Origin of the sequence: Pantoea sp. DY-5, from assembly GCF_019795955.1 — a bacterium.
Taxonomy (GTDB): Bacteria; Pseudomonadota; Gammaproteobacteria; order Enterobacterales; family Enterobacteriaceae; genus Pantoea; species Pantoea leporis.
In genome coordinates this window covers 1-224,343 of sequence record NZ_JAIMIE010000008.1, presented here as the reverse complement: position 1 = coordinate 224,343, position 224,343 = coordinate 1, and the positions used below count along the sequence as shown (strand labels likewise).

At 55.8% G+C, this 224,343-nt stretch carries 225 protein-coding genes, 2 tRNA genes, 1 pseudogene and 1 riboswitch (1 of these 229 only partly in view); of the genes and pseudogenes, 79 read left to right on the top strand and 149 right to left on the bottom strand.

Features of this window, described 5'->3' with window-relative positions; all coding sequences use genetic code 11:
- From rsmB to mscL, 3 genes are all read left to right on the top strand, one after another.
- A protein-coding gene (gene rsmB, locus K5Y30_RS22275) for a 16S rRNA (cytosine(967)-C(5))-methyltransferase RsmB (RefSeq protein WP_222186056.1) crosses the window boundary here: on the top strand, positions 1 to 1,023 show its 3' portion. The gene continues 264 nt to the left of window position 1, outside the view; only the last 1,023 of its 1,287 coding nucleotides appear in the window; its start codon lies beyond the left edge, outside the window; its stop codon occupies positions 1,021 to 1,023.
- A 31-nt stretch (positions 1,024 to 1,054) separates the two neighbouring features.
- Positions 1,055 to 2,431, top strand: a complete 1,377-nt coding sequence (gene trkA, locus K5Y30_RS22270; RefSeq protein ID WP_222213406.1) for a Trk system potassium transporter TrkA — start codon at positions 1,055 to 1,057, stop codon at positions 2,429 to 2,431.
- Between the two features lie 110 nt (positions 2,432 to 2,541).
- Positions 2,542 to 2,955 (top strand): large-conductance mechanosensitive channel protein MscL, encoded by a 414-nt coding sequence (mscL, locus tag K5Y30_RS22265; protein WP_007891693.1) that lies wholly within the window; start codon positions 2,542 to 2,544, stop codon positions 2,953 to 2,955.
- Between the two features lie 44 nt (positions 2,956 to 2,999).
- Here the strand turns inward: mscL and K5Y30_RS22260 are convergent.
- The 42 genes and pseudogenes from K5Y30_RS22260 to fkpA form a co-directional block, all read right to left on the bottom strand.
- Positions 3,000 to 3,191: pseudogene (locus tag K5Y30_RS22260) on the bottom strand (alternative ribosome-rescue factor A); the annotation flags it as partial.
- 50 nt (positions 3,192 to 3,241) lie between these two features.
- Positions 3,242 to 3,679 carry a Zn(2+)-responsive transcriptional regulator gene (gene zntR, locus K5Y30_RS22255; protein ID WP_222213402.1) on the bottom strand — a complete coding sequence of 146 codons (438 nt, stop codon included), beginning with the start codon at positions 3,677 to 3,679 and terminating at the stop codon, positions 3,242 to 3,244.
- A gap of 1 nt (position 3,680) precedes the next feature.
- Entirely contained in the window at positions 3,681 to 4,052 is a 372-nt protein-coding gene (locus tag K5Y30_RS22250) for a DnaJ family domain-containing protein (protein ID WP_222213400.1), read from the bottom strand.
- Positions 4,053 to 4,165: 113 nt separating this feature from the next.
- Positions 4,166 to 4,552: a 50S ribosomal protein L17 gene (gene rplQ / locus K5Y30_RS22245; protein WP_008104728.1), complete on the bottom strand. Its 387-nt coding sequence runs from the start codon at positions 4,550 to 4,552 to the stop codon at positions 4,166 to 4,168.
- Between the two features lie 40 nt (positions 4,553 to 4,592).
- On the bottom strand, positions 4,593 to 5,582 hold the full coding sequence (gene rpoA, locus K5Y30_RS22240; RefSeq protein ID WP_007891688.1) for a DNA-directed RNA polymerase subunit alpha: 990 nt from the start codon (positions 5,580 to 5,582) through the stop codon (positions 4,593 to 4,595).
- Between the two features lie 25 nt (positions 5,583 to 5,607).
- Complete coding sequence (gene rpsD, locus K5Y30_RS22235) at positions 5,608 to 6,228, bottom strand: 30S ribosomal protein S4 (protein WP_007891687.1); 621 nt, start codon at positions 6,226 to 6,228, stop codon at positions 5,608 to 5,610.
- Between the two features lie 32 nt (positions 6,229 to 6,260).
- The gene (gene rpsK / locus K5Y30_RS22230) at positions 6,261 to 6,650 is read right to left on the bottom strand and encodes a 30S ribosomal protein S11 (protein WP_004160563.1); all 390 of its coding nucleotides are present in this window, start codon (positions 6,648 to 6,650) and stop codon (positions 6,261 to 6,263) included.
- A gap of 16 nt (positions 6,651 to 6,666) precedes the next feature.
- Positions 6,667 to 7,023, bottom strand: coding sequence for a 30S ribosomal protein S13 (rpsM, locus tag K5Y30_RS22225; RefSeq protein WP_034830736.1), 357 nt, complete (start codon positions 7,021 to 7,023; stop codon positions 6,667 to 6,669).
- A gap of 146 nt (positions 7,024 to 7,169) precedes the next feature.
- Positions 7,170 to 7,286 (bottom strand): 50S ribosomal protein L36, encoded by a 117-nt coding sequence (gene rpmJ / locus K5Y30_RS22220; protein ID WP_004160566.1) that lies wholly within the window; start codon positions 7,284 to 7,286, stop codon positions 7,170 to 7,172.
- A gap of 32 nt (positions 7,287 to 7,318) precedes the next feature.
- Complete coding sequence (gene secY, locus K5Y30_RS22215; protein ID WP_007891686.1) at positions 7,319 to 8,650, bottom strand: preprotein translocase subunit SecY; 1,332 nt, start codon at positions 8,648 to 8,650, stop codon at positions 7,319 to 7,321.
- A gap of 7 nt (positions 8,651 to 8,657) precedes the next feature.
- Positions 8,658 to 9,092, bottom strand: a complete 435-nt coding sequence (gene rplO, locus K5Y30_RS22210; protein ID WP_007891684.1) for a 50S ribosomal protein L15 — start codon at positions 9,090 to 9,092, stop codon at positions 8,658 to 8,660.
- A gap of 3 nt (positions 9,093 to 9,095) precedes the next feature.
- Positions 9,096 to 9,275 (bottom strand): 50S ribosomal protein L30, encoded by a 180-nt coding sequence (gene rpmD / locus K5Y30_RS22205; protein ID WP_007891681.1) that lies wholly within the window; start codon positions 9,273 to 9,275, stop codon positions 9,096 to 9,098.
- Between the two features lie 5 nt (positions 9,276 to 9,280).
- A complete protein-coding gene (gene rpsE / locus K5Y30_RS22200) occupies positions 9,281 to 9,781 on the bottom strand; it encodes a 30S ribosomal protein S5 (RefSeq protein WP_007891679.1) in 501 nt (166 codons plus the stop codon).
- Between the two features lie 14 nt (positions 9,782 to 9,795).
- On the bottom strand, positions 9,796 to 10,149 hold the full coding sequence (gene rplR, locus K5Y30_RS22195) for a 50S ribosomal protein L18 (protein ID WP_008104733.1): 354 nt from the start codon (positions 10,147 to 10,149) through the stop codon (positions 9,796 to 9,798).
- A 9-nt stretch (positions 10,150 to 10,158) separates the two neighbouring features.
- The gene (gene rplF, locus K5Y30_RS22190) at positions 10,159 to 10,692 is read right to left on the bottom strand and encodes a 50S ribosomal protein L6 (protein WP_008104735.1); all 534 of its coding nucleotides are present in this window, start codon (positions 10,690 to 10,692) and stop codon (positions 10,159 to 10,161) included.
- A gap of 13 nt (positions 10,693 to 10,705) precedes the next feature.
- Positions 10,706 to 11,098 (bottom strand): 30S ribosomal protein S8, encoded by a 393-nt coding sequence (gene rpsH / locus K5Y30_RS22185; protein WP_007891668.1) that lies wholly within the window; start codon positions 11,096 to 11,098, stop codon positions 10,706 to 10,708.
- Positions 11,099 to 11,130: 32 nt separating this feature from the next.
- Positions 11,131 to 11,436, bottom strand: coding sequence for a 30S ribosomal protein S14 (gene rpsN / locus K5Y30_RS22180; protein WP_007891666.1), 306 nt, complete (start codon positions 11,434 to 11,436; stop codon positions 11,131 to 11,133).
- Between the two features lie 14 nt (positions 11,437 to 11,450).
- Positions 11,451 to 11,990 (bottom strand): 50S ribosomal protein L5, encoded by a 540-nt coding sequence (rplE, locus tag K5Y30_RS22175; protein WP_007891665.1) that lies wholly within the window; start codon positions 11,988 to 11,990, stop codon positions 11,451 to 11,453.
- Between the two features lie 14 nt (positions 11,991 to 12,004).
- Positions 12,005 to 12,319, bottom strand: coding sequence for a 50S ribosomal protein L24 (gene rplX / locus K5Y30_RS22170; protein ID WP_007891664.1), 315 nt, complete (start codon positions 12,317 to 12,319; stop codon positions 12,005 to 12,007).
- Between the two features lie 10 nt (positions 12,320 to 12,329).
- Positions 12,330 to 12,701 carry a 50S ribosomal protein L14 gene (rplN, locus tag K5Y30_RS22165; RefSeq protein ID WP_006120590.1) on the bottom strand — a complete coding sequence of 124 codons (372 nt, stop codon included), beginning with the start codon at positions 12,699 to 12,701 and terminating at the stop codon, positions 12,330 to 12,332.
- Between the two features lie 169 nt (positions 12,702 to 12,870).
- Positions 12,871 to 13,125 carry a 30S ribosomal protein S17 gene (gene rpsQ, locus K5Y30_RS22160; protein ID WP_007891663.1) on the bottom strand — a complete coding sequence of 85 codons (255 nt, stop codon included), beginning with the start codon at positions 13,123 to 13,125 and terminating at the stop codon, positions 12,871 to 12,873.
- Positions 13,125 to 13,313 carry a 50S ribosomal protein L29 gene (gene rpmC, locus K5Y30_RS22155; protein WP_007891662.1) on the bottom strand — a complete coding sequence of 63 codons (189 nt, stop codon included), beginning with the start codon at positions 13,311 to 13,313 and terminating at the stop codon, positions 13,125 to 13,127. The genes rpsQ and rpmC overlap by 1 nt, the downstream gene beginning before the upstream one ends.
- Positions 13,313 to 13,723 (bottom strand): 50S ribosomal protein L16, encoded by a 411-nt coding sequence (gene rplP, locus K5Y30_RS22150; RefSeq protein WP_015962145.1) that lies wholly within the window; start codon positions 13,721 to 13,723, stop codon positions 13,313 to 13,315. Before rplP ends, rpmC begins: the two co-directional genes overlap by 1 nt.
- Positions 13,724 to 13,735: 12 nt before the next feature.
- Complete coding sequence (rpsC, locus tag K5Y30_RS22145; protein ID WP_007891660.1) at positions 13,736 to 14,434, bottom strand: 30S ribosomal protein S3; 699 nt, start codon at positions 14,432 to 14,434, stop codon at positions 13,736 to 13,738.
- A 17-nt stretch (positions 14,435 to 14,451) separates the two neighbouring features.
- Positions 14,452 to 14,784 carry a 50S ribosomal protein L22 gene (rplV, locus tag K5Y30_RS22140; protein WP_007891659.1) on the bottom strand — a complete coding sequence of 111 codons (333 nt, stop codon included), beginning with the start codon at positions 14,782 to 14,784 and terminating at the stop codon, positions 14,452 to 14,454.
- Between the two features lie 13 nt (positions 14,785 to 14,797).
- On the bottom strand, positions 14,798 to 15,076 hold the full coding sequence (rpsS, locus tag K5Y30_RS22135) for a 30S ribosomal protein S19 (RefSeq protein ID WP_001138115.1): 279 nt from the start codon (positions 15,074 to 15,076) through the stop codon (positions 14,798 to 14,800).
- Positions 15,077 to 15,092: 16 nt separating this feature from the next.
- Positions 15,093 to 15,914 carry a 50S ribosomal protein L2 gene (gene rplB / locus K5Y30_RS22130; protein ID WP_222213398.1) on the bottom strand — a complete coding sequence of 274 codons (822 nt, stop codon included), beginning with the start codon at positions 15,912 to 15,914 and terminating at the stop codon, positions 15,093 to 15,095.
- A 17-nt stretch (positions 15,915 to 15,931) separates the two neighbouring features.
- Entirely contained in the window at positions 15,932 to 16,234 is a 303-nt protein-coding gene (rplW, locus tag K5Y30_RS22125; protein WP_007891652.1) for a 50S ribosomal protein L23, read from the bottom strand.
- Positions 16,231 to 16,836 carry a 50S ribosomal protein L4 gene (gene rplD, locus K5Y30_RS22120; protein WP_007891650.1) on the bottom strand — a complete coding sequence of 202 codons (606 nt, stop codon included), beginning with the start codon at positions 16,834 to 16,836 and terminating at the stop codon, positions 16,231 to 16,233. Before rplD ends, rplW begins: the two co-directional genes overlap by 4 nt.
- A 10-nt stretch (positions 16,837 to 16,846) precedes the next feature.
- On the bottom strand, positions 16,847 to 17,473 hold the full coding sequence (gene rplC, locus K5Y30_RS22115) for a 50S ribosomal protein L3 (RefSeq protein ID WP_008104741.1): 627 nt from the start codon (positions 17,471 to 17,473) through the stop codon (positions 16,847 to 16,849).
- Between the two features lie 32 nt (positions 17,474 to 17,505).
- Complete coding sequence (gene rpsJ / locus K5Y30_RS22110; RefSeq protein WP_006120582.1) at positions 17,506 to 17,817, bottom strand: 30S ribosomal protein S10; 312 nt, start codon at positions 17,815 to 17,817, stop codon at positions 17,506 to 17,508.
- A gap of 313 nt (positions 17,818 to 18,130) precedes the next feature.
- The gene (gene bfr, locus K5Y30_RS22105) at positions 18,131 to 18,613 is read right to left on the bottom strand and encodes a bacterioferritin (RefSeq protein WP_101762566.1); all 483 of its coding nucleotides are present in this window, start codon (positions 18,611 to 18,613) and stop codon (positions 18,131 to 18,133) included.
- A 105-nt stretch (positions 18,614 to 18,718) separates the two neighbouring features.
- Complete coding sequence (gene bfd / locus K5Y30_RS22100; protein WP_008104746.1) at positions 18,719 to 18,913, bottom strand: bacterioferritin-associated ferredoxin; 195 nt, start codon at positions 18,911 to 18,913, stop codon at positions 18,719 to 18,721.
- Positions 18,914 to 19,091: 178 nt separating this feature from the next.
- Positions 19,092 to 20,276: an elongation factor Tu gene (gene tuf, locus K5Y30_RS22095; protein ID WP_110867595.1), complete on the bottom strand. Its 1,185-nt coding sequence runs from the start codon at positions 20,274 to 20,276 to the stop codon at positions 19,092 to 19,094.
- Positions 20,277 to 20,345: 69 nt separating this feature from the next.
- Positions 20,346 to 22,460 carry an elongation factor G gene (gene fusA, locus K5Y30_RS22090; RefSeq protein ID WP_101762633.1) on the bottom strand — a complete coding sequence of 705 codons (2,115 nt, stop codon included), beginning with the start codon at positions 22,458 to 22,460 and terminating at the stop codon, positions 20,346 to 20,348.
- A 93-nt stretch (positions 22,461 to 22,553) separates the two neighbouring features.
- A complete protein-coding gene (gene rpsG, locus K5Y30_RS22085) occupies positions 22,554 to 23,024 on the bottom strand; it encodes a 30S ribosomal protein S7 (protein ID WP_007886246.1) in 471 nt (156 codons plus the stop codon).
- 96 nt (positions 23,025 to 23,120) lie between these two features.
- Positions 23,121 to 23,495 (bottom strand): 30S ribosomal protein S12, encoded by a 375-nt coding sequence (gene rpsL, locus K5Y30_RS22080; protein WP_006120575.1) that lies wholly within the window; start codon positions 23,493 to 23,495, stop codon positions 23,121 to 23,123.
- A 126-nt stretch (positions 23,496 to 23,621) separates the two neighbouring features.
- Complete coding sequence (gene tusB, locus K5Y30_RS22075) at positions 23,622 to 23,909, bottom strand: sulfurtransferase complex subunit TusB (protein WP_222213396.1); 288 nt, start codon at positions 23,907 to 23,909, stop codon at positions 23,622 to 23,624.
- A gap of 9 nt (positions 23,910 to 23,918) precedes the next feature.
- Positions 23,919 to 24,278: a sulfurtransferase complex subunit TusC gene (gene tusC / locus K5Y30_RS22070; protein ID WP_222186052.1), complete on the bottom strand. Its 360-nt coding sequence runs from the start codon at positions 24,276 to 24,278 to the stop codon at positions 23,919 to 23,921.
- Positions 24,278 to 24,664 carry a sulfurtransferase complex subunit TusD gene (gene tusD / locus K5Y30_RS22065; protein ID WP_110867598.1) on the bottom strand — a complete coding sequence of 129 codons (387 nt, stop codon included), beginning with the start codon at positions 24,662 to 24,664 and terminating at the stop codon, positions 24,278 to 24,280. The genes tusC and tusD overlap by 1 nt, the downstream gene beginning before the upstream one ends.
- Positions 24,664 to 25,386, bottom strand: a complete 723-nt coding sequence (locus K5Y30_RS22060) for a transcriptional regulator (RefSeq protein ID WP_007886240.1) — start codon at positions 25,384 to 25,386, stop codon at positions 24,664 to 24,666. Before K5Y30_RS22060 ends, tusD begins: the two co-directional genes overlap by 1 nt.
- Positions 25,387 to 25,560: 174 nt before the next feature.
- Entirely contained in the window at positions 25,561 to 26,391 is an 831-nt protein-coding gene (fkpA, locus tag K5Y30_RS22055) for an FKBP-type peptidyl-prolyl cis-trans isomerase (protein ID WP_101762637.1), read from the bottom strand.
- A 280-nt stretch (positions 26,392 to 26,671) separates the two neighbouring features.
- Between fkpA and K5Y30_RS22050 the strand changes: the two genes are divergently transcribed.
- Positions 26,672 to 26,890 carry a protein SlyX gene (locus tag K5Y30_RS22050; RefSeq protein ID WP_137386638.1) on the top strand — a complete coding sequence of 73 codons (219 nt, stop codon included), beginning with the start codon at positions 26,672 to 26,674 and terminating at the stop codon, positions 26,888 to 26,890.
- A gap of 44 nt (positions 26,891 to 26,934) precedes the next feature.
- Here the strand turns inward: K5Y30_RS22050 and slyD are convergent, their stop codons facing one another.
- From slyD to kefG, 4 genes are all read right to left on the bottom strand, one after another.
- Positions 26,935 to 27,489 (bottom strand): peptidylprolyl isomerase, encoded by a 555-nt coding sequence (gene slyD, locus K5Y30_RS22045; protein ID WP_049851962.1) that lies wholly within the window; start codon positions 27,487 to 27,489, stop codon positions 26,935 to 26,937.
- Between the two features lie 193 nt (positions 27,490 to 27,682).
- Entirely contained in the window at positions 27,683 to 27,877 is a 195-nt protein-coding gene (locus tag K5Y30_RS22040; RefSeq protein ID WP_007892203.1) for a YheV family putative zinc ribbon protein, read from the bottom strand.
- A 45-nt stretch (positions 27,878 to 27,922) separates the two neighbouring features.
- A complete protein-coding gene (kefB, locus tag K5Y30_RS22035) occupies positions 27,923 to 29,725 on the bottom strand; it encodes a glutathione-regulated potassium-efflux system protein KefB (protein ID WP_222213394.1) in 1,803 nt (600 codons plus the stop codon).
- Positions 29,725 to 30,276: a glutathione-regulated potassium-efflux system ancillary protein KefG gene (gene kefG / locus K5Y30_RS22030; protein ID WP_137386639.1), complete on the bottom strand. Its 552-nt coding sequence runs from the start codon at positions 30,274 to 30,276 to the stop codon at positions 29,725 to 29,727. The genes kefB and kefG overlap by 1 nt, the downstream gene beginning before the upstream one ends.
- Before the next feature lie 114 nt (positions 30,277 to 30,390).
- Between kefG and K5Y30_RS22025 the strand changes: the two genes are divergently transcribed.
- A complete protein-coding gene (locus K5Y30_RS22025; protein ID WP_222213392.1) occupies positions 30,391 to 32,292 on the top strand; it encodes an ABC transporter ATP-binding protein in 1,902 nt (633 codons plus the stop codon).
- Positions 32,293 to 32,441: 149 nt separating this feature from the next.
- Here K5Y30_RS22025 and tauD read toward each other — a convergent pair whose 3' ends face one another.
- The 4 genes from tauD to tauA are packed head-to-tail and all read right to left on the bottom strand — an operon-like array spanning position 32,442 to position 35,861.
- A complete protein-coding gene (gene tauD / locus K5Y30_RS22020; protein WP_222213389.1) occupies positions 32,442 to 33,281 on the bottom strand; it encodes a taurine dioxygenase in 840 nt (279 codons plus the stop codon).
- Positions 33,278 to 34,105: a taurine ABC transporter permease TauC gene (gene tauC / locus K5Y30_RS22015; protein WP_101762642.1), complete on the bottom strand. Its 828-nt coding sequence runs from the start codon at positions 34,103 to 34,105 to the stop codon at positions 33,278 to 33,280. Before tauC ends, tauD begins: the two co-directional genes overlap by 4 nt.
- A complete protein-coding gene (tauB, locus tag K5Y30_RS22010; RefSeq protein ID WP_222213387.1) occupies positions 34,102 to 34,869 on the bottom strand; it encodes a taurine ABC transporter ATP-binding subunit in 768 nt (255 codons plus the stop codon). Before tauB ends, tauC begins: the two co-directional genes overlap by 4 nt.
- An 11-nt stretch (positions 34,870 to 34,880) precedes the next feature.
- Positions 34,881 to 35,861, bottom strand: a complete 981-nt coding sequence (gene tauA / locus K5Y30_RS22005; protein ID WP_137386643.1) for a taurine ABC transporter substrate-binding protein — start codon at positions 35,859 to 35,861, stop codon at positions 34,881 to 34,883.
- 232 nt (positions 35,862 to 36,093) lie between these two features.
- On the opposite strand from tauA, the gene K5Y30_RS22000 reads away from it, so the two are divergent.
- Complete coding sequence (locus tag K5Y30_RS22000; protein ID WP_222213384.1) at positions 36,094 to 37,074, top strand: LacI family DNA-binding transcriptional regulator; 981 nt, start codon at positions 36,094 to 36,096, stop codon at positions 37,072 to 37,074.
- Position 37,075: 1 nt separating this feature from the next.
- Here K5Y30_RS22000 and K5Y30_RS21995 read toward each other — a convergent pair whose 3' ends face one another.
- A complete protein-coding gene (locus K5Y30_RS21995; protein WP_222213382.1) occupies positions 37,076 to 37,678 on the bottom strand; it encodes a LysE family translocator in 603 nt (200 codons plus the stop codon).
- A gap of 60 nt (positions 37,679 to 37,738) precedes the next feature.
- Here K5Y30_RS21995 and K5Y30_RS21990 point away from each other — a divergent pair, with 60 nt between their 5' ends.
- The 3 genes from K5Y30_RS21990 (at position 37,739) to K5Y30_RS21980 (ending at position 39,907) form a co-directional block, all read left to right on the top strand.
- Entirely contained in the window at positions 37,739 to 38,755 is a 1,017-nt protein-coding gene (locus K5Y30_RS21990) for a hydrolase (RefSeq protein ID WP_110867605.1), read from the top strand.
- A gap of 2 nt (positions 38,756 to 38,757) precedes the next feature.
- A complete protein-coding gene (locus tag K5Y30_RS21985; protein ID WP_007892223.1) occupies positions 38,758 to 38,976 on the top strand; it encodes a YheU family protein in 219 nt (72 codons plus the stop codon).
- A 61-nt stretch (positions 38,977 to 39,037) separates the two neighbouring features.
- Positions 39,038 to 39,907, top strand: a complete 870-nt coding sequence (locus tag K5Y30_RS21980; protein ID WP_101762648.1) for a phosphoribulokinase — start codon at positions 39,038 to 39,040, stop codon at positions 39,905 to 39,907.
- Positions 39,908 to 39,958: 51 nt separating this feature from the next.
- Here K5Y30_RS21980 and K5Y30_RS21975 read toward each other — a convergent pair whose 3' ends face one another.
- On the bottom strand, positions 39,959 to 40,363 hold the full coding sequence (locus tag K5Y30_RS21975) for an OsmC family protein (protein ID WP_008101814.1): 405 nt from the start codon (positions 40,361 to 40,363) through the stop codon (positions 39,959 to 39,961).
- Positions 40,364 to 40,668: 305 nt separating this feature from the next.
- Here K5Y30_RS21975 and crp point away from each other — a divergent pair, with 305 nt between their 5' ends.
- Together crp and K5Y30_RS21965 are read left to right on the top strand one after the other, a co-directional pair.
- Positions 40,669 to 41,301: a cAMP-activated global transcriptional regulator CRP gene (gene crp, locus K5Y30_RS21970; RefSeq protein ID WP_003852956.1), complete on the top strand. Its 633-nt coding sequence runs from the start codon at positions 40,669 to 40,671 to the stop codon at positions 41,299 to 41,301.
- A 58-nt stretch (positions 41,302 to 41,359) separates the two neighbouring features.
- Complete coding sequence (locus K5Y30_RS21965) at positions 41,360 to 43,438, top strand: YccS/YhfK family putative transporter (protein ID WP_217549931.1); 2,079 nt, start codon at positions 41,360 to 41,362, stop codon at positions 43,436 to 43,438.
- Here the strand turns inward: K5Y30_RS21965 and K5Y30_RS21960 are convergent.
- The gene (locus tag K5Y30_RS21960; RefSeq protein ID WP_222213380.1) at positions 43,435 to 44,655 is read right to left on the bottom strand and encodes an aspartate aminotransferase family protein; all 1,221 of its coding nucleotides are present in this window, start codon (positions 44,653 to 44,655) and stop codon (positions 43,435 to 43,437) included. The two genes, K5Y30_RS21965 and K5Y30_RS21960, sit on opposite strands and share 4 nt — an antisense overlap.
- A gap of 87 nt (positions 44,656 to 44,742) precedes the next feature.
- Positions 44,743 to 45,318 carry an aminodeoxychorismate synthase component II gene (locus tag K5Y30_RS21955; protein WP_137386648.1) on the bottom strand — a complete coding sequence of 192 codons (576 nt, stop codon included), beginning with the start codon at positions 45,316 to 45,318 and terminating at the stop codon, positions 44,743 to 44,745.
- Positions 45,319 to 45,467: 149 nt separating this feature from the next.
- Here K5Y30_RS21955 and K5Y30_RS21950 point away from each other — a divergent pair, with 149 nt between their 5' ends.
- Positions 45,468 to 45,839 (top strand): type II toxin-antitoxin system RelE/ParE family toxin, encoded by a 372-nt coding sequence (locus K5Y30_RS21950; protein WP_192236992.1) that lies wholly within the window; start codon positions 45,468 to 45,470, stop codon positions 45,837 to 45,839.
- Positions 45,823 to 46,146 (top strand): DNA-binding transcriptional regulator, encoded by a 324-nt coding sequence (locus tag K5Y30_RS21945; protein WP_192236991.1) that lies wholly within the window; start codon positions 45,823 to 45,825, stop codon positions 46,144 to 46,146. Before K5Y30_RS21950 ends, K5Y30_RS21945 begins: the two co-directional genes overlap by 17 nt.
- Here K5Y30_RS21945 and K5Y30_RS21940 read toward each other — a convergent pair.
- From K5Y30_RS21940 to ppiA, 3 genes are all read right to left on the bottom strand, one after another.
- Positions 46,138 to 46,740 (bottom strand): putative adenosine monophosphate-protein transferase Fic, encoded by a 603-nt coding sequence (locus K5Y30_RS21940; protein ID WP_192236990.1) that lies wholly within the window; start codon positions 46,738 to 46,740, stop codon positions 46,138 to 46,140. The genes K5Y30_RS21945 and K5Y30_RS21940 overlap by 9 nt on opposite strands.
- On the bottom strand, positions 46,730 to 46,900 hold the full coding sequence (locus tag K5Y30_RS21935; protein WP_101762654.1) for a YhfG family protein: 171 nt from the start codon (positions 46,898 to 46,900) through the stop codon (positions 46,730 to 46,732). Before K5Y30_RS21935 ends, K5Y30_RS21940 begins: the two co-directional genes overlap by 11 nt.
- A 98-nt stretch (positions 46,901 to 46,998) precedes the next feature.
- Positions 46,999 to 47,571, bottom strand: coding sequence for a peptidylprolyl isomerase A (ppiA, locus tag K5Y30_RS21930; protein WP_101762655.1), 573 nt, complete (start codon positions 47,569 to 47,571; stop codon positions 46,999 to 47,001).
- A 261-nt stretch (positions 47,572 to 47,832) separates the two neighbouring features.
- On the opposite strand from ppiA, the gene tsgA reads away from it, so the two are divergent.
- Positions 47,833 to 49,011 carry an MFS transporter TsgA gene (gene tsgA / locus K5Y30_RS21925; RefSeq protein WP_008101801.1) on the top strand — a complete coding sequence of 393 codons (1,179 nt, stop codon included), beginning with the start codon at positions 47,833 to 47,835 and terminating at the stop codon, positions 49,009 to 49,011.
- 33 nt (positions 49,012 to 49,044) lie between these two features.
- On the opposite strand, the gene K5Y30_RS21920 is transcribed toward tsgA, so the two are convergent.
- Positions 49,045 to 50,328 (bottom strand): cytosine deaminase, encoded by a 1,284-nt coding sequence (locus K5Y30_RS21920; protein ID WP_222213378.1) that lies wholly within the window; start codon positions 50,326 to 50,328, stop codon positions 49,045 to 49,047.
- Between the two features lie 235 nt (positions 50,329 to 50,563).
- On the opposite strand from K5Y30_RS21920, the gene nirB reads away from it, so the two are divergent.
- The 5 genes from nirB to K5Y30_RS21895 all read left to right on the top strand — a co-directional run bounded on the left by nirB (position 50,564) and on the right by K5Y30_RS21895 (position 56,193).
- Complete coding sequence (gene nirB, locus K5Y30_RS21915) at positions 50,564 to 53,104, top strand: nitrite reductase large subunit NirB (RefSeq protein ID WP_222213376.1); 2,541 nt, start codon at positions 50,564 to 50,566, stop codon at positions 53,102 to 53,104.
- Positions 53,101 to 53,427: a nitrite reductase small subunit NirD gene (nirD, locus tag K5Y30_RS21910; protein WP_222186040.1), complete on the top strand. Its 327-nt coding sequence runs from the start codon at positions 53,101 to 53,103 to the stop codon at positions 53,425 to 53,427. The genes nirB and nirD overlap by 4 nt, the downstream gene beginning before the upstream one ends.
- 30 nt (positions 53,428 to 53,457) lie before the next feature.
- Positions 53,458 to 54,261, top strand: a complete 804-nt coding sequence (gene nirC, locus K5Y30_RS21905) for a nitrite transporter NirC (RefSeq protein ID WP_222186039.1) — start codon at positions 53,458 to 53,460, stop codon at positions 54,259 to 54,261.
- Positions 54,262 to 54,306: 45 nt separating this feature from the next.
- Positions 54,307 to 55,671 carry a siroheme synthase CysG gene (gene cysG, locus K5Y30_RS21900; RefSeq protein WP_222186038.1) on the top strand — a complete coding sequence of 455 codons (1,365 nt, stop codon included), beginning with the start codon at positions 54,307 to 54,309 and terminating at the stop codon, positions 55,669 to 55,671.
- Between the two features lie 75 nt (positions 55,672 to 55,746).
- Positions 55,747 to 56,193, top strand: a complete 447-nt coding sequence (locus K5Y30_RS21895) for a hypothetical protein (RefSeq protein ID WP_222186037.1) — start codon at positions 55,747 to 55,749, stop codon at positions 56,191 to 56,193.
- A 48-nt stretch (positions 56,194 to 56,241) separates the two neighbouring features.
- On the opposite strand, the gene trpS is transcribed toward K5Y30_RS21895, so the two are convergent.
- From trpS to pilM, 12 genes are all read right to left on the bottom strand, one after another.
- Positions 56,242 to 57,246 (bottom strand): tryptophan--tRNA ligase, encoded by a 1,005-nt coding sequence (trpS, locus tag K5Y30_RS21890; RefSeq protein ID WP_222213374.1) that lies wholly within the window; start codon positions 57,244 to 57,246, stop codon positions 56,242 to 56,244.
- A 15-nt stretch (positions 57,247 to 57,261) separates the two neighbouring features.
- On the bottom strand, positions 57,262 to 57,939 hold the full coding sequence (locus tag K5Y30_RS21885; protein ID WP_222186035.1) for a phosphoglycolate phosphatase: 678 nt from the start codon (positions 57,937 to 57,939) through the stop codon (positions 57,262 to 57,264).
- Positions 57,923 to 58,606: a ribulose-phosphate 3-epimerase gene (gene rpe, locus K5Y30_RS21880; protein ID WP_101762664.1), complete on the bottom strand. Its 684-nt coding sequence runs from the start codon at positions 58,604 to 58,606 to the stop codon at positions 57,923 to 57,925. The genes K5Y30_RS21885 and rpe overlap by 17 nt, the downstream gene beginning before the upstream one ends.
- A 65-nt stretch (positions 58,607 to 58,671) precedes the next feature.
- Positions 58,672 to 59,484 carry an adenine-specific DNA-methyltransferase gene (gene dam, locus K5Y30_RS21875; RefSeq protein WP_101762665.1) on the bottom strand — a complete coding sequence of 271 codons (813 nt, stop codon included), beginning with the start codon at positions 59,482 to 59,484 and terminating at the stop codon, positions 58,672 to 58,674.
- Between the two features lie 97 nt (positions 59,485 to 59,581).
- Complete coding sequence (locus K5Y30_RS21870) at positions 59,582 to 60,619, bottom strand: SPOR domain-containing protein (RefSeq protein ID WP_222213372.1); 1,038 nt, start codon at positions 60,617 to 60,619, stop codon at positions 59,582 to 59,584.
- Positions 60,620 to 60,683: 64 nt separating this feature from the next.
- Complete coding sequence (aroB, locus tag K5Y30_RS21865; protein WP_222213370.1) at positions 60,684 to 61,772, bottom strand: 3-dehydroquinate synthase; 1,089 nt, start codon at positions 61,770 to 61,772, stop codon at positions 60,684 to 60,686.
- 39 nt (positions 61,773 to 61,811) lie between these two features.
- Entirely contained in the window at positions 61,812 to 62,333 is a 522-nt protein-coding gene (gene aroK, locus K5Y30_RS21860; protein ID WP_008107887.1) for a shikimate kinase AroK, read from the bottom strand.
- A 481-nt stretch (positions 62,334 to 62,814) separates the two neighbouring features.
- Positions 62,815 to 64,074, bottom strand: coding sequence for a DNA uptake porin HofQ (gene hofQ / locus K5Y30_RS21855; RefSeq protein WP_222213369.1), 1,260 nt, complete (start codon positions 64,072 to 64,074; stop codon positions 62,815 to 62,817).
- Positions 64,019 to 64,396, bottom strand: coding sequence for a HofP DNA utilization family protein (locus K5Y30_RS21850; protein WP_222213368.1), 378 nt, complete (start codon positions 64,394 to 64,396; stop codon positions 64,019 to 64,021). The genes hofQ and K5Y30_RS21850 overlap by 56 nt, the downstream gene beginning before the upstream one ends.
- On the bottom strand, positions 64,386 to 64,880 hold the full coding sequence (locus K5Y30_RS21845; RefSeq protein ID WP_101762670.1) for a hypothetical protein: 495 nt from the start codon (positions 64,878 to 64,880) through the stop codon (positions 64,386 to 64,388). The genes K5Y30_RS21850 and K5Y30_RS21845 overlap by 11 nt, the downstream gene beginning before the upstream one ends.
- The gene (locus tag K5Y30_RS21840) at positions 64,873 to 65,415 is read right to left on the bottom strand and encodes a PilN domain-containing protein (RefSeq protein ID WP_222213367.1); all 543 of its coding nucleotides are present in this window, start codon (positions 65,413 to 65,415) and stop codon (positions 64,873 to 64,875) included. The genes K5Y30_RS21845 and K5Y30_RS21840 overlap by 8 nt, the downstream gene beginning before the upstream one ends.
- On the bottom strand, positions 65,415 to 66,224 hold the full coding sequence (pilM, locus tag K5Y30_RS21835) for a pilus assembly protein PilM (protein ID WP_222213366.1): 810 nt from the start codon (positions 66,222 to 66,224) through the stop codon (positions 65,415 to 65,417). The genes K5Y30_RS21840 and pilM overlap by 1 nt, the downstream gene beginning before the upstream one ends.
- A 149-nt stretch (positions 66,225 to 66,373) precedes the next feature.
- Here pilM and mrcA point away from each other — a divergent pair, with 149 nt between their 5' ends.
- On the top strand, positions 66,374 to 68,914 hold the full coding sequence (gene mrcA / locus K5Y30_RS21830) for a peptidoglycan glycosyltransferase/peptidoglycan DD-transpeptidase MrcA (RefSeq protein WP_110867624.1): 2,541 nt from the start codon (positions 66,374 to 66,376) through the stop codon (positions 68,912 to 68,914).
- A gap of 51 nt (positions 68,915 to 68,965) precedes the next feature.
- Here mrcA and nudE read toward each other — a convergent pair whose 3' ends face one another.
- Positions 68,966 to 69,532, bottom strand: a complete 567-nt coding sequence (gene nudE / locus K5Y30_RS21825; protein WP_101762674.1) for an ADP compounds hydrolase NudE — start codon at positions 69,530 to 69,532, stop codon at positions 68,966 to 68,968.
- A gap of 397 nt (positions 69,533 to 69,929) precedes the next feature.
- On the opposite strand from nudE, the gene K5Y30_RS21820 reads away from it, so the two are divergent.
- The 5 genes from K5Y30_RS21820 (at position 69,930) to pckA (ending at position 76,004) form a co-directional block, all read left to right on the top strand.
- Positions 69,930 to 72,071 (top strand): intracellular growth attenuator family protein, encoded by a 2,142-nt coding sequence (locus K5Y30_RS21820; RefSeq protein ID WP_222213365.1) that lies wholly within the window; start codon positions 69,930 to 69,932, stop codon positions 72,069 to 72,071.
- A 53-nt stretch (positions 72,072 to 72,124) separates the two neighbouring features.
- Positions 72,125 to 72,793: a GMP/IMP nucleotidase gene (gene yrfG / locus K5Y30_RS21815; protein WP_101762676.1), complete on the top strand. Its 669-nt coding sequence runs from the start codon at positions 72,125 to 72,127 to the stop codon at positions 72,791 to 72,793.
- A gap of 18 nt (positions 72,794 to 72,811) precedes the next feature.
- The gene (gene hslR, locus K5Y30_RS21810) at positions 72,812 to 73,213 is read left to right on the top strand and encodes a ribosome-associated heat shock protein Hsp15 (RefSeq protein ID WP_008107905.1); all 402 of its coding nucleotides are present in this window, start codon (positions 72,812 to 72,814) and stop codon (positions 73,211 to 73,213) included.
- Between the two features lie 24 nt (positions 73,214 to 73,237).
- Positions 73,238 to 74,110 carry an Hsp33 family molecular chaperone HslO gene (gene hslO, locus K5Y30_RS21805; RefSeq protein WP_222213364.1) on the top strand — a complete coding sequence of 291 codons (873 nt, stop codon included), beginning with the start codon at positions 73,238 to 73,240 and terminating at the stop codon, positions 74,108 to 74,110.
- Positions 74,111 to 74,384: 274 nt separating this feature from the next.
- Positions 74,385 to 76,004: a phosphoenolpyruvate carboxykinase (ATP) gene (pckA, locus tag K5Y30_RS21800; protein WP_222213363.1), complete on the top strand. Its 1,620-nt coding sequence runs from the start codon at positions 74,385 to 74,387 to the stop codon at positions 76,002 to 76,004.
- A gap of 36 nt (positions 76,005 to 76,040) precedes the next feature.
- On the opposite strand, the gene envZ is transcribed toward pckA, so the two are convergent.
- Together envZ and ompR are read right to left on the bottom strand one after the other, a co-directional pair.
- The gene (gene envZ, locus K5Y30_RS21795) at positions 76,041 to 77,405 is read right to left on the bottom strand and encodes a two-component system sensor histidine kinase EnvZ (protein ID WP_101762680.1); all 1,365 of its coding nucleotides are present in this window, start codon (positions 77,403 to 77,405) and stop codon (positions 76,041 to 76,043) included.
- Positions 77,402 to 78,121: a two-component system response regulator OmpR gene (gene ompR, locus K5Y30_RS21790; protein WP_001157751.1), complete on the bottom strand. Its 720-nt coding sequence runs from the start codon at positions 78,119 to 78,121 to the stop codon at positions 77,402 to 77,404. The genes envZ and ompR overlap by 4 nt, the downstream gene beginning before the upstream one ends.
- Positions 78,122 to 78,621: 500 nt before the next feature.
- Between ompR and yjbE the strand changes: the two genes are divergently transcribed.
- Positions 78,622 to 78,864 carry an exopolysaccharide production protein YjbE gene (gene yjbE / locus K5Y30_RS21785; RefSeq protein WP_222213362.1) on the top strand — a complete coding sequence of 81 codons (243 nt, stop codon included), beginning with the start codon at positions 78,622 to 78,624 and terminating at the stop codon, positions 78,862 to 78,864.
- A gap of 55 nt (positions 78,865 to 78,919) precedes the next feature.
- Here yjbE and greB read toward each other — a convergent pair whose 3' ends face one another.
- Complete coding sequence (gene greB / locus K5Y30_RS21780) at positions 78,920 to 79,408, bottom strand: transcription elongation factor GreB (protein ID WP_101762682.1); 489 nt, start codon at positions 79,406 to 79,408, stop codon at positions 78,920 to 78,922.
- 192 nt (positions 79,409 to 79,600) lie between these two features.
- Between greB and K5Y30_RS21775 the strand changes: the two genes are divergently transcribed.
- Both K5Y30_RS21775 and K5Y30_RS21770 read left to right on the top strand, forming a co-directional pair.
- Positions 79,601 to 81,928 carry a Tex family protein gene (locus K5Y30_RS21775; protein ID WP_110867721.1) on the top strand — a complete coding sequence of 776 codons (2,328 nt, stop codon included), beginning with the start codon at positions 79,601 to 79,603 and terminating at the stop codon, positions 81,926 to 81,928.
- A gap of 113 nt (positions 81,929 to 82,041) precedes the next feature.
- Complete coding sequence (locus K5Y30_RS21770; RefSeq protein ID WP_222213360.1) at positions 82,042 to 83,727, top strand: alpha-amylase family glycosyl hydrolase; 1,686 nt, start codon at positions 82,042 to 82,044, stop codon at positions 83,725 to 83,727.
- Here K5Y30_RS21770 and bioH read toward each other — a convergent pair.
- Positions 83,711 to 84,481: a pimeloyl-ACP methyl ester esterase BioH gene (gene bioH / locus K5Y30_RS21765; protein ID WP_222213358.1), complete on the bottom strand. Its 771-nt coding sequence runs from the start codon at positions 84,479 to 84,481 to the stop codon at positions 83,711 to 83,713. The two genes, K5Y30_RS21770 and bioH, sit on opposite strands and share 17 nt — an antisense overlap.
- A gap of 35 nt (positions 84,482 to 84,516) precedes the next feature.
- Here bioH and gntX point away from each other — a divergent pair, with 35 nt between their 5' ends.
- On the top strand, positions 84,517 to 85,194 hold the full coding sequence (gene gntX, locus K5Y30_RS21760) for a DNA utilization protein GntX (protein ID WP_101762685.1): 678 nt from the start codon (positions 84,517 to 84,519) through the stop codon (positions 85,192 to 85,194).
- A 58-nt stretch (positions 85,195 to 85,252) separates the two neighbouring features.
- Positions 85,253 to 85,828 carry a Fe-S biogenesis protein NfuA gene (gene nfuA, locus K5Y30_RS21755; protein WP_064741235.1) on the top strand — a complete coding sequence of 192 codons (576 nt, stop codon included), beginning with the start codon at positions 85,253 to 85,255 and terminating at the stop codon, positions 85,826 to 85,828.
- 39 nt (positions 85,829 to 85,867) lie between these two features.
- Here nfuA and malQ read toward each other — a convergent pair whose 3' ends face one another.
- From malQ to glpE, 5 genes are all read right to left on the bottom strand, one after another.
- Positions 85,868 to 87,922, bottom strand: coding sequence for a 4-alpha-glucanotransferase (malQ, locus tag K5Y30_RS21750; RefSeq protein WP_192414816.1), 2,055 nt, complete (start codon positions 87,920 to 87,922; stop codon positions 85,868 to 85,870).
- A gap of 28 nt (positions 87,923 to 87,950) precedes the next feature.
- Positions 87,951 to 90,356, bottom strand: coding sequence for a maltodextrin phosphorylase (gene malP, locus K5Y30_RS21745; RefSeq protein ID WP_222186022.1), 2,406 nt, complete (start codon positions 90,354 to 90,356; stop codon positions 87,951 to 87,953).
- Positions 90,357 to 90,531: 175 nt separating this feature from the next.
- Positions 90,532 to 91,290, bottom strand: coding sequence for a DeoR/GlpR family transcriptional regulator (locus tag K5Y30_RS21740; RefSeq protein WP_008107931.1), 759 nt, complete (start codon positions 91,288 to 91,290; stop codon positions 90,532 to 90,534).
- Between the two features lie 42 nt (positions 91,291 to 91,332).
- Positions 91,333 to 92,157: a rhomboid family intramembrane serine protease GlpG gene (gene glpG / locus K5Y30_RS21735; RefSeq protein ID WP_110867722.1), complete on the bottom strand. Its 825-nt coding sequence runs from the start codon at positions 92,155 to 92,157 to the stop codon at positions 91,333 to 91,335.
- A 32-nt stretch (positions 92,158 to 92,189) separates the two neighbouring features.
- Positions 92,190 to 92,516, bottom strand: coding sequence for a thiosulfate sulfurtransferase GlpE (glpE, locus tag K5Y30_RS21730; protein ID WP_008107933.1), 327 nt, complete (start codon positions 92,514 to 92,516; stop codon positions 92,190 to 92,192).
- A gap of 228 nt (positions 92,517 to 92,744) precedes the next feature.
- Here glpE and glpD point away from each other — a divergent pair, with 228 nt between their 5' ends.
- Positions 92,745 to 94,253, top strand: coding sequence for a glycerol-3-phosphate dehydrogenase (glpD, locus tag K5Y30_RS21725; protein ID WP_222213355.1), 1,509 nt, complete (start codon positions 92,745 to 92,747; stop codon positions 94,251 to 94,253).
- A gap of 77 nt (positions 94,254 to 94,330) precedes the next feature.
- On the opposite strand, the gene iolE is transcribed toward glpD, so the two are convergent.
- From iolE to iolD, 3 genes are all read right to left on the bottom strand, one after another.
- Positions 94,331 to 95,227 (bottom strand): myo-inosose-2 dehydratase, encoded by an 897-nt coding sequence (gene iolE / locus K5Y30_RS21720; RefSeq protein WP_008107936.1) that lies wholly within the window; start codon positions 95,225 to 95,227, stop codon positions 94,331 to 94,333.
- 65 nt (positions 95,228 to 95,292) lie between these two features.
- Positions 95,293 to 96,306 (bottom strand): Gfo/Idh/MocA family protein, encoded by a 1,014-nt coding sequence (locus K5Y30_RS21715; RefSeq protein ID WP_222186020.1) that lies wholly within the window; start codon positions 96,304 to 96,306, stop codon positions 95,293 to 95,295.
- Positions 96,307 to 96,374: 68 nt separating this feature from the next.
- A complete protein-coding gene (gene iolD / locus K5Y30_RS21710; protein ID WP_110867637.1) occupies positions 96,375 to 98,309 on the bottom strand; it encodes a 3D-(3,5/4)-trihydroxycyclohexane-1,2-dione acylhydrolase (decyclizing) in 1,935 nt (644 codons plus the stop codon).
- Positions 98,310 to 98,858: 549 nt separating this feature from the next.
- On the opposite strand from iolD, the gene iolC reads away from it, so the two are divergent.
- Positions 98,859 to 100,772 (top strand): 5-dehydro-2-deoxygluconokinase, encoded by a 1,914-nt coding sequence (gene iolC / locus K5Y30_RS21705; RefSeq protein ID WP_222213353.1) that lies wholly within the window; start codon positions 98,859 to 98,861, stop codon positions 100,770 to 100,772.
- Between the two features lie 331 nt (positions 100,773 to 101,103).
- On the top strand, positions 101,104 to 101,949 hold the full coding sequence (locus K5Y30_RS21700) for a MurR/RpiR family transcriptional regulator (protein ID WP_008107943.1): 846 nt from the start codon (positions 101,104 to 101,106) through the stop codon (positions 101,947 to 101,949).
- An 81-nt stretch (positions 101,950 to 102,030) separates the two neighbouring features.
- Here K5Y30_RS21700 and iolB read toward each other — a convergent pair whose 3' ends face one another.
- Together iolB and K5Y30_RS21690 are read right to left on the bottom strand one after the other, a co-directional pair.
- A complete protein-coding gene (gene iolB / locus K5Y30_RS21695) occupies positions 102,031 to 102,846 on the bottom strand; it encodes a 5-deoxy-glucuronate isomerase (protein WP_192236964.1) in 816 nt (271 codons plus the stop codon).
- 24 nt (positions 102,847 to 102,870) lie between these two features.
- Positions 102,871 to 104,376 (bottom strand): CoA-acylating methylmalonate-semialdehyde dehydrogenase, encoded by a 1,506-nt coding sequence (locus K5Y30_RS21690; RefSeq protein WP_222186018.1) that lies wholly within the window; start codon positions 104,374 to 104,376, stop codon positions 102,871 to 102,873.
- Between the two features lie 424 nt (positions 104,377 to 104,800).
- Here K5Y30_RS21690 and K5Y30_RS21685 point away from each other — a divergent pair, with 424 nt between their 5' ends.
- On the top strand, positions 104,801 to 105,616 hold the full coding sequence (locus K5Y30_RS21685) for a TIM barrel protein (RefSeq protein WP_222213351.1): 816 nt from the start codon (positions 104,801 to 104,803) through the stop codon (positions 105,614 to 105,616).
- 214 nt (positions 105,617 to 105,830) lie between these two features.
- Here K5Y30_RS21685 and K5Y30_RS21680 read toward each other — a convergent pair whose 3' ends face one another.
- Positions 105,831 to 107,054, bottom strand: a complete 1,224-nt coding sequence (locus K5Y30_RS21680; protein WP_222213349.1) for an MFS transporter — start codon at positions 107,052 to 107,054, stop codon at positions 105,831 to 105,833.
- A gap of 226 nt (positions 107,055 to 107,280) precedes the next feature.
- On the opposite strand from K5Y30_RS21680, the gene K5Y30_RS21675 reads away from it, so the two are divergent.
- The 4 genes from K5Y30_RS21675 (at position 107,281) to K5Y30_RS21660 (ending at position 111,763) form a co-directional block, all read left to right on the top strand.
- Complete coding sequence (locus K5Y30_RS21675; protein ID WP_222213347.1) at positions 107,281 to 107,994, top strand: ABC transporter ATP-binding protein; 714 nt, start codon at positions 107,281 to 107,283, stop codon at positions 107,992 to 107,994.
- Between the two features lie 22 nt (positions 107,995 to 108,016).
- Positions 108,017 to 108,943, top strand: a complete 927-nt coding sequence (locus K5Y30_RS21670; RefSeq protein WP_370634231.1) for an ABC transporter substrate-binding protein — start codon at positions 108,017 to 108,019, stop codon at positions 108,941 to 108,943.
- A 3-nt stretch (positions 108,944 to 108,946) separates the two neighbouring features.
- Positions 108,947 to 110,596 carry an iron ABC transporter permease gene (locus tag K5Y30_RS21665; protein WP_222213343.1) on the top strand — a complete coding sequence of 550 codons (1,650 nt, stop codon included), beginning with the start codon at positions 108,947 to 108,949 and terminating at the stop codon, positions 110,594 to 110,596.
- Between the two features lie 120 nt (positions 110,597 to 110,716).
- Positions 110,717 to 111,763 carry an AI-2E family transporter gene (locus K5Y30_RS21660; RefSeq protein WP_101762704.1) on the top strand — a complete coding sequence of 349 codons (1,047 nt, stop codon included), beginning with the start codon at positions 110,717 to 110,719 and terminating at the stop codon, positions 111,761 to 111,763.
- 82 nt (positions 111,764 to 111,845) lie between these two features.
- Here K5Y30_RS21660 and K5Y30_RS21655 read toward each other — a convergent pair whose 3' ends face one another.
- A complete protein-coding gene (locus K5Y30_RS21655) occupies positions 111,846 to 112,790 on the bottom strand; it encodes an ABC transporter substrate-binding protein (protein ID WP_222213341.1) in 945 nt (314 codons plus the stop codon).
- A gap of 11 nt (positions 112,791 to 112,801) precedes the next feature.
- Entirely contained in the window at positions 112,802 to 113,566 is a 765-nt protein-coding gene (locus tag K5Y30_RS21650) for a class II aldolase/adducin family protein (RefSeq protein ID WP_222186011.1), read from the bottom strand.
- Between the two features lie 227 nt (positions 113,567 to 113,793).
- On the opposite strand from K5Y30_RS21650, the gene K5Y30_RS21645 reads away from it, so the two are divergent.
- Both K5Y30_RS21645 and K5Y30_RS21640 read left to right on the top strand, forming a co-directional pair.
- Positions 113,794 to 115,398, top strand: coding sequence for an EAL domain-containing protein (locus tag K5Y30_RS21645; RefSeq protein WP_222186010.1), 1,605 nt, complete (start codon positions 113,794 to 113,796; stop codon positions 115,396 to 115,398).
- Entirely contained in the window at positions 115,373 to 116,332 is a 960-nt protein-coding gene (locus K5Y30_RS21640; RefSeq protein WP_222213339.1) for a D-2-hydroxyacid dehydrogenase family protein, read from the top strand. Before K5Y30_RS21645 ends, K5Y30_RS21640 begins: the two co-directional genes overlap by 26 nt.
- On the opposite strand, the gene K5Y30_RS21635 is transcribed toward K5Y30_RS21640, so the two are convergent.
- The 3 genes from K5Y30_RS21635 to K5Y30_RS21625 all read right to left on the bottom strand — a co-directional run bounded on the left by K5Y30_RS21635 (position 116,324) and on the right by K5Y30_RS21625 (position 118,178).
- Complete coding sequence (locus K5Y30_RS21635; protein ID WP_222213337.1) at positions 116,324 to 116,803, bottom strand: hypothetical protein; 480 nt, start codon at positions 116,801 to 116,803, stop codon at positions 116,324 to 116,326. The two genes, K5Y30_RS21640 and K5Y30_RS21635, sit on opposite strands and share 9 nt — an antisense overlap.
- 111 nt (positions 116,804 to 116,914) lie before the next feature.
- Positions 116,915 to 117,385 (bottom strand): hypothetical protein, encoded by a 471-nt coding sequence (locus tag K5Y30_RS21630; protein ID WP_222186007.1) that lies wholly within the window; start codon positions 117,383 to 117,385, stop codon positions 116,915 to 116,917.
- Entirely contained in the window at positions 117,378 to 118,178 is an 801-nt protein-coding gene (locus K5Y30_RS21625) for a hypothetical protein (protein WP_222213335.1), read from the bottom strand. Before K5Y30_RS21625 ends, K5Y30_RS21630 begins: the two co-directional genes overlap by 8 nt.
- Positions 118,179 to 118,527: 349 nt before the next feature.
- Here K5Y30_RS21625 and proP point away from each other — a divergent pair, with 349 nt between their 5' ends.
- The 3 genes from proP to K5Y30_RS21610 all read left to right on the top strand — a co-directional run bounded on the left by proP (position 118,528) and on the right by K5Y30_RS21610 (position 122,208).
- Positions 118,528 to 120,033, top strand: coding sequence for a glycine betaine/L-proline transporter ProP (proP, locus tag K5Y30_RS21620; protein WP_101762711.1), 1,506 nt, complete (start codon positions 118,528 to 118,530; stop codon positions 120,031 to 120,033).
- 116 nt (positions 120,034 to 120,149) lie between these two features.
- The gene (hemB, locus tag K5Y30_RS21615) at positions 120,150 to 121,127 is read left to right on the top strand and encodes a porphobilinogen synthase (protein WP_008108163.1); all 978 of its coding nucleotides are present in this window, start codon (positions 120,150 to 120,152) and stop codon (positions 121,125 to 121,127) included.
- Positions 121,128 to 121,236: 109 nt separating this feature from the next.
- Complete coding sequence (locus K5Y30_RS21610; RefSeq protein ID WP_222213333.1) at positions 121,237 to 122,208, top strand: diguanylate cyclase; 972 nt, start codon at positions 121,237 to 121,239, stop codon at positions 122,206 to 122,208.
- 30 nt (positions 122,209 to 122,238) lie between these two features.
- On the opposite strand, the gene K5Y30_RS21605 is transcribed toward K5Y30_RS21610, so the two are convergent.
- A complete protein-coding gene (locus K5Y30_RS21605) occupies positions 122,239 to 123,261 on the bottom strand; it encodes an alpha/beta fold hydrolase (protein ID WP_222213331.1) in 1,023 nt (340 codons plus the stop codon).
- Positions 123,262 to 123,578: 317 nt separating this feature from the next.
- Between K5Y30_RS21605 and K5Y30_RS21600 the strand changes: the two genes are divergently transcribed.
- Positions 123,579 to 124,070 (top strand): helix-turn-helix domain-containing protein, encoded by a 492-nt coding sequence (locus tag K5Y30_RS21600; protein ID WP_222213329.1) that lies wholly within the window; start codon positions 123,579 to 123,581, stop codon positions 124,068 to 124,070.
- A gap of 109 nt (positions 124,071 to 124,179) precedes the next feature.
- Here the strand turns inward: K5Y30_RS21600 and yfaU are convergent, their stop codons facing one another.
- The 6 genes from yfaU to K5Y30_RS21570 form a co-directional block, all read right to left on the bottom strand.
- Entirely contained in the window at positions 124,180 to 124,980 is an 801-nt protein-coding gene (gene yfaU, locus K5Y30_RS21595; RefSeq protein ID WP_222213327.1) for a 2-keto-3-deoxy-L-rhamnonate aldolase, read from the bottom strand.
- Between the two features lie 13 nt (positions 124,981 to 124,993).
- Entirely contained in the window at positions 124,994 to 126,280 is a 1,287-nt protein-coding gene (locus K5Y30_RS21590) for an MFS transporter (RefSeq protein ID WP_222213325.1), read from the bottom strand.
- Between the two features lie 47 nt (positions 126,281 to 126,327).
- Complete coding sequence (gene rhmD / locus K5Y30_RS21585; protein ID WP_222213323.1) at positions 126,328 to 127,530, bottom strand: L-rhamnonate dehydratase; 1,203 nt, start codon at positions 127,528 to 127,530, stop codon at positions 126,328 to 126,330.
- A 13-nt stretch (positions 127,531 to 127,543) separates the two neighbouring features.
- Positions 127,544 to 128,326 (bottom strand): IclR family transcriptional regulator, encoded by a 783-nt coding sequence (locus K5Y30_RS21580; protein WP_222186000.1) that lies wholly within the window; start codon positions 128,324 to 128,326, stop codon positions 127,544 to 127,546.
- A gap of 177 nt (positions 128,327 to 128,503) precedes the next feature.
- Positions 128,504 to 128,953 (bottom strand): DUF1640 domain-containing protein, encoded by a 450-nt coding sequence (locus K5Y30_RS21575; RefSeq protein ID WP_222213321.1) that lies wholly within the window; start codon positions 128,951 to 128,953, stop codon positions 128,504 to 128,506.
- A gap of 162 nt (positions 128,954 to 129,115) precedes the next feature.
- Complete coding sequence (locus K5Y30_RS21570) at positions 129,116 to 130,117, bottom strand: GlxA family transcriptional regulator (RefSeq protein ID WP_222213319.1); 1,002 nt, start codon at positions 130,115 to 130,117, stop codon at positions 129,116 to 129,118.
- Between the two features lie 100 nt (positions 130,118 to 130,217).
- On the opposite strand from K5Y30_RS21570, the gene K5Y30_RS21565 reads away from it, so the two are divergent.
- On the top strand, positions 130,218 to 130,913 hold the full coding sequence (locus tag K5Y30_RS21565; RefSeq protein WP_222213317.1) for a cysteine hydrolase family protein: 696 nt from the start codon (positions 130,218 to 130,220) through the stop codon (positions 130,911 to 130,913).
- Here the strand turns inward: K5Y30_RS21565 and K5Y30_RS21560 are convergent, their stop codons facing one another.
- Positions 130,914 to 131,261 (bottom strand): hypothetical protein, encoded by a 348-nt coding sequence (locus K5Y30_RS21560; RefSeq protein WP_176972607.1) that lies wholly within the window; start codon positions 131,259 to 131,261, stop codon positions 130,914 to 130,916.
- Between the two features lie 517 nt (positions 131,262 to 131,778).
- On the opposite strand from K5Y30_RS21560, the gene K5Y30_RS21555 reads away from it, so the two are divergent.
- Entirely contained in the window at positions 131,779 to 132,813 is a 1,035-nt protein-coding gene (locus tag K5Y30_RS21555; RefSeq protein WP_222185996.1) for an autotransporter outer membrane beta-barrel domain-containing protein, read from the top strand.
- On the opposite strand, the gene K5Y30_RS21550 is transcribed toward K5Y30_RS21555, so the two are convergent.
- Positions 132,810 to 133,994, bottom strand: coding sequence for an NAD(P)/FAD-dependent oxidoreductase (locus K5Y30_RS21550; protein ID WP_137386694.1), 1,185 nt, complete (start codon positions 133,992 to 133,994; stop codon positions 132,810 to 132,812). The genes K5Y30_RS21555 and K5Y30_RS21550 overlap by 4 nt on opposite strands.
- A gap of 242 nt (positions 133,995 to 134,236) precedes the next feature.
- Here K5Y30_RS21550 and pitA point away from each other — a divergent pair, with 242 nt between their 5' ends.
- Entirely contained in the window at positions 134,237 to 135,736 is a 1,500-nt protein-coding gene (gene pitA, locus K5Y30_RS21545; RefSeq protein ID WP_137386695.1) for an inorganic phosphate transporter PitA, read from the top strand.
- A 154-nt stretch (positions 135,737 to 135,890) separates the two neighbouring features.
- Here the strand turns inward: pitA and uspB are convergent, their stop codons facing one another.
- Positions 135,891 to 136,226 carry a universal stress protein UspB gene (gene uspB, locus K5Y30_RS21540; RefSeq protein ID WP_008108136.1) on the bottom strand — a complete coding sequence of 112 codons (336 nt, stop codon included), beginning with the start codon at positions 136,224 to 136,226 and terminating at the stop codon, positions 135,891 to 135,893.
- A gap of 418 nt (positions 136,227 to 136,644) precedes the next feature.
- On the opposite strand from uspB, the gene uspA reads away from it, so the two are divergent.
- Positions 136,645 to 137,082: a universal stress protein UspA gene (gene uspA / locus K5Y30_RS21535; RefSeq protein WP_007889892.1), complete on the top strand. Its 438-nt coding sequence runs from the start codon at positions 136,645 to 136,647 to the stop codon at positions 137,080 to 137,082.
- A 65-nt stretch (positions 137,083 to 137,147) separates the two neighbouring features.
- Here the strand turns inward: uspA and rsmJ are convergent, their stop codons facing one another.
- From rsmJ to K5Y30_RS24890, 4 genes are all read right to left on the bottom strand, one after another.
- Positions 137,148 to 137,897, bottom strand: a complete 750-nt coding sequence (rsmJ, locus tag K5Y30_RS21530; protein ID WP_101762724.1) for a 16S rRNA (guanine(1516)-N(2))-methyltransferase RsmJ — start codon at positions 137,895 to 137,897, stop codon at positions 137,148 to 137,150.
- An 8-nt stretch (positions 137,898 to 137,905) separates the two neighbouring features.
- A complete protein-coding gene (gene prlC, locus K5Y30_RS21525; RefSeq protein WP_061719776.1) occupies positions 137,906 to 139,948 on the bottom strand; it encodes an oligopeptidase A in 2,043 nt (680 codons plus the stop codon).
- A gap of 140 nt (positions 139,949 to 140,088) precedes the next feature.
- Entirely contained in the window at positions 140,089 to 141,396 is a 1,308-nt protein-coding gene (locus K5Y30_RS21520; RefSeq protein WP_222213315.1) for a hypothetical protein, read from the bottom strand.
- 46 nt (positions 141,397 to 141,442) lie between these two features.
- Entirely contained in the window at positions 141,443 to 141,892 is a 450-nt protein-coding gene (locus K5Y30_RS24890) for a hypothetical protein (RefSeq protein ID WP_255606751.1), read from the bottom strand.
- Positions 141,893 to 142,222: 330 nt separating this feature from the next.
- On the opposite strand from K5Y30_RS24890, the gene K5Y30_RS21510 reads away from it, so the two are divergent.
- Positions 142,223 to 143,065 (top strand): 23S rRNA (adenine(2030)-N(6))-methyltransferase RlmJ, encoded by an 843-nt coding sequence (locus K5Y30_RS21510; protein WP_101762727.1) that lies wholly within the window; start codon positions 142,223 to 142,225, stop codon positions 143,063 to 143,065.
- 40 nt (positions 143,066 to 143,105) lie between these two features.
- Positions 143,106 to 143,918 (top strand): CPBP family intramembrane glutamic endopeptidase, encoded by an 813-nt coding sequence (locus K5Y30_RS21505; protein ID WP_222213313.1) that lies wholly within the window; start codon positions 143,106 to 143,108, stop codon positions 143,916 to 143,918.
- Here the strand turns inward: K5Y30_RS21505 and rnz are convergent.
- A complete protein-coding gene (gene rnz / locus K5Y30_RS21500; protein ID WP_110867666.1) occupies positions 143,915 to 144,826 on the bottom strand; it encodes a ribonuclease Z in 912 nt (303 codons plus the stop codon). The genes K5Y30_RS21505 and rnz overlap by 4 nt on opposite strands.
- A 126-nt stretch (positions 144,827 to 144,952) precedes the next feature.
- Here rnz and gorA point away from each other — a divergent pair, with 126 nt between their 5' ends.
- From gorA to K5Y30_RS21485, 3 genes are all read left to right on the top strand, one after another.
- Positions 144,953 to 146,305 carry a glutathione-disulfide reductase gene (gorA, locus tag K5Y30_RS21495; protein WP_222213312.1) on the top strand — a complete coding sequence of 451 codons (1,353 nt, stop codon included), beginning with the start codon at positions 144,953 to 144,955 and terminating at the stop codon, positions 146,303 to 146,305.
- 220 nt (positions 146,306 to 146,525) lie between these two features.
- Complete coding sequence (locus tag K5Y30_RS21490; protein ID WP_222213310.1) at positions 146,526 to 147,458, top strand: nucleoside recognition domain-containing protein; 933 nt, start codon at positions 146,526 to 146,528, stop codon at positions 147,456 to 147,458.
- Between the two features lie 261 nt (positions 147,459 to 147,719).
- The gene (locus K5Y30_RS21485; RefSeq protein WP_222185990.1) at positions 147,720 to 148,499 is read left to right on the top strand and encodes an L-threonylcarbamoyladenylate synthase; all 780 of its coding nucleotides are present in this window, start codon (positions 147,720 to 147,722) and stop codon (positions 148,497 to 148,499) included.
- A gap of 93 nt (positions 148,500 to 148,592) precedes the next feature.
- Here the strand turns inward: K5Y30_RS21485 and K5Y30_RS21480 are convergent, their stop codons facing one another.
- Positions 148,593 to 149,414, bottom strand: a complete 822-nt coding sequence (locus K5Y30_RS21480; RefSeq protein ID WP_222213307.1) for an SDR family oxidoreductase — start codon at positions 149,412 to 149,414, stop codon at positions 148,593 to 148,595.
- A 95-nt stretch (positions 149,415 to 149,509) separates the two neighbouring features.
- On the opposite strand from K5Y30_RS21480, the gene K5Y30_RS21475 reads away from it, so the two are divergent.
- Together K5Y30_RS21475 and K5Y30_RS21470 are read left to right on the top strand one after the other, a co-directional pair.
- Positions 149,510 to 150,412 carry a LysR family transcriptional regulator gene (locus K5Y30_RS21475; protein WP_222213305.1) on the top strand — a complete coding sequence of 301 codons (903 nt, stop codon included), beginning with the start codon at positions 149,510 to 149,512 and terminating at the stop codon, positions 150,410 to 150,412.
- 108 nt (positions 150,413 to 150,520) lie between these two features.
- Positions 150,521 to 151,438 (top strand): bestrophin family protein, encoded by a 918-nt coding sequence (locus K5Y30_RS21470; protein WP_222213303.1) that lies wholly within the window; start codon positions 150,521 to 150,523, stop codon positions 151,436 to 151,438.
- A gap of 31 nt (positions 151,439 to 151,469) precedes the next feature.
- On the opposite strand, the gene K5Y30_RS21465 is transcribed toward K5Y30_RS21470, so the two are convergent.
- The 4 genes from K5Y30_RS21465 to K5Y30_RS21450 all read right to left on the bottom strand — a co-directional run bounded on the left by K5Y30_RS21465 (position 151,470) and on the right by K5Y30_RS21450 (position 155,509).
- On the bottom strand, positions 151,470 to 152,366 hold the full coding sequence (locus tag K5Y30_RS21465; protein WP_222213301.1) for an alpha/beta hydrolase: 897 nt from the start codon (positions 152,364 to 152,366) through the stop codon (positions 151,470 to 151,472).
- A gap of 160 nt (positions 152,367 to 152,526) precedes the next feature.
- A complete protein-coding gene (locus K5Y30_RS21460; RefSeq protein WP_222213299.1) occupies positions 152,527 to 152,874 on the bottom strand; it encodes a hypothetical protein in 348 nt (115 codons plus the stop codon).
- 26 nt (positions 152,875 to 152,900) lie between these two features.
- Positions 152,901 to 154,250 carry a sodium:proton antiporter gene (locus K5Y30_RS21455; RefSeq protein WP_101762737.1) on the bottom strand — a complete coding sequence of 450 codons (1,350 nt, stop codon included), beginning with the start codon at positions 154,248 to 154,250 and terminating at the stop codon, positions 152,901 to 152,903.
- A gap of 53 nt (positions 154,251 to 154,303) precedes the next feature.
- Complete coding sequence (locus K5Y30_RS21450; RefSeq protein ID WP_222185985.1) at positions 154,304 to 155,509, bottom strand: MFS transporter; 1,206 nt, start codon at positions 155,507 to 155,509, stop codon at positions 154,304 to 154,306.
- Between the two features lie 92 nt (positions 155,510 to 155,601).
- Here K5Y30_RS21450 and K5Y30_RS21445 point away from each other — a divergent pair, with 92 nt between their 5' ends.
- Positions 155,602 to 156,543, top strand: a complete 942-nt coding sequence (locus K5Y30_RS21445) for a LysR family transcriptional regulator (RefSeq protein WP_222185984.1) — start codon at positions 155,602 to 155,604, stop codon at positions 156,541 to 156,543.
- Between the two features lie 69 nt (positions 156,544 to 156,612).
- Here the strand turns inward: K5Y30_RS21445 and K5Y30_RS21440 are convergent, their stop codons facing one another.
- The 8 genes from K5Y30_RS21440 to K5Y30_RS21405 all read right to left on the bottom strand — a co-directional run bounded on the left by K5Y30_RS21440 (position 156,613) and on the right by K5Y30_RS21405 (position 167,127).
- A complete protein-coding gene (locus K5Y30_RS21440; RefSeq protein ID WP_110867675.1) occupies positions 156,613 to 157,122 on the bottom strand; it encodes a TIGR00645 family protein in 510 nt (169 codons plus the stop codon).
- A 54-nt stretch (positions 157,123 to 157,176) separates the two neighbouring features.
- The gene (gene kdpD, locus K5Y30_RS21435) at positions 157,177 to 159,858 is read right to left on the bottom strand and encodes a two-component system sensor histidine kinase KdpD (protein ID WP_222213297.1); all 2,682 of its coding nucleotides are present in this window, start codon (positions 159,856 to 159,858) and stop codon (positions 157,177 to 157,179) included.
- Between the two features lie 71 nt (positions 159,859 to 159,929).
- Positions 159,930 to 160,499 (bottom strand): potassium-transporting ATPase subunit KdpC, encoded by a 570-nt coding sequence (gene kdpC, locus K5Y30_RS21430; RefSeq protein WP_222185982.1) that lies wholly within the window; start codon positions 160,497 to 160,499, stop codon positions 159,930 to 159,932.
- 11 nt (positions 160,500 to 160,510) lie between these two features.
- Entirely contained in the window at positions 160,511 to 162,559 is a 2,049-nt protein-coding gene (gene kdpB / locus K5Y30_RS21425; protein WP_137386708.1) for a potassium-transporting ATPase subunit KdpB, read from the bottom strand.
- A 7-nt stretch (positions 162,560 to 162,566) separates the two neighbouring features.
- The gene (kdpA, locus tag K5Y30_RS21420; RefSeq protein WP_222185980.1) at positions 162,567 to 164,246 is read right to left on the bottom strand and encodes a potassium-transporting ATPase subunit KdpA; all 1,680 of its coding nucleotides are present in this window, start codon (positions 164,244 to 164,246) and stop codon (positions 162,567 to 162,569) included.
- Entirely contained in the window at positions 164,246 to 164,335 is a 90-nt protein-coding gene (kdpF, locus tag K5Y30_RS21415; protein WP_081113208.1) for a K(+)-transporting ATPase subunit F, read from the bottom strand. The genes kdpA and kdpF overlap by 1 nt, the downstream gene beginning before the upstream one ends.
- 109 nt (positions 164,336 to 164,444) lie before the next feature.
- Entirely contained in the window at positions 164,445 to 165,608 is a 1,164-nt protein-coding gene (locus tag K5Y30_RS21410) for an HD-GYP domain-containing protein (RefSeq protein ID WP_101762745.1), read from the bottom strand.
- Between the two features lie 136 nt (positions 165,609 to 165,744).
- Positions 165,745 to 167,127, bottom strand: coding sequence for an MFS transporter (locus K5Y30_RS21405; protein ID WP_222213294.1), 1,383 nt, complete (start codon positions 167,125 to 167,127; stop codon positions 165,745 to 165,747).
- Positions 167,128 to 167,539: 412 nt separating this feature from the next.
- Between K5Y30_RS21405 and K5Y30_RS21400 the strand changes: the two genes are divergently transcribed.
- Positions 167,540 to 168,448: a sugar ABC transporter substrate-binding protein gene (locus K5Y30_RS21400; RefSeq protein ID WP_222213292.1), complete on the top strand. Its 909-nt coding sequence runs from the start codon at positions 167,540 to 167,542 to the stop codon at positions 168,446 to 168,448.
- A 99-nt stretch (positions 168,449 to 168,547) separates the two neighbouring features.
- Here the strand turns inward: K5Y30_RS21400 and K5Y30_RS21395 are convergent, their stop codons facing one another.
- A complete protein-coding gene (locus K5Y30_RS21395; protein WP_222213290.1) occupies positions 168,548 to 169,039 on the bottom strand; it encodes a GNAT family N-acetyltransferase in 492 nt (163 codons plus the stop codon).
- A gap of 64 nt (positions 169,040 to 169,103) precedes the next feature.
- Between K5Y30_RS21395 and K5Y30_RS21390 the strand changes: the two genes are divergently transcribed.
- The gene (locus K5Y30_RS21390; protein WP_222213288.1) at positions 169,104 to 170,936 is read left to right on the top strand and encodes an ABC transporter ATP-binding protein; all 1,833 of its coding nucleotides are present in this window, start codon (positions 169,104 to 169,106) and stop codon (positions 170,934 to 170,936) included.
- On the opposite strand, the gene K5Y30_RS21385 is transcribed toward K5Y30_RS21390, so the two are convergent.
- On the bottom strand, positions 170,933 to 172,057 hold the full coding sequence (locus K5Y30_RS21385; RefSeq protein ID WP_222213286.1) for a GNAT family N-acetyltransferase: 1,125 nt from the start codon (positions 172,055 to 172,057) through the stop codon (positions 170,933 to 170,935). The genes K5Y30_RS21390 and K5Y30_RS21385 overlap by 4 nt on opposite strands.
- A 254-nt stretch (positions 172,058 to 172,311) precedes the next feature.
- Here K5Y30_RS21385 and K5Y30_RS21380 point away from each other — a divergent pair, with 254 nt between their 5' ends.
- The 3 genes from K5Y30_RS21380 to K5Y30_RS21370 all read left to right on the top strand — a co-directional run bounded on the left by K5Y30_RS21380 (position 172,312) and on the right by K5Y30_RS21370 (position 174,869).
- Positions 172,312 to 173,211, top strand: coding sequence for a LysR family transcriptional regulator (locus tag K5Y30_RS21380; protein WP_222185973.1), 900 nt, complete (start codon positions 172,312 to 172,314; stop codon positions 173,209 to 173,211).
- Between the two features lie 99 nt (positions 173,212 to 173,310).
- Positions 173,311 to 174,252: a glutathione S-transferase family protein gene (locus tag K5Y30_RS21375; RefSeq protein WP_222213284.1), complete on the top strand. Its 942-nt coding sequence runs from the start codon at positions 173,311 to 173,313 to the stop codon at positions 174,250 to 174,252.
- An 11-nt stretch (positions 174,253 to 174,263) separates the two neighbouring features.
- Positions 174,264 to 174,869 (top strand): alpha/beta hydrolase, encoded by a 606-nt coding sequence (locus K5Y30_RS21370; RefSeq protein ID WP_222213282.1) that lies wholly within the window; start codon positions 174,264 to 174,266, stop codon positions 174,867 to 174,869.
- Here the strand turns inward: K5Y30_RS21370 and K5Y30_RS21365 are convergent.
- The 3 genes from K5Y30_RS21365 to K5Y30_RS21355 all read right to left on the bottom strand — a co-directional run bounded on the left by K5Y30_RS21365 (position 174,866) and on the right by K5Y30_RS21355 (position 177,487).
- The gene (locus tag K5Y30_RS21365; RefSeq protein ID WP_222213279.1) at positions 174,866 to 175,663 is read right to left on the bottom strand and encodes a sugar phosphate isomerase/epimerase; all 798 of its coding nucleotides are present in this window, start codon (positions 175,661 to 175,663) and stop codon (positions 174,866 to 174,868) included. The two genes, K5Y30_RS21370 and K5Y30_RS21365, sit on opposite strands and share 4 nt — an antisense overlap.
- 106 nt (positions 175,664 to 175,769) lie before the next feature.
- On the bottom strand, positions 175,770 to 176,147 hold the full coding sequence (crcB, locus tag K5Y30_RS21360; RefSeq protein ID WP_101762757.1) for a fluoride efflux transporter CrcB: 378 nt from the start codon (positions 176,145 to 176,147) through the stop codon (positions 175,770 to 175,772).
- 90 nt (positions 176,148 to 176,237) lie between these two features.
- A riboswitch (Fluoride riboswitch) is annotated at positions 176,238 to 176,313 on the bottom strand.
- 145 nt (positions 176,314 to 176,458) lie between these two features.
- Positions 176,459 to 177,487, bottom strand: a complete 1,029-nt coding sequence (locus tag K5Y30_RS21355; protein ID WP_222213277.1) for a zinc-binding alcohol dehydrogenase family protein — start codon at positions 177,485 to 177,487, stop codon at positions 176,459 to 176,461.
- A gap of 135 nt (positions 177,488 to 177,622) precedes the next feature.
- Here K5Y30_RS21355 and K5Y30_RS21350 point away from each other — a divergent pair, with 135 nt between their 5' ends.
- Both K5Y30_RS21350 and K5Y30_RS21345 read left to right on the top strand, forming a co-directional pair.
- A complete protein-coding gene (locus K5Y30_RS21350) occupies positions 177,623 to 178,525 on the top strand; it encodes a GntR family transcriptional regulator (protein ID WP_192236923.1) in 903 nt (300 codons plus the stop codon).
- 174 nt (positions 178,526 to 178,699) lie between these two features.
- The gene (locus tag K5Y30_RS21345) at positions 178,700 to 180,052 is read left to right on the top strand and encodes an MFS transporter (RefSeq protein WP_101762760.1); all 1,353 of its coding nucleotides are present in this window, start codon (positions 178,700 to 178,702) and stop codon (positions 180,050 to 180,052) included.
- Between the two features lie 54 nt (positions 180,053 to 180,106).
- Here the strand turns inward: K5Y30_RS21345 and K5Y30_RS21340 are convergent, their stop codons facing one another.
- Together K5Y30_RS21340 and K5Y30_RS21335 are read right to left on the bottom strand one after the other, a co-directional pair.
- Positions 180,107 to 181,021 (bottom strand): LysR family transcriptional regulator, encoded by a 915-nt coding sequence (locus K5Y30_RS21340; RefSeq protein ID WP_222213275.1) that lies wholly within the window; start codon positions 181,019 to 181,021, stop codon positions 180,107 to 180,109.
- 2 nt (positions 181,022 to 181,023) lie between these two features.
- Positions 181,024 to 182,079 carry a dipeptidase gene (locus K5Y30_RS21335; RefSeq protein WP_101762792.1) on the bottom strand — a complete coding sequence of 352 codons (1,056 nt, stop codon included), beginning with the start codon at positions 182,077 to 182,079 and terminating at the stop codon, positions 181,024 to 181,026.
- Between the two features lie 198 nt (positions 182,080 to 182,277).
- On the opposite strand from K5Y30_RS21335, the gene K5Y30_RS21330 reads away from it, so the two are divergent.
- From K5Y30_RS21330 to K5Y30_RS21305, 6 genes are read left to right on the top strand one after another with little or no spacing between them, the layout of a single operon-like run.
- Positions 182,278 to 183,873, top strand: a complete 1,596-nt coding sequence (locus tag K5Y30_RS21330; RefSeq protein WP_222185967.1) for an ABC transporter substrate-binding protein — start codon at positions 182,278 to 182,280, stop codon at positions 183,871 to 183,873.
- Entirely contained in the window at positions 183,873 to 184,883 is a 1,011-nt protein-coding gene (locus tag K5Y30_RS21325; protein WP_222213273.1) for an ABC transporter permease, read from the top strand. The genes K5Y30_RS21330 and K5Y30_RS21325 overlap by 1 nt, the downstream gene beginning before the upstream one ends.
- A complete protein-coding gene (locus tag K5Y30_RS21320; RefSeq protein WP_061719814.1) occupies positions 184,880 to 185,779 on the top strand; it encodes an ABC transporter permease in 900 nt (299 codons plus the stop codon). Before K5Y30_RS21325 ends, K5Y30_RS21320 begins: the two co-directional genes overlap by 4 nt.
- Entirely contained in the window at positions 185,780 to 186,607 is an 828-nt protein-coding gene (locus tag K5Y30_RS21315; protein ID WP_192415463.1) for an ABC transporter ATP-binding protein, read from the top strand. It begins immediately after the preceding gene.
- A gap of 3 nt (positions 186,608 to 186,610) precedes the next feature.
- Complete coding sequence (locus tag K5Y30_RS21310) at positions 186,611 to 187,351, top strand: ABC transporter ATP-binding protein (protein ID WP_110867700.1); 741 nt, start codon at positions 186,611 to 186,613, stop codon at positions 187,349 to 187,351.
- On the top strand, positions 187,348 to 188,874 hold the full coding sequence (locus tag K5Y30_RS21305; protein ID WP_222213271.1) for a serine hydrolase: 1,527 nt from the start codon (positions 187,348 to 187,350) through the stop codon (positions 188,872 to 188,874). Before K5Y30_RS21310 ends, K5Y30_RS21305 begins: the two co-directional genes overlap by 4 nt.
- Before the next feature lie 111 nt (positions 188,875 to 188,985).
- On the opposite strand, the gene K5Y30_RS21300 is transcribed toward K5Y30_RS21305, so the two are convergent.
- From K5Y30_RS21300 to mntP, 10 genes are all read right to left on the bottom strand, one after another.
- The gene (locus K5Y30_RS21300; RefSeq protein WP_222213268.1) at positions 188,986 to 189,822 is read right to left on the bottom strand and encodes a fumarylacetoacetate hydrolase family protein; all 837 of its coding nucleotides are present in this window, start codon (positions 189,820 to 189,822) and stop codon (positions 188,986 to 188,988) included.
- A 170-nt stretch (positions 189,823 to 189,992) separates the two neighbouring features.
- Entirely contained in the window at positions 189,993 to 190,814 is an 822-nt protein-coding gene (locus K5Y30_RS21295) for a M55 family metallopeptidase (protein ID WP_176972561.1), read from the bottom strand.
- 51 nt (positions 190,815 to 190,865) lie between these two features.
- Positions 190,866 to 191,912: a P1 family peptidase gene (locus tag K5Y30_RS21290; protein ID WP_222213266.1), complete on the bottom strand. Its 1,047-nt coding sequence runs from the start codon at positions 191,910 to 191,912 to the stop codon at positions 190,866 to 190,868.
- Between the two features lie 2 nt (positions 191,913 to 191,914).
- Positions 191,915 to 192,799 carry an ABC transporter permease subunit gene (locus K5Y30_RS21285; RefSeq protein WP_007891891.1) on the bottom strand — a complete coding sequence of 295 codons (885 nt, stop codon included), beginning with the start codon at positions 192,797 to 192,799 and terminating at the stop codon, positions 191,915 to 191,917.
- A complete protein-coding gene (locus K5Y30_RS21280) occupies positions 192,799 to 193,728 on the bottom strand; it encodes an ABC transporter permease (RefSeq protein WP_154193928.1) in 930 nt (309 codons plus the stop codon). The genes K5Y30_RS21285 and K5Y30_RS21280 overlap by 1 nt, the downstream gene beginning before the upstream one ends.
- A gap of 320 nt (positions 193,729 to 194,048) precedes the next feature.
- Positions 194,049 to 195,590, bottom strand: coding sequence for a glutathione ABC transporter substrate-binding protein (locus tag K5Y30_RS21275; RefSeq protein ID WP_222213264.1), 1,542 nt, complete (start codon positions 195,588 to 195,590; stop codon positions 194,049 to 194,051).
- 21 nt (positions 195,591 to 195,611) lie between these two features.
- Positions 195,612 to 197,474 (bottom strand): ABC transporter ATP-binding protein, encoded by a 1,863-nt coding sequence (locus tag K5Y30_RS21270; RefSeq protein ID WP_222213262.1) that lies wholly within the window; start codon positions 197,472 to 197,474, stop codon positions 195,612 to 195,614.
- A gap of 18 nt (positions 197,475 to 197,492) precedes the next feature.
- Positions 197,493 to 198,458 carry an N-acetyl-D-Glu racemase DgcA gene (gene dgcA / locus K5Y30_RS21265; RefSeq protein ID WP_217549813.1) on the bottom strand — a complete coding sequence of 322 codons (966 nt, stop codon included), beginning with the start codon at positions 198,456 to 198,458 and terminating at the stop codon, positions 197,493 to 197,495.
- A 1-nt stretch (position 198,459) separates the two neighbouring features.
- Positions 198,460 to 199,467: an N-acetyltransferase DgcN gene (gene dgcN / locus K5Y30_RS21260; protein ID WP_222185957.1), complete on the bottom strand. Its 1,008-nt coding sequence runs from the start codon at positions 199,465 to 199,467 to the stop codon at positions 198,460 to 198,462.
- A 479-nt stretch (positions 199,468 to 199,946) separates the two neighbouring features.
- Positions 199,947 to 200,519, bottom strand: a complete 573-nt coding sequence (gene mntP / locus K5Y30_RS21255) for a manganese efflux pump MntP (protein ID WP_101762773.1) — start codon at positions 200,517 to 200,519, stop codon at positions 199,947 to 199,949.
- Between the two features lie 284 nt (positions 200,520 to 200,803).
- On the opposite strand from mntP, the gene K5Y30_RS21250 reads away from it, so the two are divergent.
- Both K5Y30_RS21250 and mqo read left to right on the top strand, forming a co-directional pair.
- Complete coding sequence (locus K5Y30_RS21250) at positions 200,804 to 201,043, top strand: DUF1158 domain-containing protein (RefSeq protein WP_007891898.1); 240 nt, start codon at positions 200,804 to 200,806, stop codon at positions 201,041 to 201,043.
- A gap of 535 nt (positions 201,044 to 201,578) precedes the next feature.
- The gene (gene mqo / locus K5Y30_RS21245; RefSeq protein WP_222213261.1) at positions 201,579 to 203,189 is read left to right on the top strand and encodes a malate dehydrogenase (quinone); all 1,611 of its coding nucleotides are present in this window, start codon (positions 201,579 to 201,581) and stop codon (positions 203,187 to 203,189) included.
- A gap of 59 nt (positions 203,190 to 203,248) precedes the next feature.
- On the opposite strand, the gene K5Y30_RS21240 is transcribed toward mqo, so the two are convergent.
- Positions 203,249 to 203,836, bottom strand: coding sequence for a LysE family translocator (locus tag K5Y30_RS21240; RefSeq protein WP_222213259.1), 588 nt, complete (start codon positions 203,834 to 203,836; stop codon positions 203,249 to 203,251).
- 136 nt (positions 203,837 to 203,972) lie between these two features.
- On the opposite strand from K5Y30_RS21240, the gene K5Y30_RS21235 reads away from it, so the two are divergent.
- Positions 203,973 to 205,463: a PLP-dependent aminotransferase family protein gene (locus K5Y30_RS21235; protein ID WP_192236909.1), complete on the top strand. Its 1,491-nt coding sequence runs from the start codon at positions 203,973 to 203,975 to the stop codon at positions 205,461 to 205,463.
- Here K5Y30_RS21235 and K5Y30_RS21230 read toward each other — a convergent pair.
- Positions 205,430 to 206,053, bottom strand: a complete 624-nt coding sequence (locus K5Y30_RS21230; RefSeq protein ID WP_101762777.1) for a glutathione S-transferase family protein — start codon at positions 206,051 to 206,053, stop codon at positions 205,430 to 205,432. The two genes, K5Y30_RS21235 and K5Y30_RS21230, sit on opposite strands and share 34 nt — an antisense overlap.
- Before the next feature lie 113 nt (positions 206,054 to 206,166).
- On the opposite strand from K5Y30_RS21230, the gene K5Y30_RS21225 reads away from it, so the two are divergent.
- Entirely contained in the window at positions 206,167 to 207,015 is an 849-nt protein-coding gene (locus tag K5Y30_RS21225; protein WP_222185955.1) for a PhzF family phenazine biosynthesis protein, read from the top strand.
- Between the two features lie 71 nt (positions 207,016 to 207,086).
- Here the strand turns inward: K5Y30_RS21225 and K5Y30_RS21220 are convergent, their stop codons facing one another.
- Complete coding sequence (locus K5Y30_RS21220) at positions 207,087 to 207,845, bottom strand: SDR family NAD(P)-dependent oxidoreductase (RefSeq protein WP_222213257.1); 759 nt, start codon at positions 207,843 to 207,845, stop codon at positions 207,087 to 207,089.
- Positions 207,846 to 207,960: 115 nt separating this feature from the next.
- Here K5Y30_RS21220 and K5Y30_RS21215 point away from each other — a divergent pair, with 115 nt between their 5' ends.
- The 3 genes from K5Y30_RS21215 (at position 207,961) to K5Y30_RS21205 (ending at position 211,537) form a co-directional block, all read left to right on the top strand.
- The gene (locus K5Y30_RS21215; RefSeq protein ID WP_101762793.1) at positions 207,961 to 208,860 is read left to right on the top strand and encodes a LysR family transcriptional regulator; all 900 of its coding nucleotides are present in this window, start codon (positions 207,961 to 207,963) and stop codon (positions 208,858 to 208,860) included.
- Positions 208,861 to 208,905: 45 nt separating this feature from the next.
- Complete coding sequence (gene yhjD, locus K5Y30_RS21210) at positions 208,906 to 209,913, top strand: inner membrane protein YhjD (protein WP_110867713.1); 1,008 nt, start codon at positions 208,906 to 208,908, stop codon at positions 209,911 to 209,913.
- Between the two features lie 289 nt (positions 209,914 to 210,202).
- On the top strand, positions 210,203 to 211,537 hold the full coding sequence (locus tag K5Y30_RS21205; RefSeq protein WP_222185953.1) for an MFS transporter: 1,335 nt from the start codon (positions 210,203 to 210,205) through the stop codon (positions 211,535 to 211,537).
- A 250-nt stretch (positions 211,538 to 211,787) separates the two neighbouring features.
- Here K5Y30_RS21205 and ilvC read toward each other — a convergent pair whose 3' ends face one another.
- The gene (gene ilvC / locus K5Y30_RS21200) at positions 211,788 to 213,263 is read right to left on the bottom strand and encodes a ketol-acid reductoisomerase (RefSeq protein WP_008106632.1); all 1,476 of its coding nucleotides are present in this window, start codon (positions 213,261 to 213,263) and stop codon (positions 211,788 to 211,790) included.
- Between the two features lie 161 nt (positions 213,264 to 213,424).
- On the opposite strand from ilvC, the gene ilvY reads away from it, so the two are divergent.
- Positions 213,425 to 214,306, top strand: a complete 882-nt coding sequence (ilvY, locus tag K5Y30_RS21195) for an HTH-type transcriptional activator IlvY (protein ID WP_008106630.1) — start codon at positions 213,425 to 213,427, stop codon at positions 214,304 to 214,306.
- On the opposite strand, the gene ilvA is transcribed toward ilvY, so the two are convergent.
- From ilvA to ilvL, 6 genes are all read right to left on the bottom strand, one after another.
- Positions 214,307 to 215,854 (bottom strand): threonine ammonia-lyase, biosynthetic, encoded by a 1,548-nt coding sequence (gene ilvA / locus K5Y30_RS21190; RefSeq protein ID WP_222185952.1) that lies wholly within the window; start codon positions 215,852 to 215,854, stop codon positions 214,307 to 214,309.
- Positions 215,855 to 215,857: 3 nt separating this feature from the next.
- Positions 215,858 to 217,708 (bottom strand): dihydroxy-acid dehydratase, encoded by a 1,851-nt coding sequence (gene ilvD / locus K5Y30_RS21185; RefSeq protein ID WP_222185951.1) that lies wholly within the window; start codon positions 217,706 to 217,708, stop codon positions 215,858 to 215,860.
- A 62-nt stretch (positions 217,709 to 217,770) separates the two neighbouring features.
- Positions 217,771 to 218,700 carry a branched-chain amino acid transaminase gene (locus K5Y30_RS21180; RefSeq protein ID WP_007888821.1) on the bottom strand — a complete coding sequence of 310 codons (930 nt, stop codon included), beginning with the start codon at positions 218,698 to 218,700 and terminating at the stop codon, positions 217,771 to 217,773.
- 18 nt (positions 218,701 to 218,718) lie between these two features.
- Entirely contained in the window at positions 218,719 to 218,976 is a 258-nt protein-coding gene (gene ilvM, locus K5Y30_RS21175; protein WP_101762784.1) for an acetolactate synthase 2 small subunit, read from the bottom strand.
- Positions 218,973 to 220,619: an acetolactate synthase 2 catalytic subunit gene (ilvG, locus tag K5Y30_RS21170; RefSeq protein WP_222213256.1), complete on the bottom strand. Its 1,647-nt coding sequence runs from the start codon at positions 220,617 to 220,619 to the stop codon at positions 218,973 to 218,975. The genes ilvM and ilvG overlap by 4 nt, the downstream gene beginning before the upstream one ends.
- 149 nt (positions 220,620 to 220,768) lie before the next feature.
- Entirely contained in the window at positions 220,769 to 220,867 is a 99-nt protein-coding gene (gene ilvL, locus K5Y30_RS21165) for an ilv operon leader peptide (protein WP_071531048.1), read from the bottom strand.
- A 328-nt stretch (positions 220,868 to 221,195) separates the two neighbouring features.
- Between ilvL and K5Y30_RS21160 the strand changes: the two genes are divergently transcribed.
- Positions 221,196 to 222,716: a YifB family Mg chelatase-like AAA ATPase gene (locus K5Y30_RS21160; RefSeq protein ID WP_222185949.1), complete on the top strand. Its 1,521-nt coding sequence runs from the start codon at positions 221,196 to 221,198 to the stop codon at positions 222,714 to 222,716.
- A gap of 30 nt (positions 222,717 to 222,746) precedes the next feature.
- Here the strand turns inward: K5Y30_RS21160 and K5Y30_RS21155 are convergent, their stop codons facing one another.
- On the bottom strand, positions 222,747 to 223,085 hold the full coding sequence (locus K5Y30_RS21155; RefSeq protein ID WP_008106616.1) for a DUF413 domain-containing protein: 339 nt from the start codon (positions 223,083 to 223,085) through the stop codon (positions 222,747 to 222,749).
- A gap of 121 nt (positions 223,086 to 223,206) precedes the next feature.
- On the opposite strand from K5Y30_RS21155, the gene hdfR reads away from it, so the two are divergent.
- Complete coding sequence (hdfR, locus tag K5Y30_RS21150) at positions 223,207 to 224,028, top strand: HTH-type transcriptional regulator HdfR (RefSeq protein ID WP_222185948.1); 822 nt, start codon at positions 223,207 to 223,209, stop codon at positions 224,026 to 224,028.
- Positions 224,029 to 224,133: 105 nt separating this feature from the next.
- Here the strand turns inward: hdfR and K5Y30_RS21145 are convergent.
- A tRNA-Trp gene (locus tag K5Y30_RS21145) sits at positions 224,134 to 224,209 on the bottom strand.
- A gap of 8 nt (positions 224,210 to 224,217) precedes the next feature.
- Positions 224,218 to 224,294 (bottom strand) — tRNA-Asp (locus tag K5Y30_RS21140).
- Positions 224,295 to 224,343: the final 49 nt, after the last annotated feature.

Below are 224,343 nucleotides of genomic sequence, written 5' to 3'. Positions count from 1 at the left end.
TTATATACCCGCGTGCCGGCCCATGCGGCACTGGCAGAAACCGTGGCGGGTGCTGAAGTGCTGAAGCGCACGGCTTTAAAAGGCCTGTTAAATGGCGTGTTGCGCCAGTTCCTGCGCCAGCAAGAAGCGCTGTTAGCCGAAGTCGATCAGGGCTCGCAACGTTACTGGCATCCAGGCTGGTTGCTGAAACGTCTGCAAGCGGCATGGCCAGAACAGTGGCAACAGATTGTTGAAGCTAACAATCAGCGACCGCCGATGTGGCTGCGCGTCAATCGCCAGCATTACAGTCGCGACGCCTGGCTGGCGCTATTGCAGGCAGAAGAGAAAGTTGCTTTTCCTGGCGATGCACAAGATGCATTGCGACTGGAATCACCCGCTCCAGTCAGCCAGCTGCCGGGTTTCGATCAAGGTTGGGTGACGGTGCAGGATCTTTCTGCACAACGTTGCGCACTGCTGCTTGAGCCCAAAAATGGGGAAAATATTCTCGATCTCTGTGCTGCTCCGGGTGGTAAAACCACACATATCCTCGAAATCGCCCCGCATGCCAAAGTCTTAGCCGTCGATGTTGACCCGCAACGCCTGCTCCGTGTGCATGAGAACTTACAGCGCCTGGGCATGCAGGCTGAAGTGCGTCAGGGCGATGGTCGTACACCGGCAGAATGGTGTGGCGATATGCAGTTCGATCGTATTCTGCTCGATGCACCCTGCTCTGCCACGGGCGTTATTCGCCGCCATCCAGACATCAAGTGGCTGCGTCGCGATCGTGATATTCCTGAGCTGGCGAATCTGCAGCGTGAAATTCTTGAGGCCGTATGGCCGCGTTTGAAATCTGGCGGCACGATGATTTATGCCACCTGCTCAGTATTGCCGGAAGAGAACCACAATCAAATCAGTGCCTTTTTGGCAGCGCATAGCGACGCCGTGGCCGAGACGTTGCCGCAGGGCCAAGCCAATGGCTGGCAGGTTTTCCCGACCATCGATGGCGGCGACGGCTTCTTCTACGCTAAGCTGATGAAAAAATAGTGCTGCGCATACTGACAAGAGCATCTAAGCCATGAAAATCATTATCCTCGGCGCCGGCCAGGTCGGCGGAACCCTGGCAGAAAATCTGGTCGGGGAAAATAACGATATCACCGTCGTCGATAGCGATGCGACGCGTTTACGCGTATTGCAGGACAAATTTGATCTGCGCGTCGTGCATGGTCACGGATCACATCCGCGTATTTTGCGTGAAGCCGGTGCTGAAGATGCGGATATGTTGGTGGCGGTAACCAACTCCGATGAAACCAACATGGTGGCTTGTCAGATTGCGTATTCCCTTTTCAATACGCCCAATCGCATCGCGCGTATTCGCGCCGCTGAATACTTACGCGATGCTGAGAAGCTGTTTGTACCGGAAGCCGTGCCAATTGATCATCTGATCTCTCCTGAGCAGTTGGTGATTGACAATATCTACCGCCTGATTCAGTACCCCGGCGCACTTCAGGTGGTGAATTTTGCCGAAGGCAAAGTGAGCCTCGCAGTGGTTAAAGCCTATTATGGCGGTCCGCTGGTCGGAAATCCTTTGTCGATCATGCGTGAACATATGCCACATATTGATACGCGAGTCGCAGCGATTTTTCGTCAGGATCGCCCAATACGTCCTCAGGGTTCTACGATCGTGGAAGCCGGGGATGAAGTGTTCTTTATTGCCGCGAGCCAGCATATTCGCGCGGTGATGAGTGAAATGCAGCGTCTTGAAAAACCGTATAAGCGCATCATGTTGGTTGGCGGCGGCAATATCGGCTTTGGATTGGCGCAGCGCCTGGAAAAACAGTACAGCGTGAAGTTGATTGAACGTAATCAACAGCGCGCGGCAGAACTAGCAGAACGTTTGCACGATACCATCGTTTTCTACGGTGATGCCTCGGATCAGGAATTGTTGGCCGAGGAGCATGTCGATCAGGTGGATCTCTTCATCGCGGTCACTAACGACGATGAAGCCAATATCATGTCGGCCATGCTGGCCAAGAAAATGGGCGCGAAAAAAGTGATGGTGCTGATCCAGCGCCGCGCCTACGTCGATCTGGTTCAAGGCAGTGTGATCGACATTGCGATCTCGCCACAACAAGCCACCATCTCGGCGCTGCTCAGTCACGTACGTAAAGCCGATATTGTGAGCGTTTCCTCACTGCGTCGCGGTATTGCCGAAGCGATCGAAGCGATCGCACACGGCGATGAAACCACCTCACGGGTGGTTGGACGATTGATAGAAGATATTAAGCTACCGCCGGGAACCATTATTGGTGCTGTGGTGCGCGGTGATGAAGTGATCATCGCCAATGATAATGTGCGCGTCGAACAGGGCGATCATGTAATTATGTTCCTGACGGATAAGAAGTTTGTGCCCGATGTTGAGCGTCTGTTCCAGCCAAGTCCATTCTTCCTGTAAAAGCTGCGGGCGAAAGCCCGCCGTGAAAATTTTGCTTAATCCTTTGTTCTAATGGCAATTGCACAAAGGTTTGTTAGACTTTAGCCATTGGCCAAGGCAAGGAGATAACAATGAGTTTATTCAAAGAGTTTCGTGATTTTGCAATGCGTGGGAACGTGGTTGATCTGGCTGTCGGTGTCATCATCGGTGCCGCTTTTGGTAAGATTGTTTCTTCACTGGTCGCCAATATCATCATGCCGCCACTCGGCTTGCTGATTGGTGGCGTCGATTTCAAACAGTTCAAATGGATATTAAAGCCGGCAGAAGGTGATATTCCTGCTGTGGTAATGGAGTACGGTAACTTTATTCAGACCGTGTTCGATTTCGTTATTGTTGCCTTTGCGATCTTCCTGGCAATTAAAGTAATGAACAAGCTGTATCAGAAAAAAGAAGTTGAGAAAGCGGCACCTAAGCCGACCAATGAAGAGTTACTGCTCACTGAAATCCGTGACCTGTTAAAGCAACAAAATCACGATAAATTATGATGAAAAAGCCGCCCAAATAAGGCGGCTTTTTTGTCTTTAAAGAAGAAGGCCAGTGATAAACTTTTCTGCTTATCACTGGCCTCCCAGTTACGTCCTTTGCCATGTTTGTCTTTACGTTGATAACTGCCTTTTCCTTTCTGATTCTTCTCAACGCGCTGCCTAAACAGTGGATCATGTAATAATGCTTCGAGTGCATTATCGTTGATTTTACCTTTTTGGAGCTGATAGCGAGTCATCTCGTCCTCCGGTTATTAACGGCGCAACTATATTCCTTCCAGCGCAAAATTCAATCCTTGCTACAACAAATTTCAGGCTGCGGCTCTTCACCTTTTTCCAGAGCTTCAAGTATTGAACAACAGGCGCTGCTATGTACGTCGCCGCAGCAGGTTTCAGCCAGACGGTGCAATGAACGCTGGATCGTCTGTAGTTCAGCGATCATGCCATTCACTTCTTCCAATCTTTTCGCCACAATGGCTTTGGATTCCTGGCAAGTATGATGTTCAGGATCTATGCGGATCGACAATAATCCACGAATCGACTCTAAGCTGAAGCCAAGTTGGCGACCATAGCGAATAAAACGCAGCCGCTGTAAATCATCGTCGCTATAAAGGCGAAAACCGCCCTCGGTGCGTACCTCATGATTCATCATCTGCTGTTTTTCATAAAAGCGGATGGTGTCTGGCGTCACATCCGCCATTTTTGCCAGCTGGCCAATCCGGTACATGCTATTTCTCCCGCTGCAAATGATGATGGATGGTATCGCTGTAATCGCCGCGCAAAAATTCGGTACTGATTCCGGCTTGCTGGAGTTTTATTTCTAACAGCGCTAAGCGTTTTGAGAATTCTCGCGCCTCGCCATCGTCAGGATCCAGTTCGAGTAGCAGATCGTTTAGCGCCAATGCTTCACGACGCATTTCAAGTTCAGGAGGTAGGTAACCAGAGTTTTTCAACAGACGATATGCCGTGCGCAATTCAACTGGTACTCCGCTGTCATCATCTAGCTGTAAAGGTGCACCTTCGCCGGACAAATTACTCAGCTCACCCTTTTCCTGAGCTTCACGGATATGTTGCTCTACAAGTTGATCAATTAGCCACATAAGGGAGTTCCTGATGGGTGTATCAGCCATCAGCATAGCGAAAGGGGAGTAAATGGAAAGGAATTACGGACAATAAAAAACCCGCCGAAGCGGGTTTCCTACGATACTGCAAATTACTCTGCAGTAGCTTCTGCTTGAGCTTCTGGACGATCAACCAGCTCGATGTAAGCCATCGGAGCGTTGTCACCAGCACGGAAGCCACACTTCAAAATGCGAGTGTAACCACCGGCACGGCTCGCGAAACGCGGGCCCAGCTCGTTAAACAGTTTTGCCACGATCTCGTTATCACGAGTGCGGGCGAATGCCAGACGACGATTAGCTACGCTGTCGGTCTTGGCAAGAGTAATCAGCGGCTCAACTACGCGGCGCAGCTCTTTGGCTTTCGGCAGAGTCGTCTTAATGATCTCATGACGAACCAGAGAACCAGCCATGTTGCGGAACATAGCCTGACGATGGCTGCTGTTGCGGTTCAGTTGACGACCACTCTTACGATGGCGCATGACCTTATCCTTCTCAGTGAAACCTTAACCTGTGATCGGTTTATTCATCAGCAATGCTTGCTGGTGGCCAGTTTTCCAGGCGCATGCCCAGAGACAAACCACGTGAAGCAAGCACATCTTTAATCTCGGTAAGAGATTTTTTACCCAGGTTAGGCGTTTTAAGCAGCTCAACCTCGGTACGCTGTACCAGATCACCGATGTAGTGGATAGCTTCTGCCTTGAGGCAGTTAGCAGAGCGGACAGTCAATTCCAGATCGTCAACAGGGCGCAGCAGGATCGGATCGAATTCTGGTTTCTCTTCTTTCACTTCCGGCTGACGTACATCACGTAAGTCAACGAAAGCTTCCAGTTGTTCTGCCAGGATGGTTGCCGCACGACGAATCGCCTCTTCAGGATCGATTGTGCCGTTGGTTTCCATTTCGATGACCAGCTTGTCCAGGTCGGTACGCTGTTCTACACGCGCTGCTTCAACATTGTAGGCAATACGGTCTACAGGGCTGTAGCAAGCGTCAACCAACAGACGGCCGATTGGGCGCTCATCTTCTTCCGAATGAATTCGGGCAGAAGCCGGCACATAACCACGACCACGCTGAACTTTGATACGCATGCTAATAGATGCGTTTTCATCGGTCAGGTGGCAGATCACATGCTGCGGCTTGACGATTTCAACATCACCGTCGTGGGTGATGTCGGCTGCAGTCACAGGGCCAATGCCAGATTTATTCAGAGTAAGGATGACTTCATCTTTACCTTGAACTCTTACCGCCAACCCTTTCAGGTTAAGCAGGATTTCCAGGATATCTTCCTGTACGCCCTCTTTGGTGGAGTACTCATGAAGCACACCATCAATCTCAACCTCGGTCACCGCGCAACCCGGCATGGAAGAAAGCAGAATACGGCGCAGTGCGTTACCAAGAGTATGGCCAAAGCCACGCTCTAACGGCTCAAGGGTCACCTTGGCGTGCGTCGAACTCACTTGCTCGATATCTACCAGGCGCGGTTTTAGAAACTCTGTCACAGAACCCTGCATTGTGTCCTCTCTTTGGTACTAAGCTTTACTTAGAGTAAAGCTCGACGATCAGGTGTTCGTTAATGTCCGCAGACAGATCAGTACGTTCAGGAATACGCTTGAACACACCTTCCATCTTAGTAGCATCAACTTCCAGCCAGGTTGGCTTTTCACGCTGCTCAGCCAGCTCCAGAGCGGCCTTCACGCGAGATTGCTGTTTGGCTTTCTCACGGATGCTTACGACATCATTCGGAGATACCTGATAAGAAGCGATGTTAACAACGCGACCGTTCACCAGGATAGATTTATGGCTAACCAGCTGACGTGCTTCTGCACGAGTGGCGCCAAAGCCCATACGGTAAACAACGTTATCCAGACGACCTTCTAGCAGGGCCAGCAGGTTTTCACCTGTGTTGCCTTTCAGACGTGCTGCTTCTTTATAGTAGTTACGGAACTGACGCTCCAGCACGCCGTACATACGACGAACTTTCTGCTTTTCACGCAACTGGCCGCCGTAGTCAGACAGACGCGGTTTACGCGCACCATGCTGACCAGGTGGTTGTTCAATTTTGCACTTGGTATCGATCGCGCGAACGCCAGACTTAAGGAATAAGTCGGTACCCTCACGACGGCTCAGCTTGAGCTTAGGACCCAAATATCTTGCCATTTTCTTTCTCCAACTAACCTAAAAACGGGCGATTAAACGCGACGTTTTTTCGGCGGACGACAACCGTTGTGAGGGATCGGAGTCACATCAGTAATATTAGTGATGCGGAAACCAGCAGCATTCAGAGCACGAATTGTTGATTCGCGACCTGGACCCGGACCCTTAACCATAACTTCCAGATTCTTAATACCGTAATCTTTCACTGCTTCTGCACAGCGCTCTGCAGCTACCTGCGCAGCAAACGGAGTAGATTTACGTGAACCGCGGAAACCGGAACCACCGGCGGTTGCCCAACCCAGTGCGTTACCCTGACGATCAGTAATGGTAACGATGGTGTTGTTAAAAGATGCATGGACATGAGCCACGCCATCTGAGACTTGTTTTCTTACACGCTTACGTGCACGAACTGGTGCCTTTGCCATTATTTACTCACCCCGATTATTTCTTGATCGGTTTACGCGGACCCTTACGGGTACGTGCATTGGTCTTAGTACGCTGACCGCGAACTGGCAGACCACGACGATGGCGTAAACCACGATAGCAACCAAGGTCCATCAGACGCTTGATGCTCAGGGTGATTTCACGGCGCAGATCACCTTCAACAACGAATTTACCAACTGCTTCACGCAGCTGTTCAATTTGTTCTTCAGACAGCTCTCTGATCTTAACATTTTCAGCAATACCCGTTGAAGCGCAGATGGCTTTAGAACGAGTTTTACCGATACCGAAAATCGAAGTTAATGCGATAACGGTATGTTTCTGATCAGGAATGTTAATGCCTGCTATACGGGCCACTATGCACTCCTATAATTAAACAAATGCGTCCCATGCTGAAAAGCCCGTTTTCAGGATACTCAAATGGTAACGCATCGACATACAAAAGATTGGCTGGCTAATCTAGCCAGCTCAACCCGACTTTGCAAGAAAAATATGTGACAATATCAGCCTTGGCGCTGTTTATGCTTTGGCTCGGCGCTGCAGATCACACGTACGACACCGTCGCGGCGAATGATTTTGCAGTTACGACATAATTTCTTGACGGAAGCACGAACTTTCATTTTTACTCTCCGTAACTTCTCAAGCACCCGAATTAACGGCCGTAGCCCTTCAGGTTAGCTTTCTTCAATGCAGACTCGTACTGACTCGACATCATCAGAGTTTGCACTTGAGCCATAAAGTCCATGATGACGACCACTACGATGAGCAGCGATGTGCCGCCAAAGTAGAATGGAACTTTCATAGCATCACGCATGAACTCCGGGATCAGGCAGATAAAAGTAATATACAGTGCGCCGATTAAGGTCAGACGTGTCATTACTTTATCGATGTACTTCGCCGTTTGCTCTCCCGGACGAATTCCCGGTACGAATGCACCAGACTTCTTCAGGTTATCTGCTGTTTCACGTGGGTTGAAGACCAACGCCGTGTAGAAGAAACAGAAGAAGATGATTGCAGTCGCATAGAGTAGCACATAAAGCGGCTGTCCTGGTTGCAAATACAGCGAAATTGTTGTCAGCCAGTTCCAACCGGTACCGCCCCCGAACCATGATGCTATGGTCGCCGGGAACAGAATAATGCTGGAAGCAAAAATAGCTGGGATTACGCCCGCCATATTCACTTTCAACGGTAAATGTGTGCTCTGTGCAGCATATACACGACGACCTTGCTGACGTTTAGCGTAGTTGACCACAATGCGACGCTGGCCACGCTCGACGAAAATAACAAAGAACGTCACTGCAAATACTAGAACTGCAACCAACAGCAACAGAAGGAAGTGCAGGTCACCTTGCCGCGCTTGCTCGATGGTATGGCCAATGGCCGGCGGGAGTCCCGCAACAATACCTGCGAAGATAATGATCGAGATACCGTTACCGATACCTCGCTCAGTAATCTGTTCGCCCAGCCACATCAGGAACATTGTCCCAGTAACCAGACTTACAACAGCGGTAAAGTAGAATGCAAAGCCTGGATTCATTACCAGCCCCTGCATTCCAGGCATATTCGGTAAACCGGTAGCAATACCGATCGACTGGAATACAGCCAGAACCAGTGTGCCGTAGCGAGTGTACTGGCTAATCTTGCGACGACCAGCTTCACCCTCTTTCTTAATCTCAGCTAACGCTGGATGAACCACCGTCAGCAGCTGGATAATAATAGAAGCCGAAATATACGGCATAATACCCAGAGCGAAGATTGAAGCACGACTGAGAGCACCACCAGAGAACATGTTGAACATTTCAATGATGGTGCCACGCTGTTGCTCAAGCAGTTTGGCAAGTACAGTGGCATCGATACCGGGGATTGGAATAAAAGAGCCAATTCGGAAGACAATGAGTGCACCGATTACAAACAACAGTCTGCGCTTCAGTTCACCAAAGCCACCTTTGGCACTTTGAAAATCTAATCCCGGTTGCTTTGCCATCTGCTACTTATTCCTCGATTTTACCGCCAGCAGCTTCGATTGCAGCACGAGCACCTTTGGTGACACGCAGACCGCGAACCGTTACCGGTGCAGAAACTTCACCAGAAAGAATCACTTTCGCGAATTCAATCTGAACACCGATAATATTGGCCGCTTTCAGCGTATTCAGGTCAACAATACCGCCTTCAACTTTCGCCAGATCAGACAGACGAACTTCTGTCGTGATCATTGCTTTGCGAGAGGTGAAACCAAATTTCGGCAGACGACGGTACAGAGGCATCTGACCACCCTCGAAACCGCGACGTACGCCACCGCCAGAACGAGAGTTCTGACCTTTGTGACCACGACCACCAGTTTTACCGAGGCCAGAACCGATACCACGACCCAGACGCTTAGAAGCGTGTTTAGACCCTTCGGCCGGAGACAGAGTGTTTAAACGCATCTCTTACTCCTCCACTTTCAGCATGTAGGAAATCGCGTTAATCATACCGCGTACAGCAGGCGTATCTTCACGCTCGACGGTGTGATTGATGCGACGCAGACCCAAGCCAACCAGAGTCGCTTTGTGCTTAGGCAGGCGGCCGATTGAACTGCGGGTTTGTGTAATTTTAATTGTCTTAGCCATCGTGATTACCCCAGAATTTCTTCAACGGATTTACCACGCTTGGCAGCGACCATTTCCGGAGAATTCATATTGCCCAGGCCATCGATAGTTGCACGAACCACGTTAATCGGGTTGGTAGAACCATACGCTTTAGCCAGAACGTTATGTACTCCAGCAACTTCTAAAACGGCGCGCATTGCACCGCCGGCGATGATACCGGTACCTTCAGAAGCTGGCTGCATGAACACACGAGAACCTGTGTGAGCACCTTTAACAGGGTGCTGCAGGGTGCCGTGAGTCAGCGCGACGTTAATCATATTGCGACGGGCTTTCTCCATCGCTTTCTGGATCGCTGCTGGAACTTCACGCGCTTTACCGTAACCAAAACCAACGCGGCCGTTACCATCACCCACTACAGTCAGTGCGGTGAAGGAGAAAATACGACCACCTTTTACAGTTTTAGATACACGGTTTACCGCGATCAGTTTTTCCTGCAGTTCGCCAGCTTGTTTCTCGATGTTTGACATCTTAGACCTCTACCTTAGAACTGAAGGCCAGCTTCACGGGCAGCATCTGCCAGTGCCTGGACACGACCATGATATTGGAACCCGGAACGGTCGAAAGAGACATTAGTAATGCCTTTCTCAACAGCGCGCTCAGCCAGAGCTTTACCTACAGCTGCAGCGGCGTCTTTGTTACCGGTATACTTCAGTTGTTCGGCAATAGCTTTTTCTACAGTAGAAGCAGCAACCAGAACTTCGGAACCGTTCGGGGCGATCACCTGTGCGTAGATATGACGCGGGGTACGATGTACCACCAGGCGAGTAGCACCCAGCTCTTTGAGCTTGCGACGTGCACGGGTCGCACGACGGATACGAGCAGATTTCTTATCCATAGTGTTACCTTACTTCTTCTTAGCCTCTTTGGTACGCACGACTTCGTCGGCGTAACGAACACCCTTGCCTTTATAAGGCTCAGGACGACGGTAGGCGCGCAGATCAGCTGCAACCTGACCAATCAGCTGTTTATCCGCGCCTTTCAGCACGATCTCAGTCTGAGTTGGACATTCAGCAGTGATGCCGGCCGGCAGTGCATGGTCAACAGGGTGAGAGAAGCCCAGGGCCAAGCTCACAGAGTTGCCTTTAACAGCTGCACGATAACCAACACCAACCAGTTGCAGCTTCTTGGTGAAGCCTTCGGTAACACCGATAACCATGCCGTTCAGCAGCGCACGAGCAGTACCTGCTTGTGCCCAACCATCCGCATAACCTTCGCGTGGAGCGAAAGTCAGGGCGTTGTCTGCATGCTTAACTTCTACAGCACTGTTGATAGTACGAGTCAGCTCGCCGTTTTTGCCTTTGATCGAAACTTCCTGACCGCTGAGTTTTACCTCTACGCCCGCAGGAACAACGACAGGTGCTTTTGCAACACGAGACATTTTATTCCTCCGATTACGCTACGTAGCAGATAATTTCGCCACCAAGACCAGCTTGGCGCGCTGCACGATCAGTCATGACACCTTTAGAGGTAGAGATTACAGCGATGCCCAGACCAGCCATTACTTTTGGCAGCTCATCTTTTTTCTTATAGATGCGCAGACCTGGACGACTAACACGCTGAATGCTCTCTACCACAGCCTTGCCCTGGAAATACTTTAAAGTAACTTCCAGCTCAGACTTGATATCGCCTTCGATTTTAAAATCTTCAATATAGCCTTCTTCCTTCAGCACGTTGGCAATTGCCACTTTCAGCTTGGAGGAAGGCATAGAGACCGCAACTTTGTTCGCGGCCTGACCGTTACGGATACGGGTCAGCATATCCGCGATCGGATCTTGCATGCTCATCTGTGTTACTCCCGTGATTCAAATGGTGACAATTACCAGCTAGCCTTTTTAAGACCCGGGATTTCACCGCGCATTGCGGCTTCACGGACCTTGATACGGCTCAACCCAAACTTCCGCAAGAAACCGTGCGGACGACCTGTCTGACGGCAGCGGTTACGCTGACGGGAAGGGCTGGAATCACGCGGCAGACTCTGCAGCTTGAGAACGGCATCCCAACGATCTTCGTCGGATGCGTTCACATCAGAAATGATCGCTTTCAGTTCAACGCGCTTGGCGAAGAACTTGTCTGCTAATTTCACACGCTTAACTTCGCGTGCTTTCATCGATTGCTTAGCCATTAAGTAACCCTACCTTACTTGCGGAATGGGAATTCAAAGGCAGCCAGCAGAGCACGGCCTTCATCATCAGATTTCGCAGTAGTGGTAATGGTAATATCCAAACCACGAACGCGATCGACTTTGTCATAATCGATTTCTGGGAAGATGATCTGCTCACGAACGCCCATGCTGTAGTTACCACGACCGTCGAACGACTTAGCAGATAAACCGCGGAAGTCACGAATACGTGGTACAGCAATAGTGATCAGACGCTCAAAGAACTCCCACATACGCTCACCGCGCAGAGTTACTTTACAGCCGATCGGATAGCCCTGACGGATTTTGAAGCCTGCAACTGATTTGCGTGCTTTGGTGATCAGCGGTTTTTGACCGGAGATTGCTGCCAGGTCAGCTGCTGCGTTATCCAGCAGTTTCTTGTCAGCGATCGCTTCACCAACACCCATGTTCAGGGTGATCTTCTCGACCCGAGGGACTTGCATGACAGAATTGTAGCCGAACTCTGTCATGAGTTTCTGGACTACTTCGTCTTTGTAGTAATCATGCAGTTTCGCCATCGTACTACTCCAAATTACTTGATAGTTTCGCTATTAGACTTGAAGAAACGGACTTTTTTGCCGTCTTCGAATCTAAAGCCTACACGGTCAGCCTTGCCGGTTGCCGCATTGAAGAGTGCAACGTTGGAAGCTTGAATAGCCGCTTCTTTTTCAACGATGCCACCTGGCTGGTTCAGGGCCGGAACCGGCTTCTGATGTTTCTTAACCAGGTTGATACCTTCAACGATGACTTTACCAGAAGTCAGGACGTTCTTTACTTTACCGCGTTTACCTTTGTCTTTGCCGGTAAGCACGATAACTTCGTCGTTACGACGGATTTTCGCTGCCATTGCTCGCTCCTTAGAGTACTTCTGGTGCCAGAGAGATAATTTTCATGAACTTTTCAGTACGAAGTTCACGAGTTACCGGCCCAAAAATACGCGTACCGATAGGTTGCTCGCTGTTATTGTTTAAAATAACGCATGCATTACCATCGAAGCGAATGACAGAACCGTCCGGGCGACGAACACCCTTCCTGGTGCGCACCACTACCGCTTTCAGGACATCACCTTTTTTCACCTTGCCACGAGGAATTGCTTCCTTGATGGTCACTTTGATGATATCGCCGACGCCTGCGTAGCGACGGTGCGAGCCACCCAGAACCTTGATACACATTACGCGACGTGCACCGGAGTTGTCGGCGACGTTCAGCATAGTCTGTTCTTGGATCATTTTAGTGCTCCGCTAATGTCAACTACTACTTCGGGACCCAAACCTCAGGTCGTTAAAAAGCCCCATAATTGAGGGCGCGGCATTATAACACCGGTTCTCGCACATGGGTAGAAAAAACGAACGGCTCAGACGAGCCGTTCGTTTTATTTTTTAGAGGAAACGGATTCTATTACAGAACCGCTTTCTCTACAACGCGAACCAGCGTCCAAGACTTAGTCTTGGACAGCGGACGGGTTTCGCGGATTTCAACCACGTCACCAATACCGCATTCGTTGTTCTCGTCATGGATGTGCAGCTTAGTCGTACGCTTGATGAATTTACCGTAGATCGGGTGTTTCACGACACGTTCGATAGCAACAACTGCAGATTTCTGCATTTTGTCACTAATAACACGACCCTGCAGAGTACGGATTTTATCGGTCATTACGCCGCCTTCTCAGTCAGTAAAGTCTTAACACGTGCAACATTACGGCGAACTTCTTTCAGCAGATGGGTTTGCTGAAGTTGGCCGGATGCTGCTTGCATGCGCAGGTTAAACTGCTCACGCAGCAGGTTAAGTAGCTCAGTATTCAGCTCTTCAACGCTTTTTTCACGCAGCTCATTTGCTTTCATTACATCACCGTCTTAGTAACAAAGGTGGTTTTGATAGGCAGTTTTGCTGCTGCCAGCTTGAAGGCTTCACGGGCCAATTCTTCCGAAACTCCGTCCATTTCATACAGGACTTTACCCGGTTGAATGAGGGCAACCCAATACTCCACGTTACCCTTACCTTTACCCATACGCACTTCCAGCGGCTTCTCGGTAATTGGTTTGTCCGGGAATACACGGATCCAAATTTTACCTTGACGCTTAACTGCACGGGTCATAGCACGACGTGCTGCTTCGATCTGACGAGCAGTCAGACGACCACGGCCAACAGCTTTCAGACCGAAAGTACCGAAGCTGACATCCGTACCTTGCGCCAGACCACGGTTGCGGCCTTTGTGCACTTTACGGAATTTCGTACGCTTTGGTTGTAACATCAGCGACTCTCCTTACTTACGGCCTTTACGCTGCTGCTTTTTAGGTTGAGCAGCCGGTTCCGGTTGTTCAACAGCAGCCATACCACCCAGGATCTCGCCTTTGAAGATCCATACCTTAACGCCGATTACACCATAAGTGGTGTGCGCTTCAGAGGTGTTGTAGTCAATGTCTGCACGCAGTGTGTGCAACGGTACGCGACCTTCACGGTACCATTCGGTACGTGCGATCTCGGCACCGCCCAAACGGCCGCTGACTTCGACTTTAATACCCTTCGCGCCCAGACGCATTGCGTTCTGTACAGCACGCTTCATAGCACGACGGAACATCACACGACGCTCCAGCTGTGAAGTGATGCTATCAGCAACCAATTTAGCGTCCAGTTCCGGCTTACGGACTTCGGCGATGTTGATCTGTGCAGGAACGCCAGCGATTTTCGCGACGACCGTACGCAGTTTTTCTACGTCTTCACCTTTTTTACCGATAACGATACCCGGGCGAGCAGTGTGAATAGTCACACGGATGCTCTTAGCCGGACGCTCGATAACGATACGAGATACAGACGCTTTAGACAGTTCCTTGGTCAGGAACTGACGGACTTTAAAATCGCTGTCCAGGTTGTCAGCGAATTCTTTGGTGTTCGCAAACCAGGTAGAGTTCCATGGTTTTACAATACCCAGGCGAATACCATTAGGATGTACTTTCTGACCCATTGCTAGTCTCCAGAGTCTCAGCGATCGGACACAACCACAGTAATGTGGCTGGTGCGCTTCAGGATGCGATCTGCACGACCTTTCGCACGCGGCATAATGCGCTTCATGCTTGGGCCTTCGTCTACGAAGATTTTCGCGACTTTCAGATCGTCGATATCAGCGCCATCGTTGTGTTCGGCGTTCGCAATGGCAGATTCCAGGACTTTCTTAACCAACACAGCAGCTTTCTTGTTGGTGTAGGTCAGAATATCCAGAGCCTGCGACACTTTCTTACCGCGAATCAGGTCTGCCACCAGGCGAACCTTCTGAGCAGAAGAACGAGCATGGCGATGTTGGGCAATAGTTTCCATCTCTTCCTCCTACTTATTTCTTCTTGGCTTTCTTATCTGCAGCATGGCCGCGATAAGTACGTGTCGGTGCAAATTCACCCAGTTTGTGGCCGACCATTTCGTCGGAAACAAAGACAGGAACGTGCTGACGACCATTATGGACAGCGATGGTCAAACCGATCATGTTAGGGAAGATCGTTGAACGACGGGACCAAGTGCGCAGGGGCTTCTTGTCACCGCTTTCCACCGCTTTCTCTACCTTCTTCAGCAAGTGCAGGTCAATAAAAGGACCTTTCTTGAGAGAACGTGGCATGGCTTATCCTCTAAAATTATTTGCTACGGCGACGTACGATAAATTTATCAGTACGCTTGTTGCTACGGGTCTTCTTACCTTTGGTCTGAACGCCCCACGGAGTTACCGGGTGCTTACCAAAGTTACGACCTTCACCACCACCGTGCGGGTGATCGACTGGGTTCATCGCAGTACCGCGAACGGTAGGACGAACACCACGCCAACGGGTTGCACCAGCTTTACCCAATACGCGCAGCATGTGCTCAGAGTTGCCAACTTCGCCAAGAGTTGCACGACATTCGGATTCAACTTTGCGCATTTCGCCTGAACGCAGACGCAGGGTAACGTAGGAACCTTCACGCGCAACGATCTGCACGTAAGTACCAGCTGAGCGAGCAATCTGACCGCCTTTGCCTGGTTTCATTTCTACGTTATGAACGGTAGAACCCACCGGGATGTTACGCATCGGCAGGGTGTTACCTGCTTTAATCGCAGCATCAACGCCAGATTGAACCTGATCGCCGGCTTTCAGGCCTTTAGGGGCTAGGATGTAACGGCGCTCGCCATCTTTGTACAGAACCAGTGCGATGTTCGCAGAACGGTTCGGATCGTACTCAAGACGCTCAACAACTGCTGGGATACCATCTTTGTTGCGTTTGAAGTCAACAATACGGTAAGCCTGCTTATGACCACCACCGATATGACGGGTAGTGATACGACCATTGTTGTTACGACCACCGGATTTGCTGTTTTTTTCTACCAGCGGAGCAAATGGTTTGCCCTTGTGCAGCTCTGGGTTCACCACTTTAACTACGTGGCGACGACCCGGAGATGTCGGTTTACATTTAACAACTGCCATTGTCTTTCTCCTCCGACTTACTCAGCGCCGCCGACGAAGTCCAGATTCTGGCCTTCCTTCAGGGTGACGTAAGCTTTTTTCCAGTCGCTACGACGACCGATACGCTGTCCGTGACGCTTAACTTTCCCTTTAACTACCAGGGTGTTTACGTCTTTAACTTCCACTTCGAACAGCTTCTCAACAGCAGCAACGATCTCTGCTTTGGTCGCGTCTTTAGCAACTTTGAGAACGATGGTATTGGTTTTTTCCATCGCAGTAGATGCTTTTTCTGATACGTGCGGTGCACGCACTACTTTCAGCAGACGTTCTTCACGGATCATGCCAGCATCTCCTCAACTTGCTTAACTGCTTCCGCAGTCATAACGACTTTGTCGAAGGCGATCAGGCTAACTGGGTCGATGCCCGCTGCATCACGCACGTCAACCTTGTACAGGTTACGCGCAGCCAGGAACAGATTCTCATCCAGTTCACCGGTGATGATCAGCACATCTTGCAGCGCCATGTCTTTCAGTTTCTGTACCAGCAGCTTAGTTTTAGGCGCTTCTACAGAGAACGTCTCGACAACGATCAGACGGTCCTGACGTACCAGCTCGGACAGGATGCTTTTCAGCGCGCCGCGGTACATCTTTTTGTTAACTTTTTGACTGTGGTCCTGTGGACGTGCAGCGAAGGTTACGCCACCTGAACGCCAGATCGGGCTCTTTACAGAACCTGAACGCGCACGGCCGGTACCTTTCTGGCGCCAAGGCTTTTTACCTGAACCAGTAACTTCAGCACGAGTCTTCTGCGCACGAGTACCCTGACGAGCACCAGCGGCATAAGCAACAACAACCTGGTGAACCAGCGCTTCGTTGAAATCACGACCGAAGGTAGTTTCGGAAACAGTCAGCGCGCTCTGCGCGTCTTTCAGTACTAATTCCATTGCTATCCCCTTACGCCTTCACAGCTGGTTTAACAATCAGATCGCACCCAGTTGCACCCGGGACGCCACCTTTGACCAGCAGCAGGTTGCGCTCAGCGTCAACACGTACTACTTCCAGGCTCTGAACGGTTACGCGCTCATTACCCAGCTGACCAGCCATTTTCTTGCCTTTGAACACTTTGCCCGGAGTCTGGTTCTGACCGATAGAACCCGGAACGCGGTGTGACAAGGAGTTACCGTGTGTAGCGTCCTGGGTACGGAAGTTCCAGCGCTTAACGGTACCTGCGAAACCTTTACCTTTAGAGGTACCGGTAACGTCTACTTTTTTAACGTCAGCGAAAATTTCAACACTGATGCTCTGGCCAACAGAGAAATCTTCACCTTCGGTGCGGAATTCCCACAGACCACGGCCAGCGTCAACGCCAGCTTTAGCAAAATGACCTGCTTCAGGCTTGCTCACACGGCTTGCTTTTTTAGCACCGGTGGTAACCTGAATAGCTTGGTAACCATCGTTGTCCAGGCCTTTGACCTGAGTAACGCGGTTTGCTTCAACTTCGATAACGGTTACTGGGATTGAAACGCCATCTTCAGTGAAGATGCGGGTCATACCCACTTTTTTACCGACTAAACCAATCATTGTATCAACCTCTCAATCGCTCGATGACCTGATTAACCCAGGCTGATCTGCACGTCAACACCGGCAGCCAGGTCCAGACGCATCAGAGCATCAACGGTTTTTTCAGTTGGCTCAACGATGTCTACCAGACGCTTGTGAGTGCGGATTTCGTACTGATCACGCGCGTCTTTGTTAACGTGCGGAGAGATCAGAACGGTAAAACGCTCTTTGCGGGTTGGCAGCGGGATCGGACCACGTACCTGCGCACCAGTGCGCTTGGCAGTCTCAACGATTTCCGCGGTTGATTGATCGATCAGGCGATGATCAAACGCTTTAAGACGGATACGGATTCTTTGGTTCGACATGAGACCAAGGCTCCAAACATTTTATAAACGAAAAGAATTACTACCCGCATCCATTACGATTGATGGAGGAGTGTAATCGTTCAGCATATAACTCCCCAATTGGGAGTATTGTTAGGCGATACATAAACAGCTATCCCCTGCGATTCTGCTCGAATCGCGCCACACCAATATCGGCAGGCCCGCGCATTATACGTAAATCAGTTCAGGAAGCAACCCGTGTTGTGTTTTTAACCACATCAATCTGGTTACAGACCGAAAAAAACCCGCAGCAATCGTTTAGACTGAGCGGGCTTGCGTGACGATGGGCATATGGCTAATGTTCGTTCTGATCTTTTAATTGAGACTGAAGATAATTTTGCAGGCCGAGTTTGTTCACCAGATCGAGTTCCGTTTCCAGCCAGTCTATGTGCCCTTCCTCTTCCGTAAGAATCTCAATCATCATGTCTCTGCTGACGTAGTCATGAACCTTGTCGGCATAGGCTATCGCCTCACGCAAATCCTTTGCGCCTTCCAGTTCTAATGCCAGGTCAGATTGCAGCATTTCCGGCACGTCTTCACCGATGCGTAATCGACCTAGATCTTGCAGGTTAGGAATTCCTTCAAGAAAAAGAATGCGTTCGATATATTTGTCCGCATGTTTCATTTCATCGATTGACTCATGATACTCAACGTCATTGAGCCGGGTCAGACCCCAATTTTTGAACATACGCGCATGAAGGAAGTACTGATTAATCGCAACCAGTTCATTCCCCAGCAATTTGTTGAGATGAAATATGATTTTACTGTCGCCCTTCATTTTTGCTTCCTCCGCTTCCAACTAAATAGAGCGTAGATGCGGATGAAAGGAAGTCAAAAAAACGCGACAGTTATTGTGGGTATTAGGAAGTGCAGAATTACTTTATTAAGCTATCTCTTTGTAGAGCGGCACGTTTTGCAGTTCATCTTCCATAATTTCACGCGCAAACCGCACGCACTTGCCACATTGCTTTCCAATGGGAACCAACTGGCGCAATTGTTGAATCGATTTGGGTTGATAGCGGCGAACCACTTCGCGCAGAGTTTTATCACTCACGGCGTTACACAAGCAGACGTACATTTACTGCGGACTCCCGTACAATTTATGATCAAATTGTAAATGAGAATGGTTTTTATTTCAAACGCAGCTTTTATGTGGGATTAATCGAAACGGCAAAATTCAGACATAAAAAAAGAGCACCGAAGTGCTCTTTTTCATGCTGCGATGACTGCCGAAACAGCCATCGACATTAACGCAATTAAGCGATAATTTCAGCAACAACACCCGCACCAACAGTACGGCCGCCTTCACGGATTGCAAAACGCAGACCCTGATCCATAGCGATTGGCTTGATCAAAGTAACGGTCATTTTTACGTTGTCGCCTGGCATTACCATCTCAACGCCTTCTGGCAGTTGAACGTCACCGGTCACGTCAGTAGTACGGAAGTAGAACTGAGGACGGTAGCCTTTGAAGAACGGAGTATGACGGCCGCCTTCATCTTTAGACAGAACGTAAACTTCTGAAGTGAACTGGGTATGTGGCTTGATTGAACCCGGCTTAGCCAGAACCTGGCCACGCTCGATGTCTTCACGCTTGATACCACGCAGCAGAACACCACAGTTCTCGCCTGCCTGACCCTGGTCCAGCAGTTTGCGGAACATTTCAACGCCAGTACAGGTTGATTTCACAGTGTCTTTAAGGCCAACAACTTCAACTTCGTCGCCCACTTTAACGATACCGCGCTCAACACGACCGGTAACAACGGTACCACGGCCAGAGATTGAGAATACGTCTTCGATTGGCAGCAGGAACGGCTTGTCGATTGCACGAACTGGCTCTGGGATGTAAGTATCCAGGTGCTCAGCCAGCTCAATGATCTTAGCTTCCCACTCAGCGTCGCCTTCCAGCGCTTTCAGAGCAGAACCACGTACGATTGGAGTGTCGTCGCCTGGGAAGTCATAAGCTGACAGCAGGTCACGTACTTCCATCTCTACCAGTTCCAGCAGCTCTTCATCATCAACCATGTCGCACTTGTTCAGGAACACGATGATGTAAGGAACGCCAACCTGACGACCCAGCAGGATGTGCTCACGGGTCTGTGGCATTGGGCCATCAGTCGCAGCAACAACCAGGATCGCGCCGTCCATCTGCGCAGCACCGGTGATCATGTTTTTCACATAGTCGGCGTGGCCTGGGCAGTCAACGTGCGCATAGTGGCGAGACGGGGTTTCATATTCAACGTGAGAAGTGTTGATGGTGATACCACGTGCTTTCTCTTCTGGCGCTTTATCGATCTCATCGAATTTGCTTGCCTTACCGCCGTAGGTTTTAGCCAGTACGGTAGTAATTGCTGCAGTCAGGGTGGTTTTACCGTGGTCGACGTGACCGATGGTGCCCACGTTTACGTGCAGTTTGTTACGCTGAAATTGCTCTTTCGCCATGGCGATAATTCCTTACGTTGTGCCTTCATGAGTCATGAAGGCATCAGTTCACAATTTTTAAACCGTAGCTTATTTGCTACGAGCTTCAATAACGGCCTGAGCGACGTTGTTCGGCGCATCATCGTACTTCAGGAACTCCATGGAGTAAGAAGCACGGCCTTTGGTCAGAGAACGCAGCTGGGTTGCATATCCGAACATTTCAGACAGCGGAACTTCAGCATGGATCTGAACGCCAGTAGCGTTAGATTCCTGTCCTTTGAGCATACCACGACGACGGCTAAGGTCACCGATAACGTCACCGGTGTTCTCTTCCGGAGTCTCTACTTCAACCTTCATGATTGGCTCAAGCAGAACAGGTTGTGCTTTCTTAAAGCCATCTTTAAAGGCTAAAGAAGCAGCCAGTTTAAACGCCAGCTCAGAGGAGTCGACATCATGGTATGAACCGAAGTGCAGACGAACACCCAGATCAACTACCGGATAACCAGCCAGTGGACCTGATTTCAGCTGCTCCTGGAGACCTTTATCAACCGCAGGGATGTATTCAGTTGGAATCACACCGCCCTTGATATCGTTGACAAATTCGTAACCTTTCGGATTAACGCCAGGCTCCAGTGGGTACATGTCGATAACAACATGACCATACTGACCACGACCACCAGACTGCTTGGCGTGTTTACCTTCGATATCGGTAACTTTCGCGCGAATCGCTTCACGGTAAGCAACCTGAGGTTTACCGACGTTCGCTTCAACGTTGAATTCACGCTTCATGCGGTCAACGATGATGTCGAGGTGCAGCTCACCCATACCCGCGATGATGGTCTGGTTGGTTTCTTCATCAGTCCATACGCGGAATGATGGATCTTCTTTCGCCAGACGACCCAGAGCCAGACCCATTTTTTCCTGGTCAGCTTTGGTTTTCGGCTCAACGGCGATAGAGATTACCGGCTCAGGGAATTCCATACGCTCAAGAATGATGACGTTGTCTGGGTCACACAGGGTGTCACCAGTGGTTACGTCTTTCAGACCGATCGCAGCGGCGATATCGCCCGCACGAACTTCCTTGATCTCTTCACGTTTGTTCGCGTGCATCTGAACAATACGGCCCAGACGCTCACGGTTTGACTTAACCGGGTTGAACACGGTGTCACCGGTGTTAACAACACCAGAGTAAACGCGGAAGAAGGTCAGGTTACCAACAAACGGGTCGGTAGCGATTTTGAACGCCAGTGCAGCAAACGGCTCTTTGTCATCGGAATGACGCTCAGCCGGCGTGTCTTTACCGTCGTCCAGCATACCGTTAATCGCGGTAACGTCAGTCGGTGCTGGCAGGTATTCAACTACCGCATCCAGCATCGCCTGAACACCTTTGTTCTTAAATGCAGAACCACAGGTAACCAGGATGATTTCGTTTTTCAGAACGCGCTTGCGCAGAGAAGTTTTAATCTCTTCTTCGGTCAGTTCTTCACCGCCGAAGAATTTCTCCATCAGCTCATCAGAACCTTCAGCAGCGGCTTCAACCAGCTTCGCACGCCACTCTTCAGCCAGTTCCTGCATATCAGCTGGAATATCTTCGTAAACGAAGGTAACGCCCTGATCGGCATCGTTCCAGTTGATCGCTTTCATTTTCACCAGGTCAACAACACCGGTGAAACCTTCTTCTGCGCCGATAGCCAGCTGAAGTGGAACTGGGTTTGCACCCAAACGCACTTTCATCTGGTCAACAACTTTCAGGAAGTTAGCACCCATGCGGTCCATTTTGTTAACGAACGCGATGCGTGGAACTTTATATTTGTTAGCCTGGCGCCATACGGTTTCAGACTGTGGCTGAACACCACCAACTGCACAGTAAACCATTACTGCGCCATCAAGCACACGCATAGAACGCTCAACTTCGATGGTGAAGTCAACGTGTCCCGGGGTGTCGATGATGTTTACGTGGTGTGGTTCAAACTGCTTAGCCATACCAGACCAGAAACAGGTAGTCGCAGCAGACGTGATGGTAATACCACGTTCCTGCTCCTGCTCCATCCAGTCCATGGTTGCTGCGCCGTCATGAACTTCACCGATTTTGTGGTTTACACCGGTGTAGAACAGAACACGTTCGGTAGTTGTAGTCTTACCGGCGTCGATGTGCGCACTGATACCAATGTTACGGTAGCGCTCAATGGGTGTTTTACGAGCCATTTGATTCCTCTGATTCTTAGACGTTCTAAGTTAAAAAAGCCCAGCAGGTGAGTCACTGGGACGCCCGCTGGGTTTATAACAACTACGTTGCTGTTACCAGCGGTAGTGTGCGAACGCCTTGTTGGCTTCAGCCATGCGGTGAACGTCTTCACGTTTCTTAACTGCAGTACCTTTGTTCTCTGCAGCATCAGAAAGTTCGTTCGCCAGGCGGAGAGCCATAGATTTATCACCGCGTTTACGAGCAGCTTCTACGATCCAACGCATTGCCAGGGCATTACGACGAACCGGACGGACTTCAACTGGAACCTGGTAGGTAGAACCACCAACGCGACGTGACTTAACTTCGACAGTCGGACGTACGTTTTCGAGAGCAACCTCGAACGCTTCCAGGCCATCTTTACCAGCGCGTTGAGCCAGGGTATCAAGCGCGGTATAGACGATAGATTCAGCAGTAGATTTTTTACCATCTACCATCAGGATATTTACAAATTTAGCCAGCAGCTCTGATCCGAACTTAGGATCCGGCAGAATTTTACGCTGACCAATGACGCGACGACGTGGCATGGAAATACTCCGTTGTTAATTCAGGATTGTCCAAAACTCTACGAGTTTAGTTTGACATTTAAGTTAAAACGTTTGGCCTTACTTAACGGAGAACCATTAAGCCTTTGGCTTCTTCACGCCGTACTTGGAGCGTGACTGCTTACGGTCTTTAACACCTGAGCAGTCCAGCGCGCCACGAACGGTGTGGTAACGCACACCTGGCAAGTCTTTAACACGACCGCCACGGATCAGGATCACTGAGTGTTCCTGCAGGTTATGACCTTCACCACCGATGTAGGAGGTAACTTCAAAACCGTTGGTCAAACGCACACGGCAAACTTTACGCAGTGCTGAGTTTGGTTTTTTAGGGGTAGTGGTGTACACACGAGTACATACACCACGTTTTTGCGGGCAAGCTTCCAGCGCAGGCACGTTGCTCTTTGCAACTTTGCGTACGCGTGGTTTGCGAACCAGCTGGTTAACTGTTGCCATTAAATAGCTCCTGGGATTTAGCTTTTTGCTTCGTAAACACGTAATAAATCGCCTCGTATTACTACGAGGAGGCAGAATTTTAGGGCTGTGTCAAAAGGGTGTCAAGAAATAACCAGGTTTTCGCTCTTACCAGGCCACTTGTTGTGGATGCTTCGCTGTCATCGCAACGAAACCAGTATAGTCCAAACGTGCTACATTGGTCGAAATTTGCTCATCCAGGCCGCGCGCCGCCACATCTTCTTCTAATACCCACAGCGTAGCCGGCGATGCGCTGAGCTTGATTAACATTTGGCTGCCAGCCAAAGCGGCGGTGACGCCATCCTGCAATAAAAGCAGATCGTCGCCTTCCTGCAATAAATGCAGCAGGCTATCGAGGTCGCATTGCCAGGGAGATTGCAGCAGCGTATAGAGCATGATCAGTTCTCAGAATCGAATAACACGATGATAGGAAGCCAGCTTTTCGCGTAGCGATGCGGCCTCCAGCACCTCAGCAGCCAACACACGTTCAGCCGTCAAACTCTGCCCGCGCGCCAGCAAGGATTCGGCGCAGACAAAACACTGGTCAATATCGTATAACTCCAGCACGCCAAAAGTCGCGATGTAGTTACGCGCCAAAATTTGCTCAGGTTGTTGGTCGCGATTGAGCTGCAGCACGCCATCCCCGATAAAGAACAGACCGATATCTTCGCTTAGCGCGCCCGTCGCCAGCACAGCATCCAGCCCTTCCCTGCCCGCGCTGCTGCCGTGCGGTGCCTGAGTAAATAGAAAAGCTACGCGGTTCATCAGAATTGCACCAGACGATCGCAGCTAAGCGCGGCTTCTGCCAATGCGCCCAAACCGCTGAGTTCAAAACCCGGCTGCAAGTTACTGCCCGCCAGTTGCAAGCGCGCGGCTTCCTGCGCGTCGGTTACGCCACGACGTAATGCTGCGGCCACGCAGATATTCAGCGCGGCGCCACTTTCAGCGCGCAACTGCTGCCATTCACGCACCATATCCACCTCATCGCTGGCCGGCGCGCTCAGTTGGTTGGCGTTCAATACGCCTTCACGATAGAAGAACACGCTCTCCAGCTGGTGCCCGGCCTTGATGAGTGCACGCGCAAACAGCAGCGCGCTGCTGGCGTGTTGCGTGCCGTATGCCGGTCCGGTGACCAGCAAGGTGTAGCGCATTAGCGATCCTGCCCCTGAAAATCACCGCTTTTAAACTGACGAATATAGAGGTAAACCGTGTGCTTGGAGATATTGAGGCGATCGGCGACCTGGTTAATCGCATCTTTAATGTCGAAGATACCCTTCTCATACATATTGAGCACGATCTGGCGATTCTTAGCATTATTAGAGACGTTACGGTCAGCGCTCACTTCTTCAATCGCGAACTCAAGCGTCTGCATCACCAGATCTTCCACCGAGCTGGCAAAGTTGACGTTGGAATCCACCTGCTGCATCTCCGGCGGCATAAAGGTCGACATAATCTGCGAGAACGGAACGTCGAGGTTCATGTTGATGCACAGCAAGCCAATAACGCGCTGCTGGCGATTACGAATCGCGATCGTGACCGATTTCATCAGCACACCGCTTTTCGCGCGCGTGAAGTAGGCTCTGGAGACATTGCTGTCGGCGCCGTGCATATCGTGCAGCATACGCAGCGCTAAATCGGTAATCGGCGAACCCACTTTACGCCCGGTATGTTCACCGTTGGCGATACGCACCGCAGAACACTTCAAATCTTCCAGCGAATGAAGCACGATTTCGCAGTGCGAGCCAATCAACATCGCCAGGCCATCGACAACGGCTTCGTAGGATTTGAGGATATCGTAATCTGCTTGCTCGAACGGACGTTGCTCCAGTAAATCGAAGTCAGTCAGTTCACCGGGATTGAATGGATTAGACATCGAAGACATTACCCTAAATGGCTGGAGCCTGTCTCGACAGCATTGGGGCAGACTCATATTGTGATAATTGTGCAGGCGCTAGTCTGGCAAATGTGCTGGTCTTTAGCCAGACCTTTACTCTCTTCTCCGCAATAAAAACGCCGCCCGAGGGCGGCGTGATGCAGAAAGTTAAGATTACTGTGCTTTCTGATCGGCAGCGACTGGAGCCTGCGCTTTTTCGTCCGCTTTCGGCGCGGGTTTGATGTCGAGCAGTTCAACATCGAACACCAGCGTAGAGTTGGCCGGAATACCCGGAACGCCATTTTTGCCGTAAGCCAGGTTCGGTGGGATCACCAGCTTGATTTTACCGCCTTTCTTCACGTGCTTCAGACCTTCGGTCCAGCCCGGAATCACACCGTCCAGACGGAACGACAGCGGCTCACCGCGGGTATAAGAGTTATCGAACTCAGTACCGTCGATCAGCGTCCCTTTGTAGTTCACAACCACAGTGTCGCTGTCTTTCGGCGCGCTACCGGTACCTTCTTTCTCTACCTGATACAGCAGGCCAGATTCGGTTTTCTTCACGCCTTTTTCTTTAGCGAATTTGTCAGCGTAAGCGGAACCCTTATCAGAGTTCTCTTTCGCGTCTTTTTCCATCTTCGCCTGAGCAGCACCTTTTACGCGGCCTTCAAAGGCCTGCAGGGTTTGCTCGATCTCTTGATCAGAGAGTTTGCTCTTGCCGCCAAAGGCGTCCTGAACACCCGCGATCAACTGATCTTTATCCAGTTTGATGCCCAGCTTCTCTTGTTCCTTCAAAGAGTTGTCCATGTAGCGACCCAGGGACGCGCCAAGTGCATAAGCTGATTGCTGGTCTTCGTTTTTGAAGGCAGCATTTTTCGGTGCTTGCGGCGCAGCCTGAGCGGCGTCTGCTGGAGCAGCGGCGGTTTCTGCTGCCATTGCCAGCGGTGCATTCAGCGCGAAGGCCATGGTGGTTGCTAACAATGTGACTTTAAACAGTGAATTCATCCTTTCTCCAAAACCGAAGCCTCTAACCTCGGGAATCATTGCGGACTGAGGCCCACACTATAACTTTACGTGGCAGCGGCGAACACTCCCACAATGTAATTACCCGTTCAACCTCCGACCTTTTTTGCTTCAGGAAGTTTCATCAGAGATATAGGCGTTATGCGTCGTTTCAATGCAGCATGGCGCGGAAAGGTAAAATATCAGGTGATTCTGAAGCGAAAGGCCGTAGAATCAGGCCCGAAACAGACTAACGTGCAGCACCGCAAGATGAGGAAAGATCATGCAACCAACAGAATGGGAACAACGCCTTGAGGCGCTGGAGAGCAAGCTGGCTTTTCAGGAATACACCATCGATCAGCTCAATCAAACGGTGGTTCAGCATGAGCTGGAGATGATCAGACTGCGTGAGCAGGTCCGTCTGTTAATCGATAAAGTGAAAGATAGCGCGCCGTCGATAATTGCCTCGCAATCTGAAGAAACCCCGCCGCCACATTACTAAAAAGAAAAGGCCACCCGAAGGTGGCCTCGCCAGCATCACACTAATTAGTGGCTGCAGCCGCAACCGCCAGTGCCACAACCGCCCTGGCCGTGATCGTGACCATGGTCGTGGTCATGATCGTGATGATGACCATCAGCGCCATGCACGTGACCGTGCGCCAGCTCTTCTTCGGTTGCTGCGCGAATCGCCACAACTTCCACGTTGAAGTTCAGGTTCTGACCCGCCAGCATGTGGTTACCATCAACCACTACGTGCTCATCTTCAACTTCGGTGATTTCAACCGGAACTGGACCCTGATCGGTTTCTGCCAGGAAGCGCATGCCAACCTGCAGTTCGTCAACGCCCATAAACACGTCTTTTGGTACGCGCTGTACGAGGTTGTCATCGTATTGACCGTAAGCGTCGTTCGCCGGGATATGCACGTCAAACTTATCGCCTACATCATGATTTTCCAGCGCTTTTTCCAGACCAGAAATCAGGGAACCATGACCGTGCAGATAGTCCAACGGTGCACTCACCGGTGACTCGTCAACCAACACACCGTCTTCGGTACGAACCTGATACGCCAGGCTCACCACCAGGTCTTTTGCTACTTTCATGATATCTCCTAACCGTTGAGAACTAAGATCCCGTCCCATTGGTCAATTTTGCGTGCAATAACCAACCAGAAAGGTTCAAGACTGAGGATGCCAACAAATGTGTTGTTGCATACTGCTCAGCGTTAATGGCGCCGATTGTAACGGAATTCAATCCCGCTGTAAGTTCAAGCTTAAAAAAAGCTGAGCCATTGCGCTACTCAGGATGAAAAATGCCGATCACTTGCTCATTGCTGCGAACCTGATCGCGCACCTGCTTATCCGCTTCCCGCATTTGATGACCGCACTCGACGCATTCCACCACATCAACATTGTTCTCACGCCACAATGCCAACGTGTCTTTTTCCTGGCAGTGCGGGCAAACCGCACCGGCAATAAATTGTTTACGCATACTGTTTCCTGCCGTCGTTAGTGAACGGATTAAGTAAGTATAGTTCTACTCGTCATCCCAGCCGTCAAACTGACGTTTCTCGTGCTGCATTTCGCGCTGGAAGATATCCTCCAACTCGCGCCGCGCCTCACGCACACGCGAAACCTGCGCGCTGTCATCGTGGCTTGGCACCAGTTCACGCAGCATACGCATATCCAGACGACGGAAATGTTGCTGCGCGCGCTGCGCCTGATGCGGATGCATGCCCAGCGAGATCAGCGTTTTACGACCCAGCTCCAGCGCACTGGAGAACGTCTCACGCGAGAACAGCGTAACACCCGCCTGCAACAGTTCGTGCGCCTCAACACGTCCGCGCGCGCGCGCCAGGATTTCCAGCTGCGGGAAATGCTGCTGACACAGTTGCACGATAGTCATCGAATCTTCCGGATCGTTACAGGTAATGACGATGGATTGCGCATTCTCCGCGCCCGCTGCACGCAGCAGCTCCAGCTCGGTGGCGTCGCCATAGTAAACCTTATAGCCATATTTACGCATCAGGCTCACCGCAGAGATATCACGCTCCAGCACGGTAATGCGCTTGTTGTTCGCCATCAGCAAACGGCCAACAACCTGACCAAAACGACCAAAGCCCACCACAATCACCTGCGGCTGATCATCCTCGACAAAATGCTTCTCGGCATTTTCATCGGGCTCATTAAAGCGGCGCGCCAGTAAACGGTCGATGCCGTTCATCAGCAGCGGCGTGGTCATCATCGATAGCGTCACCGTCACCAGCAGCAGCGGCATTTGGTCACCGCTAAACATTTTGGCCGACGACGCCGCCGAGAACAGCACAAAGGCAAACTCACCGCCCTGGCTTAACACACCGGCAAACTGCTGGCGCTCTGAACTGCGCAGGCCATAAATGCGCCCCAGCACATACAGCACCAGCGTTTTCACCGTCACCAGAATCAGCACGCCCAACAAAATTTCAGTGATGTGGGTATAAAGCACGCCGAGATTCAGCGCCATGCCAACCGAAATAAAGAACAAGCCCAGCAACAAACCTTTGAACGGTTCAATGGCCACTTCCAGCTCGTGGCGATACTCGCTTTCCGCCAACAGAATACCGGCGATGAAAGTACCGAGCGCCATCGACAGGCCGAGCGCATCCATAAACAGTGCCGAACCCAGCACCAGCAGCAGCGAGGCGGCAGTAAACACTTCGCGCACGCCGGATGCCGCAATGAAGCGCAGAATCGGGCGCAGCAGATAACGACCACCAATCAGCATCCCGCCGAACGCCAGCACTTTCATCCCAACTTTCAACCAGTCAACATGACCGCTGTCGCCGCCCGCCAGCAGCGGCACCAGCGCCAACGCGGGAATCACCGCTAGATCCTGGAACAGCAACACTGAGAAACCGAGCTGTCCCGATTCACTGCGGTTCATGCCTTTATCGCGCATCAGCTGCAGCGCCATCGCCGTGGATGACATTGCCAGACCAATGCCGCCAATCACCGCCGCCTGCCAGCTAAAGTCGGTCAGCCACAGCAATCCGCCGAGAATGGCGGCGGAAATCAGCACCTGAGCCGCACCAACGCCAAATATCGAACGGCGCAGCGCCCACAGTTTCGAGGGGTTCAGTTCAAGCCCGATTATGAACATCAGGAACACCACGCCGAGTTCCGAGAAGTGCAAAATCTCCTCGACGTCGCTGATGAACCCCAAACCCCACGGACCAATCGCGATACCGGCCAGCAGATAGCCCAGCACCGCGCCAATGCCGAGACGTGCCGCAATCGGCACAATCAGCACCGCCGCGACCAGATAAATCACGCCCGCCGTCAGTAACGTTTCGCCTTCCATCACACTCCTCCCTGCGGCAGCGGTGAAGCCAGCCAGTCGCCGTATGCGCGCGCAAAATTACGCATCACTTCCGGCGTTTGTCGACGCGCCCAGTAAATCACCATCGGCGTCATCCAGTGCATGCGGCACATCTGCGCCGTCAGCTCAAACGGACGCATGATGTCACTCATCGGATAGCGATTCAGGCCGCTGGGGTGATACGCCGCTTCCGGTTCGCCGGTGGTGACCACGCTGCGCCAGTATTTGCCTTCCAGCGCATTACCATCCGGTCCGCTGGCAAAGCCGCGCGACAGCACACGATCCAGCCACTCCTTCAGGAGCGCCGGGCAGCTGTAGGTATAAAGTGGATGTTGGAATACAACGATTTGATGGTCGCGCAGCAGCTGCTGCTCATAGTGAATATCAATAAAAAAATCCGGATAGTGGGCGTATAAATCGTGCACCGTGACGTGGTCCAGTTCCATAGCCGACTGCAGCAAAACCCGATTAGCAATCGAATCCTGTGATTCCGGATGGGCGTAAAGCAGCAATATTTTGGGTGGCTGCGACATCGTTCCCCTCCAAAGCGTCGTCACGGCACAGGAATTCCGCTACCATGCTCGACGCAACAAATTTTCTCGAATTATGTTGCCGGTAAATTAACATATTCTGACGATACGGCGCTTATGATTGTCTTTTCAGCACTACAAATTCGCCGCGGCACCAATGTGCTGCTGGATAACGCAACAGCCACCATTAACCCAGGCCAGAAAGTTGGCTTAGTGGGCAAAAATGGCTGCGGCAAATCGACGCTGCTGTCATTGCTGAAGGGCGAAATCAGCAGCGATGCAGGTAACGCTACGTTCCCGAGCAACTGGGCGCTGGCGTGGGTCAATCAGGAAACCCCAGCGCTGAGCAAACCCGCGCTGGAGTATGTTATCGACGGCGACCGTGAATATCGTCAGCTTGAATCCGAATTGGCCGACGCCAATGCGCGCAACGATGGCAACGCCATCGCCCTGCTGCACGGCAAGCTGGATGCGATTCAGGCGTGGAGCATACCTGCTCGCGCCTCAAGTTTGTTGCACGGTTTGGGCTTTAGCCAGGAACAATTAATGCGGCCGGTGAGCGATTTCTCCGGTGGCTGGCGCATGCGCCTTAACCTCGCGCAGGCGCTGGTGTGCCGTTCCGATCTGCTGCTGCTGGATGAACCGACTAACCACCTCGATCTGGATGCGGTGATCTGGCTTGAACGCTGGCTGAAAAGCTACGAAGGCACGCTGGTGCTGATTTCGCACGACCGCGACTTCCTCGATCCGGTGGTCGATAAGATCATCCATATCGAACAGCAGACGATGTTTGAATACACCGGTAACTACAGCTCGTTCGAACGTCAGCGCGGCGCCAAGCTGGCGCAGCAGCAAGCGCTGTTCCAGAGCCAGCAGGAAAAAGTGGCGCACCTGCAGAAGTATATCGATCGCTTCCGCGCGCAGGCGACCAAAGCCAAGCAGGCGCAGAGCCGCATCAAAATGCTGGAGCGCATGGAATTGATTGCGCCAGCACACGTCGATAACCCATTCAGCTTCAGTTTCCGCGCGCCAGAAAGCTTGCCGAATCCGTTGCTGAAGATGGAGCGCGTTACCGCCGGTTATGGCGAACGCATTATTCTCGACGCCATCAAACTCAACCTTGTGCCGGGTTCACGAATTGGCCTGCTGGGCCGTAACGGCGCGGGTAAATCGACGCTGATTAAACTGCTAGCCGGTGAGCTCGACGCGCTGGATGGCAAAGTTGGCCTGGCGAAAGGCATTAAGCTCGGTTACTTCGCCCAGCATCAGCTGGAATATCTGCGCGCCGATGAATCACCCTTGCAGCATTTATCACGCATCGCACCGAAAGTGCTGGAGCAGCAGCTGCGCGACTACCTGGGCGGCTTCGGCTTTCAGGGCGATAAAGTCAGCGAAATCACCGAACGTTTCTCCGGCGGCGAAAAAGCGCGTCTGGTGCTGGCATTAATTGTCTGGCAGCGCCCGAACCTGCTGCTGCTTGATGAACCAACTAACCACCTCGATCTCGATATGCGTCAGGCGCTGACCGAAGCGCTGATTGATTTCGAAGGCGCGCTGGTGGTGGTCTCGCACGATCGTCATCTGCTGCGCGCCACCACCGACGATCTCTATCTGGTGCACGACGGCAAGGTCGATGTATTTGAAGGCGATCTGGAAGATTATCAGCAGTGGCTGAGCGATCTGCAAAAGCAAGCGCAACAGGATGCCGCGCCGAAGCAGGACAACGGCAACAGCGCGCAATCGCGCAAAGACCAGAAACGCCGCGACGCCGAACTGCGCGCACAAACGCAGCCGCTGCGTAAAGAGATCGAGAAGCTTGAGAAGCAGATGGTGAAGTGGCAGAGCCAGCTCAGCGACGCGGAAGCCCAGTTAGCCGACAGCGGGATTTACGATCAGAGCCGCAAAGCCGATTTGAATGTGGCGCTGCTACGTCAGGCCGAGAGTAAGGCGGCGCTGGAAGAGGTCGAAATGGCGTGGCTGGATGCGCAGGAACAGCTGGAGCAGATGCTGGCGGGGTGAGTGTGCACGCTGTCCCCCTCCTCGGTCCTCCCCCATAAATGGGGGAGGAAGATGCTGCCACATGTTGGTGATGAAGCTGCATGTGGCAGCATCTCCTTCCCCCGCAAGCGGGGGAAGGCCGGGATGGGGGAATGCGAGCACTATTCCATTTAAAACGGCTTATCCCCTAACACCGTCGCGCGATGCATCACCCGCCGCGCCGGATAATAATCCGCATTAGCATAGTGTTGGGTCACGCGGTTATCCCAAATCGCCACATCATTCTCCTGCCAGCGCCAGCGCACCTGGAACTCCGGTTTGGCGCTATGCCAAAACAGGAAGTTAAGCAGCGCATCGCTCTCTTTTTCGCTCAAGCCCAGCAAACGCGTGGTAAAACCTTCGTTGACAAACAGCGCCTTGCGTCCGCTCACCGGATGGGTACGAATCACCGGATGCTGCACCGGCGGATTCTTTGCCACCGCTTGCTGCCAGCGCTGATGCTCTTCCTCGGTTTTGCGGTATTTGTACTCCTGAAACGACTTCTTAAAGTCGTGCTCCGCCTGCAGTCCATTCAACAGCGTCTTAAACGGTTCAGAGAGCGCTTCATAGGCCGCAATCCCGGTTGACCACAAGGTATCGCCGCCGCTTTCCGGCAGCAGCTTCGAAGCCAGGATTGCAAATGCCGGCGGGGTTTGAATAAAGGTGACATCGGTGTGCCAGTTGTCATTATCCGGCGGATTATCCTGATGCGTATCCAGCACGATAATCTCTTCCACGTCTTCCGCATGCGGATAAACCGGATGGATATGCAGATCGCCAAAGCGAATCGCCAGCGCGCGCTGCTGTTCCGGGGTAATCACCTGATTGCGCAGGAACAGCACCTGATGGCGCAGCAAGCCATGATAGAGCTGTTCAAACTGGGCATCGCTCAGCGGACGGCTGAGGTCGACATCACTGACCTGCGCCCCAATATTCGGGCCCAGCGCGGTAAAATTAAGACGTTCGTTCATTGCTGTTCTCCATTCCAGGGCGTCAGTCGGCGCTGCAAGGCGCGCAGACCCAGTTCTAAGCCAAAGGCAATCAGGGCGATCACGGCGATACCGGCCAGCACCACGTCGGTGGCGAGGAACTCACCGGCCGACTGCACCATAAAGCCGAGTCCACGCGTAGCGGCAATCAGTTCCGCCGCCACCAGCGTTGACCAACCTACGCCGAGACCGATGCGCAAGCCGGTGAGAATCTCCGGCAGCGCGCCAGGCAGAATCACGTAGCGCAGCAGTTGCCAGCGCGATGCGCCCAGCGCCTGCGCCGCGCGAATCCGTACCTGCTGGGCATTCTTCACACCCGCCAGCGTCGACAAGGTCACCGGCGCGAAAATCGCCAGATAAATCAGTAAAATCTTCGAGGTTTCGCCGATGCCAAACCAGATCACCATCAGCGGCAAATAGGCCAGCGGCGGCACCGGGCGATAGAGTTCGATCAGCGGATCAAGCAAGCCGCGAATCGCCGGGCTCAGGCCCATGGCGATGCCGACCGGAATCCCAATCAGCGCGGCAAAGAACAGCGCCACCAGCATACGCGCCAGGCTGGCGCCAAGATGCTGCCATAACGTGGCGTCCATAAAGCCTTGCGGGCTGGCAATCAATATTAATTTCTGCAGCACCACTTGCGGCGGCGGTAAAAACAGCGGCGCCACTAAGCCGAGCGCGGTGATAGCCCACCACAACAGCAGCAACAAGCCCACGCTGAGCAGGCTGAGTGAGAACTGGCGCGAGAACGGCCAGCGCAGTCCACGACGACGCATTTGGGTCTTCCCATCAATCACCGCACTCATATAAACGCCTCACGCTGGGAAAACACCTGATTCAGTACATATTCACGACGTTCGATAAACGCCGGATCGGATTTGATGCTGCGGCACGGTTCCCCGGCGGCGAAGCGTTGGCCGAAGTCGAGTTTCAAACGCTCCACTACGCGGCCCGGTCCCGGCGACAGCAGCACCAGTTCGCTGGCGAGGAACACCGCTTCTTCGATGTCGTGGGTGATCAGCAGAATCTGCTTGCCGGTATCACGCCACAGCGTCAGCAGCAGGGTTTGCATCTGTTCGCGGGTAAAGGCGTCCAGCGCGCCAAACGGCTCATCTAACAGCAGTAACTGAGGATCAGCCGCCAGCGCACGCGCAATGCCCACGCGCTGACGTTGACCCCCAGATAGCTGCCAGATAAAACGCTTCTCTGCACCTTCCAGTCCTACTTTACGGATCAAACGGCGTGCAATGGTATGGCGCTCCGCCTTCGCCATTCCCGCCAGTTGCAAACCGAACGAAACGTTATCGATCACGTTGCGCCACGGCAGCAATCCTTCATTTTGAAACACTACGCCGCGCTCAGCGCCCGGCCCTTTTACCGCTTTGCCATCCAGCGTAATGCTGCCAGATTCCAGCGGCAGAAAGCCGGCGATGAGGTTCAGCAGCGTGGTTTTGCCACAGCCGGAAGGACCTAACACCACCAGCAGGTCTCGGCTGCCCAGCTGCAGGTTGATGTCCTGCAGCGCGGGTTGTCCGGCGTAACGCGCATTGAGATGGGTGATGTTAAGCATACGGCCTCCGGTTATTTCACTAAGGGTGCAACGAAGCGCGTGGTGACGAAGCTGCTGTAATCGCTATCCGCTTCTGGCACTTTGCCCTGCTCTTTCAGGAAGCCGGCAGTATCGACAATCGCCTTGTTCACCGGCTTGCCGAGCTGCTCCACCTGCTGCTGCGCGGTGAGGTACGTGTTGCCTTTTACCAGCACCGGCACATCCGCTTCGGGTACACCGCTCAGGCGCGCCAGCTTGCTCAGGTTGTCTGACTGCTTCAGCCATTGATCCGGATTGGCAATGTAAGCTTGCTGCGCTTCAACGGCGCTGCGGGCAAAGGCGGTGACGATTTCTGGATGCTGCTGCGCAAAGTCTTTACGCACCACCCACACATCGAGCGTTGGCGCGCCCCACTTGCCGACCTGCGAAGAGTCCGTCAGCACCTTGCCATCTTTCTCCAGCTCGTTGACCGCCGGAGACCAGACGTAAGCGCCGTCAATGTCACCGCGTTTCCAGGCAGCAATAATCGCCGGCGGCTGCAGGTTGACTAAGGTCACTTGCGAAGGCTTGATGCCCCAATGCTTGAGCGCGGCGAGGAAGCTGTAGTGCGTAGTCGAGATGAACGGCACGGCGATGCGCTTGCCAATCAGGTCTTTAGGATCTTTGATGGTTTTCTTCACCACCAGCGCTTCGGAGTTACCGAGCTGAGAGGCCAGCAGGAAAGCTTCAATCGGCAGCTTTTGCGTGGCGGCGACCGCCAGCGGGCTGGAACCGATATTACCAATCTGCACGTCGCCCGACGCCAGTGCACGTAACACGCTGGCCCCGCTATCAAATTTGCGCCAGTCGACGGTAGCACCGCTCTCTTTGGCGAAAGTATTATCCGCCTGCGCCACTTTGGCCGGTTCAGCCGAGGTCTGATACGCCACGGTAACGTTGACCGCTTGCGCCTGGAACGCCATCAGGGCCAGAGCCGCTGTGACCGCCGTTATTGTTTTTTTCATTGCCATCATCATTCACCCCAATATGTTTTGTCTGGGCAGTTTCTCCAGCAACAGTAATTTCATAAAGGAATTAAAAATTATCCCTAATGACGATCCGTTCTTAGATCAACATCGGGCAAGGCTATGCAAAAAGTGCAAATGGAAAGAAAAGGAAAGCGGTAAATATGTCACACGCTCACATGGCAGCTGTGATATTGATAGAGATCTCATTTTTTAACTCTTTACTAACGGTCCTGAATCCATGTCGATAGAAAAAGTCGCACACCTGGCTGGCGTGTCAAAAGCCACCGTTTCACGGGTTTTGAACCAGAATCCCGGCGTGCGCCCGGATACGCGTGCCAAAGTGCTGGCGGCCATCGACATCTGCGACTATCAGCCCAACCTGCTGGCGCGCCAGCTGCGCACTTCGCAAAGCCATATGTTGTTAGTGCTGATTCCCGACATTACCAATCCGTTCTGCTCACGCGTGGTTCAGGGCATTGAAGCCGAAGCTGAAGCGCAGGGTTACCACATTCTGCTGTGTAACTCGGGATCGCAGCTGCGGCGCGAAGCGGCCTACATTGCGTTGCTCACCGGCAAAGTGGTCGACGGCGTGATCACCATGGATGCCGCCAGCAGCCTGCATGAGCTGAAAGAATTGATTGGCGATCAGCCTTGGGTGCAGTGCGCGGAATACGATCCGTCGATCGCCGCCTCAAGCGTGGCGATTGATAATAAAGAAGCGGCTTTCGAAACCGTGCGTTATCTGGCGAGCAAAGGCCGACGCCGTATTGCGCTGGTGAACTGTGATATGCGTTACCTCTATTCACACAAGCGTGAAGAGGGATATCGCGCGGCGCTGGAGCAGTTGGAACTCAACTGGGGCGGCGTGGCCTACGCAGAGAATGTCACCTGCGAGTCGGGCAGCGCGGCCCTGCGCGAACTGCTGACGCAGCCAGAACGGCCGGATGCGGTGTTTGCGGTATCGGATGTGCTGGCGGTCGGCGTAATACACGCGGCGCTGGAAGCAGGTTTGCGTGTGCCGGAAGATTTAGCGGTGGTGGGATTTGATGGCATCAACTTTACCAGCAGCCTGAATCCACCGCTGACCACGATTGAGCAGCCGATGAACCGTATGGGTGCGCGCAGCGTACAGTTGTTGCTGCAACGCATCCGTCAGCCAAACTCGTTGGTGATACATGAAGTGTTGCCGTGGAAGCGCGTAGAACGCGCTTCCAGTTAACTCAGCGCCAAATCAGCAATACGCACGCAGCGGTGAGCAAGCCCATCGCCAGATTGAAGATTTTCCACGCGCGTGGGCTGCGCAACAGACGTCCAATCAGCGAGCCAAAGCCCATCCAGATCACCCCGGAAACCACGTTCACCATGAACATGCCGATGCTGATCGCTATCACCGAATGCAGATATTCGCTGCCCGCCAGGCTGAAGCTGGCCACCGCGCCGAGCGCCATCAGCCAGGCTTTCGGGTTGATCAGCTGCAGCAAGCCGCCTTGCCAGAACGGCATCTGCTTCACCGTGACAGCGTCGGTTTCCAGTTTTTCATACTCGGCGCTGGCGATTTTCCATGCCAGCCATAGCAGGTAAAGGCTACCGGCAATCTTCAGGATGAGATGCAGCGAGGGATAAAGCAGGATGAGACCGCCGATACCAAATGCCACCATCAGCAACATGGCTTGCATACCAATCATGATACCAATCAGTAGCGGAATGGTGCGCAGGAAGCCAAAATTAGCACCCGAGGCGGTAAGTAACATATTATTGGGCCCGGGCGTGATGGCCGCGACCCAGAGAAAACCTAACATTGATAAAAAAAGACTCAGTTCCATGTATATTCGGGTGCTCCTCACCCAGTAAAGCGAACAACCCATCGAAGCTATCAGCGACTTATGCATCAGACAAGCCTTTACCCAAGCTATTTTGATCGCCCCAGCGGCGAGCGTTTTAAACCCCTGCGCGGATTCAGTAACGCGCATCTGCAAACGCTGCTGCCGCGTATTCTGCGGCGCCGCGTTACGTTACGTCCGCACTGGCAGCGTCTTGACCTGCCGGACGGCGATTTTGTCGATTTAGCGTGGAGTGAAGATCCGGCGCAGGCGCGTCATAAACCGCGCATGGTGATGTTTCACGGACTGGAAGGCAGCTTTCGCAGCCCCTATGCGCACGGCCTGATGCAGGCGTGTCAGGCACGCGGCTGGCTGGCGGTGGTAATGCACTTTCGCGGCTGCAGCGGCGAGCCTAATCGCTTAAAGCGCATCTATCACTCCGGTGAAACCGAAGACGCCACCTACTTCCTTCACTGGCTGCAGCGCGAATGGGGCAGCGTACCCACCGCCGCCGTCGGCGTTTCGCTGGGCGGCAACATGCTCGCTTGCCTGCTGGGTCAGCAAGGTCACGATGCACCGATTGATGCTGGCATCGCCATCTCAGCGCCGCTGGCGCTCGAGCCGTGCAGCGGCAAGCTGGATGTGGGTTTTTCACGCTTTTATCAGCACTATTTACTGACGCAGCTGAAAAAGAACGCCACGCGCAAACTGCGCGCCTGGCCTGGCACGCTGCCGGTCGATCTCAGCCAGTTACGTGCTTTCCGCCGCTTACGCGAGTTCGATGATGCGATAACCGCACGTGCGCACGGTTTTATTGACGCCAACGACTATTATCAACGAGCCAGCGCGATGCCGTTGCTGACCGGCGTGCGTAAACCGCTGTTGATCATTCACGCGCAAGACGATCCCTTTATGACCGATGCCGTGATCCCGCAACCTGACCAGCTGTCAGCCTCCATTCAGTATCAGCTGACGCAGCAAGGCGGCCACGTCGGTTTCGTCGGCGGCACCGTTCTTAAACCGAAAATGTGGCTGGAACAGCGCGTGCCCGACTGGCTCTCAACCTATCTGGATGTGTAATTGTGATTATTCCCTGGCAAGAACTCGAAGCGGACACGCTGGAAAACCTGATTGAAACCTTCGTGTTACGCGAAGGCACTGATTACGGCGAGCAGGAACGCAGTTTGCTGCAAAAAGTCGCCGACGTGCGCCGCCAACTGGAGCGCGGCGACGTGGTGCTGGTGTGGTCGGAACTGCATGAATCGATCAATATTATGCCGAAGGGTGAATTCCGCGGCTGATGCACCCCGCGGCAATTCGTGGTAACAATGCTCATCGCCGGACTTCACAGGGAGCTCTGTTATGTCAGCCAGGCATCCAATTATTGCCGTCACCGGTTCCAGCGGCGCCGGAACCACCACCACCAGCCTCGCCTTCCGTAAGATTTTCCAGCAGCTGAATTTGCATGCGGCGGAACTCGAAGGCGACAGTTTCCATCGCTACACACGTCCGGAAATGGACATGGCGATCCGCAAGGCGCGCGATCTCGGGCGTCACATCAGCTATTTCGGCCCGGAAGCCAACGACTTCGGACTGCTGGAGCAGACGTTTAAACATTACGGCCAAACCGGCCTTGGCGAATCGCGCAAATATCTGCATACCTACGATGAAGCCGTGCCGTGGAATCAGGTGCCGGGCACTTTTACGCCGTGGCAGCCGCTGCCGGAAAACACCGATGTGCTGTTCTATGAAGGCTTACACGGCGGTGTGGTCACGCAGCAGCAAAATGTGGCGGAGCATGTCGATCTGCTGGTTGGCGTGGTGCCGATTGTTAATCTTGAGTGGATTCAGAAGCTGGTGCGTGACACGAGCGAGCGCGGCCATTCACGCGAAGCGGTGATGGATTCGGTGGTACGGTCAATGGAGGATTACATTAACTTCATCACGCCACAGTTCTCGCGCACCCACATTAACTTCCAGCGCGTGCCGACCGTTGATACCTCAAACCCGTTTGCCGCACGCGAAATTCCGTCGCTCGACGAAAGCTTTGTGGTGATTCATTTCCGTGGTCTGGAAGGCATCGCGTTCCCCTATCTGCTGGCGATGATTCAGGGATCGTTTATTTCCCACATCAATACGCTGGTGGTGCCGGGTGGCAAAATGGGATTGGCGATGGAGCTGATTATGCTGCCGCTGGTACAGCGACTGATTGAAGGGAAGCGGATTGAATAGGTTTGGTGCGGGCTGTGAAAAGGGAGGCATGAATGCCTCCCCTACGACCGATTACAACTCGACAACCTCATAGCTGTGGGTAATTTCCACGCCTTTACCCAGCATGATCGCCACCGAGCAATATTTTTCCGCTGACAGATCAACCGCGCGCGCAACTGCCTTATCGCTCAATGCTTTACCGCTAACGATAAAATGCAGGTTGATGGTGGTAAAAATGCGTGGCGCTTCTTCACGGCGTTCTGAAGTGAGTTTCACTTCGCAATCGGCCACATCGCTGCGCCCTTTTTGCAGGATCGACACCACATCAATAGCACTACAGCCGCCCGCGGCCATCAGCACCATCTCCATGGGACTTGGCGCTTTATCACCGGAATTACCATCCATCAATACCTGATGGCCGGATGAGGATTCTCCGAGAAAGGTAAGACCTTCCACCCATTTCACTCGTGCCTGCATGATTCTTTCTCCTGAAGCGGCGGTTTTGCCGCCAGAGTACGCTTTCACCTGACAAACAGCAATCCAGAGTAATCCCCCTTCTGCTGAAGCGAGACAACACAAGACAGCTCGCAAAAGCTGTGCTACAAACAGTGCTGAAAATATTTTCGTCATCACAGACGAAGGCCGGAAGAATCAAAAGCGTAGCTTAAGAGTCCACCCGGAATAATTTTTCCTTTACTGGAAACGCTCGACGATTAAACCGCCTGACAGGGAAAAAATGCCCCCTGTGTTTTGGGCACGATTACAACAGAGGATAATAGCGAATGGTTCTCGGCAAACCGCAAACAGACCCTACACTCGAATGGTTCCTGTCCCATTGCCATATTCACAAATATCCATCCAAAAGCACGCTCATCCATCAGGGTGAGAAAGCGGAAACGCTGTACTACATCGTAAAAGGTTCCGTAGCGGTACTGATTAAAGATGAAGAAGGCAAAGAGATGATTCTCTCCTACCTCAATCAGGGGGATTTCATCGGCGAACTCGGTCTTTTCGAAGAAGGCCAGGAACGTAGTGCTTGGGTGCGTGCGAAGTCTGCCTGCGAAGTGGCTGAAATTTCATACAAAAAATTCCGTCAGCTGATTCAGGTAAACCCGGATATTTTAATGCGACTTTCGTCGCAAATGGCGCGTCGTCTGCAAGTGACATCTGAGAAAGTGGGCAACCTTGCCTTCCTCGATGTCACCGGACGTATTGCGCAAACGCTGCTAAATCTGGCCAAACAGCCAGATGCGATGACTCACCCAGACGGGATGCAAATCAAAATCACCCGTCAGGAGATTGGTCAGATCGTGGGCTGCTCACGCGAAACCGTGGGTCGTATCCTGAAAATGCTGGAAGATCAGAACCTGATCTCCGCACACGGTAAAACCATCGTCGTTTACGGCACCCGCTAATTTCTTCTCACCCACGGCGTGATGGCAACATCGCGCCGTTTCTATTTGCGATGAGCTGATGTGGCGCCGAATCATCTATCATCCCGAAGTTAACTATGCGCTGCGGCAAACGCTGGTGCTGTGCCTGCCTGTGGCTCTCGGTTGGCTGTTTGGCGATCTGCAAAAAGGTCTGCTGTTCTCGTTAGTGCCGGCCTGCTGCAACATGGCGGGACTGGATACGCCGCACAAACGCTTCTTCAAACGCCTGATTGTGGGTGGTTCGCTGTTTGCCACCGGCAGTTTCCTGATGCAAATCCTCACCGCTTACCAGATTCCGCTGCCGCTGATTTTGCTGGCGCTGCCGCTGCTGATTGGCGTAACCGGCGAAATCGGCCCGCTGCACGCGCGCCTGCTGCCCGCCACACTCATCGCCGCCATCTTTACGCTCAGCTTAGTGGGACGCATGCCGATGTGGGTGCCGCCGCTGCTCTATATTGGCGGCACGCTGTGGTACGGCTTGTTCAACTGGTTCTGGTTCTGGCTGTGGAAAGAGCAGCCGATGCGCGAATCGCTCAGCCTGCTGTTCCGCGAGCTGGCGGATTACTGCGATGCCAAATACACCTTACTGACGCAGCTGACCGATCCGGAGAAAGCGCTGCCGCCGCTGCTGGCGCGCCAGCAAAAGGCGGTCGATCTCATCACCACCTGCTATCAGCAAATGCATATGCTGTCGGCCAGCCGCGATAACAGCCACAAACGCCTGACGCGCGCTTTCCAGGTTGCGCTGGATTTACAGGAACACATCTCCGTGAGTTTGCATCAGCCCGAAGAGGTGCAGAAGCTGGTTGAGGAGAGCCACGCCGAAGCGGTGATTCGCTGGAACGCCAAAATTATCTCGGCGCGGCTGCGCGTGCTGGCGGATGCGATTCTCTACCATCAGCTGCCGGATCGTTTTCACATGGAGAAACAGCTCGGCGCGCTGGAGAAAATTGCACGCCAGCATCCGGATAATCCGGTCGGCAACTTCTGCCTGTATCACTTCAGTCGCATCGCCCGCGTGTTGCGTACGCAGAAGCCGCTCTACACGCGTGACCTGATGGCCGATCGCCAGCGCCGTTTGCCGCTGTTGCCGGCGCTGCGCAGTTATCTGTCATTCAAATCCACCGCGTTACGCACCGCAGCCCGCTTCGCTGTGATGCTGATGTTTGGCAGCTCGCTGGCGCTGTTCTTTAACATCCCCAAACCTTACTGGATTCTGATGACCATCATGTTCGTCAGCCAGAACGGTTACAACGCCACGCGCGTGCGTATTCAGCACCGTGCGCTGGGCACTTTCGCCGGATTGCTGATCGCCGCCGCGTCGCTGCAGCTGGCGGTGCCGGAATCGATCACGCTGCTGTTTATGCTGGGGATTACGCTGGCGAGCTATCTGATCACGCGGAAATATTATGGCTGGTCGATGATTGGCTTTACCGTCACGGCGGTGTATTCGCTGCAATTGCTGTCGCTGAACGGCGCGCAGTTTCTGCTGCCGCGCATGATGGATACCTTGATGGGCTGTTTAATTGCCTTCGCCGGGATGATTTGGCTGTGGCCGCAGTGGCAAAGCGGGCTGCTGCGCAAGAACGCGCACGATGCGCTGGAAGCCTATCAGGAGGCGCTGCAACTGCTGCTGGGGCCGGAACAGTCGCCCGATAAACTGGCTTATCAGCGCATAAAGGTTAATCAGGCGCACAACGCGCTGTTCAACTCATTAAACCAGGCATCGAGCGAGCCGGGCTTTAACCTGCAATATCTGAAAGATATGCGCATGTGGGTTACGCACAGTCAGTTCATCGTCGAGCATATTAATGCCATGACGATTCTGGCGCGCGAGCACACCATGCTGACATCGAAGCTGGCAGAACGTTATCTGCAATCCTGTGAAATCGCGCTGCAGCGTTGTCAGCAGCGGCTGGCGTATGACGGTCCGGGCAACGACAGCAATATTCTGGAAGCGCCGGAGAATCTTAATGAAGGGCCGGTGACGATTGTCGAACAGCATGTGAAGCGGATCTTGCAGCACCTCAGCGTAATGCACACCATCTCTTCGCTGGCGTGGAGCCAGCGACCGCATCATGGCCGCTGGCTCAAGGTGTTACGTCCGAAAGCGGATTAAGCGGCCAGCACCTTTTCAATCGCGCTGGCGAAACGCGTCATGCCTTCGGCGATATCGGTTGGTTCAATTACCAGCGACGGCACAAAACGGATCACGTCAGTACCGGCGGTGAGAATCATCAGCCCTTCCGCGGCGGAAGCGTTGAGGATGTCACGCGCTTTGCTGGCGAACTGCGGCCTCAGCGCGGCACCAATCAACAGACCTTTGCCGCGAATCTCGCTGAAGATAGCGAATTTGCTGTCGATGGCTTGCAGCGCTTCAACAAACTGCTGACGACGCGCTTCCACACCTTCCAGCACTTCTGGCGCGTTGATGATGTCCAGCGCGGTTTCAGCAATGGCACACGCCAGCGGATTGCCGCCGTAAGTGGTGCCGTGCACGCCCGGCGCCATTACTGAGGCGATTTCGTTGGTGGTCAACATCGCACTCACCGGGAAACCGCCGCCCAGCGCTTTGGCGGTGGTGAGGATATCGGGCTTGATACCGTAATGTTCATACGCAAAGAGTTTGCCGCTGCGTCCCATGCCGCTCTGCACTTCATCCAGCACCAGCAGCGCATGATGTTCATCACAGAGGGCGCGCAGGCCTTGCATAAATTCTGGCGTAGCCGGCATCACGCCCCCTTCGCCCTGAATCGGCTCGACCACGATGGCGCAGGTATGGTCGTCAATCACCGCTTTCACCGCATCGAGATCGTTGAACGGCACATGCACGATATCCGCCGGTTTTGGACCGAAGCCATCAGAATATTTCGGCTGGCCACCCACCGACACGGTGAACAGCGTGCGACCGTGGAAGGCGTTATGGAAGGCGATGATTTTACTTTTGAACGGGCTGTGTTTTTTGCAGGCGTAATAACGCGCCAGCTTGAATGCCGCTTCATTAGCTTCCGCGCCGGAATTACCGAAAAACACCCGATCGGCAAAGGTCGCGGCAATCAGTTTACTCGCCAGACGCAGCGCCGGTTCGTTGGTGAACACGTTGCTGGTGTGCCACAGCGTTTCGCCCTGGGTTTTCAGCGTTTCCACCAGCGCCGGATGACAATGGCCCAATGCAGTCACCGCGATACCGCCAGAGAAATCGATATACTCTTTGCCCTGCTGATCCCACACTCGGCTGCCTTTGCCTTTTACCGGCACAAACTGCGCAGGTGCATAAACAGGCAAAATTACGTTATCGAACGTTTCCCGGGTTACCCCTAGTTTTTCCGCTGCCATTGACGACCTCATCGGGTTATTTGTTGAGCTGATGTGAAATTATAATCACAAAATATGCATAAAAAATCACACGAAGGCAAACATAAGTTACGCGTTGAGGAAATTAGCCAGCAGCTGATGCCCTTGCTCACTGAGGATGCTTTCCGGATGGAACTGCACGCCTTCCAGCGGCAAGCTGCGATGGCGGAAACCCATGATCTCATCCGGCTGGCCGTCGCGCAGGCTCCACGCGGTGACTTCAAACTCAGCGGGCAGCGTATCGCGCGCCACAATCAATGAGTGATAGCGGGTCACGGTAAGCGGATTATTCAGATCACGAAACACACCTTGGTTGGTGTGCTGAATCAGCGAGGTTTTGCCATGCATCACCTGGCGCGCGCGTACCACCTGCGCGCCATAGGCTTGCGCAATCGCCTGATGTCCAAGGCAGACGCCGAGGATCGGCAAGCGCCCGGCAAAATGGCGAATAGCCGCGAGCGAGATGCCAGATTGATCCGGCGTACATGGGCCCGGCGAAATCACCAGATGCGTCAGCGGCAACGCTGCCATTTCATCCAGCGTAATGGCGTCGTTGCGCACCACACGCACATCCGCGCCCAGTTCGCAGAAGTATTGGTAGAGATTCCAGGTGAAGGAGTCGTAGTTATCGATTAGCAGCAGCATAGTAGGTCGTAGCAGTGTGTCATTGCGGGCAACTGGCGCAAGAAAGGTCGCAAAAAAGCCATGTTAACACCTTCAATCTTAATACCCGCTAGCTGACGAAAAAGATTCTGATTACTCTCGCACCCAGTGCTATATTTTGGAGAGTGACTATGTCAGCTACAACGCGAGTATTCAAAACCAAATGGTTCAGTAAGCAAGCCCGTCGGCATCTTATTGGCGATAAAGAACTTTGTCGGGCAATTACAGCAGTAAAACTGGGTTATGCCGATGATTTGGGTGGTGGCGTATTTAAAAAGCGTCTGCAGCAAAATCGCGATCGCGCCATCATTCTGGCCAAAGGGGGTAAAAACTGGATTTATACCTTTTTATTTGCCAAACAGGATCAGAGCAACCTGAGTGAAAGCGAACTTGAGGGCTTTCGTGAGCTGGCAAAACAATACTCGCTGATTTCGAATGAGGCTCTGAATCGGCTGCTCGCCGTTCGGGAGTTAGTGGAGATGTGTCATGACCATAACGCGTAAATTTAAAAGTCCGGCTTTTGCAGCCATTCACAGCGCGGCATCCGGATTGTTTGAAGTAGATGCCATCAGCAAACAGAGCATGCGTGATTTTGATGAACGTTGCCTGAGCGATGTCGCCGCGCTCGATGCGCAGGCGATTAAGAACTTGCGCGAGAATTTGAATGTTAGTCAGCCGGTTTTTGCCCGCTATCTCAACACCAGTGTGTCAACCGTGCAGAAATGGGAAACCGGGGCTAAACGCCCCGGCGGAATCTCTCTTAAGCTATTGTCCGTGGTGCAAAAACACGGGCTTGAAGTGTTACTGTAAAACCTTCGCCGGGCTCACCACTTTCGCAAACTGCGCGGTAAGCGGTGCCAGATCGCCGGCGACGCCCGCCGAGATCGCAGCGCGCCACGCATCACGTTCGAGTGTTTCCCACGAAAGCTGATACCCGGCATGCAGTGCCAACTGCTCGAAGAAGATGCGCTGCGCGCGGCCATTGCCGGCGCGGAACGGATGCAGCACGAAGATCTCACAATAGTAATGTGCGATACGCGCCACGAACGCTTCCTGCTCAAGGTCAGCCAGGCCGCGCTCTTCCTCCAGCGCCTGCATCAGCGTGTTGCCCTCTTTCTCGATGTATTCGCAATGACAATACGGCGTTTCATCGCGCCAGATATCAATGGTGCGCAATTCTCCCGCCCAGCTGTAGAGATCCTGAAACAGCGTGCGATGAATATGGCAAAGACGTGGCAAACCGATGCTGCGCTGGCCAAGTTCTAACGTCGCCAGGCGCGCGGTGCTGAAAGCCAGTTCCGCTTTGCGCAGCTGGGCTTCATCATGAATATCGAGGCGATTCTTCAACACATTGTCGTTGTGCCATAAATAGGGATCGCGTACCGCTAAGCTGTTATCCACCATATTGCCTCCTCAGCGACTCGAGTCGCTCCTCAGCATGTTCGGCATCGATAAGAGCTTCGCTATAGGTATATCCGGCCAGTCGACAGCTGGCCTGGTAGCTCGCAGCACGGCGCTGCTGCCACAAAGTGGCTTTCTGTTTCTCAGTGAGTTTGCTAGTCATAGCGCCTCCGGCAAGCAATGAGCCCTAAGTATAAGCAGCAATTTTTTGCTTTGCCGGAGAGCCAATGATGCGCCATGCGAAAATGGCGCGTTTCAGAATTAAGGCAGGACTTTGGCGGAGAGGATAACAATCGGTTTTGACGGCACATTTTGGTACGGTCCCACATCTTTGGTAGGGACCTGCGCAATCTTGTCGATCACATCCTGGCCTTTCACAACTTTACCAAATACCGCATAGCCGAAATCACGCTGACCGTGATCGAGGAACGCATTATCGGCTACGTTGAGGAAAAACTGGCTGGTGGCGCTGTCTTTATCTGCGGTACGCGCCATCGAAATGGTGCCGCGCAGATTACGCAAGCCGTTGTCGGCTTCGTTCTTGATCGGCGCTACCGTTTGCTTCTGCTGCATGTCGGTAGTGAAACCGCCGCCCTGAATCATAAAGCCAGGAATAACGCGGTGGAAAATGGTGTTGTTGTAGAAACCATTGTTGACGTAATCAACGAAGTTTTTCACCGAAACCGGGGCTTTCTGGTTGTTCAGTTCGAGTTCAATATTGCCCGCAGAGGTGGTGAGCAGCACATGAGGATCGCCTTTTGCGGCGAGCGCGGCAGACGATACGGAAGAGAGCGCTAACAGGGCAACCGCCGCTGTAAAAGTACGTTTAAGCATGAAAGATTCCTTACCATGGAGAGCTAGCTCAAAAACGAGATTGATTGTAAAGAGCATGTGATCCAAGAGCCAGCGTTTTACCGATATTTACGCGGATGTTGCTATTGTCATACTTTTGCCGTCACGCAATCATTTGCGTGATGAAAATCACACTCTCAATGAAATATTTCCGCCTTGTTACACTCGTTGTTTATTAAGATCACAGCAACACTTACAATTCATGACACTTTTGCCACCTTCGGCGCTTAACAGGTTCAGAACATGACAAACCGTAATCGCATTGGCCTTACCTGGATTAGCTATTTCTCCTATGCGCTCACCGGCGCACTGGTGATCGTTACCGGTATGGTGCTGGACAATATCGCGCAGTATTTCCAGCGCCCTATTTCAGAAATGAGCAACACTTTCACATTCCTCAATGCGGGCATTTTGGTGTCGGTGTTCCTGAACGCCTGGCTGATGGTGATTGTGCCGTTGAAGCGCCAGCTGATCTTTGGCTTTGTGCTGATGATCCTCGCCGTTGCCGGCCTGATGACCAGCCACGATCTCACCGTCTTCTCGCTGTGCATGTTCATCCTCGGCGTCGTCAGCGGCATCACGATGTCGATCGGTACCTTCCTGATCACCCATCTGTACGATGGCCGTCAGCGCGGCGCACGTCTGCTGTTTACCGATTCGTTCTTCAGCATGGCGGGCACCATCTTTCCGATCATCGCCGGTATCTTACTGGCGCGCGCGTTGCCGTGGTATTGGGTTTACGCCTGCATCGGCATCATTTATGTCGCGATCTTTGTGCTGACGCTGTTCATTGAGTTCCCGGTACTGAAAAGCGAAGCGGCTAAGCCAGGCGTTGAGAAAGAGAAATGGGGCATCGGCGTGCTGTTCCTGTCGATTGCGGCACTGTGCTACATCCTCGGCCAGCTCGGCTTCATCTCGTGGGTGCCGGAATACGCCACCAAATCGATGGGCATGGATATCGCCGCTGCCGGTCAGCTGGTGGGTAACTTCTGGACCGCGTACATGGTCGGCATGTGGGTGTTCAGCTTCGTGCTGCGCTTCTTCGATCTGCAGCGCATCCTGATGGTGCTGGCGGCGCTGGCAACCGGCTTGATGTACTGGTTCGTCACCTCCAAAGACGCCAGCATGCTGCACTGGATCATCATGACGCTGGGCTTCAGCTCCAGCGCGATTTACACCACCATCATCACGCTGGGATCGCTGCAAACCAAGGTCTCTTCACCGAAGCTGGTGAACTTCATCCTGACCTGCGGCACCGTCGGCACCATGTTGACCTTCGTAGTAACCGGCCCAATCGTGGCGCAAGGTGGCGCACATGCTGCGCTCTCAACGGCTAACGGTTTGTACGCCGTGGTGTTTGTGATGTGTGTTCTGCTCGGCTTTGTGACCAAACATCGCCAGCATGGCCACGTCACCCACTAAGTTTGACGGGCGGACCGCGGTCCGCCCTGCTCTTCAACGTTTGAAGGTTACCGCTTCTTTTCCCGCTAAATAGATCTCACTGCTGGCGGGCTGCGTCGCAGCGACCAACACACCTTTACGCACTGAATAACGCACCGGCACCTGACGCCGCACCGCATCAAATCCACTCTCCGCCGGCAGGATAATCAGACTGGCATCATTACCTGCTTCAATACCGTAATTCGTCAGCTGCAGGGTTTTGGCGCTGTTGGCGGTAATCAGCTGCAATCCATTATCAATCTGCTCGTAACCCATCAGCTGACAGACATGCAATCCCATGTGCAGCACCTGCAGCATGCTGGCAGTGCCGAGCGGATACCAGGGATCGAACACATCATCGTGGCCAAAGCAGACGTTGATATTCGCTTCCAGCAGCTCTTTCACCCGCGTGATGCCGCGACGTTTCGGATAGCTATCAAAGCGCCCTTGCAGATGGATATTCACCAGCGGATTGGCGACAAAGTTGATATTTGAAAGCTTAAGCAGACGGAACAGCCGCGACGTGTAGGCATTGTTGTAGGAGTGCATCGCCGTGGTGTGGCTGGCGGTGACGCGCTCGCCGTTACCATCGCGGTGTGCCAGCGCCGCCACGGTTTCGACAAAGCGCGACTGCTCATCGTCGATCTCGTCGCAGTGCACATCCACCAGCCGATCGTAGCGATTAGCCAGCGCAAAGATTTTATGCAGCGACTCCACGCCGTATTCGCGGGTGAATTCGTAGTGCGGAATCGCGCCTACCACATCCGCGCCCATGCGCAGCGCCTCTTCCAGCAACGCTTCGCCGTTCGGATAAGAGAGAATCCCTTCCTGCGGAAACGCCACAATCTGGATGTCGATCCACGGCGCCATTTCCGCTTTCACCTCCAGCATCGCTGTTAACGCGGTCAGCGTGGGATCGGAGACATCGACGTGAGTCCGCACATGCTGAATCCCGTTGGCAATTTGCCACTTCAAAGTTTGCTGCGCGCGCTGTTTCACGTCGTCATGGCTCAGTAGCGCTTTGCGCTCCGCCCAGCGCTCGATGCCTTCAAACAGCGTGCCGGATTGGTTCCAGGCGGGTTCGCCAGCGGTTTGCGTGGTATCGAGGTGAATATGCGGCTCGATAAACGGCGCGCTCACCAGTCCGCCCTCCGCATCCAGCGCGTCAGGCTGGGCTGCAGTTTGCGGCGGCTGCGGGCGAATCTGCGCAATCTTGCCGTTGGCGATTTCGATCTGCCACAAGCCTTGCTGGCCCGCTAAGCGCAGGTTGTTGATCCACTTCAGTGACGGGTTTGCCATGCCGTACTCCTGTAAAACACAAAACCTAAAGCTAGCATGAAAAGGGGAAACAAACGTAGGGTCGCCATTCATGGCGACCTGAACAATAACCAACCAAATAAGTCACTTAACTAATTCGTTCAAAATCAGTTACATACCTCTAAATAGGTATATAAGGGCGCGCTTGATGTACATCAATAAGCGCCAAAAGCGCCGCGTTAAGGTAAGCGCAGATACCGCAATTTTTGAGGCAAGCATGAGCAAGCACAGTGTCGTTATTATTGGCAACGGCATGGTCGGCCACCGCTTTATAGAAGAACTTATCGACAAAGATCAATCCAGTCAGTTTGCGATAACCGTTTTCTGTGAAGAACCCCGCGTCGCCTATGACCGCGTCCACCTTTCCGCCTATTTTTCCCATCACACCGCCGAAGAACTCTCACTGGTTCGCGAAGGGTATTACGAAAAGCATCAGGTAAAGCTGCTGCTCGGCGAACGTGCTATCACCATTAACCGTGACGAAAAACTGATTCACTCGAATAGCGGTCGCGCGGTGCATTACGACACGCTGATTTTCGCCACCGGCTCTTATCCGTGGATTCCACCGATTACCGGCGCGGAAGGCAGTGATTGCTATGTCTATCGCACCATTGAAGATCTCAACGCCATTGAAGCCTGTTCACGCCGCAGCAAACGCGGCGCGGTAATTGGCGGCGGCCTGTTGGGACTGGAAGCGGCAGGCGCGCTGAAAAACCTCGGCGTCGAAACCCACGTCATTGAGTTCGCACCGGTGCTGATGGCGGAACAGCTCGATTCTCAGGGCGGCGAGCAGCTGCGCCGTAAGATCGAGCAGATGGGCGTGCGCGTTCACACCGGCAAAAACACCCAGCAGATCGTCCATCACGCGCAAGGCGGTAAAACGCTGGAGTTTGCTGACGGCAGCGCGCTGGATGTCGATTTCATCGTCTTCTCCACCGGCATTCGCCCGCAGGACAAGCTAGCCAAACAGTGCGGCCTGCAGCTGGGCGCGCGCGGCGGTATCGCCATTGACGATCATTGCCAGACCAGCGATGCGGACATCTTCGCCATTGGTGAGTGTGCCGCCTGGCAGAACCGTATTTATGGCTTAGTCGCGCCGGGCTACAAAATGGCGCAGGTCGCCAGCGACCGGTTAGTTGGCCGCGACAACACGTTTGCCGGAGCGGACATGAGCGCCAAGCTGAAACTGCTGGGCGTTGATGTCGGTGGCATTGGTGATGCGCATGGCCGCACGCCGGGCGCGCGCAGCTTCGTGTGGCTCGATGAGCAGAAAAATATCTATAAGCGCCTGATCGTCAGCGAAGATAACCGCACGCTGCTGGGCGCGGTGCTGGTCGGTGACACCAGCGATTACGGCAATCTGCTGCAGCTGGCGTTGAATAACATCGCGCTACCGGAAAATCCGGCGTTGCTGATCCTGCCTGCGGGCAGCGGCGAGAAACCGGTAATGGGCGCTGATGCGCTGCCAGACAGCGCGCAAATCTGCTCCTGCTTCGACGTCAGCAAAGGCGACATCGTCAAAGCGGTGCAAGGCGGTTGCCACACCGTCGCGGCGCTGAAAACCGAAACCCGCGCCGGAACCGGCTGCGGCGGCTGTATTCCTTTGATTACTCAGGTGCTGAACGCTGAACTGAGCCGTCAGGGCATCGAAGTTAACAATCATTTGTGTGCGCACTTACCCTATTCGCGTCAGGAGCTGTATCACCTGATCCGCGTGGAAGAGATCAAATCGTTCGACGCGCTGCTGGCGAAATATGGTCAGGGCTACGGCTGCGAGGTGTGTAAACCGACGGTTGGTTCACTGCTGGCTTCCTGCTGGAACGAATACGTGCTGAAGCCACAGCTCGCACCGCTGCAGGACAGCAACGATCTGTTCCTCGGCAATATTCAGAAAGACGGCACTTACTCGGTGATCCCGCGCTCGGCCGGTGGCGAAATCACGCCGGAAGGATTGATGGCGATTGGTGCCGTGGCGCAGCAATACAATCTCTACACCAAAATTACTGGCTCGCAGCGTATCGGCCTATTTGGTGCGCAGCGCGACGATCTGCCAGCGATCTGGACGCAGCTGATTGATGCCGGTTTTGAAACCGGACAAGCGTATGCCAAAGCGCTGCGCATGGCGAAAACCTGCGTTGGTAGCGTCTGGTGCCGCTTTGGCGTAGGGGACAGCCTCGGCTTCGGCATTGAGCTGGAGCATCGCTACAAAGGCATTCGTACCCCGCACAAGATGAAGTTTGGCGTCTCCGGCTGCACGCGCGAATGCGCCGAAGCGCAGGGCAAAGACGTGGGTATCATCGCCACCGAGAAAGGCTGGAACCTGTATGTGTGCGGCAATGGCGGCATGAAGCCACGTCACGCCGATTTGCTGGCTGCCGATCTCGATCGCGATACGCTGCTGCACTATCTCGACCGCTTCATGATGTTCTACATCCGCACCGGCGATCGCCTGCAGCGCACCTCGCTGTGGCTGGAAAGCATGGACGGCGGCATCGATTACCTGCGCAGCGTGATTGTCGATGACAAACTCGGTCTGAATACGCAGCTGGAAACGGAGCTGGCGCGTCTGCGCGCGGCAGTGGAATGTGAATGGACCGCGACGGTGCAGGATCCGCAACAGCAGCGCCATTTCAGCACTTTTATCAACAGCGATCGCCGCGATCCGCTGGTACAGCATATCAACCAACGCGATCAGCATCGTCCGGCGCAACCCGCCGAGCGCATTGCGGTCGCTCTGATTGAGGAGATCGACGCATGAGCCAGTGGCATTCGGTGTGTGAACTGAGCCAAATTCTGCCCGCGACCGGCGTATGTGCGCTGATCAAAGGCCAGCAGATTGCTCTCTTCCGTCCGCACGACGATGAACAACTCTACGCCTTGAGCAATATCGATCCTTTCGCCCAGGCCAGCGTGTTATCACGCGGTCTGATTGCGGAGCATCAGCAGGCGCTGTGGGTGGCGAGTCCACTGAAAAAACAGCGCTTCCGCCTGAGCGATGGCTTGTGTCTGGAAGACGAAGCGCGCTCGGTGGCCAGCTATCCGGTGCGCGTTCGCGATGGCAAGGTTGAGATCTGCACCTGACAGCATTCCTTCACTTTATGAGACGTCACTATGTTTACTGACACCCTGAATAAATGCGCCGCCAACGCGGCGCGCATTGTGCGTACCGCGCAGCACAGCCCGCTGGCCTTCTGGATCAGCTCGGCGATGGCGGGCGCTTACGTTGGCCTGGCGATTATCCTGATCTTTACGCTCGGCAATCTGGTCGATCCGGCTTATCGTCCGCTGCTGATGGGCGCGACTTTCGGTATCGCCTTAACGCTGGTGATCATCGCCGGTTCCGAGTTGTTCACCGGCCACACCATGTTCCTGACCATCGGCGTCAAAGCCGGCAGCATCAAGCAAGGCCAGATGTGGTGCGTGCTGCCGCAAACCTGGCTGGGCAATCTTGCCGGTTCGGTATTGGTCGCGCTGATTTATTACTATGCGGCAGGTCCGCTGCTGCCGAATGCCGGATCGCTGCTGCACAGCGCGGCGCTGGCGAAAACCACGCAGACCGCCATGGCGCTGTTCTTTAAAGGCGCGCTCTGTAACTGGCTGGTGTGTCTGGCGATTTGGATGGCGGTGCGTACCGAAGGAACGGCGAAGTTCATCGCCATCTGGTGGTGTTTGCTGGCGTTCATCGCTTCCGGCTACGAACACTCGATTGCCAACATGACGGTCTTTGCGCTGTCGTGGTTTGGTCAGCATAATGCGGAGTTCACTCTAAGCGGCATCGGCCACAACTTGCTGTGGGTGACGCTGGGCAATATGTTCTCCGGCATGGTGCTGATGGGCCTCGGTTACTGGTACGCCACACCGCAGGCGCAGCGCCCGCAGGCCGAAGCGCAAGCCGCGCCGCTCAAAACGGCATAACACTTTTTTCAGCCCGCCTTGCGCGGGCTTTTTTCAGGATGAGCTATGGACTACTTTCCGCTGTTTTGCCGCCTGCAAGGCAAGCGCTGTTTGCTGGTGGGCGGTGGCGATGTGGCAGAACGCAAAGCGCGTTTGCTGCTGGACGCCGGTGCCGATTTGCAGGTTGGCGCGCTGGATTTCTCCCCCGCTTTTCAGCAGTGGGCACAACAGGGAAAGTTGAACTTATTACCCGGCGCGTTTGACGAGCGCTGGCTCGCGGATTGTTGGCTGGTGATTGCCGCCACCGATGATGATGAGGTGAATCAGCAGGTTGGCGATGCGGCTGAGCGGCGGCGCATCTTTTGCAATCTGGTGGATGCGCCGCAGGAAGCCAGCGCGATTATGCCGTCGATTGTTGATCGTTCGCCGCTGATGATCGCCGTGTCGTCTGGCGGTCGCGCGCCGGTGCTGGCGCGTTTGCTGCGTGAAAAACTCGAAGCGATGCTGCCACAACATCTGGGTGAGTTAGCGTCACTGGCCGGATCGTTGCGCAATCGTGTGAAGCGTAGCTTTAACAGCATGGCGCAGCGGCGCGCTTTCTGGGAGCGCTTCTTCGTGAGCGATCGTCTGGCGCAAACTCTGGCGAATGGCGATCGGCCACGCGCCGAGCACATCGTCGAGACCTTGTTCGATGCGCCGCTATCGCAGCAAGGCGAAGTGGTGCTGGTAGGCGCCGGGCCGGGCGATGCGGGGCTGCTGACGCTGAAAGGCTTGCAGCATATCCAGCAGGCCGATGTGGTGGTGTATGACCGCCTGGTCTCGGCGCCGATTCTCAATCTGGTCCGCCGCGATGCGGAGCGCATCTTTGTCGGCAAACAAGCCGGCAATCACTGCGTACCGCAATCGCAGATAAACCAGGCTCTACTTGAGCAGGCGCAGAGCGGCAAGCGGGTGGTGCGACTAAAAGGCGGCGATCCCTTTATCTTTGGCCGCGGTGGTGAAGAGCTGGAACTGCTGGCGCAGCACAACATCCCGTTTAGCGTGGTACCGGGCATCACCGCCGCCTCGGGCTGTTCTGCTTACAGCGGTATTCCGCTGACGCATCGCGACCACGCGCAGAGCGTGCGTTTCGTCACCGGCCATTTGCAGCAGCATGGCGAAATCGAGTGGCGCAAGCTGGCGGCTGAACAGCAAACGCTGGTGTTCTATATGGGGCTGGCGCAGGCGCCGGAAATCCAGCAGCAGCTGTTGCAACACGGCATGGATGCCGCGATGCCGGTGGCGATCGTGCAGAACGGCACCACGCCGCAGCAGCGCGTCGAGACCGCAACGCTGGCGGATCTGGCCACGCTGGCGCAGCAGTTTGCCAGTCCGGCGCTGATTATTGTTGGTCGCGTAGTGGGACTGCGTTCACAGTTACGCTGGTTCTGAAACGGCAAAAAACTGTACAGCGCTGCGCTTTGTCGCCAGACTATGGGCCATCTTTCTCGTAAATAAGGAGTTTCCATGCGCGTTGCTTCAATGGTTTGCGCGTTGTTATTGCCGCTGAGCGCGGTTGCTACCGCCGCTCCCGTTACCTGGTCGAACGTGGTCGGTGAATGGCAGGTGGTGGCGGTGACGCCTAAGAAGGAAGTCGGTCAGTTGTATATCAAGAATGACCCGCAGTTTATGGGCGCGCGCGTGGCGTTTAAGCCGAATGCGATAACCTGGACGCGTGGCACTGACGAGCGCAGCATCAATCCTTCCGTCGATAACTGCAACGGTAAACCGCGCCTGAGCGCCGCCAATGGCGCAGGTCAGGATCGTGACTTCAGCTTCCGTTACGGCTTCAATGTGAGTTGTGGCAATCAGGCTTGGGGACCTGCGCCGGGCGCGGTGATCAGCGTGCTGGCTGACGGTAACGCACGCCTGTTCTGGGATGGCGCGGAACTGGCGTTACATCGCATCAAATAAAAAACGGCGGGTCAAATGACCCGCCGTTTTTTTCTATCCGCACACCGCTTAAGGCTGTGCGACAAAACCCACCGCTTCATACACTTTCTTCAGCGTTTCCTGCGCATGAGCACGGGCTTTCGCTGCGCCATCGCGCATCACCTGATTCAGCAACTCTTCGTCGTTACGGAAACGATGATAGCGCTCCTGCAGCTCGGTCAACATGCCGGAAACCGCTTCAGCCACTTCACCTTTCAGATGGCCGTACATTTTGCCTTCGAACTCTTGCTCCAGCTGCGCAATGGTTTTACCGGTCACGCCCGCAAGAATGTCCAGCAGGTTAGACACACCAGCTTTCTCTTTGACGTCGTAACGCACCACTGGCGGCTCGGCGGAGTCGGTCACCGCGCGTTTGATCTTCTTCACCACCGCTTTGGTGTCTTCCAGCAGACCAATCACGTTGTTACGGTTGTCGTCTGACTTGGACATTTTTTTGGTCGGCTCAAGCAGCGACATCACGCGTGCACCCGATTTCGGAATGAACGGCTCAGGCACTTTGAACACATCGCCGTACAGCGCATTGAAACGCTGGGCGATATCGCGGCTCAGCTCCAGATGCTGCTTCTGATCTTCGCCAACCGGCACCTGATTGGTTTGATACAGCAGGATATCGGCCGCCATCAGCACCGGATAATCAAACAGGCCTGCGGTGATGTTTTCCGAGTAGCGCGCGGATTTATCTTTGAACTGCGTCATGCGGCTCAGCTCGCCAAAATAGGCGTAGCAGTTCAGCACCCAGCTCAGCTGCGCATGCTCTGGCACGTGCGACTGAACAAAGATGGTGCTCTTCGCCGGGTCGATGCCGCAGGCAAGATAGAGCGCTAAGGTATCCAGCGTGGCTTTACGCAGCGCAACAGGATCCTGACGTACGGTAATGGCGTGCAGATCGACGATGCAGTAAATGCAGTGGAAATCATCCTGCATCTGCACCCACTGACGCAGCGCACCCATATAGTTGCCAATGGTCAGTTCACCGGAAGGCTGGGCGCCGCTGAAAACGATGGGTTTGCTCATGTTATGTCCTGATAATCACAGCCCGATAGCGGGCAAAAGTTCGTCAAAAGAGTCGAGAGTTAAATCGGGTTGGCTTGTCGCAATCGGCTCACCGTAGTTGTAGCCAAATGTCATACCAATGTTCGGTACGCCTGCCGCCTGGGCCGCGAGAATATCATTGCGGGAATCGCCGACAAACAGCAATTGTCCCGGAAGCACGCCAAAATGGCCAAGGACGAGGAAAATGGCCGCTGGATGGGGCTTTTTCACAATCACGTCGTCACCGCCGATAATCTGCGTGAAGTACTCAGCAATCCCGAGCGACTTCAACAGCGGCGCCACAAACGGCGTGGGCTTGTTAGTGACGATCGCTAGCGGCAGGCCTTTCGCCTGCAAGGCCGCCAGCGTCTCTTTCACCTGCGGGAATAGCGTGCTGCCCGCTTCTACCGTTTGCGCGTAATATTTGTCAAACAGCGCACGCGCATCGCGTTGCTCTTCGGCATGCGGCTCGCGTCCCAGCGCCCAGGTCAGCGCGCGGGTCATCATCACGTCAGCGCCGTTACCAATCCAGGTAGAAGCCAATGCCAAACCCGGCGGCGGCAGCTGCAGATCGCTCAGCGCATGATCGATGGCTTGTGCCAGGCCCGGCGCGCTATCGACCAGCGTACCGTCGAGGTCAAACGCCAGCGCGCGGATATCAGTGAAATGAGCCATTAACTTTCTCCAGTTCGCCACGCATCTCATCGATCACTTTTTTGTAATCCGGATGGCCGAAGATCGCGGAACCGGCAACAAACATATCGGCACCGGCGGCAGCAATCTGGCCAATGTTATCGATTTTCACGCCGCCATCCACTTCCAGACGAATGTTGTAGCCACTCTCATCAATCAGGCGACGCGCCTGACGCAGTTTGTCGAGCGTACCGGGAATGAAGGATTGACCGCCAAAGCCTGGGTTCACCGACATCAGCAGAATGATGTCCAGCTTATCCATTACATAATCGAGGTAGTGGAGCGGCGTCGCAGGGTTGAACACCAGACCCGCTTTGCAACCATGCTCTTTGATCAGCTGCAGCGTGCGATCAACATGCTCGCTGGCTTCCGGGTGGAAAGTAATGAAGGTGGCGCCTGCTTTAGCGAATTCCGGGATCAATGCATCCACAGGTTTAACCATCAGATGCACATCAATAGGTGCAGTGATGCCGTAATCGCGCAGCGCTTTAAGCACCATAGGCCCCATCGTCAGATTGGGAACGTAGTGGTTATCCATCACATCGAAATGGACCACATCACCACCTGCCGCCAGCGCTTTGGCCGTGTCTTCACCCAAACGCGCGAAGTCAGCAGCCAGAATTGATGGGGCCAGTAAAAATTGTTTCATCCGATTCTCCCAATTTTGTGCGCCAGCCTGAGCTGGCGTAATGCCTTGGTCGCGGACGAAACAGGCTAGCGGAAAAGCGCCAGCAGTTCGTCGACTTGCGTGCGACCACTTATGCTTCGGCTGATGGAACGCCGGGCTTTGACTATGTGTAAATCCGCATTCTGATACCACTCACGCGTGAGTACCGTATCGTGGTTAGAAATCAGTACCGGGATGCGATTTTGCTGCGAAAGCTTATTGGCTAACTCAGCCAGATGCTGCTGCTCGCGCAGACTAAAACTGTTGGTGTGGTAAGCGGTAAAATTCGCTGTCGCCGAAAGCGGGGCATACGGCGGATCGCAATAAACCACTGAGCCTTCAACGGCGTTGTTCAGAGTAACATCGTACGATTCACAGACAAAGGTCGCTTTTTGCGCCCGTTCGGCAAACCAGAGCAGCTCCGCTTCCGGGAAATACGGCTTGCGATACCGGCCAAAAGGCACGTTAAACTCACCGCGCAAATTGTAGCGGCACAGACCGTTATAACCGTGTCGATTGAGATACAGAAACAGCACCGCGCGCTGATATTCATCTTTGCTCGCATTAAAGGCGATGCGCTGCGCGTAGTAGGTTTCTGCCGTGTTGCCTTCAGCGTTGAAAAGCTGGCGCGCGTCTTCAATGAAAGCCGCGGTACGCGTTTTGACGATGTTATACAGATTGATGAGATCACCGTTGATGTCCGCCAGGTGATAGCGGTCATAGTCGGTGTTGAGGAACACGGAACCGGCGCCGACAAAGGGTTCGATTAGACAATCACCTTGTGGCAAATGACGACGGATGTCATCAAGGAGCGGGTATTTCCCTCCGGCCCATTTCAGGAAAGCGCGATTTTTTTTCATGCTGTCGTGGTTATTACATCTTAATTATTGGCTGTGGTGGAACCGACAGCAGCTCTGCGCTTTAAACGGGGCCGCATGTTTGCGGCCCCACATCTCATTACTTGCTTTCTTTCTTCACCTGGCTAAGCGGTTTTACCCACGGATTGGCCGCACGCACTTCCGCTGGCAGCGATGCCACGGCGCGTTTCGCATCGGCTGGCGTGGCGTAAGCGCCGCTCACCAACACATACCAAGGTTCGCCGTTACGCGTGGTTTTATACACGTGATAACCGCTTAGGTTCTGTTTTCTCGCCCAGGCGTTCAGGCTCTCTTCTTTCGACGCACCGCTCAACTGCAGCGTGTAGTTTCCGCCCGATGGCAGCGATTTGCTGGCACCGCTCGCACTGGCAGGCGCGGGATTGCGCGTTGCGGTGGTGCGCGTGTTGTTCTCTTTTACAGGTGCCGGTTTAGTGGCGGCCGGTGTTTTGTGCGGAGTCGACGCGTGCGTCTCGCGCGTACCGTTGTTGCTGGTGCGCGCGGGGGTTTCTGAACGCATGGCTGGCGGCGTGATCGCTTTACCGTTGCCGCTGACTGTGGCCGGCGCGGTTGGCAGCGAGCTATTACCCTGCGCGCCTTGTGCTGCTGCATCGACAGAACCTTGCTGATTGTTCAGCGCACTATTGAGATCGCCCGGCAGCGTGACACGTTGTTGATTAGCTGGCGTATCCACAGGCGCAGCTTGCGTCGGCGTCGAGGAGACTGATGGCATCGAGATGGATTGACCATCGCTGCCCGCTGGTGCAGTTGTGCCCGCGGTGTTTTGCGCTACGCTGCCTTCAGCAGAAGGCGTGGCGTTTTGCTGGCCGCTCATGGACGTCGATCCCGAAAGGTCGATGTTCTTTTCGCTGCCACCGGCAGATGGTGCCGCGCCATTATTTGCGGTATTGGTTGCGGGTTTCTTCTCGTCTGGGCCGGTTAATGCTGAACCAATCCCCAGCACCACCAACAGCAGAACCAAAATACCAATGCCCATCATCATATGTTGACGGGAAACCGGTACTTTCACTTTCGGCGCAGAAGACGATTTGCGTGGCCGCGTCGGACGGCGGTCACTGGCGTCAGGTTTTAATTCGTCTTCCGGTTTGAACTCATCCATTTAGCCTCCTCCGTAAAACGACGCGTTTCCCACACGCCGCATCACCACTCATCACTTCTAATAATCAGGGTTTCTGGCAATCGTTAATTGCTGCCAGCACCATATCATGAGCCACACCGCCACGCACTTCAGAGCGGCCAATAGCGAGAGGCAGCACCAGACGCAGCTCGCCCGCCAGCACTTTCTTATCGCGCATCATGTGTGGCAAATAATCTTCCGCCGCCATGCTCGCCGGGCCATGTACAGGCAAACCCGCACGCAGCAGCAGTGCGATAATGCGATCGGTTTCAACCGAGGTGAACTGCCCTAAACGTTCAGCGGTACGTGCGGCCATCACCATGCCAGCCGACACCGCTTCGCCGTGCAGCCAGTTGCCGTAGCCCATGTGCGCTTCAATCGCATGACCAAAAGTATGGCCCAGATTGAGCAGTGCACGTACGCCGGTTTCGCGCTCGTCAGCCGCAACCACTTCGGCTTTAAGCTCGCAGCAGCGACGGATGCAGTAAGCCAAGGCTTTTTCATCCAGCGCCAGCAGAGCATCAAGATTTTGCTCTAGCCACTGGAAGAATTCGCCATCAAGGATAATGCCGTATTTGATCACTTCCGCCAGACCGGACGCTAATTCGCGCGGTGGCAGAGTGGCCAGGCAATGAGTATCCACCACGACAGACGCGGGCTGATAAAACGCCCCAATCATGTTTTTGCCGAGTGGATGGTTTACCGCAGTTTTTCCACCGACGGAGGAGTCAACCTGAGACAACAACGTGGTCGGCACCTGAATAAAGCGCACGCCACGCTGATAGCTGGCTGCAGCAAAGCCGGTCAAGTCACCAATCACGCCACCACCGAGTGCAATCAACGTGGTATCACGACCGTGCGGCTTTTTCAGCAGCGCGGTGAATACCTCGTCCATGACCGCCAGCGTTTTGTACTGCTCACCATCAGGCAAAATTACCTGATCTACCTCAATGCCGGCATTGCTGAGCAGCGCTGACAGGGGTTCAAGATAGATCGGCGCCAAGGTCTGGTTTGTCACCAGCATGGCATTGTCGCCTGCTTTGAGCGGCCAAAAAGAAGCCGGATCGTTAAACAGTCCGGCAGCGATGGTGATGGGGTAACTGCGATCCCCGAGTGAGACAGTGATCTTCTCCATGATGACCGATACCTATTGCTGAGCCCTCAGGGCGCTGGATTAGTTCTTTTCCAGCATGTTGATGATCTGATTGGCCACCACTTTTGCACTCTGATCGTCAGTGCGAATAGTGACATCAGCGATCTCTTCATAAAGCGGATTACGTTCACCAGCTAGCGCTTCCAGTACTTCGCGCGGCGGTGATTCAACCTGCAACAGCGGACGCTTTTTATCACGCTGGGTTCGTGCAAGTTGCTTTTCGATGGTGGTTTCAAGGTATACGACCACACCGCGGGCGGAGAGACGATTACGGGTCTCGCGGGATTTGACTGAGCCGCCACCGGTCGCGAGGACAATGCCTTGCTTCTCGGTCAGCTCATTAATGATCTTTTCTTCACGATCGCGGAAGCCTTCTTCGCCTTCCACATCAAATACCCAGCCTACATCCGCTCCGGTGCGTCGCTCAATTTCCTGATCGGAATCGAAAAATTCCATATTGAGTTGCTGAGCCAACTGACGACCAATAGTGCTTTTGCCGGCACCCATCGGCCCAACCAGAAAGATATTGCGTTTCTCTGCCATTTTATCGGTATTACTAAGAATTCGTTGATGATACCCCGCGTTCAGCATAGCTGGCGGGACAGGAACTGAGACCTCATGAGCGTTAACAAGAGTCAGACGGAAAATTATCTCAACACTCATGGCCGTTTGGCAACCGAATAAATTGCCCCCGGCGACCTCTTAACAGGACCGGTCTGTGGTTCGCGAGACGGTAACGCACCTCCGCTGATCCGCTATATTTCGTGCTACAGGCACGCTGGCCGGGGTCATCCACTGTCATCGCTTACCGATGTAAGCACAGTGCATTCACTCATTTAACGTCTTACTGGAGCTCGAATTATTTTGGCGATATTTCTTTTGACGTCAGTATCGCTTGTGACTAACGTCATTCGGAAGGTTATTCTGCCGCGTTCCGTTACACCGTTTTGAAAATCGCTAAACCTTGTAAGCTAATTCCAGCCCTGCGTCAACGCAGTTGGCCTCCCAGAACGAATTTTCCGCTTTATCCGGCAGTAAGCGCTGCTTCCCTGACCAGTCTGGGAGTAATAAAGATCACCAGCTCCTTTTTCTTCTGCTCATCAGTTTGCTGACGGAACAAATTCCCTAATAAAGGCATATCGCCCAGCCAGGGCACGCGTTTTTCGCTCTGCGTGCGCTGCTGCTGGAAAATGCCGCCCAGCGCTAAGGTTTCGCCATCGCGCAGCGTCACCTGAGTCTCAATCTCCTGCTTATCAATACTCAGCACCTGGTTGTCGCCAATGTTTACACTGCGCCCTGGCAAGTTCTGGCTCAGCCGCAGTTTGAGCTGAATGCGGCCATTTCCCAGCACCACCGGCGTCACTTCCATGCCTAAAACCGCTTCCTTAAATTCAATGGCGGTGGCACCGCTGTTGCCCGATTTCACCTCATAAGGAATTTCCGTGCCCTGTTTGATGCTGGCGGTTTGCTGATGCGAGGTAAACAAGCGCGGACTGGCGATGATTTCGATTTGGTTCTCCTGCTCCAGCGCACTCAGTTCCAGATTGAGCAATTCGCCGCTGACCTGGCCCAGCGTCACGCCCGCGCGAAACGCCGGATTACTCACCGCAAGAGGAATCTCGAGCAGCGGGTTGCGCAACGCCTGCGTTACCACTTCTGCCGGTGACGTGCCCCAGTTAACACCTAACTCGCGCAGATGCTCTTCATTGATGGTGACGATATGTGCCGCGAGCTCAACCTGCTCGAGCGGCAAATCCAGCGCTTTTAACCAGCGCTCGGTGTCACGTAATGCCTCAGCCGTATCGCGCAGCAGCAAACTGTTGGTGCGGCTATCGACCGTGACGCTACCGCGCGGCGTCATCAACGAACGTTCGGCTTGCAGGCTGCGGTAAATATCGCTGGCGCTGGCGTAATGCAGCGTCACGGTTTGTTGTTCCAGCGGCGTTTGCTGCTTCTCCTCCTCACGCTCCACCTTTTCCTGTTGCGCCTGCTGCTGCTGCCAGCTTTCCGGATAGACCAGCAAAACACCCTCTTCCTGCACCACGGTGAGTTTTGCCAGCTGCGTCACCAGCGCGAGCGCGTGATCCCAGCCGATATTGTCTAATCGCAGCGACAGCCGACCTTCAACGCCCGGCGCAATCAGCAGGTTGGTCTGCTGATAATCTGCCAGCGCCTGCAAAATGCGTTCAACCGGCGCATCATCAAACGTCAGACTTAATCGGTCGTCGTTAGCGCGCAGCGGCATGCTCAGACACAGCAGCATCAGTAACGTCATCCATTTCATAAAAACCTCCTTTTATTACCCATGTGATTTGCTGTGGCGTGCAGCTTTGTGCTGCGCTCAACACCAGCATGCGCGACGTAAGCTGCACGACTTGCCAGGGCGGCTGGGGAAAAGGCGCTTGATTATCCAGCCGATGGCTTTTGCCTTGAGGTGACACCAGCCACGCCACGTAGTGCGGCGCCGTGCCAATAATGCCCTGTAAGCGCCAGCCTTCTGGCGCAGCAACCTGCGCCTGACACAGCGTTGCTGCCAGCGGCTGGAAAGGATCGCGCGCCAGTGCCAGCGAGCTGCAGAGTAACAACAGCAAGGCGCTACTCCGCATCGTCACTCTCCAGCCACAGTTGCGTGTTCAATACGCCTTGCTCGGCTTGCAGCTGAAAGCGTTGTGGCACCGGTAATCGGGTGCTGGCTAGTTCACTAAACAGCGGCAGAAATTGCGGCCAGGCAAGCCTTAATTGCAGTTGCTGCGGCTGGCTATCCGGATGCCAGGCTTCCAGCTGATTGCCGCGCGCTGCCACGATTCGCTCCAGCGTTTGCTGAGTGCCGGTATCCTTCGTGGGTTGCTGCAGCAGGCTAATCTCGCTCTGCAACACATCAATCGCCGGAAGTGAAGCCAGCTGTTGCAACCGCTGTTGCTGCTGTTGACGCATCTGTTCCAGCTGCCGCGCTTGCGCTTCACGCATCTGCTGCTGCGGCCGAAGCAGCACGATCCACGTCAGCGCAAACAGCCCCAGCGATAACGTCAAAAGTCCCAGCATGCGCAGCGGCAGCGTGAGCATCAGCCAGCGCTGCAGGAGTTCATTCATCGGCTACCTCCTGCACGCGCGCATGCAAAGCAAAACGATAGTCGCCGCCCGCTTCGCGCTTCACACCGCCCTGCTTTACGCTGCTGAACAGCGGCTGAGTCATGAGCTGATGACGAAAATCACTGACAGCCGCCATGCTCTGCGCCCGCCCTTCCAACACCAGTTGCCCTTGCCGACGTTCGAGGCGATTGAGCCACAAGGTGTCTGGCATTAACTCCGGCAGTTGCTGCCAAAAATGCTGCCAGCGCTGATGCTGATCTTGCCGTTGCAGCTGTGCCTGCTGCGCCTGAAGGAGTGATTCACGCAGCTTCAACAGCGATTGCTGCTGTTCCAGCTGTTGCTGCAGTGCGCTGAGGAGAGAGGTGATATCCATCAGCGCGTCCGTTTGTTGCTGCCGTGCAATGACGCCGCGCCACCACATTAATGAGAGGATCAGCAAGGTGCAGACCAGCGTAAGCGACAGCAGCGAGAGGCTCTGCTGGCGCCGCCGCTGCGATTGCTGGATGCGCCAGGGAAGCAGGTTGACCGCCAGCATCAGACATCCTCCGGGCGCAGCGCCAGCCCAAGCGCGATGGCAAAAATACCTTCCTGTGCAGGCAACGGCGGTTGCAGATAGTGCAGCAGCGAAAACGGCTTGCAGCGTTTAACCTGCTCCTCAGGCAAAACCTGAGTTGAGGTGCAGAATACGCTTTCCATCTGCGGGAAGGTTTCGCGCAGCTGTGCGAGGGTGAGAGGTTCGGTGGCCGCGCCTGATGTAGTGCTTTCCCCCACCAGCGTCCATAGCCAATGATCGCTAAGCGGATGAATCAATAAGTGGTTGTGGCGTAACGGCAGGCGCATGGCGATCTGCGTCAGCGCCAGGCTACTCAGTTCGAATACGTCCGGTCGCAGACCTGCCTGCTTGAGCGGCGTCAGCCATTGCGTAATCACCTCGCGCCGTGCCGCGGTAACGTAAAGCGGTGCATCCTTGCCCGGTGAGCGATAATCCAGCGACAGCGAAGCGGGTTCGACGGGAAACAGACGCTGCGCAGAAGCCGCCACATAGCGCCCCAGCGCGGGTTCACGCAGCGAGGTTTCCGGCAGCGGCAAAGTGCGTTGCAATACCAACTGCGGCGGCAGGCCAACGCGCAGTGAATAGCGCCTCGGCAGATGGCGCTGCCAGCGCCCTAACATATCCAGTAACGCAGGCGTGGTTTGCAGCACGCCGTTTCTTAACGTATCTTGCGGCAGCGTTTGTTGCCACCAGTGTCGCAACTGCCAACCATGACGTCGGCGTTCGATGCCAAGGGCACACAGTTGTCCGTTTTGGATATCCAGTCCAATTTGCCAGCGCTGAAAAGCCATACGCGCGATCTCCTTATCATTAAAAGGTCAGAGTGCTGATACCCCGGCAACTTCAAGCCTGACAGGTATATGAATGCGTCAGGCTTGTCTTTATACTACCGCGCGGTTGCTTATAAACTGCTCAAACGACAACAGATGGGAATTCTCAGGTGAAGTTCGTAAAGTATTTATTGATCCTTGCAGTGTGTTGCATTTTGCTGGGAGCCGGCACGGTTTATGGTTTGTACAAATACATAGAGCCGCAGCTGCCTGATGTGAACACATTGAAAGATGTGCGCCTGCAAACGCCTATGCAGGTTTACAGCGCGGATGGCGATCTGATCGCCCAGTACGGCGAGAAGCGCCGTGTCCCGCTGACCCTACAACAGATGCCGCCTGAGTTAATCAAAGCGTTTATTGCCACCGAAGATAGCCGTTTCTACGAGCATCACGGTGTCGATCCGGTGGGGATTTTCCGTGCAGCCAGCATTGCGCTGATGTCCGGTCACGCCTCGCAGGGTGCCAGTACCATTACTCAACAGCTGGCGCGTAACTTCTTCCTCAGCCCGGAACGCACCTTGATGCGTAAGATTAAGGAAGCGTTCCTCGCGATCCGTATCGAACAGCTGCTGAGCAAAGATGAAATCCTTGAGCTCTACCTCAACAAGATTTATCTCGGCTATCGCGCGTACGGCGTAGGCGCGGCGGCGCAGGTCTACTTTGGTAAACCTATTGATCAACTGTCGCTGAGTGAAATGGCGATGATTGCCGGGTTGCCAAAAGCACCTTCGACGTTCAACCCGCTCTATTCTCATACGCGTGCGCTGGCGCGTCGTAATGTGGTGCTGGCGCGTATGCTGGATCAAAACTACATCACGCAGCAGCAATATAACGAAGCGCGTAACTCGCCGCTGACGGCCAGCTATCACGGCCCGGAAATCGCCTTCTCTGCACCTTACTTAAGTGAAATGGTGCGTCAGGAGATGGTGAAGCGTTATGGCGATAAAGCCTATGAAGATGGTTACAAGGTCTACACCACCGTCACCCGCCATCTGCAGGAAGCCGCACAGCAGGCGGTGCGTAACAATGTGATGGCGTATGACATGCGCCACGGCTATCGCGGTCCAACCAATGTGCTGTGGAAAGTGGGCGAAGCGAGCTGGGATCAAACCCGCATCCAGAATGCGCTGAAAAATCTGCCAACTTACGGACCGCTGAATGCTGCGGTGATCACCAGCGCCAGCGCCGATCACGCCACGGCGATGCTGAAAGATGGCAGCAGCGTTACGCTGAATATGGCCGGCGTACGCTGGGCACGCGCTTACAAATCTGACACGCTGCAAGGCCCAACGCCGCGCAGCGTGACGCAGGTGCTGCAAACCGGCCAGCAGATTTGGGTGCGTAAAGTGAATGACGACTGGTGGCTCGGCCAGGTTCCGGCGGTGAACTCGGCGCTGGTGTCACTCAATCCAGAAGATGGTGCGGTTCGCGCGCTGGTCGGCGGTTTCGACTTCAACCAGAGCATGTTCAACCGCGCAACCCAGGCGCTGCGTCAGGTGGGTTCCAACATCAAACCCTTCCTGTATACCGCAGCGATGGATCGCGGTTTAACGCTGGCATCGATTCTCAACGACGTGCCGATATCGCGCTGGGATGCCGGTGCGGGTGCTGACTGGCGTCCGAAGAACTCACCGCCAACGTATGCAGGTCCAATCCGTTTGCGTCAGGGCTTAGGCGAGTCGAAAAACGTGGTGATGGTACGTGCGATGCGTGCGATGGGCGTTGATTACGCGGCGGAATATCTGCAGCGTTTCGGCTTCCCGGCGCAGAACATCGTGCATACCGAATCGTTAGCCTTAGGCGCGGCGTCCTTTACCCCAATGCAGGTGGTACGCGGCTACGCGGTGATGGCGAACGGCGGCTTCCTGGTTGATCCGTACTTCATCGCGAAGATCGAGAATGAACAAGGCGGCGTGATCTTCGAAGAAAAACCGAAGATTGCCTGTCCGCAGTGCAACCTGCCGGTGATCTATGGCGATACCAAAAAGTCGGTCGCGTTGAATGAAGAGAGCGTCGAGAATGTCGCGACCTCCGATCAATCGCAGAACCAAACCGTGCCGCAACCGGAGCTGGAGCAAGTGCCTGCACAGCCGGGTGGCGAGCAGCAGTATGCTCCGCACGTGATCAACACGCCGCTGTCATTCCTGATCAAGAGCGCGCTGAACACCAACATCTTCGGCGAGCCGGGCTGGATGGGAACGGGCTGGCGTGCCGGTCGTGACCTGAAGCGTAACGATATCGGCGGCAAAACCGGTACCACCAACAGCTCGAAAGATGCGTGGTTCTCTGGTTACGGTCCGGGCGTGGTGACGTCAGTGTGGATTGGTTTCGATGATTCACGTGCGCTGGGTCGCTCCACCATGTCAGGCGCGATACCGGATCAAATCTCCGGTTACGAAGGTGGTGCGAAGAGTGCCCAGCCAGCGTGGGATGACTACATGAAATCCGCGCTGGAAGGCGTGCCGGTACAACCGCTGACACCGCCAGATGGCGTGGTCACCGTCAACATCGATCGCGGCACCGGCAAGTTGGCTAACGGCGGTAACTCGCGCCAGGAGTACTTCATCAACGGCACCCAGCCGACCGAGTATTCGGTGCATGATGTCGGCACCACCCTCATGGACAACGGCGAAAGCCACGAACTGTTCTGATCAAAAAAGCCGGCAAATGCGCCGGCTTTCTTTTTTTAATGATGATGCAATTTAGTAGCTTAAACGGCCCTGCTTCACCAGCCACTCACGCACCATAAACAGCGCGCTGACGTTACGCGCTTCGCGGAAGTCGGGTTCATCCAGCAGCGCCAGCAGATTATTTAGCGGCCAGCGATGGACAATTAGCGGCTCCGGCTCATCACCTTCCAGCTTCTCTTCGTACAAACCTTCCGCCACCACGATGTTCATCTTGCTGGAGAAATATGAGGGCGCCATGGTCAGCTTGCCCAGCGCTTCCAGTTTGGTGGCACCAAATCCCGCTTCTTCTTTCAGTTCACGATCGGCGGCTTCAAAGGCGCTTTCGCCAGGATCGATCAGCCCTTTAGGAAAGCCCAGTTCATAGCTTTCCAGACCGACGGCGTACTCCTGGATCAGGATCACGTCATCGCCAATAATCGGCACAATCATCACCGCTTCACGGTCGGAAGGTTTCATCCGCTCATAGACGCGGCGCGCGCCATTGCTGAAAGCGAGATCGACCGCTTCGATGGTGAACAGGCGGGAGCGGGCCACCGCTGCCACATTGAGGATGTCAGGTTTTTTCATTGGGGTTTTCATATCAGCCTCAAACTTAGCACAACCCTGTGAAACGTGATGACGCCAGCATACCGAAGCCAGAACTATTGTGCGACACGCAGCGTAAGTAAACTATGGTGACACACATTCACTTATGGCTGCTAACAACTTCTTGTTATCTATGCAGTTAAAAATTCACAATAAGTCAACGGCGCGGGGTTAAATTCAGAAAATACCGATATTTAGTTGAGTCATGTCTGGTTAACATCCCGTTAAGGAATGATCTAACAAACTATAATTAAATGATTTTGCGCGTTATTTTATCTGACTTTTCCCTTGTCAGAATGACATCTGCTCGCCAAAATTGACTTGTATTGATGGATTCACCGGGAGTAATTCGTTAACGTGAAGGCAGTTTTTTGGCTGGATTGAGCAAAGCATGAGCACTTATATTGTCATTCTGGCTGTCATGCTCGCCTGTTCCTTATTAGCAGGTATCGGCTATTGGTTCGCTATGCGGCATCGTCCGCCGTTGGCGAAACCACTGCCGTTTATCAGTCCGCCTAATCGCAAGCTCACCGACGAAGAACGCGCTGCCGTTGAAAAGTACATCGCGCTACTGGTGAAACAGCAGCAACACAGCAGCGCGCGATCCGCAAAGAAGCCGCGCGAACCTCAAGCGCTGACGCTCACCGCGCAAAGCAACAATGTTTATCCTGTCACCCGCTCCATCACCCGCTATGGCCTCTCCACCGACGATCCGCAGAAGTGGCGCTACTATCTCGATGAAGTCGAAGTGCATCTTCCGCCGCTTTGGGAACAGTACATAGCCGAAGAGAACCACGTAGAGCTGATCCGCACGCAAACGCTGCCGCTGGTGATTTCGCTTAACGGACATTCGCTGGTGAATTACGCGGTGGAACAACCGGCGCTGCCGCCACTGGTGCGGCCGATGTCCACTAACGCGTCAATTCGTAAAGAAGAAAGCGAGAATGTTGAGCTGCTGCAGGTACGCAAAGAGACCTCAGAAGAGTATCAGCTGTCTCGCGCCGACGGCACGCGTGAAGCGGTCGCCATCTGTTTCGCTTTCCTGCTGTTCTTCCTGAGTCTGGTGCTGCCCGGCAGCCTGATGGGCTGGATTGCGCTGCTCGGCTGCCTGATGATCGCCGTTAGCCTGTGGTTCCTCTATCGCTTCCCTGGCGCCAAAGGTTTGCGCGATGTGCACTGCCTGCGCGGTGCGCCCAAGCGCTGGGGCCTGTTTGGTGAATCCAATCAGGAGCAGAGCAACATCTCGCTGGGCATTATTGATTTAATCTATCCCGCGCACTGGCAGCCGTATGTAGCGCACGATTTAGGCCAAACCACCGACGTCGATATGTACCTCAATCGTCAGGTGGTGCGTCAGGGCCGTTTCCTGTCGCTGCAGGACGAAGTGCGTAACTTCCCGGTGCAGCGCTGGCGTAAAAATCTGGTGCTGGCGTGCGGCTCGCTGCTGGTGCTGGTCATGCTATTCACCTGGATTCCGCTCAGCATGCCGATCAAACTCAGCCTTGCGTGGGTGAAAGGCACCGAGAGCATTGAAGTGAATAGCGTGGATAAGCTGAATGCGCTGCCGCTGCACATCGGCGACAGTTTGAAAGTGGGCGGCACCGGCATGTGTTCGGTGCCGGGCAATTATCAAAGCAATCGCAGCTATGCCTACATGCCGTTCGACTGCTCGGCGATTTACTGGAATAACGCCGCGCCGCTGCCGCAGCCGCAATCGGACATCATCGATAAAGCGTCGGCGCTGCTCGATACCACCACGCGCCAACTGCATCCGGAAACCAATACCGATCCCAAACTCAACCCGCAACTGGCCTCGGCGATTCAGAAATCGGGCATGATTCTGCTGGATGACTTCTCGGATTTGGTGCTGAAAACCCAGGAACTTTGCAGCCAGCAGCAGGATTGTGTACGGTTGAAAAATGCGCTGGTGAATCTCGGCAACGCCAAAGATTGGGATTCACTGATTCACCGCGCGGATTCCGGCAAGCTGAATGGTATGAACGTGCTGCTGCGTCCGGTGAGTGCCGAAGCGCTGGAAAACCTGGTTAACACCGCCACCTCCAGCTTCTTCGCGCGTGAAACGCGTCGCGCGGCGGAAAACCTCAACAGCCCGCCGCCGGGTGGCTTCCTGATTATCAGTGATGAAGGGCGTCAGATGGTAACGCAGCCGCAGCCTTCAGTACCGCTGTTTGATCTTGATGCGCCTTCGCAATGGCGCGAACTGCAACGCATGTCTGGCATGCTGCTGCATACGCCGTTCGCCGCCAGCGGCATCATCACCAGCATTACCACCGATGCTAACGGCACACGCCATATCGCGCTGCATAACGAGCCGGATGCCATGGCGCAATGGCGCTATTTGGGTACCGCGCTGTTGATGCTGGTGCTGATTGCCAGCGCGGTGATCAACGGCTTGCTGGCGCTGCGTCGTATTCATCGTAATCGCCTGCGCATGGCGGAAATTCAGCAGTATTACGATAAGTGCTTCAACCACAATCTGAACACTATGCAGAGCGTGCGCTCGCTGTTCTGAGCCCTCTCCTTCTGTGCTACCCTGTCGCCCACTTTTTTGCGGCGAGAAAGAAAATGCAGGTTACGCTTAACTGGTCAGAGATTGATACCGTGCTGCTGGATATGGACGGCACCTTGCTCGATCTCGCCTTTGACCGCCACTTCTGGCTGGAACACGTTCCGGAAACCCTGAGCCGTGAACGCGCCATCACGCTGGGCGAAGCGCATCAGCTGATTGAGCAGAAGTATCAGGCCGTGGTGCATACGCTAAACTGGTATTGTCTCGATTACTGGTCGCAGGAACTGGCGCTGGATATTCGCGCCATGACGTGGGAGAAGCGCCACCGTGCGGCAATGCGTGAAGATACGCTGCCGCTGCTGCAGGCGCTGCGTGCCGCAGGTAAACGCACGATTCTGCTGACCAATGCGCATCCTTACAATCTGGATGTGAAACTGGAGCAGACCGGATTAGCTGCCCACCTTGATTTATTACTTTCCACCCATACCTTTGGATATCCGAAAGAGGATCCGCGTCTCTGGCAGGCCGTTCAGCAACACACTGCGTTTGACAGCGCGCGCACGCTATTCATTGATGACAGCGAAGCGATTCTGGATGCAGCGACACGCTGGGGCATTCGCTGGTGCTTAGGCGTCAGCAATCCGGATTCCGGTCGGCCCGATCAATCTTTCCAGCGTCATCCGGCGGTACGCGACTATCGTCAATTGTGTGAGACGCTGCGTTAAAGCAGGAGCCGCAATACCATGAAAGAGAAAGTGAGCGAAGGCGTGCGCCTCGACAAATGGCTGTGGGCCGCGCGCTTCTACAAAACGCGTGCGCTGGCACGCGAAATGGTCGAAGGCGGCAAAGTGCATTACAACGGCCAGCGCAGCAAGCCGAGCAAACTGGTGGAGTTGAATGCCGAACTGACGCTGCGTCAGGGCAACGATGAGCGCACCGTGGTGATCACCGCCGTGACCGATCAGCGCCGTCCGGCCAGCGAAGCGCAAGCGCTGTATGCCGAAACCGCCGCCAGCATCGACAAGCGCGAGAAAACCGCGCTGGCACGCAAGATGAATTCCTTAACCATGCCGCACCCCGATCGCCGCCCGGATAAGAAAGAGCGCCGCGATCTGATGAAATTTAAATTGTCGGGCGATAAATAACGCGCCCCCAACGAGAGAAACACTATGTCTGCAAACGATCAACTGCACCGTTACCTGTTCGAAAACGTCGCTGTGCGCGGCGAGCTGGTCAATGTGAGCGAAACCTGGCGTGAAATCGTCAAAAATCACGATTACGTCGAGCCGGTAAAAACCTTGCTGGGCGAGCTGCTGGTGGCCACCAGCCTGCTGACGGCGACGCTGAAGTTTGATGGCGAAATCACGGTGCAGTTGCAGGGCGACGGTCCGCTGACGCTGGCAGTGATCAACGGTAACAACCGTCAGGAGTTGCGTGGCGTGGCGCGCGTGAAAGAAGACGCGGAGATCGCACCGAGCAGCAGCCTGAAAGAGATGGTCGGCAACGGCTATCTGGTGATCACCATTTCGCCAGAGAAAGGCGAGCGCTATCAGGGCGTGGTTGGACTGGAAGCGGATACGCTGGCGGGTTGTCTGGAAGATTACTTCATGCGTTCTGAGCAGTTGCCAACGCGCCTGTTTATCCGCACCAGCGACAAAGGCGCAGCCGGCATTCTGCTGCAGGTGCTGCCAGCGCAAGAGCCGAGCCTGGATGATTTCAATCACCTCGCCACGCTGACCGAAACCGTGAAGAGCGAAGAGCTGATTGAGCTGCCCGCCACCGACGTGCTGTGGCGCCTGTATCATCAGGAAGAAGCCACCGTGTTCGATCCGTCGCCAGTCAGCTTCAAGTGCACCTGTTCACGCGAGCGCTGCGGTGAAGTGCTGAGCACGCTGCCGGTTGAGGAAGTGGACGAAATCCTCGCAGAGGATGGCGAAATCGATATGAATTGCGACTATTGCGGATCGCATTACGTGTTTGATGCGGTGGATATTGCCGCCATTCGTAACGCGCCAACCAACAACAGCGATCACGTGCATTAATTACCTACCGGGCGGTTCATCCGCCCGCATTCCTGCTGAACGTATCCCTATCATTTATCACGGTTATTAGCTAAATAACGCTGACTTTAGTTTCATAAGTGGCAGATTTCTCTACTTGTCACGTTCCAGCTCGCATTTCTGACTATCTTCTCTTTTCCGCTGTGCTCAGAAGAGTACACTGCGCGCGATCTGCCCTGCGTGGCTATGCAGGCAGGCGGCAGAATCACCCCATAAAAAATATGCAGTAACAGATACCGATTAAAGGAGCAGTCACATGCGCGTTAACGGCCTGACATCGCAAGACCTCGCCTCTATGGGCATCAGCGGCACCACCGAAGTGGTGTACAACCCTGATTTCGACACCCTGTTTCAGGAAGAAACTCGCCCAGAGCTGGAAGGTTATGCGCGAGGCATTCTGACGCAGAGCGGGGCTATTGCCGTGGATACCGGCATCTTCACGGGTCGCTCGCCAAAAGATAAGTACATCGTTCGGGATGACACCACGCGCGACACGCTGTGGTGGAACGATGTCGGCAACGGCAAAAATGATAACCAGCCGCTGTCACAGGAAACCTGGCAGGCGTTGAAAGATCGCTGCACCCAGCAGCTTTCCGGCAAACGTTTGTTTGTGATCGATGCGTTCTGCGGTGCCAATCCCGACACGCGCCTCAGCGTGCGCTTCGTGATGGAAGTGGCCTGGCAGGCGCACTTCGTCAAAAACATGTTTATCCGTCCGAGCGAAGCCGAACTGGCTGACTTCAAACCGGATTTCGTGGTGATGAACGCCGCGCAGTGCACCAATCCAGACTGGCAGGCGCAAGGTCTGCACTCCGAGAACTTCGTCGCCTTCAACCTGACCGAGCGCATGCAGCTGATTGGCGGCACCTGGTACGGCGGCGAGATGAAGAAAGGGCTGTTCGCCATCATGAACTACCTGCTGCCGCTGAAAGGCATCGCTTCAATGCACTGTTCGGCTAATGTCGGCAAAGCGGGCGATGTGGCGGTGTTCTTCGGCCTGTCCGGCACCGGTAAAACCACGTTGTCCACCGATCCGGATCGCCAGCTGATTGGCGATGACGAACACGGCTGGGATGACGACGGCGTGTTCAATTTTGAAGGCGGCTGCTACGCCAAAACCATCAATCTGTCTGAGCAGGCGGAGCCGGAGATCTACCGTGCGATTCGCCGCAATGCGCTGCTGGAAAATGTGGTGGTGCGCGCCGATGGCAGCGTGGATTACGCCGACGGCAGCAAGACCGAGAACACCCGCGTCTCTTATCCGATCGAGCATATCGAGAACATCGTGCAGCCGGTGTCGAAAGCGGGCCATGCGAAGCGGGTGATTTTCCTTACCGCCGATGCTTTTGGCGTGCTGCCGCCGGTTTCACGCTTGACACCGGAACAGACGCAATACCATTTCCTGTCTGGCTTTACCGCCAAACTGGCCGGCACCGAGCGCGGCGTCACGCAGCCAACGCCCACCTTCTCTGCCTGCTTTGGCGCGGCGTTCCTGACGCTGCACCCAACGCAATATTCCGACGTGCTGGTGAAGCGCATGGAAGCGGCAGGTGCGCAGGCGTATCTGGTGAATACCGGCTGGAACGGCAGCGGCAAGCGCATTTCGTTGAAAGACACGCGCGCCATCATCAACGCGATTCTGGCCGGTGAGCTGGATGAGGTTGAGACTGACACCTTGCCGGTGTTCAACCTGCAGATGCCTAAAGAACTGCCGCAGGTGGATAGCGCGATTCTCGATCCGCGCCGCAGCTGGCCGACAGAAGCGGCCTGGCAGCAAGCCGCGCAGGATCTGGCGCAGCGCTTTATAACTAACTTTGAGAAATATACCGATAACGATGCGGGTAAAGCGCTAGTGCAGGCGGGTCCGCAGTTGTGATGTGAAAACCCGGTGGGCATAAATGCCCGCCGGGTATCACGCACTGTGATTGATACTCGCCACCGCCGTAGCGCTGCTGCCTTCCGGAATCGGCAACCAGGCACGAATCCGCAATCCGCCCCGGTCGCTGTCACCAATCTCCAGCGAGCCTTCATGCGCATCAATAATACGCTGCACAATCGCCAAACCGAGACCGGTGCCGCTGGTACTGCGCGCGCTGTCGCCGCGCACAAACGGCTGGAACAGATGCTGTAGCTGATCCGGCTTGATGCCCGGACCATCATCTTCCACCTGGAACCACGCGCGGTTCAGCTCCTTGCCGCTGCTGACCTTGATCCATCCATTGCCATAACGCGCCGCGTTGACCACCAGATTCGCCAGCGCGCGCTTAATCGACAGCGGGTTGATATCCAGCATCAAATCCTCGGACATCACCGCGTTCTCAATCTCGCGCTCGTAGCCGCTCTCTGCCGCCACCACTTCGCCCAGCACGCTGTTGAGGTCGGCGCGCTCGGTCTGCATCTCCTGACCGGTACGCAGATAGTCGATGAACTGCTCGATAATCGCATTGCACTCTTCGATATCTTTGTTGATCGACTCCGCCAGATAACCATCCTGCTCGCCCATCATCTCGGTGGCGAGACGAATGCGCGTCAGCGGCGTACGCAAGTCATGGCTGACACCCGCCATCAACAAGGTACGATCGTCGGCCAACTGCTTTACACCGGCCGCCATTTGGTTAAACGCCCGCGTCACCGAACGCACTTCCGACGCGCCGTATTCACGCAGCGGCGGAGGAATAATGCCTTTACCGACCTGCAACGCCGCATGCTCCAGATCCACTAAGGGTCGGTTCTGGATGCGGATAAACAGCCAGGCGCCGCCAATCGCCAGCAGCATAATCGCCAGCGTGTAGCGGAACAGCGGTGAGAAGTCGCCCTGATGGATTTCGGTAAGCGGCACGCGCACCCAGATATCTGGCGACAGCCAGGTTTTCAGCCACACCACCGGCGAGTTTTTATTTACCTCGACACGGACATCGGTGGGACCGCCCAGCTGCTGGCCCATCTGCTCACTGAGGAATTCGTAATGTTGCGCCCAGCGCAAACCGCTCTCTTCCGCCGCCGCGTTGGTATACAACGAGATGCCCAGCTCACGATAAATTTCGCGTCGGAAGGCCGGCGGCACTTCCAACTGCGTTCCGTCTTCCAGCTGCAGCCGATCGGTCATCAACATACGCACTTCGTACGCGAGGACCTTATTGAACTGCTGCAAGCTGGGAAGAATGGCGAAATTGAGCACCACCAAATAGGTTGTTACCAGGCTGACGAACAGCAAGGTAACAATCAATAACAAGGTGCGGGCAAACGAACTGCGGGGTGAGAAGCGCAATCGCCTCATGCTTTGCTGCCGTCCGGAACGAATACGTAGCCAAGACCCCAAACGGTCTGAATGTAACGTGGATGCGCCGGATCTTCTTCCACCATGCGGCGCAGACGCGAAATCTGCACGTCGATGGAGCGTTCCATGGCGCTGTATTCGCGGCCACGCGCCAGGTTCATCAGCTTATCGCGTGACAGAGGCTCACGCGGATGGCTCACCAGCGCTTTCAGCACGGCAAACTCACCGCTGGTCAGCGGCATTGGCTCATCTTCACGAAACATCTCGCGGGTGCCGAGGTTCAGCTTGAACTTACCGAAGGCGATAACCGCTTCTTCCTGCGAAGGCGCGCCCGGCAACTCATTGGCCTGACGACGCAATACGGCACGAATACGCGCCAGCAGTTCGCGCGGGTTAAACGGTTTTGGAATGTAGTCATCCGCACCGATTTCCAGACCGACGATACGATCCACTTCTTCACCTTTCGCGGTGACCATGATGATCGGCATCGGGTTGCTTTGACTGCGTAAACGGCGGCAGATAGACAAACCATCTTCGCCCGGCAGCATCAAGTCGAGCACCATCAAGTGGAAGGATTCGCGGGTTAACAGTCGGTCCATTTGCTCGGCGTTGGCAACGCTACGCACCTGAAAGCCCTGCTCGGTGAGATAGCGCTCCAGCAACGCACGCAAACGCATATCATCATCGACGACCAGAATTTTGTAGTTCTCTTGCATGTTCAACTCCCAAAGGCGCCATTGCCTGAGCCAATATTGTTAAAAAAAGAGGCCTCAGTGTGACAGTCATTAATGGTTTATATTCTAGCCGAAATTGTTACAAAGCATATTAAACAGCAGCTTATATTTATTTTTAACCCTGAAATGCGCTTCGCTTCGCGTTTTTTATCTGTGCTTTCAAACCGCTTAGCGCTTATCTGAAAATTTGGCGCGTTTTCTTTCTGTTACTGGTTCATGACAGAAATTTTCACACGCAGAACGGCGCGCAGCGCAATTTGGCTTAAGGATGCGGTGCGGAATATGCTTTCAGTGCGGGATGGGCAGTATAAAATCCCGTGATTTCGCTTTCGGCCACGCAACTGCTCTCGGAACAATTCCACGACGAAAACAAACAAGGCCAGCATTAAATAAAGGCTGATAAATCAGGCAATAAACAGCCCTTTCTTCTCACCACGCGATCTCTGACACTGCGGTTACTGAGTTCATGTGGAGAGAAAAAGATGAAAAAAACCGTAATTCTGCTGAGCGCTCTGGTACTGACCAGCGTCACTCAGGTTCAGGCGGCCACCAGCGCCGGCGAAGCGGCGGGCGCGCAGGCATCCACCACGGCAAAAGGTAACTCAGACGCGATCGGTGTTGGCGCAGTAGGCGCACTGCTCGGCGTGGCGCTGGCTACTATGGGCGGCGGCGACAAAGGTGGCAGCAGCACATCAACCACCACCGCGACCACGCCAGGCAAATAACGCCCGTAGGGTCGCCATTCACGGCGACCGTTTCACGCTAAACAGAGGCGACCCGCTACGGCGTCTCTTTCACATAATCGATGCTGTTCACAAACCACAGCTTCTGCCCTTCCGGCGTGTTGACCACCACTTCGTCATCCACTTCTTTCTTGATCAGCGCGCGCGCCATCGGCGAGTCGATCGAGATGTACTCTTTCATCGTCTCGCCATAGATTTCATCCGGGCCAACAATGCGGAAACGCTTCACGTCGCCCTGCTCATTCTCCACTTGCACCCAGGCACCGAAAAACACTTTGCCCTCCTGCTGCGGCGCGTAATCGACGATTTTCAGATCGGCGAGGCATTTGCGCAGATAGCGCACCCGGCGATCGATCTGGCGCAGCAGACGCTTGTTGTAGGTGTAATCCGCGTTTTCCGAACGATCGCCGAGGCTGGCCGCCCAGGAGACGATTTTGGTGACTTCCGGACGCTTTTCATTCCACAAATGGTCGTGTTCGGCACGCAGCTTGTTATAGCCTTCGCGGGTAATCAGTTGGGTTTTCATGACTTCAACTCGTGGTGACGGCGGTTCTTCGCAGCAAAGAGGCTAACAATAAGCGACCGATTGACCATCAGCAAGATTGCGCGCGCTGCATTCAGAAAAAGACGGATTCACGGGCCACCGGCTGGCAATTTTCGGCCTCATTCCGTATAACTGTCCGCTATTTCCAACCCTGTGTAAGCATTGTTAATGATGATGAAAGATTCACTGAGCCAGATTATCGCAGGTGAGCTGAAGGCACGCGCCGACCAGGTTGATGCTGCCGTTCGCTTACTTGATGAAGGGAACACCGTGCCGTTTATCGCACGTTATCGTAAGGAAGTGACCGGCGGACTCGACGACACCCAGCTGCGTTTGCTGGAGAGCCGTCTGAGTTACCTGCGCGAGCTGGACGATCGTCGCCAGTCGATTCTGAAATCCATCGACGAACAGGGCAAACTCACGCCTGAACTCGCCACCGCCATCAACAGCACGCTGAACAAAACCGAGCTGGAAGACCTTTACCTGCCGTACAAACAGAAGCGTCGCACGCGCGGACAGATCGCTATTGAAGCCGGTCTGGAACCGCTGGCCGATACGCTGTGGCAGGACCCATCGCAGGATCCCGAGCAGCTGGCCGCCAGCTACGTTGATGCCGACAAAGGTGTCGCCGACGTGCGCGCTGCGCTGGATGGCGCACGCTACATCCTGATGGAGCGCTTTGCCGAAGACGCGACGCTGCTGGCGAAAGTGCGTGAATATCTGTGGAAGAACGCGCATGTGGTTTCGCGCGTGGTGGAAGGTAAAGAGGAAGAAGGCGCAAAATTCCGCGACTACTTCGATCACCACGAAGCGCTGAGCGGCGTACCGTCGCACCGTGCGCTGGCGATGTTCCGCGGCCGCAATGAAGGCGTGCTGCAGCTGTCGCTGAATGCCGATCCGCAGTTCGATGAAGCCCCGCGTGAAAGCTATGGCGAAACGCTGATCGCCGAACACCTCAAGCTGCGCCTGAATAACGCGCCAGCGGATAGCTGGCGTAAAGCGGTGGTGAGCTGGACCTGGCGCATCAAAGTGCTGCTGCACCTCGAAACCGAATTGATGGGCACCCTTCGTGAACGCGCCGAAGATGAAGCCATCAACGTATTTGCCCGTAACCTGCACGATCTGCTGATGGCCGCGCCTGCCGGCATGCGCGCCACCATGGGCCTCGATCCGGGCTTGCGTACCGGCGTGAAAGTTGCGGTGGTGGATGCCACCGGCAAGCTGGTCGCGACCGATACCATTTATCCGCACACCGGCCAGGCGGCGAAAGCGGCCACGGCTGTGGCGGCGCTGTGCGCTAAACATCAGGTTGAACTCGTGGCGATTGGTAACGGCACCGCCTCGCGCGAAACCGAGCGTTTCTTCCTCGACGTGCAGAAGCAATTCCCGCAAATCAACGCGCAGAAAGTGATCGTCAGCGAAGCCGGTGCATCGGTCTATTCAGCCTCTGAGTTGGCGGCGCTGGAGTTCCCGGATCTCGACGTTTCCATTCGTGGCGCGGTTTCCATCGCGCGTCGCCTGCAGGACCCGCTCGCCGAGCTGGTGAAAATCGATCCGAAATCGATTGGCGTAGGCCAATATCAGCACGACGTCAGCCAAAGCCAGCTGGCGAAGAAGCTGGATGCGGTGGTGGAAGACTGCGTAAACGCCGTCGGTGTCGATCTCAACACCGCGTCTGTGGCGCTGCTCACTCGCGTCGCCGGTTTAACCCGCATGATGGCGCAGAATATTGTTAGCTGGCGCGATGAAAATGGCCGCTTCCAGAACCGTCAGCAACTGCTGAAGGTGAGCCGCCTCGGGCCGAAAGCCTTTGAGCAGTGCGCGGGCTTCCTGCGCATCAACCACGGCGATAACCCGCTGGATGCCTCAACTGTGCACCCGGAAGCCTATCCGCTGGTCGAGCGCATTCTGGCCGCCACCGAGCAGGCGCTGAATGAGCTAATGGGCAATGCTGGCGGTCTGCGCGATCTGAATGCCCGTGACTTTACCGATGAGCGCTTTGGCTTGCCAACGGTCACAGACATCATCAAAGAGCTGGAAAAACCGGGCCGCGATCCACGTCCGGAGTTTAAAACCGCGCAATTTGCTGAAGGCGTGGAAACGCTCAACGATCTGCTGCCGGGCATGGTGCTGGAAGGCGCCGTCACCAACGTCACCAACTTCGGTGCTTTCGTCGATATCGGCGTGCATCAGGATGGTTTGGTGCACATCTCTTCCCTTTCCGACAAGTTCGTTGAAGATCCCCATCAGGTGGTGAAAGCCGGCGATATCGTCAAAGTGAAGGTAATGGAAGTGGATATGCAGCGTAAGCGTATTGCGCTCACCATGCGTCTGGACGAGCAGCCTGGTGAAAGCAATGCCCGCGGCAGCAACCGCAGCGCAGGCAAAGAAAACGCCCGCCCGGCGGCCAATAACAAAGGTCGCGGCAAACCTGCCAGCTCGTCTGCCGGCAACAGCGCGATGGGCGATGCGCTCGCCGCGGCATTCGGTAAAAAACGCTAAGTTCCTGCCGTAAATAACGCGCGGAGAAACCCTCGTCTCTGCGCGTATCAGCTTGATAAATCTCCTCATCCAACTACGCTGAAAAAATAACCTTCCGCGTGGCCCAGCGATCCATGGATATTATCAACGCCTTAATCGATGAGATTTATCACGGCAGCTTTCCGGTCGCGGCGCGTGAACGCCTGCTTTCACACATTCGTGCCGCGCGCGATACGGTAAAACTGCCGCGCAAGGCGCATTGGGATGAGAAAGATGTGGTGCTGATTACCTATGCCGATCAATTCCGCGAACCTGAACAGCCAACCCTTGCCAGCTTCTCGCGTTTTTATCAGCAGCATCTGCAATCCACTTTCAGTCTGGTGCATCTGTTGCCGTTCTTTCCCTACTCTTCCGACGATGGCTTCTCGGTTATCGACTATCACCAGGTCAATCCGATCTGCGGCGACTGGCAGCACATCAGCGCGCTGCACAGCGAAACGCGGCTGATGTTTGATTTTGTCTGCAACCATATGTCGGCGCACAGCCGCTGGTTTCAACACTTTCTGGCGCAGGATCCGGGTTGGGATGATTTCTTTATCAGCATGCCGCCGGCGACCGATCTCAGCGCGGTGACGCGTCCACGCACCTCGCCGCTGCTCACACCGTTTGCGATGGCCGACGGCGAGACGCGCTATATCTGGACCACCTTCAGCGCCGACCAGATCGACCTCAACTTTGGTAATCCGGAAGTGCTGATTCGCATGGTCGATGTGCTGCTCGACTACCTGAACAAAGGCGCGGATTATGTGCGGCTCGACGCGGTGGGCTACATGTGGAAAACGCCGGGCACCAACTGCATTCACCTGCCGAAAACGCATCAGCTGGTGAAGCTGTTTCGCGCCATCGCCAATGAAGTGGCGCCCGGTACGGTGATCGTCACCGAAACCAACGTGCCGCACAAAGACAACATCAGCTATTTCGGTAACGGCAAAGATGAAGCGCAAATGGTGTATCAGTTTTCGCTGCCGCCGCTGGTGCTGCACGCCATTCATTCCGGATCGGCGCGTGCGCTGCGTCAATGGGCCAGCACGCTGGATTTAGGCGGCGGCACGACCACTTTCTTTAACTTTCTCGCCTCGCACGACGGCATTGGACTCAATCCGGCGCGCGGCATTTTGTCGGAAGTGGAGATTGTGGCGCTGGTGCGTGATTTAGCGCTGGAAGGCGCGCTGGTCTCTTACAAGAACAATGCCGATGGCACCACCAGCCCTTACGAAATCAATGTCACCTATTTCGATGCGCTCAATCAGCAGGACGACGACGATGACACGCGTTTGCGCCGCTTTCTGCTGGCGCACGCGATTCTGCTGTCATTTCCTGGCGTACCGGCGATTTACATTCAAAGTATTCTTGGCTCGCGCAACGATAATGAAGGCGTGCGCGCCGCCGGTCATAACCGTGCCATCAACCGGGAGAAGTACAGCCTGCGTGAAATGGAACAGTGGATCAGCGGCGGCAACCCGCTGCGCCAACAGGTGTATGAACGCCTGAGCGCGCTGATTCAATTGCGCACGCGGCAACCCGCGTTTCATCCCGATAACCCGATGACGCTGCTGGAAAGCGAAAATAGCCTGCTGGTGTTGCGTCGCCATCAGCCGAATAGCGATGAGGGGTTGCTGTGTGTGTTTAATCTCAGCCGTCATGAGGTGACGACACAGTTACCGCTGGCGCGGCATATGCAGGATGTGATTAGCGGTGAGAAGCTGGATGGCAGCCAGCCCTTAACGCTGGCTGCGTGGCAGTTTATGTGGCTGCGGTAAACGTCATGATCAGCTGCGTAAATTCATCGGGGTGAGAAATGAAAGGCGCATGCGCGGCTTTCTCCATCACCACCGAGGATGAAGCTGGCCAGCGTGAATCCAGTTCTTCTGCGATGCGACGCGGCACCAGCCCATCGAGATAGCCGTAAATGCGCAGAAACGGCAGCGGCAGATCGTCGAGCGCGGCACGCAAATCGTCCTGACGCAAAATCTCTAATCCCCCTTCCAGCACCGCAACCGACGGCATCGGCTGCGATAACACCACCTCTTTCAACTGGCGCGCATCCTGTCGCGCGTTCTCCGTGCCCATGGTTTGCAGCGCCAGAAAGCGCTCCACGGTGCGCTGGAAATCGGTGCTCAACTGCTGCTGAAAATTTTGCAGCGTTTCGGGCTTGATGCCCGGCCATTGATCACGCGCGGTAAAACACGGCGATGAGGCAACGGTGATCAGCGCTGCAACGCGCTCCGGCTGGGTTAACGCCAGCTGGCTGGCCACCAATCCACCCAGCGACCAGCCGAGCAGCACCGCGCGATCGGGTAATTGCGGCAACAGCTGTTGCGCCATTTCCGCTAAGGTCAGCGGCGCAAAACCCTGGCTGCGGCCGAAGCCCGGCAGATCCACCAGATGCAGGCGAAAATGCGAGCTGAATCGCGGAACGATGTTTTGCCACACTTCGGCGTTCAAACCCCAGCCGTGCAGCAGCACAAGATCGCGATCGCCCGTGCCTGTGGTGTGCCAGTAAAGCGAACTCATCGGTTACACTCCGGAAAAGTGATAAGGAGGTCGCTATGCTACCAATCCCGGCCCTGTGTTGGCTATGCCGCCTGCCGTTGCAGATTGCCAGCCACGGTTTGTGCAGCCGCTGCGTGCAGCAAATTCCGCGCCTACCGGCACTCTGTCCCTGCTGCGGTTTACCGGCCAGTGGAATGCAGCCCTGCGGGCGCTGCCTGCGCCGCCCGCCGCCGTGGCAGAGCCTGAGCTGCGTCAGCGATTACCTGCCGCCGCTGAGCGATTGGGTGCAGCAGCTGAAGTTTTCTCGCGTAACCGCACTCAGAGTGATGCTGGCGCGGCTGATTTTGTTAAAATTGTTAACAATGCGTCGTGATTACCGGCTGCCGCGTGTAGATTTGGTGCTGAGCGTACCGCTGCATCGTCGGCGCGCCTGGCAACGCGGCTACAATCAGGCGGCGCTGCTAGCAAAACCGCTGGCTCGCTGGCTGGGCTGTGAATATCGCGAAGCGGTAAAGCGGGTGCGACAGGGCGCAGTTCAGCATTCATTGAGCGCCAGCGCGCGCAAAAAGAACCTGCGCGGCGCGTTTCGCCTTGAAATGCCGGTGCGCGGACGCCATATCCTGCTTATCGACGATGTTGTGACGACCGGAAGTACCGTGGCGGAAATTAGCCGCATCCTGCTGGCGCAAGGCGCGGCCAGCGTACACATTGGTTGCCTGTGCCGTACCTTGTAGAGCGTCGGTGTTGGGCGTATTATAACCAAGTAATTTAGTCAACTATTGAGCAATCGCCATGATCGTTATTACTGATGCTGCGCAAGAGCACTTCTCAAAATTGCTGTCCAAACAAGAAGATGGCACTCAGATTCGCGTATTCGTCATTAATCCGGGTACGCCAACCGCAGAATGCGGTGTTTCTTACTGCCCACCCGATGCAGTAGAAGCGACTGATACCGAATTTAAGTTCGAAAAACTGTCAGCCTTTGTTGATGAGCTGAGCGCACCGTACCTCGATGACGCGGAAATCGACTTTGTTACCGACAACCTCGGTTCGCAGCTGACGCTGAAAGCGCCTAACGCCAAAATGCGGAAAGTCTCTGACGATGCGCCAATGGTGGAACGCGTGGAATATCTGCTGCAAGCGCAGATTAACCCGCAGCTGGCTGGTCACGGCGGTCGCGTATCGCTGATGGAAATCACCGATGACGGCATCGCCATTCTGCAATTCGGCGGCGGCTGTAACGGTTGTTCGATGATCGACGTCACGCTGAAAGATGGCATCGAGAAAGAGCTGCTGGCAGCCTTCCCTGAGCTGAAAGGCGTGCGCGATTTGACCGAGCACCAGCGCGGCGAGCACTCGTACTACTGATTAAGCACGCGGCAGCGACCCGACGCTGCCGCGCGTTCTTCAACGCTTCCTGCGCCCGGTATTCACCGCATTCAATAAGCCCGGCACGTTTCCTCTAAACATCTTTTCGATTGTGACGCTTAACTTGCGCCGCCAGTTTGGATATTCATCTACCGTACCCGGCACGTTGACCGGTGAAGTCATAGCAAGCCAGTCTTCAGGTTGCAGCCCCAGCAATGCGCTGTTAGTGCGCGCCAGATAGCGGTGGAAGCCGCGATTGAGCATCGGTGTGAAGGACAATCGGCTGGCAACGGTACCGTGGCGCGCAGGCAACGTATTCATCTGATGCAGCGCATCCAATAGCGCCTGTTTTTGTTTATCCCTTTGCCTTAGCAATGACATGTATACGCTCTCCTGATACAAGCCCAGTTTGTGACCCAGAAAAAGATCCTCATATCTCCAGAATCCCGCCAACGTCGGCAAATCATGGGTACTGGCGCTGGCAATCGACTGCACGGGATACTCTTGCGGCTGACGATAGCTGCCATCGCCGTGCTGCTCGAAGAACAACACTTTCCACGAGAAAATGCCGCTTTTGCGCAGCAGGCTGACGATCTCTTTTGGCACCGTGCCGAGATCTTCGCCAATGACCATGCAGCGATGGCGCTGACTCTCCAGCGCAAGGATCGCTAGCAGATCCTCAACCGGATAGGCCACGTAAGCACCTTTATCCGCGCTTTCGCCGTAGGGAATCCACCACAAGCGCAGCAGCGCCATCACGTGATCGATACGCAAAGCGCCGCAGTCACGCATATTGGCGCGCAGCAGATCAATAAAAGGCTGATAGCCGCGCGCGCGCATCACATGTGGATCGAGCGGCGGCAAACACCAGTTTTGCCCCTGCGGACCGAGGCGATCCGGCGGCGCACCGACGGAAGCGCCGAGTTTATACAGTTCCGGATCCTGCCAGGTTTCCGCACTGCCCTGCGCTACGCCGACCGCTAAGTCGCGATATAATCCCACTTCCATGCCAAGCTGCTGGCTAATTTGACAGCAGATGGCAAACTGCTCTTGCGCCACCCACTGCAACCAACTCCAGAACTGAATCTCCTCTTCGTGTTCCGCACACCATTGCTGCACCTCCGGCAGCAAAGCGTTGCGCCAGCCTTCCGGCCAGTTGGTCCAACCCCATTCATCAGGATGCTGCTGGCTGCGTTCGGCGAGAATGCCATCAAACGCCGCCTGATAACGCAGATGGTCGCCGCCCTCAACGATAAATTGCTGGAATCCGGCATCTTCAGCGGCGCGCGGCTGAAAGCGTTGCCAGGCAAAGCGCAGCGCGGCCAATTTCAGTTTGGCCACCGCGCTGTAATCGACAAACTCAGCCGCGCGCGCCTGATCCAGCGCTTTGCGTGTTTTCGCCCTTTGCCACCAACGCTGCGCTGCCTCGCTACGCTGAAAATCCTCCAGCCGATTAACGTCGATATACAGCACGTTGAGCCAGCGACGCGAGGTTGGGCTGTAAGGACTGGCATGTTCTGGCTGTGCAGGATAAAGCGCATGCAAAGGATTAAGGCCAACGAAGTCACCGCCATTATTGGCAACGTTCTCCAGCATTTGCGCCAAATCGCCGAAGTCACCGATGCCCCAATTGTCATCCGATCGCAGCGTGTAAAGCTGTACTAACGCGCCCCACAGTTTCTCTCCTTGCTCGACTGATGCCGGGATAAAACAGCGGCGTGGCGCAATGATGATGCGCGTTTGCCACTGCTGGCGACCTTTGCGCAGCGTGAGCTGGTGATAACCTTGTGACAGACGTGGCGGCAGTGTGAGCGGTTCTCCGCCCTGCACTTCGCCGCTGAAGCTTTTGCCCTGTTCGGTTTGTAGCTGCCAGGAAAAAGTGCCGCTGCCTTGTGGCGTCAGTTGGCGCTTGCTGCGAGCGGCAAATACCTGCACCGGCGGCAGCGGTGGCGCTTTACCGGTAGGCGTTTCCATGACTGCCAGCAACGCGCGTTTGGTCTCATCGCTGATGGTTTCCGGCTCGCCGTGCGCGTTAATAAAGCGCAGCGAAATGCCGGCATCCTGTGTCGCCTGGTCCAGCTTGTTGAGCGTCATCGTGTCTCCAAAATCATCAATCGTGTCTTTATCGGGCCGCCTGCCAAATCCGCTGCTGATAATCGCGAATTGAACGGTCAGAGCTGAAGCGGCCGGTGTGAGCGGTATTGAGGATCGCTGCGCGCGTCCAGGCGTCCGGGTTTTTCCACAACGCTTCCACCCGCTGCTGCGCGGCGATGTAGGCATCAAAGTCGGCCAGCACCAACCAGGGATCGCCATTTTTGGTCAGGCTTTGCAACATCAAATCAAACGCATGCTTATCGCCGTCGCTGAACTTGCCCTTCTCCAGCTCCTTCAGCAAACCATCCAGATAAGGATTCTGTTTACGCAGCTTTTTCGGGCTGTAGCCGCCCGCCTTCAGCGCTTTCACCTCATCCACGCTGTTGCCGAAGATAAAGATATGCTTCGCGCCCACCGCTTCAGCAATCTCCACATTGGCGCCGTCCAGCGTGCCAATAGTGAGCGCGCCATTCAGCGCCAGCTTCATATTGCCGGTGCCGGAAGCCTCATAACCGGCGGTGGAAATCTGCTCGGAGAGATCGGCGGCCGGAATCATCAGCTCTGCGGCGGTGATGCGGTAATCCGGGATAAACACCACTTTGAGGCGATCGCCGACGAGTGGATCGTTGTTGATCACCTCCGCCACTTTGTTGATGGCATAGATGATATTTTTGGCGAGGTAGTAGCCGGGCGCGGCTTTGGCGCCAAACAGGAACACGCGCGGCACGAAGTCGGGGTTATCCGGGTTGTCGCGCAGCTGGCGATAGCAGTGCAGCATATGCAGCAAACTGAGGTGCTGACGTTTGTACTCATGCAGTCGCTTAATCTGCATGTCAAACAGCGCATCCGGATTGATATCAATGCCGGTCACGCGCTTGACGTAGAGCGTCAGCCGCTGTTTGTTTTGCTGCTTGATGTCGCGAAACTGCTGACGAAACGCCTTTTTGCGGGCGAAAGGTGCCAGCCACGCCAGCGCATCGAGATCGTTGGCCCACTCAACCTGCAGGCTGTCATCGATCAGCGTCGCCAGCAGCGGATTGCACTGTTTTAACCAGCGGCGCGGCGTGATGCCGTTGGTCACGTTGTGGAATTTGTTCGGCCACAGCAGGTGATATTCCGGGAACAGATCTTTCACCACCAGCTCGGAGTGCAGCGCCGCCACGCCGTTGACGGCGAAACAGCTCACCACGCACAGATTCGCCATGCGCACCTGACCATCAGCCACCACCGCCAGCTTGTGCCAGATCGCTTTATCGTCTGGCCACCGTTGCTTCACCACCTTTTTCAGGCGGCGATTAATCTCGCGGATGATCAACATATGGCGCGGCAGCAGGTCGCGCACCAGCTTCTCATCCCAGCGCTCCAGCGCTTCCGGCATCAGCGTGTGATTGGTATACGCAAAAGTGCGGCTGGTGATATGCCACGCATCGTCCCAACTCAGTTGATGCTCATCCAGCAGCACGCGCAGCATCTCCGGAATGGCGATGGTGGGATGCGTGTCGTTAAGCTGGATCACTTCGAAATCAGGCAAAGTGCGAATGGCGCGCCCGGCGAGATGATGACGCCGCAGAATATCGCCCACCGCGCAGGCGCACTGGAAATACTGCTGCATCAGGCGCAGCCGCTTACCTTCGGCATGATTATCATTGGGATAGAGCACTTTGGTCAGCTTGTCGGCTGCAATGCCTTGCTGCTCAGCCTGCAGGAACTGGCCGTTGTTGAACGCGGTGAGATCGAACGGCTGCGCGCTGCTGGCTTTCCACAGGCGTAGCGGCAGCGTGATACCGTTGCGATAGCCCACCACCGGCAAATCCCAGGCTTCCCCTTTGAGGTGAATTTTAGGTCGCCAGCTGAGGCTGCCATCGTGGTTCTCTTTGACCTTGCCGCCGAGGCCTACCTGCACATCCAGCGCGGCGTTGTAGCGGAACCACGGATAGCGATCGCGCTGCCAGTCATCCGGCGCTTCCTGCTGCTGTCCGTCGGCAAACGTCTGACGAAACAGGCCGTATTGATAGTTGAGGCCGTGGCCCATCGCAGCCTGGCCGACGGTCGCCATCGAATCCATATAGCAAGCGGCCAAACGCCCCAATCCGCCGTTACCGAGTGCCGGATCCACCTCCTCTTCCAGCAGTTCGCTCAGCTCAACCTGATGTTCCGCCAGCGCGGCTTGCACCTCGTTATACCAGCCAAGATTGAGCAAATTATTGCCGGTCAAACGCCCCAGCAGAAACTCCATCGACAGATAGTTGACGTGGCGCTGCCCGTGTTTGGCTGGCACAGGTGGCTGCGTCGCCAGCATTTCTGCCAGCACGCGGCTCAGCGCTTGCCACCATTGCTGCGGTGTCATTTGCTGGGCGGAAGTGAGTCCGAGATGCTGCCATTGGCGGGTGAGCGCGGCGTCGAAACGTGTTTTATTGAATTTTTGCTGCGACATATCAATCCCTTCAAGTCCGTTAACGGTAAAGCCGGGCGAGCGCAAGAGGTGAATGGATAAGTAAAGCTGGGGGCGCAGAAAAAAGCGACAGGGAAATGCAGGTGCGGTGAAAAAAATCGGTGCTGATTTTTGTAGCGGCGCGATTTATCGCGCAATAAATTGCGCCGCTACGGCATTAGCAAAGTTCGAGGTGAACTTCGTGCTGTTCAATCACTTTCAGCACGCTGGCCGGCGGGCTTTGATCGGTATACATGTAATCAATCAGGCTCATATTGCCGAGGTTGACCATCGCATTGCGGCCAAACTTCGAGTGATCCACCACCAGCATCACGCAGCGCGAGTTTTCGATAATGGCGCGTTTGGTGCGCACTTCGTGATAATCGAACTCCAGCAGCGAACCATCCATATCAATGCCGCTGATGCCGAGAATGCCGTAATCGAGGCGGAACTGCGAAATGAAGTCCAGCGTCGCTTCGCCCATGATGCCGCCATCGCGCGTGCGCACTTCGCCGCCGGCGATAATCACGCGGAAATCAGGTTTCGCCATCAGCAGAATCGCCACGTTGAGGTTGTTGGTGACGACGCGCAGATTGTTGTGATTGAGCAGCGCATGCGCCACCGCTTCCGGCGTGGTGCCGATATCAATAAACAGCGTGGCGCCATCCGGGATCTGGCTCGCCACGCGCTCGGCGATGCGCGCTTTCTCCGCCGACCACATCATTTTACGATCCTGCCATGCGGTATTTTCTGAGCTGGACGGCAGCGCCGCCCCGCCGTGATGGCGCATGATTTTGTTCTGATCGGCCAGGTCGTTCAGGTCACGCCGAATGGTTTGCGGGCTGACTTCAAAGTGATCAACAAGCTCTTCGGTACTGACATATCCCTGACGCCGGACCAGATCGATAATGGCGTCATGACGTTGCGTCTGCTTCACATCTCTCTCCTCGGCTCGTGGCCGCTTCTTTTATTGGTGCTGCTAACGACGCGTAATCTTACGCGTATCAACAAATGCCATCGCTAAACCCACCAGCAAGCCGGTGACGTGCGCGGCGTTGGCGATCGACAGACCAAATGCGCCGTACCAGCCAATCACCAACCATACGACCGCGAAGCCAATCAGGCCGCGCTCGAGATAAATACCACTTTCGGGATCGCGCTCGCCGCGCAGCCAGCAGTAACCCATCAACGCGTAAACCACGCCCGACAAACCACCAAACAGCACGCCGCTGAACTTGGCCTGCATCCAGCCGGTTAGCAGCGCCGAGATCAGCATAATCACAAACAGCTTGCCGCTGCCGAGACGCTTCTCGACCGCACCGCCGAGATACCACCACCACATCAGGTTGAACAGGATATGCAGTAGCGAGAAGTGCAGCAGCGCATGGCTAAACCAGCGCCACACCTGGAAATATTGCGAAGAATCCGCCGGCCACGCCAGCCAATCCAGCGCCACATCATCACCGACGATCTGCATCAGGATAAATACCGCGACGCAGGCGATCATGATGGTCATGGTGAGCGGACCTGCGCGTTCGCGAATGCTCGCCCAGATGTGGGTGCGCTCGTAGCGCAAGCCACTTTCGGTGTTGCCGCTATGCCAGCTGGCCGCCTGATAGCGCGGATGGTTGGGATCGCGCACGAACTGCGCGAGTTCGTTTTCGACCCTCTCCAGCTTGCTTTCGTCATCCAACATAATGACAAAGTGGCTTTCGCGCTCAATGCGTAGCGTCACGCCGCGAGTCGCCATGTAGTCGACAAACGCCTGCGCCATGCGCGGATTATTGAACTGGGTGATGCGCATCATGCGGTGATCTCCTTCCTTATGCGATGGGCTCAGGCGTCGCCGAGGGCAACCTGCGCCGGGAATGCCGCGCGCCAGGCATCAAATCCGCCGTCAATGCTGTACGCCGCGCTGAATCCCTGGCCCAGCAGGAACTGCGCCGCGCCTTTGCTGCTGTTGCCGTGATAGCACATCACCAGCACCGGCAAAGCCTGATTGGCGTTGGCGATGAAATCCGCCAGATTGTCGTTGGTCAGGTGCTGCGCGCCCGCCGCGTGGCCCATCATAAAGCTCTGCGGATCACGGATATCCACCAGCTGCGCACCTTGTGCCAGATGCTCTTGCGCCTGCAGGACATTAATACACTCGAAGGTTTCCATGGTGTCTCTCATTACTTCATCACAATTAGCGCCTAGTTTAACCTGAGAACGCGCCGCGATAACCTGACAAGTCATGTGGTTATGTGATTTTTTTCCTGTCGGAATGTTAGCTATATCACGCAAAAATGTTTTTATTCAGTTAACCGCTGGCGTAGATGTTGGTTTCCGATTATTATTACGCTCGAAAACGAACATTTTAGAACTATTCCGAACATCGGAGGAGATGACGTGGAAACCAAAGACCTGATCGTGATCGGCGGCGGCATTAACGGAGCCGGCATTGCAGTGGACGCTGCAGGACGCGGACTGTCGGTGCTGATGCTGGAGGCGCGGGATTTGGCCTGTGCAACCTCCTCCAACAGCTCGAAATTGATTCACGGCGGCCTACGCTACCTTGAACACTATGAATTCCGCCTGGTGGGCGAAGCGTTAGCAGAACGTGAAGTGCTGCTGAAAATGGCCCCGCACATCGCCTTCCCGATGCGCTTCCGTCTGCCGCACCGTCCGCATCTGCGCCCGGCGTGGATGATCCGCATGGGCCTGTTTATGTACGATCGCCTCGGCAAACGCACCACGCTGCCGGGTAGTAAGAGCCTGCGTTTTGGCGCGGATTCGGCCCTCAAGCCGGAGATCACGCGCGGATTCGAATATTCTGACTGCTGGGTTGATGATGCGCGCATGGTGGTACTCAACGCGCAGGAAGTGGAAAAACAGGGCGGCGAAGTACGCACCCGCACGCGCGTGACCCGTGCCTGGCGTGAAGCCGGTTTGTGGATGGTGGAAGCCGAAGATATCGACAGCGGTAAAACCTACACCTGGCGCGCCAAAGGTCTGGTCAATGCGGCCGGTCCGTGGGTAAAAGAGTTCTTCGACGATGGCCTGAAGCTGAAATCGCCGTACGGCATTCGTCTGATCAAAGGCAGCCACATTGTGGTACCGCGCGTCCATCGCGAAAAGCAGGCGTATATCCTGCAAAACGAAGATAACCGTATCGTGTTTGTGATTCCGTGGATGGATGAGTTCTCCATCATCGGCACCACCGACGTGGAGTACAAAGGCGATCCGAAAGACGTGAAGATCGATGATAACGAAATCAGCTACCTGTTGAACGTGTTCAATGGACACTTCAAACAGCAGCTGAGCAAAAATGACATCGTCTGGACTTACTCGGGCGTACGTCCGCTGTGCGATGACGAATCGGATTCGCCGCAGGCCATCACCCGTGATTACACGCTGGATGTGCATGACGACAATGGCCAGGCTCCGTTGCTGTCCGTGTTCGGCGGCAAGCTGACCACCTATCGTAAGCTGGCGGAACATGCGCTGGAGAAACTGACTAAATACTACCCGAATATCGGCCCGGCGTGGACCAAAAACGCGGTATTGCCGGGCGGGGATTTCTCCGGTTCACGCGAGGATTACACCGCCAGCCTGCGTCGTCGCTATCCGTTTATTAGCGAAGGTATGGCGCGTCACTTTGCGCGGACTTACGGTAGCCGCACCGAAGAGCTGCTGGCAGGCGCGAAGAGCATCGACGATCTGGGTGAAAACTTCGGTCACGAGTTCTACGAAGCCGAGCTGCGTTACCTGGTGAAAAACGAATGGGTACGCGAGCTGGATGATGCGATTTGGCGTCGTACCAAACAAGGTATGTGGCTGAACGAAGCTGAGCAGGCGCGCATTGCCGAGTGGCTGGCGGTCAACGCACAGAAACCGGCGTTGTCGTTAGCGTCATAATATAAAAACGGGGCGTCGTAAATGACGCCCCGTTTGTAGGGTCGCCATTCATGGCGACCTTTTTAATGCCTGCTCGTTTACAACCCCGCATTCTCGCGGATGTACTTACGCGCTTTCACTGCATATTCGAACGGATTAGCCAGCGCCGGATCCTGTTCCGCTTCCACCACCATCCAGCCTTTATAGCCGTAATCGTCGAGGATTTTGAATACCGGTTTGAAATCGATCACGCCATCGCCCGGGACGGTGAAGGTGCCCTTCTTCACGCCATCAAGAAACGACAGCGATTTCTCGCGCACTTCGGCTACCACGCTGTCGCGCACGTCTTTCAGATGCACGTGGAAAATACGCGGCAGATATTTGGTCAGCACATCCAGCATCGCCTGCTGTGAACCTTCGGAATAGTAGATGTGGCCGGTATCGTACAGCAGGCCAACATTCTCATTGGTCGATTCCATAAAGCGATCAATCTCGGCTGGCGTCTGAATGCCGGTGCCCATGTGATGGTGCAGCGTCAAGCGCATGCCTTTTTTCGCGGCGATCTCCGCCAGCTCGTTGTAGCCTTCCGCCGTTAAGCGCCACTCTTCATCGCTGAAAATCGGCTTCTGCTCCAGCACCGCCAGCGTAGTGCCCTGAATACTTTTGCTCTGCTCGGAGCAGCCAATCACGCGCGCGCCCATCGCATGCAGGAAGTTCATGTGATTGGTGAATTCGTCGATGGTTTTCGCTTTATCGCCGTTGGCGAAGAAGGTGCTGAACCACGCGTTGCAGATCTGAATGCCACGGATATCGAGCATCGGCTTGAGAATCGCCGGATCGCGCGGATATTTGCTACCCACTTCGCTGCCGGTAAAACCCGCCAGCGCCATTTCACTCACGGTTTGTTGGAAGGTGTTTTCGCTGCCCAGCTCTGGCATGTCGTCGTTAGTCCAGCCGATTGGCGCGATCGCCAGTTTAACGTTGTCTTTGTTCATGGTGTTGTCCCTGATTCACAGAGGCGGCCGCTGAGCCGCCGAGGAGTATTTAGCGCACAGCTCAGTTATTTGGCGTAGAAATCCGGACGCGGCGGCATGGTTACCGGCTCAATCGCACCGCTGTTCTGCGCTTTGTGGCAGGCATCGGCGGCCACGGAAGCAGCAAAACCATCCCAGGCAGAAGGTCCGGTCAGTTGGCCGTCTTTCACGTCATTAATAAACGCTTGCAGCTCAACGTCATAAGCATCAATGAAACGGTCTTTCCAGTCAGTCAGCAGTGGCACGCCGAGACGCGCGTTTTTGCGCGTTTGGATCGCCGAAGGCTCCGGCAGCTTAGCGATGCCCTCTTCGCCCACCACTTCACACTGAATGTCGTAGCCGTACGCGCAGTTAACGAAGATCTCCACATCAATGCGGATGCCTTTCTGCGTTTCGAACAGCACGATCTGCGGATCTTTCAACCTGGCATGAGACTTCGACGTGGTGCGCGGGAACACCACCTGCACGGTTTTGTAGTCGTCTTCGGTCAGCCAGCGCAGCACGTCCAGCTCGTGAATCAGGGTGTTAGTGATCGCCATGTCGGTGGTGTAATTCTCGCCGACGCTCTGGTTGCGGTGCGCGCAGTGCAGCATCAGCGGCTCGCCGATTTCACCGTCAGTGATCACTTTTTTCAGCGCGCGATAGCCGGCATCGTACGGGCGCATAAAGCCCACCTGCACCAGACGTTTACCGTGTTTGATCTCGGCATCAACAATGCGACGGCAACCTTCAGCGCTCAGCGCCAGCGGCTTTTCACAGAACACCGGTTTGCCGGCCGCAATTGCCGCCAGCGTAAACTCTTCGTGAGTCGGATCCCAGGATGTCACCAGAATGGCATCGACTTCCGGCGAGTTGATCACCTGATGACCATCCTGATACACCTCGGCTTCGATATTCAGACGTTGCAGCGCCGCGCGCGCCCCTTCCACGTTGATATCAGAAACCGCCACCACTTTCGCACCCTGCAAAACGTTATTGCAGCGACGAATGTGTTCCTGACCAATTGCACCGGTACCAATTACACCGAGTTTGAGCGTCATAATTACACCTGTAGAGTCGGATAAGTTAGGGTAAAACAAGGCCGGAGAACTCCGGCCTAAAAGAGGTTTTAATACTTACGTGCTTGTTCGATATGCACGTTAAGGTTGTCGGCCACTTCTTGCGTGCGCGTTGACGTAGAGGTTTGCGCCACGCCGACGTGCCACCAGCTGAAGTATTTGTGCACCATGGTTTTTGGCAGCACTTTGATGTCGAACAGCACGGAAACGGTCTGCTTCTGCGCGTCGATCAACGCGGCTTCCAGCTGTTCCAGCGTGGTGATGCGGTAGGTTTTGCAGCCGTATCCGCCGGCAATCGCCGCGAAGTCCACCGGCACAAAGCCGCCATCCAGCTTGCCCCCTTCCGGATTACGGAAGCGGAACTCGGTGGTGAAGCTGTCCATGCCGTGTTCCATCTGCAGGTTGTTGATACAACCGTTGGTCATGTTATCCAGCAGCACCACGTTGATTTTCGCCCCTTCCTGAATCGACGTGACCAACTCGGAGTGCAGCATCATGAACGAACCGTCGCCAACCATGACGTAGACTTCACGCTGCGGCTGCGCTAGCTTTACGCCCAGCGCGGCATTCACTTCATAACCCATACAGGAGTAGCCGTACTCAACGTGGTACGAGTTGTAATCTTTGGTGCGCCACACGCGCTGCAGGTCGCCCGGCAGACTGCCCGCTGCCGCGACAATCACCGCATCCTTTGGGAGTTGCTCGTTTAAGGTGCCCAGCACGCTGCTCTGCGTCAGTACCGATTTCGTCAGGCGCTCAAACTCGGCAAACAGCGCTTCGCGATCGGCGTGGTCGGCGATTTCCGGAATGAAATCGTCGGTGTTATAGGTGGCGGCATAGACGCGCTGCGTCTCTTTCAACAGCTTGCTTTGCGACAGCTCAATCTGGCCGCCCCAATGGTTTTCGAAACCTTGCAGTTCGCTTTCCAGCGCGGTTAAACCTTCACGCGCATCCGCCAGCAGCTGCACCGCATCCAGCTTGTAGCTGTCGAAGTTGCTGACGTTGAGGTTCAGATAGCTCACGTCCGGATTCTGGAAAATCCATTTCGACGCGGTGGTGAAGTCGGTGTAACGCGTACCGATACCAATCACCAGATCGGCCTCTTTCGCCAGCAGGTTGGCCGCCAGGCAGCCGGTTTCGCCCACGCCGCCGACATTGAGCGGGTGATCGGAAACGATGGTGCCTTTACCGGCCTGGGTTTCGGCAAACGGAATGTTGAAGCGCTCGGCAAATTTCAGCAGCGCATCCCCGGCATCGGAATATTTCAGGCCACCGCCGACAATGATCAGCGGCTTGTGTTTACGCGCAATCAGCGCCAGCGCATCTTCTAATTGCGCGGCAGTTGGCAAGCGGCGATCCAGACGATGCACACGTTTCTGGAAAAAGTATTCCGGGAAGTCCCAGGCTTCGCCCTGCACGTCCTGCGGCAGCGCAATCGTCACCGCGCCGGTTTCTGCCGGATCGGTCAACACGCGCAAGGCGTTGATGCAGGCAGTCATCAGCTGTTCCGGGCGGCTGACGCGATCCCAGTATTTGCTCACCGCGCGGAACGCGTCGTTGGTGCTGATGCTGAGATCGTGGCTCTGTTCAATCTGCTGCAATACCGGATCCGGTTGGCGCGTAGCGAACACATCGCCCGGCAGCAGCAGTAAAGGAATGCGGTTGGCGGTCGCGGTGGCAGCAGCGGTAATCATGTTGGCCGCGCCGGGACCGACCGATGAGGTACAGGCGATAATCTGACGACGCAGCGACTGCTTGGCAAAGCCAATGGCGGCGTGCGCCATGCCCTGCTCGTTACGGCCCTGATGCACCACCAGATCGCCGCTGTCCTGCTCCAGCGCCTGTCCCAATCCCAGCACGTTGCCGTGACCGAAAATGGCAAAAATGCCTTTCACAAATTTGGTTTCAACGCCGTCAACGTTCAGGTATTGGTTATCAAGAAATTTTACCAGCGCCTGTGCCGTGGTGAGTCTGATTGTGCCCATATGCTTCTTCCTTTACATGCTGGTACCTGCGGCGAGGTACATCGCGGTTCGGGTAAAAACTGCCGTTCACGGCGCCCGCGGATTAAGTGAAACGTGAGGCGATTATAAACAAATATTTTTTTCATCAAACACGATTACAGAAGAAACATTTCATTTTGCGATGGAGATCAAATTCAGCAATGAAACGTGGGCTGCGCAAGCCGCGAAAGGGGGAAAAGTGGAACAGTAACAGGTCATTTGCAGGTCATAACGAAATTTCATTTCACTTCAGTAGCTTCCTTGATTCGCCAGCACTTTCCTGAGACCTGGCTCACAAGCCTGACTATCACTGAAACTCCGAAAGATTCCAACGCTGCTTTGCGGCCTGGTCAGAGTTTTACCTGGCTCACAAAATCGTGATGGATGTTTCATTTAATATTGAATTTGGAATTTTTATTCCTCATACTGCGACCAAAGCCAATCAGGCACCTTGAGAACCCGGAAGCAAAGCGCTCGACGTTGGGCGGAAGCGCCCGCAGTGTCTGCTTATCACAGAAGGAAACAATAGGTATGAGTACACAACAGAAGCGGCTTGATGTGATTTGTATCGGACGCATCGCCGTCGACCTCTACGGTCAGCAAATTGGATCACGCCTGGAAGATATGACCAGCTTCAACAAATATCTCGGCGGGTCTTCCGGCAACGTGGCCTACGGTACGGCGATCCAGGGCCTGAAATCGGCGATGCTGGCGCGCGTAGGTGACGAGCATAACGGCCGCTTTTTGCGTGAAGAGCTGCAACGTGCGGGCTGCAATACCGATGGCCTGATTACCGATAAGCAGCGCCTGACCGGGCTGGTGATCCTTGGGATCAAAGATGAAGAGAGCTTCCCGCTGATCTTCTATCGCGACAACTGCGCCGATATGGGGCTGGTGCCGGAAGATATTAACGAAGAGTTCATCACCTCTTCACGTGCGGTCGCCGTCACCGGCACGCACCTGTCGCATCCACAAACGCGCGCCGCCGTGTTGAAAGCGCTGGATATCGCCAAACGCAACGGCCTGCGCACCGCGCTGGATATCGATTATCGTCCGGTGCTGTGGGGACTCACCTCACTCGGCGACGGCGAAACGCGTTTCATTGAATCGGGCGAAGTGACGCAACAGCTGCAGGAAGTGCTGCACTATTTCGATTTGGTGGTCGGAACGGAAGAAGAGTTCCATATTGCCGGTGGCAGCACCGACACGCTGACCGCGCTGAAAAATGTGCGTAAATCGAGCCAGGCCACATTAGTGTGCAAACGCGGTCCGCTGGGTTGCGTAGTGTTTGAGGGCGAGATCCCGGATAGCTGGGAACAGACCAAACTGCAGAGCGGCGTGCGCGTAGAAGTGCTGAACGTGCTGGGCGCGGGCGATGCCTTTATGTCTGGCCTACTGCGCGGCTGGCTGAATGATGAAAGCTGGGAGCAAGCGTGCCGTTACGCCAACGCCTGTGGCGCGCTAGTAGTTTCGCGCCACGGCTGCGCACCGGCGATGCCAACCAAAGAAGAGCTGGATGATTTCCTCAGCCGCGATAAAGAGGTGAAACGTCCGGATCTCGATGCGCGTCTCAATCACCTGCATCGCGTCACCACGCGTAAACAGCAGTGGCCAGAGCTGAATGTGTTCGCCTTCGACCATCGCAAACAGCTGGCTGATATGGCGCGCGAAGCGGGCGTCAGCGAAGCGCGCATCCCAGAATTGAAACTGCTACTGCTGCGTGCCGCGGAAGAAGCGGCCAATGAAGCCGGCCTGAATGAGAAGAGCGGCATCCTCGCGGATACCACTTACGGCCAGAAAGCGCTGAACGCGATTACCGGTAAAAACTGGTGGATTGGGCGTCCGATTGAGCTGCCAAGTTCACGTCCGCTGCGTCTTGAGCACGGCAACATCGGCTCACAGCTGGTCGACTGGCCAGCCGAGCACGTGGTGAAATGTCTGGTGTTCTACCATCCGCACGACAGCGCGGAACTGCGTAAAGAGCAGGATGAGCTGGTGCTCGATGTGTGGAATGGCTGTAACAAGAGCGGGCACGAACTGCTGCTGGAGCTGATTCTGCCGGAGAGCAATCCGGACCGTGACGAATCCTACTATTACGACATGCTGAGCCACTTCTACAGCCTTGGCATTCAGCCAGACTGGTGGAAACTGCCGCCGCTGTCTGCCGAAAGCTGGCAGGCGATCAGCGGGTTGATCGAGCAGAACGACCCGCACTGCCGCGGCATTCTGCTGCTGGGCCTCGATGCCCCGGAAGAGACGCTGAAAGCTGGTTTCGCCGCCGCAGCGCAAGCGCCGTGGGTGAAAGGTTTCGCGGTAGGCCGCACCATCTTCGGCCAGCCGTCACGCCAGTGGCTGCAAGGCGAGCTGGATGATACAGCGCTGGTTGAGACCGTGAAAGGGAACTACCTGCGGTTGATCGGCTACTGGCGCGCTGTACGCGGTTAAGTGCGAAGTTAGCTGGGAAAAAGCGGCCAATTGGCCGCTTTTTTGATTGTGCTCGCTGGCCCTCATCCTAGCCTTCTCCCGCCAGCGGGAGAAGGGACCGATCCAGCAATTGTTGAGTATTGAACGCGATCTGCTAAGCCGCACAAGACGGTTCCCTCGCCCGCTTGCGGGAGAGGGTTAGGGTGAGGGGAAAACCTGCATATTCTGTGAGGCATTTCATAAACCGATGAAATAAGCGTCACGATGATGTCAAACAAATGAAATTTTCCATCCATCTGGTACTATAGCGCTCATTATCCAGCCATATTTTCTTTTCTAGCGGGCCGAAGTAATGACCAATAATCCAACGCAATTAACCTTGTTACAGGACGAGATCCGTCGTCGCTATGAGACGCTGAGCAAACGCCTGAAGCAGGTGGCTCGTTATATCCTTGATAACAGTAACAGCATCGCTTTCGATACCGTTGCTTCCATCGCACAACATGCCGATGTGCCGCCCTCGACGCTGATCCGCTTTGCCAACGCCTTTGGCTTCAGCGGCTTCAACGAAATGAAACAGGTTTTCCGTCAGCACCTGATGGAAGAGACCGTTAACTATACCGAGCGCGCACGTCTGTTCCGCCAGACCGCCACCGACGACAGCGCCACTTCACCAGAGAGCCCGGCCGAAATTCTCAATGTCTTCACCATGGTCAACAGCCAGGCGCTGCAACAGCTGGCGATGCAGGTGAATCCGGACCAGCTCAACCGCGCGGTGAAAATGCTCGATGAAGCCGAGAACATCTACATCATCGGCCTGCGTCGCTCATTCAGCGTGGCATCGTATCTGGTGTATGCGCTGCGCCATCTGGAGCGTCGTGCGTTCCTGATCGACGGCCTCGGCGGCATGTTCACCGAGCAGCTGAGCATGGTGAACCCGAAAGACGTGGTGATCGCCATCAGCTATTCGCCATACGCGCGTGAAGCGGTGGAGTTGGTTGAGCTGGGTGCCAAACGTGGCGCGCATCTGATCGCCATCACCGACAGCCAGGTCAGCCCGCTGGCCGCCTTCAGCGATGTGTGCTTTGTGGTGCGTGAAGCGCAAGTGGATGGCTTCCGTTCGCAGGTCGCCTCACTGTGTCTGGCACAGACGCTTGCCGTGTCGCTGGCGCTGAACAACAACGTAACCAGCGAATAACTCTCGTAGGGTCGCCATTCATGGCGACCACCCAACAAAAAGGGCAGCCACCTGGCTGCCCTTCTTACATTGATGTGCAATCTACGAACGCGGATACTGGTCGCTGTTCACCCAGGCGTGATCTTTCTCCCAGGTAAATTTCCACAGACGTTTTGGACCCGCCATCACGTTGAGATAGTAGTTATCGTACCCGGCAATGGTTGCCACCGGATGATAGCCACGCGGCACCGTCACTACATCGCGGTTATACGGCGCCATGCACTCGTCGAGTGAACGGTCGTCGGTATAGACGCGCTGCATGGCGAAACCTGGCTCGGGATCGAAACGGTGATAGTAGGTCTCTTCCAGATAGGTTTCGTCCGGGCTGTTTTTCTGGTCGTGCTTGTGGCTGGGGTACGAACTGGTCGCGCCTTCATCGGTGTAAACTTCCACCACCAGCAGGCTGTCGGCCTCTTTATTGTCCGGCAGAATGTTGTGCACCAGACGCTGATTACGCCCTTTACCACGCTGCTCAACACCAACGTCTTCCGGCGCAATCAGTCGCGCCGGCAGGTTGCCGCTGCTCGGTGCATTACACACCGCCAGCTCCAGATCGCTATCCGCATACACTTCCACTTCGTCGTTATGCGGTACGTAAACTGAGTAAGGCGGAGTGCGTTCAAACGGCGACAGACGTTTACCCAGATTCGGAAACTCGGCGTGACGGGTTTTCACCGACGCAAAGCCCGCCACCAGCACCAGACACAACTCTTTGTCGCCGCTACTCAGCTTCAGGCTCTGCCCTTTTTTCAGCAGATAGGCATCAAAGCCGACATATTCCCAGCCCGCGCTTTCCGGCGTGATGTGCTGGATGCGGCCGTTGCTGTCGGGTTTTTGCGCTTTCGAAATCAGAGACATCCTGTTCCTCCTTGTTGAGCGAAATTAGCCCAGCGTCGGCATGCTGAACTCAGATACGGTCTGCTGGCCGCTCGGCCAACGCACGGTGGCGGTTTTCATGCGGGTGTAGAAACGCACGCCGTCTGGACCGTGCACGTTCAGCGCACCAAATACCGAACGCTTCCAGCCGCCGAAGCTGTGGAACGCCATCGGAACCGGAACCGGCACGTTGACGCCAACCATGCCAGCTTCGACGTTCTGCACGAACTCACGCGCGGTGTGGCCGTTGCTGGTGAAGATGGCGCTACCGTTACCGAATTCGTGGCTGTTAACCAGCTGCAGTGCGCTGTCGTAATCGCTGGAACGCATGATGCTCAGCACCGGCCCGAAGATCTCTTCGCGCCAGATAGTCATATCCGACGTCACATTGTCGAACAGCGTGCCGCCAACGTAGTAACCTTCTGCATGGCCAGCAACCTGAATGCCGCGGCCATCAACCACCAGCTTCGCGCCTTCCTGCTCACCTTTGTCGATGTAGCCTAGCACTTTCTTCTGGTGCGCAGCAGAAACCACCGGCCCCATTTCATTCTCTTCGGCACCTTTCTGGATGCCAGGACCGACGCGCAGCGCTTTGATCAGCGGCGTCAGACGCGCAATCAGTTTGTCTGCGGTGTCGTCACCCACGGCAACCACAACCGGCAGCGCCATGCAGCGTTCACCCGCTGAACCAAACGCACCGCCCATAATGGCGTTCACGGTGGCATCGAGATCGGCATCGGGCATCACGATGGCGTGGTTTTTCGCCGCGCCAAACGCCTGCACGCGTTTACCGTGGGCGCTGGCAGTTTTATAGATGTGCTCCGCTACGCCGGAAGAACCCACGAAGCTGACTGCGGCGATGCGCGGATCTTTGTACAGCTGCTCGGCATCTTCGTTAGACGAATGCACTACGTTGAATACGCCATCCGGCAGGCCCGCTTCTTTCAGCAGTTCGGCAATGCGCACAGATGCGGAAGGATCCAGCGCCGGAGGCTTGAGGATAAAGGTGTTGCCGCACGCCAGCGCGATGGGGAACATCCACAGTGGCACCATCGCCGGGAAGTTAAACGGGGTGATACCGGCGACAACACCGACCGGCTGCATCAGCGAATAGCTGTCAACGCCGGTGCCCACGCTCGGTGAGTTCTCACCTTTAATCAGATGTGGAATACCGCAGGCATACTCGATCACTTCGATACCGCGCGTCAGTTCACCCAGTGCATCGGACCACACTTTACCGTGCTCAGAGACGATCAGTGCCGCCAGCTCTTCGCGATGTTTTTCCATCAGCGCTTTAAAGTTGAACATCACACGGGCACGACGCAACGGCGCGGTTTTCGACCATTCCGGGAAGGCGGCATGCGCGACTTCAATCGCCTTTTCCACTTCAGCAGCGGTGCTCTGCGTCAGTTCACGCACGACTTTGCCGGTCGCCGGATCGTACACGGGAATGGTTTCATTGCTGGCGCTGTGGGTAATTTTGCCGCCGATAAAGTTTCCTACGATAGTCATGTCGTTGCCTCTTAGATGTGAAGTTCCCTGCAGATAGCCCGTTCGAACCGCGACGCTGCATGTGCAGGCAATACTTAAAGCGTGCTATGAAGCTACCGTAATGAAATGAATTTTTCAAATACTTCTTTTTGGAAAATTTCCTTTTAGCGGCATGGATCGCATTTTTTCCGCCTGCGCTGACAGCCGGGTGCAAATCAGCCTGTAGCGCTGCACTGCTGGCGCGAAAGGCTTGCTAAACCGCTCTGCCGCTAAGCCGTTGCGCGCACAGAATTTGTGTCTGAACTCCAGCTTCGACATGAAACGCGAAACGAAATATGAAATTTTTGCGAGGCAGATCCAATATCTGATATTTCATAATTCAATAATAATGAAATAAATGTTTTCTTTGCAGCACCTCATCCGTATCCGTTTACAGGAGCCGCACATGGCCATCGATCCGACTCGTTTCTGTATTAACCGTAAAATTGCGCCCAGGCTAACGCTGGAAGCCTTCTTTCAGCTGGTGCAGCGTCTGGGATTGAGCAAGGTTGAACTGCGTAATGACATGCAGAGCGGCAAGGTAACCGATGATCTCAGCGCGACGCAGCTCCGTGCGCTAACGGATAAGTACCATATTGAAATCGTCACGATTAACGCGCTCTATCCGTTTAACCGTGCCGATGAGGCGCTACTGGCTAAGGCCGACGCGCTGCTACAGGAAGCACAAGCCATCGGCGCAAAAGCGCTGGTGATGTGTCCGCTCAATGAAGGAATTGAGATTTCGCCCCAACAGACGCTGGAAGCGTTGCAGATACTGGCACCGCGCTTTGAAAAGTATGGCATTCAGGGGCTGGTTGAACCGCTGGGCTTCCAGGTCAGTTCGCTGCGCTCGGCGGTGCAGACGCAGCAACTGATTCAGCAAGCAAAAGTCCCGTTTAAGGTGCTGCTCGATACCTTCCATCATCACCTGTATGAGAACGCCGAAAACGAGTTCCCGCAGGAGATTGATATCAACCATATTGGTCTGGTGCATTTATCCGGGGTGGAAGATACCCGCCCAACGGCGCAACTGACCGATGAACAACGCATCATGCTCAGCGACCGCGATGTGCTGAACAGCGTGGCGCAGGTGAAACGTCTGAAGATGCTGGGCTACAAAGGCATTTACGCATTTGAGCCGTTTGCCTCATCGCTGGAGACGTGGAATACCGCTGAGATTGAACGCCAAATTCGCTACAGCATCGAGTTGCTGCAAGCCTGAAAACGAACCCTTATCTGTGTCTAATGACACATTTTGTTAGTGTTGGCCTCGGTCGGAGGCCTTTTTTTCATACCCGTTATATTTTAAGCCATAGCAGCGTTGGCTTCTCGTGCTCACCCCAGTCACTTACGGGCGTAAGCTCCTGGGGATTCTCACGCTTGCCGCCTTGCTCTGACGTAAACTATTTAGGGTATGCCTGAGTTCAATAGCAAAATTATGCATTCTCCTTAACCTCCACCATCGGCTCTTCCGGCATCCGCTTAATCATGCGCAGCGTGCAGAACAGCGCTAAACACACCAGCAGTGCGGTGAGGAAATAGACCAGCGACACGCCGGCATAACTCATGATGAAACCGGCGATCGGCCCGGTGATGCCCAGCGATAAATCCATAAACGCGGTATAGGTGGCGAGCGCGCTGCCCTGATTCTGCTGCGGCACCACTTTCACCGCCACCACGCCAATCGCCGGGAATACCAGCGAGAAACCCGCGCCGGTGAGGAACGCGCCCATCTTCGCCATCCACGGGTCGAATGAGCCGGCCACCAGAAACAGGCCCATCGCTTCTACCGCAAAGCAGATACTCGCCACGCGCAAACCACCGAGCTTGTTGATGGCATTCGGAAACAGCAGACGCGTGCCGACGAACGCGGCACTGAACATGGTCAACGCGAAGGCAGCGCCATCCCAACCTTTATCCTGATAAAACAGCGTGATAAAGGTGGCGATTACGCCAAATCCAGCGGAACCCATCGCCAGAATCAGGCCGAAACCGTACACCTTGCTCAGCACATCACGAAACGGCAGCGGCTTGGCTTTGCTGCCTTTCACCGGCGCACGCGGCAGCGCCAGCGCAATTGCCAGTACACAAATGGCGATGATGATGCTGGAGAGCAGCAGCAAGCCGCCGCTGCGGAAAATCACCACGCCGAGCGGCGCACCGATCGCCATCGCGCCATAGGTGACAATGCCGTTCCATGAAATCACCCGGCCAATGTGCAGCGAACCGACGCGCGCCACGCCCCACAGCGAGGTGCCGGTGCCGGAAAAACTCTGTCCGATACCCAGAATCACGCGCCCCAGACACAGCAGCACCAGACTCAGCACGCCCTGCCCGTCGCTGAGCGCCGACAGCAGAATACAGATGCCGCTCAGCAAACAGCCCACCAACCCCAGCACCACCACTTTTTTCGGCCCCCACAGATCGGCGAAGCGTCCCGCATGCGGGCGGCTTAGCAGCGTGGCGATGTATTGCAGGCTGATCACCAATCCGGCCCAGAAGGCGTTGTAACCCAGCCCGTCATGGACAAAGCCGGGCAGCACCGCCAGCGGCAAGCCGATGGTGAGATAGCTGGCGAAGTTGAACTTCACGATGGAAAGGATCAGTAAATTGAGGCGAAAACGACCGTGTTCAGGTGCGGCGGCAGGCGAGTCAGGCATGAGTGATTGCGCTCGTGGGTGACGGAATTTTTATAACAAGAGGATAACTATACGCCATTTGGTTTTATCCGCATCAGTGAAATGCCCAGTTTTATGGTCATCATTTCGTCATATCGCGCTCGTAGACTCGCCCCCAATCAAATCCCAAAGAGGATAACAATCTGATGACGCCCCTGATTTCTCAGGCGCGCGTGCGTAACGCTCACGCCTTCGCGGGAGGTGGCCGATGACGCATGCCGCGCTGCCTATTGAACTGAAAAATCTCAGATGGTCGGTGGATAACCTGACTATTCTGCACGATCTCTCCCTGACCATTCCCGCAGGCGAAATTCTGGCGCTGCTCGGCCCGAGCGGCTGTGGCAAAAGCACGCTGCTGAAACTGCTGGCGGGTTTGTTGCAGCCCACCGCCGGCGAACTGTGGATCGGCCAACGCTGCGTGGCCTCACCGCGCCACTGTGATGCGCCGGAAAAACGTAACCTTGGCATGGTGTTTCAGGATTACGCGCTGTGGCCGCACATGTCGGTGGCGCAAAACGTCGCCTTTCCGCTGCGTATGCGCGGCATGAAAAAAGCCGCCGCGTGGCAACAGGCCGATGCCGCACTGGCGCAGGTGGGCCTTGAGGATTTTGGCGATCGCAAACCGGCGCTGCTTTCAGGCGGCCAGCAGCAGCGCGTGGCGCTGGCGCGCGCGCTGGTGGCGAAACCGGCCATTCTGCTGTTCGACGAACCGCTCTCCAACCTCGACCGCGACCTGCGTGAAACTCTGGTTCACACCATGGCGGATTTGCTGCGCGCGGCGCGCATCACCGCTGTTTACGTTACGCACGATCGCGACGAAGCCAACACGCTGGCCGACCGCATCATTCACCTGGCGCAGGGCCAGATTGTTTCCGTTACTCACCTCTCAGGGGACTGCAATGCCATCTCTCAAGTCAGTTAAAACAGGAGCCATCAGCGCGATAATGTTGACTTCCGCCATAATGATCAACGACGCCCAGGCGCTGACTGTATACACCGCCGGTCCGGGTTCGCTGTCGAAAAGTCTTGCCGCCGGATTTGAAAAACAGACCGGCATCAAAGTGAATATTTTCCAGGCCACCACCGGCAAAGTGATGGCGCGTCTGGAAGCGGAACAGGCCAATCCGCAAGCCGACGTGCTGATCTCGGCTTCGTGGGATACCGCCGAAGATCTGCAACAGCGCGGCTGGCTGCTGCCGTTCAACAGCGCCAACGCGGCGAAGGTGCCGGATCAGTTCAAAACCGCCAACTATGTCGCGCAAGGCATTTCCGCGCTCGGCATCGTGTGGAATACGCAAAGCAACACGCCAGAGCCGAAAACCTGGCAGGATCTCACCGCGCCCGCCTTCAAAGATAACGTCACCACGCCGGATCCGGCGCTGTCTGGCGCGTCACTCGATCTGCTGATTGGCCTGCAAAACAGCGAAGGCGAAAAAGCCTGGCAGCTGTTTGACCAGCTGAAAGCCAACGGCATGGTGATGAGCGGCCCCAACGCGCAGGCGGTGACGCCGGTGCTGCAAGGCGCGAAAGCGGCGGTGTTTGGCGCGGTCGATTACGTCACCTATAACAACATCGCGCAGGGCGAGAGCGTGAAAGTGATCTTCCCGGAAAACGGTACCGTGGTCGCACCGCGTCCGATGATGATCCTGAAAAGCAGCCAGCACCCAGACGATGCGAAAAAGTTCGTTGATTACGTGCTGTCAGATGAAGGTCAGGAGCAAGTAGCGAAAGCCTGGCTGATGCCGGCGCGTACCGATATCAAAGCGCAACGTCCGCTGTTTACCGAGATCAAGTTATTGCCGACTAATCAGGATGGCAGCAGCGAACGTTCGGCGGTGCTGAAGCGCTTTGGCGCCCTGTTCGGACAGTAAGCGATGTCGCGTGCCCTGAATGGCGTGATTCTGCTGGCGTTATTGCTGCTGGTGGCGCTGCCGCTGCTGTTTATCGTGCTGCAAGCGTTATTTCCCTACTTCGGCGAAGGCAGTTGGCGCGGCGCTTTTAGTGCTTTTCCGGCGCTGCAGGACGATCCGCAACTGGCAGCGATGTGGCTGGGCACGCTGAAAATCGGCGGCGGCGTGGCGCTGTGCAGTTTGCTGCTGGGCTTGCCGCTCGGCGCACTGCGCGGCCTGTTCCGCTTGCCGGGCGCGGCGCTGTGGGATCTGCTGTTTCTGATCCCCTTTCTGACGCCGCCCTATATTGTGGCGCTGTCATGGACGCTGGCGCTGCAACGCAACGGTTATATCGAACAACTCACCGGCATCAACTTCGACAGCCTGCTGTTTAGCAGCAGCGGCATGATTGGCGTGATGACGCTGAACATCTTCCCGGTGGTCTATTTCGCGGTGTCGCGTTCGCTGCTGGCCAGCGGGCAACGTCTCGCCTGGGTGGCGCGCGTGCATGGCGCATCGGCGTGGCGCGGCTTCTGGCACATCACCTTGCCGCTCACCTTACCGGCATTGGCGGGCGGCGTGCTGTTGGCGTTTACGCTGGCGATTGAGGAGTACGGCGTGCCTGCGGCGCTCGGTGCGCAGGCGAAGTTGACGCTGATGACCGTCGGTATTGAAACCAAACTCGCCGACTGGCCGATTGATCTGCCTGGCGCGGCGTCGCTGTCACTGATACTGAGCCTGATGGCGCTCACGGCGTGGCTGCTACAGCGCAAACTGACCGGCAGCAGCGATGTGACGGCGGTTGGTGGCAAACCGGTGAGTCAGGAACTGGCGCATGCGGGACGCTTACAAATCTTAATGCTGCTGCCGTTTGCTGTCACCGTGCTGCTGGCGGTGGTGCTGCCGCTCGGCGCGATGACCCTGAGCGGCTTGCTGAATACGCTCTCCGGCGGATTACATCTGAGTAATCTGACGCTACGCCACTTCGGCGCGCTGTTCAGCCAGCAAGGCGATGCGCTGGCGGCCTTCTCCACCAGCATTGGCCTGGCGCTCGGCGCGGCGCTGCTGACCGGCGCGCTGGGTTTTCTGATCGCCTGGCGCGTATCGGAAGGGAAAACCCGTTTGCTGGCGATGATGGATGGCCTGGCGCTGCTGCCTGCGGCGATGCCCGGCGTGGTGGTGGGCGTGGGGTTGATTCTGCTGTGGAACCGCGGTTTCTGGCCGGTTTCGCCCTATAACACGATGTTTATTCTGCTGTTGTCGTACAGCTGTTTGCTGCTGCCGTGGCCGGTGCGCTATGTCAGTAGCGCGCTGCGCCAGCTGGCACCAACGCTGGAACCGGCGGCGCGCGTGCACGGCGCATCACGTTTGCAGGCGCTGCATCTGATTGTGCTGCCGCTGGTCGCGCCCAGCTTGCTGGCGGCGATGATGATGGTGTTTGCCGTAGCGTCGCGCGAGCTGGTGACATCGCTGCTGCTGGCTCCGGCAGGCACGCAAACCGTGGCGATCTTTATCTGGCGTCAGTTCGAACAGGGCTCGGTGGGACAAGGTATGGCGATGGCCACGCTGACGCTGCTCGCCAGTTTGAGTTTGATGTTAGCGGCCACCGTGCTGATGCGGCGTCAGGCCCGGTGATGATAATGACGGTCGCCATAAATGGCGACCCTACGACCAGGACTTCTCTTTATCTTAAAAAACAGATGGTTAATTTTCATCAACTACACTCTCCTGAGAAATTTTGTCTCAGGAGAGAGAATGAATAACCTGCTTCAGGAAAAAATTGGCCAGAACATCCTGGTAAAACTGGCGATGCTGGTGATTATTCTGGCGGGCATTCGCGCCGCCTCGGACATTCTGGTGCCCTTCTTACTCGCCAGCTTTTTAGCTATTGTGCTCAATCCGCTGGTTACGATGCTAATGCGACGCGGCGTCAAACGTGGCCTGGCGATTACGCTGGTGATCACCGTGATTTTTATCGTCGTACTGTTACTCATTGCTGTACTCGCCAGCTCGGCCAGTGACTTCAGCGATACCTATCCGCAAATCCGCGCCATGCTGGAGCAGAAACTGGCGGTGGTGCAACATTTTGCCGCGCGTTTTCATATCAACATCTCTACCGAAGCGCTGGCTGCGCGCCTCGATCCCAACGTGGTGATGGACATGGCAACATCGGTGCTAAAACAGCTGTCCGGCGCGATGACCAACGTCCTGCTGCTGATCCTCACCGTGGTGTTTATGCTGTTTGAAGTGCGTCATCTGCCGTACAAGATGCGCAATGCGATGGTTAATCCACAAATCCGCATCGCCGGTCTGCACCGCGCGCTGAAAGGTGTGACGCACTATCTGGCACTGAAAACCCTGGTGAGTTTGATTACCGGCGTGGCCGTTTGGCTGTCGCTGCTGCTGCTCGGCGTGAAATTCGCGCTGTTCTGGGGCGTGGTGGCGTTCATCCTTAATTTCATCCCCAACATTGGCCCGATCATCGCCGGTATTCCGCCATTTATTCAGGCGCTGGTGTTAAATGATATTTATGACGCCATGCTGGTGGCGGCGCTGTTCAGCGCGATTCATATGGTGTTCGGCAACATGCTGGAGCCAAGATTGATGGGGCGCGGGCTGGGACTCTCGACGCTGGTGGTGTTTCTGTCGTTGATTTTCTGGGGCTGGCTGCTGGGTCCGGTCGGCATGTTGCTGTCGGTGCCGCTCACCAGCGTGACCAAGATTTTGATGGAAACCACGCCGGGCGGAAGCCGATTGGCGATTATGTTGGGTAATGGACGGCCGGGCAAACGGGCGCGGTAATAACCAGGTCGCCGTAATGCTGGTTTTCGTAGGGTGCGCATTTATGCGCACCAGGTCGCCATGAATGGCGACCCTACGCCGCTTATTGAAACACGCTGTTATCGGTAATCGCCTGCACATCGACTTTGTTTGGCAGGATATTCAACTCGCTGAACAAGTCCGACACCTTCTGCACCTTCGCCACATCATCTGGCGTCACGCCACGCACGCCGTGGGAAATACGCGCAGTAATCTGCTGCGCGTCCGCCGGTTGCAGGCGCGTTAACTGCGCATACACCTCGTTATACTGCTGCGGATGCGCCAGCGCCCATTCGCGCGCTTTGGCCAGACGATGGGTGAAATCCGCAATCGCCGCGCGCTTGGCGGGATCGTCGAGCGAGCTTTGCGTGGCGGTGACAAACGACAGCGCGGTTGTCAGCCCTTTGCCGTCACGCAGCAGACGCGCGCCATGTTTTTCCGCAATGCCTAAATAGGGATCGAAGGTCGCCCATGCGGCAATCTGCCCGGAGTTAAACGCCGCGCTGGCGTCGGTTGGCAGCACAAAACGCACCGGCACCGTATCACGCGGCACTTTCGCCTCTTCCAACGCCTCATACAGCAAGTGCTGCGAGATACTGCCGCGCGCCGACGAGACAACAACCTGCTTGCCAGCCAAATCTTTCACGCTGTGGATCGGCGAATCGGCAGGGACGATCAGCCCGTTCGAACCGGCGTCACCGACGTTGGTGGCGATGATCTTCAGCGGCACGCCGCCCGACGCCGCCATCAGCACCGGCAAATCACCGGCGTACGAGGTGTCCACCGCGCCGGCGCGCTGCGCTTCAAACAGTGGCGCCGCGCCCTGGAAATTCGCCCAGCGATATTGATAAGGCGCGTCTTTCATCACATCTGCCGCTTCAATTAGCGAACGCAGATTGCGCGCCTGATCGCCCAGCACCAGCGTGACTTTACTCAAATCAGGCGCCGCCTGACTGCCAAACGCCGCGCACAGCAGCAGCGCAGAAATTACCGGTTTCAGCCATTTCATCGGGGAGATTCTCAGAGTGCGTTGCGGTTGAGCTGGCGGATGTAAGCATCCCAGTGCAGCTGATATTTGCGATTGCGAATGCTGTTATCAAACGCCTGCGCGGCTTTCTCGGAAACGGCGTCCGGCAGAATGATCAGATCTGCGCCGCCCGATTGTGCCGCCAACTGTGCCTGGCAGGCGCGTTCGAGGTAATAGAGGTTGTAGAAAGCTTCTTCAATGCTGCCGCCACTGGTCAGCAGGCCGTGATTGCGCAGGATCAGCGCGTTAAGATCGCCGAGATCGGCAACGATGCGCTGCTGCTCGTCGAGATCCAGCGCGATACCTTCGTAATCGTGATAGCCGAGGCGATTATGGAAACGCGTGCTGTGTTGCGAAATCATCAGCAAGCCGTTTCGCTGTGCCGAAACGCCAATGCCGGCCGCGGTGTGGGTGTGCAGCACCGCATGGGCATCTGGCCGCGCGCGGTGAATCGCACTGTGAATAACAAATCCGGCAAGGTTAATTCCCAGCCCGGTTGGGTCGTCGATAATATTGCCGTCGATGTCGATTTTTACCAGCGTTTCCGCCTGGATTTCATCGAAGGTTTGCCCGAAAGCGTTGATAAGAAAGTGCGGCTGATCGCCCGGTACGCGCAGGGAAAAGTGGGTGTAAATATGGTCGGTCCAGCGTAGCTTCGCCGCCAGATGATAAGCCTGCGCCAGCTTGGTACGCGCCTGCCATTCGCCTTCGCTGATGCGCTGCCGTAGTGATGTGACATCCAGGGTTTCCGTGCTCATTTCCGCTCCTCATTTCAGGTCAATGTGCTTACCTAACATCGTGGCATAGCGTTTTTGCCGCTGGGAAATGCCAATAACGGCAAAACATTGTCATTAAACGCAAAGTGAGATTGATCATTGACCTGTATCAGACCGGTTTAATCTTAAATCGCTACCCTACACAGCCCTGTGAAAATGGTATGCTGCTGACGCCGCAAGCGCAGCTTAAACCGACTGAGGATTGTCTGGTGCCACTGAAAAAACGACATCACGATTTTGATTGGGTCTTAATCGTTTGTGCCGGGTTGCTGCCGTTGGTGCTCGGCATCCTTTGTACGGCCATCGAAGCGCGCCACACCGTCAGCCAACAGCAGATCTCAACCGCCAATACCTTGATTACTCAGGCTGAAAAGATGAGTGACAACGCCTGGAATATGATCACTGAGATGCGCCAGTATCAGTACCAGCCTTGTGCCAAAATCGAAGATCAGCTGCAGCGCGCCGGTACGCTCAATCCCTATTTTCGATCCATTGGGATTTTGAAAGGCAATGACATTACTTGCTCGTCCGCCTTTGGTCTGCGACATGGCACCTTGACCGAGATGATGATGCAGCCGCCGCCGATAACCGGCAAAGCCTGGTGGAGCATTTCGGTGCGCGGCACCATTGGCGTGCCGAATCGTCCGGCGGTGGTGTTTATGCGTCAGCTTCCCGATACCAGCGGTTTTTGGGCGGTCATCGACGGCCAATATTTGATGGATTTCATGAACGCCATTGGCGGTTCACGCGGTTACCACATGAGCTTGCAATTTAGTGGCGGTGCGGTGATTGCCAGCGGACCGACTGACATGCAGCCAAAGCTGTATATGAAAAGTGAATCTTTTCAGGCCGACTCCAGCCGCTATCCCATCACCGTTAATGTAACCGTTCCGGCTTCTGAGCTGCTCAAAGCCTGGCGTCAGGCGCTGTTTATCTTCCTGCCGATGGCGGCGATTTTCTCGATTCTGCTGATGATCCTCACCGCCAACTGGCTGCGTCGCCGTATTTCCTGGCACGATGAAATTGCCCGCGCCATCCGCGCCCGCCAGTTCTCAGTGCATTATCAGCCGGTTTACAGCAATACCTTGCACGCCTGCGCCGGCGCTGAAGCCTTGCTGCGCTGGCAGCGGCCCAACGGCGACATGATTCGCCCGGATATCTTTATCAGCGCCGCTGAAGCCGAAGGCATGATTGTGCCGCTGACACAGCATTTGCTGGAGTTGATGGCGGAAGATATTCAGAGCTGGCAGGTCGAACCCGGTTTCCACATCGGGCTGAATCTGGCAGCGGAACATCTGCAACATGCTGATTTTGTAGCGGATATCGAGCAGTTCGCAGCGCGCATTAAAGATAAAAATATGATTATTACGCTGGAGCTGACCGAACGCAGCCTGATTGAAGATGGCGAAATGGTGGCGTGTAAGCTGCGTCATTTGCGTGCGCAGGGCATGAAGGTGGCGATCGATGATTTCGGCACCGGTCACTGTTCGCTGACCTATCTGCTCACCTTCCCGCTCGATTATTTGAAAATCGATCGCGGCTTTATCAATGCGATTGAAGGCCTCGACGTGGAAACGCCGGTGCTGGACGCGATTATTAATTTGTGCCACAAGCTGGAACTGGATGTGCTCGGCGAAGGCGTCGAGACCGCAACACAATTTGAGTACCTGCGGCAGCGTGGTGTGATATTTATTCAGGGCTACTATTATGCCCGTCCGCTGGATAATGACCGGCTGCGTGCCTGGCTCAGCGAGCAAGGGCACAAGCCACTTCTCGTTGAGGAACATCATGAGCCTGAACTGCATCATTCTTGATGATTACCAGAACGTCGCCCAGTCGCTTGCCGATTGGGCATCGCTCGCCCCACTTGTGCAAACCACTTCCCTGACTGAACATCTCGCCGACCAGGATGAACTGGTTAAGCAGATCGCCCACGCTGATATTTTGGTAGTAATGCGCGAACGCACGCCGCTCAGCGCCGAGCTGATTGGCCGCTTGCCTAATCTGAAAATGGTGGTCACCTCCGGCATGCGTAATGCTTCCATTGATTTGCATGCCTGCGCGGAACGCTATATCGCGGTATGTGGCACCGCCAGCAGCAGTGCGGCACCACTGGAACTGACGTGGGGATTGTTGCTGGGACTGGCGCGCCATATCGTGCCGGAGAATCAGGCGCTGCGCAGCAACGGCGCGTGGCAGCACACTTTAGGCATGAGCCTGCAGGGCAAAACGCTGGGATTACTCGGACTGGGTAAAATCGGCGGCGAGATGGCAAAAGTGGCGCAGGCGTTTGGGATGCGCGTGTGTGCGTGGAGCCAGAATCTAACCGCCGAGCGCGCCGCCGAGTGTGGTGTAGAACGTTCGCCATCGCTGGCTGCGCTGCTCAGTAGCAGCGATGTGGTGTCAATTCATCTGGTATTGAGCGAGCGCTCACGCCATTTGCTTGATGCAGCGGCGCTGGCGCAGATGAAGCCCGGCGCGCTGCTGATTAATACTTCGCGCGCCGGCATTGTCGATCAACAGGCGATGATCGCCGCACTGCAGTCGGGTCAGTTAGCCGGTGCGGGATTGGATGTGTTTGAACAGGAGCCGCTACCCGCCGATCATCCGCTGCGTCAGCTGCCGAACGTGCTGGCGACGCCGCATCTCGGCTATGTCGCCGACAGCAATTACCGCACCTACTTCACGCAGGCGGTGGAAGATATTCAGGGATGGTTGACGGGTGCGCCGCTGCGCTCGCTACTCTGAACGGCCTGCGCGCCGTTTTTCCGCAATACGCAGCGCCACTTCGAGGCTGTCTTCCGCCAGCGCGCCATTCGGCACATCGCGCTGGGCGTTAAGACGTTGATTAATGCGCTCCAGCGTCGGCGTTAACTGTCCCACTAATTGCTGATATTCATCAAGCTGCGTGATGGGTTGGTTACGTGCGATGCTGGTTTGTGTCAGCCGTTGCAGCTGACGCAAGCTCTCGGTCGCCTGGCGGGAGAGTAATCCGGCCTGACGCCAGCTTTTCAGGCGCTGCAGTAGTTCATCGGGTTGTTGCACCAATAATGCCAGCTGCGCATCTGCCCGCTCGCCACAGTTAATCCACGCCGTCGAGGTGCTGGAAACCGCAGCCGTACGCGGTGCCGCAGGCACAAGATTGATAAGATTGCTTTCTACACTGTCGATCATCGACAGCCAGGGATTCTTAAAAGACTGGGCGTTTATCCTCGACATGAACACTCCACCAAAGCACGGCGGCAGAGTATTACCCAATGTTTTGGAGCTGGCAAGCAGAGGTTGCCGCCCCGCTTAATGGTAAGTTTTTCTTATTTATTTGCGCAACTCTCAGCTATGGCAATAAAGCCGCGGCATACCAGAATAATTGATTATTTGATCGCCATTGGGGAGTTGATACATCTGATAAAAATCATTATTCGCTTCCCGCCCTGAAGTGAAAAGAACCTGTGCCGCGAGTGCGGCAGGCACCGTATCATTGGCCATAATCTGCACCTGATGCGTATTCACCAGCATAAAATCACCCTGCCGATGCCAGCTATAATCAGACACCCGATTCAACTGGTAATGGCGATCGCGAAGCGTAATGGTGCCGGTCAGGATTGAACTGCCGCTGCCATCAGCTTTAAAGCGATTTCGTACTGTGGCGTTAATCACGCCCGCCGGCATCGCTTCATTCTGGATACGATAGGGAAATTCACACCATTCCGGCACCGGTTCGGCTGGACGCACCAGTAGCACCAACGCCCACGGCAAGATAAATGCAACAACAATGGCCATAACGAGCAATGATTTACGCATCGGGTAACTCCTGAGCAGATACCATCCACGATAGACACTCATTGTTCTTTTGCGACATCGGCCTGGCGCAGATAAATGTGCTGGTAAACACGCGCGTGCGCGACCGGTTGATATACAGCAGTGACGGTATCGAACCATCCGCCAGACGCGGTTTTAAGTCGCGATAGCGGCGCAGGGCATCCTGGACGGCAAAGGAGTTCGGCATCAGACTTTCCGCGATAAACACCTGCGTTTTCGCTTCGTGCCCGTAAGATTTGTAGTTGGTGCCTTGATGGTCGCTCGGGGCTAACTCGTGGCGCGCGACCAGCGCTAGCACTACATTAAAAAGCAAAAATCCCGCCAGCAATCCGCGCAACAGCCAGGATTTTTTCTTTACTACCGCAGCCTGTACTAGCGGTTCAGGCTGGGCGTCAATAGGCGCCTCAACCTTTGCTGCAATAGGCACACTGTCACTGTAGGGTTCAACATCTACCTGCTCCGCCAGCACGCAGCCAATCAGCGGAACCTGATGAATCAAGGCGCCCGGTGCGTGAGCAAGGAGTGCCCGACGGTTAATCTCGGCAATCGTCGTGGTGAGGCTATCGGCAAAGGGTATCTCAGAGCGTTCACGCTGAAACAGGACATGCAGCGCCTGATTGCGTACCAGTTTCCCCTGCGCATTTAACACACGACGTAACACCGCACTTTGCAGCGGCGTTAATGCCACGCGTTGTGCAGGAGAATTGAGGGGATAAAACACCTGTTGGTCGGCATCAAAACAGAGACTTTTGGCAAATAAAGCAAAGCGCGCCATATGAAACCTGATTTCCAAAAAAGCAACTTACGTAAGTATATGTAGTTTCACCACAAGACGCACGCTCACGGCAGCTTGTAACGTGATTACGCTCCGCTTTTTTGGCGCGTTTAAGCCACAGCATTAGCTAAAAAATAAGCAGTTAATGGTGAAAACATGACAAATATCACACTAAATCGGTATACTCTGTCGCGGTTGGCAATCATTACCCCCCTAATAATTGCCCGGCAGGCCAGGGAAAAAGCGTTATTTCCCGGCTATGCTTTAATTTTCTCAACGCCGCGGACTGTTGGCATTGTTTGAGTCCGCAGCGTTGAGGATTTTTCGAATTCCAATACAGGGTATCTGCATGAAACTACGTAGGAAGCGTGTAAAACCTATCGGGATTGATGATGTCACGATTATCGATGACTCCCGTTTACGTAAAGCCATTACCGCAGCTTCGCTGGGCAACGCGATGGAATGGTTTGATTTTGGTGTTTATGGCTTTGTGGCTTACGCGCTGGGTAAGGTGTTCTTCCCGGATGCTTCACCAAGTGTACAGATGATTGCTGCACTGGGTACGTTCTCGGTTCCGTTCCTGATTCGTCCACTCGGTGGTTTGTTCTTCGGCATGTTGGGCGATAAATATGGTCGCCAGAAAATCCTTTCTATTACCATCGTTATCATGTCGATCAGTACCTTCTGTATCGGCTTGATACCCTCTTATGCCTCCATTGGCATCTGGGCACCGATCCTGCTGCTGTTGGCAAAAATGGCGCAGGGCTTCTCGGTCGGCGGTGAATACACCGGCGCATCAATCTTTGTTGCCGAGTATTCTCCTGACCGTAAGCGCGGCTTTATGGGCAGCTGGCTTGATTTCGGCTCCATCGCCGGTTTTGTGCTGGGTGCGGGTGTCGTGGTACTGATCTCCACCATTATCGGTGAAGAGAAATTCCTTGAGTGGGGCTGGCGTATTCCCTTCTTTATCGCGCTGCCGCTGGGCATTATTGGTTTGTATCTGCGTCATGCCCTGGAAGAAACGCCGGCGTTCCAGCAGCACGTTGACAAGCTGGAACAAGGCGACCGTGAAGGTCTGCGCGACGGCCCGAAAGTGTCGTTTAAAGAGATCGCGACCAAACACTGGAAAAGCCTGTTGGCTTGTATCGGTCTGGTGATTGCCACCAACGTGACCTACTACATGCTGCTGACCTACATGCCGAGTTACCTGTCGCATAACCTGCACTACTCGGAAGATCACGGCGTGTTGATCATCATCGCTATCATGATGGGTATGTTGTTTGTGCAGCCAGTAATGGGCATGCTGAGTGACCGCTTTGGCCGTCGTCCGTTTGTCATCATCGGCAGTATCGCCCTGTTTGCCTTCGCGATTCCGGCCTTTATGCTGATTAACAGTGGCGTGCTGGGTCTGATTTTTGCCGGTCTGTTGCTGATGGCTGTGATCTTAAACGCCTTTACCGGTGTAATGGCATCCTCGCTACCTGCGATGTTCCCAACCCACATTCGCTACAGCGCATTGGCAAGTGCCTTCAATATTTCGGTACTGATTGCCGGTCTAACGCCGACATTCGCTGCTTATTTAGTGGAAGCCACCAACAATCTGTATATGCCGGCTTACTACCTGATGGTTGTCGCGGTGATTGGTTTGATTACCGGTATCTTCATGAAAGAGACCGCCAACAAGCCGCTGCGCGGTGCCACGCCAGCCGCGTCGGACATGGATGAAGCACGTGAGATCCTGCAGGAGCATCACGACAACATCGAGCAGAAAATCGAAGATATTGATGACGAGATCGCCAAGCTTGAGGCGAAACGTAAAAACCTGGTGCAGCAGCATCCGGACATCAACGAGTAATCTTCCCTACTCCCGCCGCCCGGCGGGAGTTTTAGTTTCCGCACACAATCCTTCATGCACAGCCGCGAAAAGGGGTAAACTATTGCCACTTTTTTAACCTGTATAAGTTGTAGAGCATGTCTGAATTTAATCTGATCCAGCGCCCAAGAAGGCTGCGCAAAAGCGCGTCAATGCGCGAAATGTTCCAGGAATCCAACCTAAGCATCAACGATTTGGCACTGCCGATTTTCGTTGAAGAAGGCGTGGACGATTATGTGCCCATTAACGCCATGCCGGGCGTGGTGCGTATCCCCGAGAAACGTTTAGCCTATGAGATCGAACGTATCGCCAAAGCCGGCATTCGTTCAGTGATGACCTTCGGTATTTCCCACCACACCGACGCCACCGGCAGCGATGCCTGGAATGAAAACGGTTTAGTGGCGCGTATGTCACGTATCTGCAAAGACACCGTGCCAGAAATGATCGTGATGTCTGATACCTGCTTCTGCGAATACACCAGCCACGGCCATTGCGGCGTGCTGTGCGATCACGGCGTCGATAACGACCAAACGCTGATCAACCTCGGCAAGCAAGCCGTGGTTGCGGCACAAGCCGGCGCAGACTTTATCGCTCCTTCTGCCGCGATGGATGGTCAGGTGAAAGCCATTCGCCAGGCGCTCGACGCCGCAGGCTTCACCGATACCGCCATCATGTCGTACTCGACGAAGTTCGCCTCCTCCTTCTACGGCCCGTTCCGTGAGGCCGCAGGCACCGCGCTGAAGGGCGATCGTAAGACTTACCAGATGAATCCGATGAACCGCCGTGAAGCGCTGCGCGAGTCGCTGCTTGATGAAGCGGAAGGTGCAGATTCTCTGATGGTAAAACCGGCTGGCGCTTACCTCGATATCCTGCGCGATATCCGCGAACGCACCACGCTGCCGCTGGCGGCGTACCAGGTGAGCGGTGAGTATGCGATGATCAAATTCGCCGCGCAGGCGGGTGCCATCGACGAACGTAATGTGGTTCTGGAAAGCCTTGGCGCGATAAAACGTGCCGGCGCGGATCTCATTTTCAGCTATTTTGCCCTTGATCTCGCTGAGCAAAAAGTGCTCTGATTATCGTTACGCCTGGCATCGGACATCGCATACCGTTGCCAGGCGCTTTCAGCCTTTGTGGCACAAACACCAGTGTTTCTGTAATTCCATAATTAATAAGAGTAACGCGATGAAAGCACCTGCACTGCCTGCGGACGAGTCACATCGTCTGGCCCAGTTACGTGCGCTCAACATTCTGCACACGCCTGCCGAAGAGCGTTTCGACCGTTTAACCCGCCTTGCCCGTCGTTTGTTTGGCGTACCCGTCGCGCTGGTCAGCCTGCTGGAAGAGGACCATCAGTGGTTCAAATCCGTCGCGGGTTCAAGCGATACCACCGCACCGCGCAATACCTCTTTTTGTGGCCATGCCGTGCTGCAGGATGATGTGATGGTGGTGGAAAACGCGCTTGATGATGAACGCTTCTACGATAATCCGCTGGTTAAAAATGCTGAAAATCCGGTGCGTTTCTACGCCGGTTGCCCGCTGCGCACGCCGGCCGGTGCGAAAGTCGGTACGCTGTGCATTATCGATCACCATGCGCGCCAGTTCGATGCGGACGATATCCACACCTTGCGTGATTTAGCCGCAATGGCGGAAGCGGAGCTGGTGGCGTTCCAAACCGCAACGTCCGATGAACTGACGCAAATCACCAACCGCCGCGGCTTTATGACGCTCGGCCAGTTGGCGCTGAATGAGTGCCAGGTAAAACAGTTACCGGCCAGCCTGACTTTCCTCGATCTCGATCGCTTTAAAGCCATCAACGATACGCTCGGCCATCGCGAGGGCGACCGCGCACTGATGGACTTTGCCGACGCCATGAAGGTGAGTTTCCGCCACGCGGATATCTTTGCCCGTTTGGGCGGCGATGAGTTTGTTGTGCTCTTTAATGGCTTGCAGCAAGCCGATGCCGAAGGCGTGTTGGCGCGCTTTGATGGTTTCCTGCAACAGCAAACCCAGAATCTGGAGCGGCGTTACGCCCTGCATTTCTCATCGGGCATTGTTGAGTTCGATCCCGATCATCCGCAATCGCTGGAACAGCTACTGGAAGACAGCGACGAACGGATGTACGCCGCTAAGAACGGGAAAAAGAAGCTGAGTTGATGTTGGTCGCCATAAATGGCGACCCTACGGTTAATTGTCAGCCAAAGCGTCAATCAATGTCTGATTAAACTTCTGCGGTTCTTCCATCTGCGGCGCGTGTCCCATACCAGGGAATTCGATTAAGCGTGCGCCGGGAATCAGCTGCGTCACCTGCTTGCCCAGCACGTTGTAATGTCCGAGTTTTGCCTTCACTTCCGGTGACGCGATATCGCTGCCAATCGCCGTGGTATCTGCGGTGCCGATCATCAACGTGGTTGGCACACGCAGATCTTTAAACTCGTAATACACCGGCTGAGTAAAAATCATGTCGTAGATTAACGCCGAGTTCCACGCCACTTTCTTGTGGCCCGGCCCGTTGTTTAGCCCGGCCAGCATATCAACCCACTTGTCATACTCCGGCTTCCACTGGCCGCTGTAATATGTCTGCTGTTCATATTTCTTGATGCCCGCCGCATCCAGCTTCAGTTCACGCTGATACCACTGATCCAGCGAGCGCCACGGCGCGCCTTTGGCTTTCCAGTCTTCTAAGCCAATGGGATTGACCAGCACCAACTTCTGCGTTTGCTTGGGATACATCAGCGCATAGCGCGTCGCCAGCATGCCGCCGGTGGAATGCCCAACCATAATGGCGTTGTCGATACCCAGCTGCCGCAACAGTTGATGGGTGTTCTGTGCCAGTTGCTGGAAGCTGTATTGATAGTTAGCTGGTTTAGTTGAGCTGCAGAAGCCAATCTGATCTGGCGCGATGACGCGATACCCTTTCTGGCTCAGCGCTTTGATGGTGTCATCCCAGGTTGCGCCACAGAAGTTCTTGCCGTGCATCAACACCACGGTTTCACCGTTGGCCTGCTGCGTAGGTTTGACATCCATATAACCCATACTCAGCGCTTGCTGCTGCGAGGAGAGGTTAAAGTGCTGCAGCGGATAGGGATAGTTAAAGCCTTCGAGCTGTTCACCATACACATTGGCGGCGAGCGCCGGAGCAACAGCGCCTAACGCCACTGATGCCAGAATCACGGCAAGTGATTGTTTTGGCTTGAAAATAAAACACATGTAGCCATTCCTTAAGAGTGAAAACCTTCAGTGTGGCACGTTAATCCGCATTAAGTATTGATGAGGTGTGCCGCCAGAAAGCATGCCTTTTACTATTAAGCGCCGTGAAGCGATGAAAAATTTGAGTTAATAATAACGCCCGTTATTACGATAAATACTCAACACTACCACAACATGCAAACGTTTAAATTCACGAAAAACAAGACCGGTCTTGATGACAAATAACAAAACAACCAAACAATCAGAAAACTTTACATTAATTGCAGATTGGAAAGATTAATTAAATTACACTCTGCCATTGTTAATGGAGGACTACGATGACACAGCAAAAATATAATGAAGGGGTAATTGATTCGGTAACCGAATGGATTATGGCTAATCTGGATCAACGTTTAACTATTGATGATATTGCACTGAAGTCTGGCTATTCAAAATGGTATTTACAGAAACTCTTCGCCCGTTATCACAATGAGACGCTGGCACGCTACATCCGAAAAAAGAAACTGGCTCATTGCATTAATGACTTAAAAGACAGCAATGTGCCAATTATCAGCCTGGCAGTGAAATATCATTTTGAAAGCCAACAATCTTTCACGCGCTCATTTAAACATGTGCTGGGCTGCACGCCTCTTTATTGCCGTAAGCGCCAGCTGGATGAGAAAGCCAAACTTGCAATGCGTGAAAGTAGCGATCCCTGTGTGCTTTGCCGTCAGGCGGGATTTGACGCCACGGAACGCAATAAAGCAATTATCACGCCCGCGGTAGGTAACGATAAATATATGCCGCAAATTGGTTGTGCGATGCGTTGATAAATAATTGACTCTTTTTTGGCGCCATTTGACGCCAACAGACTTCTTCATTCCAATTCATGAACGCTTTAATTGAATAGAAACGGATGGCATACCATCCGTTTCTCAATTAGTAACTCGATTTATTCAGCGCATTTACGCTCTTTTTAAAATGCGCGAGCCGATTATCCAGCGCATCGGTATACAGCATGGTATCCACGCCGACGGCAACGAAATTAGCTCCCCAAGTGATGGCGCGTTCCGCCATCTCCAGATTAACCGCCAGAAAACCGGCCGCTTTTCCTGCGCTGCGAATACGTTTAATACTGTGCTCAATGACCTTTTGCACTTCAGGATGCGCCGCATTATCGGGATAACCTAATGAGGCGGACAAATCTGCCGGACCAATAAATACTCCGTCAACGCCCTCCACTTCCAGCAACGCATCGAGATTATCAATCGCCGTTTTGCTCTCGGCCTGAATCAGCAGGCATAACTCTTCATTGGCGCGCGCCATATAATTTTCCACGCGCCCCCAACGGGCCGCCCGCGCCACGCCTGCGCCAACGCCGCGCGTGCCCAAAGGCGGATAGCGCGTCGCCTTCACCAGCGCCTGCGCCTGTTCGGCGGTATCGATCATCGGCACCAGCAAGGTGCGCGCACCGATATCCAGCACCTGCTTAATCAGCGCCGTCTGGAATTCGATTGGACGAATCACCGGCTGGCTGCGGTACGGCGCAACCGCCTGCAACTGATGATAGAGATCCTGCACGGTATTCGGTGCGTGTTCGCCATCAATCAATAACCAGTCGTAGCCGCTGGTGGCAGCAATTTCGGCCAGATACGACGATGTGCTGCTCAGCCACAAACCAATCTGCGTTTCGCCTTTGGCTAATCCGGCTTTAAAGGGATTCTTTAACGGATCCTGCATAGCTTCTCCTTAATCAATGACTTGGCTGCTGAGAGTGTGGCAACTGACGCTCCACTTTCAGGCTGAGGATAATCAGTGAACCGATGGCGGCAATCAGCGCCAGCGCCAGCAATCCAGCGGCGCTGCTGTTAAATTGCATCTCGGCATTTACGCGAATCAGCGGTGCGAGGAAACCACCTACCGCGCCAAACAAATTGACGAAGCCGATACCTGCGGCCAGCGCGGTACCTGAAAGCAGCTGCGTCGGCATGGTCCAGAACACCGGCTGCACGGCAATAAAACCCACCGCCGCGACGCTGAGCGCGATGATGGCTAACAGCGGCGAAACCAATCCGGACAAACCAATCCCGACGGCAGCCGCCAGCAAGGTGAACGCCGCCACCCGGCGACGCTCGCCGCTGCGGTCGGAATAACGCGGAATCAGCCAGGTGCCAAACAGCGCGGCCACCCACGGAATCGCAGCTACCAGCGAAGCGAGGAAACCGACTTTGGTGCCCAACAACGCTGCGACCTGAGAAGGCAGGAAGAAAATCAGGCCATAAACCGCAATCTGGATGGTCATATAGATGATGGCGAGCTGCCAGACGCGACCATTGCGCAGCGCATCACGCAGATGTGAAGTCGGTTTTTGCTGCTCTTCGCTCTCCAGCTGACGTTGCAGCGCCTGCTTCTCCTCGGCGCTGAGAAAACGCGCTTGTGCCGGCGTGTCGTCGATATAGCTGAAGGTGAAAACACCGGCCGCCACCGCCAGCAACCCTTCAATGATAAACATCCAGAACCAGCCGGGATGGCCCAGCACGCCGTGCATTTCCAGCAGTGCACCAGAAAGCGGTGAACCCAGCGTCAACGCCAGCGGCGCGCCCATATAAAACAGCCCCATCACGCTGGCGCGCTGCTGTTGCGGGAACCACAGCGAGGTCAGATAAATCATGCCGGGGAAGAAACCCGCCTCAGCGGCGCCAAGCAAGGTTCGCACCAGCAGGAATTTGGCTTCGGTATCAGCAAATGCCATCGCCGCCGACAGAAATCCCCACAGCAGCGTGGTGCCACCAATCCAGCTGCGCGCGCCAAAGCGTCGCATCAGCAAATTGGCGGGTACGCCGAGCAGCGCGTACACCACAAAGAAGATTCCAGCACCTAACGCGTAAGCTTCGTTACTCAAGCCGGTATCGAGTTGATACGCCTCTTTGGCGAAACCAATGTTGGCGCGGTCGAGAAACGCCAGCACGTAGAGCATCAACATGAAAGGAATAAGACGCGCGCGGTTCTTTTTAACCGCGCTTAACACCAGATTATCCATGGTAAACCCTCACGCAGGGCTGCGACGCGTCGCCGCAGCCGCTGCGATTAGTGTTGATAAGGACGCTTCAGTCCATCGCGATTCAGTTCCACGCCGAAGCCCGGTTTATCCAGCACCGATTGGTGCATGCGACCGTTAACCGGCACCGGTTCGTTGATCAGCAGCGGATCAAACTGCGGGCGCAGCGTGCTGCAATCCGGGCTGGTCATCAGGAATTCACTGAATGGACTGTTGGTGAAGGTGATCACCGCGTGATGCGAGTAAACCGAGGAGCCGTGCGGCACCACCAGCTGGCCGCGAGATTTCGCCAGCGCCGCCACTTCGACCAGCGTGGTCAGGCCGCCGCACCAACCGACGTCGGGCTGCAAAATATCGATGCCGGTTTCAGCCAGCGTGCGGAACGATTGCAGCGTGCCGTGATGTTCGCCGCTGGTGATCAACATGCCTTGCGGCGCTTGCTGTTTCAGCTGTGCGTAACCTTCGAACTGTTGCGGCGGCAAACACTCCTCCAGCCACTTAACGTTATAAGGCGCGCAGGCGTGGGCCAGTTTGGTGGCGAAATTGACGTCCTGACTCATCCAGCAATCGAGCATCAGCCAGAAATCCGGGCCGCAGCTTTCGCGATAGTGAGCGATGCGCGCCACCTCTTTACGGATGCCTTCATCGCCATCGTGCGGTCCCCACTGCACCGCCATTTTGCCGCCGATAAAGCCCATCTGCTGCGCCAGATCCGGACGCGCGCCGGTGGCGTAAAACTGCAGTTCATCGCGCACCGCGCCGCCCAGCAGTTTGTACACCGGCAGATCAGTAACCTTGCCGAACAGATCCCACAGCGCCAAATCGACGCACGAAATGGTGTTCATCACCAGGCCGCCCGATCCGGCGTAATACATGGTGGCGTTCATCATCTGGTCGTGAATCAGTTTGATATCGCTAACGCAGCGCCCTTCGAGGAAACGATTCAGATGCTTTTCCACGATGAAGCAGCCCATTTCGCCGCCGGTGGTAATGGCGAAACCGGTTTGACCGTTATCGGCTTCGACTTCGACTATCAGCGTGCCTAACACGTTAATGCCGAAGGATTGACGCGACTGCTCATACTGTTTGTATTTGCTCATTGGCGTGGCGACGTGGTCGTCAATCCAGTGATTGGCACCTTGATCGTGATAATCGCCGCCAGCTGCCGCTTTATCAGCGGTAGCGCCACCGGCAAAGTAGGCGCGGACAGTTTTAATTTTAGGTAGGGACATGCTCTTCTCCTGGTTACGAGGCGTGTTTTTGCGCCGGGCTACGCCAGCCCAGCAGACGGGAAATATCGCGGGCGCAGGCAATCGCCTGGCCAGCAAGGTAATCGCGTTTGTCGTCGTCAATGTCGAGTCGGGTGCCCACCAGCGAAATGGCGGCAACTAGCTGCTGGCGGGCATTGAAAATCGGCGCGGCGACGCAGCGCACGTCGGGATAATCTTCACCGTTATCAAAGCTCCAGCCCTGACGACGAATGCGTGCCAGTTCGGTGCGCAGCGCGTCGGCGTTCCGCAGCGACGTTGGCGTCACCGCCACAAAGCGCATGTCGCTGATGATGCGTTCTTGCTCTTCGGGTTGCTGCCAGGCCAGCAGACACTTGCCAATGCCCGAGCGATAGAGCGACAGGCTTTTACCTTCATGCGAGCGCACGCTGATGGTGGCGGCAGATTCGAGTTTGAGGATGTAACAGGCGTGACCACCATCGAGGATGCCGAGGTGGCACAGCAGATTGGTCTGCTGCATTAAACGTGTCAGAGGTGGACGCGCGATATCGCGGATATCCATGCGCTGCAGTGCGTGACCGGCAAACTCCACCAACCGCGTCCACAGACAATAGTTGTTGTTGCGATCGATGGTGATCAGACGCTGTTTTTTCAGTTCAGCGAACAGCAGATAGGCACTGCTTTTGGGCAGCGCCAGCGTTTCAATGATCTCGGCGGCGCTGCACGGTCCGTGCTGGGCAATAAAGTCGAGAATCGCAATGGCGCGGGTCAGTGCGGGGACAGGCGTAATTTCCAACATGCTGGACTCCAGTCTGATGATCTGGAGCGCAGTGTTGTGGTTTTACTCCCTGATAAGTGTGCGCCGCTTCAAATTACGCGGCGCTGAGCGCGTTTGGCGGCAGCGCGTGTGCGGGAATGTGAATCGCGCCGCGCTGCGAGTACAGCCGACTGTACTCGCAGCGCAGGAGCAGGAAATCTAAGAGAAAATGTACTTGATCGCTGCAATGACCATCGTGGTGGTCATCACCATGAGCAAACGCTTAATCCAGCGCATGTCGGTTTTCAGCGTGGCAACATCCGCTTTGAGTTGTTTCACGTCAGCTTTTAGTTCCTCAATATCCTTAATCGCGCCAGTTAACCGAACATCCAGATCTTTAATCGCGCCAGTAAGCCGAACATCAAGCTCCCTAATTGCAGCACTAAGCCGGTCATCCTGCTCTTTAATCGCGCCGGTAAGTCGAACATCCAGTTCTTTAATGCTCCCTGTAATTCCTTCTCCGGCCTTCATTAAATCAGCACGAGATAACGCATTATCCTGCTGCATCTCGGCAAAGATCTCGACCATGGCTTCGGCCTGTTGATCGCTGACGCCGGCCAGCTGCAATGCTTTAAAGGCTTTGTGTGTGTTCATCATCGCGAGTGTCATCCGTGAAGCTCATGAGTTGATGTGAGGCGTATGCCAACATCATGCTCAGCGAGCGATTATTGCACCATGTGACTGTTTGTATTTTGCGCGGCGCTGCGAAAAATATCAATTAGTACAACAAGTAACGTGCATGCGGATGCGAGACATCTCGCAAAATTAGCGTCAGGATCTGCCGCGAAAAGTTTTGCGATATTGCAGCGGAGAAGTGTTGAGTTGCTTCTTAAAATGACGGCGCAGCATCAGCGGCGAGGAGAAGCCGGCTTTCTCAGCAATCAGTTCTACCGGTTGATCGGTCTTCTCGAGAAAACGCTGCGCCAGTGCCAGCCGCTGATTGACTAACCACTCGCTGAAACAGCCGCCGGTGGTTTGGGTGAAGCGTCGGGTAAAACTGCGGCGGCTCATCAAAGCTTTATCTGCCAGTTGCTCCAGCGTGAGCGCCTGCTGCAGATTTTCTATCGCCCAGCTCAGCGCCGACATAAAGCGATCGTTGCCCGCCGAATGATAAACCGGCTGTTCAATATATTGCGCCTGCCCGCCCTGCCGATGCGGCGGCACCACCAGCATACGCGCCACGCTATTCGCCACATCGACACCACACTGCTCGCGCACCAGATGCAGGCAGCAATCAATGCTCGCTGCCGTTCCTGCCGAGGTGACGATCTGCCCTTCGTCGATATACAGCACGTCGCGGTCAATCGCCACATCCGGATAGAGGCGTTCGAAATCCGCCATCCAGCGCCAGTGCGTGGTGGCGCGGCGCTGGCTTAATAATCCGGCGGCACCCAACACGAAGGCGCCAAGGCACAATCCTACCACCTGCGCGCCGCGCTGCGCCGCCTGCTGCAAGGCCTGCAGCAACTCTGCCGGCGGCTGCACGCCAGGATCGCTCCAGCTTGGCACCACCACCATATCGACATCGGCCAGTTGCTCTAAGCCGTGCTCGGCAAGAATGGAAAAGCCGCTGTTGGTTTTTAGCGGTCCGGGGTGCGTGGCGCAGATCAGCAGCTGATAGCACAACGCGCCGTCGTCCCGAGCGGCTTTTTCAAACACCGCGCAGGGCACAGAAAGGTGGAAGGGAATGATGTCATCGAACACCACGATACCCACTTTGATGGGCGCTGCCGTGCCTGGCATTTTTGGCGCAAATTGAACGTTATTTGTCATCCGTTGTACTCCTTCACTGACGGCGAAATCGCCATACTGCACCACATCGGAGGCCGCGCTGGCCTCTTCTATCCGCTAAATCATCAAAGGATTATTACTCATGAAAAACATTTTCGCTTCAGGAACCTTAGCGCTGGCCATGGCGATTTCTGGCAATGCATTCGCCGCCGAGACCAAGTCAGAAAAAGCACCAACCATCCGTACTATGAGCGGCGCCACCGCCACCACTGCACTTAACGCAAAGCAGACTGCGGTGATTGTCATCGATATCCAGAACGAATATTTCCCTGGCGGCAAGATGCCGATTCCCGATGGCATGCAGGCGCTGAACAACAGCAAACGTATTGTTGAGTTCGCGCATAAAAACAACATGCCAGTATTCTTTGTGCAACATCTGGGTGAAGCCAATGGCCCGCTGTTTGCCAAAGGCAGCCGTTTTGCCGAGTTCCACAAAGATTTGCAGCCTGCTAAAGGTGACCGCGTGATCAGCAAAGCCACGCCAAGTTCGTTTGTCGGCACAGACCTGCAGAAACAGCTGGATTCGCTGGGCATCAAACAGCTGATTGTCACCGGCCTGATGACCCACATGTGCGTGTCATCCACCGCACGTGACGCCGTGCCGCTGGGTTATTCGGTGATCATTCCGGAAGATGCCACCGCCACGCGTGATTTGGCGACCTGGGATAACAACGTGGTCGATCACAAGGTGTTGCAGCAAGCCGCGCTGGCGGGTGTAGCCGATGTGTTCGCGGAAATCAAAACCACCGATCAGGTACTTGCGCTGCCAGTGCAATAATCACTGAACCGGCTGGCCCGGTAGCAATTTCTCAGACATCAAACGGCGGCAGGAGAGACTTTCCTGCCGCGCTTGTTGCTGCTGTTGCGGTGACAAATCCTGCCAAACCGTTTGCAGATGCTCCGCCAGGCCTTGCTGGAAATGCACCTTCTGCAACGCGTAATCGGAATTACTGCCTTCAATAATCTGCTGCATATCTTGCGGAGCATTGCCTCGTCCATCGTGAGTGAGCGTACAGAACATGGCGATGTAATAACCTTTGTCCTCATCGCTGTAGTGCGGCATCAGCCACCAAACCGCGGCACTGATGACGATCAGCAACGGCACAAGGAATTTGAGTTTTAACATCAATGGGTTCATCCGCTGGAAAAAGGAAACGCGCGATAGTAGCAGCATTGGGCCGGTTGCACATATTTTGCCGGTCGCGTCCACAACGTTACCGGTTAACTGTGATCAACTTCTGAGCAATTCATTTTACCCGCCAAAACAAGACAGGTCTTAAACGGCACTACTAACGGGTCACTATAAGTTGCCGAACTTTTAGCGATTTAGACAAGAGACTATGAAACCGACTCAGTTGGTGCTGGCTATCGGAGCACTCTGTAGCCATCAAACCTTGCATGCTCAAGAGACTCGAGCCGCTTCTTCAGATCATTCTCCGTCAACAGCAAGCCTTATTCACCACCCTAACGGCAACGCGTTTACTCATCATCTACCCGAACATCTGCATGACGATTCGATAATTCATAACGCCAGACATACTGCCGCTGACAGCATAAAAATGGTCGGGAAATTTTTCGCCCGCAACAGTTGGTATGATGATTTTAATCCGGCGGCAAATCGTCCGCCTTTGCAAGGTAAGCTGGTGGGGAACAGACCGCATCTGTTTTGGTTTTACCGGCTGCAGAGTTCACTGATTGCTCCTCTTCCACCCGATCCCGAACTGATCGATCCCGAACTCGACGGCAATCCACCGCCGCCCGTTTTGCCGCGACCAAGACCACAAATCCCGGCGTATGCCGCCCTGCCTGCCGCGCTGTTTGGCATGGACGAAAATCTGCAAGCGGGTTTTATCGATGATGCGCAACTGGCTGGGAAAGAGGGTCGTCCTAATCTGTTCATTTCAGGCTTTCACCTTCAGGAGCGCTATCACAGCGAGGCGAATCACAATCAAAGTGAAAACCGCTACGACGGCTGGCTGGTCGGCCTACGTGGCTTGCTGACGGAAGATGAACAGCGGCAACTGGCGCTGAGTGTGGCAATTAACCAAGGCCGGTTTACGTTTGAACCCACTTCACCCAATGGCAGTTGCCAGGGTCAGTTCGATACACAAGGGATTCATGCTCTGCTGAGCTGGCAACAGCCGCGCGGCTTACAGCTGGCGCTGCCGCTGGGTATTAGCCAATATCGCGGCGATATAAACAGTGATGAGCAGGAGAATGTGGCGCAGGTAAAAGCCCGCAGCGCGAACCTGGGCATTGAGGTTGGCTGGCGCTGGCAGCACAGTGCGCATGCATTCACGCCTGTGTTGGCAGCAACTGCGCATTGGGCTCGCATCAAAGATATTCATGATAACGACAATCTACGTATTCGTTATTCCCAGCAAAGGCAGCTGCAATCGTCCGGTGGTTTGAAATATGAATTCAGTCCAACAGATAACCTGAAATTAGGCGCTGAAACCCGCTATGTGCAGTACAGCGGCCATGCGGGCCATGTTGCGGTGAATAAAGATAATCTGCGCACCGGACGCGGTGGCGAACATCTGCAATTAAGCGGCTACGTTGCATGGCAACTGACAGACAATGTTCAGCTTAATAGTCAGATTAAACGGCAACATCGCCTTGGTCAGGAAGGGGCCAGCAACTGGCAAACTCAGCTGGGCGTACAGATTGCCTTTTAGAGCGCCTGCGCGCACGCCCATGCCGAGCTCCACGCCCACTGGAAGTTATAGCCGCCCAACCAGCCGGTAACGTCCACCACTTCGCCGATAAAGAAAAGTCCCGGCACATCGCGCGCTTCCATGGTTTTCGACGACAGCTGGGTGGTATCGACGCCGCCCAGCGTCACTTCGGCGGTGCGATAACCTTCGGTGCCGTTCGGCTGCACGCGCCATTGATGCAGCGTGCTGACCAGTTCGCCCTGCTGCTTGCTGTTCAGCTGCTTTAGCGTGACGTCGGGAATCTGCTTCAGCTCCTGCAGCACTTCCACCAACCGTTTTGGCAGAATTTTCGCCAGGCTGTTTTTCAGGCTGAGATTGGGATGCGCTTCGCGCTGCACATGAATGAAATCATCCAGCGAGGTGGCGGGTGATAAATCAATGGTGACGAATTCGCCTGGCTGCCAATAACTGGAGATTTGCAGTACGGCGGGACCCGATAAGCCGCGATGGGTAAACAGCATCGCTTCTTTAAATAAGGTGCCATCCTGCGCGGTGATGGTAGTAGGCAGCGCCACGCCCGACAGCGTGTTGAGCTGTTCCAGCAGCGGTTTATGCAGGGTGAACGGCACCAATGCCGCACGCGTCGGGAACACTTTCAGGCCGAACTGCTCCGCCACTTTGTAGCCAAACGGCGTGGCGCCGAGGCCTGGCATCGAGAGCCCGCCGCTGGCGATCACCAGTTTTTCTGCCTGCACCGATGTGCCGTTCAGCTGCAAGGTATAACCGTTATCGTCGCGCTCAACGCTCAGCACTTCACTGCGCAGGCGCAGCGTCACCTGCCCGGCATCACACTCTTTCAACAGCAGATCGACAATCTGCTGTGCGGAGTCATCGCAGAATAATTGCCCGAGCGTTTTCTCGTGATACGCAATGCCGTGGCGATTGACCAGATCGATGAAATCCCACTGGTTGTAGCGCGCCAGCGCCGATTTACAGAAATGCGGGTTGTGCGACAGGTACGCCGCCGGTTCGGTGTGCATGTTGGTGAAGTTGCAGCGACCGCCGCCCGACATCAAAATCTTGCGACCGGCTTTTTTGCCGTTATCCAGCAGCAGCACGCGGCGACCCAATTGTCCCGCCTGCGCCGCACAGAACATGCCGGCTGCGCCTGCACCAATAATGATAACGTCAAACTTTTCCACTGCTTTTATCCGCCTTGCCAGAAAGGCGCTGATTGTAGGGATTTGCGGCTTTTAGCGCCAGCTTCAAAAAAATGCCGTAAATGTGTCATAATGTAACTTACTAATTTTAAGCTGTTTTCAGCTAAATCTATACGCTGCATTACAATTTTAAGACAATAAAGAGCTATATTTTTCTTTCATATCGCGCACGTTGTCGCAGATAATGCGCCGCGTTCATGTCCTCCCAAAATGGCGTAACGTTTATGCTACATCTGTTTGCTGGTCTCGACCTCAGTACCAGCCTGTTACTGATTCTTGCTTTGCTGTTTGTATTGTTTTACGAAGCAATCAACGGTTTTCACGACACTGCTAACGCGGTCGCGACTGTCATTTATACCCGTGCGATGCGGGCGCAACTGGCGGTTGTCATGGCGGGTGTTTTCAACTTCTTAGGTGTTTTGCTTGGTGGATTGAGCGTGGCGTATGCCATCGTTCACATGCTTCCGACCGATTTACTGTTGAATGTCGGTTCGGCCCACGGACTCGCCATGGTCTTCTCCATGCTGCTGGCCGCGATTATCTGGAACCTTGGCACCTGGTATTTGGGTTTGCCGGCGTCCAGTTCTCACACATTGATTGGCGCCATCATCGGTATTGGTCTCACCAACGCCCTGATGACCGGCACCTCGGTGGTTGACGCGCTCAACCTGCCGAAAGTCATCAATATCTTCATGTCCCTGATTCTTTCGCCGATTGTAGGTCTGGTGATTGCAGGCGGTCTGATCTTTATCCTGCGTCGCTACTGGAGCGGAACCACCAAGCGTTCACGCATCCACATGACGCCTGCTGACCGTGAAAAGATTGATGGCAAGAAAAAGCCCCCGTTCTGGACGCGCATTGCCCTGATCGTTTCCGCGATTGGCGTGAGCTACTCACACGGCGCTAACGATGGTCAGAAAGGCATTGGCCTGATTATGCTGGTGCTGATCGGCGTTGCGCCGGCTGGTTTTGTGGTGAACCTGAATGCGTCGGGTTATGACATCACCCGCACGCGCGATGCCGTAAACCATCTGGAGCAGTATTATCAGCAGCACAACGAATCACTGACGCACATGGTGCAGATGGCGCCGCCTGTGGTGCCAACGCCAGATGAATCGCTTGGCGGTCCGCAGGAGTTCCATTGCGACAGCAGCCGTGCGCTGCAGGCTATCGATCGTGCGCAGCTGCTGCTGAACAATCTGCAGAGCTACGATCAGCTGACGGTTGATCAACGCAGCCAGATGCGTCGCCTGCTGCTGTGCGTTTCCGATACCGTAGATAAAGTGGCCAAGCTGCCGGAAACCAGCGCGGACGATAAGCGCTTCCTCAACAAGCTGAAAAGCGATTTGCTGGGCACCGTTGAGTACGCACCGATCTGGATTATTGTGGCTGTGGCGCTGGCGCTCGGCATCGGCACCATGATTGGCTGGCGTCGTGTTGCCACCACCATTGGTGAGAAAATCGGTAAGAAAGGCATGACGTATGCGCAAGGGATGTCGGCGCAGGTGACGGCCGCAGTATCGATTGGCGTGGCCAGTTACACCGGTATGCCCGTTTCTACCACGCACATTCTGTCGTCGTCGGTGGCCGGTACTATGCTGGTCGATGGCGGTGGATTGCAGAGTCGCACCATCAAAAATATCGCTATGGCGTGGGTATTCACCTTGCCGGTGTGTATTTTACTGTCGGGTTCGCTCTATTGGATTGCACTGAAACTGATCTGATGGATACCCTAAATAATTCGAATTACAGCAAGGCAGCAAGAGAGTGAATCCTCAGGAGCTTACTCAAGTAAGTGACTGAGGTGAAATCGCGCAGCTAACGCGGCTGTGATTCGAAGTATGACGGGTATGAGGGCGACAGCGATGTCGCCCTTTTTTATTGCCAGATCGCCATCGCAATCAAACTCACCACCACCAAAAAACAGAGCCCGCTGGTCAGCACAAACTGTCCGCGCACGCGCTCACAGCGGCGAATGAACTCGTCGTCATGATGATCGTGATAGCGCTTCTCCCAGATATAGCGCACCAGCCGCACCTGCTTACTCGGCTGCCCGTGCGACGTGAAGAAACCCGCACCATCCACGTATTGATATAACAGCGGATCGCAACCGCGCAAAACGGCTAAAAGTGAGCGCAAAGAAGAGAAATAGCGCGCCATATTCACCAGACAAACCACACACAGAGCCCAAAAAAGCGCGATAGTGCTGATCATGTTCCCCTCCCGGCTGGAGCCGCAACGACGTCGAACGCAGCGGGGAATTGCTGTAGACGCCGCACGGGAAATAAACCAGCCATTGAATGATGTCGATTGCATTGTTGTTATGCGAACCTGAGTGCGCAACGCATATGGCAGTGGCACTTATTTTCAGTGTAGGAGATCTGTTGAATTTTTTTCCAGCGATGATTTTCGTTCAGGGCGAGTGAAAAAGCCGATAACGCTTGATCTTCCTCACAAGCGAACTTGCGCTTGCAGCATTTGTTAACAACTCTGGCTATACTCAGGACATAACAAAAACCGCCTGCAAGGCTGAAATAGTTGGTTGGTGGCGCTTCATCGCCGTCTCGCGCAAAGGAATCGCCTACCGTGAAAGCAGGAAGATTGCCCCGAATCTTGAGAAAGGAGTTTTATCATGGCTTATAAACACATCCTGATTGCAGTAGACCTTTCCCCGGAAAGCCAGTTGCTGGTTGATAAAGCCGTTTCGCTGGCCCGTCCTTACGACGCAAAAATCTCGTTGATCCACGTTGATGTGAACTATTCAGACCTCTACACCGGGCTGATTGACGTCAATCTGGGCGACATGCAGAAGCGTATTTCCGAAGAGACGCACACCGCGCTGAAAGAGCTGTCGATTAATGCCGGTTATCCGATCAGTGAAACCCTGAGCGGCAGCGGCGATCTTGGCCAGGTGCTGGTGGATGCGATTAAGAAATATGATGTGGATTTGGTGGTGTGTGGTCACCATCAGGACTTCTGGAGCAAGCTGATGTCATCGGCGCGCCAGTTGATTAACACCGTGCATATCGACATGTTGATTGTGCCGCTGCGCGACGAGGACGAAGAATAAAAATCAGGCCGGGTTACCGGCCTGATTTTTGTAGCGGCGCAATGTATTGCGCATTGTTTGCGTTATTACCCCTGCGGCGGATAAATATCAAAACGATGGCTTTTGGTCACCACCGCATCCTGCGTCACCACGCCCGCTAACGGCGGCGCGTAATCCGGACGCTTCACCACAATGCGCTTCTTCGCCAGACGGCGCGCCGGTTCCAGCAACGCATCAGCATCATCATCCGCACCGACCAGCGACTGAAACACCCGCATCTCTTTCTTCACCATCGCGCTTTTCTGGCGATGCGGATACATCGGATCGAGATAGACCACATCCGGCGCAGGCGTGATATCGCTCAGCGCTTGCTGGCTAGCAGCGTGCAGCAACGTCAGCCGATCGCGCAGCCAGCCGCCAATCTCCGCATCCTGATAACCGCGACGCAAGCCATCGTCCAGCAAGGCCGCCACCACCGGATGGCGCTCCAGCATGCGCACGCGACAGCCCAGCGCCGCCAGCACAAACGCATCGCGCCCTAAACCGGCCGTTGCATCAACCACGTCTGGCAGATAACCGCTTTTGATGCCGACCGCTTTTGCCACCGCTTCGCCGCGACCGCCGCCAAATTTACGCCGATGCGCCATCGCGCCCGAAACGAAATCCACGAAGATGCCGCCAAGTTTCGGCTCATCCAACTTACGCAGCTCAAGATGCTCAGCGGTTAACACCAGCGCCATCGTCGCCTGTTCGTCCTGCTGCAAACCCCAGCGCTCGGCTAAATGTAATAAGGCGCCGTCTCCGGCGCCTGTTTCATCGATTAAACCAATTTTCACAAGCCGGCTTATCCCTGAATTCCGTAATGTTCCAGCATCGCATCGAGCTGCGGCTCACGGCCACGGAAGCGTTTGAACAGCTCCATTGGCTCTTCGGAACCGCCACGCGTCAGGATGTTGTCGAGGAACGACTGACCGGTCTGACGGTTGAAAATGCCCTCTTCTTCGAAGCGCGAATAGGCATCGGCAGCCAACACGTCGGCCCACAGATAGCTATAGTAGCCGGCCGCATATCCGCCAGCAAAAACGTGGCTGAAGGCGTGCGGGAAACGGCCCCATTCAGGGCTTGGCACCACGGCAACCTGCTTCTTCACTTCACGCAGGGTTTCCAGGATGCGCGCACCTTGCGCGGGATCGAACTCGGTATGCAGACGGAAATCGAACAGGCCGAACTCCAGCTGACGCAGGATAAACAGCGCCGCCTGATAATTTTTCGCCGCCAGCATTTTATCCAGCAGTTCCTTTGGCAGCGGTTCGCCAGTTTCGTAGTGGCCGGAGATAAACGCCAGCGCTTCCGGCTCCCAGCACCAGTTTTCCATAAACTGGCTCGGCAGCTCGACGGCATCCCACGGCACACCGCTGATGCCAGACACGCCCGGCGTTTCGATGCGCGTCAGCATATGATGCAGACCGTGACCGAATTCATGGAACAGCGTGATCACTTCATCGTGCGTGAACAGCGCCGGTTTACCCTGCAGTGGACGGTTAAAGTTACAGGTGAGATAGGCCACCGGCTTCTGCAGGCTGCCGTCGGCTTTACGCATCTGGCCGACGCAATCGTCCATCCACGCTCCGCCACGCTTGTGTTCACGTGCGTAGAGATCGAGATAGAAGCTGCCGCGCAGTTCGCCGCTTTCGTCGAACAGATCGAAGAAGCGCACGTCTGGATGGTAAACATCCACGTCTTTACGCTCTTTAGCCGTGATGCCGTAAATGCGTTTAACCACTTCGAACAAACCACTCACCGCGCGCGCTTCCGGGAAGTACGGACGCAGCTGCTCGTCGCTGATGGTGTAGAGATGCTGTTTCTGTTTCTCGCCGTAATACGTCAGATCCCACGGATTCATTTCGTCGACGCCGTGCTCTTTCTTCGCGAAGGCACGCAGCTGAGCCAGCTCTTTTTCACCCTGCGGACGGGCGCGTTTCGCCAGATCGGTCAGGAAGTCGATGACCTGCGCGGGATTTTCCGCCATTTTGGTCGCCAGCGATTTGTCGGCGTAAGAGTCAAAGCCCAGCAGCTGAGCCAGTTCATGACGCAGCGCCAGCTCTTCCGCCATCACCGGACCGTTATCCCATTTACCGGCATTTGGGCCCTGCTCGGAGGCACGCGTTGAATACGCGCGATACAACTCTTCACGCAGCGCGGCGTTGTCGCAGTAAGTCATCACCGGCAGATAGCTTGGGATATCCAGCGTCAGCAGCCAGCCTTGTTGCTCTTTGGCTTCGGCCTGCGCTTTGGCGGCGGCCAGCGCGCTTTCCGGCATACCTGCCAGCTCCGCTTCATCGGTCACCAGCTTGCTCCAGCCCATGGTGGCGTCGAGCACGTTGTTGCTGTAGGTCGAACCCAGTTCAGAAAGACGCGCCGCGATTTCGCCGTAGCGCTTCTGCTTCTCTTTATCCAGACCGATACCGGACAGCTCGAAATCACGCAGGCTGTTATCCACCGCTTTCTTCTGCGCGGTATCCAGCGCCGCGTAGCTATCACCCTCTTTCAGGTTGCGATAGGCCTGATACAAACCTTCATTCTGGCCAACCCAGGTGCTGTATTCGGACAGCAGCGGCAGCGTTTGCTCGTAAGCTTCGCGCAGTTCCGGGCTGTTTTTCACCGAATTCAGATGGCTGACCGGCGAGAACAGGCGACCTAAGCGATCGTCGACTTCAGCCAGCGGCTGCACCAGATTTTCCCAGGTGTAAGGCGCGCCTTGCGCCACAACGCGCTCCACCGCTGCGCGACAGTCGTTCAGCGCTTCGGTAACCGCAGGAACCACATGTTCAGGTTTGATAGCAGAAAACGGGGGCAGCGAAAAAGGCGTGAGTAACGGATTGGTCATAAGCGCAGTCCTTTCATGATGAAGTAGTGGCGCGAATGCTCGCGCGACGCATTTTACTAACATGCGGCTTGATGACAGGAAAATCAATGCCACTGAGCCTGGACTTATGAAGAAAAGCCCGCCAGAAGGCGGGCTGGAGGTTATTTAATCGCGAGTTGATAATGAATCACATCGTAGGGCGCCACCCACGGCGGCAGCGGTTCGCGTTCGATGATATCTTTTGCCAGTGCCCAGCCTTCTACTGCGCCGCCGGCTCCCGTTAACGACATCCCTTCATACAACAAGGGAGGCAGATTGTTATCAAACGGCACCTGGTCATCAGCAAAATCGTTAATCACTTTGCCGCCTAAGGTACTGACTTTCACGCTGACTTCCACTTGCTGGTCAGGAATGAGCTTGGCTTTGACTGTTTTCACTGCAAACCAACGCACACCATTTTGCGTCACTAGCGCTTTTCGCTTTTCTAAATGTTTGTTGAGCTGGTCATAACCCTTCTCAATCAGCGATCCCATCTTTTTATTAATCGTCTTCTGCATCGCAGCATGTCGCCGTGACATCTCTTCATTGTTCATTACCGACGTGCCGGTTTGTAACTGCGTGCTGAATCCCGCGATCAGCTGATCAAGGCTGATGGTGAGACCCGTGTCTTTTACCATCTGTAATTGAACGACAGCATTGCTGGCGATCGATTGCCCCAGCATATAGCCATCGCGCTCAGCATCGGTTTTGGGATCTGCGGCTGCTACCACTGCCGCCGGCTGCTTTTTCGCGGCCTCCAGTTCAGCGGTGAGTTTGGCTATGTTTTGCTCCTGCATCACTTTTACTTCATTTAGTGACGCGAGCTTTTTCTCACTCTCAGATTGCTGTTTTTGCTGTGCCAGCGACATTTTAGCACTTTCGGCCAGCTGGCTTTTTAACGCATCCTGATCGCGCTTAGCAGCAGCCTGCGCCTCGGTAAGTTGCTTACGGAGCGCGGTTGCATCTGTTGTTTGCTGTTGTGCGGCTTTGAGCTCTTGGATCAACCGGGTGATATTTTGTGATTGCTGCTGTTTTTCTTCATCCAGCGCCGCCCGTTTTTTATCGCTGCTCGACTGCTGCTCTTTCAGAGATTTTTCTTGCTGTTCATTCTTTAGTTGCAGTGCGGCTTTTTGTTTTTCCAGCTCGCTTATTTGCGCACGTAGCTGATTAAGCTGATCCGGCGCTACCGGTTTAGGCTGAGGTTTTGGCTTTTTAACTGGAACAGGAGGCAACGTGCGTGCTGCGTCGCCAAACGCGTGCAACATATCATCTTCAGCGGCCGCGCAGGCCAGAGCAGGGAAGAAAAATGCGATGATAATAAGGACAAACGGCAGATGACGCTGTGTCATCACGATCTCCTGTAACAGCCTTAGGAACATAAAAGGCTTCATCTCTAATAACAAAATAGAGATGAAGCCCATTCTCAGCACGAAATTTCGCGCTGCTACTTAGCGAGTGTGGTTAAAAACGCGTGGTTTAACCGGCCTGACGAATAATCAGCTGCGACAGACGTGTCTTAATGCGGAAGCACAATTCACGAATCTGGAATTGATAACGCGGCATCACTAAATCATTAATATCCGCGCCAATTGAATCTTTAATTTGCAGATATTTATTGGTCTGCGCGCCGATTTTCTGGAATTCGGCTTGATAGCTGGCATAGGAAGCCTGGCTATACAGGCGCATCGCGTCCAGCTCTTTACGGCACTGCTGAATGTTGCTGGAACGGTCTTCACTGAATGAGGCGGTAGCTGGCTGCGCCGGGGCTGAAGCCACAAATGGCGTATTTTCCTGCTCTGGCGCGTATTGCGCCGCTGGCTGCTCTTCCGCGGTCGGCGGCGTCACCAAACTATGAGTAGGTTGTTGTTTCGCGCAGCCAGTCAGTACCAAGAGGCTTGCCACCGCGATACCAGTCATTTTTTTCATTATTGTCACCAGGAGTTGTTAGAGATGCTTTAAGCAAAAAATTATACGGTCTTCACCGGAAAGTTTCCTGCCAGAAACACCTGGCATTTCGCTCATGACCGCTTCGTTATCGGAAACTAACTTACTTAATCCGTAATGAAATTTCGAGTATCACGTAATTCCGTAGCAAAATTACCGACAAGAAGTCTGATCGCAACCAGCTATAGCGGCGCATTGGCGCAAAACTTAAGCGCCTGCCAAAACGTCAGCAATTTTTATGCAGCGCGGCTATAATCGCGCCACACACGATGTTTTCACTCCCTTTGATCCAACCGCGGACCCCCTTTTTTTATGCTGAGTTATCGCCACAGTTTTCATGCCGGCAACCATGCCGACGTGCTGAAACACACCGTTGAAAGCCTGATCCTCACCGCCCTGATGGAGAAGGAAAAACCTTTCCTCTATCTGGATACCCACGCCGGTGCCGGACGTTACCTGCTGAGCGGAGAGCACGCCGAGCGTACCGGTGAATATCTGGAAGGCATTGGCCGCATCTGGCAGCAGCCGGATGTGCCGGAGTTGCTCAAGCCGTATCTCTCGGCGGTGCGTAATCTCAATCCGCACGGCACCTTAAAGTACTATCCTGGTTCGCCGTTGATTGCCCGCTTCCTGCTGCGTGAAGAGGACAAAATGGAGCTGACCGAGCTGCACTCCAGCGATTACCCGCTGCTGCGCACCGAGTTCAGCAAAGATTCCCGTGCGCGCGTGGCGCGTGGTGATGGCTACCAGCAGCTGAAAGCCAAGCTGCCGCCGCTGAGCCGTCGCGGCCTGATTCTGATCGATCCGCCATATGAGTTGAAAAGCGATTATCAGGATGTGGTGAAAGGCATTCAGGAAGGTCACAAGCGTTTCGCCACCGGCGTGTTTGCGCTGTGGTATCCGGTGGTGATGCGTCAGCAGATCAAACACATGGTTAAAGATCTGCAGGCCACCAATATCCGCAACATTCTGCAGATTGAACTGGCGGTGCGTCCGGACAGCGATCAGCGCGGCATGACGGCTTCCGGCATGATCGTGATTAACCCGCCGTGGAAGCTGAAAGCGCAGATGGAAGAGCTGCTGCCGTGGCTGCATCAGAAGCTGGTGCCAGCCGGAACCGGTCACTTCAGCGTCACGCAGATCGTGCCAGAGTAAGTTCGCCTTACCGCGTCGCCAGCCTATTAGGACTATTATCATGTGGATCATTCTGGCTGGCGCGCTTGCTGTGCTGTCGCCCGCCAAACGTTTTTCGGTACTGCTGCTCACGCTTGCCACTCTTTTAGGGCTGTTCCAGGATGTGCTGGATTGGCCGGCGATGGTTCTTCTCGGCGCGATTGCCGTCATCGCCTGGATTCGCGTGGAAAATAACGCGCGCTGGATTCAGTGGGTGAGTGAAGCCGCGCTGGTTGCCATTGCCATCGGCCTGTTTGTACACTTTTTCCCGGGCTTCAAAAATCCGCGCCAGGTGGAAGATGTGCAGGCCGGGCCGCTCAGCCTGCCCTTTAGTTTCTCGTACAACTTCGATAAAGCGCTGATTCCGTTTGTGCTGCTCATCTGCTTGCCGCAGCTGTTCCGCACCCAATCTGCGCCGCCGCGACTTAAAATTTTGTGGCTGGCGCTGCTGGCGGCGATTCCGCTGCTGCTGTATGTCGCGGTGCAGTTGGGTGGCCTGGCCGTTGAACCCCACTGGCCGGAATGGTTGGGCAGTTTTATGCTGGCGAACCTGTTCTTCGTGTCACTTTCAGAAGAAGCGTTCTTTCGTGGCTATCTGCAACAGCGTCTGCGCCAGCACATTGGTGCCGTGGCGGCCCTGTTGCTGACGTCGCTGCTGTTTGGTCTGGCGCATTTCCCTGGCGGACCGCTGCTGATGATCTTCGCCACGCTCGCCGGATTGATTTACGGCCTGGCGTGGCAGTGGAGCGGACGCCTGTGGGTCGCCACCGGCATCCATTTCCTGTTCAACATCACGCATCTGCTGTTCTTCACCTATCCGGCGCTACAGCACTAAACCTCGAACACCGCGAAATCATGTGCCAGCTCGGTCGCCGCAAACACCGACTGGCACTCCGCCAACAGTTTTTCCCGATCCTTAGACAAATAGCGCGAGCTGAAATGCGTGGCGATCATGCGCTTCGCCCCCGACTGTTTCGCCACTTCCGCAGCCTGAATGGTGGTTGAGTGGCCGCGTCCATTGGCTTTCTCCTGCAGCGCCGCCTCCAGCGTGGTTTCATGCACCATCACATCAGCATTTGCGGCCAGCTGGAGCGCCACGTCGGTGGGCGCGGTATCGCCAAATATCGCCAGCACTTTGCCTTTGGTTGCCGGGCCAAGATAATCCGCGCCGTTGATCTCGCGACCATCTTCCAGCTGGATACGCTTCCCCGCTTTCAAATCCTGATACCACGGCCCGCGCGGTACACCTTCGGCTTTCAGGCGCGGCGCATCAAGGAAGCCTGGTTTATCGTGCTGCTCGATGCGATAGCCATAACACTCAATCACATGATTCATCGGCCAGGCCGTCACGCGCACTTCGCCGTCATCCAGCACCAAACCGGCTTCGATCTCGATAATCTCCAGCGGATAAGATGTGTACGAGCCACTCAAACTGAGCGCCGTCTCGATAAACTGGCGAATACCTTTCGGCCCGTAAATGGTCATCGGTTCGGGGATGCCGGCCATGGAGCGGCTGGTGAGCAAACCCGGCAGCCCAAAGATGTGGTCGCCGTGCAGATGGGTGATAAAGATTTTCTCCAGCTTGCCCGGCTTTAGCGCAGAGCGCATGTATTGATGCTGCGTCGCCTCGCCGCAGTCAAACAGCCAGGTGTCGCCACGTTTCGATAGCGTCAGCGCTATCGCCGTGACGTTACGTTGCAGGCTGGGCGCACCGCCGCCGGTGCCGAGGAATGTCAGTTGCATGCTATGCTTCCCTGTAATCGGACATAAAAATCAATGCTATTACAATCATAGGTGCAATCTTTGCGTCAATAATCATCCTGGCGTTAAACTCTATGCCAATTTTCTTCCAACAGACGGACATAACGGATGACCAGACATTTTGACTACCTCGCCATCGGCGGCGGCAGCGGCGGTATCGCCTCGATTAACCGTGCTGCGATGCATGGCCAGAAGTGCGCGCTGATTGAAGCCAAAGAGCTGGGCGGCACCTGTGTCAACGTCGGCTGCGTACCGAAAAAGGTTATGTGGCATGCGGCGCAAATCGCTGAAGCTATTCATCTTTATGGGCCAGATTATGGCTTTGATACCACGGTAAACCGGTTTGACTGGTCAATTCTGGTGAAAAACCGCAGCGCCTACATCGACCGCATTCACAGCTCGTACGACAACGTGCTGGGTAAAAACAAGGTTGAGGTGATCAAAGGTTTCGCGCGCTTTATCGATGCCAACACCGTGGAAGTGAACGGTGAAACACTCACAGCCGATCATATTCTGATCGCCACCGGCGGGCGTCCAAGCCATCCAAAGGTGCCGGGCGCGGAATACGGTATCGATTCTGACGGTTTCTTCGAACTCGATGCGCTGCCAAAACGCGTGGCGGTCGTGGGCGCGGGTTACATCGCGGTGGAGCTGGCGGGCGTGGTCAATGCGCTGGGTGCGGAAACCCATCTCTTCGTGCGTAAGCATGCGCCTCTGCGCAGCTTCGATCCGCTGATCGTCGATACGCTGGTAGAAGTGATGCAGGCCGAAGGCCCAACGCTGCACACCGAATCGATTCCAAAAGCCGTGATTAAAAACGCCGACGGCAGCCTGACGCTGCAGCTGGAAAGTGGCCACGAGCAAACCGTGGATTGCCTGGTGTGGGCGATTGGCCGTGAGCCGGCAACCGACAACCTCAACCTGGCAGCAACTGGCGTGGCGCTGAACGACAAAGGTTACATCAACGTCGATAAGTTCCAGAACACCAGCGTGAAAGGCATCTACGCGGTAGGTGACAACACCGGCGCGGTGGAACTGACGCCGGTGGCCGTGGCGGCAGGTCGTCGTCTTTCCGAGCGCCTGTTCAACAACAAACCGGACGAGCATCTGGATTACAGCAACGTGCCGACCGTGGTGTTCAGCCATCCGCCGATTGGCACCGTGGGCCTGACCGAACCGCAGGCGCGCGAACAGTACGGCGACGATCAGGTGAAAGTGTATAAATCTTCTTTCACCGCGATGTATACCGCCGTTACCCAGCATCGCCAGCCGTGCCGTATGAAGCTGGTGTGCGTTGGCCCGGAAGAGAAGATTGTCGGCATTCACGGTATCGGCAACGGTATGGATGAGATGCTGCAAGGCTTCGCGGTGGCGCTGAAAATGGGCGCAACCAAGCAAGACTTCGATAACACCGTAGCGATTCACCCAACGGCGGCGGAAGAGTTTGTGACGATGCGTTAATATTTCCCGCCGGAATTGAAAAACCAGCCGTTTAATATGGCTGGTTTTTTTATGGCTGCAATTTATATACCTTTTTCTTCACTACTCAATAATCCACGCACAGGATAAGATTTATTTCTTTGCTGCAGGGTGAGCATTAATGCGCACCGCAAACTTCATGGCATTGCCAGCTTATTTATTCTTACGGGGAGAACGGTGTGAACAAAGGTCGGAATCGGGCATGAATATTATCGATATCATTATGTCCGCAGGCAAAGCCTCGGTAGACGTGGCGCTCTACACCTTGATTCCGATTATGGTAGTGATGTTATTCATCATGAAATATCTGGAGGTCAAAGGAGTACTGGATTTTGTTGTACGTCATGCCACGCCGTTATTAAAACCCTTCGGTATTACCGGGCTGGCATTTTTTGCCATGATTCAGCTTAATTTCGTCAGCTTTGCTGCACCGCTGGCGGCGCTGGCGATTATGGAAAAGCGCGGTACATCCGATCGTCATATGGCGGCCACGCTGGCGATGCTGTTTGCGATGGGCCAGGCCAGCACCTTTTATCCACTGATTCCAGCGGGATTACACTGGAGCACGGCGTTGATTATTTCCATCTGCGGCGGCGTATTAGCGGCGGCGGCGACCTATCACCTGTTTGGCCGCAAACTCTCCGATGCGGCGCTATTAAATGAAGATGACGCCGTCACCAGCAGCGAAAATAAAATGGGGCTGATTGGCATTATTAATAGTGCCGGATCCGATGCGATTCGTCTGTCGCTGGGTTCGCTGCCGATGCTGATTATTTCATTGTCGGTGGTTGGCATGTTGAAAGAAGCGGGCGGCATTGAAATGTTGACGCGTCTGGTGTCGCCGCTACTGGATAAGCTAAATATTTCCGAAGTCTATATTCTCCCGGCGCTGACCAAATGTCTGGCGGGCGGCACCGCCTATTACGGCGTGGTGGCAGGATTGGTGGAGAAAGGTTTATACAGCGCACACAACATCAACGCCTCGGCGGGATTACTGATTCAGACCTTTGACCTGCCCGGCATCGGGATTTACCTTGGCCTGTCGAGCCGATTCCCGCGCCTGTTCCGCTTTGCCGTGCCTGGCATTCTGCTCGGTATTGCGCTGCGTGCGACGGTGCACGCCATCCTGTTCTGATTATTACTGGCGCTGAATACGCTTTCAGCGCTATTAGATAAATAACATTACACTTCACAGGTGTTATTTATTATTACCCCTATTAATTTCATCGTTATTTTCACCCATTGCATTAGCGATAATTTTAGTACTATTATCGCAACAGATATTTCGACAATAATATAATTAACCCCGATGAAACGTCAGGTTAATTTATCAAGCCCATAAATTCATTGCAGGTAATATTCCTGTACGGCCTTTTTTTGCAGATAGGGTAAATCCATGAGCGGTAAGCAGATAACCTGGAATGGCGAATTACAACCGGAAGCCATCGACATTCTGGCAAAAGATGGCGGCATGATCGTCAGCCCAACCAAAGTGGGCTACATCATTATGACTTCCGATAAAGCCGGCCTGGAGCGTAAGTTCGAAGCCAAGCAGCGCAAACGCAACAAGCCAGGCGTAGTGCTGTGCGGCTCGCTGGAACAGCTGCGTTCGCTGGCGCAACTGACGCCCGAAATCGACCAGCTTTATCAGCGCCACTGGGATGAAGATATTCTGCTGGGTTGTATTTTACCATGGCGCGATGATGCGCTGTCGCGTATTCCCGATGATGGCTCAAAAGAGCTAATGATGGATGGCCGTCAAACCAGCTGCTTTGTGATTAAATTCGGCAAGCCGGGGGAAAATATCGCAAAAGCATTGTGGGATACTCACGGCAAATTCTCCTTTGCCAGTTCGGCCAATCCCTCTGGCCAGGGTAATCGCGGTTTGGTCGAAGGCATTGGCGAGCGTATTGCAGCCCGCGCCGATTTAATTATCGAAGCCAATGCTTACGTGAAATCCATCCAGCCCAACGATGCAAATAAAGTGCGCTACGAACAAGGCGTTATGGTGTCGATGGTGGATAGCGAAGGTCGCCTGATTCCACAGCAAAACGGCGAGCGCAAAATCACGCCGTGCCCGGTGCTGATCCGTAAAGGATTGGATGTAGATAAAATTATGGCGCTGCTATCTGAGATCTTCCCGTCGTGGGATTACCGCCACGGCGACTATTACTGATCTACTGAGTGGTCGCCATGAATGGCGACCCTACAGTGGTTTGGCGCGGTTTTCGTAGGGTGCGCATTCATGCGCACCCGGCTGCTGCCCTGATTACACATCCGCGCCGAATGCCACATCGCGTTGCCCGCGCAGCTCCGCCAACCGACTTTCCAGCGCCGCTTCGATGTTCTGATACGCCGTACTGCCAAGCGCTAAACGCAGCGGCATGCTGGCCTGATCCAGCGTGGCGATCATCGCCGTAACGCATTTCCCGGCATCGCCAGCAATGGTGAAATCGCCCGAAAGAATTGCCTGACGCAGCTGGCCTGCAGCGTTTTCACGATAAACTTCTAGCGCATCTGCCACGTCCAGCCCCGCGCCAAAATGGGTTGCGGTGGGGCCCGGTTCCACCAGCAGGAAATCAATACCGAAACTGGCGACTTCCTGGCGCACCGCCTCGACAAATCCTTCAATCCCCCATTTCGTGGCGTGATACAAGCTGAAATTGGGATAAGCGACCTGGCCGCCTTCCGAGGAAACCTGTGCGATGCGCCCGCCGCCTTGCTGGCGCAGAAACGGGATCACCGTGCGAATCAGCTGGATTGAGCCGGTAAGATTGGTGGCGATCTGCCGATCAATCTGCGCATCGTTCAACTCTTCAGCTGCGCCGAACAGGCCGTAAGCGGCATTGCTCACCACCACATCAATGCGATCGACGGCGGCAAAGGCGCGTTCAATGGTGGGTGCAATGCTGGCGGTGTGCGCCAGATCGAGCGCAATAACCTGCAGCCGTTCGCCATAGGTTTGCTGCAGATCGCCCATCGCCTGTTCACGCCGCACCGTCGCCAGCACGCGATCGCCGCGCGCCAGTAAACGTTCACTCATCAATCGGCCCAGCCCGCTGCTGGCGCCGGTAATCAACCAGGTTTTCATCTTGTGCTCCTCGTATTGAAAACCTGATGGTAGATCGCTTTACTGGTGGAGATAATCCACCTAATCGCGTATGACCCGGTGAGGAAAAACTACCAATGAGACGTCCTTCCTGGCACGAACTGCAGGCCATTAAAACGCTGAGCGAGCAGCGCAGCTTTCGCCGTGCCGCTGAAATGCTCGGCTTAAAGCGCTCGTCGCTTAGCCATCTGGTGAAAACGCTGGAGCACAATCTGGGCGTGCAGCTGTTTCAACGCACCACGCGCAGCGTGTCGCTCACCGATGCCGGGCAGCAACTGCTGGATCGGCTCTCGCCGCTGCTGAATCAGATGGATGATGTGCTGCACGACATCTCCGCCAGCCGCCATCAGCATTACGGCACGCTGCGTATCAGCGCCAGCGATGCCTCGATCGCTTTGCTGCTGGAGCACGTGGTGGCGGACTTTAGCGCGCGCTATCCCGATATCCAGCTCGATTTCGCCGCGCAAGGTGCGTTGGTGGATATCACCGCCGCCGGTTTTGATGCCGGTATTCGGCTGATTGAGGATGTGCCGCAGGATATGGTGGCCGTTCCGCTTGGCGGTCCGCTGACGTTTGTCACCGTCGCCGCGCCCGCTTATCTGGCGAGAAACGCGGCGGTTAATCATCCGCGCGATCTGCTGCAGCAACAGTGCATTCGCCAGCGCTTGCCGAGCGGAAAACGTTATCAGTGGGAATACGCGCAGGCGGGAGATAAGCAGGAGATTGACGTGCCAGGCGTGCTGACTTTAGACAGTAACGCGCTGATGGCGCAGGCCGCCCTCGCCGGTTTAGGCATTGCTTATGTGCCGTCGCTGTATGTGGAGAAGGAGCTGCGCAGCGGCCAGTTGGTGGAGCTGCTGGCTGATTGGCGGGTGCAATCGGCGGGGATTGCGCTGTGGTTCCCGCCCAACCGACATCAATCCATGGCGCTGCGGCTGTTTATCGATGCGCTGAAAGTCAGCCTGCCGCGTCACGCGTGAGGCGAGCAGCACGGCTTTTGTCTTAAAACCTGTAGCAATGGCGTTGATCCCTTCATACCCGGCGGCGTAACCTGTCGCCACAAAACCTAAAAAATACACCATCGCAAAATGATCGTACGTCCTCATCAACACTGGTTTCTCCGGCTGTTTGACTGGCATGGATCGGTGCTCAGCAACATCGTGTTCCGCCTGTCGCTTAACCTGCTGATGTCGCTGATCGCCATCTTTGGCTATCCGTGGTACTCCACTTTCGGCATTCATCTCACCACCGCGCCTTTTAGTTTGGTCGGGGTGTCGATCGCTATCTTCCTCGGCTTTCGCAATAACGCCAGCTATGCGCGCTTTCTCGAAGCCCGCACCTTGTGGGGCAGCCTGCATATCACCCAGCGCTCGCTGCTGCGGCAGATCAAAAGCATGCGTGGCGTGAGCGAAGAACAGGTGCGGGAATTTACCGGCTTGCTGCTGGCGTTTTGCTGGTGCCTGAAACATCGCCTGCGTAAAACCGATGTGCAGGCCGATCTGCAGCGTTTGCTGCCGGCCAACTGGCACAGCGCGGTGCTGCATCATCCGATGCCGACGTCGCAGATTTTGTTGTGTTTGAGTGAATGGCTGGCGCAGCGCCGCGATGAAGGCTTGGTGTCGGATATTGTCTGGCAAAGCATTGATGAAAATCTGAATCAGCTGTCGGGGATTTTGGGCGGTTGCGATCGCATCGCCAGCACGCCGATTCCGTTCGCCTACAGCCTGATTCTGCATCGCACCGTTTATCTGTTCTGCACGCTGCTGCCGTTTGCGCTGGTAGCGGATTTGCACCTGATGACGCCGCTGGTGTCGATGTTTATCTCCTACACCTTTTTGTCGCTGGAAGCGCTGGCGGAGGAGCTGGAACATCCGTTTGGCACCGCACCGAATCACCTGCCGCTCGACGCGCTGTGCGTCAATATCGAACGCAATTTGAAAGCGATGAATGGTGATATGACGCTACCGGAACCGCTGCAGCCGGATGCGCATTTCAATTTGACATAATCCGTAGGGTCGCCATTTATGGCGACCTGCTCTAACCCTGATTATCCAACCACCGCACATACGCCTGATCCCACAACGCGGCGGGCGTGCCCGCTTTGCCGAGACCAAAACCGTGGCCGCCGCTGCTGAGCTCAATCAGCTCAACCGGCACGCGCATGCGGCGGCAGGTATCGCGCATCAGTTCAGTATTATGGGGATTGGAGGTGCGATCGTCCTCGGCCTGCGCGAGGAACGTGGGTGGATATTGGCGTGTGACGTAGTTTTGCACTGACCAGTTGGCTTCCTGGCTTGGCGTGGCGTTTTTCCCCACCATCATCAGATGCGTGTTGGTGTGCTGATACGGCGCTTCAAGGGTGATCACCGGATAAATCAGGCCAACGCTATCCACCTTCGGCCTGATCTGGTCAAGCGGGTCCTGCGCCGGGTAGGATTCGAAGTCCGGACGCGCCGCCGCCATGCCAAGCAGATGGCCACCGGCAGAAAAGCCCAGCACATGCACTTTGCGCTCCATCGAACGCACCAGACGAATGGCGCGCTGCGCATCCTGCAGCGGTGCCAGATTGCCCGCCTGCCACTTCTCACCCGGCAAACGGTAGCTGAGCACATACACGGTATAACCGTTGGCATTAAGCCAGCGCGCTACCGGCCAGGCTTCGCGGCCCATGCCGATAAAACGATAGCCGCCGCCCGCCGCCACAATCACCGCTTCGCCGTTGGGATTTTCCGGACGGAATCGCTGAATCGCGGGTGAAACGATATTGGTCCATGAACCGTGTGAATTCACTTTAAGCAAGCCGGAAGGGCCGCCGCCGCCCGGCGGATCGTCGGGCCACAACGGAATGACGTCATCGCGGGCAAATAGCTTGCCCGTGGTCATCGAGAGAACGGTTGCTCCAGTAGCCAATAAAAAGTGACGACGTGTAATCATCTTGCCCAGTGCCAGTATGCAAAAAATGCCAGCTTCAACAGCTGAATCTCATTATGTGACGCATGTCTGATTTCGACGTTGGCGATTATGTACGTAAATCGTACAAAAAAGCCATAAAAAAACGCGCCTAAAAAGGCGCGTATTCTTGCGATAAATAGAACTAATCTTGCTGTTGAAATTGAGTCATTACCGTTTGCTCACATTGCGACTGGTCGTGGCGCAGTTTGCCGCGCTCATCCTCGCCCAACTCCAGCCACGCGCTAATCACTTCCTGCGCGATTTCTTCATTAAATTCAGGTTGCTGCATGGCCGATGAAGACTGGCTGGCCGCTAACTGCGACTTGAGCTTCTCGGTGTAGCCATCCAAATCGCTGGTCTTCTTTTCACTGCTCACCAGATGACACAGCTGGCTGGTATAAACATTCTCTTCCTGATTATTGTCACCGTCGGCAGCCAACGCACCGGCCGACAGCGACAGCCCAACGAGGGCGAGTAATAACGCTTTCATAATAGGCTCCAATAATTTCCAATAAATCATTTTTCGTTCTGTTCGGCGCGGGCGGCCTGGCGGGCAGCACGCCAGTTTAACAATGGCGTGACCGTGATGCCGTGCAACACAATGCTGCACACCACTAACGTCAGCGCCATGTCCACCATCTGCTCCGCCTGCGGTCCACGCATGCCGTGCACCCATGCATAGGCAATATAATTGATACTGCCGATGCCGCGAATACCCAACCAGCCAATTAGCAAGCGTCGCATCAACGGAATATCGCAGCGCCACGTGGTGATCCACACCGCCAGCGGGCGCACCACCACAAACAGCAGCAGCGCCAGGCCAATACCGGTGAGATTCCAGTGCTGCGCCAGCGTAATACCGAGCACCACCATCATGCCCGCCGCCAGCAAACGCTCGATAGTATCACCGAAGGAGAGCGCATCGCCGATCACCAAACCCACCGATTTCACCATGCCGCTGCTGCCCTGCGCCATCCGCTGACCGGTATTCACGCGCGCTTCTGCCGGTAAGAAACGCTCCTCTTCAGACATCTCATCTTGCGGATAGTGCTTCACCACGCGCAATTCCGCACGACGTAAACCGACGCCAGCCGCAAAGGTGGCGAGGAAGCCCGACGCATCCACCGACTGCGCGGCGGCATAGCTGAGCGCAATCAGCGCCAGCGCGAACAGATCGTTGGGTGCCAGATCCTGATTGGCGGTACGTAAATGCGTCGCCAGCTGGCCGATCAGCCAGCCCAGCGCAAAGCCGATTCCCAGCCCGCCGCCAATCGCCCACAGCGCGTCTTTGGCGAACCATTCACCGAGCGCAGCGGTGCTGAGTTCGCCCGGCTGCAACAGCAAAATCGCCAGCATCAGCAGCGGTAGCGCCGAGCCGTCGTTCATACCCGCTTCGCTGGAGAGCGCCACGCGCAGGGCATCGTCATCCCGCGCATCGTTCACTGAAATCAGGCTGGCGAGCACCGGATCGGTCGGCGCGACAATGGCACCAAACGCCAGCGACATCGCCCAGTCAAAGCCGGTGATCCAGTGCACCAGCACCGTCATGCTGCCGACGGTGAGGAGCATCGCGGGAAACGCCAGCCTGACGCCAAGCCGCCACGCATGCGCGTTGAGCGGCAAGCGCAGTTTCAGCCCGGTGATAAACAGCGAGGCCGCCATCGCGATTTCGGTGAGATGAGCGGCGAGGTTGGCGTGACCGATGATGTCGACTTGCAGCAGATTGAGCATCCACGGGCCACACAGGATGCCGGCGAACAGGTAGAGACCAAATGAGGTCACTGGCCCGCGGTGTATCCAACCGGAAGCCAGTGACATAAGAAGTAAAAGACCGCCGGTGGCGGCGGTCCAGGCCAGGAAATTCATAACGCTCCGTTTTTAAATAACATTCTCCTTTAAGCCTGGCACATGTTAGGCGATCAGTTTTTCAGATGACGGCTTGCGAGGCGAATCATCAGGGCAAGCGCAGCGGCCAATGTTGCGAGTGCAACCACGCCGGTCCAGCCCCAATGTGCCAGCGCCAGGCTACCCAGCGCCGCGCCGGTCGCCATGCCGATGAAAACAACGGTAAACATCAAGGCGTTAAGGCGGCTGCGTGCTTCTGGCGCCAGGCTATAAACCAGCGTCTGATGCGCCACCAGCGTGGCCTGCACCCCCAAATCAAAACCGATGGTGCTGATGATAATCAGACCAAGCTGAGCCGGCATCGGCAGCAGCGGCAGCAGGAACATCAGCGCGAACGACACCATTACCAGCGTGGCACCGTACTGCGTAACACGCGCCGGACCGATGCGATCCGCCACGCTGCCCGCTAACGGCGCGGCTAGAGCGCCTGCCGCACCCGCAAGGCCGAATGCGCCAGCGACCGCGCTATCCAGATGGAAGTTTTGACTCAGCATCAACGCCAGCGTTGACCAGAAGGCGCTAAAGCCCACCGACAACAAACCTTGTGCCAGCGCGGCGCGGCGCAGCGTTTGATGGTGCTGCCACAGATGCGCCAGCGACAGCAGCAAACGCGGATAGCTCACCGACGTGCCCGGCGTAAAGCGCGGCAGCACGCGCCACAGCGCCATGCTAATCAGCAACACCGCCACCGCCGCAATCATGTACATGGTGCGCCAGCCGAAATACTCCGCCACCACGCCGCTTACCACGCGTGATAGCAAAATCCCCACCAGCAATCCCGTCATTACCGTGCCGACGATTTTGCCGCGGCTGCGCTCCGGCGCTAACGCCGCTGAAGCGGGCACGATGTCCTGCGCCACGGTGGCGGTTAAACCGGTGACGAAGCTGGCAATCAGCAAGGCGTTCAATCCGCCCGAGAAGCCACACAGCAGCAGCGCGGCAACCAGCAGCAAACCTTTAATCAGAATAATGGTGCGACGATCGTGGCGGTCGCCAAGCGGAGCCAGCAGCAGAATCCCCAGCGCGTAACCAGCTTGCGTCAGCATTGGCACCATGCCGACGCTGCCGATGCCGACGTTGAACTGTTTGCTGATGATATCCAGCATCGGCTGGCTGTAGTAAATCGATGCGACGCTGAGTCCGGCACCGGCCGCGAGCGTGAAGACCAGCGGCGCGGGCAGTTTTTCAGCTGGCATGGCTGACGTTGATATGGCTGACATAGTGGATTCCCCCGTGAAAGTGCGCTTATTAAAGCGCGTCGCCGCCATACGCGGTAGACTGCTCAAACACAGAACTGTTATGCGCGGTACGTATGAACAACCCATCCAGCCTTGATCGTATCGAACTGATGCAGACCTTTATCCGCATCGTCGAGAGCGGATCGCTCTCCGCCGCCGCCGCCCAGCTCGGCACCACGCAGCCCACTATCAGCCGACGGCTGCAGGCGCTTGAGCAGCGGCTTGGTCTCAAACTGATTATGCGCACCACGCATGCGCTGAAACTCACCGACGATGGCGAGCGCTGTTATGCGCAGGCGCGTCAGCTGGTCGCGACCTGGCACGCGCTGGAGGATGACCTCACCGGTGCCAGCGACGACCCGATTGGCACCCTGCGCGTGCGGGCACCGCATGCGTTTGGTCAGGATCAGCTGATTGAACCGCTGATTGATTATCTGCATCGCTATCCACGCTTAAACGTGGAGTGGACGCTGAATGACCGCACGCCAGACTTCATCAGCGAAAACATCGACTGCGCCATTCAGGTCGGTGCGCCTAGCGATGCGTCCATCGTGGCGGTGCTGCTGGCGGAAGTGCCGCGCTTTGTGGTGGCGGCACCGTCGCTGCTGGCGGCGCATCCGCCGGTTGAAGAAGTTTCGCAGCTCACCAACCTGCCGTGGCTGGCGCTGACCAGTTTTTATCGCAACGAAATCGCCCTGCAGCGAATTAGCGATGGTCAGCCGGTGAATCTGGCGATTGCCCCGCGCCTCGCCAGCGACAGTTTGTACGCGGTGCGTAAAGCCGCCGTTGCCGGGATGGGCGCGGCGGTGGTGTCGTCGTGGGTGGTGCAGGAAGATTTAGCCAAAGGGGATTTGATTCAACTGTTGCCGGAGTGGCAAGCGCCGCCGTTGCCGGTGTGGCTGACTTATCCGTGGGCCAGCTATTATCCGGCGCGGTTACAGAAGTTTTTCGCCATGATTCGGGAAGTGATGCCGAAGTTAGCCGGGACGCAGCCGGCGACGCCGGCGAGGAAATGAAAAGGTCGCCATGAATGGCGACCCTACGCGATGATTTTGTAGGGTCGCCATTTATGGCGACCTGGTTCATCACATCTTCACCGCTTTCTTATCCCCCTTCGACATATTGTCCAGCCAGCCCATCACAAAGGCCGACAGCACAAACGTCAGGTGGATAATCACGTACCACATCAGCTTTTCGTTTTCGATGTTGCGCGCGTCCATAAAGATACGCAGCAGGTGAATCGACGAAATCGCCACAATCGAGGCCGCAACTTTGTTTTTCAACGAGCCGGAGTCCATTTTACCGAGCCAGCTCAGCTTCTCTCTGTGCTCATCAATATCCAGCTTGGAGACAAAGTTCTCGTAACCCGAGAGCATCACCATCACCAGCAAACCGCCGACCAGCGTCATGTCCACCAGCGACAGCAGCAGCAGAATCAAATCGTTCTCCGCAATGCTGAAGACGTGCGGCAACAGGTGAAAAATTTCCTGGAAGAATTTGATGGTCAGCGCCAGCAGGCCCAACGAAAGTCCCATGTAAACCGGAGCCAGCAGCCAGCGCGATGAATACATCAGGTTTTCGATAAAACGTTCCATAAGTTCCCATTAATCAACAGACAAGTGGGCGAGTATAACCGAACTTATGTGAAGTTATTTCAGCCCTTCTTCAGAAATTTCAGGCGCGGCGGGCAGCGGCAATGACAAACGGAACACCGCGCCGCCTTCCGGCCGATTCTCCGCCCAGATGCGCCCGCGATGGGATTCGATAATGGTTTTACCGATCGCCAAACCCAAGCCGACGCCCGGCACCGCCGACTCTTTATCACCGCGCGCAAATTTGTCAAAAATACGCGTGAGGTTCTCCGCCGCGATGCCGGGACCGCTGTCCCACACCGCAATCTCCAGCCGATCGCGATCGCGCCACGCCCGAATACCGTGCTGCGCCGCGTTGCCTGCGTATTTCAGGCTGTTTTCGATCAGATTGGTAAACACGCGCTCCAGCATGGCGCTGTCGCCTTTGATCAGCACCATCTCGGGTAAATCGAGGATAAATTCATGGCCCTTCAGCGACGGGCCCATGCTGCTCAGCGCGCCGCCAATCACCTCATCCAGCGCCACCCACTCTTCGCGCAGATTGAGTCCACCGGATTGTATGCGCGCCATATCCAGCATGTTACTCACCAGCCGGATAGTACTCAGCGTCTGTTCACGAATCTGATTGGCCTGGTCGACATACTTCGACTCTTCGCTGGCGAGATCGAGCATCAGCATCTCCGCCTGACCAAACAGCACCGTCAGCGGCGTACGCAGATCGTGCGACAGCGCTGACAGCAGCGCATTACGCAGCTGCTCGCGCTCGGCGGCCAGCCGCGACGCCGCTTCACTGTGCGACAGGGCCATGCGTTCCAGCGCGTTAGCAATCAACACGGTGAAGGTTTCCAGTAAACGCTGCTGTTCGGGGATCATCAGCTGACGCAGGTTTTTCGGTTCCACCACCAGCAAGCCGAGACAGTGATTACCACTTTTCAGCGGCAAAATCTGGTACGGCACCGCGGGCAAGGTATCGGTGCCCGCGCCCGCCGGTTGGCCTTTGCTGTAACTCCATTTGGCGATAGCCAGATCCGGCGGCGTACCGATCGCCGTATCGCCCACGGTTTGCAGCTCGCCCTGCTCATCCGGCAGCAGCAGTAAACTGCGCGCCTGCAGGGTGACATCGATGATGCGCTGGCTGGTGGTGGCAATATCCTGCGGCGTCAAATCGCTGCCGAGCGCTTTCGCCATCTCATACAGATGCCGCGCACGCTGTTCGCGGTAGCGCGCCACTTTGGCCTGATAGCGCACGCCCGCCGTCAGATTCCCAACAATCACGCCCACCGCCAGCATCACCGCAAAGGTCACCAGATACTGCAAATCCGACACCGCGACGGTGCCGGTGGGCGCGACAAAGAACAGGTCGAAAGCGATGATGTTGATCACCGTGGCGAACACCGACGGCCAGCGGCCATAGCGCAGCGCCACCAGCACCACCGCCAGCAGATAAATCATCACGCTGTTGGCGGGATCAAACGCCACCAGCAGCCAGCGGCCGACGCCGGTGACCAAAATACACAGCAGCAGCGCCATCACACAGCCGCGCAGATAGAGCCGCCATTTTTCGTTGCTGGCGCGCTGGCCGCTGAGCGGATGCGGCGCATCGCGCACCGGTTCATCCAGCGCCACCACCAGCAAATCGAGATCCGGGCCGAGTTCGCCGAGGCGCTGGGCAAAGCTGTCGCGCCGCCAGCGCCGTTGTGGCTGACGGCCGGTCACGATTTTACCGAGATTGTGCTCGCGCGCGTAACGCAGCACCGCGCGCGCTTCATCGGGATCGGAGAGCGTGGCGGTTTCAGCGCCAAGTTCCTGCGCCAGTTGCAGCGTGCGTAAAATGGCGCGACGGCGCGCTTCCGGCAGCCGATTGAGGCGCGGCGTTTCCACATACACCGCGTGCCATTCGCTGCCGAGCCGTGCCGCTAAACGCGCGGCGGTGCGCACCAGCTTTTCGCTGCCGGTATCGTCGCCAATGCACAGCAGAATGGCATCACGCGTGTGCCACACTTTGTCGCGGCCTTGCCGATCGCGCCAGGCACGCATCTGGTCATCCACGCGATCGGCGGTACGACGCAACGCAAGCTCACGCAGCGCGAACAGATTGCCTTTACGGAAGAAGTTTTCGATGGCGCGTTCGGCGCGGTCGCCGACGTAGACTTTGCCCTCTTTCAGCCGCTGACGCAGATCGTCCGGCGGCAGATCCACCAGCACCACTTCGTCGGCGCTATCAAAGAAGGGATCGGGCACGGTTTCACGCACCTGAATGCCGGTGACGCCGCCGACCACATCATTCAGGCTTTCCAGATGCTGGACGTTAACGGTGGTGATGACGTCAATGCCCGCTTCGAGCAGCTCTTCAATGTCCTGCCAGCGCTTGGGATGACGCGAACCCTGCACGTTGGTGTGCGCCAGTTCATCCATCAGGATCACCGCCGGATGGCGCGCCAGCGCGGCATCGAGATCGAATTCGGCGTGGCGCGAACGGCCGGTGGTTCGCCGTGGCAACAGCGCCAGCCCGTTGAGCAGCGCGGCGGTCTCTGCACGATCGTGGGTCTCTACCACGCCGGCTAACACGTCGAGACCTTGCGCCCGCAGCCGCTGCGCCTCCTGCAGCATGGCGAACGTTTTGCCCACGCCCGCACAGGCGCCAAAGTAGATTTTCAGCTTACCGCGATGGCTGTCGCTGTGGTTCAGCAGCAGCGCATCGGGATCGGGGCGCGGCAGTTCATCATGTAAGTCGTTCAAAGAATCCGTCCAATTAATCGAGGTTCCGTGCGGCCATGGAAACGGTCGCCATAAATGGCGACCCTACGGGTTTATTGCAAATCATCCAGCGCCAGATTCAGGCGCAGCACGTTTACCGTCTCTTCGCCGACAAACGGCAGCAGCGGGCGCTCGGTGTGGCGCACAATCAGCGCCTCAACATCTTTAAGCGCCATATTGCGCGCGGCGGCGATGCGCGGTGCCTGCCACAACGCAGCTTCTGGCGAAATATCCGGATCTAATCCGCTCGCCGATGCGGTAACTAACTCCACCGGCACCGCTTTGGGGGCTTGCGGATTAGCCGCACGCAGCGCGGCGACGCGTTCCGCTACCGCTTTATCCAGCGCCGGATTGCTGCCTGCCAGATTGCTGCCGCTGGAGGCCAACGCATTATAAGGCGCATCGCCGGTAGCGGAAGGTCGACCCCAAAAGTGGCCCGGCTGATTAAACATTTGACCAATCTGCTCGGAACCGCGTACCGCGCCATCCTGCTCAATCAGCGAACCGTTGGCCTGCGATGGGAACCACCACTGCGCCAGACCGGTGGTCAGCAGCGGATAGACCGCGCCGGTGAGCAGCGTAAGCACCAGTAACAATACAATAGCCGGACGTAACTGACTCATTTCTCTTCTCCTTACGCCAGACCAAGCAGCGTTAGCAGCAGGTCGATGGCTTTAATACCTATAAACGGCACCACTAATCCGCCCGCACCGTAAATCCACAGGTTGCGACGCAGCAGCGCCGCCGCGCTCAGCGGACGATAACTCACGCCTTTCAGCGCCAGCGGGATCAGGAACACAATCACCAGCGCGTTAAAAATTACCGCCGACAAAATCGCCGAGTTCGGCGAATGCAGCCCCATCACGTTGAGCATGTTGAGTTGCGGATAGGTGGCGGCAAACGCGGCCGGAATAATGGCGAAATACTTCGCCACGTCGTTGGCGATACTGAAGGTGGTGAGCGAGCCGCGCGTCATCAGCATCTGTTTACCGATGTGCACCACTTCCAGCAGCTTGGTCGGATTCGAGTCGAGATCGACCATATTGCCGGCCTCTTTCGCCGCCTGGGTTCCCGAGTTCATCGCCACCGCCACGTCGGCCTGCGCCAGCGCTGGTGCGTCATTGGTGCCGTCGCCGGTCATCGCCACTAAGCGTCCTTCGGCCTGATACTGACGAATCAGCGCCAGCTTGGCTTCCGGCGTCGCTTCCGACAGAAAGTCATCGACACCCGCTTCCGCCGCAATCGCCGCCGCGGTTAATGGGTTATCGCCGGTGATCATCACCGTTTTGATGCCCATCTTGCGCAGCTCGGCAAAGCGCTCTTTGATACCGCCTTTGACGATATCTTTCAGCGCCACCACGCCCAGCACCTGGGCGCCTTCGGCCACCACCAGCGGCGTGCCGCCAGCGCGCGCCACTTCTTCGACGGCGGCATTCACTTCTAACGGGAAGCGGCCATGATTGGCTTCAATGTGGCGACGAACCGCATCGACCGCGCCTTTGCGGATTAGACGATCCTGCACGTTCACGCCGCTCATGCGCGTTTGCGCCGAGAAGGGAATGAAGCTCGCCCCCATGCTGCTCAAGTCACGCTCACGCAAGTTAAATTTCTGCTTCGCCAACACCACGATGCTGCGCCCTTCCGGCGTTTCATCGGCCAGCGATGCCAGCTGCGCCGCATCGGCCAGCTGCTGTTCGCTGACGCCCGGCGCGGGCAGAAACTGCGTCGCCTGACGGTTGCCAAGCGTGATGGTGCCGGTTTTATCCAGCATCAGCACATCGACGTCGCCCGCCGCTTCCACCGCACGGCCGCTGGTGGCGATGACGTTCGCGCCCAGCATGCGGCTCATGCCCGCCACACCGATGGCCGACAGCAGGCCGCCGATGGTGGTCGGGATCAAACACACCAGCAGCGCCACCAGCACCGTGATGCTGACCGGCGTGCCGCCATACGCTGAGAACGGCCACAGCGTGGCGGTCGCCAGCAGGAACACAATCGTCAGCGACACCAGCAGAATGGTCAGCGCCACTTCGTTCGGCGTTTTACGGCGTTTCGCGCCTTCCACCATCGCAATCATGCGGTCAAGGAAGGTTTCGCCCGGATTGACGCTGCACTGAATCACCAGCCAGTCGGAAAGAATGCGCGTACCGCCGGTCACCGAGGAGAAATCCCCGCCCGATTCACGGATCACCGGCGCGGATTCACCGGTGATGGCGCTCTCATCCACCGATGCGCCGCCCTCCAGCACCTCGCCGTCGCACGGAATGATGTCACCGGCTTCCACCAGCACCACATCGCCTTTGCGCAGCGTATCGGCCGCCACGTTGTGCCAGGCTGCGCCGTAGCGCGCTTCGGCCAGTTTTTTCGCATCGCTGGTTTTACTGATGCCTTTCAGGCTGTTGGCCTGCGCCTTGCTGCGCCCTTCCGCCAGCGCTTCGGCGAAGTTGGCGAACAGCACGGTGAACCACAGCCAGATGGCGACGCCGGCGGTAAAGCCCGCGTTACCGCTGAGCGCGCCGCTGGCCATGCCCACCGCCAATACCGAGGTCAGCACGCTGCCGATCCACACCAAAAACATCACCGGGTTGCGGAACTGCACGCGTGGATCGAGTTTTTTCAGCGCATCCAGCATGGCAACGCGGGTTAGCGCCGCATCAAACAGCGCCAGTTGTTGACGACTCATAATTCCGTTATCCCTGAATTAATTGCAGATGTTCCGCGACCGGGCCCAATGCCAGCGCGGGGATGAACGTCAATGCGCCCACCAGCAAGACGGTACCGATCAGCAGCGCGATAAACAGCGGGCCGTGCGTTGGCAGCGTGCCGTTGCCGACTGGCTGAATTTTCTTCGCCGCCAGCGAACCGGCAATCGCCAGCACCGGAATGATGATGCCGAAGCGGCCCACCAACATGCAGAAGCCCAGCAGCAGGTTCCAGAACGGCGTGTTAGCGCTCAGTCCGGCAAAGGCGCTGCCGTTGTTGTTGGCCGCCGATGACACCGCGTACAGCACTTCGCTAAAGCCATGAATGCCGGGATTGGCCATACCGGCGCGACCAGCGTCGGTCATCATCGCCAGCGCGGTGCCGAGCAGCACCAGCGTTGGCGTCACCAGAATCGCCAGCGCGGTCATCTTCATCTCCCACACGTCGATTTTTTTGCCCATGTACTCTGGCGTGCGACCGATCATTAACCCGGCGATAAACACGCCGAGCAGCACGAACAGCAGCATGCCGTACAGGCCAGCACCGACGCCGCCGAACACCACTTCTCCTAGCTGCATCAACCACATCGGCACCATGCCGCCGAGCGCAGTGAAGGAGTCATGCATGGCGTTGACCGCACCGCACGACGCCGCCGTGGTGATCACCGCAAACAAGCTGGAGTTGAGAATGCCGAAGCGCGTCTCTTTGCCTTCCATGTTGATGGCGCTGTCCGCGCCGAGCGCGAGGAAGTGCGGATTACCGCGCAGTTCGGCCCACATCACGGTGATCACCGCCAGCACGAACATGATGGTCATCGCCCACAGCAGCATGTGGCCCTGACGACGATCGCCCAGATGCTGACCAAAGGTGAAACAGAGCGCCGCCGGGATCAGGAAGATGCTCAGCATCTGCACGAAGTTGGTCAGCGCGGTCGGGTTTTCGAACGGATGTGCTGAGTTGACGTTGAAGAAACCCCCGCCGTTGGTGCCGAGCATTTTGATCGCTTCCTGCGATGCCACCGGACCGAGCGGCAGCGTCTGCTGCGCGCCTTCCAGCGTGGTGAGCGCATGGTACGGTTCGAAGGTTTGAATGCTGCCCTGGCTGATGAAGAACAGCGCGATAACCAGGCTGATCGGCAGCAGCACGTAAACAGTAATGCGCGTCAGGTCGCGCCATGCGTTGCCGAGCGTATCCAGCGAACGGTTGGCAAAACCACGAATCAGCGCAAACGCCACGGCGATACCGGTCGCCGCCGAAAGGAAGTTCTGCACCGTGAGGCCCGCCATCTGACTGAAATAGCTCAGCGTGCTTTCCCCGGCGTAGGATTGCCAGTTGGTGTTAGTGACGAAGCTAATGGCGGTATTGAGCGCCAGATCCCAGCTGAGATTAGGCAGATGCTGCGGGTTCAGCGGCAGCGCGGCCTGCGTCATCAACATCAGCAGCAGCAAGGCAAAACCCAGCGCGTTAAACAGCAGAATCGCCAGCAGATAGTGCGGCCAGCGCATGGCGTCGCCGTCGGCACCGGCCAGTCGCCACAGCGCGCGCTCGGTGCGCGGCAGCAGCGGCTTGTCAGCGACAAACAGGGCGAGATAACGTCCCAGCGGTTGTGCCAGCACCATCAGTACCAGCAGAAACACCGCAATTAGCATAAATGCATTCGCCGCCATCAGAATGCCTCCGCATTAAGCAGGGCATAAATCAGGTAGCCCAGAAGAACAAACACCAGCACGATGCCGGCTATCACGCCCACGCTCACAGCAACCTCCAGAGGATTTTGGTAATGCTGCAAGCATGCGCGGCGCGGCATAAAGAAGAGGTAAAAAGGCGGGAAGCGGGCGTAAATAAAGTATAAAAATGGTGAAGAATTAAGCGCTTTCTAACGCCCAGATGCGGTTCAGATCGATGTTCTGCCATAAGCCGCTGTCTTCCGCGCCGGTGATGCTGTCGGTGCAGAAGCTGTCGCCAAGATCGAGCGCTTCCGGTTTTACTTCGCGCTGCGCGTGCAACGACCAGAACACATGCACTTTGGGCTTGAGCAGCGATTTTTCGCCCGCCTGTACCACCAGCGCCACGCGCCCGGAAGCCAGTCGCACCAGCGATCCCACCGGATAAATGCCGATGGTGCGTACGAAAGCGTGCAACAGCGTGTTGTCGAAGTGTCCACGCCAGCTCAACATGTTGTGCATCGCTTCGGCAGGCGTCCAGCCTTTGCGATAAGGACGATTCGAGGTGACGGCATCATAGACGTCGCATACCGATGCCATGCGCGCATACAGTGAGATTTCATCGCCTTTCAGTCCGTGCGGATAACCGTTGCCGTCATACTTTTCATGGTGATGCAGCGCGATATCCAGCAGATCTTCACCGGCATTGGCGTCCATTAACATCTGCGCGCCCACGATCGGATGCTGACGCATCACGGTGAACTCTTCATCGCTGAGCTTGCCGGGTTTGTTGAGAATCTCCAGCGGCACTGCGGCTTTACCCACATCATGCAGCAAACCGCCCATACCAACGCGCCGCAGCTGATGCTCATCGAGGCCCATTTTTTTGCCGAGCGAGATCATCAAACCGCACACCGCCATTGAGTGCAGATAGGTGTAATCGTCGTGATTCTTCAGGCGCGCCACGCTCAGCAGCGCCGTGGGTTCGCGGGTGATCGAACCGGCAATTTGATCAACCAGATCAAGGGTGTAATCGAGGTCGAGGCCTTGTCCCATGCGCGCCTCGTTAAACATCGCCAGCACCTGCGGTTTCCCCTGATTGAAGATGCTTTGCGCCTGATCCATCTCCTGGAAAAACGGGGTTTGAGGAATCTCTTTTTTCGGCGCAGGCGTGACGGGTGCCTGTACCGATTTGTCGAGATCGATCCATAACTGCAGGATCCCCTCATTGCGGATCATCGCGATCTGGCGTTTATCAGTGATCAGCATTTGGTTGCGAATGCGCTTATCTTTGACCCACCAAACCTCCAGTTTGTGGATAAACATTCCCTGCCGCAGTTCGTCAACATTAATCAGCTTTATCACGATATCGCTCCTTAATATCAGTGGGTGGTAAGGAGGTATCGGCAGCTGAGCAAAAAATCTTCAGAGTGGATTTGTGCGATCGGTGAGGTTTGCGAAATAGGTGCGCATAAATGCGCACCCTACGGATGCTGTGCGCTTACGGGGTTGTAGGGTCGCCATTTATGGCGACCTGGCTTGAAACATCCTGCTCCTCACCAACACGTTCAATCGGTCCCATCACCAGCAGGAACAGCAAAGCGGCGACCACGCAGTGCGCGCCGACAAACACCAGCCCGATGCTGTAGCTGCCGGTTAGGCCGACGATGATGCCGAACAGCAGCGGCGTGATAAAACCCGCCATATTGCCGATGCCGTTAAAAATCGCGCCCGCCAGGCCAACCGCTTCTTTCGGTGCGGTATCGCTGACAATCGTCCAGGTTCCGGCGCCCGCCGCCACGCCTTTACCAAAGAAGGCGAACGACATCATGGCGATAATGCCGACGTTGCTGGGGATCACCGCCGCCAGAACCAGCGATGCCGCCATCAGCATGCCGACAATATACGGCGTTTTACGCGCCCAGGATAAACTCCAGCCGCTTGCCAGCAGTTTGTCGGAGATATAGCCACCGCTGATGCCGCCGAGGAAACCAAATACCGCTGGTGCGATGGTGGCAAAACCGGCATCAAGAATATTCATGCCGCGCGCCTGCACCAGATAGATCGGGAACCAGGTAATGAAGAAGTAGCTCAACGCGATGATGCAGTATTGACCGATATAGGCGCACCACAGCATACGGTTGCTGAGCAGCTTTTTGAACATCGCTTTGCTCAACGGCGGACGCGCTTTTAGTGTTTGCGCCGAATCAATATCAACCAGCGCGCCGCCCTGCTCAATGTAGCGCAATTCATTTTCCGAGACCTGCGGATGATGGCGCGGGCTGCGCATAAAGCCCATCCAGACAAACACCGCCAGCACGCCAATGCCGCCCAGCACAAAGAACGGCCATTCCCAGCCGAAACGCGACACCAGCCAGCCGGAAAGCGGCGAAAAGATGGCGACGGCAAAATATTGCGCCGAGGCGAAGAGTGAAGAGGCGCGGCCGCGTTCAGCGCTGGGGAACCACATGATCACTGCGCGCGCATTGGCGGGAAAACTCGGTGCTTCAATCAGGCCCAGCGCGAAACGCAGCGCAAACATCAGCGTGAGCGCCATGGTCATTCCGCTGGAGAACTCGCCAACAAAGCCCATCAGCAACGTGGAGATCGACCACAGCGCCAGCGTCACGCCGTACACTTTTTTGGTGCCGAAGCGATCGAGAAACAGGCCGCCGGGGATCTGGCCGATCACATAGGCCCAGCTAAACGCCGAGAGGATCAGGCCAAGCTGGATCGCCGAAAGTCCAAACTCATCTTTGATCGCCGATCCCGAGATCGACAGGATCGAGCGGTCGGCGTATGCCACCACGGAAAGAAACAGGATCAGGCAAAGGATCCACACACGTACGTGGCTGTTCTGTGGACGATTTTTGGCTTTTTGCATGGGCTGAATTCCTTAAATGAAACATGCCGGAATAGCGCTTAATTTCCCTGTTCAGCAACTATAGGAAGCGGTTTCAGGCGTGGTCATTGGGCGAATGGCGGAATCGACGGTGCTAATTAGCGCCAGATTTAGCAGCCAGCACAAAGCAAGGTGCGGCGCTGCACAGAACCTTAAAGATCCGCGCGCCTTAGCGCCGCAATGTGCGCCAGCTCAGAGAAAATACTTCGCAGCGCAACTACGAGTGCGCGAAGGAAAGACGCACCCGAGAGCAAAGTGTGCGCCTGGCTGCAAAATCCAACCTTGCTGATTGTCAGCCGCGAGGCGCGCTCGTAGGCTGAAAATGATTTCATTGAGCCATTTTAAAACTCGATGAAACGTTTATTCTAATAACAAGCTTACTCTGGAGTCTGCGATGAAAACCTTCAAGGCGATTGTGTTGCTCGGCCTGCTCTCAACGTCAGCCTCGGCGCTGGCGGAAAAAATTGGCGTATCGATGGCCTACTTTGATCAAAACTTCCTCACCATTATTCGCCAGTCGATTGATAAAGAAGCCAAAGCGCGTGGGCTTGATATTCAGTTTGAAGATGCACGCGGCGATGTGGGACGTCAGACCGATCAGGTGCAGAGTTTTATCGGTGCGGGCGTGGATGCGATCATCGTCGATCCGGTCGATTCTGCCAGCACGCCGCAGCTGACCAGGCTGGCGCAGCAGGCAAAAATTCCGCTGGTGTACGTCAACCGCACGCCAGGCGATAAATCGCTGCCGGCCGGCGTGGTGTTTGTCGGCTCCGACGAGCGTGAATCCGGCACCTTGCAGATGGAAGCGCTGGCGAAAATGGCTAACTACAAAGGCAATGTGGCGATCATGATCGGTAACCTGACCGACGCCGGTGCGCTGCAACGCACCAAAGACGTTGAGCAAGTGGTGGCGAAATATCCCGGCATGAAAGTGGTACAGAAACAGCCCGCCAACTACGCGCGCAATGAAGGCATGGATTTGATGAATAGCTGGCTGGGCAATGATGAAGCGATTGATATCGTTGCGGCTAATAACGATGAGATGGCGATTGGCGCGGCCATGGCGCTGGCCAAAAGCAATAAAAAGGTGCTGATTGGCGGTATCGATGCTACGCCAGACGGCCTGAAAGCGCTGTCGCAGGACAAAATTCAGGTCACGGTTTTCCAGGATGCGGTCGGCCAGGGCAAAACGTCGGTGGATGTGGCGCAGAAGCTGATCAAAGGCGAGAAAGTCGATTCACACGTGTGGATCCCGTTTGAGCTGGTGACTAAAGAGAATATGCAGAAGTACGTTGATAAATAACGATAATTATCGCTAAATCTTAGGGTCGCCATTGATGGCGACCATAACGCATGTTTGGTGCAGTTATCAATAAGGTCGCCATGAATGGCGCCCCTACGGTTAACGTAACTGTGCCATCTGCACGATATCGTGATACTCGCCGTCGCGCAGGCAGGCTTTGCGCTTCACGCCTTCGCGCTCGAAGCCCAGCTTCTGATAAAGGCGCAGCGCGCGTTCGTTATCGTGGAACACTTCCAGCTCAATGCGCATGATGCCGAGCCAGTTGAAGGCGTAATCCATCGCGTTGCGGATCAGCTCTTCACCAATGCCGCGCCCGCCAAACGCCGGATCGACGCTGATACCAAAGCTGATGCTGTGACGCGTACGCGGACGCTGTTCGACAAACAGCGTGAGCTCACCGACCATCGCACCCTCAATCTCCGCAACAAAGCCGATATATCCCAGCTCATCCATCTTTTCGAATTTTTTCTGCCAGGTCGCTATGCTCGGACACGGCAACTGCGTGGTCCAGCGATAAACGTCAGGATGGCTGTATAGGCGTTGGTAAGCGGCGGCATCGCCCGGCTCACGACCGCGAATGTGTAAATCCATGTCGGTAATCCCTTTTCACATGCACTAAGCTGTTAACTCTCACCATTTCGGGAAGAGTGATTCTATGTTGTATCGCCGTTTTGAACGTTTTATCAATATTTTCCAGGATGCGCCAACCGATTCCCCGCCCGCCAGCGTCTGGCCGTTTTACTTCTACTATCTGCGTCAGGTGTGGCCGAGCTTCGTCGCGCTGCTGATTGTCGGACTGGTGCAAGCGCTGATCGAAGTGGCGCTGTTCAGCTATCTCAGCCGCATCATTGACCTGGTTAATCACTCGACGCCCGCCTCGCTGTTCAGCGATAACTGGCAAATATTGTTGTGGATGGGCTTTGTCGCGCTGATTCTGCGGCCGCTGGTGATTGCCGCGCACGATATGCTGGTGCATCAAAGCATTAACCCAAGCATGACCAGCATGATCCGCTGGCAGCATCACAACTACGTGCTGCGTCAAAGCCTGAATTTCTTCCAGAACGATTTTGCCGGGCGCATTGCCCAGCGCATCATGCAGACCGGTAACTCGCTGCGTGATTCGGCGGTACAGCTGGTGGACGCCATCTGGCACGTGGTGATTTACGCGGTGACCTCGCTGGTGCTGTTCGCCGAAGCCGACTGGCGCTTGATGATTCCGTTGGTGATCTGGATTGTGGCTTACAGCGTGTCGCTGAGCTTCTTTGTGCCGCGCGTTAAACAGCGTTCGGTGGTGTCATCGGAAGCACGCTCGAAACTGATGGGCACCATCGTCGACGGCTACACCAATATCGCCACCATCAAACTGTTTTCGCATAACGATCTGGAGAAGCGTTACGCACGCGAAGCCATTCAGGAGCAAACCGACAAAACCCAGCACGCCAGCCGCATGGTCACCACCATGGATATCACGCTCTCCACGCTGAATGGCTTGCTGATTGTCAGCACCTCCGGCCTGGCGCTGTGGTTGTGGAGTCAGTCGCTGATCAGCGTCGGCGCGATTGCGCTGGCGACCGGTTTGGTGATCCGTCTGGTGAACATGTCCGGCTGGATCATGTGGGTGGTGAACGGCATCTTCGAAAACATCGGCATGGTGCAGGATGGCCTGAATACCATCGCGCAGCCGCTGAGCGTGCAGGATGAACCGAATGCGAAAAACATGCAGGTGACGCGCGGCCAGATTCGTTTTGAGGATGTGCGCTTTGATTATGGCGGCAGTCGACAGGTGATCAATCGCCTCAACCTCAACATCAAGCCGGGCGAGAAGATCGGTTTGATTGGCCCGTCCGGGGCCGGTAAATCCACCCTGGTGAATCTGCTGCTGCGGCTGTATGACATCAACAGCGGCCGTATTGTGATTGACGATCAGAACATCGCTGAAGTGACGCAGGAAAGCCTGCGCGGACAAATTGGCATGATCACGCAGGACACGTCGCTGCTGCATCGCTCAATTCGCGAAAACCTGCTGTATGGTCGTCCGGATGCGACGGAAGAGGAGCTGCAGGCGGCGATTATCCGCGCGCGCGCCGACGAGTTCATTCCGCTGCTTTCTGATCCGCAAGGCCGCACCGGGCTAGATGCGCACGTGGGCGAGCGCGGCGTGAAGCTGTCGGGCGGTCAACGTCAGCGTATCGCCATCGCGCGCGTGCTGCTGAAGGACGCGCCGATTCTGATCATGGACGAAGCCACCTCGGCGCTGGATTCCGAGGTGGAAGCGGCGATTCAGGAGAGCCTGGAAACGCTGATGCAGGGCAAAACGGTGATTGCTATCGCGCACCGTCTTTCCACTATCGCCAAAATGGATCGTCTGGTGGTGCTGGAGCAGGGTGAGATTGTCGAGATGGGCAACCACCGCGAACTGCTGGCGCACGGCGGACTTTACGCGCGCCTGTGGCAGCATCAGACCGGCGGTTTTGTCGGCGCGGATTAATCACCACGCCGATACGGTAAGGCGTCGCGCGCTTCAATTGCCCAGCCGCGCACGCCTTCCCGTTCCTGCAGCAGAAAATCCGCCACCGCATCGCGCAAACCGGGATGACACAGATAGTGCCACGAGTGGGTAATGTGCGGCTCAAAGCCGCGCACCAGCTTATGCTCGCCCTGCGCGCCCGCATCAAAACGCTGCACACCTTCCGCGATGGCGAAATCCATGCCCTGATAGAAGCAGGTTTCAAAATGCAGCCGATCAAACTCCGCCAGACAGCCCCAATAGCGGCCGTACAGCGTGCTGCCGTCCATTAAGCAGAACGCCATCGCTGCCGGTTGCCCTTGTAGCGAGGAAATCACCACGCGAATCGAATGCGGCATGCGCTCCGCCAGCAGGCTAAAGAAGTGGCGGGTCAGATAGGGCCGCTGGCCGCGCACCGCGTAAGTGTTGGCATAACAGGTGTAAACAAAATCCCACTGATCCTCGCGCAGCTCATCGCCGCGATACCAGCTGAATTCAAAGCCGCTGCTCATCACCTGCTCACGCTCTTTGCGCAGCTGTTTGCGCTTGCGCGACATCAGCGTGTCGAGGAAATCCTGAAAATCGCGGTAGCCTTTGTTATGCCAGTGATACTGAAAGCCGAGGCGCTCCAGCCAGTCTGGCTGCTGCTGCATGATGTGGTTGGCGAACGGCGTGGTGAAGTTGATGTGCGCGCCGCTCAGACCGTGTTGATAGAGGTTATCCGGCAGCGCGCTGAGCAGTTTCAGCACCGCTTCTTCATCGCCCAGCAGGCGTGCGCCAGTCACCGGACTGAACGGAATCGCGCCCAGCCATTTCGGATAGTAAGGAATACCGGCGCGCTGACAGGCATCCGCCCACGCATGGTCGAACACATATTCACCGCGCGAATGGCGTTTGCGATAGCCCGGCAGCGCCGCACGCAGCGTGCCGTTTTCGCGCCACAGCAGGTGATCCGTCTGCCAGCCGTTTTCGGGCCGCACGCTGCCGCTCTCTTCAAGTGACAAGAGAAATGCGTGGCGTAAAAACGGTTGATCGTCAGGTAACAGCGCATCCCATTCGACGGCGGCAATCTCCGCCAGCGATGACAGATGTAGCAAAGACATTCACGGCTCCCGGCCTGATGAAAGCAGGCGCCTAGTTCAACAGGTTTTCCCGCGTGGGAAAAGGTGCAGCGCACTGAATGTGTATTCAGGAGATTTGACCAGACGGTCGCCATGAATGGCGACCCTACGACGGATCGGCGCGGTTTTGTAGGGTCGCCATTCATGGCGACCTTGTCCATTAATGCACAGTGCAGAATTTGACACGGGCGGCCCGCAGGCCGCACCCTACGATTTTCTCGTCAGCTGGAATGTTCATGGATCGCCTCGATTGTGACCGCATGTTTGTCGCCGTGCTGGAAGTGGGCAGCTTCGCCGGTGCTGCCGAACGCCTCGGTACCAGCAGCGGCCAGGCGTCGAAGCTGGTCTCCCGGCTGGAGCAGGAACTTGGTGTGCAGCTGTTTAAACGCAGCACGCGCGCGCTCTCGCCCACCGAAGTCGGCCGCGCCTATTACGAGCGGGTAAAAACGCTACTCGAAGCCTTTGATACGCTGGATGCCACGGTGCGCGACAGCGCCACCACGCCGACCGGCCGCCTGAAGATTAGCGCGCCCGGCACGTTCGGTACGGCGGTGCTGGCCAGCGTGCTGGTGGAGTTCGCGCGTCATTATCCGCAGATCGAACTCGACGTGAACTTCTCCGATCGTGCAGTTAACATCGTCGATGAAGGCTTTGATATGGCGATTCGCATCGGCAAACTCGACGACAGCAGCCTGATTGCGCGCCGCCTTGGCGATGTGCCGATTCGCGTGGCGGCGTCTTCCGGTTATCTGCTGCAACACGGCACGCCGCAGCACTGGCGCGATTTGGCGGCTCATCAGTGCATCAGCGATACCAACTTCCGCGATCCCTGGCATTGGCCGTTCGTGACGCCGTGCGGCGACAGCGTCAGCATGCCGATTCGCGGTCGTCTCTGTTTCTCCAATACCGAAGCCTGTTTGCAGGCGGCCATCGCCGGATTGGGCATTGCGCGGCTACCAGGTTTTATTGCCGCACCCGCCCTGCAGCGCGGTGAAATCGTCTCGCTATTAGAGGAATTCGCCACGCCGCCCATGGGCCTGTTCGCGCTCTATCCGCCGGCGCGTCATCTGGCGCAGAAAACCCGGCTGCTGATCGATTTCCTCGCCGCCCATTTCCAGCACCATCCGCCCGGCTAATTCCTTCCATTTTGGAAGCAATGAAAGCCATTTTGCCCGGATTATCGCCCAACCAGCAGCGCTGTATGCTCACTTCATCAACACTGAGGAGAGAAGACGATGCTGGTAAACGGTAAGTGGAGTGCAGAGTGGCATCCGGTGCAAGCCACCGATCAACAAGGCGGATTTGTGCGCCAGACCTCCAGTTTTCGTCACTGGATTAGTGCAGATGGTTCCAGCGCATTCGCTGCCGAGCCGGATCGTTATCACCTCTATGTGGCGCTGATTTGTCCGTGGGCCTCGCGCACATTGCTGGCGCGCAGTCTGAAAGGGCTGGAGAAGGTGATCAGCGTGTCGGTGGTTGAGCCGCAGCTCGGCGCGCAAGGCTGGCACTTCGGTGATTATCCTGGCGCGGATCGCGACTGGCTGAATAAAGCCGAATACCTTCACGAGCTTTATACCCGCGCCGATGCCGATTTCACCGGCCGTGCCACCGTGCCGGTGCTGTGGGACAAAAAGACGCAAACCATCGTCAATAACGAGTCGGCCGATATCCTGCGCATGCTGAACAGCGGCTTTGGCGCACTGGCGGACGATCGCATCGATCTTTATCCCGAAGATCTACGCGCGGAGATCGACGCACTGAACGAATCGATCTATCCGCGCCTGAATAACGGCGTCTATCGCACCGGTTTTGCTACCACGCAGGTGAGCTATCAGCAGGCGTTTAACGATGTGTTCAGCCAGTTGGATGAGCTGGAGCTGCGTTTACAGGATGGCCGCACTTTCCTGCTCGGCGAGCGCTTAACCGAAGCGGATATCCGCCTGTTCGTCACGCTGGTGCGCTTTGACGCCGCCTATCACGGCCTGTTTAAATGCAACCTGCGCCGCCTGCGCGACTATCCGCTGCTCGATCGTTATCTGAAGAGTATGCTGTCGGTCTCTGGCGTGCGTCAGACGGTGAATATCGATCATATCAAGCAGGGCTATTATTCGATTAAAGCGCTGAATCCCAACGGCATTGTGCCGGTTGGCCCGGATATGGCGGCCTACGGTTTATAAGGAGCAGTGCGATGGCAAAAGCGTTAGTGATTTTTTTACATGGCGTCGGCAGTAACGGCGATGACCTCGCGGTGCTTGGCGAACATTGGGCGCGCCTGCTGCCGGATGTGGCGTTTGCCTCGCCAAATGCGCCCTATCCTTTTGAACATGCGATGGGATATCAGTGGTTTAGCCTGACCGGCATCACCCCCGAAAACCGCCCGGCGCGCGTGCGTGATGCGCGCGCGGCCTTTGATGAAACGCTGCAACAGCTGATGGCGCAGCACGGCATGGCGGATGCGTGGGACAAAGTGATTCTGGTGGGCTTTTCGCAGGGTTCGATCATGGCGTTAGATGCGCTGGCGTCGGGCCGTTATCCGCTGGCTGGCGTGGTGGCCTTTTCCGGCCGTCTGGCGTTTGACGGCGCGTTGACGCCGCAGCCGTATACGCCTGCGCTGCTGATTCATGGCAAAGCCGATGAGGTAATTCCGTTTAGCGAAAGCGCAGCGGCGGAGCAGCGCTTGCAGCAGGCTGGCGTGACGGTGGAAGCGCGCTATGAAGCGGCAACCGGCCACACCATTTCATCGCAGGGTGCGATGGATGCCGCCGGTTTCATTGCGCAATGTTTGCAGGATTAAGGCCAGTAACGATTTAACGCCTGCCACGCTTTTTGCGCAGCCACATCTGCTGGCTGCGCCTTCAACTTATCATTAAACACTTCAATGCCGACCGGCCCGCTGTAACCGGCACTTTTCAGCTTATCGACAAAGCGTTCCACTTCGATGATGCCGTCGCCCGGCAACAGGCGCTGATGACGCGCATACTCGCTGAGCGGTTGCTTATCCTGCGGCGGCATTTCGGCCATATCGCACAGCTGCACTTCGTAGATACGCTCGGCGGGAATACCATCCAGCTGGGATGCATCGCCGCCTAACGCGCAGATGTGGAATAGATCGACCACCAAACCGATATTCGGCTGGTCCAGCCGTTGCAAGCGTTCCCACGCCAGCGGCAGCGTGTTATCTACGCTGCACCACGCCATCGGCTCATACATGATGCGCATGTTGTAGCGCGCGGCTTCCGATGCCATCCAACGCAAATCTTCATCAATACGCGCCGCCACACAATCGTCACGCGTGCTGGCCGGTGCCTGAATGGTGTCGCAGCCGATGGTTTGGGCAATCTGAATAAACTGACGCAGCTCTTCGCGTTTTTGCTGGCGGTCGCGATCCGGCGCACCGGTGAAATCGCGTAGCACCTGCACATTGGTGAAGCCAAGCTGCAACTGCTTCGCTAACTGTGGCGTACTGGCTTGCACATCGGCGCGCCAGATCTCAACCTGTTCGAAACCGGCGGCGCGTGCGGCACGCAGCTTCTCCTCAGGTTCACCGTTTAACAACACCAGGTTAAGGAATTTAGGGTTACAACGCATGACACAGCTCCTTAATCGTCCGGATAATCGGTGACAAATTCTGTGCGTCACGCGCACAGAATGGCGATCAGTATCTACCTCTGAGGAGTTATTTCAAGCGCGATGGTTATCCGAGCAGATTGACCGCGGCAAAACCGGCGAAGGTCATCAGCAGCGAACCAATAACATGCACCATCACGCTCGACATCGCCCAAAGGTATTTACCTGATTGTAGCAACCCAACAATTTCTGCAGAAAAAGTGGAAAAGGTGGTTAAGCCGCCACACAAGCCAGTGACAATTAACAGTTTCCAAAAGGGATCGATATGCGGGTTACGCACAAAAAAGGCCAGCGCCGCGCCGATGATAAAACCGCCTACCAGATTCACCATCAAGGTGCCGGGCGGCAAATTGGGAAACAGCGCGTTAAAACGTAATGAGATCAACCAACGCAGCGTACAGCCCACCGCACCGCCCAGCACCACCGCCAGTAACGATTTCAACATAGTTTGGAGCTCCTGATATGAATGACGCGCAGGGCCGCGGCAGGACAGAATAACACCTGACACACCGCCGTCTCCCGCGCAGGGATACGAGTGTTGTCAGGCGTCATCAGCCGTCTGTGACCAGAACGGCGGTTGGGGAAGGTGGCACGCCATCACCTTAGGCGGGAGATAATACGCTGGCTTGGCAATGCAGACAATATGGTGAAGGAGGCACAATGGTGTCGCGGCGCGATCTATCGCGCGCATCAGTGAAGGCACCGTGCCAACCCCTCTTTGCGTAATAAATTGCGCCGCTACGGTTGGTGCCAATATCAACGTTCGAAGTGAATCACGCCCTTAATCAGTTCCCGGTTATTAATCACATCCGCTTCAAAGCGCTCTGCCAGGGTGGAAAAATCATAATGCCGATTGAGCATCATGTCGGCACGAAGCTGCCCGTTCGCCATCAATTCGCCTACTTTCGCGAAATCTTCCAGCGTGGCGTTGCGGCTGCCCAGCAGCGTGGTTTCTTTTTTGTGAAACTCGATATCCGGGATCACCAGATCGCCTTTATGCAGGCCGACAAACACGATGGTGCCGCCGTGACGAATCAGTTTCACCGCGCCGTTCATCGCCGCTGGGCTGCCGGTGGCATCGATCACTTTGGCCGGCAAACGCCCACCAAATTCCGCCCGCAACTGCGTTTCAAAATCGGCGTCTAATGGATTCACCGTCGCCAAACCCAGCTTCTGCGCTACGTGCGCGCGGCGTTGCTCGCTGGTGTCGGCCACCACCACATTCGCTCCCGCCGCCGCCGCAATCGCGGCCACGCCAAGACCAATCGGACCTGCGCCCACCACCAAAACCTGCTCATCCGCCGTAATGGCCGCACGGCGCACCGCATGCGCGCTGATGGCGAAGGGTTCAATCAGCGCGGCGGCTTCGGGATCAACCTCATCCACCGCCAGCAAATTGCTGGTCGGCACGCTGAGGAATTCACAGAAACCGCCATCCTGATGCACCCCAATCACCGAGATCTTTTCGCAGCAGTTGGTTTTGCCACTTAAACAGGCATCGCACTGCTGGCAGGCAACGTAGGGAATCAGCGCCACGCGCTGGCCCAGCCTGAAGCCGCTGGCCTGGCTGCCGAGCTCCACCACTTCGCCACACAGCTCATGCCCCAACACGCGTGGATAGCTGAAAAACGGCTGATTTCCGGCCCAGGCGTGGATATCGGTGCCACAAATGCCGGCGGCGATCGGTTTGATCAGAACTTCATGGGCGGCGGGCGTCGGCTTCGCGCGCTGCTGCCATACCATCTGGCGCGGCTCGGCGACCACCAGCGTTTTCATCGTTGTCATTGGCTTCTCCTGTGCTGTTGTCGCAGTTATGGCGAAAATCGCCGATGACAGCGTTTTGCGTTGGGGGAAGTGTGAAGCCAACCGCTTTTTTTGGGCTTTGTATGGTTTTTAATAGATAAAAAACCGGAGACGCGTATGAGCCGCAGCCAGAACCTACGTCAGAACGTGATTAACCAGATGCTGGAAGGCATTGCTAAACGGCATATCCGTTCGCCGTTGCCCCCGCAGGCGGCGCTGGCCGAGATGTTCAACATCAGCCGCACTACGGTGCGCCACACTTTGCAGCATCTGCATGAGCGCGGCGTGCTGGAAAAGGTGGATGAAACCTACGTTATCGTGCGCGATCCCAGCGAAGAAGATGGTTTTAACGCCCTGACGCCGCCGATCGATCAGCAGGCGCTGCAGTTTGAGCAGACCTTTTTCAACCTGATCAATCAACGTCAGCTGATGCCGGGCGATACCTTTAGCGAGCTGCAGTTAGCCCAGCAGGTGAAGGTCAGTCCGGTTGTGGTACGTGAATTCCTGCTGCGCTTTATGCGTTATGACCTGCTGGAACCGGTGAAGCGCGGACAATGGCGCATGAAGAAGTTCGATCAGAAGTATGCCGAGAACCTGTTTGAGCTGCGTGAAATGCTGGAAACCCACGCGCTGACCCGTTTTCTCAACCTGCCCTCGCAGGATGAGCGCTGGATGCAGGCGCGCGACCTGCTGGATCGCCATCGTTCGATGCGTGACACCATTGCCAGCAATTACCGCCACTTCGCCGCGCTGGATAAAGAGATGCACACGCTGATTCTCTCCGCCGCCAACAATCCGTTTTTTAATCAGTCGCTGGAGATTATTTCCGTGATTTTTCACTCGCATTATCAATGGGATGAAACCGATCTTAAGCAGAGAAATATCGTGGCGCTGGAGGAACATATGGCGATCCTGACAGCACTGATTAGCCGTCAGGATGTCGAAGCCTTGTGCGCCCTGCACACTCATCTCGGCACCGCCAAGACATCGATGATCCGTTCGATCCGCCAGTACAATTAAAAACCGATTAAAAACCACAAAGCATTAGCTCCCGCACGAATCTGAAACATCTCCGCAACATCCCGATCTGATTGCTTCTAGTCTCGAAGTCAATCCGTTGGGGCAGCACCGTTTTGCTGCCGCAGGATCCCACACAAACGCATAACGATAAGTACCCAGATCCGGGAGGTCGCAATGGAAAATACTTCGGCTCGTGGCCGCGAAAACGCGCCACAACCGGCTGCAGACGGGCAAGATTTTATCCCGGCACGCAGTGACGTGGTGCGCTCGCCGCGCATCAGAAAGATCCAGATTACCGCCATGCTGCTGCTGCTGTTCGCCGCCATGATCAACTATCTCGACCGCAGTTCGCTGTCGGTGGCCAATATGACCATCCGGGGAGAACTGGGTTTATCCGCGACTGAAATTGGCGTGCTGCTGTCGGCCTTCTCGCTGGCGTATGGCTTAGCGCAGCTGCCGTGCGGTGCGCTGCTCGATCGCAAAGGGCCGCGCATCATGCTGGCGATTGGTATGTTCTTCTGGTCGCTGTTCCAGGCGGCCGCCGGTTTGGTGCATAACTTCACCCAGTTTATTTTGGTGCGTATCGGGTTAGGTATTGGCGAAGCACCGATGAACCCGTGCGGCGTGAAGGTGATCAACGACTGGTTCAACATCAAAGATCGCGGCATGCCGATGGGCATGTTTAACGCCGCTTCGATGATTGGCTTGTCGATTGCGCCACCGATTCTGGCCGCGATGATGATGGTGATGGGCTGGCGCGGCATGTTTATCACTATCGGCGTGCTCGGCATGTTTCTCGCCATCGGCTGGTATCTGATGTACCGCGATCGCGATAACAACACGCTGAGCGGCGAAGAGATTCACTATCTGCAGGCGGGCAGCGTGGCATCGCGCAAAGAGCCGCTGAGTTTTGCCGAGTGGCGCGGCCTGTTTAAGCAGCGCACCATGTGGGGCATGATGATTGGCTTCAGCGGCATCAACTACACCGCGTGGCTGTACATCGCGTGGCTGCCGGGCTATCTGCAATCCACTTATCACCTCGATCTGAAAAGCACCGGTTTACTGGCTGCGATTCCATTCCTGTTCGGCGCGGCGGGCATGCTGCTGAACGGTTATGTGGTCGATGCGCTGGTGCGTCGTGGCCATGATGCGGTGAAGGTGCGTAAGATCTCTATCGTCACGGGCATGCTGTTGTCCGCCGCGTTTACCGCCTTTGTAACGCGTGCCACCGACACCACCAGCGCGGTGACCATGATTGGTATGGCGCTGTTCTGCATCCACTTTGCCGGTACATCGTGCTGGGGTTTGATTCACGCCAACGTCACGGCGCGCATGACCGCCTCGGTCGGCAGCATCCAGAACTTCGCCAGCTTTGTGTTCGCCTCGTTCGCCCCGGTGATCACCGGTTGGGTGCTGGATACCACCAAGTCGTTTAGCCTGGCGTTGATGATTTGCGCCGGTGTCACGGTGGTGGGTGCGCTGGCCTATTTGCTGCTGGTGCGTAAGCCGATTACCGATGGGGTTTGATTGAGTGTCGGATGTGGGACGGTCGCCATAAATGGCGACCCTACGAAATCGGCATTACGACGGACGGGTGAAAAACTGCGATTCACACTGGCGCGCGATTTCCCACAGCTTGTTGCGAATCACCTGTTTCAGCTGCAGCGTCGATTGCGACTGTGGCTGATCGCGGCGGCTGATCAACATCACTTCAAAGGGTAGCGGCTGCGCGACTGGCAACAGCTTGAGCTGGTCGGCATAACGGCACGCGGTAAACAGATCGACAATCCCGACGCCGCCGCCCGCCAGCACCATATCGGCAATCACCGAATAGGTTTTGATCGACAGCGATACCGCCGGATTGAGCCCTTTATCGCGCAGCGCGCGGTGCAGCACCCGACCGAGCGGATCCTGATTCTGCATCATCAGCAAATTGTTGGCGCACAGCCACTCCAGCGTCACCGGCTCATGGTGGGTGTGATCGCGCGGCAGCAACGCCACCATCGACGACTGAAACAGCGGTTCCGCCAGTAAATCGGCATCCACCTGCTGACCAAACACCAGCGCGAAATCGAGCTGATTATCCATCAGCATGCGGCACAAGGTGCTGAAGTGCTCGGTGACCAGTTCCACGCTGACCGACGCCGCCTGTTGCCGCCAGTTCACCAGCGCGGGTGCTAATACCATCTGACCAAACGCATGCGCAGCACCCACGCGCACCGTTTGCCCTTCGCCGCGCCGTAGCTGCTCGGTCAGCTGGGTAATCGCCTGTAAACGCTGATAGATATCTTCCACTTCCGGCAGCAAGCGCCGCCCTTCTGCCGTCACCACCATGCCCTGCGCGCGCCGCTCAAACAGCGCAAAACCGAGCTGCTGCTCGGCGTGATTAAGCACGCGGCTGACATTCGGCTGCGACACATTCAGCAAACGCGCCGCCGCACTGATGCTGCCGGTCTGCACAATCGCCTGAAAGACTTCAATATGCCGCAGCCGCATGATTATTCGCCCCAGGTGGCTTCAAGCACGCGCAGCCAGTTGCCGTGGCAAATCTTCTCCAGCAGCTCGCGTGAATAGCCGCGCTGCGCCAGCGCCTGCACCAGTAGCGGGAATCCGGCCACGTCCTTCAGATCGCCTGGCATGGTGGCGCCATCGAGATCCGAACCAAAACCGACGCCCTCTTCCCCCACTTTTTCCAGCAGATACTCAACGTGGCGCACGATGGCATCGACGCCGGTCGGCGCATGACGATCGCCATCTTCACGCAGGAATGGCACGGCAAAATTGACGCCGACAAAGCCGTTGGTTTCGGCAATCGCCGCCAGCTGGCGATCGGTGAGATTACGCGACTGCGCGCTGAGCACATGCGCGTTGGAGTGGCTCGCCACCAGCGGCGCATCACTGATTTCCGCGGTGTGCCAGAAGCCTTTCTCATCCATATGCGACAAGTCGACCATGATGCGGCGGCGATTACAGTCGCGCACCAGCTGCTTGCCCGCAGCCGTCAGGCCGTTGCCGATATCCGGCGACGAGGGATAGAGGAACGGCACGCCGTCGCCGAACTGATTCGGGCGGCTCCACAGCGGTCCCAGCGTGCGCAAGCCGCTGGCATACAGCATGTCGAGCAGCTCGCCGTGGGTATCCAGCGCTTCCGCACCTTCGACGTGCATCACCACCGCTAACACCTTGTTCGCCATGCAGTGACGAATCTCGCGCACGCTGCGGCAAATCTTCACCTGGCCATTCGAGGCCTGCTCAATGCGCAGCAGCAGCGCCAGCATGGAAAAGGTCGCGTCGCGCGCTGAGTTGATAATTTCCTGAGGAAAATCTGCGAGGTCTGGCGCACTTCTTGCAATCAGAGGGTGGGACGGCACCCAGGTGGCGAAAATGCCACCTACCATATTTCCCTGACGGATACGCGGCAAGTCCATTTGGCCCGTTTTGGTGCCAGTAAAAAAGGCATTAACCGCGTCCGGCTGATGGTGCTGCCACAGCTTATTCAGCACATCGTTGTGGCCGTCAAAGACCGGAATATCGAGGGTAATCGAGTCAGACATGTTGTTCAGTTCCATGTTCGGGGGAAAGCGCAGCACTGCCAGCTGGCGGAGCAAATTGCACCATAAAAGGGCAAAACCACACGCGTGAAACAAAGGACGTAGAACCGGTATTAATCCTCCGGCGGGTGCCTAAAGTCAAGACAAAAAACAATCAAATAACGATTTTTTATTTTAATTATCAATAAGTTGGGAGTTTACATGGTTACCAGAAGACGTTTTCTTGCAGGATGCACTGCTGTACCTGTTGTTTCCTACCTCAGCCTGAATTCTTCCTTTGCCGCGACGCCGCCGACCATGCTGGTGATCGCGATGCAGCTCGATAACATCACCAGCCTCGATCCACACGAAAGCTTCGAAGCCACCGGCGGCCAGATCTGCGGCAACCTCTATCAACGTCTAGTCACGCCCGATCCCAAGCAAGCCGATAAAGTGATTGGTCAACTGGCGCAAAGCTGGGACGTCAGCAGCGATAACGGCACTTACACGTTCCATCTCGATCCGGCGGCCAAATTCGCCGATGGTTCGCCGCTTACCGCAGAAGACGTGGCGTTCTCGATTGAGCGTATCGTCAAGCTGGATAAGAGCCCGGCCTTTATTATCAACCAGTTCGGCTTTACCAAAGACAATGTGACGCAGCGGGTCACCGCGAAAGATGCGCACACCGTGGAGATGAAACTCGGCGCGCCGGCGGCCGAAACCTTCCTGCTCTACTGCTTGTCCGCCACCGTCGGCAGCATCGTGTCGAAGAAAGCCTGTCTGGCGAACCAGCAGAACAATGACTTCGGTAACGGCTGGCTGAAACAGCACAGCGCCGGTTCCGGTGCCTTTACCCTGCGCACCTGGAATGCCAGCGAAACGGTGATTCTGGAGATTAGCCCGCAATATAAAGGCGCCAGCAAAACCAAACGCGTGATCCTCAAACACATCGCCGACCCAGCCGCGCAGGCGCTGATGCTGAAAAAAGGCGATGTTGATGCCGCGTATGACCTCACCACCGAACAGCTGCTGCAGGTGAAAAACGACAGCAGCGTGTCGCTGGTGAATCAGTCGCTGTCGGCCATCATGCTGATGTCGTGCAACACCAATAATCCGTATCTGAAAAAACCGCAGGTGTGGCAGGCGCTGAAGTGGGCGCTGGATTACGACAGCATTCAGAAAAACATTCTGTCGATGAGTTTTGTTACCCATCAAAGCTTCCTGCCGAGCGGCTTCCCGGCGGCGCTGGACGATACGCCATTCCACAAAGATCTGGCGAAAGCCAAAGCGCTGCTGGCCGAAGCGGGATATCCGGACGGTTTCGAAATCACCCTCGATCACTACTCCATGCAACCCTATCCGGACATCGCGCAGGCAATTCAGACGCAATTGGGCGCGATTGGCATCAAAGTGTCACTGATCGCCGCCGAAAACCGCCAGGTTCTGACCAAGATGCGTGCGCGTCAGCATCAGCTGGCATTGACGGTTTGGGGCGCCGATTACTTTGATCCCAACTCCAACACCGAAGCCTTCTGCGTTAACACTGACAACAGCGATAACGCGCGTGCGCGAACGCTGGCGTGGCGCTGCAGCTGGTCAGACGATGAATTTAACAAACTCACCGAGCAGGCGCTGCATGAGCCGGATCCGACGAAGCGCATCGCGCTCTATCAGCAGATTCAGCAGCTAGGCCGCGAGAAGAGCCCGTTTATTTTCATGATGCAGAAGACCAAAAACGTGGCCACCAGCAAAGCGCTGAGTGATGTCCACATGACCGTACTGGAGCAGTGGCCGTATGCGCAGGTGAAAAAAGCCTGATGCCGTTACTGAAGAGAATCGTCAGCACCCTGGGAAGCCTGGTGCTGACGCTGTTTGGTCTGTCGGTGTTGACCTTTTTCATTGGCCGCGTCATGCCCACCGATCCGGTGCTGGCGGCGGTCGGTGATAACGCACCGCAATCGGTGGTTGAGCGCGTACGTGCGGAAATGGGGCTGGATCAGCCCCTTTACGTGCAGTTTGGTCACTACCTCAATCAACTGCTGCATGGCGATCTCGGTAAATCGATTCTCACCTCGAATCCGGTGATTACCGATATCGCCCGCTTCTTCCCCGCCACCATGGAGCTGGCAACGGCGGCCATCATCATCGCGGCGCTGATCGGCATTCCGCTCGGCGTGTGGGCGGCGGTGCGTCAACGTTCGTGGGTCGATCAAACCATTCGCGTGATCTGCCTCGCCGGCCATTCGCTGCCGGTTTTCGTGCTGGCGCTGCTGAGCCTGCTGATATTCTACGCGGTGCTCGGCATTGCGCCCGGCCCCGGACGGCAGGACATCATCTGGCAGGATATGGTGCCGCAGGTCACCGGCTTCCTCACCATTGATTCGCTGCTGGCCGGAGAAACGGACGCCTTCTGGGATGCGCTGGCCCACATGGCGCAGCCGGTGCTGATTCTGGCCTACTTCAGCATGGCCTACATCACGCGTATGACGCGCACCTTTATGCTTAACGCGCTGAGCGGCGAGTTCGTGATCACCGCGCGCGCCAAAGGTTTGTCGTCACGGCGGGTGATTTGGCGGCATGCGTTTCCCACCGTGGCGGTTCAGCTGGTCACGGTGCTGGCGCTGACCTACGCCGGATTGCTGGAGGGCGCGGTGGTGACGGAAAACGTCTTCGCCTGGCCCGGTATCGGCCAATATCTCACCACCTCGCTGATGAACGCCGACATGAACCCGGTGATCGGCGCCACTTTGCTGGTCGGCACCGTGTATGTGCTGCTCAATCAGCTGGCTGACCTTCTCTATCGACTTTGGGACCCGCGCGTAAAATGATCTTCTTCTCACGAGAATGGCTGCTCGACGACACGCCAGCCAATCGCCGCCAGGCGGTGTGGGGCCGGCGTTATCGCCTGTGGCTCAGCCTGCGCAGTAATCCGCTGGCCATGGCCGGATTGCTGGTGGTGGCGGTGATGCTGCTGCTGGCGCTGTTTGCGCCCTGGCTGACGCCGTTCGAACCCGGTATGCAGCATCTGGAAAACCGTCTGGCGGCCCCTTCCGCCGCGCACTGGCTCGGCACCGATGAGCTGGGGCGCGATGTCTGGACGCGCATTATCTACGGCGGCCGCACCACGCTCGGCATGGTGATCGCCGTGGTGCTGCTCACCGCGCCGCTCGGCCTGCTGATTGGCTGCATTGCCGGCTATGCCGGCGGTTTCATCGATAAAGCGCTGATGCGTTTGACCGACATCTTCCTCGCCTTCCCGCGTCTGATTCTGGCGCTGGCGTTTGTCGCCGCGCTGAAACCCGGCGTGGAGAGCGCGATTCTGGCGATTGCCCTGACGTCGTGGCCGCCGTATGCGCGTCTGGCGCGGGCCGAAACCCTGCAGTTCCGCCACAGCGACTTTATCGCCGCCAGCCGTCTGACCGGCGCTTCGCCGCTGCGCATTATCCTGCGCCACATCATGCCGCTGTGCGTGCCGAGCCTGATTGTGCGCGTCACGCTGGACATGAGCTCCATCATCATCACCGCTGCCAGCCTCGGTTTTCTCGGCATGGGCGCGCAGCCGCCGTCACCGGAATGGGGCACGATGATCGCCACCGCACGTCGTTTCCTGTTCAGCGAATGGTGGGTGCCATTGATGCCGTGTATCGCGATTTTCCTGACGTCTCTGGCGTTCAACTTTCTGGGCGACGGTCTGCGTGACGTGCTGGATCCTAAGGAGCGCTAAATGTTGGTGGAAATTGAGAACCTGCGCGTTGCCTTCCGCTCGCGCAGCGAAACCGTTGAAGCAGTGCGCGGCGTCAGTTTTAGCGTTGGCCACGAGAAGTTTGCCATTGTCGGCGAAAGCGGCTCCGGCAAATCATTGACCGCGCGCAGCCTGATGCAGCTACTGCCGGGCAACGCGGAAGTGAGCGCCGATGTGCTGCGCTTTGACGGCATCGATCTGCGCGGAGCCAGCGAGAAAGTGCTGCGCAAAATTCGCGGCAAGCGCGTCGGTTTTATCCTGCAGGACCCGAAATATTCGCTCAATCCGGTGATGACCATCGGCCAGCAGATTGCCGAAGCCTGGCGCGAGCACAAAGGCGGCAGCCATAAAGCGGCGATGCAGGCGGCGATTGAGCTGCTGGAGCAGGTGAAGATTCGCGACCCTGAAGCCGTGGCGCAACGCTATCCGCATGAAGTCTCGGGCGGCATGGGTCAGCGCGTGATGATTGCCATGATGCTGGCACCCGATCCGGAACTGTTGATCGCCGATGAACCCACCAGCGCGCTGGATGCCACGGTGCAGGCGGAGATTCTGAAGCTGATTGACGAGCTGGTATCGGCGCGCGGCATGGGGCTGATCCTGATTAGCCACGATTTGCCGCTGGTGTCGCACTTCTGCGATCGCGTGGCGGTGATGTACGCCGGCCGCATCGTTGAGCTGCTCGATGCCGGGCAGTTGCAGCAGGCGCAGCATCCCTATACGCGTGGTTTGCTGGCGTGTTTGCCGTCGTTGCGCCATCCGCGCGAACGTTTACCCGTATTGCAGCGCGATGCCGCGTGGCGAGAATAATTTATGATTCAAATCGATAACCTGCGCATCAATTTCGGTGCGCACACGGCGGTAAAAGACGTCAGTTTCTCGGTCGGTAACGGCGAAAGTTTTGGCCTGGTCGGTGAAAGCGGCTCGGGCAAATCCACCATCCTGCGCGCGCTCGCCGGACTGAATGCCGACTGGCAAGGCAGCATGCTGTTTGGTGGCATGCAGCTCAGCGCCAAACGCAGCCGCGCCTTCTACCGTCAGGTGCAGATGGTATTTCAGGATCCGTTTGGTTCGCTGCACCCGCGCCAGACCATCGATCGCATCCTGCACGAACCGCTGCTGGTGCATCAGCTCGATCGCGCCGAACAGCGCATCAGCCAGGCGTTAAGCGAAGTGGGGTTGCCCGCGTCGGTGCGTTTCCGCTATCCGCATCAGCTGTCGGGCGGCCAGCGTCAGCGCGTGGCGATTGCGCGCGCGCTGATCGCCGAACCGGAAGTGCTGCTGCTGGATGAGCCGACCTCGGCGCTGGATGTGTCGGTGCAGGCCGAAATCCTCAATTTACTCAGCGATCTCCGCAGCGAGCGCAAACTCACCTACATTATGGTGACGCATAACCTCGCGGTGGTAACGCATCTGTGTCAGCGCATTGGCGTGATGCAGAATGGCGAGATGGTGGAACAGCTGAGCGCCGACGATCTGCGCGCGCGGCGCATCCAGCATCCACATACCGCCCAACTTTTCGATCTCAGCATGACGCTGGAGGAACCGGCATGACCGCTTACTGGCAACGCGCCGCGGATGTCGCACAACAGATCACTGAAAGCTGGCAACAGCCAGGCGCGCCGGGCGGTGCGATGATCCTGTTTGATGCGCACCAGATTCACTCAACACACTGTGCCGGGTTGGCCGATTTGGCGCAGCAAACGCCGTTCAGCGCCGATAGCGTGGTGCGTTTCGCCTCCATCACCAAACATCTGTTTGCCGCGCTGGTGACCGGGCCGGGACGCCGCTATCTCAAGCTCGACGATCCGCTGGTGCAGCATTTGCCGCAGCTGAGCGGAGCCAACGGCCAGATCACCGTCGGCCAGGCGCTGGATATGAGCAGCGGTTTGCCGGACGTGCGCGAAACCTTATCGCTGCTGGGATTGTCGGTGTACAACGCCACCAGCGCCGACGACCTGCTGGATTTTATCGCGCGCGAAGGTGAGCTCAACTACGCGCCCGGCAGTGAAATCTCCTACACCAACACCGGCTATCGGCTGGTTGAAGAGGCGCTGAAAGCCAAAGGCGTGTTATTCAATGACCTGCTGCAGCAGTACATCTGCGATCCGCTGGATATCAACCTGATTGCGCCGGAAAGCTGGTTCGATATTGTGCCCGGTTTAGTGCCCGGCTACTGGCAAAACGGCGCGCAGTGGCAGCTCTCCAGCGCCGGTTTGCATCTCTCGGCATCGGGCAGCGTCACCGGCAGCCTGAATCATCTGACGCGCTGGCTGCAAAGCCTGCTGGCCGATAGCGGGCCGGGCGCGGGCGTGCTGCAGCGCCTGAGCGCGCCGCGTCATCTCAACGATGGTCGCACCAGCGGATACGGTTTGGGCATCACCAGCTCGACGCTCGGCAGCCAGACGCTGTTCGGTCACGGCGGTTCGCATGCCGGTTATAAGAGCTATTTCCTGCTGCATCCGGAGCTGAAAATCGGCGTGGCGCTGGTCGCCAACCGCGAAGATGTCACCACGTCGGAAAGCGTGCTGCGCGTGATGGCGGCGCTGCTCAATCGCGCGTTACCGGAGAAAGGACACGATTTAACGCCCGGACTTTACGTGGCGGAAAACGCCGCCGACTGGCTGGAAATCAAAGGCGCGACCGCCACCTGGCTCGGCGCAGGCGAAACCCTGTGGCGTGACGATGTGCACGGCACGGCGGTGTCGCTCTCCAGCACTTTCCCGATGCAATTACGCCATGCTGGCGCGGCGATTGTGGGAGAGATTGGTCATGCCGCACGACGTTTTGTGCCGGTGCAGGCCGATCAGGCCAGCCTCGATCATCTGCAGGGCCGCTGGTTCGCGCCGCAGTGGCGCAGCGAGTTGGTGATTGAGGGCGACAGCTTAATCATGGGCATCGGCCCGGCGGCGATTCGTGCGCGTTTGCAGTCGCTGGGCAACGATCGCCTATTAGCCATCGCGCAGGATGGACCGTGGGAGAAGCGCTTCGCGATTGCGCGCGAAGGCGACACGCTGCGGCTGCAATTGAATCGTAGCCGCGTGGTGCGCTTTTTACAGACAGCACGCCCTGAATAATTCGAGTTGCAGCAAGGCGGCAAGTGGGTGAATCCCCAGGAGCTTACATCAGTAAGTGACTGGGGTGAGCACACGTAGCCAACGCAGCGGCGGCTCGAAGTATGACGGGCGCTAAGCCACGTAATGATGTAAACGACCGATTTTCTCGATTTCGACTTCAATCTCATCGCCGGGGAACATAAACAGCGGTGGCGTGCGTTTTTTACCGACGCCGCCCGGTGAACCGGTGATGATCACATCGCCTGGCGACAGCGGGCTGAACGCGGAGATGTACTCAATGATCTTCGCCACCGGATGCACCATGCTGGCGGTGGTGTCGTTCTGCACTTCGCGCTGATTGAGCCAGGTTTTGATCGCCAGCTGCTGCGGATCGGGGATCTCGTCAGCGGTGGTCATCCACGGTCCGAAACCGCCGGTCTGCTGCCAGTTTTTCCCGGCGGTGAACCAGGTAAACTGCATGTCGCGCACCGTGGCATCCATAAAGCAGCTGTAGCCCGCAACGTGCTGCAACGCATCGGCGGCTTTCACCTGATAGGCCGCTTGGCCGATGATCACCGCCAGCTCACCTTCGTAATCAAATTCCTGCGTGGTAGCGGGTTTCAGCAGCGGCTGCTGGTGCGCCGCCAGCGAATCCGCGAAACGCACAAACAGCGTCGGCGCTTCAAGGGTCTCGGCAAACTCTTTGCGTTTGTCAGCGTAGTTCATGCCAACGCAGAACACTTTGTCAGGATTTTCCACCACCGGCAGGAAGCGAATGGCGCTAAACGGGTGATCAATCGGCTGTGACACATAGGCGTCGAGATCGCTTAACGCGCCGCGTTGCAGCAAGGTTTTCAGGTCCGGGCAGTCAGCGCCAAGACGCAAGCCGATATCAATCACGCCCTCTTGCTGCACAATACCGTAACTTTTTCTTTGCTGATCAATAAGATAAAAACTGCAGAGCTGCATGACTGCCTCGTTGTTATATATAAATTGCGCGCAGGTTAGCAAAATTCAGCAGGAAATGCGGACCGACCTGATGATTTAACGCGGTCGCCATTAATGGCGCCCCTACGAGTTGCATGCGGCAATGTCGTAGGGTGCGCATTAATGCGCACCGTATACATGGCCGCACCGGATTACGACTGCGTGCTCGCCAGATAAGAGAAGGCGCTCAGCAGGCTGATTAACGTGTTCATGTCGTCCGCGCGATAGCCAACGGTGACCGCATCAATGCGCGTCACGCCGGGAATCAGGCTGAACAGATCCGCCAGCACCGGTTTGCTGGCTTGCAGCTGCATCTCATAGGGCGCGCTCAGGCGCGTGGTGCTGACCTGGCGTTTGCGTTGCACGGCGGCCGTCGCTGCAGCGCGAATGGCATTTTGCGCTGCCTGCGGGCTAATGGATTCTGCGCAGGTGTGCGAGATGGCGCGTTTCACACAGACGTAATCCACCGAGGGATAATGCTCGGCAATCCAGCCTTTAAGCTGGTCGTCGCCGCTCACCAGCCACAGCGGCGTGCCCTGTTCAGCCGCGGCTGCGGCGTAGATGTCGCTTTCGCCCATCACCTTGCCGTTGATGTGAATGCGCCAGAACGCACGGCCGTTAATGGTGTGCGCCAGCACGCCCGGTTCACCCGCCGCGCTGTGATAGCCGATAAAGAACAGGCCATCAAATGGCTGCTGCTCAATGCCTTCTACCATCGATAAGCCGCGCGGTTTGCCCTGCACCATGCGCGCGCGGGGATCGATATTTTCCGCACGCAGGTTGGTCATCTGCGCGTGGCTGTCGGCCACCACCACTTCCGTTGCGCCGCCAGCAAAGGCGCCATCGATCGCGGCGTTAACTTCCTGTTCCATCAGTCCGCGCGCCAGCTGGTATTCGGCGTGGCCGGGTGAACACTGTTCGGGACGCATCACACCCGCGATGCCTTCGATGTCGGCTGAGATGAAGATTTTCATGGGGTTGGGGTTCCGTGCGGTTATTGGCAGAGGTCGCCATGAATGGTGACCCTACGTGGAGGTCAATCGATCCAATACTTCGGTTAACGACGGGCGATGATGGCCGCGAAAACCGGTGACAGATTCGGCGCTGAGTAAGGCATCCAGCACCGCGTGTTCGGTGGCATCGGCGGCGGCGGCGAGCAGCGGTTCCAGCGTGGACTCTTCTGGCGGTTGCGGCTGTGGCTGGGTGGAAAACGCCAGCGCGATATCGCCCGAACCGTGGCCCCAATAACTGCCCAATCGTCCCAAACCGGGACCGGCGCGTTTAGCGACGCGCTTCAGCTGACGCGCATCGAGCGGCGCATCGGTCGCCATAATAATGATGATGGAACCGGCATCGCGCTGCGGCGTCAGTTCCGGCAGCAGCGGCGCGATCATCTCACCCAGGCGTACGCCGTCCAGCGTCAGCGCGGTTAACGCGCCAAAGTTCGCCAGCACCAGCACGCCCAGCGTGGCATTGAGCGATGGAATCATGCGCGATGCCGTGCCAATGCCGCCTTTCAAACTGAAACAGCTCATGCCACGCCCGGCACCGACGCTGCCGCGATCAAAATCTGCCGTGGCGTCATAGAGTGCTTGCTGCGCCATCGTCTCGGTGATCGCCAGCGCCTGAATATCGTTGAGCCAGCCGTCATTGCACTCCAGCGCCAGCGGATTGACCGTGGGCAAGCTGCGGCCCAACTCGCGGTTACGGCTGATGGCATCGCGTACCAGTGTGGTAAACAGCGTGCCAACCGCCAGCGTGTTGCTCAGCAGAATCGGCGTTTGCAGCACGCCTAACTCTTCAACCTGCACCAGGCCAACCGGCTTGGCGAAACCGTTAAACACCGCCGCCGCACAAGGCAGCGGCTGAATAAACAGATTGTCGCCCGGCGGCACAATCGCGGTAACGCCGGTTTGTCGCTCGCCGTCGGCTAGCGTGTAGTGACCGACGCGCACGCCGGGCACATCGCTGATGCGATTGGTTGGCCCGCTGGCGCTGCGCGGTTGTCCCAGCTGACGCTCGTTGCGCCAGCGTTGCAGCAGCAGGTCGCGCTGCAGTTGTTGAAAGTCCATGCTTAGCTCTTCAGTTTGGGATCGAGCGTGTCGCGCAGCGCATCACCCAGCAGGTTAAACGCCAGCACGGTAATAAATATCGCCAGACCCGGAAACACGCTGACGTGCCACAAGCCCGCCATCATCATGCTGCGGCTCATCGCCAGAATATTGCCCCACTCCGGCACATCGGGTTCCGGGCCGAGGCCGATAAAACTCAGCCCGGCGGCGGTCAGAATACTGGTGCCGATACGCATCGTGAAATAGACAATCACGTTTGACAGCGTGCCCGGCAGAATATGGCGCAGCAGAATCACGCGATCCGGCGCACCGGCGCAGCGCACGGCTTCAACGTACGCCGCCTGTTTCAGCGACAGCGTGGAAGCACGCACGATACGGGCAAATACCGGCACGCTGAAGATGGCTACCGCAATGATGACGTTGTTCAGTCCCGGACCGAGAATCGCTACCACCGCAATCGCCAGCAGCATGCCGGGAAAGGCGAACAGCACGTCGGAGCCACGCATTATCAGCATATCGATCCAGCGTCCGTAATAGCCCGCCAGCAGGCCCAGCAGCACGCCGACCACCATGCCGAGCGTCACCGACAGCACGCCAACGTACAGTGAGATACGCGCGCCAAAGATGATGCGGCTGAACAGATCGCGGCCGAGTTCGTCGGTGCCCATCCAGTGTGTACTGGACGGCGGCGATGACAGCGCCATCCAGTCCGGTGCCATCGGATCCCACGGCGCCAGCCAGGGTGCGAAAATAGCCACCAGCACCAGCAGTAGCACAAAGCCACCGGAGACCAGCGCCAGCGGATTACGCACCAGCGCGTGCAGGAAATCGCGCCACGGCGAACGGATCGCCTCCTGCGCGTGGGCAGGCAGAGATTGCAGACTCATCAGGGCTCCTGTCGCAGGCGAATTGCTGGGTTGACCACGGCATACAGCAGATCGACCAGCAGGTTAATGACAATAAATTCAAACACGAACAGCATGACTAACGCCTGGATCACCGGCTGATCCTGCGCCTTGATCGACTCGATCAACAGCCAGCCCAGTCCCGGCCAGTTGAACACGCTTTCGACCACGATCGATCCGCCGAGTAAGAAACCGAACTGCAAACCGAGCATGGTGATCACCGGGATCAACGCATTGCGCATCACGTGTTTCCACGTCACCAGCCGATTGCGCAGCCCTTTGGCTTTGGCGGTGCGCACGTAATCTTCCTGCGCCACTTCGAGAAACGCCGAGCGGGTGAAGCGCGCCATCACCGCCGCCACCGAGGAACCGAGCGTGATCGCCGGTAATACGATGTCGCTGGGCTGGTTGAAGCCGCTGACGGAGAACAGGCCAAACGGCATGGCGACGAACTGGATCAGCAGCAGACCGAGCCAGAAAGTGGGCATCGAGATGCCGCCGACGGCGACGCTCATTAAGGTCCAGTCCTGCCATTTACCGCGTTTCAGGGCGGCAAACACGCCGAGGAAAAGGCCCAGAATCACCGACCAGGCAAAGCCGGCCAGCGCTAGCCACAGCGTAGGCATAAAGCCCTGTTTGATCACTTCCAGCACCGGCTGTTGGGTGCGATAAGTGACGCCCAGATCGCCGCGCAGCAGGCCGCCGATCCAGTTGATATATTGCTGCGGCAGCGGATCGTTAAGTCCGAGATGCTGACGCGCTGCTTCCACCGCGGCCAAAGGCGCATCCGGCCCGGCGTAGATACGCGCCGGATCGCCAGGCAGCAGTTTGATGAAGCCGAAGACCAGCAGCGAGACCACCAGCAATACGGGGATCATCTCCAGCAGTCGGCGAATGATGTATGCGAACATGCGGTTCCTTTATTTTTTGGGATGGTGCTGGCTGCTCCCGGATGGTGCTGGCTGGCCCCAGATCGTGCTGGCTGTCCCCAGACCGTGCTGGCTGTCTCCAGATCGTGCTGGCTGTCCCCAGACCGTGCTGGCTGTCCCCCATCCCGGCCTTCCCCCGCAAGCGGGGGAAGGAGACGCTGCCACATGCCAGTGATGAAGCTGCATGTGGCAGCATCTTCCTCCCCCATTTATGGGGGAGGACCGAGGAGGGGGACAGCGAGCACATTCGTGGGGGACAGCAAGCACATTCCTGGAGAGACAGCGAGCACCCCACCCAACCTTTACTTAAACGTCGCCTGATTAAACAGGAAGTTACCATCCGGCAGCATCGACACACCGCTCAGCGTGCTGCGTTTGCCGACCAGGTTGTCTGGCGTGCCGAGGAATGCCACTGGCGCCTCTTGCCACAACACTTTCTGCGCTTCGGCGTAGGCTTCGCCGCGCTTAGCCGGATCGGCGGTGGCTAAGCCACCGGCAATCGCTTTGTCGGCTTCGGCGTTGCTGAAGTACGAAACGTTATACGAAGTCGGCACCCAGGATTCGGTGGCGTAGAGTGGACGCAAGGCCCAATCGGCATCACCGGTTGACGTCGACCAGCCGCCGTAATAGAGATCAAATTCCGCCTGTTTCGGGTCCTTCACGCCCCACAATTTGGCGTTGCGCGTGCCGGAATCCATCGGCGTTACCGTGGCGCGAATGCCCACCGTTGCCAGCTGTGCTTTCAATACCTGCGCGGCACGCACGCTGGCGGTGGCGTTGGTGACCCACAGTTTGAGATCGAGGCCGTTCGGATAACCGGCGTCTTTCAGCAGCGCTTTGGCTTCATCTGGCGCATAGCGATAGTTCGGTGCGCTCTGCTTCTGGTAGAACTGCACGCCTTCCGGAATCGCCGAGCTGGCTGGTTTGCCCATGCCGGCAAACGCCACTTTCAGCCACAGATCGCGGTCGATGGCGTAGTTGATCGCCTGCCGCACGCGCACATCATTCAGCGGTTTGTGCTGGGTGTTGATCGCCATGTAATAGAGATAAATGCTCGGATCGCGCTGCACCGCCAGTTTGCTGTCGCTCTGCACGGTGGCGATCAGATCGGATGGCAGCGGCCAGATCGCATCCACCTGGCCCGACTTCAGTGCCGCAACGCGCGTGGCATCTTCCGGGCTTGGCGAGAAGATCACGTTATCCACTTTCGGCCAGCCTTGCTGCCAGTAGCCGTCGTACTTCGCCAGCGTCACGGCTTTACCCGGCTGCCAGGTCACGAATTTGAACGGACCGGTGCCCACCGGATGCAAGCGTAATTGCGCTTCTTCCGGATACTGCTTGAGAATCGCCGGGCTCCACATCACCGCCGACGGATGCGCCAGCGTGTTAATGAAGGCACCAAACGATTGGTTCAGCTCGATTTTCACCTGATTCGGTGCCAGCACCGTTACCTTCGCAATCATCTTGTACAGGCTGTTGCGCTTGAGGCCTTTGGTCTGGTCGGCAAGGCGATCAAGGTTGGCTTTCACCGCTGCGGCATCGAACGGCGTGCCATCCTGGAAGGTCACGTCTTTACGCAGCGTCAGGGTAAATTCGGTGGCGCTGTCGTTGCTGGTGTAGCTGGTGGCGAGCCACGGCTGCAGCTTCATCTTTGCATCGAACTGGAACAGACGCTCGAAGATGCCGCTCTGCACCGAGTAGCTGACGTTATCGGAGGTATCGTGCGGATCGAGGCCGGTGATGTCGGCATACATCGAAATGCGCAGATCCTGCGCCTGAGCGGCGGCGGCCAGCGAGAGGGTCAATCCCAGCGCAAGCGCAGTACGGCGAAAAATCGGGTTCATGAAATCTCCTGGTATTGAGGGTTAGCGCGAAACAAAATCAGCGACCCAGTGTTGCGGAGCAACCTGGCGATAACGCGGTTTAGTGACCGTTTCTCCCACCTTGCGCAGCGGCGAAGGAATTTCGCCCTCTTCGAAAGTGCGGGGTTGACGGTTCTGGGGATCGGCCACCGGCACCGAGGCCAGCAGACGTTGGGTATAAGGATGTTGCGGCTGGTTGAACACCGATTGGCGCGGCCCCAGCTCCACAATCTGGCCGAGATACATCACTGCCACGCGGTTAGCGATACGTTCCACCACCGCCATGTCGTGCGAGATAAAAATCCACGCCACGCCGGTTTGCTGTTGCAGATCCATCATCAGGTTCACCACCTGCGCCTGAATCGACACGTCCAGTGCCGAGACGGCTTCATCGGCGATGATCACTTTGGGTTTCAACGCCATGGCACGCGCAATGGCAATGCGCTGGCGCTGGCCGCCGGAAAATTCGTGCGGATAGCGCCGCGCATGTTCCGGCAATAAGCCCACGCTTTTCAGCAACGCATCAACCTGCGGCGACGCTTCTTCCAGCGATTTCACCATGCCGTGCAGCAGCAGCGGTTCGGCAATGGTGAAACCGACGGTGAGACGCGGATTGAGCGAGGCGTAAGGATCCTGAAACACCATCTGGATTTCACGGCGCAGCGGCTGGAACTGCGCCTCTTTCAGGTTGGCGATTTCATTGCCCTGGAAATGGATGCTGTCGGCGTCGCTGTTAATCAGCCGCATCAGCGCCCGGCCGGTGGTGGATTTGCCGCAGCCGCTTTCGCCGACAATCGCCAGGGTTTCGCCTGGCCACAGGCTGAAGTCGATCTGCTCCACCGCGTGCACCTGATGGGTAAGCGCCGAGAAAATCCCGCTGCGAATCGGGTAGTACACTTTCAGGCCACGCACATCCAGCAGCGGCGTTTCGTCATAGCGCGCGGTGCGCTGCTCGCTGTTATCACTGGCATTGCTGCCCAACAGCGGAAAACGCTGCGGCCATGCGTGTTCGCGCATATCGCCGAGCTTCGGCACCGCCGCCAGTAACGCTTTGGTGTAAGGATGCTGCGGCGCGTTAAAGATGTCGCTGACCGTGCCCTGCTCAACCACTTCGCCGCGCAGCATCACCACCACGCGATCGGCGATTTCTGCCACCACGCCCATGTCGTGGGTGATGAACAGCACCGCCATCTGCTTCTCACGTTGCAGGTCGCGCAGGATGTGAAGAATGCGTGCCTGCACCGTGACATCCAGCGCGGTGGTCGGTTCATCGGCGATCAGCAGTTGCGGATCGCAGGCCAGCGCCTGCGCAATCATCACGCGCTGGCGCATGCCGCCCGACAGCGAATGCGGATAGCTTTTCATTACGCGGTCCACATCGGCGATGCGCACCTGGCGCAGTAATTCACGTGCGCGCTCGTCGGCCTGACTTTTGTCGCAAATCTGATGGTCACGTAGCGCTTCAGTCAGCTGATCGCCGACGCGCAGCACCGGATTGAGCGAGGTCATCGGCTCCTGAAATATCATCGCCATTTCGCGACCACGCAAAGCACGGCGCTGGGTTTCATTCAGCGTGGCAAGCTGATGCGCGTGGCCCTGACGATCGCGGAACTGCATGCTGCCGCGATCGATACGCCCGGATGCGGCTAGCAAGCCCATCACCGCCAGCGAGGTGACCGATTTACCCGAGCCACTTTCGCCCACCACGGCGACAATTTCGCCCTGATGAATGTTAAAACTGATGCCCTTCAACACCTGATTTTCGCCGCTGCGGCCGCGAAAACTGACGCTGAGATCCTGAATCGCGAGCACCGGTTCTGAACCGGCAACGCTGGCGGCGTTGGATGTGAGTAAAGTGTCCGTCATCGTTGCTCCGCATGCGGGTTACAGCCAGATTTGGCCTTGAGCGTAAGAAAGGAAGGGCGAGCTATCGGCGGCCAGCCAAATGGGGCCATCGAGATCGACATGTTCAGCGGCAATCGCCACCGGCAGCGCCGCTTCCATCGCCAGTGAAGAACCGAGCATGCAGCCGACCATCAACCGCATATCGTGCTTCTGCGCCTCCTCCACCATCGCCAGCGCTTCGGTCAAACCGCCGCACTTATCCAGCTTAATGTTGATCATCTCGTAGCGATTGCGCAGCGGCGCGATGTCCTCGCGAGTGTGGCAGCTCTCGTCGGCACACACCGGAATCGGGTGCGTGAAGCGCTGCAACGCCTGATCCTGACCCGCCGGCAGCGGCTGCTCGACCATCGCGATGTTAAAACTCGCCAGCGCGTTGAACAGGCTGGGCAAATCCACACCCGACCAGGCTTCATTGGCATCAATGATTAAGGTGGCGCGCGGGGCGGCCTGACGAATCGCGGCGACTTTCTCCAGAATGTCGTCGCGATTAAGTTTGATTTTCAGCAGGATGGCACCGCGTGATACCGCATCGGCAGCGGCGGCGGCCATGTTTTCGATGGAGTCGAGGCTGAGGGTTTCGGCGGTGATCACCGATGGCGGCTGACGACGCTCGCACTGTTGCCACAGCGTGTGCTTCGCCAGCGCGGCATCGAGACGCCACAGTGCGCAGTCCAGCGCATTACGCGCTGAACCCGCTGATAAACGGCTTTGCAGATCGAGGCGGCTCAGGCCCGCTTCCATGTCGGCGCGCAGCGCTTCCAGTTCGGCGTTGACACTTTCTGGCGTTTCATCGTAGCGCGGCGTTGGCGTACATTCGCCGCGGCCAATAAAACCGTTCTGCTCCAGCGTCACGCGAATCACCGTGACTGCGGTGCGCGTACCGCGTGAGATGGCGAACGGACGCGCCAGCGGCAATTCCAGCACTTCAATCTGCATGCGCCGCATGTTAGCCACGCTCCTGCAGCAGCGCGGCGATATCCGCAATGCCGAAACGCACCGGATCGGTGGCAGGCACGCCGAATTCGGCGCTGATCTCTGCACAATAGGCGCGCGCTTCGTCTTCGCTGTAGTTCGAGGTGTTAATGGCGAAACCGGCCAGCTGAACCGCGTCGCTGGTAACGTGCGCTGCGCGCAGGTTGGCTTCAACGCAATCTTTCAGGCTGACCATTGGCTGATGCGGCAGATGACGCATATGCGGACGCCCCATTTCATGGCACATCACCAGCCAGTGCGGCTGCGCACCGTGGATCAGGCCCATGCTGACGCCAGCGTAGGAAGGATGGAACAGCGAACCCTGACCTTCAACGATATCCCAGTGATCGGCGTCATTGGCTGGCGACAGCGCTTCGACCGCGCCGGCGATGAAGTCGGCAATCACCGCATCAATCGCGATACCTTCACCTGCTACCAAAATACCGGTCTGGCCGGTGGCGCGGAAATCGGCTTTCATGCCGCGTTCGCGCATCGCGGCTTCCAGCGCCAGCGAAGTGTACATCTTGCCTACCGAGCAATCGGTGCCGACAGTAAGTACACGCTTACCTGTACGCTTTTTACCGCTGCCTACGTCCAGTTTTGGACGCATGTGGCGCAGGTCGAACAGCTCAACGCCGAACTCTTTAGCCAACGCCACCAGCTCCGGCTCATCCACCAGACGATGGTGCAAACCGCTGGCAACGTTCATCCCGGCTGAGATGGCGCTTTTGACCGTGTCGAGCCAATGCGTGGGCAAGTAACCACCGGCATTGGCGGTGCCGAGGACCAGCGTTTTGGCACCGCGCGCTTTGGCAGCGGCGATGTCGAGGACGTCGAGGCCAAGCGTGACGGTGCAGCCCGGCAGCTTGATTTCGCCAACGCACTGCTCTGGACGCCAGACGTGAATGCCGCGTGCGGTTTTAGCGGCCAGTGGATCGGTTACGTCGCCGAGGAAGAGTAAATAAGGTTGTGGGATCAGCATGATGTTTCTCGTTTCAGACGGTTTATAGGGCCTGAATTGACTATTTCACGCAGAAGATGGGGTGACGAATGCTTGTTTAGTGGCGGGGTATAACGTGCGGCTATAGCCAGATCGAAATCTAATGGCTGAGAAGTTTTATCAGCGAGTTAGGGGAAAAATGGGCAGAGTAGCGGCTGGAGAGATAAGAAAATAGTTGATAACCACAGGTCGATCCCTGACCGCGATTATCGAGGGTATTTGACGGAATGCTTAGTTTAAAGCACCCGGCGGTACGTGTTTGAAAGTCTCGACATAAGAACGGAACACGTAGCGGAAAAAGCGTTTCATAAAGCACCTGGTTCAAAAATTGTTGAAGAAATACGCAAAAAGTATAGCCGCGGAGCGTTTTTACCGCAATTATTTTTGAAGTAGATCACAGAATTGGGGGTTGGTGCGGGTGTTAAGAAGAGGTCGCCATGAATGGCACAACGACAACGTGGTTAGTTAAACCAGCCTAAATGCTCGCTTAAAATGGTGCAGCCAATGCTGATCAGCACTACGCCGCCCAACACTTCCGCCCATTTGCCCATCACCGGGCCGATAAAGCGGCCAACCAATACGCCGGTGGTTGCCATGATAGTGGTCGCCGCGCCGATGGTGACGGCGGTCATGATGATATTCACCTGCAGGAACGCCAGGCCAACACCGACGGCCAGCGCATCAAGACTGGTGGCGACGGCGGTTAACGCCAGCACCATAAAACCATGACGCTGCGGCGCTTCGCACGGCTCGTCAGCGGTTTGACGAAAACCTTCCATCATCATACGGCCGCCCAGCACGGTTAACAGCACGAATGCCACCCAATGATCCCACGCCATGATGTAGCGGCTGGCCGCGAGGCCAATTGCCCAGCCAATCAGCGGCGTCAACATTTCGATAACGCCGAAAATCAGGCCGGTTCGCAGTGCCTCTTTGAAACCTGGGCGATGCAGCGACGCGCCTTTGCCCAGTGCTGCGGCGAAAGCGTCCATCGACATGCCAAAGGCCAAAATCAGGGTTGCGATAAATGTCATGGGTTTTCAATCAATGCCGCGGAACCGGCGCTAAAGCCGCTACTTCTCCGCATTTATTGTTCAGTAATGAAAAAGTGCGCGCAGTCTAACACGCAAAAACGTCAAAAAAAAGACAGTAAAATCAGGGATTTAAGTATAGCAAAGGCTATAACTCTTAACTTCCGCTATTTTTGACGCTAAGTGAATGGAATAGAAGAAATTTCTGAGCGCGAGCCGGCGCGGGGATTGCACCGTAGCGCGGTTTTATGCGCTAATGCCCGCGCTAACTGATTTGGACAATGACCATGAATAACCCATTCGAAACGCTGATCATCCCAGGCGGCATTCTGCTGCTAGGCTTTCTTTCCGCCCTGCTGCTGCCCGCGCCTTCATTTGGTATTGAGCTGGCAAAACAATTGCAGGAAAGCCTGCATTTGATGGATGTTAATCAGCTGTATACCATCGTCTTTAGTTTGTGGTTTTTGCTGCTGGGCGCGATCGAGTTTTTCGTCATTCGCTTCCTGTGGCGCCGCCGATCGCGCTGATCGTTTTTCCGGCAAGGTGATGCATTTTTCTTCTGGCAGCTTTACGCGGTCATACCTCAATTCATCACCACAAAAATGTAACATTACTTTTACACGACCTGGCGAAATATCGCGCAACATAAAATCCGCATAAATAATCAATCTAGTTAAAACGTATATTTTTCAACACATTAAAATGTGATGCATATCACTCGCCGTTTTCACCCCCGTTATAACCCCTCACAATAGCGTAACAACTGCATTACTCTAACCGTCTGATTAAGAGATAAAAATCCCTTATGACCGCGAGGTTGAGCTGATTAATTCTTATGCTGAATCATTTCCGCCTTTAAAAAATAAACAAACGTTTAATTCCGATACGAGAATGTTATATTCGGATGCATATGCATAACGTGCAGTTAACCGTTATCGTCCCCGTGACTTATACCTGAGTCTTAACCTTTGAGAGATAGCGCCACGCGCTCGAAAGAAGCGCGGCTATTTCGCCTGCGAACCTGTTGAGCTTCAGGTCAACAGAGAGAGGAGATGTCGCCTCATGAGTACTACTGCGGTAAATCTGGCGCTCGCCGCCGCTTCAATGGAAAGTGCAAACCTTCAGGAACGAAAAGACGTCGACGTACTGCTGATTGGCGCAGGCGTGATGAGTGCGACTTTGGGCGCATGGCTGCAAGATCTCGAGCCTGACTGGTCGATTGAGATGGTTGAACGTCTTGATGATGTGGCCGTTGAATCCTCTAATGGCTGGAACAACGCCGGAACCGGTCACGCCGCGCTGGCGGAGCTCAACTATACGCCGCAGAAGGCGGATGGCAGCATCGACATCGCCAAAGCGGTCACGATTAACGAATCGTTCCAGATTTCGCGTCAGTTCTGGGCGTATCACGTGCAGAAAGGCAACCTGCGCAATCCCAAAAGCTTTATCCACAGTACGCCGCACATGAGTTTCGTCTGGGGCGACGATAACGTTGAATTCCTGCGCAAGCGTTTCAATGCGCTGCAGAAAAGCACGCTGTTCCGCGGCATGAATTACTCTGAAGATCGCGATCAAATCACTAAGTGGATTCCGCTGGTGATGAACGGCCGCGACAGCAAACAGAAAGTGGCGGCGACCTGGACCGAAATGGGTACCGACGTGAACTTCGGTGAAGTAACGCGTCAGCTGATTGCCTCTTTAGAGAAGAAAGCCAATTTCCGCCTGCGTCTGCGCCAGGAAGTGCGTGATATCAAACGCCTGAGCGACGGTCGCTGGCAGGTCACGCTGCATAATCTGGCCAGCGGTGAAAATCGTGTGCTGACCACGCGCCAGCTGTTTATCGGTGCCGGCGGTGCGGCGTTGCCGCTGCTGCAGAAATCCGGCATTCCGGAAGTGAAAGGCTACGCCGGTTTCCCGGTGGGCGGTTCATTCCTGGTGACGGAAAATCCTGACGTGGTGAAACAGCATATGGCGAAGGTGTATGGCAAAGCCAGCGTCGGCGCACCGCCGATGTCGGTGCCGCACGTCGATACCCGCGTGCTGGATGGCAAACAGGTGCTGCTTTTTGGGCCGTTTGCTACCTTCTCAACCAAATTCCTCAAAGAGGGTTCGCTGCTGGATATGTTCGGCGCGATGAACACCAGCAACCTCAAGCCGATGGTGCAGGTTGGCCTGAAGAGCTTCGACCTGGTGAAATATCTGGTTGATCAGGTGTTGCAAAGCGACAGCGATCGCTTGGAAGCGTTGCGCGCTTACGTGCCGCAGGCGAAGCAGGAAGATTGGCGTTTAGTCACTGCTGGCCAGCGCGTGCAAATCATCAAGAATGATGCCGTTGAAGGTGGCGTGCTGCGTCTTGGTACCGAAGTGGTGACTTCGGAAGATGGTACTATTTCCGCCCTGCTGGGTGCCTCGCCGGGCGCCTCCACCGCCGCACCGATTATGCTCGAGCTGATGGCGAAAGCCTTCCCGGAACAGATGCGTTCACCGGAGTGGCAGACCAAAATCCGCATGGTGATCCCATCGTGGGGCCGCAAGCTGAACGGCGACGTCGCACTGACCGAGAAAGTGCTGGCCGATACCAGCCGCGTGCTGCAACTCGACTACGAGCCGGTGATTACACCTGATGCCGCCAACGATGAAGCGCGCGAAACCGCGCACGTGGTGGGTAAGTAACAAGGTAGTATCGGATGTTGGCAAGATGAGAGGCCGCGAAAGCGGCCTCTTTTTTATGGCTAGCTCAGCAGCACCGCGTCGTACAACATCCACACTGTTGTCGCCACCAGCGACAGCGCCATCAAACTGTTAAACGCCTGACGTTTCCACGCGACCTGCAGATGGCTGCGAAGGCGATCGCCCAGCGCTGCCCAAATCAAAATGCACGGCAGATTCAGTGCGGCGAATCCCAGTAGCAACGTCAGCACGCCGCTACTGTTGGCGTACATCAGCGCCACGTTGGTGACCATCAACCAGGCCTTGGGATTCACCGCCTGGAAACAGATGCCGCCAATTAACGTCATGGGTCGCGGACGTTCGCGCAGTTGCGGCGCGCCGGCACGAAAAATCTTCCACGAAAGCCACAGCAGATAGCTACAGCCGACCACCGTCAGCGGCAGGCGAATCGCACCCATCCAGTGCAGCAGCGCATCCAGCGCCACGCTCGCCAGCAGCATCTGTATTGCGCAGCCCAGCAGGATGCCAAACAGCATCGGCAGCGTGCGTTTAAAGCCAAAGTTAACGCCCGACGTCGCCAGTAACAGGTTGTTTGGGCCTGGCGTGATCGACATAACGGTGACGTAGCTGAAGAATGAGGGATCGAGCATGATGCGCTTCCTGAAGAATCAATGATGTCTTCATGCTAGTGCGTATATTGCAATGGAAACAGAGACACAAAACCACTATTGTAATGGGTACAGTTGTCTCAAAAATGAATTGTACCCATTGCGCGCGGAGGCTTTTGTGTCCCTTCCACTTTCATCCGGTCAAACGCTGTATCAGCAGTTGGTCGATAGCTTCGCCGAGTCAATTCATCAGGGCACGCTGAAGCCGGGTAAACGGCTGCCAGCGATACGCCGCGTGGCACAATCGCATCAGGTGAGTATCAATACCGTGCTCAATGCATGGCAAATCCTCGAAGATCGCGGCCTGATTGAATCGCGGCCGCAGTCGGGTTATTACGTGCGTGGCGTGCTGCCCGCCGTGACGCGTTCAGTAAAACCGCTGCCGGCAAAAATCAACGATCCCAGCGCGCAGAAGCTGGAGCTGATTGAGCAAGTGTTCGCGGCGCAAAATAATCCCGATTACACCAATATCTCATTAGCCTGTCCGCAGGATGGCACCTTCTATCCGGCGGCGCGAATCGGGCGAATTACTGCATCGATTTTGCGCCAGAATCCCGACATTATCGGACGCTATGCGCTTCCACCCGGTAGTGAGCGCTTACGGGAGGAGATTGCGCGTCGTGCCCTGCACAACGGCATCAACTTGCCGCCGCAGGCGATCACGCTGACGCACGGCTGCATGGAAGCACTTCAGCTGGCGCTGCGCGCGGTGACTAAACCCGGCGATTGCATTGGTTTGGAGTCGCCGACCTATTTCTTCCTGTTCCCGCTGCTGGCGTCGCTGGGGCTGAAAGCGCTGGAAATCCCCACCGATCCGCAGCAGGGATTGTCGCTGGATGCGCTAGAGATGCTGCTGCAGGAGAAGCGGATTCAGGCGGTGATTGCCATGCCCGGCGCGCAGAACCCGCTGGGATATGTGATGCCGCTGGAGAATAAAAAGCGGCTGGCGAAGTTAGTGAACACTTACCACGTTCCGCTGCTGGAAGATGGTTTATACGACGAATTGCAGTTTGAGTGGCCGCTGTCGCCGCCGGTAAAGGCGTTTGATAGCGAGGGTTGGGTGATTTACTGCACCAGCTTTACCAAAACCGTGGCGCCTGATTTCCGCGTCGGCTGGACTGCTGCCGGGCGTTTTCATGACGCTATCGCTCACCTCAAAGCGGTGTCGTCGATGGCGGAATCACGCTTGTTAAGTGAAACCCTGGCCGAATTTCTTGCCAGCGGCGGCTACGATCATCATCTGCGCACGCTGCGTCGGCGCTATGCCGCCAATCTGGATGCGGCGCGCGGGATTCTGGCACGCCACTTTCCGCAGGGCACGCGCGCTACCCTGCCGCGCGGCGGGTTTGTTTTTTGGGTCGAACTGCCGGGGAACATTGATACCGTAGAGATGTTTCATCGTCTGCTGCAGGAGCAAATCTGTGTGACGCCGGGCGCGCTCTACTCCCTGAGCGATCGTTACAAACACGCGTTGCGCCTCTCCTGCTGCTACCCGTTTGATGAACGTTATACGTGGGCGCTGCAGCGCACCGGCGCGCTGGCCTGTGAAATGACAGGCCTCGCGCCGGGACAGGATCAGGGTTTGCCGTTGCGGCCCCAAGTGGTGTAAGGCTCGCGCTCGGTCAGGCGTTCGTAATAAGTCTGAACCGCCGGGAAGTCAGGGTGTTCCAGCGGGGTTTCAAACCAGCGGTTCACCGCCAGCCCAACCGGAATATCGGCCAGCGAGAAATTGCGGCCTGCGACATAGCGCCCGGTTTTCTCCAGATGCTGGTTGAGTATGTTCATGGTGTGCGTCCAGCCTTTCACCGCCGCCGCCAGCAAGCGGGGATCCTGATGCGCCGGCGAGTTGCGCACCAGCGACATAAATGCGTAACGCCAGGACGTGTTAAGTTCGGTGGCTTGCCAATCCATCCACTGATCAACTGGCGCGCGCGCGCGGGGATTGTCGGGATAGAGCCATTCGCCGCCGTTGCTGTTGGCGAGATAGCGCAGAATAGCGTTGGATTCCCACAGCACGAAGTCGTCCTCGATTATTACCGGCACCATGGCGTTGGGATTGAGTGCCATAAACTCTTTCGAGTGCAGCGATTGTGGATCATCGCCCCAGGGTTCTAATTCGTACGCAATATCGAGTTCTGCGCACAGCCACAGAACTTTTCGCACGTTTATTGATGAAGTACGGCCAAGAACTTTTAACATTGCGGACTCCGATTCCAGAATTCTTAATCTATTCATAGCCCTGTTGCTGGCCTTTCGCAATCAGCAGGATGTAAATCCCGATTTCAGACAACCTCAACGAGGAAGGAGTGACAATGAAGGTCGCATTTAAACAGGTGGACGTGTTTACCTCATCGGCGTTTAAAGGTAATCCGCTGGCGGTGATCATGGATGCACAGGGATTGAGTGACGCGCAGCTGACGGCGATTGCGCGCTGGACCAATCTGTCGGAAACCACCTTTGTGCTGCCGCCACAAGATGCGGCGGCGGATTACCGCGTGCGCATTTTTACCGTCGAAGGTGAACTGCCTTTTGCCGGGCATCCGACGTTAGGCACCGCGCATGCGCTGCTGGAAGCCGGTTGGCCGCTGAAAACGCCGGGCAAAATCGTGCAGGAGTGCGGCGTTGGTCTGGTTGAGGTGAAAATCAGCGATGACGGTGCGCTGGCGTTTGCCGCGCCTGCCGCCACATTAACGCCGTTCAGTGATGCGCTGATGAGCAGCGCGCTGAACAGTGAATGCTTCGATCTCAGCCAAATGCCGACCATCGTTGATATGGGTATTCGCTGGCTGCTGATTCCGATGAGTAGCGCGCAAGCGGTGCTGGATGTGGTGCCGTCAGCAGCCGATTTACACCGTTTACATCAGCATGCTGAGGTTAACGGTACGGCGATTTTTGGTGCGTTACCGTCGGGCGAAAACGAGCAGTATGAAGTGCGCGCATTGCTGGTTGAGAACGGCAGCTTGACCGAAGATCCGGTGACCGGCAGCGCCAACGCCTGTCTGGCGCGCTACTTCGAGGCTAACAAGCAAACGCGGGATTATCGGGCACGTCAGGGCAGCGTGATTCAGCGTGAAGGTCGCATTCAGGTTAGTTTTAGCGATGAAGCGATCTGGATTGGTGGCCAAACGGTGACGGTGATTGATGGGACGATCGATCTGTAGGGTTGCCATTTATGGCAACCCTGGCGGGTGACAATATTTAATAAGGTCGCCATGAATGGCGACCCTACAAATTACAAGCCTTGCCCGCCTGAGGCTTCAATGCGCTGTGCGGTGATCCAGCCGGTTTCATCGCTGAGAATCGCGCTGATGGCATCGCCGATATCATCCGGCAAGCCAACGCGGCCCAGCGCGGTTACTGAAGCGATATGGTCGTTGAGATCTTTGGTATCACGCACGCGGCCGCCGCCGAAGTCGGTTTCAATCGCGCCTGGCGCCAGAATGTTGACGCGAATATGGCGCTCGCCTAACTCTTTGGCCTGATAGCGCGTTAACACTTCCATCGCGCCTTTCATTGAGGCGTACGTGCCTGAACCTGGCAGCGTCAAACGGGTTAAACCGCTGGAGATATTCAGGATGCGTCCACCATCAACGATCAGCGGCAACAGTTTTTGCGTCAGGAAGAATGGCCCTTTGAAGTGCACATTCACCAGCGCATCAAACTCATCTTCGCTGGTCTCTGCGAACAGCTTGTAGTGACCGTGACCGGCGTTGTTCACTAAATAATCAAAGTTGTCACGCTGCCAGGTTTTCTGCAGCGCTTCTTTCACCTGCGCCACGAAGCCGTCGAACGTGCTGGTGTCGCCGACATCCAGCTGCAACACCACCGCACGCGCGCCCAGCGCTTCAATCTCCTGCACAACCGTCTGCGCTTCCTCCGCGTGACCGCGATAGGTAAACAGGATATCGGTGCCTTTGGCAGCCAGTTTCAGCGCCCCATTCTTGCCTAAACCGCGATTTCCGCCGGTAATCAATGCAATTTTATGACTCATGTTTCGCTCCAGTTGGAAAATTGAACACGTGTTAAGGATATTCGTGAATAATTGATCTATAAACGCAGAGGAATACGCAGCACTGTTTCACTAACAACAACAATCGGTGAACAACATGGATAAAATTCACGCAATGCAGGTTTTTGTGCGGGTGGCAGAAATGGGCAGTTTTACCCGTGCGGCAGAAAGTTTGGGTTTACCGAAAGGCAGCGTATCCCGCCAGCTGCAGGCGCTGGAGAATCAAATGGGCACGCGCCTGCTGCATCGCACCACGCGGCGTGTGCATCTTACGCAGGACGGCCTGGTTTATTACGATCGCTGCCTCGATTTACTGTCGATGCTCGACGACATGGACAGCCTGTTCCAGCACGATCCCGGCACCTTAAGCGGCAAATTGCGCGTGGACATGTCGGTGGCGATGGCGACCGGCTTTGTGCTGCCACGATTGCCGGAGTTTTTGCAGCACTATCCCGGTCTGGAAATTGAGTTGAGCAGCAGCGATCGTCAGGTTGATGTGATTCGCGAAGGATTTGACTGCGTGGTGCGCGTCGGCGAGCTGAAAGATTCCGGGCTGATTGCGCGGAAAATCGGCTCGCACGCCTTGATCAACTGCGCCAGCCCCGGCTACCTTTCCCGCTTCGGCATGCCGGTGCGGCTGGAAGATCTGTCGCAACACGCGATGGTGCATTACACCCAGCAGCTGGGACAACCTTCATTGGGCTTTGAATATTTTGATGGCAAACAGTGTCATTACGTTCAAACCGGCGGCGTAGTGACGGTAAACAGCACTGAAACCTACCGCGCCGCCTGCATGGCAGGGCTCGGCATTATTCAGGTGCCAGCGATTGGCGTGCAACCGCTACTGGAGTCGGGGCAACTGGTGGAAGTGCTGCATCACTTCCCGGCGAAACCGATGCCGATCTCGCTGCTTTACCCGCATCGCCGCAACGTGGCGCGCCGCGTGCGAGTGTTTATGGAATGGCTCAGCCAAGTCCTGCAGGAATATGTAACTTAGCAGACTATAATTGTATTTTCGCAGTGAACAGGATGACTATCGTCTATGACGGACAAAACCCCTAAACAGACCGCGGCCGAGGCAGAAGCCAAGCCGCTGATTGACATTAAAACCGGCAATAAAACCGTGGATGGCTCGATTCAAAATGTGTCGCGCTTCGCTGCCTGGTTCCAGGCGATTCCGGCGGTGGCGCACTTTATGCGCGCGCTGGAACGCTTCAACGATCGCCTCGGTAGCCAGTTTGGCGCGGCGATCACTTACTTTTCCTTTCTCTCTCTGATACCGATTTTGATGGTCTCCTTTGCGGCGGTCGGCTTTGTGCTGGCGTCGAATCAGGATTTGCTCACCGAGTTGATCAACAAAATCGTTAACAGCATCAGCGACCCGACGTTGGCCACCACGCTGAAAAATACGGTGAATACCGCGATTCAGCAGCGTGCCACAGTGGGATTAACCGGTTTGCTGCTGGCGCTCTACTCCGGCATTAACTGGATGGGCAACCTGCGTGAAGCGGTGCGCGCGCAGTCACGCGACGTGTGGGAACGCACGCCAGACGATCAGGAAAAATTCTGGAAGAAGTACGCGCGCGATCTGATTTCGCTGTTGGGTTTGATGTTTGCGCTGGTGATTACGCTGTCGCTGACCTCGATTGCCGGCGCGGCGCAGGCAGCGATCGTTAACGCGCTGGGGCTGGAAGACATTGAGTGGCTGCGTCCAGCGATGACGGTGATTGCGTTATCTATCTCTATCCTGGCTAACTATCTTCTTTTCCTGTGGATCTTCTGGATTTTACCGCGCCACAAGCCGCGTAAAAAAGCGCTGTTCCGCGGCACGCTGCTGGCGGCGATTGGCTTTGAGGTGATCAAGTTTGTAATGACGCTGACGCTGCCGAAGCTGGCAAGCTCGCCGTCGGGCGCGGCCTTTGGTTCAGTGCTCGGCTTAATGGCGTTCTTCTACTTCTTTGCGCGTTTGACGCTGTTCTGCGCCGCGTGGATCGCCACCGCCAAATACAAAGATGATAAAGAGATGCCGCAGCCGCATCAGGCTAAATAAGCCTACGAGGTTGTTACAATTGCCGTACTAGCTAAAAATGTCTCCTGCTGGCTGCTTTTTCAGCAAAAACCAGCAGGAAACGCTAAAGGGTCACTTTAATTTGGCCCTTTTGCAGAGATTCCCGCCAAAAAAGTGACACTTCCCGTTCCCATCCGCCACTGATCGTAGCAACTCAGAAATTATCCACTTATTCGCCGAAAAAGCCCGGTCTGACGCGGTTTTTCGCCATTGAATGCCGCAAACCAGGTGCGTAAGATTCTCTGTCTACATTTACAATTAAGAAACACTTATGCAAGCCTCCATCACAGAAACACTCGACAAAAAACACGACGACACTCCGGTCAATTCACGTGGCAAAGTGGTTGTGGCATCGCTTGTCGGCACCGCCATTGAGTTCTTCGATTTCTATATCTATGCCACCGCTGCGGTGATTATTTTCCCGCACATCTTCTTCCCGCAGGGCGATCCGACCGTGGCCACGTTGCAGTCGCTGGCGACCTTCGCGATCGCCTTCGTGGCGCGTCCTATCGGTTCTGCCGTGTTTGGACACTTTGGCGACCGAGTTGGCCGTAAAGCCACCTTGGTGGCATCGCTGCTGACCATGGGCGTCTCGACGGTGCTGATTGGTTTACTGCCAGGTTATGAAACCATTGGCGTGGCAGCGCCGCTGCTGCTGGCGCTGGCGCGTTTTGGTCAGGGTCTTGGCCTTGGTGGCGAATGGGGCGGCGCGGCGCTGCTGGCGACCGAAAATGCCCCGGCGAAGAAACGTGCGCTTTATGGTTCGTTCCCACAGCTCGGCGCGCCGATTGGCTTCTTCTTCGCTAACGGCACGTTCCTGCTGCTTTCATGGTTGCTGACCGACGAGCAGTTCATGAACTGGGGCTGGCGCGTGCCGTTTATTCTCTCTGCGGTGCTGGTGTTAATTGGCCTGTATGTGCGCGTTTCGCTGCATGAAAGCCCGGTATTCGCCAAAGTGCAGAAAGAGAACAAACAGGTGAAAATGCCGATCGGCACGCTGCTGAGCAAGCATCTGACCGCCACCATTCTCGGCACCTTCATCATGCTCGCCACTTACACGCTGTTCTACATTATGACCGTTTATTCGATGAGTTACGGTACCGCGCCCGCGCCGGCCGGCCTCGGCTATTCGCGTAACAGCTTCCTGTGGATGCTGATGGTGGCGGTGATTGGTTTTGGTGTGATGGTGCCGATTGCGGGCCTGCTGGCCGATCGCTTTGGTCGTCGTAAAACCATGATCACCATTACGCTGATGATTATCGCCTTTGCATTGATGTTCCCAATGCTGCTGGGTTCCGGTTCTCAGGTGCTGGTGATGGGCTTCCTGATCCTCGGTCTGAGCATTATGGGCCTGACGTTCGGTCCGATGGGCGCGCTGCTGCCAGAACTGTTCCCAACGGAAGTGCGTTATACCGGCGCATCATTCTCCTACAACCTGTCGTCGATTCTTGGGGCTTCTGTAGCGCCTTATATCGCCACCTGGCTGAACGCCAATTACGGTTTACAGGCGGTGGGCTTCTATTTGGCTTCGATGGCGGTGCTGACGTTGATCGCGCTGATTGCCTGTAAAGAGACGCGTAATCAGACGCTGTATGAAGCGGTGTGATTGATTGAACTGACTGTACTTTGTACGTGCTTGCTGTCCCCCATCCCGGCCTTCCCCCGCAAGCGGGGGAAGGAGACGCTGCCACATGTAGCTTCAGAACTAACATATGGGCGCATCTTCCTCCCCCATTTATGGGGGAGGACCGAGGAGGGGGACAGCGAATACATACAAAGAGCAACAGCGAGCACGAATAAAAAAACCCCGGCAAGCCGGGGTTTTTTATTGTGCTGAAAACTGTGTCGCGCGTGGCTTAGCCAGCGACAGCGATACGTTTCATATCGGTCATGTAGCCACGCAGTTTGCGGCCTACAGATTCGATTGGGTGCTGACGAACGGCTTCGTTGACGTCACGCAGTTGCGCGTTATCCACCTGCGTACCTTCAACTGCTTTGCCCAGATCGCCCGGCTGCAGCGTGGTCATGAACTCTTTCAGCAGTGGAACCGCCGCGAAGGAGAACAGGTAGTTACCGTATTCTGCGGTATCCGAGATAACCACGTTCATTTCATACAGACGCTTACGTGCGATGGTGTTGGCAATCAGTGGCAGCTCGTGCAGTGATTCGTAGTAAGCCGACTCTTCGATGATGCCCGCGTCAACCATGGTTTCGAATGCCAGCTCAACGCCTGCTTTGACCATCGCAACCATCACGACGCCTTTATCATAGTATTCCTGCTCTTCGATTTTGCCATCAAACTGCGGTGCGTTTTCGAACGCCGTTGCGCCGGTCTCTTCACGCCAGGTCAGCAGGTTTTTGTCGTCGTTAGCCCAGTCAGCCATCATGCCTGAAGAGAATTCGCCAGAGATGATGTCATCCATGTGCTTCTGGAACAGCGGTGCCATGATGGTTTTCAGCTGCTCAGACAGCGCATAAGCACGGATTTTCGCCGGGTTAGACAGGCGATCCATCATCAGCGTGATGCCGCCGAATTTCAGTGATTCGGTGATGGTTTCCCAGCCGAATTGAATCAGTTTTTCGGTATAAGCCGCGTCGTGACCTTCAGCCACCAGCTTGTCGAAGCACAGCAGAGAACCGGCCTGCAGCATACCGCACAGAATGGTCTGCTCGCCCATCAGGTCAGATTTCACTTCCGCAACGAAGGAAGATTCCAGCACGCCCGCACGGTCGCCGCCGGTGGCTGCTGCCCAGGCTTTAGCAATCGCCATGCCTTCGCCTTTAGGATCGTTTTCCGGGTGAACGGCGATCAGCGTAGGTACACCGAAACCACGCTTATACTCTTCACGTACTTCAGTACCCGGGCACTTCGGCGCGACCATCACTACGGTGATGTCTTTACGGATGGTTTCGCCCACTTCAACAATGTTGAAACCGTGTGAGTAACCCAGCGCAGCGCCATCTTTCATCAGCGGCTGAACAGCCTGAACGACCGCAGAGTGCTGCTTGTCTGGCGTCAGGTTAACCACCAGATCGGCCTGTGGGATCAGCTCTTCGTAAGTGCCCACTTTGAAGCCGTTATCGGTCGCTTTGCGGAAAGAGGCACGCTTCTCAGCAATCGCTTCAGCACGCAGGGCATACGCCACGTCCAGACCAGAATCACGCATGTTCAGACCCTGGTTCAGACCCTGAGCACCACAGCCAACGATGACCACTTTCTTGCCTTTCAGGAAGCTAGCACCATCAGCGAATTCGTCGCGTGACATGAAACGACATTTGCCCAGCTGCGCTAACTGGTTGCGCAGATTCAATGTGTTGAAGTAATTAGCCATGGGTACTCCGGTTAGATGTTGTGTTTGTTTTTGTTCAGTAACGACGTTGTCTCTTACGCCGCGAATGACCCCATCATATGACAGGAAATCCGTTGCTTAAATTGATATATTAGCAAGGTCACATTGCATAATTTGCAACATAACCTTGAGGTGATACGCGCATGGATTTACGAGACCTGAAACTCTTCCTTCATCTGGCTGAAAGCTGCCACTTTGGCCGCACCGCGCGTGCCATGCACGTCAGCCCTTCAACCCTTTCGCGCCAGATTCAGCGCCTGGAAGAAGATGTCGGTCACGCGCTGTTCCTGCGTGATAACCGCACTGTCACGCTCACCGAAGCCGGTGAGCGCCTGCGCCAGTTTGCGCAGCAGACGTTGCTGCAGTATCAGCAGTTACGCCATGTGATGGATCTTAACGGCCCGTCACTGAGCGGCGAGCTGCGCCTGTTCTGCTCGGTGACCGCCGCTTACAGCCATCTGCCGCCGATTCTCGATCGCTTTCGCGCTGAACATCCGCAGGTAGAGATCAAACTTACTACCGGTGATGCCGCCGATGCGATTGAGATGGTGCAGTCCGGCGACGCCGATCTCGCCATTGCCGGTCGCCCAGAATCGCTGCCGGCCAGCATAGATTTTACGCCACTGGGCCTGATTCCGCTGGTGCTGATCGCCCCGGCGCTGCCTTGCCCGGTGCGCAATCAGGCGACGCAGGAGCAACCCGATTGGGCGCAAATTCCGTTTATCCTCCCGGAACAAGGACCTGCACGCCGCGGCATCGATTTATGGTTCCGTCGCCAGCGCATTCCCAATCCGCAGATTTATGCCACGGTCTCCGGTCATGAGGCGATTGTGTCGATGGTGGCGCTGGGATGCGGTATTGCGCTGCTGCCGGATGTGGTGCTGGAGAACAGCCCGGAACCGGTGCGCAATCGCGTGTTAACGCTGGAGAATGTGGAGTCGGTCGCACCGCTGGAACTCGGCGTTTGCGTACAAAAAAAGCGGCTCGGAGAGCCGCTTATCAATGCGTTCTGGCACCAGCTATAGTTACTGCCCGGCGAGGAAGAAACGGAACGCCGGGTTACTCGCTTCGTCATGCCATTCGTAACCCAACGCGGTGAGATGCGTTTCGAAATCCGGTTCCTGATCGTTGGCTTCAAACGCCGCCAGCACGCGGCCATAATCGGTGCCGTGACTGCGATAATGGAACAGCGAGATATTCCAGTGTGCACCCAGCGTCTGCAGGAACTTCAGCAGCGCGCCCGGTGCTTCCGGGAATTCAAAGCTAAACAGGCGTTCGCGCAGCGGCTTGGATGGACGTCCGCCCACCATGTAGCGCACGTGCAGCTTGGCCATTTCGTCATCCGACAGATCCACCACGTGATAACCGGCTTCGCTCAATTGGCTGATGATCTCACTGCGCTCCTCCAGCCCGCGCGTTAAGCGCACGCCGACGAAAATGCAGGCGTTATCCGCATCCGCGTAACGATAGTTGAACTCGGTGATGGAGCGCCCGCCGATGGTCTGACAGAACTTGAGGAAACTGCCCTGCTGTTCTGGAATGGTGACCGCCAGCAGCGCTTCTCGCTGTTCGCCCAGTTCACAACGCTCGGAGACATAACGCAAGCCGTGGAAGTTGACGTTGGCACCCGACAACACGTGCGCCAGGCGCTCGCCTTTGATGTCGTGCAGCTGGATATACTTCTTCATACCCGCCAGTGCCAGCGCGCCGGAAGGTTCCGCCACGGCGCGCACATCTTCGAACAGATCTTTCACCGCTGCGCAAATTGCATCGCTATCCACCGTGATGATGTCATCGAGATACTCCTGACACAGACGGAAAGTTTCGCTGCCGATGCGTTTGACCGCCACGCCTTCAGCAAACAAGCCCACGCGCGCCAAATCTACCGGCTCACCTGCTTCTAGCGCGGCCTTCAGACAGGCTGAATCTTCCGACTCTACGGCGATCACTTTGATCTGCGGCATCAGCTGTTTGATCAGCACCGCCACGCCCGCCGCCAGACCACCGCCGCCGACCGGCACGAAGACGCGATCGAGATGCGCATCCTGCTGCAGCAACTCCATCCCCAGCGTGCCCTGCCCGGCGATCACCGCCGGATGGTCAAACGGAGGAACGAAGGTGTAACCCTGCTGCTCCGCCAGCTCAATCGCTTTGGCTTTCGCCTCGTCGAAGTTGGCACCAAACAGATAAGCCTCACCGCCAAATGCGCGTACTGCATCAACCTTGATGTCTGCCGTGGCCAGCGGCATCACAATCAGTGATTTGATGCCCAACGTGCTGGCCGAGAGCGCCACGCCCTGCGCATGGTTACCGGCCGAAGCCGTGACCACACCGCGCGCTTTTTGCTCTTCGTTCAGCCCGGCAATCATCGCGTAAGCCCCGCGCAGCTTGAAGCTGTGCACCGGCTGACGATCTTCACGCTTCACCAGAATGGTGTTGCCAAGACGCGATGATATTTTTTCCATTTTTTGCAGCGGCGTCACCTGGGCAATTTCATACACCGGTGAACGCAGCACTGCGCGCAAATACTCCGCGCCGTTTGGCGTCGCGGAGAACGGTTGAGACTCAGCCATCGGTTAGCCTCCCAGCTTGGACTTATCGCGTACCGCGCCTTTGTCTGCGCTGGTCGCCAGTGATGCATAGGCGCGCAGGGCAAAGGAGACTTCACGTACGCGGCCGTGCGGGGTATAAGCCGCATCGCCGCGCGCTTGCTCTTCTTCACGACGGGCGTGTAGTTCGTTATCCGGTACCGCCAGCTTGATGCCACGGTTCGGGATATCGATCTCAATCATGTCGCCATCTTTCACCAGCGCGATGGTGCCGCCGCTCGCCGCTTCCGGAGAGGCGTGACCAATCGATAAGCCTGACGTGCCGCCAGAGAAGCGACCATCGGTGATCAGTGCGCAGCTTTTGCCGAGGCCCATGGATTTCAGATAAGTGGTCGGATAGAGCATTTCCTGCATGCCCGGTCCGCCTTTCGGTCCTTCGTAGCGGATCACCACGACGTCGCCGGCTACCACTTTGCCGCCAAGGATCGCTTCAACTGCATCATCCTGGCTTTCGTACACTTTCGCCGGGCCTTTGAAGGTGAGGATCTCTTTGTCTACGCCCGCGGTTTTAACGATGCAGCCATCTTCGGCAATGTTGCCGTAAAGCACAGCTAAGCCGCCATCCTGCGAGTACGCGTGTTCGCGAGTACGAATACAACCCTCGGTACGGTCATCATCCAGCGTGTCCCAACGGCAGTTCTGCGAGAACGCCTTGGTGGTACGAATACCAGCAGGACCGGCGCGGAACATATCCTTCACCGCCTGATCTTTGGTCAGCATGATGTCGTACTGATCCAGGGTTTCACGCATGCTCTGCTGCAGGATGTTGCGCGCGCTGGTGTCGATTAAACCGGCGCGATCTAACTCACCGAGAATGGCGATAACGCCACCCGCACGGTGCACATCTTCCATGTGATATTTCGGCGTACTTGGCGCCACTTTACACAGCTGCGGCACTTTACGAGACAAGCGATCGATATCAGAGATGTTGAAGTCGATTTCGCCTTCCAGCGCCGCTGCCAGCAGGTGCAGAACGGTGTTGGTGGAACCGCCCATGGCGATATCCAGCGTCATCGCATTCTCGAACGCCGCTTTGGTGGCGATGTTACGCGGCAGCATGTTGACGTCATCCTGCTCGTAGTAGCGTTTGGTCAGGCTAACGATGCGCTTACCGGCATTGATGAACAGCTCTTTACGATCGGCGTGTGTGGCCAGCAGTGAACCGTTACCCGGCTGCGACAAGCCCAGCGCTTCGGTCAGACAGTTCATCGAGTTGGCGGTGAACATACCGGAACAGGAACCGCAGGTTGGACAAGCAGAACGTTCGATCTGATCGCTGTCAGCATCGCTGACGTTCGGGTTGGCGCCCTGAATCATTGCATCAACCAGATCGAGCTTGATGATTTGATCAGACAGTTTGGTTTTACCGGCTTCCATCGGGCCGCCAGATACAAAGATCACCGGAATGTTGAGGCGCAGTGACGCCATCAGCATGCCAGGGGTGATTTTGTCGCAGTTGGAGATACATACCATGGCATCGGCGCAGTGCGCGTTGACCATGTACTCCACTGAATCGGCAATCAGCTCACGTGAAGGCAGTGAATACAGCATGCCGCCATGACCCATGGCGATACCGTCATCCACCGCAATGGTGTTGAACTCTTTGGCCACGCCGCCGGCTGCTTCGATTTCCTCAGCAACCAGTTTGCCAAGATCACGCAGGTGCACGTGGCCCGGTACGAATTGGGTGAATGAGTTGACCACGGCGATAATCGGCTTACCGAAATCGTCGTCGGTCATTCCTGTCGCGCGCCACAAGGCACGGGCACCGGCCATGTTACGTCCATGGGTGGTGGTGGCGGAACGGTACTTAGGCATGCTCTATTTACTCCAGTAATAATAAGGTTGCGGGCGCCATCTGACGCCCGCAAAAAATCTCGTTATGCGTTAACCGGATCCAACCAGCCCCACTTGTCTTCCGTCTCGCCAGTGAACAGGCCAAAGAATGCCTTCTGGATACGACCGGTGACCGGACCACGTTTACCTTCGCCGACCTGAATACCGTCGACGCTGCGCACCGGGGTGATCTCCGCTGCAGTACCTGACATGAAGACTTCGTCGGCCAGATACAGGGATTCGCGCGACAGAACCTGCTCACGCACTTCAATACCCATGTCTTGCGCCAGCTTGATGATGGCGTCACGGGTGATGCCCGGCAGCGCTGAAGAAGTGAACGGCGGCGTGAACAGAATGCCATCTTTCACTTCGAACAAGTTTTCGCCAGCACCTTCTGAAATATAGCCGTTGGTGTCGAGCGCGATACCTTCCTGATAGCCGTGGCGGCGCGCTTCGCTGCCTACCAGCAGAGAGGAGAGATAGTTACCACCCGCTTTCGCGGCGGTTGGCAAGGTGTTTGGTGCAACGCGGTTCCACGAAGAAACCATGGCATCGATACCGTTTTCCAGCGCTTCAGCGCCCAGGTAAGCACCCCAAGGGAAGGCAGCGATGATTACATCGGTGGTGTAGCCATCTGGCGGGTTCACACCCAGACCCACGTCACCCACGAAGGCCAGCGGACGGATATAAGCGCTTTTCAGTTTGTTCACGCGGATCACTTCGCGGCACGCTTCCATCAACTCATCAACGCTGGCTTTAATCGGGAAACGGTAAATTTTGGCGGATTCATGCAGACGCTTCATATGCTCACGGTGGCGGAACACCACTGGACCTTTATGTGAGTCGTAGCAACGCACGCCTTCAAACACAGAAGTACCGTAGTGCAGGGCGTGAGACATAACGCTGACCTTGGCGTCTTCCCACTTAACCATCTCACCATTGAACCAAATAAAGTCTGCTTTCTTCGTACTCATTGCTTTTTCCTTTGGCGACTATGCGCGGATTTGTTGTGTTGTCTGTTGTTGGATCTCGACGCAAGCGACATCCATAAGTTTGCTTAACTGCGAAGACAGTAAATCGACTGAGCGTTGGCTGGCAACGGTCATTTCGATATTAATGTTCTCCGCATTGACCGCGGTGGCCATATTCATCGCACACACCTGGAAACCACGGTGACGCACGACACGCAAAATGCGCTCCAATATTTCAGGACGAAAGCGGGCTTCGATAGACAATTGATGCTGATTCATGCGGTTTTCTCCATCATGTTTGCGTTGCTGGCACCCGGCGGTACCAATGGCCAGACGTTTTCATGCTCATCTATCGAAACATGCAGGAAGTAAGGACCTTCACTGTTCAGCAGAGCATCGAGGGCGGCGTCGACCTGATCTTTACGGCTAATTCGCTGGCCTGGGATATCAAACGCGCTGGCCAGCGTGAGGAAATCGGGGTTATCGGTCAGGATGGTTTCGCTGTAGCGACCATCAAAGAACAGTTGCTGCCACTGGCGCACCATGCCGAGGCGCTGGTTATCCAGCAGCAGGATCTTCACCGGCAGTTTGCCGCGCTTGATAGTGCCCAGCTCCTGAATGTTCATCATGATAGAACCATCGCCAGACACGCAGATCACTGTGTCCTCTGGACGTGCCACCTGCGCCCCAATCGCCGCCGGCAGGCCAAAGCCCATAGTGCCGAGACCGCTCGAGGTGATGAAGTTTTCTGGCGCGGTGAAACTCATGTGCTGAGCGGCCCACATCTGGTGTTGACCTACATCGGTAGTGACTACGGCGCTGTCCGCTTTGCGGTCAGACAACTGCTTCAGCAACAACGGCGCATAAATCGCTTCGCCTGGATGATCGTAGCGCCAGTCGAACTCGCTTTTCATCGCGCTGACTTCTTTGCGCCAGCCATCAATGTGCATTGGCATGCTCAATGCCGGCAGCACCTGATTCATATCGCCCTGTAGTGAAACGTGGGCGCGACGCAGTTTGTTCAGCTCGGCTGGATCGATATCGATATGGATGACGCTAGCGTGCGGTGCGAAGGTGTCCAGCTTGCCAGTAACGCGGTCGTCAAAACGCGCGCCAACGGCAATCAGCAAATCACAGGATTGTACCGCGAGGTTAGCGGCTTTGGTGCCGTGCATGCCCAGCATCCCGAGATAGAGATCGCTGCTGGCATCCGCGCTACCAAGACCTTTCAGGGTAGAAACCATCGGGATGCCGGTTTCCTGCGCCATGGCACGTAAGGCGTGAACCGCCTGCGCCATACCCACGCCGCCACCGATATACAGCATCGGCTTATGCGATTGCGCCATCAATGCGCGCGCCTCTGCGATGTGCTGTGCGGAGTGGCTGATTTCTTCCTCAACCGGCAGCAGATGCGGCGTCAGTTCGCCATTGGCGATCTGAATGTCTTTCGGGATATCGACCAGTACCGGGCCGGGACGACCAGATTGCGCAATGGCAAAAGCTTCTGCCATCACCGAGGGTAAATCATCAAGCGATTCAACGAGGAAACTGTGTTTGGTGCAGGCTAATGATAAACCGAGAACGTCAATTTCCTGGAAGGCGTCGGTGCCGATGAAGGCCGATGATACCTGGCCAGTGATCGCCACAACCGGGATCGAATCCATCATCGCATCCGCCAAACCGGTGATCAGGTTGGTGGCGCCGGGGCCCGAAGTGGCGATACATACGCCAGTCTTGCCAGTTGCGCGGGCATAACCGATGGCTGCCATCACCGCACCTTGCTCATGACGGCACAGTAGGTGTTCCACGCCGCCATCGTAGAGCGCATCGTACACTGGCATGATTGCGCCGCCAGGATAGCCAAACACTGTATCGACACCCTGCGCGCGTAAAGCCTGAACTACCCACTGTGCACCTGTCATGGTTATTCTCCTGTATTCCTAGGGGAACAACAGAATTTTATGCTACTGCTCATAATCTGTTCCTCGCTAATTTGCTGATATTTAGCCTGGTCAAAAAAAAACCCCCGGACCTTTCGGTGCGGGGGTTTTTGGAATTCCAGACTTGATTTTTAAGCCTTTCTTTCTCCAAGCGATGCCCCGCACGGTGGGATAATAATCACCACCACGCTAATCACGACTAGGCTAATCACTTGTAGAAGGGCTTTCATGTGTTGTTTGTTTTTTCGATTGTTCGAAGTAATACCTACAGAGTTATCATAGTTAGCACATCGTTGACAATAATTTTCATTGGAAAATTTTATGATGCCGCTGGCGGCCCGCCGTTATCACATTGTAAATAAAAGGTTATTTACATTTGTGATAAAAATTCATAACGCCCGCGTCGTAATCTTCATTTGGAGTTTACGAGCAGGCTCTGATTTTCAGTGAAAGACCGGCAATTATCAGGGAATGTAAGGAATCTGGCTCTGAAGATGAGCAGTAAGCCATTGTTCATCTGTCTGGCTGCTTTGATGATAAGGACAACAAGGAGCGGTTATGTCTTTATCGAAGGTATTAACACGAGCTGCGCTGGGTGTTCAGGCTCCGCTGGTGACGGTGGAAGTGCACATCAGCAACGGCCTGCCGGCCCTGACGCTGGTTGGACTGCCTGAAACCACGGTAAAAGAAGCGCGGGAACGGGTGCGAAGCGCGATTATTAATAGCGGGTTCACCTTCCCGGCGAAACGCGTCACCATCAATCTGGCGCCTGCCGATCTGCCAAAAGAGGGCGGACGCTATGACCTCCCCATCGCTATCGCCATTCTGGCGGCCTCTGAGCAGCTGCCAGACGCAAAACTGGGGCAATTTGAATTCCTGGGGGAGTTAGCACTTAACGGCGCGCTCTGTGGCGTTCAGGCCGCTATTCCAGCTGCGATGGCGGCACTGCAAGCAGGCAGACAAATGGTGTTAGCTGAACAGAATCAACAGGATGTAGGGTTGATTCAACAAGGCGAGACGCTGGTTGGCAAACATCTGGTAGAAATCTGTGCGTTTCTCCATAACAAAACCACTCTCACTGTCGCGCATTATCAGCCCGAAACGCTTGAACAGGAAAAGCAGGACCTCAGCGATATCATTGGCCAGGATCAGGGCCGACGTGCACTTGAGATCACCGCAGCTGGCGGGCATAACCTGTTGCTGATTGGGCCGCCTGGTACCGGCAAGACTATGTTGGCGACGCGTCTGCCCGGTATCATGCCACCGTTAGACGACCAGGAAGCGCTGGAGTGCGCCGCTATCGCCAGTCTGGTAAGCAGTGGCAATCTCCATTATCAGTGGCGCAAACGGCCGTTCAGAGCGCCTCATCACAGTTCCTCACTCTATGCGCTGGTTGGGGGCGGCTCCTTGCCGCGGCCGGGAGAAATCTCCTTGGCACACAATGGCGTGTTATTCCTCGATGAGCTGCCAGAGTTCGAGCGCAGAACGCTTGATGCGTTGCGCGAACCGATCGAATCCGGGGAAATCGCCATTTCACGCACGCGCGCTAAAGTGACGTATCCCGCGCGCTTTCAATTGATCGGCGCGATGAATCCCAGCCCGACCGGGCACTATCAGGGCAACCATAATCGCTCATCACCTCAGCAGGTGTTGCGCTATCTCAATCGCCTATCAGGACCTTTTCTCGATCGCTTTGATTTATCGCTAGAGGTCCCACTTCTTCCCAGTGGATCGCTGAGTAAGAAACAACAAGTTAGCGAAAGCAGCGCTGAAGTTTTAACTCGCGTCCTCGCCGCGCGAAAGATTCAAACAGTGCGCAGCGGAAAAGTGAATGCTCATCTCTCTAACCCAGAGATTTTACGTTGGTGTCCATTGCAGCAGCAGGATGCTGAATGGCTGGAAGAGGTGTTGAATTCGCTGGGGCTTTCGGTACGCGCCTGGCAACGGATTTTAAAAGTGGCGAGGACAATCGCTGATTTAGCAGGTGAAGAGCAGATTACGCGGAGTCATTTGCAGGAAGCGGTGGGATATCGCAGCATCGACCGCTTGTTGATCTATCTACACAAAACTCTGGAATAAAAAACGGGGCTTATATAAGCCCCGCTATTCTTAATCATCGCTATCGCTAAAATCTTCCACCGTATCCATCTGCGGCTTGCCGCCAGATAGCGTGTGGAAACGCTTAGGTCGCTTGATACGTGCGGTATATTTCGACCATACACGTTCAGCTTCCGTTTGTGGCTCACGAAGACCACGACATACTTCTAAAAATGAACGCTCTTCTTCTGTAATGGGTTCACGCTTAGCGAGATCCAGTTCATTAAAGGCGTAACCGTGGCGCTCCAGAAGCTGAGCTTCTTTAATGGTGAAATCACCATGACGCGAAAAACCACGTGGGTAATGTTTGTTATCAAAGAAACGATTCGTTGTTGCGAAGCTATCCGCCATTTTACACGCTCCTGACTCTCATATGGCCGTGCTATTTATGGCGCGGAGTATTAGATAGGCTTGACAGAGTGTAAAACAAAACATTTAAATCAGTACGACAAACAATTTTTGGGAGAATGCAGTGGATACGGAATTACTGAAAACTTTCCTCGAAGTGAGCAGAACACGCCATTTCGGGCGTGCTGCTGAAGCGCTTTACCTCACGCAATCTGCCGTTAGTTTTCGCATTCGTCAGCTGGAAAATCAGCTGGGCGTAAACCTTTTTACTCGTCACCGTAATAACATCCGGCTGACTTCAGCAGGCGAGCGTTTATTACCCTATGCCGAAAGCTTGATGAGCACCTGGCTGATGGCCAAAAAGGAAGTTTCGCATACACAACAGCATCATGAGCTTTCAATAGGAGGTAGCGCATCCCTTTGGGAAGCGTACTTAACACCTTGGTTGCAAACACTATATGAGAATCGCGAAAGCCTTCATCTTGAGGCACGTATCGCCCAGCGACATTTGCTGGTTAAGCAGTTGCATGAACGTCAGTTGGACCTGTTGATCACGACTGAAGCACCAAAAATGGATGAGTTAACCAGCCAGCAAATAGGCCATATCTCCCTCGCATTATTCCGGGCACGCAAAACTGAGAAGCGTGAAAAATATGATTATGTCAAGCTGGAATGGGGTGCAGATTTTCATCAGCATGAAAGTTATCTTTCCAGTGACGATGTCCCCGTATTAACCACCACATCGGCACATTTAACGCGGGAATTACTGCATACCACCGGCGCTTGTGCATTTTTACCTGACTTTTGGCACGGCATTTATAGTGATTTGATGGTTATTCCAGATACACCCGTCGCCGTGCGACCGTTATATGCGGTGTGGCTGCAGAATAGCGATCAGCAAAGTCACATTCGTCAGCTGCTTAAATATCCGGTTTTGACACAATAAGATAATAAATGAGGGGGTTTGAGTGGATCACAGTGAAACTCAAACTCATTTCACTGCTGAATTTTGGACAAAAAAAATCCTTTGCCGAAGCAAAGGATTATTTTCTGGCAGGGGCGGAGGGACTCGAACCCCCAACACCCGGTTTTGGAGACCGGTGCTCTACCAATTGAACTACGCCCCTAATTAGGGTGGCGGAACGGACGGGGCTCGAACCCGCGACCCCCTGCGTGACAGGCAGGTATTCTAACCAACTGAACTACCGCTCCACCGATTCTGTACTGATATCAGACAATCGTTCTGATTTCAGGTGTTTCG

Excerpts from the sequence above, each read along its gene's own strand:
- K5Y30_RS22050 (WP_137386638.1), top strand. The coding sequence starts at position 26,672 with ATGCAACCAACAGAATGGGAACAACGCCTTGAGGCGCTGGAGAGCAAG.
- K5Y30_RS21325 (WP_222213273.1), top strand. The coding sequence starts at position 183,873 with ATGCCGTTACTGAAGAGAATCGTCAGCACCCTGGGAAGCCTGGTGCTG.
- K5Y30_RS21655 (WP_222213341.1), bottom strand. The coding sequence starts at position 112,790 with ATGAAATGGCTGAAACCGGTAATTTCTGCGCTGCTGCTGTGCGCGGCG.
- K5Y30_RS21330 (WP_222185967.1), top strand. The coding sequence starts at position 182,278 with ATGGTTACCAGAAGACGTTTTCTTGCAGGATGCACTGCTGTACCTGTT.
- rplE (WP_007891665.1), bottom strand. The coding sequence starts at position 11,990 with ATGGCGAAACTGCATGATTACTACAAAGACGAAGTAGTCCAGAAACTC.
- bfd (WP_008104746.1), bottom strand. The coding sequence starts at position 18,913 with ATGTACGTCTGCTTGTGTAACGCCGTGAGTGATAAAACTCTGCGCGAA.
- rplV (WP_007891659.1), bottom strand. The coding sequence starts at position 14,784 with ATGGAAACTATTGCCCAACATCGCCATGCTCGTTCTTCTGCTCAGAAG.
- tuf (WP_110867595.1), bottom strand. The coding sequence starts at position 20,276 with ATGGCGAAAGAGCAATTTCAGCGTAACAAACTGCACGTAAACGTGGGC.
- K5Y30_RS21380 (WP_222185973.1), top strand. The coding sequence starts at position 172,312 with ATGGATCGCCTCGATTGTGACCGCATGTTTGTCGCCGTGCTGGAAGTG.
- uspA (WP_007889892.1), top strand. The coding sequence starts at position 136,645 with ATGGCTTATAAACACATCCTGATTGCAGTAGACCTTTCCCCGGAAAGC.
- K5Y30_RS22000 (WP_222213384.1), top strand. The coding sequence starts at position 36,094 with ATGTCGATAGAAAAAGTCGCACACCTGGCTGGCGTGTCAAAAGCCACC.
- K5Y30_RS21470 (WP_222213303.1), top strand. The coding sequence starts at position 150,521 with ATGATCGTACGTCCTCATCAACACTGGTTTCTCCGGCTGTTTGACTGG.
- K5Y30_RS21510 (WP_101762727.1), top strand. The coding sequence starts at position 142,223 with ATGCTGAGTTATCGCCACAGTTTTCATGCCGGCAACCATGCCGACGTG.
- K5Y30_RS21465 (WP_222213301.1), bottom strand. The coding sequence starts at position 152,366 with ATGATTACACGTCGTCACTTTTTATTGGCTACTGGAGCAACCGTTCTC.
- ppiA (WP_101762655.1), bottom strand. The coding sequence starts at position 47,571 with ATGCTTAAACGTACTTTTACAGCGGCGGTTGCCCTGTTAGCGCTCTCT.
- rplQ (WP_008104728.1), bottom strand. The coding sequence starts at position 4,552 with ATGCGCCATCGTAAGAGTGGTCGTCAACTGAACCGCAACAGCAGCCAT.
- K5Y30_RS21935 (WP_101762654.1), bottom strand. The coding sequence starts at position 46,900 with ATGACTAGCAAACTCACTGAGAAACAGAAAGCCACTTTGTGGCAGCAG.
- slyD (WP_049851962.1), bottom strand. The coding sequence starts at position 27,489 with ATGAAAGTAGCAAAAGACCTGGTGGTGAGCCTGGCGTATCAGGTTCGT.
- K5Y30_RS21885 (WP_222186035.1), bottom strand. The coding sequence starts at position 57,939 with ATGGCTCATTTCACTGATATCCGCGCGCTGGCGTTTGACCTCGACGGT.
- hemB (WP_008108163.1), top strand. The coding sequence starts at position 120,150 with ATGTCTGAATTTAATCTGATCCAGCGCCCAAGAAGGCTGCGCAAAAGC.
- K5Y30_RS21450 (WP_222185985.1), bottom strand. The coding sequence starts at position 155,509 with ATGTCAGCCATATCAACGTCAGCCATGCCAGCTGAAAAACTGCCCGCG.
- K5Y30_RS21290 (WP_222213266.1), bottom strand. The coding sequence starts at position 191,912 with ATGGACTTTCAACAACTGCAGCGCGACCTGCTGCTGCAACGCTGGCGC.
- rplD (WP_007891650.1), bottom strand. The coding sequence starts at position 16,836 with ATGGAATTAGTACTGAAAGACGCGCAGAGCGCGCTGACTGTTTCCGAA.
- rpsC (WP_007891660.1), bottom strand. The coding sequence starts at position 14,434 with ATGGGTCAGAAAGTACATCCTAATGGTATTCGCCTGGGTATTGTAAAA.
- kefG (WP_137386639.1), bottom strand. The coding sequence starts at position 30,276 with ATGTCGCAGCCACCCAAAATATTGCTGCTTTACGCCCATCCGGAATCA.
- rpsQ (WP_007891663.1), bottom strand. The coding sequence starts at position 13,125 with ATGACCGATAAAATCCGTACTCTGCAGGGTCGTGTTATTAGTGACAAA.
- nirD (WP_222186040.1), top strand. The coding sequence starts at position 53,101 with ATGAGCCAGTGGCATTCGGTGTGTGAACTGAGCCAAATTCTGCCCGCG.
- K5Y30_RS21370 (WP_222213282.1), top strand. The coding sequence starts at position 174,264 with ATGGCAAAAGCGTTAGTGATTTTTTTACATGGCGTCGGCAGTAACGGC.
- K5Y30_RS21590 (WP_222213325.1), bottom strand. The coding sequence starts at position 126,280 with ATGGATAATCTGGTGTTAAGCGCGGTTAAAAAGAACCGCGCGCGTCTT.
- K5Y30_RS21340 (WP_222213275.1), bottom strand. The coding sequence starts at position 181,021 with ATGCGGCTGCGGCATATTGAAGTCTTTCAGGCGATTGTGCAGACCGGC.
- rpsD (WP_007891687.1), bottom strand. The coding sequence starts at position 6,228 with ATGGCAAGATATTTGGGTCCTAAGCTCAAGCTGAGCCGTCGTGAGGGT.
- ilvG (WP_222213256.1), bottom strand. The coding sequence starts at position 220,619 with ATGACAGGTGCACAGTGGGTAGTTCAGGCTTTACGCGCGCAGGGTGTC.
- K5Y30_RS21460 (WP_222213299.1), bottom strand. The coding sequence starts at position 152,874 with ATGAAAGCGTTATTACTCGCCCTCGTTGGGCTGTCGCTGTCGGCCGGT.
- rplN (WP_006120590.1), bottom strand. The coding sequence starts at position 12,701 with ATGATCCAAGAACAGACTATGCTGAACGTCGCCGACAACTCCGGTGCA.
- iolE (WP_008107936.1), bottom strand. The coding sequence starts at position 95,227 with ATGAACAAAGACAACGTTAAACTGGCGATCGCGCCAATCGGCTGGACT.
- K5Y30_RS21395 (WP_222213290.1), bottom strand. The coding sequence starts at position 169,039 with ATGGATTTACACATTCGCGGTCGTGAGCCGGGCGATGCCGCCGCTTAC.
- bfr (WP_101762566.1), bottom strand. The coding sequence starts at position 18,613 with ATGAAGGGCGACAGTAAAATCATATTTCATCTCAACAAATTGCTGGGG.
- rpoA (WP_007891688.1), bottom strand. The coding sequence starts at position 5,582 with ATGCAGGGTTCTGTGACAGAGTTTCTAAAACCGCGCCTGGTAGATATC.
- crcB (WP_101762757.1), bottom strand. The coding sequence starts at position 176,147 with ATGTTGAAATCGTTACTGGCGGTGGTGCTGGGCGGTGCGGTGGGCTGT.
- K5Y30_RS21505 (WP_222213313.1), top strand. The coding sequence starts at position 143,106 with ATGTGGATCATTCTGGCTGGCGCGCTTGCTGTGCTGTCGCCCGCCAAA.
- K5Y30_RS21295 (WP_176972561.1), bottom strand. The coding sequence starts at position 190,814 with ATGAAAATCTTCATCTCAGCCGACATCGAAGGCATCGCGGGTGTGATG.
- trpS (WP_222213374.1), bottom strand. The coding sequence starts at position 57,246 with ATGAGCAAACCCATCGTTTTCAGCGGCGCCCAGCCTTCCGGTGAACTG.
- ilvD (WP_222185951.1), bottom strand. The coding sequence starts at position 217,708 with ATGCCTAAGTACCGTTCCGCCACCACCACCCATGGACGTAACATGGCC.
- tsgA (WP_008101801.1), top strand. The coding sequence starts at position 47,833 with ATGACAAACCGTAATCGCATTGGCCTTACCTGGATTAGCTATTTCTCC.
- K5Y30_RS21385 (WP_222213286.1), bottom strand. The coding sequence starts at position 172,057 with ATGTCTTTGCTACATCTGTCATCGCTGGCGGAGATTGCCGCCGTCGAA.
- K5Y30_RS21640 (WP_222213339.1), top strand. The coding sequence starts at position 115,373 with ATGAGCCTGAACTGCATCATTCTTGATGATTACCAGAACGTCGCCCAG.
- K5Y30_RS21305 (WP_222213271.1), top strand. The coding sequence starts at position 187,348 with ATGACCGCTTACTGGCAACGCGCCGCGGATGTCGCACAACAGATCACT.
- K5Y30_RS21945 (WP_192236991.1), top strand. The coding sequence starts at position 45,823 with ATGACCATAACGCGTAAATTTAAAAGTCCGGCTTTTGCAGCCATTCAC.
- K5Y30_RS21770 (WP_222213360.1), top strand. The coding sequence starts at position 82,042 with ATGGATATTATCAACGCCTTAATCGATGAGATTTATCACGGCAGCTTT.
- K5Y30_RS21155 (WP_008106616.1), bottom strand. The coding sequence starts at position 223,085 with ATGGCGGATAGCTTCGCAACAACGAATCGTTTCTTTGATAACAAACAT.
- glpG (WP_110867722.1), bottom strand. The coding sequence starts at position 92,157 with ATGCGCATCACCCAGTTCAATAATCCGCGCATGGCGCAGGCGTTTGTC.
- K5Y30_RS21685 (WP_222213351.1), top strand. The coding sequence starts at position 104,801 with ATGGCCATCGATCCGACTCGTTTCTGTATTAACCGTAAAATTGCGCCC.
- K5Y30_RS21405 (WP_222213294.1), bottom strand. The coding sequence starts at position 167,127 with ATGCAAAAAGCCAAAAATCGTCCACAGAACAGCCACGTACGTGTGTGG.
- mqo (WP_222213261.1), top strand. The coding sequence starts at position 201,579 with ATGAGTACTACTGCGGTAAATCTGGCGCTCGCCGCCGCTTCAATGGAA.
- K5Y30_RS24890 (WP_255606751.1), bottom strand. The coding sequence starts at position 141,892 with ATGAAAAAAATGACTGGTATCGCGGTGGCAAGCCTCTTGGTACTGACT.
- kdpB (WP_137386708.1), bottom strand. The coding sequence starts at position 162,559 with ATGAGTCGTCAACAACTGGCGCTGTTTGATGCGGCGCTAACCCGCGTT.
- pckA (WP_222213363.1), top strand. The coding sequence starts at position 74,385 with ATGCGCGTTAACGGCCTGACATCGCAAGACCTCGCCTCTATGGGCATC.
- K5Y30_RS21975 (WP_008101814.1), bottom strand. The coding sequence starts at position 40,363 with ATGCAGGCACGAGTGAAATGGGTGGAAGGTCTTACCTTTCTCGGAGAA.
- proP (WP_101762711.1), top strand. The coding sequence starts at position 118,528 with ATGAAACTACGTAGGAAGCGTGTAAAACCTATCGGGATTGATGATGTC.
- K5Y30_RS21965 (WP_217549931.1), top strand. The coding sequence starts at position 41,360 with ATGTGGCGCCGAATCATCTATCATCCCGAAGTTAACTATGCGCTGCGG.
- K5Y30_RS21160 (WP_222185949.1), top strand. The coding sequence starts at position 221,196 with ATGTCTTTATCGAAGGTATTAACACGAGCTGCGCTGGGTGTTCAGGCT.
- K5Y30_RS21920 (WP_222213378.1), bottom strand. The coding sequence starts at position 50,328 with ATGGCAAACCCGTCACTGAAGTGGATCAACAACCTGCGCTTAGCGGGC.
- mscL (WP_007891693.1), top strand. The coding sequence starts at position 2,542 with ATGAGTTTATTCAAAGAGTTTCGTGATTTTGCAATGCGTGGGAACGTG.
- rpmJ (WP_004160566.1), bottom strand. The coding sequence starts at position 7,286 with ATGAAAGTTCGTGCTTCCGTCAAGAAATTATGTCGTAACTGCAAAATC.
- tauB (WP_222213387.1), bottom strand. The coding sequence starts at position 34,869 with ATGCTTAACATCACCCATCTCAATGCGCGTTACGCCGGACAACCCGCG.
- rpsH (WP_007891668.1), bottom strand. The coding sequence starts at position 11,098 with ATGAGCATGCAAGATCCGATCGCGGATATGCTGACCCGTATCCGTAAC.
- yhjD (WP_110867713.1), top strand. The coding sequence starts at position 208,906 with ATGACGGACAAAACCCCTAAACAGACCGCGGCCGAGGCAGAAGCCAAG.
- rpe (WP_101762664.1), bottom strand. The coding sequence starts at position 58,606 with ATGAAACAATTTTTACTGGCCCCATCAATTCTGGCTGCTGACTTCGCG.
- K5Y30_RS21610 (WP_222213333.1), top strand. The coding sequence starts at position 121,237 with ATGAAAGCACCTGCACTGCCTGCGGACGAGTCACATCGTCTGGCCCAG.
- K5Y30_RS21205 (WP_222185953.1), top strand. The coding sequence starts at position 210,203 with ATGCAAGCCTCCATCACAGAAACACTCGACAAAAAACACGACGACACT.
- iolB (WP_192236964.1), bottom strand. The coding sequence starts at position 102,846 with ATGTCTCTGATTTCGAAAGCGCAAAAACCCGACAGCAACGGCCGCATC.
- rpsN (WP_007891666.1), bottom strand. The coding sequence starts at position 11,436 with ATGGCTAAGCAATCGATGAAAGCACGCGAAGTTAAGCGTGTGAAATTA.
- K5Y30_RS21605 (WP_222213331.1), bottom strand. The coding sequence starts at position 123,261 with ATGTGTTTTATTTTCAAGCCAAAACAATCACTTGCCGTGATTCTGGCA.
- dgcA (WP_217549813.1), bottom strand. The coding sequence starts at position 198,458 with ATGCGGCGCATGCAGATTGAAGTGCTGGAATTGCCGCTGGCGCGTCCG.
- K5Y30_RS21485 (WP_222185990.1), top strand. The coding sequence starts at position 147,720 with ATGAGCGGTAAGCAGATAACCTGGAATGGCGAATTACAACCGGAAGCC.
- K5Y30_RS21680 (WP_222213349.1), bottom strand. The coding sequence starts at position 107,054 with ATGCCTGACTCGCCTGCCGCCGCACCTGAACACGGTCGTTTTCGCCTC.
- gorA (WP_222213312.1), top strand. The coding sequence starts at position 144,953 with ATGACCAGACATTTTGACTACCTCGCCATCGGCGGCGGCAGCGGCGGT.
- rplP (WP_015962145.1), bottom strand. The coding sequence starts at position 13,723 with ATGTTACAACCAAAGCGTACGAAATTCCGTAAAGTGCACAAAGGCCGC.
- pilM (WP_222213366.1), bottom strand. The coding sequence starts at position 66,224 with ATGGCTTTTCAGCGCTGGCAAATTGGACTGGATATCCAAAACGGACAA.
- K5Y30_RS21215 (WP_101762793.1), top strand. The coding sequence starts at position 207,961 with ATGGATAAAATTCACGCAATGCAGGTTTTTGTGCGGGTGGCAGAAATG.
- K5Y30_RS21995 (WP_222213382.1), bottom strand. The coding sequence starts at position 37,678 with ATGGAACTGAGTCTTTTTTTATCAATGTTAGGTTTTCTCTGGGTCGCG.
- K5Y30_RS21955 (WP_137386648.1), bottom strand. The coding sequence starts at position 45,318 with ATGCTGCTGCTAATCGATAACTACGACTCCTTCACCTGGAATCTCTAC.
- rpsG (WP_007886246.1), bottom strand. The coding sequence starts at position 23,024 with ATGCCACGTCGTCGCGTCATTGGTCAGCGTAAAATTCTGCCGGATCCT.
- rplC (WP_008104741.1), bottom strand. The coding sequence starts at position 17,473 with ATGATTGGTTTAGTCGGTAAAAAAGTGGGTATGACCCGCATCTTCACT.
- K5Y30_RS22025 (WP_222213392.1), top strand. The coding sequence starts at position 30,391 with ATGATTGTCTTTTCAGCACTACAAATTCGCCGCGGCACCAATGTGCTG.
- nfuA (WP_064741235.1), top strand. The coding sequence starts at position 85,253 with ATGATCGTTATTACTGATGCTGCGCAAGAGCACTTCTCAAAATTGCTG.
- malP (WP_222186022.1), bottom strand. The coding sequence starts at position 90,356 with ATGTCGCAGCAAAAATTCAATAAAACACGTTTCGACGCCGCGCTCACC.
- K5Y30_RS21480 (WP_222213307.1), bottom strand. The coding sequence starts at position 149,414 with ATGAAAACCTGGTTGATTACCGGCGCCAGCAGCGGGCTGGGCCGATTG.
- K5Y30_RS21845 (WP_101762670.1), bottom strand. The coding sequence starts at position 64,880 with ATGAATGAACTCCTGCAGCGCTGGCTGATGCTCACGCTGCCGCTGCGC.
- fusA (WP_101762633.1), bottom strand. The coding sequence starts at position 22,460 with ATGGCTCGTAAAACACCCATTGAGCGCTACCGTAACATTGGTATCAGT.
- ilvC (WP_008106632.1), bottom strand. The coding sequence starts at position 213,263 with ATGGCTAATTACTTCAACACATTGAATCTGCGCAACCAGTTAGCGCAG.
- K5Y30_RS21990 (WP_110867605.1), top strand. The coding sequence starts at position 37,739 with ATGCATCAGACAAGCCTTTACCCAAGCTATTTTGATCGCCCCAGCGGC.
- K5Y30_RS21365 (WP_222213279.1), bottom strand. The coding sequence starts at position 175,663 with ATGCGTTGTAACCCTAAATTCCTTAACCTGGTGTTGTTAAACGGTGAA.
- prlC (WP_061719776.1), bottom strand. The coding sequence starts at position 139,948 with ATGACCAATCCGTTACTCACGCCTTTTTCGCTGCCCCCGTTTTCTGCT.
- nirB (WP_222213376.1), top strand. The coding sequence starts at position 50,564 with ATGAGCAAGCACAGTGTCGTTATTATTGGCAACGGCATGGTCGGCCAC.
- K5Y30_RS21690 (WP_222186018.1), bottom strand. The coding sequence starts at position 104,376 with ATGACTATCGTAGGAAACTTTATCGGCGGCAAAATTACCCACAGCGCC.
- yfaU (WP_222213327.1), bottom strand. The coding sequence starts at position 124,980 with ATGCAGGATCCGTTAAAGAATCCCTTTAAAGCCGGATTAGCCAAAGGC.
- nudE (WP_101762674.1), bottom strand. The coding sequence starts at position 69,532 with ATGAAAACCCCAATGAAAAAACCTGACATCCTCAATGTGGCAGCGGTG.
- K5Y30_RS21560 (WP_176972607.1), bottom strand. The coding sequence starts at position 131,261 with ATGTTAAAACTCAAATTCCTTGTGCCGTTGCTGATCGTCATCAGTGCC.
- K5Y30_RS21635 (WP_222213337.1), bottom strand. The coding sequence starts at position 116,803 with ATGTCGAGGATAAACGCCCAGTCTTTTAAGAATCCCTGGCTGTCGATG.
- K5Y30_RS21950 (WP_192236992.1), top strand. The coding sequence starts at position 45,468 with ATGTCAGCTACAACGCGAGTATTCAAAACCAAATGGTTCAGTAAGCAA.
- pitA (WP_137386695.1), top strand. The coding sequence starts at position 134,237 with ATGCTACATCTGTTTGCTGGTCTCGACCTCAGTACCAGCCTGTTACTG.
- rpsK (WP_004160563.1), bottom strand. The coding sequence starts at position 6,650 with ATGGCAAAGGCACCAGTTCGTGCACGTAAGCGTGTAAGAAAACAAGTC.
- K5Y30_RS21670 (WP_370634231.1), top strand. The coding sequence starts at position 108,017 with ATGTTGACTTCCGCCATAATGATCAACGACGCCCAGGCGCTGACTGTA.
- K5Y30_RS21315 (WP_192415463.1), top strand. The coding sequence starts at position 185,780 with ATGTTGGTGGAAATTGAGAACCTGCGCGTTGCCTTCCGCTCGCGCAGC.
- K5Y30_RS21455 (WP_101762737.1), bottom strand. The coding sequence starts at position 154,250 with ATGAATTTCCTGGCCTGGACCGCCGCCACCGGCGGTCTTTTACTTCTT.
- K5Y30_RS21675 (WP_222213347.1), top strand. The coding sequence starts at position 107,281 with ATGACGCATGCCGCGCTGCCTATTGAACTGAAAAATCTCAGATGGTCG.
- secY (WP_007891686.1), bottom strand. The coding sequence starts at position 8,650 with ATGGCAAAGCAACCGGGATTAGATTTTCAAAGTGCCAAAGGTGGCTTT.
- rplF (WP_008104735.1), bottom strand. The coding sequence starts at position 10,692 with ATGTCTCGTGTTGCAAAAGCACCTGTCGTTGTTCCTGCGGGCGTAGAG.
- tauC (WP_101762642.1), bottom strand. The coding sequence starts at position 34,105 with ATGAGTGCGGTGATTGATGGGAAGACCCAAATGCGTCGTCGTGGACTG.
- K5Y30_RS21940 (WP_192236990.1), bottom strand. The coding sequence starts at position 46,740 with ATGGTGGATAACAGCTTAGCGGTACGCGATCCCTATTTATGGCACAAC.
- K5Y30_RS21280 (WP_154193928.1), bottom strand. The coding sequence starts at position 193,728 with ATGTTCGCATACATCATTCGCCGACTGCTGGAGATGATCCCCGTATTG.
- K5Y30_RS21490 (WP_222213310.1), top strand. The coding sequence starts at position 146,526 with ATGAATATTATCGATATCATTATGTCCGCAGGCAAAGCCTCGGTAGAC.
- hofQ (WP_222213369.1), bottom strand. The coding sequence starts at position 64,074 with ATGAAATGGATGACGTTACTGATGCTGCTGTGTCTGAGCATGCCGCTG.
- K5Y30_RS21870 (WP_222213372.1), bottom strand. The coding sequence starts at position 60,619 with ATGGATGAGTTCAAACCGGAAGACGAATTAAAACCTGACGCCAGTGAC.
- crp (WP_003852956.1), top strand. The coding sequence starts at position 40,669 with ATGGTTCTCGGCAAACCGCAAACAGACCCTACACTCGAATGGTTCCTG.
- aroK (WP_008107887.1), bottom strand. The coding sequence starts at position 62,333 with ATGGCAGAGAAACGCAATATCTTTCTGGTTGGGCCGATGGGTGCCGGC.
- K5Y30_RS21335 (WP_101762792.1), bottom strand. The coding sequence starts at position 182,079 with ATGTCTGACTCGATTACCCTCGATATTCCGGTCTTTGACGGCCACAAC.
- trkA (WP_222213406.1), top strand. The coding sequence starts at position 1,055 with ATGAAAATCATTATCCTCGGCGCCGGCCAGGTCGGCGGAACCCTGGCA.
- ilvA (WP_222185952.1), bottom strand. The coding sequence starts at position 215,854 with ATGGCTGAGTCTCAACCGTTCTCCGCGACGCCAAACGGCGCGGAGTAT.
- K5Y30_RS21660 (WP_101762704.1), top strand. The coding sequence starts at position 110,717 with ATGAATAACCTGCTTCAGGAAAAAATTGGCCAGAACATCCTGGTAAAA.
- rplO (WP_007891684.1), bottom strand. The coding sequence starts at position 9,092 with ATGCGTTTAAACACTCTGTCTCCGGCCGAAGGGTCTAAACACGCTTCT.
- K5Y30_RS21570 (WP_222213319.1), bottom strand. The coding sequence starts at position 130,117 with ATGACAAATAACGTTCAATTTGCGCCAAAAATGCCAGGCACGGCAGCG.
- K5Y30_RS21630 (WP_222186007.1), bottom strand. The coding sequence starts at position 117,385 with ATGCGTAAATCATTGCTCGTTATGGCCATTGTTGTTGCATTTATCTTG.
- K5Y30_RS21310 (WP_110867700.1), top strand. The coding sequence starts at position 186,611 with ATGATTCAAATCGATAACCTGCGCATCAATTTCGGTGCGCACACGGCG.
- rnz (WP_110867666.1), bottom strand. The coding sequence starts at position 144,826 with ATGCAACTGACATTCCTCGGCACCGGCGGCGGTGCGCCCAGCCTGCAA.
- rpsE (WP_007891679.1), bottom strand. The coding sequence starts at position 9,781 with ATGTCAAACATCGAGAAACAAGCTGGCGAACTGCAGGAAAAACTGATC.
- dgcN (WP_222185957.1), bottom strand. The coding sequence starts at position 199,467 with ATGCTGATCCCACAACCTTATTTACTCTTCCTCGGCGACGTAACCGAT.
- tauD (WP_222213389.1), bottom strand. The coding sequence starts at position 33,281 with ATGAACGAACGTCTTAATTTTACCGCGCTGGGCCCGAATATTGGGGCG.
- cysG (WP_222186038.1), top strand. The coding sequence starts at position 54,307 with ATGGACTACTTTCCGCTGTTTTGCCGCCTGCAAGGCAAGCGCTGTTTG.
- uspB (WP_008108136.1), bottom strand. The coding sequence starts at position 136,226 with ATGATCAGCACTATCGCGCTTTTTTGGGCTCTGTGTGTGGTTTGTCTG.
- K5Y30_RS21250 (WP_007891898.1), top strand. The coding sequence starts at position 200,804 with ATGAATAACCCATTCGAAACGCTGATCATCCCAGGCGGCATTCTGCTG.
- K5Y30_RS21350 (WP_192236923.1), top strand. The coding sequence starts at position 177,623 with ATGAGCCGCAGCCAGAACCTACGTCAGAACGTGATTAACCAGATGCTG.
- envZ (WP_101762680.1), bottom strand. The coding sequence starts at position 77,405 with ATGAGGCGATTGCGCTTCTCACCCCGCAGTTCGTTTGCCCGCACCTTG.
- K5Y30_RS21390 (WP_222213288.1), top strand. The coding sequence starts at position 169,104 with ATGTTGTATCGCCGTTTTGAACGTTTTATCAATATTTTCCAGGATGCG.
- K5Y30_RS21345 (WP_101762760.1), top strand. The coding sequence starts at position 178,700 with ATGGAAAATACTTCGGCTCGTGGCCGCGAAAACGCGCCACAACCGGCT.
- K5Y30_RS21240 (WP_222213259.1), bottom strand. The coding sequence starts at position 203,836 with ATGCTCGATCCCTCATTCTTCAGCTACGTCACCGTTATGTCGATCACG.
- mntP (WP_101762773.1), bottom strand. The coding sequence starts at position 200,519 with ATGACATTTATCGCAACCCTGATTTTGGCCTTTGGCATGTCGATGGAC.
- ilvL (WP_071531048.1), bottom strand. The coding sequence starts at position 220,867 with ATGAAAGCCCTTCTACAAGTGATTAGCCTAGTCGTGATTAGCGTGGTG.
- K5Y30_RS21440 (WP_110867675.1), bottom strand. The coding sequence starts at position 157,122 with ATGGAACGTTTTATCGAAAACCTGATGTATTCATCGCGCTGGCTGCTG.
- K5Y30_RS21650 (WP_222186011.1), bottom strand. The coding sequence starts at position 113,566 with ATGAGCACGGAAACCCTGGATGTCACATCACTACGGCAGCGCATCAGC.
- K5Y30_RS21665 (WP_222213343.1), top strand. The coding sequence starts at position 108,947 with ATGTCGCGTGCCCTGAATGGCGTGATTCTGCTGGCGTTATTGCTGCTG.
- K5Y30_RS22040 (WP_007892203.1), bottom strand. The coding sequence starts at position 27,877 with ATGCGTAAACAATTTATTGCCGGTGCGGTTTGCCCGCACTGCCAGGAA.
- rpsS (WP_001138115.1), bottom strand. The coding sequence starts at position 15,076 with ATGCCACGTTCTCTCAAGAAAGGTCCTTTTATTGACCTGCACTTGCTG.
- dam (WP_101762665.1), bottom strand. The coding sequence starts at position 59,484 with ATGAAAAAAAATCGCGCTTTCCTGAAATGGGCCGGAGGGAAATACCCG.
- hslO (WP_222213364.1), top strand. The coding sequence starts at position 73,238 with ATGTCTGCAAACGATCAACTGCACCGTTACCTGTTCGAAAACGTCGCT.
- K5Y30_RS21565 (WP_222213317.1), top strand. The coding sequence starts at position 130,218 with ATGAAAAACATTTTCGCTTCAGGAACCTTAGCGCTGGCCATGGCGATT.
- K5Y30_RS21285 (WP_007891891.1), bottom strand. The coding sequence starts at position 192,799 with ATGAGTCTGCAATCTCTGCCTGCCCACGCGCAGGAGGCGATCCGTTCG.
- K5Y30_RS21575 (WP_222213321.1), bottom strand. The coding sequence starts at position 128,953 with ATGACACTCGCGATGATGAACACACACAAAGCCTTTAAAGCATTGCAG.
- bioH (WP_222213358.1), bottom strand. The coding sequence starts at position 84,481 with ATGAGTTCGCTTTACTGGCACACCACAGGCACGGGCGATCGCGATCTT.
- rpsJ (WP_006120582.1), bottom strand. The coding sequence starts at position 17,817 with ATGTCGAACCAAAGAATCCGTATCCGTCTTAAAGCGTTTGATCATCGC.
- fkpA (WP_101762637.1), bottom strand. The coding sequence starts at position 26,391 with ATGAATTCACTGTTTAAAGTCACATTGTTAGCAACCACCATGGCCTTC.
- kdpC (WP_222185982.1), bottom strand. The coding sequence starts at position 160,499 with ATGAGTCAGTTACGTCCGGCTATTGTATTGTTACTGGTGCTTACGCTG.
- K5Y30_RS21320 (WP_061719814.1), top strand. The coding sequence starts at position 184,880 with ATGATCTTCTTCTCACGAGAATGGCTGCTCGACGACACGCCAGCCAAT.
- gntX (WP_101762685.1), top strand. The coding sequence starts at position 84,517 with ATGCTACCAATCCCGGCCCTGTGTTGGCTATGCCGCCTGCCGTTGCAG.
- tusB (WP_222213396.1), bottom strand. The coding sequence starts at position 23,909 with ATGCTCTATACGCTGCTGCAATCTCCCTGGCAATGCGACCTCGATAGC.
- zntR (WP_222213402.1), bottom strand. The coding sequence starts at position 3,679 with ATGTACCGGATTGGCCAGCTGGCAAAAATGGCGGATGTGACGCCAGAC.
- K5Y30_RS21580 (WP_222186000.1), bottom strand. The coding sequence starts at position 128,326 with ATGTTGGAAATTACGCCTGTCCCCGCACTGACCCGCGCCATTGCGATT.
- malQ (WP_192414816.1), bottom strand. The coding sequence starts at position 87,922 with ATGACGCTCAACAAGCTGGACCAGGCGACACAGGATGCCGGCATTTCG.
- rhmD (WP_222213323.1), bottom strand. The coding sequence starts at position 127,530 with ATGTCCCTACCTAAAATTAAAACTGTCCGCGCCTACTTTGCCGGTGGC.
- K5Y30_RS21475 (WP_222213305.1), top strand. The coding sequence starts at position 149,510 with ATGAGACGTCCTTCCTGGCACGAACTGCAGGCCATTAAAACGCTGAGC.
- K5Y30_RS21820 (WP_222213365.1), top strand. The coding sequence starts at position 69,930 with ATGAGCACTTATATTGTCATTCTGGCTGTCATGCTCGCCTGTTCCTTA.
- yjbE (WP_222213362.1), top strand. The coding sequence starts at position 78,622 with ATGAAAAAAACCGTAATTCTGCTGAGCGCTCTGGTACTGACCAGCGTC.
- rplW (WP_007891652.1), bottom strand. The coding sequence starts at position 16,234 with ATGATCCGTGAAGAACGTCTGCTGAAAGTAGTGCGTGCACCGCACGTA.
- tauA (WP_137386643.1), bottom strand. The coding sequence starts at position 35,861 with ATGATGGCAATGAAAAAAACAATAACGGCGGTCACAGCGGCTCTGGCC.
- kdpA (WP_222185980.1), bottom strand. The coding sequence starts at position 164,246 with ATGGCGGCGAATGCATTTATGCTAATTGCGGTGTTTCTGCTGGTACTG.
- ompR (WP_001157751.1), bottom strand. The coding sequence starts at position 78,121 with ATGCAAGAGAACTACAAAATTCTGGTCGTCGATGATGATATGCGTTTG.
- aroB (WP_222213370.1), bottom strand. The coding sequence starts at position 61,772 with ATGGAGAAGATCACTGTCTCACTCGGGGATCGCAGTTACCCCATCACC.
- K5Y30_RS21850 (WP_222213368.1), bottom strand. The coding sequence starts at position 64,396 with ATGCGGAGTAGCGCCTTGCTGTTGTTACTCTGCAGCTCGCTGGCACTG.
- K5Y30_RS21625 (WP_222213335.1), bottom strand. The coding sequence starts at position 118,178 with ATGGCGCGCTTTGCTTTATTTGCCAAAAGTCTCTGTTTTGATGCCGAC.
- K5Y30_RS21960 (WP_222213380.1), bottom strand. The coding sequence starts at position 44,655 with ATGGCAGCGGAAAAACTAGGGGTAACCCGGGAAACGTTCGATAACGTA.
- nirC (WP_222186039.1), top strand. The coding sequence starts at position 53,458 with ATGTTTACTGACACCCTGAATAAATGCGCCGCCAACGCGGCGCGCATT.
- K5Y30_RS22250 (WP_222213400.1), bottom strand. The coding sequence starts at position 4,052 with ATGTGGCTAATTGATCAACTTGTAGAGCAACATATCCGTGAAGCTCAG.
- iolC (WP_222213353.1), top strand. The coding sequence starts at position 98,859 with ATGAGTACACAACAGAAGCGGCTTGATGTGATTTGTATCGGACGCATC.
- K5Y30_RS21270 (WP_222213262.1), bottom strand. The coding sequence starts at position 197,474 with ATGACGGACACTTTACTCACATCCAACGCCGCCAGCGTTGCCGGTTCA.
- K5Y30_RS21600 (WP_222213329.1), top strand. The coding sequence starts at position 123,579 with ATGACACAGCAAAAATATAATGAAGGGGTAATTGATTCGGTAACCGAA.
- K5Y30_RS21980 (WP_101762648.1), top strand. The coding sequence starts at position 39,038 with ATGTCAGCCAGGCATCCAATTATTGCCGTCACCGGTTCCAGCGGCGCC.
- K5Y30_RS21375 (WP_222213284.1), top strand. The coding sequence starts at position 173,311 with ATGCTGGTAAACGGTAAGTGGAGTGCAGAGTGGCATCCGGTGCAAGCC.
- K5Y30_RS21275 (WP_222213264.1), bottom strand. The coding sequence starts at position 195,590 with ATGAACCCGATTTTTCGCCGTACTGCGCTTGCGCTGGGATTGACCCTC.
- rpmC (WP_007891662.1), bottom strand. The coding sequence starts at position 13,313 with ATGAAAGCAAATGAGCTGCGTGAAAAAAGCGTTGAAGAGCTGAATACT.
- K5Y30_RS21180 (WP_007888821.1), bottom strand. The coding sequence starts at position 218,700 with ATGAGTACGAAGAAAGCAGACTTTATTTGGTTCAATGGTGAGATGGTT.
- kefB (WP_222213394.1), bottom strand. The coding sequence starts at position 29,725 with ATGGAAGGCGAAACGTTACTGACGGCGGGCGTGATTTATCTGGTCGCG.
- K5Y30_RS21355 (WP_222213277.1), bottom strand. The coding sequence starts at position 177,487 with ATGACAACGATGAAAACGCTGGTGGTCGCCGAGCCGCGCCAGATGGTA.
- K5Y30_RS21445 (WP_222185984.1), top strand. The coding sequence starts at position 155,602 with ATGAACAACCCATCCAGCCTTGATCGTATCGAACTGATGCAGACCTTT.
- K5Y30_RS21230 (WP_101762777.1), bottom strand. The coding sequence starts at position 206,053 with ATGTTAAAAGTTCTTGGCCGTACTTCATCAATAAACGTGCGAAAAGTT.
- rplR (WP_008104733.1), bottom strand. The coding sequence starts at position 10,149 with ATGGATAAGAAATCTGCTCGTATCCGTCGTGCGACCCGTGCACGTCGC.
- K5Y30_RS21840 (WP_222213367.1), bottom strand. The coding sequence starts at position 65,415 with ATGCTGGCGGTCAACCTGCTTCCCTGGCGCATCCAGCAATCGCAGCGG.
- K5Y30_RS21895 (WP_222186037.1), top strand. The coding sequence starts at position 55,747 with ATGCGCGTTGCTTCAATGGTTTGCGCGTTGTTATTGCCGCTGAGCGCG.
- glpE (WP_008107933.1), bottom strand. The coding sequence starts at position 92,516 with ATGGAAACCTTCGAGTGTATTAATGTCCTGCAGGCGCAAGAGCATCTG.
- tusD (WP_110867598.1), bottom strand. The coding sequence starts at position 24,664 with ATGCGCTACACCTTGCTGGTCACCGGACCGGCATACGGCACGCAACAC.
- iolD (WP_110867637.1), bottom strand. The coding sequence starts at position 98,309 with ATGGGCACAATCAGACTCACCACGGCACAGGCGCTGGTAAAATTTCTT.
- tusC (WP_222186052.1), bottom strand. The coding sequence starts at position 24,278 with ATGAACCGCGTAGCTTTTCTATTTACTCAGGCACCGCACGGCAGCAGC.
- rplX (WP_007891664.1), bottom strand. The coding sequence starts at position 12,319 with ATGGCAGCGAAAATCCGTCGTAACGACGAAGTTATCGTGCTTACCGGC.
- ilvM (WP_101762784.1), bottom strand. The coding sequence starts at position 218,976 with ATGAATCAGCATCAATTGTCTATCGAAGCCCGCTTTCGTCCTGAAATA.
- K5Y30_RS21220 (WP_222213257.1), bottom strand. The coding sequence starts at position 207,845 with ATGAGTCATAAAATTGCATTGATTACCGGCGGAAATCGCGGTTTAGGC.
- rpsL (WP_006120575.1), bottom strand. The coding sequence starts at position 23,495 with ATGGCAACAGTTAACCAGCTGGTTCGCAAACCACGCGTACGCAAAGTT.
- K5Y30_RS21225 (WP_222185955.1), top strand. The coding sequence starts at position 206,167 with ATGAAGGTCGCATTTAAACAGGTGGACGTGTTTACCTCATCGGCGTTT.
- greB (WP_101762682.1), bottom strand. The coding sequence starts at position 79,408 with ATGAAAACCCAACTGATTACCCGCGAAGGCTATAACAAGCTGCGTGCC.
- K5Y30_RS21300 (WP_222213268.1), bottom strand. The coding sequence starts at position 189,822 with ATGCAGCTCTGCAGTTTTTATCTTATTGATCAGCAAAGAAAAAGTTAC.
- ilvY (WP_008106630.1), top strand. The coding sequence starts at position 213,425 with ATGGATTTACGAGACCTGAAACTCTTCCTTCATCTGGCTGAAAGCTGC.
- hslR (WP_008107905.1), top strand. The coding sequence starts at position 72,812 with ATGAAAGAGAAAGTGAGCGAAGGCGTGCGCCTCGACAAATGGCTGTGG.
- K5Y30_RS21400 (WP_222213292.1), top strand. The coding sequence starts at position 167,540 with ATGAAAACCTTCAAGGCGATTGTGTTGCTCGGCCTGCTCTCAACGTCA.
- K5Y30_RS21775 (WP_110867721.1), top strand. The coding sequence starts at position 79,601 with ATGAAAGATTCACTGAGCCAGATTATCGCAGGTGAGCTGAAGGCACGC.
- rpmD (WP_007891681.1), bottom strand. The coding sequence starts at position 9,275 with ATGGCTAAGACAATTAAAATTACACAAACCCGCAGTTCAATCGGCCGC.
- K5Y30_RS21715 (WP_222186020.1), bottom strand. The coding sequence starts at position 96,306 with ATGACGCTCAAACTCGGTGTAATTGGTACCGGTGCAATTGGTCAGGAA.
- K5Y30_RS21700 (WP_008107943.1), top strand. The coding sequence starts at position 101,104 with ATGACCAATAATCCAACGCAATTAACCTTGTTACAGGACGAGATCCGT.
- rplB (WP_222213398.1), bottom strand. The coding sequence starts at position 15,914 with ATGGCAGTTGTTAAATGTAAACCGACATCTCCGGGTCGTCGCCACGTA.
- yrfG (WP_101762676.1), top strand. The coding sequence starts at position 72,125 with ATGCAGGTTACGCTTAACTGGTCAGAGATTGATACCGTGCTGCTGGAT.
- K5Y30_RS22060 (WP_007886240.1), bottom strand. The coding sequence starts at position 25,386 with ATGTCTAATCCATTCAATCCCGGTGAACTGACTGACTTCGATTTACTG.